This window comes from Aeromonas sp. 604443, assembly GCF_049170315.1.
In the GTDB taxonomy this organism is placed as follows: Bacteria; Pseudomonadota; Gammaproteobacteria; order Enterobacterales; family Aeromonadaceae; genus Aeromonas; species Aeromonas veronii_A.
In genome coordinates this window covers 403700-634385 of sequence record NZ_JAAKMI010000001.1, presented here as the reverse complement: position 1 = coordinate 634385, position 230686 = coordinate 403700, and the positions used below count along the sequence as shown (strand labels likewise).

213 protein-coding genes and 2 pseudogenes (2 of these 215 cut by a window edge) are annotated in these 230686 nt (G+C 57.4%); 133 read left to right on the top strand and 82 right to left on the bottom strand.

What is annotated here, in order from left to right; translation table 11 throughout:
- The 4 genes from rsmF to G5380_RS02730 all read right to left on the bottom strand — a co-directional run.
- On the bottom strand, positions 1-944 hold the 5' portion of the coding sequence (gene rsmF, locus G5380_RS02745) for a 16S rRNA (cytosine(1407)-C(5))-methyltransferase RsmF (protein WP_421352330.1). It extends 487 nt beyond the left edge of the window; 944 of the gene's 1431 nt are visible here — the first part of the coding sequence; the start codon lies at positions 942-944; the stop codon falls past the left edge of the window.
- Positions 945-1088: 144 nt separating this feature from the next.
- Positions 1089-3641, bottom strand: a complete 2553-nt coding sequence (locus G5380_RS02740) for an MlaD family protein (protein WP_421352329.1) — start codon at positions 3639-3641, stop codon at positions 1089-1091.
- A 55-nt stretch (positions 3642-3696) separates the two neighbouring features.
- On the bottom strand, positions 3697-4299 hold the full coding sequence (locus G5380_RS02735; RefSeq protein ID WP_005333132.1) for a paraquat-inducible protein A: 603 nt from the start codon (positions 4297-4299) through the stop codon (positions 3697-3699).
- On the bottom strand, positions 4283-4909 hold the full coding sequence (locus G5380_RS02730) for a paraquat-inducible protein A (RefSeq protein WP_005345516.1): 627 nt from the start codon (positions 4907-4909) through the stop codon (positions 4283-4285). The genes G5380_RS02735 and G5380_RS02730 overlap by 17 nt, the downstream gene beginning before the upstream one ends.
- Before the next feature lie 147 nt (positions 4910-5056).
- Here G5380_RS02730 and prpB point away from each other — a divergent pair, with 147 nt between their 5' ends.
- Genes prpB through G5380_RS02715 form a run of 3 tightly spaced genes read left to right on the top strand, consistent with a single transcriptional unit; the run spans position 5057 to position 8538 of the window.
- Positions 5057-5944: a methylisocitrate lyase gene (gene prpB, locus G5380_RS02725; protein WP_337072239.1), complete on the top strand. Its 888-nt coding sequence runs from the start codon at positions 5057-5059 to the stop codon at positions 5942-5944.
- A gap of 10 nt (positions 5945-5954) precedes the next feature.
- Positions 5955-7082 carry a bifunctional 2-methylcitrate synthase/citrate synthase gene (prpC, locus tag G5380_RS02720; RefSeq protein ID WP_337072238.1) on the top strand — a complete coding sequence of 376 codons (1128 nt, stop codon included), beginning with the start codon at positions 5955-5957 and terminating at the stop codon, positions 7080-7082.
- A 10-nt stretch (positions 7083-7092) separates the two neighbouring features.
- Entirely contained in the window at positions 7093-8538 is a 1446-nt protein-coding gene (locus tag G5380_RS02715) for a bifunctional 2-methylcitrate dehydratase/aconitate hydratase (RefSeq protein WP_421209037.1), read from the top strand.
- 99 nt (positions 8539-8637) lie between these two features.
- Here G5380_RS02715 and G5380_RS02710 read toward each other — a convergent pair whose 3' ends face one another.
- Entirely contained in the window at positions 8638-9366 is a 729-nt protein-coding gene (locus tag G5380_RS02710; protein WP_337072236.1) for an FFLEELY motif protein, read from the bottom strand.
- A 259-nt stretch (positions 9367-9625) separates the two neighbouring features.
- Between G5380_RS02710 and G5380_RS02705 the strand changes: the two genes are divergently transcribed.
- Together G5380_RS02705 and G5380_RS02700 are read left to right on the top strand one after the other, a co-directional pair.
- A complete protein-coding gene (locus tag G5380_RS02705; protein ID WP_100645872.1) occupies positions 9626-9958 on the top strand; it encodes a polyhydroxyalkanoic acid system family protein in 333 nt (110 codons plus the stop codon).
- A gap of 255 nt (positions 9959-10213) precedes the next feature.
- A complete protein-coding gene (locus tag G5380_RS02700; protein WP_421352328.1) occupies positions 10214-11644 on the top strand; it encodes a wax ester/triacylglycerol synthase family O-acyltransferase in 1431 nt (476 codons plus the stop codon).
- A 127-nt stretch (positions 11645-11771) separates the two neighbouring features.
- On the opposite strand, the gene G5380_RS02695 is transcribed toward G5380_RS02700, so the two are convergent.
- The 4 genes from G5380_RS02695 to G5380_RS02680 form a co-directional block, all read right to left on the bottom strand.
- Positions 11772-12560, bottom strand: a complete 789-nt coding sequence (locus G5380_RS02695; RefSeq protein WP_421204913.1) for a hypothetical protein — start codon at positions 12558-12560, stop codon at positions 11772-11774.
- Positions 12561-12585: 25 nt separating this feature from the next.
- Positions 12586-13227 (bottom strand): TetR/AcrR family transcriptional regulator, encoded by a 642-nt coding sequence (locus G5380_RS02690; RefSeq protein ID WP_421204912.1) that lies wholly within the window; start codon positions 13225-13227, stop codon positions 12586-12588.
- A 1-nt stretch (position 13228) separates the two neighbouring features.
- On the bottom strand, positions 13229-14416 hold the full coding sequence (locus G5380_RS02685; protein ID WP_421204911.1) for a patatin-like phospholipase family protein: 1188 nt from the start codon (positions 14414-14416) through the stop codon (positions 13229-13231).
- A gap of 94 nt (positions 14417-14510) precedes the next feature.
- The gene (locus G5380_RS02680; protein WP_005333118.1) at positions 14511-15083 is read right to left on the bottom strand and encodes a phasin family protein; all 573 of its coding nucleotides are present in this window, start codon (positions 15081-15083) and stop codon (positions 14511-14513) included.
- Positions 15084-15331: 248 nt separating this feature from the next.
- On the opposite strand from G5380_RS02680, the gene G5380_RS02675 reads away from it, so the two are divergent.
- Positions 15332-17305, top strand: a complete 1974-nt coding sequence (locus G5380_RS02675; protein WP_421209041.1) for an SDR family oxidoreductase — start codon at positions 15332-15334, stop codon at positions 17303-17305.
- 90 nt (positions 17306-17395) lie between these two features.
- Here the strand turns inward: G5380_RS02675 and G5380_RS02670 are convergent, their stop codons facing one another.
- Positions 17396-18271, bottom strand: a complete 876-nt coding sequence (locus G5380_RS02670; protein ID WP_201905388.1) for an esterase/lipase family protein — start codon at positions 18269-18271, stop codon at positions 17396-17398.
- 170 nt (positions 18272-18441) lie between these two features.
- Here G5380_RS02670 and G5380_RS02665 point away from each other — a divergent pair, with 170 nt between their 5' ends.
- From G5380_RS02665 to fabA, 6 genes are all read left to right on the top strand, one after another.
- A complete protein-coding gene (locus G5380_RS02665) occupies positions 18442-18744 on the top strand; it encodes a YebG family protein (protein WP_421209042.1) in 303 nt (100 codons plus the stop codon).
- Positions 18745-19124: 380 nt separating this feature from the next.
- On the top strand, positions 19125-20405 hold the full coding sequence (locus G5380_RS02660; RefSeq protein ID WP_421209066.1) for a tyrosine-type recombinase/integrase: 1281 nt from the start codon (positions 19125-19127) through the stop codon (positions 20403-20405).
- 200 nt (positions 20406-20605) lie between these two features.
- Positions 20606-20941, top strand: coding sequence for a hypothetical protein (locus tag G5380_RS02655; protein WP_216953580.1), 336 nt, complete (start codon positions 20606-20608; stop codon positions 20939-20941).
- Between the two features lie 725 nt (positions 20942-21666).
- Entirely contained in the window at positions 21667-21816 is a 150-nt protein-coding gene (locus G5380_RS02650) for a hypothetical protein (protein ID WP_216953579.1), read from the top strand.
- Between the two features lie 511 nt (positions 21817-22327).
- Positions 22328-24304, top strand: a complete 1977-nt coding sequence (locus tag G5380_RS02645; protein WP_421209043.1) for a Lon protease family protein — start codon at positions 22328-22330, stop codon at positions 24302-24304.
- Positions 24305-24380: 76 nt separating this feature from the next.
- Positions 24381-24941 carry a 3-hydroxyacyl-[acyl-carrier-protein] dehydratase FabA gene (gene fabA, locus G5380_RS02640; protein ID WP_421209044.1) on the top strand — a complete coding sequence of 187 codons (561 nt, stop codon included), beginning with the start codon at positions 24381-24383 and terminating at the stop codon, positions 24939-24941.
- Positions 24942-25028: 87 nt separating this feature from the next.
- On the opposite strand, the gene rmf is transcribed toward fabA, so the two are convergent.
- From rmf to G5380_RS02610, 6 genes are all read right to left on the bottom strand, one after another.
- Entirely contained in the window at positions 25029-25208 is a 180-nt protein-coding gene (gene rmf, locus G5380_RS02635; RefSeq protein ID WP_005315693.1) for a ribosome modulation factor, read from the bottom strand.
- Between the two features lie 158 nt (positions 25209-25366).
- Positions 25367-27277, bottom strand: coding sequence for an ABC transporter ATP-binding protein (locus G5380_RS02630; protein ID WP_421209045.1), 1911 nt, complete (start codon positions 27275-27277; stop codon positions 25367-25369).
- 73 nt (positions 27278-27350) lie between these two features.
- Positions 27351-27581 (bottom strand): glutaredoxin family protein, encoded by a 231-nt coding sequence (locus G5380_RS02625; RefSeq protein ID WP_201951089.1) that lies wholly within the window; start codon positions 27579-27581, stop codon positions 27351-27353.
- Entirely contained in the window at positions 27581-29770 is a 2190-nt protein-coding gene (gene rlmKL, locus G5380_RS02620) for a bifunctional 23S rRNA (guanine(2069)-N(7))-methyltransferase RlmK/23S rRNA (guanine(2445)-N(2))-methyltransferase RlmL (RefSeq protein ID WP_421209046.1), read from the bottom strand. Before rlmKL ends, G5380_RS02625 begins: the two co-directional genes overlap by 1 nt.
- Before the next feature lie 140 nt (positions 29771-29910).
- A complete protein-coding gene (gene ykgO / locus G5380_RS02615; protein ID WP_123173069.1) occupies positions 29911-30036 on the bottom strand; it encodes a type B 50S ribosomal protein L36 in 126 nt (41 codons plus the stop codon).
- The gene (locus tag G5380_RS02610) at positions 30037-30300 is read right to left on the bottom strand and encodes a type B 50S ribosomal protein L31 (protein WP_042055007.1); all 264 of its coding nucleotides are present in this window, start codon (positions 30298-30300) and stop codon (positions 30037-30039) included.
- Positions 30301-30372: 72 nt separating this feature from the next.
- On the opposite strand from G5380_RS02610, the gene G5380_RS02605 reads away from it, so the two are divergent.
- Entirely contained in the window at positions 30373-30693 is a 321-nt protein-coding gene (locus G5380_RS02605; RefSeq protein WP_254204265.1) for a hypothetical protein, read from the top strand.
- On the opposite strand, the gene G5380_RS02600 is transcribed toward G5380_RS02605, so the two are convergent.
- The 9 genes from G5380_RS02600 to G5380_RS02560 all read right to left on the bottom strand — a co-directional run bounded on the left by G5380_RS02600 (position 30681) and on the right by G5380_RS02560 (position 44349).
- Entirely contained in the window at positions 30681-31217 is a 537-nt protein-coding gene (locus G5380_RS02600; RefSeq protein ID WP_270656823.1) for a cell division protein ZapC, read from the bottom strand. The two genes, G5380_RS02605 and G5380_RS02600, sit on opposite strands and share 13 nt — an antisense overlap.
- Before the next feature lie 90 nt (positions 31218-31307).
- Positions 31308-32318 (bottom strand): quinone-dependent dihydroorotate dehydrogenase, encoded by a 1011-nt coding sequence (gene pyrD, locus G5380_RS02595; protein ID WP_005336601.1) that lies wholly within the window; start codon positions 32316-32318, stop codon positions 31308-31310.
- A gap of 77 nt (positions 32319-32395) precedes the next feature.
- Positions 32396-37234, bottom strand: coding sequence for an NAD-glutamate dehydrogenase (locus tag G5380_RS02590; RefSeq protein WP_421209047.1), 4839 nt, complete (start codon positions 37232-37234; stop codon positions 32396-32398).
- 278 nt (positions 37235-37512) lie between these two features.
- A complete protein-coding gene (locus G5380_RS02585; protein ID WP_033136823.1) occupies positions 37513-37734 on the bottom strand; it encodes a DUF2835 domain-containing protein in 222 nt (73 codons plus the stop codon).
- A gap of 67 nt (positions 37735-37801) precedes the next feature.
- Positions 37802-40426, bottom strand: coding sequence for an aminopeptidase N (pepN, locus tag G5380_RS02580; RefSeq protein ID WP_421352327.1), 2625 nt, complete (start codon positions 40424-40426; stop codon positions 37802-37804).
- 144 nt (positions 40427-40570) lie between these two features.
- Positions 40571-42586 carry a carboxy terminal-processing peptidase gene (gene prc / locus G5380_RS02575; protein ID WP_216978779.1) on the bottom strand — a complete coding sequence of 672 codons (2016 nt, stop codon included), beginning with the start codon at positions 42584-42586 and terminating at the stop codon, positions 40571-40573.
- Positions 42587-42594: 8 nt separating this feature from the next.
- Entirely contained in the window at positions 42595-43233 is a 639-nt protein-coding gene (gene proQ, locus G5380_RS02570) for an RNA chaperone ProQ (RefSeq protein WP_005351923.1), read from the bottom strand.
- Between the two features lie 102 nt (positions 43234-43335).
- Positions 43336-43794: a GAF domain-containing protein gene (locus tag G5380_RS02565; RefSeq protein WP_216978778.1), complete on the bottom strand. Its 459-nt coding sequence runs from the start codon at positions 43792-43794 to the stop codon at positions 43336-43338.
- A 93-nt stretch (positions 43795-43887) separates the two neighbouring features.
- The gene (locus G5380_RS02560) at positions 43888-44349 is read right to left on the bottom strand and encodes a hypothetical protein (protein ID WP_421352326.1); all 462 of its coding nucleotides are present in this window, start codon (positions 44347-44349) and stop codon (positions 43888-43890) included.
- 281 nt (positions 44350-44630) lie between these two features.
- On the opposite strand from G5380_RS02560, the gene ccoN reads away from it, so the two are divergent.
- The 11 genes from ccoN to ttcA all read left to right on the top strand — a co-directional run bounded on the left by ccoN (position 44631) and on the right by ttcA (position 54874).
- A complete protein-coding gene (gene ccoN / locus G5380_RS02555; protein WP_005336616.1) occupies positions 44631-46055 on the top strand; it encodes a cytochrome-c oxidase, cbb3-type subunit I in 1425 nt (474 codons plus the stop codon).
- 16 nt (positions 46056-46071) lie between these two features.
- Positions 46072-46686, top strand: coding sequence for a cytochrome-c oxidase, cbb3-type subunit II (gene ccoO / locus G5380_RS02550; RefSeq protein ID WP_021230095.1), 615 nt, complete (start codon positions 46072-46074; stop codon positions 46684-46686).
- Between the two features lie 10 nt (positions 46687-46696).
- Positions 46697-46876 (top strand): CcoQ/FixQ family Cbb3-type cytochrome c oxidase assembly chaperone, encoded by a 180-nt coding sequence (locus G5380_RS02545; protein ID WP_005336620.1) that lies wholly within the window; start codon positions 46697-46699, stop codon positions 46874-46876.
- Complete coding sequence (gene ccoP / locus G5380_RS02540; RefSeq protein WP_019446377.1) at positions 46876-47859, top strand: cytochrome-c oxidase, cbb3-type subunit III; 984 nt, start codon at positions 46876-46878, stop codon at positions 47857-47859. The genes G5380_RS02545 and ccoP overlap by 1 nt, the downstream gene beginning before the upstream one ends.
- Before the next feature lie 140 nt (positions 47860-47999).
- Positions 48000-48500, top strand: coding sequence for a FixH family protein (locus G5380_RS02535; protein ID WP_216978777.1), 501 nt, complete (start codon positions 48000-48002; stop codon positions 48498-48500).
- Positions 48501-48586: 86 nt separating this feature from the next.
- Positions 48587-50971, top strand: coding sequence for a heavy metal translocating P-type ATPase (locus tag G5380_RS02530; RefSeq protein ID WP_421209049.1), 2385 nt, complete (start codon positions 48587-48589; stop codon positions 50969-50971).
- A gap of 138 nt (positions 50972-51109) precedes the next feature.
- Entirely contained in the window at positions 51110-51298 is a 189-nt protein-coding gene (gene ccoS / locus G5380_RS02525; protein WP_005360558.1) for a cbb3-type cytochrome oxidase assembly protein CcoS, read from the top strand.
- Positions 51282-51968, top strand: a complete 687-nt coding sequence (locus G5380_RS02520) for a sulfite exporter TauE/SafE family protein (protein ID WP_279502064.1) — start codon at positions 51282-51284, stop codon at positions 51966-51968. Before ccoS ends, G5380_RS02520 begins: the two co-directional genes overlap by 17 nt.
- A 68-nt stretch (positions 51969-52036) precedes the next feature.
- Positions 52037-52792 (top strand): FNR family transcription factor, encoded by a 756-nt coding sequence (locus tag G5380_RS02515; protein WP_005336632.1) that lies wholly within the window; start codon positions 52037-52039, stop codon positions 52790-52792.
- 151 nt (positions 52793-52943) lie between these two features.
- The gene (gene uspE / locus G5380_RS02510) at positions 52944-53891 is read left to right on the top strand and encodes a universal stress protein UspE (protein WP_005345417.1); all 948 of its coding nucleotides are present in this window, start codon (positions 52944-52946) and stop codon (positions 53889-53891) included.
- A gap of 74 nt (positions 53892-53965) precedes the next feature.
- Positions 53966-54874, top strand: a complete 909-nt coding sequence (gene ttcA / locus G5380_RS02505) for a tRNA 2-thiocytidine(32) synthetase TtcA (protein ID WP_421172914.1) — start codon at positions 53966-53968, stop codon at positions 54872-54874.
- Positions 54875-54977: 103 nt separating this feature from the next.
- On the opposite strand, the gene G5380_RS02500 is transcribed toward ttcA, so the two are convergent.
- A complete protein-coding gene (locus G5380_RS02500; RefSeq protein ID WP_421230992.1) occupies positions 54978-55664 on the bottom strand; it encodes a DUF2987 domain-containing protein in 687 nt (228 codons plus the stop codon).
- A 16-nt stretch (positions 55665-55680) separates the two neighbouring features.
- Positions 55681-56418, bottom strand: coding sequence for a hypothetical protein (locus tag G5380_RS02495; protein WP_005351939.1), 738 nt, complete (start codon positions 56416-56418; stop codon positions 55681-55683).
- A 201-nt stretch (positions 56419-56619) separates the two neighbouring features.
- Between G5380_RS02495 and potA the strand changes: the two genes are divergently transcribed.
- The 14 genes from potA (at position 56620) to G5380_RS02425 (ending at position 69748) form a co-directional block, all read left to right on the top strand.
- Positions 56620-57723 carry a spermidine/putrescine ABC transporter ATP-binding protein PotA gene (potA, locus tag G5380_RS02490; protein WP_421352325.1) on the top strand — a complete coding sequence of 368 codons (1104 nt, stop codon included), beginning with the start codon at positions 56620-56622 and terminating at the stop codon, positions 57721-57723.
- Positions 57710-58597, top strand: a complete 888-nt coding sequence (gene potB / locus G5380_RS02485) for a spermidine/putrescine ABC transporter permease PotB (RefSeq protein WP_193860264.1) — start codon at positions 57710-57712, stop codon at positions 58595-58597. Before potA ends, potB begins: the two co-directional genes overlap by 14 nt.
- Entirely contained in the window at positions 58594-59364 is a 771-nt protein-coding gene (potC, locus tag G5380_RS02480) for a spermidine/putrescine ABC transporter permease PotC (RefSeq protein ID WP_005336644.1), read from the top strand. Before potB ends, potC begins: the two co-directional genes overlap by 4 nt.
- Before the next feature lie 81 nt (positions 59365-59445).
- Positions 59446-60513 carry an extracellular solute-binding protein gene (locus G5380_RS02475; RefSeq protein WP_421352324.1) on the top strand — a complete coding sequence of 356 codons (1068 nt, stop codon included), beginning with the start codon at positions 59446-59448 and terminating at the stop codon, positions 60511-60513.
- A 321-nt stretch (positions 60514-60834) separates the two neighbouring features.
- A complete protein-coding gene (locus G5380_RS02470) occupies positions 60835-61464 on the top strand; it encodes a hypothetical protein (protein WP_421310249.1) in 630 nt (209 codons plus the stop codon).
- A gap of 174 nt (positions 61465-61638) precedes the next feature.
- Positions 61639-62130, top strand: coding sequence for an AAA family ATPase (locus G5380_RS02465; RefSeq protein ID WP_421310251.1), 492 nt, complete (start codon positions 61639-61641; stop codon positions 62128-62130).
- Positions 62131-62213: 83 nt separating this feature from the next.
- A complete protein-coding gene (locus G5380_RS02460) occupies positions 62214-62750 on the top strand; it encodes a hypothetical protein (protein WP_421352323.1) in 537 nt (178 codons plus the stop codon).
- Positions 62751-62995: 245 nt separating this feature from the next.
- The gene (locus G5380_RS02455) at positions 62996-63613 is read left to right on the top strand and encodes a glutathione S-transferase family protein (RefSeq protein ID WP_042061676.1); all 618 of its coding nucleotides are present in this window, start codon (positions 62996-62998) and stop codon (positions 63611-63613) included.
- A gap of 233 nt (positions 63614-63846) precedes the next feature.
- Complete coding sequence (gene rbsD / locus G5380_RS02450; protein WP_021230086.1) at positions 63847-64266, top strand: D-ribose pyranase; 420 nt, start codon at positions 63847-63849, stop codon at positions 64264-64266.
- Positions 64267-64302: 36 nt separating this feature from the next.
- Complete coding sequence (gene rbsA, locus G5380_RS02445) at positions 64303-65832, top strand: ribose ABC transporter ATP-binding protein RbsA (protein WP_139730691.1); 1530 nt, start codon at positions 64303-64305, stop codon at positions 65830-65832.
- Positions 65829-66797, top strand: a complete 969-nt coding sequence (rbsC, locus tag G5380_RS02440; RefSeq protein WP_005336670.1) for a ribose ABC transporter permease — start codon at positions 65829-65831, stop codon at positions 66795-66797. Before rbsA ends, rbsC begins: the two co-directional genes overlap by 4 nt.
- A gap of 30 nt (positions 66798-66827) precedes the next feature.
- Entirely contained in the window at positions 66828-67703 is an 876-nt protein-coding gene (gene rbsB / locus G5380_RS02435) for a ribose ABC transporter substrate-binding protein RbsB (protein ID WP_005360585.1), read from the top strand.
- A 108-nt stretch (positions 67704-67811) separates the two neighbouring features.
- Complete coding sequence (rbsK, locus tag G5380_RS02430) at positions 67812-68744, top strand: ribokinase (RefSeq protein ID WP_421310254.1); 933 nt, start codon at positions 67812-67814, stop codon at positions 68742-68744.
- Positions 68744-69748, top strand: coding sequence for a substrate-binding domain-containing protein (locus tag G5380_RS02425; RefSeq protein WP_421352322.1), 1005 nt, complete (start codon positions 68744-68746; stop codon positions 69746-69748). The genes rbsK and G5380_RS02425 overlap by 1 nt, the downstream gene beginning before the upstream one ends.
- Before the next feature lie 87 nt (positions 69749-69835).
- On the opposite strand, the gene G5380_RS02420 is transcribed toward G5380_RS02425, so the two are convergent.
- From G5380_RS02420 to G5380_RS02360, 13 genes are all read right to left on the bottom strand, one after another.
- Positions 69836-71485 carry a diguanylate cyclase domain-containing protein gene (locus G5380_RS02420; protein ID WP_421352321.1) on the bottom strand — a complete coding sequence of 550 codons (1650 nt, stop codon included), beginning with the start codon at positions 71483-71485 and terminating at the stop codon, positions 69836-69838.
- On the bottom strand, positions 71485-71961 hold the full coding sequence (locus G5380_RS02415) for a hypothetical protein (protein WP_164536855.1): 477 nt from the start codon (positions 71959-71961) through the stop codon (positions 71485-71487). Before G5380_RS02415 ends, G5380_RS02420 begins: the two co-directional genes overlap by 1 nt.
- A gap of 91 nt (positions 71962-72052) precedes the next feature.
- Positions 72053-72826, bottom strand: coding sequence for a Sir2 family NAD+-dependent deacetylase (gene cobB / locus G5380_RS02410; protein WP_005351956.1), 774 nt, complete (start codon positions 72824-72826; stop codon positions 72053-72055).
- Between the two features lie 60 nt (positions 72827-72886).
- The gene (locus G5380_RS02405) at positions 72887-73528 is read right to left on the bottom strand and encodes a GNAT family N-acetyltransferase (protein ID WP_267529324.1); all 642 of its coding nucleotides are present in this window, start codon (positions 73526-73528) and stop codon (positions 72887-72889) included.
- Between the two features lie 3 nt (positions 73529-73531).
- Entirely contained in the window at positions 73532-74776 is a 1245-nt protein-coding gene (locus G5380_RS02400; protein ID WP_421172925.1) for a response regulator, read from the bottom strand.
- Complete coding sequence (locus tag G5380_RS02395) at positions 74763-78752, bottom strand: ATP-binding protein (protein WP_421352320.1); 3990 nt, start codon at positions 78750-78752, stop codon at positions 74763-74765. Before G5380_RS02395 ends, G5380_RS02400 begins: the two co-directional genes overlap by 14 nt.
- 15 nt (positions 78753-78767) lie before the next feature.
- Positions 78768-79064: an integration host factor subunit alpha gene (gene ihfA, locus G5380_RS02390; RefSeq protein ID WP_005300715.1), complete on the bottom strand. Its 297-nt coding sequence runs from the start codon at positions 79062-79064 to the stop codon at positions 78768-78770.
- 3 nt (positions 79065-79067) lie between these two features.
- Complete coding sequence (pheT, locus tag G5380_RS02385; protein WP_376901005.1) at positions 79068-81455, bottom strand: phenylalanine--tRNA ligase subunit beta; 2388 nt, start codon at positions 81453-81455, stop codon at positions 79068-79070.
- Between the two features lie 12 nt (positions 81456-81467).
- Positions 81468-82451, bottom strand: coding sequence for a phenylalanine--tRNA ligase subunit alpha (gene pheS / locus G5380_RS02380; protein WP_042053694.1), 984 nt, complete (start codon positions 82449-82451; stop codon positions 81468-81470).
- 469 nt (positions 82452-82920) lie between these two features.
- Complete coding sequence (locus G5380_RS02375) at positions 82921-83907, bottom strand: phage integrase (RefSeq protein ID WP_408798143.1); 987 nt, start codon at positions 83905-83907, stop codon at positions 82921-82923.
- 317 nt (positions 83908-84224) lie between these two features.
- Complete coding sequence (locus tag G5380_RS02370; RefSeq protein ID WP_421352319.1) at positions 84225-85304, bottom strand: BsuBI/PstI family type II restriction endonuclease; 1080 nt, start codon at positions 85302-85304, stop codon at positions 84225-84227.
- 2 nt (positions 85305-85306) lie between these two features.
- Positions 85307-87100, bottom strand: a complete 1794-nt coding sequence (locus G5380_RS02365) for an HsdM family class I SAM-dependent methyltransferase (protein ID WP_421352318.1) — start codon at positions 87098-87100, stop codon at positions 85307-85309.
- Positions 87101-87260: 160 nt separating this feature from the next.
- Entirely contained in the window at positions 87261-87950 is a 690-nt protein-coding gene (locus G5380_RS02360; protein ID WP_421352381.1) for a LexA family protein, read from the bottom strand.
- Between the two features lie 129 nt (positions 87951-88079).
- On the opposite strand from G5380_RS02360, the gene G5380_RS02355 reads away from it, so the two are divergent.
- The 14 genes from G5380_RS02355 to G5380_RS02290 all read left to right on the top strand — a co-directional run bounded on the left by G5380_RS02355 (position 88080) and on the right by G5380_RS02290 (position 94936).
- The gene (locus G5380_RS02355; RefSeq protein WP_421254274.1) at positions 88080-88364 is read left to right on the top strand and encodes a Cro/CI family transcriptional regulator; all 285 of its coding nucleotides are present in this window, start codon (positions 88080-88082) and stop codon (positions 88362-88364) included.
- 40 nt (positions 88365-88404) lie between these two features.
- Positions 88405-88674: a DNA-binding protein gene (locus G5380_RS02350; RefSeq protein WP_213387180.1), complete on the top strand. Its 270-nt coding sequence runs from the start codon at positions 88405-88407 to the stop codon at positions 88672-88674.
- 37 nt (positions 88675-88711) lie between these two features.
- Positions 88712-89221: a phage regulatory CII family protein gene (locus tag G5380_RS02345; RefSeq protein WP_005351995.1), complete on the top strand. Its 510-nt coding sequence runs from the start codon at positions 88712-88714 to the stop codon at positions 89219-89221.
- Positions 89222-89229: 8 nt separating this feature from the next.
- The gene (locus G5380_RS02340) at positions 89230-89454 is read left to right on the top strand and encodes an ogr/Delta-like zinc finger family protein (RefSeq protein ID WP_005351998.1); all 225 of its coding nucleotides are present in this window, start codon (positions 89230-89232) and stop codon (positions 89452-89454) included.
- A gap of 49 nt (positions 89455-89503) precedes the next feature.
- The gene (locus tag G5380_RS02335) at positions 89504-89956 is read left to right on the top strand and encodes a hypothetical protein (RefSeq protein ID WP_058056132.1); all 453 of its coding nucleotides are present in this window, start codon (positions 89504-89506) and stop codon (positions 89954-89956) included.
- 65 nt (positions 89957-90021) lie between these two features.
- Complete coding sequence (locus tag G5380_RS02330) at positions 90022-90210, top strand: hypothetical protein (protein WP_058056131.1); 189 nt, start codon at positions 90022-90024, stop codon at positions 90208-90210.
- A gap of 2 nt (positions 90211-90212) precedes the next feature.
- Complete coding sequence (locus tag G5380_RS02325) at positions 90213-90473, top strand: helix-turn-helix domain-containing protein (protein ID WP_019445395.1); 261 nt, start codon at positions 90213-90215, stop codon at positions 90471-90473.
- Positions 90470-90670, top strand: coding sequence for a hypothetical protein (locus tag G5380_RS02320; protein ID WP_058056130.1), 201 nt, complete (start codon positions 90470-90472; stop codon positions 90668-90670). Before G5380_RS02325 ends, G5380_RS02320 begins: the two co-directional genes overlap by 4 nt.
- The gene (locus tag G5380_RS02315; RefSeq protein WP_058056129.1) at positions 90667-90873 is read left to right on the top strand and encodes a hypothetical protein; all 207 of its coding nucleotides are present in this window, start codon (positions 90667-90669) and stop codon (positions 90871-90873) included. Before G5380_RS02320 ends, G5380_RS02315 begins: the two co-directional genes overlap by 4 nt.
- On the top strand, positions 90870-91070 hold the full coding sequence (locus G5380_RS02310; protein WP_058056128.1) for a hypothetical protein: 201 nt from the start codon (positions 90870-90872) through the stop codon (positions 91068-91070). Before G5380_RS02315 ends, G5380_RS02310 begins: the two co-directional genes overlap by 4 nt.
- Complete coding sequence (locus G5380_RS02305; protein ID WP_058056127.1) at positions 91048-91359, top strand: hypothetical protein; 312 nt, start codon at positions 91048-91050, stop codon at positions 91357-91359. The genes G5380_RS02310 and G5380_RS02305 overlap by 23 nt, the downstream gene beginning before the upstream one ends.
- The gene (locus G5380_RS02300) at positions 91356-91613 is read left to right on the top strand and encodes a hypothetical protein (protein ID WP_005352024.1); all 258 of its coding nucleotides are present in this window, start codon (positions 91356-91358) and stop codon (positions 91611-91613) included. Before G5380_RS02305 ends, G5380_RS02300 begins: the two co-directional genes overlap by 4 nt.
- Complete coding sequence (locus G5380_RS02295) at positions 91610-93877, top strand: replication endonuclease (RefSeq protein ID WP_421352317.1); 2268 nt, start codon at positions 91610-91612, stop codon at positions 93875-93877. The genes G5380_RS02300 and G5380_RS02295 overlap by 4 nt, the downstream gene beginning before the upstream one ends.
- Before the next feature lie 273 nt (positions 93878-94150).
- Positions 94151-94936 (top strand): YqiA/YcfP family alpha/beta fold hydrolase, encoded by a 786-nt coding sequence (locus G5380_RS02290; RefSeq protein ID WP_421352316.1) that lies wholly within the window; start codon positions 94151-94153, stop codon positions 94934-94936.
- Positions 94937-95093: 157 nt separating this feature from the next.
- On the opposite strand, the gene G5380_RS02285 is transcribed toward G5380_RS02290, so the two are convergent.
- The 4 genes from G5380_RS02285 to G5380_RS02270 all read right to left on the bottom strand — a co-directional run bounded on the left by G5380_RS02285 (position 95094) and on the right by G5380_RS02270 (position 99803).
- Positions 95094-95507, bottom strand: coding sequence for a hypothetical protein (locus G5380_RS02285; RefSeq protein WP_421352315.1), 414 nt, complete (start codon positions 95505-95507; stop codon positions 95094-95096).
- A gap of 10 nt (positions 95508-95517) precedes the next feature.
- Positions 95518-96348: a hypothetical protein gene (locus G5380_RS02280; RefSeq protein ID WP_421352314.1), complete on the bottom strand. Its 831-nt coding sequence runs from the start codon at positions 96346-96348 to the stop codon at positions 95518-95520.
- Between the two features lie 684 nt (positions 96349-97032).
- Positions 97033-98037 (bottom strand): phage portal protein, encoded by a 1005-nt coding sequence (locus G5380_RS02275; protein WP_421352313.1) that lies wholly within the window; start codon positions 98035-98037, stop codon positions 97033-97035.
- Positions 98037-99803 (bottom strand): terminase ATPase subunit family protein, encoded by a 1767-nt coding sequence (locus G5380_RS02270; protein ID WP_421352312.1) that lies wholly within the window; start codon positions 99801-99803, stop codon positions 98037-98039. The genes G5380_RS02275 and G5380_RS02270 overlap by 1 nt, the downstream gene beginning before the upstream one ends.
- A gap of 149 nt (positions 99804-99952) precedes the next feature.
- Here G5380_RS02270 and G5380_RS02265 point away from each other — a divergent pair, with 149 nt between their 5' ends.
- From G5380_RS02265 to G5380_RS02130, 28 genes are all read left to right on the top strand, one after another.
- Positions 99953-100756: a GPO family capsid scaffolding protein gene (locus tag G5380_RS02265; RefSeq protein ID WP_421352311.1), complete on the top strand. Its 804-nt coding sequence runs from the start codon at positions 99953-99955 to the stop codon at positions 100754-100756.
- Positions 100757-100768: 12 nt separating this feature from the next.
- On the top strand, positions 100769-101827 hold the full coding sequence (locus tag G5380_RS02260) for a phage major capsid protein, P2 family (RefSeq protein WP_421352310.1): 1059 nt from the start codon (positions 100769-100771) through the stop codon (positions 101825-101827).
- Between the two features lie 9 nt (positions 101828-101836).
- On the top strand, positions 101837-102598 hold the full coding sequence (gene gpM, locus G5380_RS02255) for a phage terminase small subunit (protein WP_421352309.1): 762 nt from the start codon (positions 101837-101839) through the stop codon (positions 102596-102598).
- 108 nt (positions 102599-102706) lie between these two features.
- Positions 102707-103183, top strand: a complete 477-nt coding sequence (locus G5380_RS02250) for a head completion/stabilization protein (RefSeq protein ID WP_421352308.1) — start codon at positions 102707-102709, stop codon at positions 103181-103183.
- The gene (locus G5380_RS02245; protein ID WP_005352059.1) at positions 103183-103386 is read left to right on the top strand and encodes a tail protein X; all 204 of its coding nucleotides are present in this window, start codon (positions 103183-103185) and stop codon (positions 103384-103386) included. The genes G5380_RS02250 and G5380_RS02245 overlap by 1 nt, the downstream gene beginning before the upstream one ends.
- A gap of 28 nt (positions 103387-103414) precedes the next feature.
- The gene (locus tag G5380_RS02240; RefSeq protein ID WP_421352307.1) at positions 103415-103645 is read left to right on the top strand and encodes a TraR/DksA C4-type zinc finger protein; all 231 of its coding nucleotides are present in this window, start codon (positions 103415-103417) and stop codon (positions 103643-103645) included.
- A gap of 9 nt (positions 103646-103654) precedes the next feature.
- Entirely contained in the window at positions 103655-104026 is a 372-nt protein-coding gene (locus tag G5380_RS02235) for a putative holin (protein ID WP_005352066.1), read from the top strand.
- Positions 104023-104364, top strand: coding sequence for a phage holin family protein (locus G5380_RS02230; RefSeq protein ID WP_013723873.1), 342 nt, complete (start codon positions 104023-104025; stop codon positions 104362-104364). Before G5380_RS02235 ends, G5380_RS02230 begins: the two co-directional genes overlap by 4 nt.
- Entirely contained in the window at positions 104361-105182 is an 822-nt protein-coding gene (locus tag G5380_RS02225; protein ID WP_421352306.1) for an N-acetylmuramidase domain-containing protein, read from the top strand. Before G5380_RS02230 ends, G5380_RS02225 begins: the two co-directional genes overlap by 4 nt.
- Positions 105172-105645 (top strand): Rz-like lysis system protein LysB, encoded by a 474-nt coding sequence (lysB, locus tag G5380_RS02220; RefSeq protein WP_421352305.1) that lies wholly within the window; start codon positions 105172-105174, stop codon positions 105643-105645. The genes G5380_RS02225 and lysB overlap by 11 nt, the downstream gene beginning before the upstream one ends.
- A complete protein-coding gene (gene lysC / locus G5380_RS02215; RefSeq protein ID WP_234936379.1) occupies positions 105530-105778 on the top strand; it encodes an Rz1-like lysis system protein LysC in 249 nt (82 codons plus the stop codon). The genes lysB and lysC overlap by 116 nt, the downstream gene beginning before the upstream one ends.
- Positions 105753-106223 carry a phage tail protein gene (locus tag G5380_RS02210; protein ID WP_421352304.1) on the top strand — a complete coding sequence of 157 codons (471 nt, stop codon included), beginning with the start codon at positions 105753-105755 and terminating at the stop codon, positions 106221-106223. Before lysC ends, G5380_RS02210 begins: the two co-directional genes overlap by 26 nt.
- Positions 106205-106663, top strand: coding sequence for a phage virion morphogenesis protein (locus G5380_RS02205; RefSeq protein ID WP_421352303.1), 459 nt, complete (start codon positions 106205-106207; stop codon positions 106661-106663). The genes G5380_RS02210 and G5380_RS02205 overlap by 19 nt, the downstream gene beginning before the upstream one ends.
- Before the next feature lie 250 nt (positions 106664-106913).
- Positions 106914-107768: a DUF2971 domain-containing protein gene (locus tag G5380_RS02200; protein ID WP_421352302.1), complete on the top strand. Its 855-nt coding sequence runs from the start codon at positions 106914-106916 to the stop codon at positions 107766-107768.
- A gap of 173 nt (positions 107769-107941) precedes the next feature.
- Entirely contained in the window at positions 107942-108514 is a 573-nt protein-coding gene (locus tag G5380_RS02195; protein WP_421352301.1) for a phage baseplate assembly protein V, read from the top strand.
- A complete protein-coding gene (locus G5380_RS02190) occupies positions 108511-108870 on the top strand; it encodes a GPW/gp25 family protein (RefSeq protein WP_421296204.1) in 360 nt (119 codons plus the stop codon). Before G5380_RS02195 ends, G5380_RS02190 begins: the two co-directional genes overlap by 4 nt.
- Positions 108867-109748, top strand: coding sequence for a baseplate assembly protein (locus G5380_RS02185; RefSeq protein WP_421352300.1), 882 nt, complete (start codon positions 108867-108869; stop codon positions 109746-109748). Before G5380_RS02190 ends, G5380_RS02185 begins: the two co-directional genes overlap by 4 nt.
- Before the next feature lie 9 nt (positions 109749-109757).
- Positions 109758-110159: a hypothetical protein gene (locus G5380_RS02180; protein WP_274454255.1), complete on the top strand. Its 402-nt coding sequence runs from the start codon at positions 109758-109760 to the stop codon at positions 110157-110159.
- A complete protein-coding gene (locus tag G5380_RS02175) occupies positions 110159-111574 on the top strand; it encodes a phage tail protein I (protein ID WP_421352299.1) in 1416 nt (471 codons plus the stop codon). Before G5380_RS02180 ends, G5380_RS02175 begins: the two co-directional genes overlap by 1 nt.
- A 1-nt stretch (position 111575) precedes the next feature.
- Positions 111576-112979 carry a hypothetical protein gene (locus tag G5380_RS02170; protein ID WP_421352298.1) on the top strand — a complete coding sequence of 468 codons (1404 nt, stop codon included), beginning with the start codon at positions 111576-111578 and terminating at the stop codon, positions 112977-112979.
- A 33-nt stretch (positions 112980-113012) separates the two neighbouring features.
- Entirely contained in the window at positions 113013-113369 is a 357-nt protein-coding gene (locus G5380_RS02165; protein WP_421352297.1) for a tail fiber assembly protein, read from the top strand.
- A 200-nt stretch (positions 113370-113569) separates the two neighbouring features.
- A complete protein-coding gene (locus tag G5380_RS02160; protein WP_337678373.1) occupies positions 113570-114742 on the top strand; it encodes a phage tail sheath protein in 1173 nt (390 codons plus the stop codon).
- Positions 114743-114751: 9 nt separating this feature from the next.
- Positions 114752-115270 (top strand): phage major tail tube protein, encoded by a 519-nt coding sequence (locus G5380_RS02155; protein ID WP_013723888.1) that lies wholly within the window; start codon positions 114752-114754, stop codon positions 115268-115270.
- Between the two features lie 77 nt (positions 115271-115347).
- Complete coding sequence (locus G5380_RS02150; RefSeq protein WP_019445430.1) at positions 115348-115632, top strand: phage tail assembly protein; 285 nt, start codon at positions 115348-115350, stop codon at positions 115630-115632.
- An 8-nt stretch (positions 115633-115640) separates the two neighbouring features.
- Positions 115641-115772: a GpE family phage tail protein gene (locus tag G5380_RS02145; RefSeq protein ID WP_421352296.1), complete on the top strand. Its 132-nt coding sequence runs from the start codon at positions 115641-115643 to the stop codon at positions 115770-115772.
- Positions 115769-118204 carry a phage tail tape measure protein gene (locus G5380_RS02140; protein ID WP_421352295.1) on the top strand — a complete coding sequence of 812 codons (2436 nt, stop codon included), beginning with the start codon at positions 115769-115771 and terminating at the stop codon, positions 118202-118204. Before G5380_RS02145 ends, G5380_RS02140 begins: the two co-directional genes overlap by 4 nt.
- Before the next feature lie 12 nt (positions 118205-118216).
- Positions 118217-118708, top strand: coding sequence for a phage tail protein (locus G5380_RS02135; RefSeq protein ID WP_421352294.1), 492 nt, complete (start codon positions 118217-118219; stop codon positions 118706-118708).
- Positions 118708-119868, top strand: a complete 1161-nt coding sequence (locus tag G5380_RS02130; protein ID WP_421352293.1) for a phage late control D family protein — start codon at positions 118708-118710, stop codon at positions 119866-119868. Before G5380_RS02135 ends, G5380_RS02130 begins: the two co-directional genes overlap by 1 nt.
- A gap of 125 nt (positions 119869-119993) precedes the next feature.
- On the opposite strand, the gene rplT is transcribed toward G5380_RS02130, so the two are convergent.
- From rplT to G5380_RS02105, 5 genes are all read right to left on the bottom strand, one after another.
- Entirely contained in the window at positions 119994-120350 is a 357-nt protein-coding gene (gene rplT / locus G5380_RS02125) for a 50S ribosomal protein L20 (RefSeq protein WP_005300683.1), read from the bottom strand.
- A 15-nt stretch (positions 120351-120365) separates the two neighbouring features.
- The gene (gene rpmI / locus G5380_RS02120) at positions 120366-120563 is read right to left on the bottom strand and encodes a 50S ribosomal protein L35 (protein WP_005300673.1); all 198 of its coding nucleotides are present in this window, start codon (positions 120561-120563) and stop codon (positions 120366-120368) included.
- A gap of 86 nt (positions 120564-120649) precedes the next feature.
- Positions 120650-121180: a translation initiation factor IF-3 gene (gene infC / locus G5380_RS02115; RefSeq protein WP_234923365.1), complete on the bottom strand. Its 531-nt coding sequence runs from the start codon at positions 121178-121180 to the stop codon at positions 120650-120652.
- A gap of 21 nt (positions 121181-121201) precedes the next feature.
- Positions 121202-123130, bottom strand: a complete 1929-nt coding sequence (gene thrS, locus G5380_RS02110) for a threonine--tRNA ligase (RefSeq protein WP_005336690.1) — start codon at positions 123128-123130, stop codon at positions 121202-121204.
- Between the two features lie 233 nt (positions 123131-123363).
- Positions 123364-123951 carry a tetratricopeptide repeat protein gene (locus G5380_RS02105; protein WP_184233683.1) on the bottom strand — a complete coding sequence of 196 codons (588 nt, stop codon included), beginning with the start codon at positions 123949-123951 and terminating at the stop codon, positions 123364-123366.
- A 173-nt stretch (positions 123952-124124) separates the two neighbouring features.
- Here G5380_RS02105 and G5380_RS02100 point away from each other — a divergent pair, with 173 nt between their 5' ends.
- Positions 124125-125180: a PA0069 family radical SAM protein gene (locus G5380_RS02100; RefSeq protein WP_005336693.1), complete on the top strand. Its 1056-nt coding sequence runs from the start codon at positions 124125-124127 to the stop codon at positions 125178-125180.
- Between the two features lie 179 nt (positions 125181-125359).
- Here the strand turns inward: G5380_RS02100 and G5380_RS02095 are convergent, their stop codons facing one another.
- A complete protein-coding gene (locus tag G5380_RS02095) occupies positions 125360-125515 on the bottom strand; it encodes a hypothetical protein (RefSeq protein ID WP_005345370.1) in 156 nt (51 codons plus the stop codon).
- Positions 125516-125777: 262 nt separating this feature from the next.
- On the opposite strand from G5380_RS02095, the gene G5380_RS02090 reads away from it, so the two are divergent.
- Positions 125778-127175, top strand: coding sequence for an alpha-amylase family protein (locus G5380_RS02090; protein WP_421209059.1), 1398 nt, complete (start codon positions 125778-125780; stop codon positions 127173-127175).
- 107 nt (positions 127176-127282) lie between these two features.
- Here the strand turns inward: G5380_RS02090 and gyrA are convergent, their stop codons facing one another.
- Entirely contained in the window at positions 127283-130030 is a 2748-nt protein-coding gene (gene gyrA / locus G5380_RS02085) for a DNA topoisomerase (ATP-hydrolyzing) subunit A (RefSeq protein ID WP_216962815.1), read from the bottom strand.
- Between the two features lie 198 nt (positions 130031-130228).
- Here gyrA and ubiG point away from each other — a divergent pair, with 198 nt between their 5' ends.
- The 5 genes from ubiG (at position 130229) to yfaE (ending at position 136065) form a co-directional block, all read left to right on the top strand.
- A complete protein-coding gene (gene ubiG, locus G5380_RS02080; protein ID WP_005352120.1) occupies positions 130229-130945 on the top strand; it encodes a bifunctional 2-polyprenyl-6-hydroxyphenol methylase/3-demethylubiquinol 3-O-methyltransferase UbiG in 717 nt (238 codons plus the stop codon).
- Positions 130945-131640, top strand: coding sequence for an HAD family hydrolase (locus G5380_RS02075; protein WP_421209061.1), 696 nt, complete (start codon positions 130945-130947; stop codon positions 131638-131640). The genes ubiG and G5380_RS02075 overlap by 1 nt, the downstream gene beginning before the upstream one ends.
- A 623-nt stretch (positions 131641-132263) precedes the next feature.
- Entirely contained in the window at positions 132264-134531 is a 2268-nt protein-coding gene (gene nrdA / locus G5380_RS02070; RefSeq protein ID WP_005345365.1) for a class 1a ribonucleoside-diphosphate reductase subunit alpha, read from the top strand.
- Positions 134532-134611: 80 nt separating this feature from the next.
- The gene (gene nrdB / locus G5380_RS02065) at positions 134612-135745 is read left to right on the top strand and encodes a class Ia ribonucleoside-diphosphate reductase subunit beta (protein ID WP_216953550.1); all 1134 of its coding nucleotides are present in this window, start codon (positions 134612-134614) and stop codon (positions 135743-135745) included.
- Complete coding sequence (gene yfaE / locus G5380_RS02060; protein WP_421249835.1) at positions 135742-136065, top strand: class I ribonucleotide reductase maintenance protein YfaE; 324 nt, start codon at positions 135742-135744, stop codon at positions 136063-136065. Before nrdB ends, yfaE begins: the two co-directional genes overlap by 4 nt.
- Positions 136066-136183: 118 nt before the next feature.
- On the opposite strand, the gene mltA is transcribed toward yfaE, so the two are convergent.
- Entirely contained in the window at positions 136184-137335 is a 1152-nt protein-coding gene (mltA, locus tag G5380_RS02055; protein WP_216953549.1) for a murein transglycosylase A, read from the bottom strand.
- A gap of 149 nt (positions 137336-137484) precedes the next feature.
- Here mltA and G5380_RS02050 point away from each other — a divergent pair, with 149 nt between their 5' ends.
- On the top strand, positions 137485-137736 hold the full coding sequence (locus tag G5380_RS02050; protein WP_216953548.1) for a DUF1289 domain-containing protein: 252 nt from the start codon (positions 137485-137487) through the stop codon (positions 137734-137736).
- Positions 137737-137837: 101 nt separating this feature from the next.
- On the opposite strand, the gene fruA is transcribed toward G5380_RS02050, so the two are convergent.
- Genes fruA through fruB form a run of 3 tightly spaced genes read right to left on the bottom strand, consistent with a single transcriptional unit; the run spans position 137838 to position 141675 of the window.
- On the bottom strand, positions 137838-139574 hold the full coding sequence (gene fruA, locus G5380_RS02045) for a PTS fructose transporter subunit IIBC (protein WP_227342846.1): 1737 nt from the start codon (positions 139572-139574) through the stop codon (positions 137838-137840).
- On the bottom strand, positions 139571-140560 hold the full coding sequence (pfkB, locus tag G5380_RS02040; protein WP_421352292.1) for a 1-phosphofructokinase: 990 nt from the start codon (positions 140558-140560) through the stop codon (positions 139571-139573). The genes fruA and pfkB overlap by 4 nt, the downstream gene beginning before the upstream one ends.
- Positions 140560-141675 (bottom strand): fused PTS fructose transporter subunit IIA/HPr protein, encoded by a 1116-nt coding sequence (gene fruB / locus G5380_RS02035; protein WP_421308107.1) that lies wholly within the window; start codon positions 141673-141675, stop codon positions 140560-140562. Before fruB ends, pfkB begins: the two co-directional genes overlap by 1 nt.
- A gap of 296 nt (positions 141676-141971) precedes the next feature.
- Here fruB and cra point away from each other — a divergent pair, with 296 nt between their 5' ends.
- Entirely contained in the window at positions 141972-142958 is a 987-nt protein-coding gene (gene cra / locus G5380_RS02030) for a catabolite repressor/activator (protein WP_421352291.1), read from the top strand.
- A gap of 551 nt (positions 142959-143509) precedes the next feature.
- The gene (locus tag G5380_RS02025; RefSeq protein ID WP_421352290.1) at positions 143510-144703 is read left to right on the top strand and encodes an aromatic amino acid transport family protein; all 1194 of its coding nucleotides are present in this window, start codon (positions 143510-143512) and stop codon (positions 144701-144703) included.
- A 330-nt stretch (positions 144704-145033) separates the two neighbouring features.
- Here G5380_RS02025 and G5380_RS02020 read toward each other — a convergent pair whose 3' ends face one another.
- Together G5380_RS02020 and G5380_RS02015 are read right to left on the bottom strand one after the other, a co-directional pair.
- Entirely contained in the window at positions 145034-145600 is a 567-nt protein-coding gene (locus tag G5380_RS02020) for a hypothetical protein (protein ID WP_421352289.1), read from the bottom strand.
- Between the two features lie 361 nt (positions 145601-145961).
- The gene (locus tag G5380_RS02015; protein ID WP_421352288.1) at positions 145962-146954 is read right to left on the bottom strand and encodes a hypothetical protein; all 993 of its coding nucleotides are present in this window, start codon (positions 146952-146954) and stop codon (positions 145962-145964) included.
- Positions 146955-147603: 649 nt separating this feature from the next.
- Here G5380_RS02015 and G5380_RS02010 point away from each other — a divergent pair.
- The 3 genes from G5380_RS02010 (at position 147604) to G5380_RS02000 (ending at position 149535) form a co-directional block, all read left to right on the top strand.
- Entirely contained in the window at positions 147604-148161 is a 558-nt protein-coding gene (locus G5380_RS02010; RefSeq protein WP_421335698.1) for a hypothetical protein, read from the top strand.
- 220 nt (positions 148162-148381) lie between these two features.
- Entirely contained in the window at positions 148382-148768 is a 387-nt protein-coding gene (locus G5380_RS02005; protein ID WP_201951150.1) for an MAPEG family protein, read from the top strand.
- 116 nt (positions 148769-148884) lie between these two features.
- A complete protein-coding gene (locus G5380_RS02000) occupies positions 148885-149535 on the top strand; it encodes a hypothetical protein (protein WP_108540074.1) in 651 nt (216 codons plus the stop codon).
- Positions 149536-149654: 119 nt separating this feature from the next.
- Here G5380_RS02000 and G5380_RS01995 read toward each other — a convergent pair whose 3' ends face one another.
- Positions 149655-151061, bottom strand: a complete 1407-nt coding sequence (locus tag G5380_RS01995) for a DEAD/DEAH box helicase (RefSeq protein ID WP_421352287.1) — start codon at positions 151059-151061, stop codon at positions 149655-149657.
- Positions 151062-151419: 358 nt separating this feature from the next.
- On the opposite strand from G5380_RS01995, the gene G5380_RS01990 reads away from it, so the two are divergent.
- The gene (locus G5380_RS01990; RefSeq protein ID WP_106843347.1) at positions 151420-152229 is read left to right on the top strand and encodes a substrate-binding periplasmic protein; all 810 of its coding nucleotides are present in this window, start codon (positions 151420-151422) and stop codon (positions 152227-152229) included.
- Between the two features lie 125 nt (positions 152230-152354).
- Here G5380_RS01990 and aroC read toward each other — a convergent pair whose 3' ends face one another.
- Positions 152355-153443, bottom strand: coding sequence for a chorismate synthase (gene aroC / locus G5380_RS01985; protein ID WP_201951171.1), 1089 nt, complete (start codon positions 153441-153443; stop codon positions 152355-152357).
- Between the two features lie 12 nt (positions 153444-153455).
- Positions 153456-154391 carry a 50S ribosomal protein L3 N(5)-glutamine methyltransferase gene (gene prmB / locus G5380_RS01980; protein WP_139462539.1) on the bottom strand — a complete coding sequence of 312 codons (936 nt, stop codon included), beginning with the start codon at positions 154389-154391 and terminating at the stop codon, positions 153456-153458.
- Between the two features lie 82 nt (positions 154392-154473).
- Between prmB and smrB the strand changes: the two genes are divergently transcribed.
- Entirely contained in the window at positions 154474-154998 is a 525-nt protein-coding gene (gene smrB / locus G5380_RS01975; RefSeq protein WP_201951174.1) for an endonuclease SmrB, read from the top strand.
- Positions 154999-155015: 17 nt separating this feature from the next.
- Here smrB and G5380_RS01970 read toward each other — a convergent pair whose 3' ends face one another.
- Both G5380_RS01970 and G5380_RS01965 read right to left on the bottom strand, forming a co-directional pair.
- Positions 155016-155618, bottom strand: a complete 603-nt coding sequence (locus G5380_RS01970) for a histidine phosphatase family protein (protein ID WP_201951176.1) — start codon at positions 155616-155618, stop codon at positions 155016-155018.
- Positions 155619-155653: 35 nt separating this feature from the next.
- The gene (locus G5380_RS01965; protein ID WP_201951420.1) at positions 155654-156064 is read right to left on the bottom strand and encodes a GFA family protein; all 411 of its coding nucleotides are present in this window, start codon (positions 156062-156064) and stop codon (positions 155654-155656) included.
- 328 nt (positions 156065-156392) lie between these two features.
- Between G5380_RS01965 and G5380_RS01960 the strand changes: the two genes are divergently transcribed.
- Positions 156393-156947: a porin family protein gene (locus G5380_RS01960; protein WP_227342831.1), complete on the top strand. Its 555-nt coding sequence runs from the start codon at positions 156393-156395 to the stop codon at positions 156945-156947.
- 125 nt (positions 156948-157072) lie between these two features.
- Here G5380_RS01960 and G5380_RS01955 read toward each other — a convergent pair whose 3' ends face one another.
- Together G5380_RS01955 and G5380_RS01950 are read right to left on the bottom strand one after the other, a co-directional pair.
- Positions 157073-158536, bottom strand: coding sequence for a chitinase (locus G5380_RS01955; RefSeq protein ID WP_201951178.1), 1464 nt, complete (start codon positions 158534-158536; stop codon positions 157073-157075).
- A gap of 306 nt (positions 158537-158842) precedes the next feature.
- Positions 158843-160063 carry a methyltransferase gene (locus G5380_RS01950; protein ID WP_216953539.1) on the bottom strand — a complete coding sequence of 407 codons (1221 nt, stop codon included), beginning with the start codon at positions 160061-160063 and terminating at the stop codon, positions 158843-158845.
- Between the two features lie 183 nt (positions 160064-160246).
- Between G5380_RS01950 and G5380_RS01945 the strand changes: the two genes are divergently transcribed.
- Positions 160247-160825 carry a PhnA domain-containing protein gene (locus tag G5380_RS01945; protein WP_421352286.1) on the top strand — a complete coding sequence of 193 codons (579 nt, stop codon included), beginning with the start codon at positions 160247-160249 and terminating at the stop codon, positions 160823-160825.
- Between the two features lie 211 nt (positions 160826-161036).
- On the opposite strand, the gene G5380_RS01940 is transcribed toward G5380_RS01945, so the two are convergent.
- A complete protein-coding gene (locus tag G5380_RS01940; RefSeq protein WP_005351759.1) occupies positions 161037-162563 on the bottom strand; it encodes a fumarate hydratase in 1527 nt (508 codons plus the stop codon).
- Positions 162564-162770: 207 nt separating this feature from the next.
- On the opposite strand from G5380_RS01940, the gene pabB reads away from it, so the two are divergent.
- The 3 genes from pabB to G5380_RS01925 all read left to right on the top strand — a co-directional run bounded on the left by pabB (position 162771) and on the right by G5380_RS01925 (position 166265).
- Positions 162771-164141 (top strand): aminodeoxychorismate synthase component I, encoded by a 1371-nt coding sequence (pabB, locus tag G5380_RS01935; protein ID WP_081250352.1) that lies wholly within the window; start codon positions 162771-162773, stop codon positions 164139-164141.
- Between the two features lie 42 nt (positions 164142-164183).
- Positions 164184-164750 carry a CoA pyrophosphatase gene (locus tag G5380_RS01930; RefSeq protein ID WP_005351753.1) on the top strand — a complete coding sequence of 189 codons (567 nt, stop codon included), beginning with the start codon at positions 164184-164186 and terminating at the stop codon, positions 164748-164750.
- Between the two features lie 216 nt (positions 164751-164966).
- Positions 164967-166265: a serine/threonine transporter gene (locus tag G5380_RS01925; protein WP_005345325.1), complete on the top strand. Its 1299-nt coding sequence runs from the start codon at positions 164967-164969 to the stop codon at positions 166263-166265.
- 549 nt (positions 166266-166814) lie between these two features.
- Here G5380_RS01925 and sstT read toward each other — a convergent pair.
- Positions 166815-168065 (bottom strand): serine/threonine transporter SstT, encoded by a 1251-nt coding sequence (sstT, locus tag G5380_RS01920; protein WP_124929511.1) that lies wholly within the window; start codon positions 168063-168065, stop codon positions 166815-166817.
- Positions 168066-168420: 355 nt separating this feature from the next.
- Between sstT and G5380_RS01915 the strand changes: the two genes are divergently transcribed.
- The 4 genes from G5380_RS01915 to G5380_RS01900 all read left to right on the top strand — a co-directional run bounded on the left by G5380_RS01915 (position 168421) and on the right by G5380_RS01900 (position 175676).
- A complete protein-coding gene (locus tag G5380_RS01915) occupies positions 168421-170337 on the top strand; it encodes a RecQ family ATP-dependent DNA helicase (protein WP_421352285.1) in 1917 nt (638 codons plus the stop codon).
- A 591-nt stretch (positions 170338-170928) separates the two neighbouring features.
- The gene (locus G5380_RS01910; protein WP_005333223.1) at positions 170929-172851 is read left to right on the top strand and encodes a PrkA family serine protein kinase; all 1923 of its coding nucleotides are present in this window, start codon (positions 170929-170931) and stop codon (positions 172849-172851) included.
- A 23-nt stretch (positions 172852-172874) separates the two neighbouring features.
- The gene (locus G5380_RS01905) at positions 172875-174146 is read left to right on the top strand and encodes a YeaH/YhbH family protein (RefSeq protein WP_421249828.1); all 1272 of its coding nucleotides are present in this window, start codon (positions 172875-172877) and stop codon (positions 174144-174146) included.
- A 9-nt stretch (positions 174147-174155) separates the two neighbouring features.
- Positions 174156-175676: a SpoVR family protein gene (locus G5380_RS01900; protein ID WP_040065652.1), complete on the top strand. Its 1521-nt coding sequence runs from the start codon at positions 174156-174158 to the stop codon at positions 175674-175676.
- 165 nt (positions 175677-175841) lie between these two features.
- On the opposite strand, the gene fadJ is transcribed toward G5380_RS01900, so the two are convergent.
- Together fadJ and fadI are read right to left on the bottom strand one after the other, a co-directional pair.
- Complete coding sequence (gene fadJ / locus G5380_RS01895) at positions 175842-177989, bottom strand: fatty acid oxidation complex subunit alpha FadJ (RefSeq protein ID WP_216980303.1); 2148 nt, start codon at positions 177987-177989, stop codon at positions 175842-175844.
- Positions 177989-179299: an acetyl-CoA C-acyltransferase FadI gene (fadI, locus tag G5380_RS01890; RefSeq protein ID WP_421352284.1), complete on the bottom strand. Its 1311-nt coding sequence runs from the start codon at positions 179297-179299 to the stop codon at positions 177989-177991. The genes fadJ and fadI overlap by 1 nt, the downstream gene beginning before the upstream one ends.
- Positions 179300-179481: 182 nt before the next feature.
- On the opposite strand from fadI, the gene G5380_RS01885 reads away from it, so the two are divergent.
- The 11 genes from G5380_RS01885 to G5380_RS01835 all read left to right on the top strand — a co-directional run bounded on the left by G5380_RS01885 (position 179482) and on the right by G5380_RS01835 (position 191732).
- On the top strand, positions 179482-180432 hold the full coding sequence (locus G5380_RS01885; protein ID WP_421254675.1) for an AAA family ATPase: 951 nt from the start codon (positions 179482-179484) through the stop codon (positions 180430-180432).
- On the top strand, positions 180423-181325 hold the full coding sequence (locus G5380_RS01880; protein WP_421352283.1) for a DUF58 domain-containing protein: 903 nt from the start codon (positions 180423-180425) through the stop codon (positions 181323-181325). Before G5380_RS01885 ends, G5380_RS01880 begins: the two co-directional genes overlap by 10 nt.
- Positions 181310-181849, top strand: coding sequence for a DUF4381 domain-containing protein (locus G5380_RS01875; RefSeq protein WP_227342814.1), 540 nt, complete (start codon positions 181310-181312; stop codon positions 181847-181849). Before G5380_RS01880 ends, G5380_RS01875 begins: the two co-directional genes overlap by 16 nt.
- On the top strand, positions 181846-182838 hold the full coding sequence (locus G5380_RS01870) for a VWA domain-containing protein (protein WP_204479202.1): 993 nt from the start codon (positions 181846-181848) through the stop codon (positions 182836-182838). The genes G5380_RS01875 and G5380_RS01870 overlap by 4 nt, the downstream gene beginning before the upstream one ends.
- Positions 182829-184280 (top strand): VWA domain-containing protein, encoded by a 1452-nt coding sequence (locus G5380_RS01865; RefSeq protein ID WP_227342812.1) that lies wholly within the window; start codon positions 182829-182831, stop codon positions 184278-184280. The genes G5380_RS01870 and G5380_RS01865 overlap by 10 nt, the downstream gene beginning before the upstream one ends.
- Positions 184281-184300: 20 nt before the next feature.
- Entirely contained in the window at positions 184301-185812 is a 1512-nt protein-coding gene (locus G5380_RS01860; protein ID WP_204481353.1) for a BatD family protein, read from the top strand.
- Positions 185813-185825: 13 nt separating this feature from the next.
- On the top strand, positions 185826-186425 hold the full coding sequence (locus G5380_RS01855; RefSeq protein WP_204479196.1) for a sigma-70 family RNA polymerase sigma factor: 600 nt from the start codon (positions 185826-185828) through the stop codon (positions 186423-186425).
- Positions 186418-187197, top strand: coding sequence for a DUF3379 domain-containing protein (locus G5380_RS01850; RefSeq protein WP_227342808.1), 780 nt, complete (start codon positions 186418-186420; stop codon positions 187195-187197). Before G5380_RS01855 ends, G5380_RS01850 begins: the two co-directional genes overlap by 8 nt.
- A 402-nt stretch (positions 187198-187599) precedes the next feature.
- Positions 187600-188883, top strand: coding sequence for an outer membrane protein transport protein (locus G5380_RS01845; protein WP_421352282.1), 1284 nt, complete (start codon positions 187600-187602; stop codon positions 188881-188883).
- 252 nt (positions 188884-189135) lie between these two features.
- Positions 189136-190392 (top strand): OmpP1/FadL family transporter, encoded by a 1257-nt coding sequence (locus G5380_RS01840; RefSeq protein WP_227342804.1) that lies wholly within the window; start codon positions 189136-189138, stop codon positions 190390-190392.
- 116 nt (positions 190393-190508) lie between these two features.
- Positions 190509-191732, top strand: coding sequence for an EAL and HDOD domain-containing protein (locus G5380_RS01835; RefSeq protein ID WP_216953530.1), 1224 nt, complete (start codon positions 190509-190511; stop codon positions 191730-191732).
- Here the strand turns inward: G5380_RS01835 and G5380_RS01830 are convergent.
- Positions 191729-192892: an acetyl-CoA C-acyltransferase gene (locus G5380_RS01830; protein WP_421230896.1), complete on the bottom strand. Its 1164-nt coding sequence runs from the start codon at positions 192890-192892 to the stop codon at positions 191729-191731. The genes G5380_RS01835 and G5380_RS01830 overlap by 4 nt on opposite strands.
- Before the next feature lie 122 nt (positions 192893-193014).
- On the opposite strand from G5380_RS01830, the gene G5380_RS01825 reads away from it, so the two are divergent.
- A complete protein-coding gene (locus G5380_RS01825; RefSeq protein WP_216953528.1) occupies positions 193015-193413 on the top strand; it encodes a MerR family transcriptional regulator in 399 nt (132 codons plus the stop codon).
- 89 nt (positions 193414-193502) lie between these two features.
- Here the strand turns inward: G5380_RS01825 and rplY are convergent, their stop codons facing one another.
- The 5 genes from rplY to G5380_RS01800 all read right to left on the bottom strand — a co-directional run bounded on the left by rplY (position 193503) and on the right by G5380_RS01800 (position 200811).
- On the bottom strand, positions 193503-193790 hold the full coding sequence (rplY, locus tag G5380_RS01820) for a 50S ribosomal protein L25 (protein WP_005345280.1): 288 nt from the start codon (positions 193788-193790) through the stop codon (positions 193503-193505).
- 115 nt (positions 193791-193905) lie between these two features.
- Entirely contained in the window at positions 193906-194739 is an 834-nt protein-coding gene (locus G5380_RS01815) for a hypothetical protein (RefSeq protein ID WP_216953527.1), read from the bottom strand.
- Positions 194740-194834: 95 nt separating this feature from the next.
- Positions 194835-198749, bottom strand: a complete 3915-nt coding sequence (gene hrpA / locus G5380_RS01810) for an ATP-dependent RNA helicase HrpA (protein ID WP_421352281.1) — start codon at positions 198747-198749, stop codon at positions 194835-194837.
- Positions 198750-198989: 240 nt separating this feature from the next.
- Positions 198990-199412, bottom strand: coding sequence for a CBS domain-containing protein (locus G5380_RS01805; protein ID WP_421208468.1), 423 nt, complete (start codon positions 199410-199412; stop codon positions 198990-198992).
- 121 nt (positions 199413-199533) lie between these two features.
- Entirely contained in the window at positions 199534-200811 is a 1278-nt protein-coding gene (locus G5380_RS01800) for an HD domain-containing phosphohydrolase (protein WP_421208466.1), read from the bottom strand.
- A 220-nt stretch (positions 200812-201031) separates the two neighbouring features.
- Between G5380_RS01800 and G5380_RS01795 the strand changes: the two are divergent.
- Together G5380_RS01795 and G5380_RS01790 are read left to right on the top strand one after the other, a co-directional pair.
- Positions 201032-201176: pseudogene (locus tag G5380_RS01795) on the top strand (IS5/IS1182 family transposase); the annotation flags it as partial.
- A gap of 135 nt (positions 201177-201311) precedes the next feature.
- A pseudogene (locus G5380_RS01790) lies at positions 201312-202351 on the top strand (IS481 family transposase).
- A gap of 115 nt (positions 202352-202466) precedes the next feature.
- Here the strand turns inward: G5380_RS01790 and G5380_RS01785 are convergent.
- Positions 202467-203528 carry a tyrosine-type recombinase/integrase gene (locus tag G5380_RS01785; RefSeq protein WP_421235802.1) on the bottom strand — a complete coding sequence of 354 codons (1062 nt, stop codon included), beginning with the start codon at positions 203526-203528 and terminating at the stop codon, positions 202467-202469.
- Positions 203529-203840: 312 nt separating this feature from the next.
- Between G5380_RS01785 and sbcB the strand changes: the two genes are divergently transcribed.
- Together sbcB and G5380_RS01775 are read left to right on the top strand one after the other, a co-directional pair.
- The gene (gene sbcB, locus G5380_RS01780; RefSeq protein ID WP_421352280.1) at positions 203841-205268 is read left to right on the top strand and encodes an exodeoxyribonuclease I; all 1428 of its coding nucleotides are present in this window, start codon (positions 203841-203843) and stop codon (positions 205266-205268) included.
- 155 nt (positions 205269-205423) lie between these two features.
- On the top strand, positions 205424-205924 hold the full coding sequence (locus G5380_RS01775; protein ID WP_005360277.1) for a hypothetical protein: 501 nt from the start codon (positions 205424-205426) through the stop codon (positions 205922-205924).
- Between the two features lie 78 nt (positions 205925-206002).
- On the opposite strand, the gene G5380_RS01770 is transcribed toward G5380_RS01775, so the two are convergent.
- Positions 206003-207712 carry a glycoside hydrolase family 36 protein gene (locus G5380_RS01770; RefSeq protein ID WP_421352279.1) on the bottom strand — a complete coding sequence of 570 codons (1710 nt, stop codon included), beginning with the start codon at positions 207710-207712 and terminating at the stop codon, positions 206003-206005.
- 160 nt (positions 207713-207872) lie between these two features.
- On the opposite strand from G5380_RS01770, the gene G5380_RS01765 reads away from it, so the two are divergent.
- From G5380_RS01765 to cdd, 3 genes are all read left to right on the top strand, one after another.
- Entirely contained in the window at positions 207873-208229 is a 357-nt protein-coding gene (locus tag G5380_RS01765) for a CidA/LrgA family protein (protein ID WP_005333279.1), read from the top strand.
- A complete protein-coding gene (locus tag G5380_RS01760) occupies positions 208226-208912 on the top strand; it encodes an LrgB family protein (protein WP_421208462.1) in 687 nt (228 codons plus the stop codon). Before G5380_RS01765 ends, G5380_RS01760 begins: the two co-directional genes overlap by 4 nt.
- A gap of 185 nt (positions 208913-209097) precedes the next feature.
- Positions 209098-209982: a cytidine deaminase gene (gene cdd, locus G5380_RS01755; protein WP_005333283.1), complete on the top strand. Its 885-nt coding sequence runs from the start codon at positions 209098-209100 to the stop codon at positions 209980-209982.
- A 134-nt stretch (positions 209983-210116) separates the two neighbouring features.
- Here cdd and G5380_RS01750 read toward each other — a convergent pair whose 3' ends face one another.
- Positions 210117-211502, bottom strand: coding sequence for a tryptophanase (locus G5380_RS01750; RefSeq protein ID WP_421352278.1), 1386 nt, complete (start codon positions 211500-211502; stop codon positions 210117-210119).
- 462 nt (positions 211503-211964) lie between these two features.
- Between G5380_RS01750 and G5380_RS01745 the strand changes: the two genes are divergently transcribed.
- The 4 genes from G5380_RS01745 to asd all read left to right on the top strand — a co-directional run bounded on the left by G5380_RS01745 (position 211965) and on the right by asd (position 216579).
- Positions 211965-212129, top strand: coding sequence for a DUF2256 domain-containing protein (locus G5380_RS01745; protein ID WP_111899978.1), 165 nt, complete (start codon positions 211965-211967; stop codon positions 212127-212129).
- Positions 212129-213649 (top strand): cryptochrome/photolyase family protein, encoded by a 1521-nt coding sequence (locus G5380_RS01740; RefSeq protein WP_421208459.1) that lies wholly within the window; start codon positions 212129-212131, stop codon positions 213647-213649. The genes G5380_RS01745 and G5380_RS01740 overlap by 1 nt, the downstream gene beginning before the upstream one ends.
- A gap of 157 nt (positions 213650-213806) precedes the next feature.
- Complete coding sequence (locus tag G5380_RS01735) at positions 213807-215114, top strand: D-amino acid dehydrogenase (protein ID WP_324255549.1); 1308 nt, start codon at positions 213807-213809, stop codon at positions 215112-215114.
- Between the two features lie 352 nt (positions 215115-215466).
- On the top strand, positions 215467-216579 hold the full coding sequence (gene asd, locus G5380_RS01730) for an aspartate-semialdehyde dehydrogenase (RefSeq protein ID WP_236367308.1): 1113 nt from the start codon (positions 215467-215469) through the stop codon (positions 216577-216579).
- A 113-nt stretch (positions 216580-216692) separates the two neighbouring features.
- Here the strand turns inward: asd and fdhD are convergent, their stop codons facing one another.
- The 5 genes from fdhD to G5380_RS01705 all read right to left on the bottom strand — a co-directional run bounded on the left by fdhD (position 216693) and on the right by G5380_RS01705 (position 223384).
- Positions 216693-217553, bottom strand: coding sequence for a formate dehydrogenase accessory sulfurtransferase FdhD (gene fdhD / locus G5380_RS01725; protein ID WP_234916018.1), 861 nt, complete (start codon positions 217551-217553; stop codon positions 216693-216695).
- A complete protein-coding gene (locus G5380_RS01720; RefSeq protein WP_421326335.1) occupies positions 217550-219682 on the bottom strand; it encodes a sigma 54-interacting transcriptional regulator in 2133 nt (710 codons plus the stop codon). The genes fdhD and G5380_RS01720 overlap by 4 nt, the downstream gene beginning before the upstream one ends.
- Positions 219683-220098: 416 nt before the next feature.
- Positions 220099-220497 carry a hypothetical protein gene (locus G5380_RS01715; protein ID WP_064337654.1) on the bottom strand — a complete coding sequence of 133 codons (399 nt, stop codon included), beginning with the start codon at positions 220495-220497 and terminating at the stop codon, positions 220099-220101.
- 96 nt (positions 220498-220593) lie between these two features.
- Complete coding sequence (gene fdhF, locus G5380_RS01710; RefSeq protein ID WP_421352277.1) at positions 220594-222738, bottom strand: formate dehydrogenase subunit alpha; 2145 nt, start codon at positions 222736-222738, stop codon at positions 220594-220596.
- A 46-nt stretch (positions 222739-222784) separates the two neighbouring features.
- On the bottom strand, positions 222785-223384 hold the full coding sequence (locus G5380_RS01705) for a 4Fe-4S dicluster domain-containing protein (RefSeq protein WP_100653847.1): 600 nt from the start codon (positions 223382-223384) through the stop codon (positions 222785-222787).
- Positions 223385-223399: 15 nt separating this feature from the next.
- Between G5380_RS01705 and G5380_RS01700 the strand changes: the two genes are divergently transcribed.
- From G5380_RS01700 to hyfB, 6 genes are all read left to right on the top strand, one after another.
- Positions 223400-223861, top strand: coding sequence for a hypothetical protein (locus G5380_RS01700; RefSeq protein WP_421352276.1), 462 nt, complete (start codon positions 223400-223402; stop codon positions 223859-223861).
- A gap of 280 nt (positions 223862-224141) precedes the next feature.
- Positions 224142-225824: an AAA family ATPase gene (locus G5380_RS01695; protein WP_421352275.1), complete on the top strand. Its 1683-nt coding sequence runs from the start codon at positions 224142-224144 to the stop codon at positions 225822-225824.
- The gene (locus tag G5380_RS01690) at positions 225814-226725 is read left to right on the top strand and encodes an HNH endonuclease (protein ID WP_421352274.1); all 912 of its coding nucleotides are present in this window, start codon (positions 225814-225816) and stop codon (positions 226723-226725) included. Before G5380_RS01695 ends, G5380_RS01690 begins: the two co-directional genes overlap by 11 nt.
- 512 nt (positions 226726-227237) lie before the next feature.
- The gene (kup, locus tag G5380_RS01685) at positions 227238-229106 is read left to right on the top strand and encodes a low affinity potassium transporter Kup (protein WP_368192362.1); all 1869 of its coding nucleotides are present in this window, start codon (positions 227238-227240) and stop codon (positions 229104-229106) included.
- A 559-nt stretch (positions 229107-229665) separates the two neighbouring features.
- Positions 229666-230331 (top strand): 4Fe-4S dicluster domain-containing protein, encoded by a 666-nt coding sequence (locus tag G5380_RS01680; protein WP_005351526.1) that lies wholly within the window; start codon positions 229666-229668, stop codon positions 230329-230331.
- Positions 230331-230686, top strand: the 5' portion of a protein-coding gene (hyfB, locus tag G5380_RS01675) for a hydrogenase 4 subunit B (protein WP_421352273.1). 1516 nt of this gene lie beyond the right edge of the window; 356 of the gene's 1872 nt are visible here — the first part of the coding sequence; the start codon lies at positions 230331-230333; its stop codon lies beyond the right edge, outside the window. The genes G5380_RS01680 and hyfB overlap by 1 nt, the downstream gene beginning before the upstream one ends.

The following is a 230686-nucleotide window of genomic DNA, read 5'->3' as shown; positions in this document are numbered from 1 at the left end:
GGCACCGAGTGATGCTTGCGTAATCTGGCGACGAAAAAGCCCTCACTGTCGAAGATCTGGGGCCAAACGTGCAGGTATCCTTCGGATGTACAGGCCTGCTCTGCATGGGGGAACAGGTCTGCCAACGAGTCAAAACTCAAGGCATCGCCAAACTTGTCCAGCAGGGATTGGCAGACCGCTTGGTTCTCCTGCTCACTCAAGGTACAGGTGGAGTAGACCAGTACGCCACCCGGTTTCAAGGCATGGAAGGCACTCTCCAGCAGCCCCTGCTGCACCGCCGCGATCTCGTCGATGCTCTCGATACTCCAGTTGCGCAGTGCATCTTCATCCTTGCGCACCGTACCTTCACCGGAGCAGGGGGCGTCGAGCAGGATGGCGTCGAAGGTCTCCGGCAACCACTGGCCAAATACCTTGGCATCAAAATGGGTCATCCCCACATTGGTCACGCCGCAGCGCTGGATATTGGCGCTAAGCACTTTCAACCGGCTGCTGGAAAACTCGTTGGCAACCAGCATTCCCTGATTGTTCATCAGAGCCGCGATCTGGGTGGTCTTGGAGCCGGGGGCCGCCGCCGCATCCAGCAACATGCCATCCGCTTTGATCTTGTCGCTGGCAAAGAGTGCCGTCACCGGCAGCATGGAGCTCGCTTCCTGAATGTAGAAGAGCCCGCTCAAGTGCTCGGCGGTGTTGCCAAGTGGGACAGTTTCATCGCTGCGGGTCAGCCAGAAGCCGGTATCACACCAGGGGACAGGGTCGAGCTGCCAACCCAGTGGCTCCATCAGGGCGACGAAATCCGAGACGGCGATCTTCAAGGTATTGACCCGAATGCTGCGGCGCAGCGGACGTCGACAACTGGCCACAAAGTCATCCATCGAGAGATGGGCCGGCATGATGGCCGCAATGTGGCGTAAAAAGTAATCGGGAAGGAAGGTGTTGTCGTGCACTGTGCCGTCTCGTTGACCGAAAAAGAGGGGCGATATCCTACCACAAGGCTAAGAATATTCTGAATCTGAACCCTATCAACAGACACCGGAATATAAAAAAGCCCGGCACTGTGCCGGGCTTGGATGAGATACAAAGGGAAGAGATCAGGGCTGGATACACGGACTCCACTCCAGCCACTCTTTCTCGGCCTTGCCGTAGAGCGGATAGCTGTGTCCCGCCTTGACGGTTGGACCCATCTCTCTCTCCGGCGTATTGAAAGCAATGCCGCCAGCCAGCAGGCTCTGCACCGTCTCGACCTCGATAGTGCCACCGGTCAGGCCAATGTCCGCCTTGACCCCGGAGACATTCCAGAAGCGGGAGTTGGCACGCACCAGATGGGCATACTCCTGATCCACGTTAACGTCGATCACCACCTCGCTACCATCCCGAGCCAGCGCCACCTTGGTGACACTGCCCACCACCATCTTGCGAAACAGCAGCGGACTGCCGACGCTCAGGCCATTGACGGAGGGGCTCTTGAGGGTCAGGGCCAGACCCACCGGGCCGACCTGACTCAAGGGGAAGCGATCTTTGCCAGCGCCTTTACCGGGTTGTGCTTCTACAAACGCCCCCTTGATCAGGGTATCGAGGTGAGCGACACCGCCCAGCCCCAGCTTGGCCTGCACCAGAGTAAAGCGGGCGCCGGACTGCAGGAAACGCTCGGCATAGTGGCCATCGAGTTCAGCCTTGAAGATCACCTGACCCAGTGACGGCTCCAGCTCGATCTCTTCAATTTTGCCGATATCGACACCGCGATAGCGGATCGGGCTGCCAATCCCGAGCCCCGGATTGCTCTCTGCCACCAGTGACAGCTGGCGCATCTTGGCCTTGGCTTGCTCCCTGGAATCGAACAGTTGATGACTGCTGCGGCCATTGGCCAACCGATCGAACTCGATGGCACCGCGCAGCAGGGTACCGAGGTTGCCCACCTTGACCTGCACCCCATCGACCCGCACCTTGGTGTCGATAGCCGGTTTTTTCCAGAACTGGGGTTGCTGGGCGAGGAGGGGAGCATAGACTCCATCAATCTCGAGTTCGATCTCGACCCCCTCTTTGGCGGCGCGCAGCTGTTTGACCTTGCCCGCTTCCAGCCCCAGATAAAGCACTGGCGAGCCAATGCCAATGCCATCGGCCTGATCTGCCTTGAGCAACCAGCGCCGGGGCTTGGCATCACGGGTGCCGAGCAGTGCCAGCTCCTGACTCGGGTAGAGACGGTTAATCCGCTCGCCACTGCTGGCTTGTACCAGCTTGATCCCGCCCCCCAACCAGGCACTGGCCGGACTGGTTTCTACTTTGATGCCGCTCAGATCGGCATCGATCTGCAACGGGGCGGCGCGATAGAAGCGGGCACGGTTGAGCAGATGGCCATAGTTCGGCGCCATCACCAGCTCAATGCTGGCATTGCCGTGCGCATCCAGGGTGAGCTGGCTGATACGGCCCACCTGCAATCCCTTGTACCAGACAGGTGCATCCTGATTGAGCCCCGCCAGATCGTCAGCCTGCAGCGTCACCTTGGTGCCGCTCTGGGGGGCGCGATCGGTCAGGGTCATCTTCTGTACCGGTTTGCCCGCCACATAGTCGAGGCGAATGGCCGGGCCGGAGAGCAGGCGATCTGCATGCTGCACACCGGTCGCGGAGAGGGAGACACTCTCCCACACCAGTTGGCTCTTGTCGGTAATGCGATAAGCCTGCTCCGGATTGATCAGTGCCGTTACCACCCGCCCCTTGTCAGTAAGGTGGATGGGATCGACGCGACCAATTTCGATTCCTTCGAAGAGAATGGGCATTCCCTCCTTGATGGGCAGATCGCCCGCCATGATATCGATGCGCTCGCCGCGCGCCGCTTCCGCCAGCCCTTTATAGAGGACGAAAGTCTGTCCCTTCTCTGGCTCCGGTGAATCTTTGGGCGAGTCAAAGGCAATGCCGCCGCTCAGGATGGAGGTGAGGCTGCCTGCCTCCACGTTGACGCCAGCCAGACTGAAGGAGCCCTTGATACCGCTGATGTTCCAGAAGCGGGTATCAGCTTTGACCAAATGTTCGAAACGCGGTTCGATCACCAGATCCAGAATGACGTTCTGGTTGTCCTGACCCAGGCGGGTATTGATGACGCTGCCCACCTCGATGCCGCGAAAATAGAGCTTGGCGCCAATCCCTACCGAACCCAGCGAATCGGCGGTCAGGTGCAGCATGCGCCCCTGAGCCTGATAGCCGGGAGGAGGGCCTTCCAAGGCATCGAAGGTCTCCTCCAGCGGATTGCTTTCACGCCCCGGTTGCAGGTTGATGTAGTTGCCTGAGACCAGGGTATCGAGACCGGAGATCTCGGTGAGCGACGCCTTGGGGCTCACCAGCCAGAAGTCGGATCCCTTGCGGATCAGCGGTCTGGCACGGCTGTCAATCTTGGCCATCACCGCAATCTTGCGGCCATCTTCAGCCAGCTCCAGCTCTTGCACCACGCCGATGGCCACCCCCTGATAACGAATCTGGGTTTTGCCCGGCAAGATGCCGTTGCCTTGCGCGAAGTTGATCTGGATAAGCTGGCCACGGCTCAATACCTGCTGATAGAGAAAGCCACCTGCTAGCAGCAGGGCTATCAGGGGTAACAGCCAGACCGGCGATAACCAGCGACGCTTTTCAATGACGGGTTCAGCCCCGATCATACCGACTCCTTATTGGCTGGATTAAACAGCACATCAGACAAAAACAGAGAAATCATTAACGGGCCGCCTTGTCCCACAGTAAACGGGTATCGAGCATGCGGGCCGACATCATGGTCAGCACCACCACACCGGCAAAGGCGGTAGCCCCCGGGCCAGCGCGGACACTCAGCAGTACACCCCGATCGACCAGTGCCACCATCAGCGAAATCACGAACAGGTCCAGCATTGACCAGCGACCGATAAAATCGATCACCCGATACATCACCAGCTGGCGCTTGCGCCGCACCGGCTTGGCCCGCTGCAACTGCCAGCAGATCCAGCCCAACCCCAATATCTTGCCCACGGGTACCAGTATGCTGGCGGTGAGGACTATGGTGGCAATCCCGCTCATTTTGCTGCGATAGAGCATCATGATACCGCTGAAGATGGTATCCGACTGCAATAGCCCCTTGTTGTAGAAATGGGTGATGGGCAGCAGGTTGGCGGGGAGCAGCATAAAGGTGGCCAGCGCCAGCAAGCCCCACGACCAGGCGAGGGAACGGGGAATGCGCACCTGTAATTTGCTGCTGCAACGGGGGCAGACTGCCCCGGCTTGATAACGCACCAGCAGACCGCAGGTATGGCAGCGGCAGAGCCCCATCTCACGGGCGCTGGTCATGTTCCGGCTCCTTTAACGGGATCCGCGCCCAGTAGGGGGCGGGGTCAAACAGGATCAGCAGGGTCATGTTGAGCAGCATCAGAATACCGAGGCTGAGCAACCCGCCACCGAGGCGCACATCGGCGATGTCGATCAGTTTGAACAGGGCAACCAGCAGGCTGACGATATAGACCTCCAGCATGGCCCAGTGGCGAAACACCTCGACCAGCTTCAAGGTGACGGGAAGAATGTGCCAACGTTTGGCCAGACCCGAAGCCAGCACAAAGATCCCCGCCAATAATCCCACCGGCGCCAACACGGCGCACCAGAGCACCAGGCTGGCCACCCACCATTCGCCCTCGCCAAACAGCACCAGAATACCGCGCAGCAGGTCGGCGTCGGTGTTGACCCCAGCCAGCCGCAGATAGATCAACGGCTCAAAAAATGCGGAGGGCAGCAGCAGAAATCCGGTGATGGTCAGGGCCATCAACTGGGAGGGACGAAAGGCATAACGGCCATAGAGATGTTGATGACATCGCGGGCAGTGGGCATGGCGACGCAGCGGCAGTGCTTTGCGCTGGATCAGCAAGTCGCACGCCGGACAGACAATCACGGAACCGGGCTCCATCATACAATTCAACCTGTTGAAGGAATTGGTGAAATTTACCCTAAAACCGGTTTCCTGTCTTGCCTGCGGCCGGAATGTTACGAAAGTATAATTGACGTTAACGTAAACGTGATATTAGATAGCCAGACTAGACAGGTGAAAGGAGTCATGATGTCCAGTTTGCCCCCCTCGGCAGGCCTGCGCTTTCGCACCGCCCTTGCCAATGAACATCCCCTGCAGATCGTCGGCACCATCAATGCCTATATGGCGCTGATGGCCGAACGCAGCGGTTTTCAAGCTCTTTATCTCTCCGGCGCCGGAGTGGCCAATGCCTCCTATGGCTTGCCGGATCTCGGCATGACCTCACTCAACGACGTGCTGATCGATGCCGAGCGGATCACCGCCGCAACCCGTGTGCCGCTGCTGGTCGATATAGACACCGGCTGGGGCGGGGCATTCAATATCGCCCGCACCATTCGCGCGTTCGAACGAGCCGGGGTTGCCGCCGTCCATATGGAAGATCAGGTGGCCCAAAAGCGCTGCGGCCACCGTCCCAACAAGGCGGTTGTCACGCTTGAGGAGATGTGCGATCGCATCAAGGCGGCAGTGGATGCCCGCGAGAATAGCGAGTTCGTCATCATGGCGCGCACCGATGCGCTGGCGGTAGAGGGGATGGAATCTGCTCTTGAGCGCACCGCTGCCTATGTTGCCGCCGGGGCCGACATGATCTTCGCCGAGGCGGTGACCGAACTGGCCCAGTACGACCAGTTCAAGCAGGCGGCCCAAGTGCCGATCCTTGCCAACATGACCGAGTTCGGCAAAACCGAGTTGTTTGACAAGGAGCTGCTCGCCGCCCACGGCGTCGACATGGTGCTCTATCCATTGAGTGCCAACCGCGCTGCCAATCAGGCCGCCCTCAACGTCTATCACCATATTCGCCAGGATGGCCATCAACGGGCCGTCGTGGAGACCATGCAAACCCGGGAGTCGCTCTACGACTTTCTCGGATATCACCACTACGAGCAGACACTGGATCGTCTGTTTTCAGCCAAGGAATAGGAGGCAGCTTATGGGACAACAGAAACCGTTGGGCGGGGCAGGGCTGCGCGGCCAAAGCGCAGGGGAGACCAGTATCTGCACCGTGGGCAAGAGTGGCACCGGTCTTACCTATCGCGGTTACGACATCAAGGAGCTGGCCGATAGCGCCCAGTTCGAGGAGGTTGCCTATCTGCTGCTCAAGGGTGAATTGCCGAGTAACCAGCAACTGGCCGACTACAAACGCGAGCTGCGCCGCTTGCGCATGTTGCCGGCGGCGCTGCTGGAGGTACTGGAGCGCATTCCCGCCGATGCTCACCCCATGGATGTGTTGCGCACCGGCTGCTCCATGCTCGGCGATCTGGAGCCGGAAGATGGTTTCGAGCATGAACACGAAGTGGCGGATCGGCTGCTGGCCGCCTTTCCGGGCATTCTGATCTACTGGTACAAGTTCAGTCACGAGGGCGTTCGCATCGCCCTCGACAGCGACGAGGAGTGTATCGGTGGCCACTTTCTGGCGCTGCTGCACCAGAAAGCGCCGAGCGAGCTGGAGCGCCGGGTGATGCATGTCTCCCTTATCCTCTACGCCGAGCATGAGTTCAACGCCTCCACCTTTGCGGCGCGAGTCTGCGCATCGACCCTTTCCGACATGTTCTCCTGCATCACCGCCGCCATCGGCACCCTGCGTGGCCCGCTCCACGGCGGCGCCAACGAGGCGGCCATGGCGATGATCGAACACTGGCAGGATGAAGCGCAGGCAAGGCGGGAACTGCTGGCCAAGCTGGCGGCCAAGGAGAAGATCATGGGCTTTGGCCACGCCATCTATCGCACCTCGGATCCGCGCAACGTCATCATCAAGGAGTGGTCGGCCAAACTTGCCGAGGCGGTGGGGGATGATCGTCTCTATCGCGTCTCCTGCGAGGCGGAGAAGGTGATGTGGGAGGAGAAAGAGCTCTTTCCCAACGCCGACTTCTTCCACGCCAGCGCCTATCACTACATGGGGATCCCGACCAAGCTGTTCACCCCCATCTTCGTCTGCTCGCGGGTCACCGGCTGGTGCGCCCACGTGATGGAGCAGCGCGAGCACAACCGGATCATCCGCCCGAGCGCCGATTATGTCGGCCCGGCCCCCCGTCACTTTGTCTCTCTACAACAACGATAAGGAAGTCACGATGTCCGCCAACGTCGACGTCAACCACAGACCAGACCCCGATCAGGTGCTGGTCGATATTGCCGATTATGTCTGCAACCACCCTATTACCAGCAAGGCGGCTCTCGACACCGCCCGTTACTGCCTGATGGATACGCTAGGCTGTGGCCTCTTGGCCCTGCGCTTCCCCGAGTGCACCAAGCACCTTGGCCCCATCGTACCCGGTACTGTCGTGCCCCATGGTGCCCGGGTGCCCGGTACCCAGCTCTGCCTCGACCCGGTCAAGGCGGCCTGGGACATCGGTGCCATCATCCGCTGGCTCGATTACAACGACACCTGGCTGGCCGCCGAGTGGGGTCACCCATCCGACAATCTGGGCGGTATTCTGGCCACTGCCGACTGGCTCTCCCGTACTCGCGTCGCCGAGGGCAAAGCGCCGCTTACCATGAACGATGTGCTGGTGGCCATGGTCAAAGCCCACGAAATTCAGGGGGTGCTGGCGCTGGAGAACTCCTTCAATCGGGTCGGCCTCGATCACGTGGTACTGGTCAAGGTTGCCAGCACCGCCGTGGTGACTCATATGCTGGGGGGCACCCGCGATCAGGTGATCGATGCGGTCTCCCAGGCCTGGGTCGATGGCCAGAGCCTGCGGACCTACCGCCATGCACCCAATGCGGGGTCGCGCAAGAGCTGGGCGGCGGGGGATGCCACCTCTCGCGCTGTGCGCCTCGCCCTTATCACCATGAGCGGCGAGATGGGTTATCCCGGCGTGCTGAGCGCCCCCAAGTGGGGCTTCTACGACGTGCTGTTCAAGGGCAATCAGTTCGCCCTGCACCAAGGTTACGGCAGCTATGTGATGGAGAACGTGCTGTTCAAGATCTCCTATCCCGCCGAGTTCCATGCCCAGACCGCGGTGGAGTGTGCCATGAAGTTGCATGGGCAGGTGAAGGGGCGGCTCGACGAGATAGACCGTATCGAGCTCACCACCCATGAGTCGGCCATTCGCATCATCAGCAAGGTCGGCGCCCTCAACAACCCGGCCGATCGGGATCACTGCCTGCAGTACATGGTGGCGGTGCCGCTCATCTTTGGTCGCCTGATCGCCGAAGATTACGAGGACGATGTTGCCGCCGATCCCCGCATCGATGGGCTGCGCGGCAAGATGGTGGTGCAGGAGGATAAACGCTACAGCCGCGAATATCTGGAGGCAGACAAGCGCTCCATCGCCAACGCCATCCAGATCTTCTTCAAGGACGGCACTCACACCGCCAAGGTGGAGGTGGAGTATCCGGTCGGCCATCGCCGTCGCCGGGAGGAGGGGATCCCGCTGCTGGTGGAGAAATTCCAGCACAATCTGGCCACCCGTTTCCCGGCCAAACGGGTCAACGACATTCTGGCCCTTTGTCAGGATGGGCCGCGCCTTGCAGCCACCCCGGTACACGCCTTTATGGATCTGTTGGTGATCTGACCGGTCTTGCATTGGCCAACATATCGGCAAACAGTGATAAACGAAAAGCGGGCTCATAGGCCCGCTTTGTTATTCCGGCGGCTGATCCCTCGATAAGCCTTACCCCAGCGCACTGTCGTCGCCGTTAAAGAGTGCCGTCATGATGGCCGTCTCGCGACTGGCGATGGTCTCGAGGAACTCGTTGGCACGCCCCATCTGATGACACACCTGATAGCCGCGCTCGACAAAGGAGAAGAGCTCGCCAAGCCCCGCCAGATGGGCGGGCCCTGACACCAGCTTGAGGGTCGCACCCAGTAGCGGTTTTCTCGCCAGTCTGTCCAGTGTCATGCCAAGCTCGCTCACCAACGCAATCTGATGTTCCCGGCGCGCCTGCTCGCCTACGGCACGATAGGCGATGGTGTAATGGTCCGGCGTGATGGGAGCAATGCCATCAATACGCCGCAGCGCCACCACCATCAGGTAATCCAGCTCTTCGGAGAGAGCGTCGAGCTCGATCGCCTGCGCCAGCACCTTGAGACCGGACTCCGGCAACAACCGCTCGGCGGTCGGCATCACCCGCATCACATCTGCATCGCGGCGGGCGCAATCCCCCGGGCCATAGAGGTCGGTCAGGAAGAACTCGGCGGCAGGGCCGTAGCGGTCACTCTCCAGCAGATCACGATGGGTTCGCCCCAACCGGTCGGCCTGCCACTGGCGTAGCCGATCCCGATCCTGCTGATCTTCCGGGTGGGCACGCATCTGCTCGCGCAAGGCTGCAACCCGCTTGAGCTGGCGGTAGAGCCGACCCAGGGTGCTATCGTCGTCGTGGGCATGTTCTTGATGCGTCATCTACAGCTCTCTGGCCTTGGGCCCATTGATGGGGATTCGGTGATACGAAGATACAAATGAATGAAAAATAAGCAGCTTTTGCTGACCGTTCCGTGACAAGTGTAGCGCGCACGGGGGAGGGAATAAATGCCATGCCCCGCTGATGGCCTGCATCCCTCTCGACTCTGTTAAGTGAGTCCCATTTATGTGAACCATCCTTTCATTTGTTGTGAACATGTGTTTAATATCAATAACTAACTTATGACCCAGAGTAACGACCATGTTCTTCAACTCGCTCGCTGGCAGCAGCGCACTCTCTACCATCCAGATCAGCCGTCAGCATCCGCTGGGATTGGCCGCCGCTCGGATCGCGGCCGAAGCCATCGCTGCGGACATGAGCGAGAGCTATCAACTCGATTGCGAATGGGCAGATGAAGAGGAGACCGAGCTTCGTTTTCGCGGCTCAGGGGTACATGGCACTCTCACCCTGGACGAAGATACCTTGGAACTGGAAGTGCATCTTGGTTTGATGCTGTTGCCAGTACGCAGTGTACTGGAGCAAGAGATCCTCGATTATGTCGACAATCGCTTACCTTGCCCCAAACGTGTTTGAAACTCTTCGTTGCACTGGTTTTAAATAAATCAGCTGTAAACGATGGCTGTTTGAAATAAGTTGGTAAGCCATATGGTTTGTCAGATTTATTCTCCAGCGAGGTCTCGATTCTATTTTGCAAGTAATCTTTCATCTTTATTTCATATTTCGAGTCGGCACTCATTAATGTCATTCTGATTGCATCAAGTCTTCATCCGGATATGAAGACAGGAGCAATTTGCCGCCTCGGTAAATTCATTTTGTAGGGAAACAACCATGCCACTGAGTGAATTTATCTCCTGCGTCGATACCGCCTGGTTACGCATGGACAGACCCAACAACCTGATGCAGATCATCGGTGTCCTGATGTTTGAAGGGGAGCTTGATGAAGCGCGTCTGCGGGCCGGATTGCGCCATACCATTTCGGTGCAACCCCGCTTCCACCAGCGGGCCGTGCTGGAGGGGGGCTCCTACTACTGGCGTCATGATCCCGATTTCGATCTCGATCAGCACCTCAAGCGAGTGATCCTGCCGGGTGAAGCGGGCAAGCTGGAGCTGGAGAAGCTGGTGGCCGATCTCGCCTCGACGCCGCTCAACCACCAGCGCCCCCTGTGGGATATGCACCTGACCGACACGTCGCTGGGTGGGCAAGCGCTGGTGGTGCGCATTCACCACGCCATGGGCGATGGTTTCTCGCTGGTGCGGGCCATGCTGACCATGATGGATAACACACCGGAAGGGGCGCCGCGACCACCGTCATCGGAGCCACTGGATGACAGCGATGACGAGGATGATGAGGATTGCCACCAGGGCAGCCGTCTGGTGCGGGCCGGCCTCAAGCTGACCGGTAGCCTCTGGTCCAAATATGTCGAAGTGGTCACCCATCCCACCAAGGCGGTGGATTACCTCAAGACCGGGCGGGATGTGGCGAGCGAGCTGTGCAATATCGCCACCCTCGGTGATGATTCACCCTGCCGCCTGCGTGGCAAGACTACCAGCACCAAGCGGGTGGCCTGGTCGGAGCAAATTGATCTGCCGGATATCAAGGCGGTGGGCAAGGTACTGGGCTGCTCGGTCAACGATCTGCTGATCGCCGCCACCGCAGGGGCGTTTCGCCACTACCTGCAGGAGAAGGGGGATGATGCCAACAAGGTCAAGATCCGCGCCCTGGTGCCAGTCAATATGCGTGCACCGGACGATGAGGGGGCACTTGGCAACCGCTTCGGGCTGGTGGCCCTGGACTTGCCACTGGATGTTGAACACCCGTTGCAGCGGCTCTATACCGTACGTGACCGGATGCAGGCGCTGCGCACATCTCTACAACCCGTGGTGGTGCTCAACCTGTTACATGCCCTTGGCATGGCCCCCAATGCGGTGCAGCAGCAGGCCGTCGAGCTGCTCACGGCCAAGGCCAGCGCGGTGATCACCAACGTGCCCGGCCCGCAGCAGACCCTCTATCTGGCCGGCGCAAGACTGCGTCAGCCGCTGTTCTGGGTGCCGCAATCGGGGGATATCGGCGTCGGCGTATCCATCCTCTCTTACGATCACAAGGTGCAGCTGGGCCTTATCACCGACAAGAAGCTGGTACCGGATCCGGGTCGGGTGGTCGAGCGGTTTGCGGTGGAGTTCGAACAACTGCTGTTGCTGGTGCTGATGGAACCGGAGCTGCTGTTTGACCCCAACGGGCTGGATGCGCTGCTCGGTTGAGCGAGCATTTGAGCGACCATTTGAGCGACCAGTGACAGCGTAGCCAACCGGACTGCACCCATCATAAAAGAGGCCAACCCGTGGGTTGGCCTCTTGTTTTGTTGTCTATCCGTGGCAAGAGTGGCGGTTAATCCGCCAGCTCTTCGCGCGCAGCCTCCACATCGAGGCGCTCCATGGCATCCATGGGTTCGCACTCGGCCGCTTCGGCATAGAGGGCTTCGGCCGCTTTCAGGCGGCTCTTGCCGTGCAGCATCACCTGAGCGTTGGCGTACTCCATGCGAGCGATAGCCGATTCGGGGATCAGCGCCAGCGCCTCCTTGAAGTGACGTTCGGACTCTTCCTTCTTGGCACCATAGGTGAGGCCGCCGATCATGGCCCCCAGCTTGTCGACGATCTCCGCGTGCCAGGCGCCAAAGGCGATATGGGCCTCGGCGTGATCGGGCGCCAGCTCCAGCGCCTTCTCAAGACTTGCCTTGATCTTGTCACCAATTCCTTGCGAGAGGGCCTTGGAGATGGAGATCACCTGGCTGTAGCGACCGAGTGCCAACGCGTGGAAATACCAGGCGTTGGCGTTCCTGGACTGGCGTTTTTGCAGCTTCTCGGCATTGCTGGCCGCCCGCTCGAAGGCGGCGCGCTTGGCATATTTGTCTTCCAGCAGATAGCTGGCATGGATCACCAGCGCTTTGTTCGCCACATTGAGGCCCGCCTCACCGGCCGCTTCGCCAAGGGCGACGGCCCGGGCAAAATCCCCGGCATGATAGGCCCGCCAAGCATCCTGTACCTGTTCATCCTCGGGCCAAGGTTCGGCATCCCCCTGATGGAGGCGATCCCAGTTGTCCGCCAGCTTCTGGCCGGCATAGTCATAGGCCGCATCCGCGTAGGGGAAGGGGACAAATTCGAGTTGTGAAGTGGTCATGCTTGTTCTCCCTGTAGCATGTGAATCAAACCTTGTCGGTGTAGTGGTGGGCGAGGGCGCCCAGATGAGCGCGGGCATCGGCCCGCAAATAGGGTGCGACCAGCTGCATCACCTGAAAGACGCCGAGGGCGATATCGGCGTCCGCCTTGGGGTGCAGTGCCCGCTGGTAAGAGATCCAGAATGTGCCCACCAGCGCCACATTGGCCGCCAGCGTGCGCATCTGTTGCGCCGTGCCCTCCATCAGCCCGACCGTTTGCAGATGGTTGCAAATGGCGATGGCGGTCAGCTCCTTGCGGCGCAGCAGGGCGGAAAAGCGCTGTTCCACCTGATGATAACCACTCATCAGGGTCGCGATATCGTAGTAGAGGAAACGGTACTGCCAGATGGTTTCAAACATCAGGTGGAGAAAGAGCCAGATATCTTCTGGCTCATCGGACGGGGTGCTGACCGCCTCCAGCAGGCGATCCATCTGCTGTTCAAATTCGCAGAACAGGGAGTTGACGATCTCCTCCTTGTTGTGGAAGTGGTAGTAGAGATTGCCCTGGCTGATCTCCATCTCGGCCGCAATGGCCGAGGTGGTGACGCTGGGTTCCCCTTGTCGATTGAAGCAGGCGAGGGCAGTGGTCAGGATCCGCTCCCGGGTACGACGTTTGGGTTTGCGATCCATGCTACTCCTTTGGTGATGAACGGCGCACGCCGTGGCGATAGCGTTTGGCAAGCCAGTGCTGCAACTGCTCCAGCGACTTGTCGAGGACGGCGACCGAGCCAATGCCGGGGGCCAGCAGGGTGCGATCTTCATCGGCCAGAGCGGCCAGATTGAGCTCGAGGCCATGCTTGGCCAGCACTGGCGCCAGCTCGTCACGACGCTGCCAGAGATCGCGACGGGTATGCTGGTAAGCGTGCTCGCAGAGGCGGCGACGATCCCGGTAACTGAACACATTGGTGAAGAACATCTCGCCATCGGCAGAAGAGGGCTCAAACAGCAGGGCGTCGGCGTCGGGATATTGGTGCTTGTAGCGATCCATCCCCACATGCATGCGGGAGTGGATGATGGCGCGAAAGGTCTGGGCCAGTACCACCGGCAGACCGCTGTCCACCAGATTGGTCGGGGTGCCGGCGGCCATGTCCGCATCATAGGGAACCAGCGGATTGATGCAGAACACCAGATCCGCCCCCTCTTCCAGCGCTACCGAAGCGTGCAGAGTCTTGATCAGCGCCCCGTCCACATAGTAACGCCCGTTAATCAATGAAGGGGGAAAGAGGCCGGGCAGGGCGGCCGACGCCTGTACCGCCGCCGAGATGGGCACGTCATCGAGCCCCGGGCTGCCGAAGGCGACCGGATGACCGGTGTCGAGTTCGGTAGCGACCACAAACAGTCGACTGCGCAGCTGGCGAAAATCATTGCTGCGGCCGGGACGAGAGAAAAACTGGGTCAGGGTACGATCCACCCCGCGGTTGTCGAACAGTCCGGTCGGAATGGCCTTGGAGAGCCCCTGCAGCGATTCAAACAGGCTGCGCTTCCAGGGCGCCGCCAGATAGTAGGTCAGGCTCTGCCACGCCAGCGGCGGGATCGAGGTCAGACGGTCGGCGTATTCACGAAAGGCGGGTCGCAGCAAGGTGGCCGGGTCAAACATCTCCCCAGAATCATCGCTGAGCAGGATCCGCACCAGCTTCGCCGGCGAGATGCCGTTGGCCAGCGCCGAGGCCACCACGGCCCCCGAACTGACGCCAACATAGATATCGGCATGGTCAAGGCGCAAGCCGTTGATGCTGTCAGAGAGGGCTGCGCAGGCACCAATCTCGTAGATGCCGCCGAGCGGCCCGCCGCCAGCAAGGGCAATTGCGATGGTACTCATAGCGTTGCCTCCCTATCCATGACATTCACCATGACAAGACCGGCCCAGCACAGGGCATGGGCCGGTATCAATCACCTTCCGTCACCGCGAGGTATCAGGGCAGGACGCTCTCTGCTTTGGCCTTCACCTCTTTCACCGCATCTTCCGCAGCGGAGAGGAGATCGGCGGCCTGCTCAACTACGGCCTCTTTAGCCTTGGCTACCGGTGCCTTCTTTACCGGAGGCTTGCGGGCAGCGGGCTTTTTGGCGGCAGCCGGTTTGGCTTCAGCGGCAGGGGCTTCTTCTTCCTGCGCATCCAGCAGTTGCTGGACCACGTCGGTCAGCTCGGCCATGCGCTTGGAGAGCTTGTCGATATCCTTGCGGGTCGGAATGCCGAGGCTGGCCACAGCGCGGGCCACACGATCTTCAAACACCTGCTCCAGACGGCCCCAGGTATTGGCGGTCTTGTCGGTCACAGCGGCAATCTTCTCATCTGCACTTTGACGGGTTTTTGCTTGCAGCGCTTCCCCTTCTTGCACCAGGGCTTCAAAAATCTTGCCACCCTCTTCCTGCGCTTTGGCATAGGCACCCAGACCCGCCAACCAGATCTGCTGGGTGGACTCCTTGATGGTGGAGGTGAGTTGGTTGTCGGTCACTGACCCTGCCAGCGCTTTCAATTTCTTAGCCATGATCTTCTCCTTGAATAACGACAGTTAAATGTAATGGCGACAACGAAACTGCAATCGGGTTGTGGCATTACTGATTTTTCGACTTCAGTCTAGGGACAAAAAATAGAGGGTTCTACCTAATAACGGAACAGGCACACCACCGAAATTAGGGTTTGCTCACGAACCGACAATCAAATTGCAGATTCCCATATGAATCGTGATATATCTAACAACCTAGTAACACCCTAATCAGTAGCAGGATTCTCTTTATGAACTATTTCATTACTGGCGGTAGTGGTTTTATCGGGCGTCGATTGATCAAAAAGTTATTCCAACAGCATCCCGACTGTACCGTCTATTTTCTGATGCGCGCCTCTCATCAGGAGAAATTGCCAGAGCTGTTCTCATTCTGGAATGTGGATGAATCGCGCGCAGTCCCGGTTTTTGGCGACATGACACAACCGCTGCTGGGGGTATCGGTCGAGATGCAGGAGCAGTTGATCGGCAAGATCGACCACTTCTTCCATCTGGCTGCCATCTATGATCTCAACGCCAAGGCGGGGATCCAGCAGCAGGTCAACACCGAAGGGACCCGTCAGGCTGTTCAACTTGCCGAGCGGCTGGGGGCGGGGCAGTTCCACCACTGCAGCTCCATCGCTGCAGCGGGCCTGTTTGACGGTCTGTTTCGCGAGGACATGTTCGATGAGGCCGAACACCTCGACATGCCTTACTTCCAGACCAAGCACGAAGCGGAAGGGATTGTGCGAAACGAGTGCACAGTTCCGTGGCGAGTCTATCGACCGGGGATCGTTGTCGGTGACTCCAATACCGGCGAGATGGACAAGATCGACGGCCCTTACTACTTCTTCAAGACCATTCAGAAGCTGCGCCGTCTGCTGCCGCCCTGGATGCCAGCCATCGGGGTTGAGGGCGGGCGCATCAATATCGTGCCGGTCAACTTCGTGGTCGATGCCATGGTGCATATCGCCCATCAAGAGGGCGAGGAGAACAAGACCTTCCACCTGACCGACCCCAACCCGATGCGGGTCGGCGACATGCTGAGCACCTTCTCCCGCGCCGCCCATGCGCCGGAGCCTGCGATCCGCATCAATGCCTCTCTCTTTAATTTCATTCCCCGCCACCTGACCACCATGCTGATGACCATGGCGCCGGTGCGCCGCATCCGCGATGCCGCCATCGCCGATCTGGGTCTGCCCAAGGATGTGTTCCGCCTTATCAGTTATCCCACCCGTTTCGACAGTCGCGAAACCCAGCGAGTACTGAAAGGGACCGGTATCGAAGTGCCGCCGCTGCACAGCTACGCCTGGCGTCTGTGGGATTACTGGGAGCGCCACCTCGACCCGGAGCTCTTCATCGATCGCTCCCTGCGTGGTCGGGTCGAGGGCAAGGTGGTGCTGGTGACCGGGGCCACCTCCGGTATCGGCCGTGCAACCGCGCGCAAGCTGGCGGGGGCGGGGGCCAACGTCGTTACCATCGCCCGCGACGAGCAGAAGATTGCCGAGACTAAAGCGGAGTTTGCCGAGCTGGGGCTGACCATCGAGATCTATCAGGGGGATCTCTCCAATCTGGCGCAGGCCGAGGAGATCACCGCTCGCATCGTGGCCGATCACGGCGGCGTCGATATTCTGGTCAACAATGCCGGCCGCTCCATCCGCCGCTCCATCGAGGACTCCTTCGATCGCTTCCACGATCTGGAGCGCACCATGCAGCTCAACTACTTTGGCGCACTCAAGGTGATCATGGGGGTGCTGCCCACCATGATTGAGAAGAAAAAAGGGCACATCATCAACATCTCCTCCATCGGGGTGTTGACCAATGCGCCGCGCTTCTCCGCCTATGTTGCCTCCAAGTCGGCCCTCGATGCCTGGGTGCGTACCGCCGCCTCCGAGTTTGCCGATAAAGGGGTCAGCTTCTCCATCATCAATATGCCGCTGGTGAAAACGCCGATGGTAGCGCCGACCAAGGTCTATGAGCAGGTACCTATGATGACGCCGGAAGAGGCGGCCGATCTGGTGTGCGATACCATCATCAACAAGCATGTGCGACTGGCCACTCGCCTCGGGGTGTTTGGTCAGGTGGTGCATGCCCTGGCACCACGTGTCGCCCAGGTGATCATGAACACCAGCTTCCGCACCTTTGCCGATCCCAAGGATGGCGACAAATCCAAAGCCACCGCCGATCAGGTTGCCGTCTCGACCCTGATCAAGGGGATACACTTCTAACCGGATGATGGGATAAAGAGATCAACAGGGGCCTGAGCAATCAGGCCCCTGTTTTATTTGGAATAACAGTTGAAGGACGAATAAGGAGGGTCAGACCCGGGACAACAGATCAAGCAGCAGATCAGTCGTGCGACGGGAGTAGAGCAGAGAGAGATGGCCAATGGCAGGCAACTCGATATCTTCCATTCCCGCCAATCGTTGCCGCTCTTGCGGCATCACCACATTGTCGTGACTGGTGCGCACCGAGATGCCGGGCACGCAAAGCGGCACAGAGGCAAAACGCTGCAACCAGCCGGAACCGGGCTCCATCTCGCGGGCATTGGCCCCAAGCCCTAGGGCGGCCAGCTGACTGCCCTGATGAGGCGTAGCCAGGGTGATCAGGCGCACGACCTTGTCACCACCATGGATAGCCAGATAGTCGCGGCAGACCAGCCCCCCCATGCTGTGACCGACCAGCACCAGCTTGTCAGCCCCGGTTTGCGCGAGCACATCGTCAATTCGCTTGGCCAGTAGCGGCACCATCTCATCGATATGACCAAATGGTGGCATCAGGGTAATGGTGGCGACCACATGGCCTGCAGCCTCCAGTCGGGCGCGCTGGGTGTGCCAGATCCCGCGACTGCAACCGTAACCATGCACCAACAATACGGGGCGCTGGCATGGCCGCAGCCGATCGGGTGCCATCAGCAAAGGTTCGAACGGCAGCAACAAGGTGAAGGTGTAAAGGTAGGCCAACATCTCCTGCGCCATCATCTTCACCCTGCGCCAGGGGCCGATAGCCGGGGAGGGGTAGAAGCGGGTAAACAGCCAGCTGCCGAGCACCACCAGACAACGCAACCCAAGCAGGGCAAACACGACAAACAGCAGGGTCAGCAACCAGGGGAGTCCCACGACCAAATGGGCGATGCTCCCGAGGAGCAGCACCTCTACCATCAGCAGGATAAACAGGTGTCGTACGATCGTCATAAGGCCATGATCCGACCAGTCAGGCGTGGAAGTCAAATGGCGCTTTGAGACAGCTTGATCCAGCGCGGCTTTTGTCGCTAAACCCCGGCGAACTCTTTTCCGGTGAGGTTATTTGCAATACTGTATATCCATACATATACTCTATCCATCATCACCAAGAGGAGGCCATCATGGCTGTCGAGATCAAATATGTGGTTGTTCGTGGGGGAGTGGAAAAAATGACCTTTGCCAGCAAAAAAGAGGCCGATGCCTATGACAAGCTGCTGGATACAGCCGATGAGTTGATGACCCTGTTGGCTGGCGCCCCGATCGAGCTGGCCCCAGAGCAGCAAGAGAGTCTGGCATTCTACCTGGCAGAGCAACGCGATGTGCTGCAAACCCTGCTGCGCGGCGGCAAGGTTCAGGCAGGCGCGAAAGAGGAAGAGGCTTCAGCAGCCAAGCGCAAGGAGAAGCCACTAAAGCAGGTGGCCTGATTGCACAGACCTGCTATTTCTCGGGATAAACAGCTCGCGGCATTCACTTTATTTGCATTTAAAACCATTTTTACGGCTATTTACCCCGAGAATTTTTTAACAACGGCGCATATCCAATGCATAACTAAATAGCGTGCACCACTGAGTGACATCAGCCAGATCTATGAGAAAATAATGAGCAAACAGTGAAGAGAACGTTATCCAGATCGCTCCCGGAGACATTAATCAGCAACAACAAGAGGCAGTACCAATCCCAATAGAAGCCGCATTCATCTATCACGAGCCTTTTTCTAGCAACTCGGCTCACAGGCTCATATCGACTCATCTCAGCATCAACAAGCAACACCATGACTCAACAACCATTATCCTTGCCGCCAGCCATGCCGCTGTTTGACAGCCTTATCTATCTGGAAGCCGGTAACCCACAGGTCAATCAGTACCTTGCCAACCTCAGCCTCAACGATGTACCCGATGCCGGTCTGGTTTACGAACTGGCGGTCGATTGGCTGCTGGAACAGCGCAACAGCGAAAACAACTACAAAACCTATCGCAGCGAACTGACCACTTTTTTGCACTGGTGCTTTCACGAGGCGGCCATCAGCCCGAAAGATCTCACTCGCCGCATCATGATCCGCTATCTCGACTACTGTCAGTCGCCCCCTGACGAGTTGATCGCCTATCGCAACGTGGCGCAGTTTGTCCTCGACAAGGAGTGGGGAGAGCGGTTGCCCAACCCGCAATGGCGACCGTTTCTCGGCAAGCGGGAGCTGGGCCGCACCTTGCCCTATCGCCTGAGCGAGCAGGCGATGAAGACCAAGCTCGCCATCTTGTCGGCCTTCTTCCAGTTCCTGATCCAGGAGGAGTACATGGACAGGAATCCCGCTCTGCTACTGCAGCGGGTCAAACGGCCGCAACAGTTGGAGGCCAATGATCAGGTGCAGGTCTTCAGCGAGTTGCAGTGGTCATACGTGATGCAGGCCGCCGATACCCTTGCCAACGACCATCCGGAGCAGCACGAGCGCAGCCGTTTTCTCATCATTCTGATGTATGCCTGCTATCTGCGGATCTCTGAGGTGGCGGCCCGGCCGGGCTTTACCCCTGTGATGGGGCAGTTCAGGCGGGATCGCAAAACCGGCGTCTGGGGCTACTTTATTCCGCAAAGCAAAGGGGGCAAACGGCGTACCGTAGCGGTATCCCAAGCGCTGCTGGCGGCACTCGAGCGCTACCGCCGTTTCCTCGGTCTCTCTCCCTTGCCGACACCGGATGAACAGACGCCACTGTTCGTTCGTCATAAAGCGGCAGCCCACGGCCGCGAGCAGGGGGAGATCAACGCCAACCTCGGCATTCGCCAGTTACGGGATTTGATCATGGTGATCATCGGTAAAGGGGCAGAATTGGCAGAGCAGGATGGATTTGCCCAGGATGCAGCCGAAATGCGGCAACTATCTCCCCATGCGATCCGCCATACCGGGATCACCCATGACATCAATCTGCACGGGCGGCCGCTCTCCCACGTACAGGCCGATGCAGGACATGACAGCATCGACACCACTTCGAAGTACCTGCACACCAGCAACAGTGAACGACATGAGAGCGCGCAACAAAAACCGCTAGACAGATTGAGCCAACAAACGAGAGATAATCGTTCAAAGGGCGGGTGAGCATCGTGACCTAAAAAAGTGATTCATTAAGGTCTCATTCAAGCTGGTGCCGTTATTTTGTACTTCTCTGGATAGCAACCGGTTCAGGGAACAGCAGGGCTGTTAAGAACGAGCAGGTAGCCATCCGCGGGATCAATATTTATTCCGTATCAGAGAGAAAAATAACCAAATCGCTTGCTCAAACATCGAGACAACCCCCTATGCCGATAGACATTATCAAGAAGACCTACAAGATTGTCGGACAAGGCGATCTGATGGCGCAATTTACCCTTATCCCCTCAGGCACGTTGAATATCTGGTTTCCCGAAACAGGATTGCAGATGGAGGCACCCTGTAGCCAACTTCGTTTTGAAAATGACACCCTGCTCTATACCAACGGCATGCACTACAGCCAGGCGAGAGCATTCTGGTCGTTAACACTTCACTCTGTCGATATGAATGAACTGAAGAGGTTAATCATGGATATGTGCAGCAATGTCCACATATCCCATCCGCGAACGCCCATACCCAAACGCAAACATTGGCTAATAGCCTGATCAGCCGGAATGAAAGAACAAGACCCGTCTCGCAAAAGGCGGGTCTTTTTCATTCTCTCTGTGGAGTGCATTGAGGTCTAAAAAGGTGATTTGATGACTTATACGAATGGTCATCGTCGTGGGCTACCGAAAACTCTCAGGAGCCAGACGCCACCTAACGTAAATATATGAATGGTTACGTTAAATTCACCATTATAAAAGTCACGGAAACCAAGAGGGAAGGGAGCGCTTATTGCATCAAGGGCATTGATGATCCGGCACTGTTGTAAGTGTGAACTATTCAATACGGGAAATTTGCATTTTTAGCATTTTGAGTAAGGGCAGGGGATCTGTCCACCCATTAAGGCGACTACTTTAACTAGGTCAAGACAGCCTCTAATAGTGGACTCTTGTCTCAAGATGGGACATTTGTGGTTTCAGAATATCGACTAAGGGGAGGGGACATGGTCCCAAGACATGTTCGGGTACAGCTAAATGAGCAGTTGGTGAACTAGCCAATTCTATTGCCAACGCTATGGCACCAAGCACGATGCATTGCCTGCTTTAGGTGAGGTTCTTCTGCATTTGGCTGCAAGGTATCAAGATGGTTCTTCATCAAGGATCGCATTGACCGGAGTTGTGTCGCCGTAGTGGTTAAATTCACTCAATGTTATCTCTCACAGAGATGCCGATAAATGGGGTTATCGGCATAATTTGTAAAGACTCTGTTATTTTTGACCTTCAACATGTCTCACCCAGAAATGACCGAGATCATCAGCGTCCTGCAAACCGGCAGCGCCTGGCCTGTGGATGTGGTGCGGCGCATCAGCCCAGGGGAAATGTCCGACGAGCTCCATGCTGCACGCCGCGAGGTCGCACCAATCGATCATGCCTGAGCCATTCAACCCGGTGAGCAATGTTTAGGGCTGGCCTATAGCACTAGCGTTCACCGACAGGCCACGGGCGCGGGCCTCCCGCAGGCAGCGCTGCCAAAAGTACCTGCCACTGGGCGAATCCCATTTAACCTGGTAACGACTGGATAGCCAACAAATCGCCTCCAGCGGCAGATCCACAACGGGGTGTCCTTATGAATCAACACCAACGCACCGGCCAACGGGAACACGTCGAACCACAGCAACTGGTGGTCATCGGGCACACTGATATCTAGCTGCCGAAACCGATGGCGCCGCAGTGGTGTCAACAGATCGACACCGGCGGTTAATGCATCCAGCAAGAGTCGATCCTGTGGGCGACGGCTGTGTTTCATCGGAAATAACTCCAAAACGTAGAACCCCATCACTGCGCATAATGCATATTATGTTAAATATAGTATCTTGTTTCCTGTCACCGCTTATTGAACTGTGTATAATGGCAACAATTGATCCTATCTTCGACCGGATGTCTTAAGTGGCTGAATTAACATCAGAACAATTAAAACCCGCTTTTGCGATTGAACAGTTCCCCAGGCTTTGTGAGCTTGAGCCCATCCCCTTTGCCGCTCTGCAACCCAGAGCAATCTCCGGTATCAAACGTCTGGCCAGTTTTGATGGTGATTGCCCGGTTATGCTGCTCAACGGTTTCCCCGGTGCCGATTATGAAGATGTGTGCCGCACTCTGATTGCCGACTCCAATGGTAAGGATGGCGATCTGTTCGACCTCTGCTATACCGAGAATCTCAACAACCCGTTCAAACCTATCTGGCTGCGACTGCAACCCGGTACTGGCGTTGAGTTTTGCGAAATGGTTGGCGAGCTACTCAAGTTGCTTAGCCACCATCTCGATGCCGAGCGAATCGTAACCCGCATCATGCGCAAGCAAAACAACGATCCAAAGATCGATGACTTTCTCTCGGATCTGGCGGCCCATGTGGCATTGGGACTGGAGTTTCAGCATCCGGTGCTGATCAACCTGCTTATTCATCACGAAGAGCAGGAAGCACCGGTAATTTACGGTCGTGATCTCAACTGGGATACCCTGTTTGGTTCCATCAACTATCAGACAGAACAGGGTTCTGTCTACGCGAATCAGCACTTGCTGGAACCAGGTTTGCTACGTCAGGCCAATGGTGGCTACCTTATTCTTCAACTGGATGAGCTGCTCGACCAGCCTCATCTTTGGTTTAAGCTCAAAAATGCTATGCAAAAAGGCGAGCTGGACTGGAACGCCTATCAGGAAGGCAAGACACTAACCCCCTTCTTTGCACCTGAAGCGACCCCCATCAAGCTCAAGCTGATCTTGGTGGGTGACCGACTGGACGTGGCTGAGTTCCAGATGCTGGATCGTGACATGTCAGAGCGTATATTCCTGCGCGCCGACCTAGTATCCGAAGTAAACATAGAGGAAGACCTGCAGGAGTTTCTGCAGTATCTGGCCTGGTTACGTGAACGCTGGAACTTGCTGGATTTCACACCGGCAGCCCTTGTCGCACTCTGTCGCCATGCCAGCAGACTCTGTGATCACCAGGAGTGGCTCTCTCTCTCCGCGGTACAACTCTCCGCCATCATGAGGATGGCTGACAGTCTGGCACGGGAGCTGGAAGCGGAAGAGGTCACCGACGAGCACATTCGTGGTGCGCTGGAGGAGCAGGATTATCGCCTCAACTATCTGGTTGAGCAGTCCGATCAGGGGGTTATCGACGGCCAGATCCTGCTGCAGACTGATGGTGAAGAGATTGGCCAAATTAATGGTCTCTCCGTCATTCAGGTCTCCGGTCACCCATATGACTTTGGCGAACCGGTACGCCTGACCGCCACTGTTCACTTGGGTGATGGCGACGTGGCGGATATCGAGCGCAAGGCTGAACTGGCTGGCCATATTCATGCCAAGGCGATGATGATCATTCACGGCTACCTCTCCAACAAGTTCGGTGCCGAGAACCCCTCCCCTCTGTCGGCCAATCTGGTATTCGAGCAGTCTTACCACGAAATCGATGGTGACAGTGCCTCCCTGACCGGCCTGTGTGCCCTGCTCTCTGCCCTCGCCCGCCAGCCTATTTACCAGCACTTTGCGGTAACGGGTGCGGTCGACCAGTTTGGCAATGTGCAGGCCGTTGGCGGCGTCAACGAGAAGATCGAAGGCTTCTTCCGGGTGTGCAAGATCCACGGTCTGACTGGCAAACAAGGCATCCTGCTGCCCGGCACCAACGCCCAGCAACTCAACCTCTCTGATGAGGTGATCGCCGCAGTTGAAGCGGGACAGTTCCATATCCACCCTGTAGATCATGTGGAAGAGGCTATCGAGCTCTTGACTGGCTGTGTGGCGGGTGAGCCTGACATGCCCGATACCCTGTTCGGCCGCATTCAGGAGCGACTGGATGAGCTGAACGGCAGCACGGCGAAAGTCGGGCTGCTGCGCGCCCTTCTTGATCGGCTGTTTGGCCGCTAATGAAGTGATCGGAGTTGTTTAGCGCACATCTGTACGCTAAATTGGCGCAGCTTTACTCATTTGAAGGAAACTCAGCGTGACCGTAGACAATTCGACCCTGGAAGCCCGCCTTTCTCTGTGTGAACAGGGCAAGAACTCTTTTACCCGTGAAGAGCTGCTGGCTTGCAGCCATGGCGAACTCTTTGGTGAGGGTAACAGTCAGCTGCCCGCCCCTAACATGTTGATGATGGATCGCATCGTCAAGATCAATGACAACGGTGGCGAGCACGGTAAGGGCGAGATCCTGGCAGAGCTCGACATTACCCCCGATCTCTGGTTCTTCGATTGCCACTTCCCGGGTGATCCCGTGATGCCGGGCTGTCTCGGTCTGGATGCCATGTGGCAGCTGGTTGGCTTCTTCCTCGGCTGGAAAGGCGGCCCGGGCAAAGGCCGTGCGCTGGGTGTCGGTGAAGTGAAATTTACCGGCCAGATCCTGCCGACCGCCAAGAAAGTGACCTACAAGATCACCTTCAAGCGAGTCATCAATCGCAAACTGGTGATGGGCATTGCCGATGGTGTCGTTGAAGTTGACGGCCGCCCCATCTATAGCGCAACCGACCTGAAAGTGGGCCTGTTCCAGGACACTACCGCATTCTGATTGATGCGAACCTGAATGTGGCGAAAGCCACAACGCAAAGGGGCCACAACGGCCCCTTTCCTTTTGTAATGAGTGATGAAGTACCTGCTACTTCATGAAGAGGCCTGAGCCCCGCCCTTCCATGGCGTCACGCCAACCACCAAGCCAATGCCCACGGGCATCCAGGCATTGATACGGACACGCTTCTTTCTGTTTGCCGACCACGCCAGCCTGATAACCACGAGCACGAGCTCTTTCCAGACGGTCCCGCTTCTGTCTCTTCATCATCTACGACCCTCTTCGTGGAACAAAAAAAGCGACCAAATTCTCATCGGTCGCTTTCATCTTTACTCCTGCGAGCGCACTCGGTCAAACAAAAACTTCCACCCTAACCGGGCTATGTGACACAAGGCACTGAACTGGATTAAGTTTTAATTACAGGGAACTCACTCCTGATTTTTGAGTCCTTCCAGCTCTTCCCAACGAGCAAATGCCTCCTCCAGCGCCGTCTCGGCGGCACTCAATGCGGCCAGTTTGGGCTGGGTCTGCTCGCTTGGCAGGGAGAAGAAACCGTGCTGGTTGATCTCGCTTTGCAGCGCATCCAGCTCGGCTTCCAGCTGCTCAAGACGCGCCGGCAGACCATCCAGTTCAAGCTGTAGCTTGTAGGAGAGTTTTTTGCCTTTCTTCGGCGCTTCGCTCACTGTGGCTACCGGCTCGGGAGCCTTCACAGGCGTGCTCTTGGCCTGTTGCTGAGCACGCTGCTGCTCGCGGGTCGCCATCATGTCGGCATAGCCGCCCACGTAGTCGCTGATGCGGCCATCCCCCTCAAACAGCCAGCAACCGGTTACCGTATTGTCGATGAAGCGACGATCGTGACTGACCAGCAGCAGAGTGCCTGGATAGTCCGCCAGCAGCTCTTCCAGCAGCTCCAGAGTCTCGACGTCGAGGTCGTTGGTCGGTTCGTCGAGGATCAGCAGGTTGCTGGGTTTAAGGAACAGCTTGGCCAGCAGCAAACGGTTTTTCTCACCGCCAGAAAGCGCCTTGACCGGCGTTCTGGCCCTCTTGGGTTCAAACAGGAAGTCCTGCAGATAGCCGAGGATATGGCGGGAGCGACCGCGCACCATCACTTCCTGCTTGCCCTCCCCGACGTTGTCCACCACCGTCTGCTCGGGATCGAGCTGTTCGCGGTACTGATCGAAGTAGGCCACTTCCAGATTGGTACCCTGACGCACCGAACCACGAGTGGCATCTAGCTGACCCAGCAGCAGCTTGATCAGGGTCGACTTGCCGCAACCGTTGGGGCCGACCAGCGCAATCTTGTCCCCACGCAGCACCTGCAGATCCAGCCCCTCGAACAGGGTGCGATCACCAAAGTCGAGTCCCAACCCTTCAGCTTCAAATACCAGCTTGCCGGAGCGGCTCGCCTCGTCGAGTTGCAGCTTGGCTTTGCCCTGCAGTTCGCGACGCTGGGTACGCTCCATGCGCATCGCCTTGAGGGCGCGCACTCGCCCCTCGTTACGGGTACGGCGCGCCTTGATCCCCTGGCGTACCCACACCTCCTCCTGCGCCAGCTTGCGATCGAACTCAGCATTTTTCAGCTCTTCGACCCGCAGCCACTCCTCTTTGCCCTGCTGGTACTCGTCATAGTTGCCGGGCCAGGAGGTGATCACGCCGCGATCGAGATCGATGATCCGGGTCGCCAGCTTGTGGATGAACTCACGGTCGTGGGAGATGAAAACGATGGCGCCACGGAAATCCTTGAGGAACTCTTCCAGCCAGTTGATGGCCTCGATATCCAGGTGGTTGGTCGGCTCATCGAGCAGCAGCAGATCGGGATCGCATGCCAGTGCACGGGCCAGCGCTACCTTGCGCAGCCAGCCACCGGAGAGACTGTCGAGGGTCACGTCAGGATCAAGACCAAGCAGGGTCAGCACCTGATTGATGCGGGTCTCGTACTGCCAGCCATTCTGATAATCGAGCTGCTCCTGCAGCTGGCTCATCTTGCGAATGTTGGCATCGGACGGGTCACTCGCCAGCGCCATGGAGACGTGGTGATACTGCTTGAGCAGCTCACCGACTCCGGCCAGCCCTTCGGCGGCGTAATCAAACACGGTGAGCTCGCTCGAGGTGGGCGGATCCTGCTCAAGACGAGTCACTTTCAAGTCCTGCTGCAACACCAGACGGCCATCATCGAGGGGCAATTCACCGGCAATTACCTTCATCAGGGTGGACTTGCCCGCCCCGTTGCGGCCCACCAGACAGAGGCGCTCGCCTCGCTCTATGGTCAGCTCGGCCTTGTCGAGCAACGGAAAATCACTGAACGACAGACACGCGCCGTGCAATGTTAAAAGAGCCATGTTCGTTCCTTATCTCATATGAAAAAACGGGCAACAGACTGGGTCTGATCCCGTTTCATCGTCAAATCACAAATCAACCCTGACGAGCGAGCCAGCCTTTGAGCTCCACCAGCGTGAAGGGCCAGCCCAGCTCGCGGCCAGCCTCGTCCCGCAGCACCGGAATACGCACCCGATAGGCCTCAAGCCAGCTGGCATCGTCCATGATGTCGCAGCGGCGGGTCACATCGCTTGCCCCCGCCTCCTCCACCAGCGCCCAAGCTTGCTCACACAGGTGGCAACCGTCGGTGTGAAACAGGGTCAGCATCAAGCCTCAGCCTCCGCATGGGTGATGATCCAGCAGTTGTGGATGTGCTGGTTGCGCTCGAAATCCTTGGGCCGGGTCTTGCCGGTGATGTTCTGCGCTTTGAGACCGATGGCCTCGAGACCGGCCAGATCCATCTTGAAGTGGCGCTTGTTGTTGGAGAACACCAAGGTGCCACCAGCAGCCAGCAACCGCTTCAGGTGCTGCATGAGCAGCAGGTGATCGCGCTGCACATCGAAGCTCTCATCCATCCGCTTGGAGTTGGAGAAGGTGGGCGGATCGATGAAGATGAGGTCGTACTGCTCGTCCGCTTCAGACAGCCACTTCAGGCAGTCAGCCTGCACGAACTTGTGCTGACGGCCCACCAGCGAGTTGAGGCGCATGTTGTCCTGTGCCCAGTTGAGGTAAGTGCGCGACATATCCACTGTGGTGGTCTCGCTGGCACCGCCAAGACCCGCGTGCACGGTGGCACTGCCGGTGTAGGCAAAGAGGTTCAGGAAGCGCTTGCCCTTGGCCATCTGACCCAGCATGCGGCGGGTCTGACGATGGTCGAGGAACAGACCGGTATCGAGGTAGTCGTAGAGGTTGACCCACAGACGGGCACCATACTCCTGCACTTCCATCCGGTGCTGCTCTTCGGATAGCTTCTGGTACTGCTGCTTGCCCTCCTGACGCTCGCGTACTTTCAGGATCACCTTCTCGCCGTCCATCCCGGTCACCTTGATGGCGGCTTGCACCATGTCGAGCAGACGCTGACGGGTCTTCTGGGCAGGAATATCCTTGGGCGCCGCGTACTCCTGCACCACCAGATAGTCCTGATAACGGTCGATGGCGGCGTTGTACTCAGGCAGGTCGGCGTCGTAGAGACGGTAGCAGTCGAGATTCTCTTTCTTGGCCCACTTCTCGAGCGCCTTCAGATTCTTGCGCAGACGGTTGGCAAAGTCCTGTGCCACCTCTTTTTGCGAGGCCACGGAGTCCAGTGCGATTTGATAATTGCGCAGCTGACACTCGAGAGCACCGTTGAACAGGCGATACTGCTTGTCGGCGCGCAGGCGCAGACAGCTCAGCAGCTCGGGCGATGCGGACAGAATGGAGACTTTCCAACCCTGGAAGCTACGACGCAGAGCATCGCCCAGCGCCTGGTGCACTTCCAGCAGCGCCGGAAATTCGCCAAGACGCTCGCCATAAGGCGGGTTGGAAATGAGCATACCGACCTTGCGGGCCTCCCCTTGACCTTCTTCCCCTTCAACAGGGGCAGGCATCGGCAGCGGGTTTTCCAGCTTGGTGACATCGGCTTGCTTGAAGGTGATGAGGTGCGCCACACCTGCCGCTTTGGCGTTATCACGGGCTTTGAGGAGCACGCGCTGGTCGGCATCACAACCAAACAGTTTTACTTCGCAACGCTGCATGCCGCGTTTGGCACGTACTTGTGCTTCCATCATCAGGCTCTGCCACAGCTCGCTATCATGCTGCAGCCAGCGATCGAAACCGAAGCGCTCGCGACGCAGCGCCGGCGCCATGTCGGCGGCGATAAAGGCCGCTTCGATCAGCAGCGTACCGGAACCGCACATCGGGTCCATCATGGGCTCACCGGCCCAGCCACTACGGGCAATCATGGCGCAGGCTAGGTTTTCTTTGAGCGGAGCTTCACCGGTGCCCTGACGATAGAAACGCTGATGCAACGCCGGGCCTGACAAGTCCAGCGTGATATTGGCCTTGCCTTTGCCCAGGTGCGCCATGATGCGAATATCCGGCGACTTCTTGTCCACGTCCGGACGCACGTGACCGCGCTTGGTGAAGCGGTCGACGATGGCATCCTTGATTTTCAGCGCGCCATATTGGGTATTGCGAATGGCAGGGTTGGTACCGGTAAAGTCCACCGCGATGGTAGCGGTACCGGAGAAGTGCTCTTCCCAGGGGATTGTGTGGGCGCCCAGATAGAGATCCAGATCATCGTTCATCTGGAATTCAGACAGCACCAGCACGATGCGGGAGGCAAAACGGCTCCACAGGCAGGCCTTGTAGCCAATCGCCAATTCGCCTTTGAAATGGACGCCAGCCACGGTCTCACGGACCTGCTCTGCGCCAAGATTGGTCAGCTCATCGGCCAACAGGTTTTCCAGCCCCTTGGGGCAGGTTGCAAAAAATTCTTTCATCACGCTCACGGGGAACCCATAAAAATAGTGCCGCATTATACCTCATCAGGCGGACTGGAGCATGCAAAAGTCGGCGCAAACAGCAGGATGGAAACAGATTGATATGGGGCGATAAAGGTAAAAGGCCCCATGACTACCCGATGGCGAGATCATGGGGCCAGACATCATTTAGCGGCTCACTTCATGCGAGCCTTGAAACGGGGATTGCTTCTGCAAATCACGAACAATTTGCCGCGGCGGCGCACCAACTGACAATCGGGATGACGCGCCCGTGCGGATTTGAGTGAACAGACGACCTGCATTCAGGACTCCTTCTTGCTTGAAAATGCGCCAAAACGCTTGTTGAAACGGGCAACACTTCCCTCACTAGAAACCTGCTTCTGCTTGCCGGTATAAAACGAGTGCGACTGGCTGGAAACATCGAGCGATACATAGGGATACTCCTTCCCGTCTTGCCACGTATAGCGGCGATCGCTCTTGATGGTTGAACCGACCAGGAAAAAGGCATCTGCCGCCGTGTCATGGAACAGCACCAAACGATAATCCGGGTGAATATGAGACTTCATGGCAACTCCATTTTGTTATGTTATAACAAAATGTAAGTGAGAATAGCTCTCGTTTCAAGCAAAAAATGTCGTATGAAGAACATCGCTGCAGTGAGTGATGTGTTGATAGTTAGGGGGAGACACTACGCAAGCAGAACGAAACAAGAGGAAGACACCATGCTTGCAGCACGGAAGACCAAGATACTGCGTGGGTTAGAACACAAGGTGCAAGTGGATGTAACAAGCCTCAAGAGAGGCTGGATCACAACCATGAAGATCAATGAGAATGGGCAATATGTACGCGGATCAATGAAGTATCAGAAACGAGGCGCGATTGAGGTGACAACAGTAAAAAGAGGCAGCGGTGTAATCACAGAGATAAAAAGATTGGTGAAAAGATATCAACTGACCTGACGATATTGCTCGGTCACGGTAATACGCGGCTTCATCCGGTTATTCATCACCTTGATCACCCCGAAACGCGGCAGAGTTTTACTGGTGGTCAATACCAGATCGGCTGTGAGGTTCAAACAGACGCTGGCCTGCTCCCCTGCCTCAATGACCATAAATTCGCCGTTACCATGGGGTGTATTCATCAGGACCAGATCACCGTTTTGCGGGATCACTTGCGGATGTTGTTCACTAAAAAACCAGCTTTGCGGCATCAGGGGTTTATAAAAGCGACTGACCGCGATGGCATTAAGCACCAACTGAACCTGATGGGGAATACTCCACTCAAGTTCGGCTGCTTTATCCATCAACTGATAATAGAGGGCGGCATCATCGACACAAAAAGGCTGGGCTGCAAACGAACTGGGCACCAATTGTCGCCCTTTATACTCGGTCGCAAATAACATGTTATCAGACAGGTCCAACATCAGACGGTCACTCTGGGCATCATAGTGCCATTGCCAGCTATCGGTCGGTTGGATAAACATGTTGGAGCCCTTACTTGATAATTACCAGTTGACTTTATTCCATATGCAGGAAATCAGCAACGTCAAATAAAGGGCTCCGCCATCTATTTCTTAAATATTGGTCACAATCTCTTTGACCAACCCCGGCCCTTTATAAATAAAGCCGCTATAAATTTGTACCAGACTGGCACCGGCGGCCAATTTTTCACGGGCGGCCATGGCACTATCAATACCACCCACACCGATAATTGGCAGAGCACCATTGAGCGCCTTGGCCAGATGACGGATCACCTCGGTACTCTTGTGCTGCAGCGGACGACCGCTCAAGCCACCCGCTTCACCGGCGTGGGGCATGTCATAAATCATCTCGCGCTCGAGGGTGGTATTGGTGGCGATAACCCCATCAATACCATTCCGTACCAGCGACGCGGCCACCTGATCTATTTCTTCAAGGCTTAAATCCGGGGCAATTTTAACCGCCAGCGGCACATACTTTTTATATTGGGCGGCCAGCTCTTGCTGACGCACCTTGAGGGCGGCCAGCAATTCATCCAGCGCCTCGCCATATTGCAGTGAACGCAAACCCGGGGTGTTGGGGGAAGAGATATTGACGGCAATATAACCGGCATGATCATAAACCTTGTCCATGCAGATCAGGTAATCATCCTTGCCCTGTTCGATGGGAGTGTCTTTGTTTTTGCCGATATTAATGCCGATGACTCCCTGATATTTGGCCTCTTTTACCTTGGCCACCAGATGATCCACCCCCTTGTTGTTGAATCCCATCCGGTTGATGATCCCCTCTGCCGGAATAACCCGGAACAGGCGCGGCTTGTCATTACCGCTTTGGGGTCTGGGGGTGACGGTACCGACTTCGATAAAACCAAATCCCATGGCGCCCAGCGCGTCAATGCACTCACCATCTTTATCCAGACCGGCCGCCAATCCCACCGGATTGGCAAAAGAAAGCCCCATGACAGTGACGGGGCGTTTCGGCAAATTCTGGCGGAAGAAACAATCGAGTGGCGTACCGAGAAGGCGGGGCAAATATTTCATGGAGAGATCGTGAGCCTGTTCCGGATTGAGTTTGAACAGGAAATGCCTGGCGATGGGGTACAACATCTTTGCTCCTTAAAGAAAGCCCCGGCAACTGGCCGGGGCTTTAGGTGTAATGTCGGTGTCATGCCTTAATCTGGCAATTAAAGTGCCCGACAATTCAACTGGAGCAGGTTCAACTCTCGCAAGGCCACCGAGAACTTGGCGAACTCGTGGGTACTGGTGGTCTTGAAGTCGGCCAACATGTGGGTCCAACGGGACAAGAGTTGCTCATGCTCCGAAATCCAGTCGGCCAGTATGGTAGCGCATTCTCCCTGATCTTTGCACCCTTCCAGTACCACAGAAGTGAGACTGCGTTGCTGCCAGTCAAGATCTTCGCGGAAGGAGGCACGCGCCATCGCCTGCCAGTGGTTGCCGACCGGCTGATGGTTGATCTGGTCGAGGAACCAGTGCAGATCAAGCTTGGCCCCGAGGCGATAGTAAACATTTGCGGCGCGCAGGATATCGGTCTTGTGCTCCGCGGCAATTTGCGCCAGATCCAGGCTGGAGAAGAGGCTGCTCATATGGGCGACCTGACGGGCAATGGCCTCCGGCACCTGTTTCTCCATCCACTTGGCGACAGCCTGACGATGCTCGGCCACTTCGCTCTCATCCATGACCTCGTAGAGGTGCTTCCCTAAGGTTTCGAACGCCGGGCGGAAGAAGGCGATGTTCTCGCTGATACTCCAGCTGCGATTGCGAGCACGCAGGAACCAGCGGGTGGCTCGGCGCACAATGCGGCGGCTGTAGAACATCAGTTCGAGCTGAGTCTGGGCATCCACCAGGTTGTCGCACCCTTCGATATCGCGCCACAGCTGGTTCATGCCAAACACTTCGCGGGCCATGGCAAAGCAGCAGGCCACTTCCGCCACCGAGGCTCCGGTCTCGTCCTTCATCCGGCTGGCGAAGTTGAGCCCCATGTCATTGACCAACATGTTGGCCACCCGGGTAGCGATGATCTCGCCGCGTAGCGGGTGATCGGCCAGCTGTGCACCAAACTGCTGCTGCACCTTGGCCGGGAAGCTGGTGACCAGCATGTTAGCGAGGAAGGGCTCGTCGGTCACTTCCGGGCAGTTGAGCTGCTCTTTCAGCACCATCTTGCCGTAGGCCACCAGCACTGCCAGTTCGGGGCGGGTCAGTCCCTGCCCTGCCGCCATCCGCTCGGAAAGCTCCTCATCGGATGGCAGGAACTCCAGCGCACGATCGAGCTTGCCTTCCCGCTCCAGCCCCTGAATAAAGCGCTGCTGCTCTTTCAGTTGTTCAGAGCCGCGGAAGCTGGTGACCGAGATGGACTGGGACTGGCGATAGGCGTTGGTGATCACGATCTGCGCCACGTCGTCGGTCATCTCATACAGCATCTGGTTACGCTGCTTGAGCGTCAGATCCCCTGCCGCCACCAATTGGTTGAGCAGGATCTTGATGTTCACCTCGTTGTCAGAGCAGTCCACCCCGCCCACGTTGTCGGTAAAATCGGTATTGATGCGACCGCCCTGACTGGCGTACTCCACCCGACCGAGCTGGGTAAAGCCGAGGTTGCCCCCCTCACCCACGATGCGGGCCCGCAGATCGCGACCATTGACCCGCAGAGCATCGTTACTGCGATCGCCCACCTCGGCATCGCTCTCGCGGGCGCTCTTCACATAGGTGCCGATGCCGCCATTCCACAGCAGGTCTACATTGAGGCAAATCAGCGCCTTGATCAGCTCGTTCGGCGCCATGCTGGTCTTGTCGGTGCCGAGCAGGGTCTGCATCTCGGGGCTCAGCTTGATGGACTTGGCCGAGCGCAGGAAGATACCGCCCCCTTGTGATATCAGCTCGCGGTTGTAGTCATCCCAGCTGGAGCCCGGCAGATCGAACAGGCGCTGGCGCTCGACAAAACTCTTGGCCGCATCCGGAGTGGGGTCAACGAAGATGTGCATGTGGTTGAACGCGCCCACCAGCCGGGTGTGCTCGGAGAGCAGCATGCCGTTGCCGAACACGTCGCCCGCCATGTCCCCAATCCCCACGCAAGTGAAGTCGGTGGTCTGGCAGTTGACGCCAATTTCACGGAAGTGACGCTTGACCGACTCCCAGGCGCCGCGGGCGGTGATACCCATCTTCTTGTGGTCGTAACCGACCGAGCCGCCGGAGGCGAATGCATCGCCGAGCCAGTGGCCATATTCGAGGCTTATTTCGTTGGCGATGTCGGAGAATGTGGCTGTGCCCTTGTCGGCAGCGACCACCAGGTAGTAGTCATCCTCATCGTGACGCACCACGGATTTGGGCGGGATCACCTCGCCGCCGATGATGTTGTCAGTCACATCGAGCAGACCGCGGATAAACAGGCGATAACAGGCCTTGCCCTCCTCCTGGATAACGGCGCGAGGCGCCCCCACCGGCATCTGTTTGCAGTAGAAACCGCCCTTGGCCCCCACCGGCACAATGACGGTGTTCTTCACCTGCTGGGCTTTCACCAGACCCAGCACTTCGGTGCGGAAGTCCTCTTTGCGATCGGACCAGCGCAGACCGCCACGAGCCACTTTACCCCAGCGCAAATGTACCCCTTCCACCCGCGGCGAGTAGACGAAGATCTCGAATTTCGGCAGCGGCAGTGGCATGTCGGTGATGCTGGACGGCGCCAGTTTGAAGGAGATGTAGGGCTTGATGTTGCCCGCCTTGTCCAGCTGGTAGTAGTTGGTGCGCAGGGTAGCGTCAATCATCTCCACATAGCGGCGGATGATGCGATCGTCATCCAGGTTGGCCACCTGATCCAGCTTGGCGGCCAGCTCCTCGTGCAACTTGGCCTGTACCTTGGCGTCCTGCTTGCCGGCCGGATCGAGGCGCTGTTCGAACAGGGTGAACAGCAATTGGGCAATATCCGGGTAGCGGGTCAGAGTCTCTTCGATATAGGACTGGCTGAAGGAGACGCCGGTCTGGCGCATGTATTTGGCATAGGCGCGCAGCACCGACACCTGACGGCCGGTGAGACCCGCCCCCAGCACCAGCCGGTTGAAGCCGTCATCTTCCAGCTGCTTGTTCCAGATGGCGGCAAAGGCTTGCTGGAAGCGTTGCTGACTCTGGGCCAGATCAAAGGGCTGCTCGCCGTGCAGCAACATGGAGAAGTCGAGGATCCAGAACAGATCGCCACCCGGAGTGCGTACCTGATACGGGGTCTCACCGATCACCCGCAGTCCCATGTTTTCCAGCATCGGCAGTACATCGGAGAGGTGAATGGGCTCGGTGCGATGGAACAACTTGAGCCGTACCCGACGATCGTTCTCCTCCTCCTGCGCGCGGTAGAACAGCATGCCGAGTGGCTCGGCTTCGCTCAGGTTATCGAGCGCCATGATGTCGGCCACGGCCGAGCCCGGCAGCACATCTTCCTTGTAAGCGCGAGGGAAGGCAGTGCTGAAACGGCGGCGCAACTCATTGCCACGGGCTTCGCCATAGTGGGAAAGCAGCACGGAGTCGAGTCTGTCGTCCCAGCTGCGGGCCGCTTCAATCAGGTTGTTCTGTACTTCGTTCACATCCACATCCACGTTATTGTTGTTGACCCGCACTATGTAGTGGGTCCGCGCCAGCACGCCTTCGGTGAAGTAGACGTTGAACTCCACCTCTTCATTGCTGCCAAAATATTTCTGCAAAATTTGCTGGGTCTTGATCCGCAGCGCCGTGTTGTAGCGCTCCTTGGTGACATAGACCATGCAAGAGAAGAAACGACCATAGACATCCCGGCGCACGAATAGCCGAAGCATGTCCCGCTCCTGCATCTCCAGTACGCCAAGGCCGGTAGCCAGTAGTTCCTCTTCACGGGCCTGGATCAGCTCGTCACGGGGATAGGTTTCCAGCACGTTGAGCAGCGCCTTGTAGGCGTGGGAGCCCTTCTCGTGACCGGAGGCGGCCATGATGCGCTCGAGTCGATGGCTGATGAGCGGGATCTGGGTCGCGCTGGTGTTGTAGATGGAAGAGGCGTAGAGACCGATGAAGCGATCTTCCCCGATCACCTTGCCATGCTCGTCAAAGCGCTTGATGCCAATGTAATCCACATAAGCCGGACGGTGCACCCGGGACTTGCTGTTGGATTTGGTGAGGATCAGCAGATCAGAACTCAGAGCGGCGTGACGGGCGCTGGCTGGCATGTTGCCAAGGCGCTGACCCACCTCCTTGATGGAGTTTTTCATCAGCCCCAGGCTGGAGCTCGCCTGCGGCAGGATCTCGTGATCCCCCTCCACCGCCTTGACGTCGTAACGGCGATAACCCATCAGGGTGAAGTTGTGGGCAGCCACCCATTTGAGGAAAGCAACGCAGGAGGCCACCTCCTCCTTGCTGACCGGGTGCTTGCGCTTGGGCAGTTCGTCAATGATCTCATTGAGCTTGGCCAGCATGGGCTGCCAGTCGCCGACTGCCAGTGCCACTTCACCTGCCACCGAGTTGAGCTCGGTAGCCAGCGCGGCCATCTGCTCCTCGCTGGTGAGGTGATCGATCTCGATAAGGAAGGCCGTTTCAACCGAGGTCTGCCCGTCGGTATTGCCGAGCTCCAGAATGGCGTCAATCTTGCCATCCGCTCCACGAATGAGGTGCAGCGGTTGGTGCAGCATCATGTGGGCGGTGATATTGAGTCGCTTGAGCGCCATCCGGATGGAGTCGACCAGGAAGGGGGAGTCCTGCAGGATCACCTCGACGATGGTATGGGGCGATTGCCAGCCGTGACGGGTCAGCTCGGGATTGTAGACCCGGATGTAGGGATCAGTACCGCTGCGCTGATTGAGGGCATTCCACAGGCTCAGGGCCGCACCGTAGAGATCGCTGTCATTACGATCGTGCAGGTCGGAACTCGCCATGTTGCCGTAGAACTTGGCAACGAAGCGCTCGACCAGAGAGGCGCTGTTTTTGGGCAACTTTTGATGGATCAGGCTGAGAACGTTTTCGAGCAGAACTGAGGTAGGGGCGTCTTTCAATGCCATTTTTATATTCCTTATCGGACGACATTAACCACCGACGCAGAGGCAACCACCCTGGTTACCCGCTGGTGCAGAGTTGTTGCGAAGTGTAATGGCTTGGATAAGGGAAGGCGAGGAAAGGTGCTAACGAGATGTTAAAAACAAGGTGCAGATCACGGCTTAAACTGTGAGAAATTTTGCAAATAACCAAAAATACAGAAATTCCCACTACCTTTGTGCCAGTTTACCGGATAGATAGTGACGCAAAGCAGATAAACAGTCGGTAATCTGTTCGATTTTTGTTAATTTATGCGTTCGAGACTGATAAAGCGGTAATCGTCCTGGGTTTTCAGCCGAAAGTAGCCATGCACACCATTGATGGCGACAAAGGGGCGTATTTTTTCTATGCCAAGCTCCAGGGTCAACCCCTGTTCGCTGCGCACCACCAGCCGTCTGGCATGGCCCTGATACATCAGCATCACCTCGTCACTGCTCAATGAGAGCCGAAAAGTAAACTGCTTCACGCTTGCTCCTGATCACACGGCACATCAATGTGGGGCAAGAGCGTTATCGCCCCTGCCCCGTCGACACTTACTGCTGCAGCGCCTTGCTGACCTTCTCGAACAGATCCCTTGCCAGCCCCTCAAGGTTGGCAAGACGGGTCAGCTCGGCGCGGATCAGGGCCTTGCGCGCCTCATCCAGTCGCTTGAACTGGATAAGCGGAGTGATAAGGCGGGAGGCCACCTGCGGATTGACCTCGTTGAGCTCGATCAGCAGATCGGTCAGGAAGCGGTAACCGCTGCCATCCACCGCATGGAACTGCACCTGATTGCTCATGGCAAAACTGCCGATCAGCGCCCGCAGCCGGTTCGGGTTGCGAATGCTGAAAGTGGGGTGACTCATCGCCTGTTTCACTTCGCTCAGTACATCGGCAGCCGGTTTGCTGCCAATCAGCCGCAGCCAGTTGTCCAGCACCAGTCCATCCTTGGCCCACTTGCCCTCGAAATCGGCCAGCAGCGCGGCGCGGCATGGCAACAGATAGCCGTTGGCCACCTGCAGCGCCGCCAGGGTGTCGGTCATGTTGTCGGCGGTTGCGTACTGCTCGCGCACCAGCGCATCGGCATGCTCCGCATCCAGCGCAGCCAGATAGCCCAGCACCACCCCTTTAAGAGCCCGCTTGGCCATGTCGGCGTGCACCACCTGATAACCGTTCAGACGCAGGCTCTGATAGGTCGCCGCCAAGCGCGTGCCAAAGGCCTCGGCAAGACGGGTGTGGATCGCGTCGCGCACCTGATGGATGGCATCGATATCGGCCACCTCGAACAGCTCGGCCAGGGTCGCCTCACTGGGCAGCGCCAGGATCTCCGCCTTGAGGGCCAAATCGAGATCGCTGTCGTCCAGAATAGCGACGAAGGCGGCCAGCAGGGTTTGGGAGAGCTCAACCCCCTGCCCGTGCTGCACCCGTGCCACCCCGTCGAAGACCGCTTTGTTGATCAGCATCTGGGCCGCATCCCAGCGGGCAAACTCGTTGCGGGCAAAGCGCATCAGAAAGGCGAGCGCTTCGTCGCTGTAGTCATAGTGCAGCTTGACCGGCGCAGAGAAGTCCCGCAGCAGGGAGGGAACCGGCTTGACCGGCACCCGATCAAATTCGAAGGTCTGCTCCGCTTCCAGCACATCGAGCACGTTGCCGATAGCCTTTCCCTGATACTGCAACGGGATGACGGCACCCTGCTCGTCATAAAGCTCGATGTCGAGGGGGATATGCAGCGGCAGCTTCTGCGGCTGATCCTGAGTCGGCGGGGTGTGCTGGCTCACATGAAGGCGATAGATGCCGCTGGCGGCATCGTACTCGTCGGTCACGGTCAGTTCGGGGGTGCCTGACTGGCTGTACCAGCGGCGGAAACGGCCAAGATCGACACCGGAAGCATCCTCCATCGCCTGCACGAAATCATCGCAAGTAGCGGCCGAGCCGTCGTGACGCTCGAAGTAGAGACGCATACCGGCCTGGAAGGCATCTTCCCCCAGCAGGGTGTGCATCATGCGGATCACTTCCGACCCCTTCTCATAGACGGTCAGGGTGTAGAAGTTGTTCATCTCGATCACCACATCCGGGCGGATCGGGTGTGCCATGGGGCCGGCATCTTCCGCAAACTGCGGGCCGCGCACGGTACGCACGTTGTTGATGCGGTTGACGCCACGGGAGCCCAGATCGGAGGAGAACTCCTGATCCCGGAATACCGTCAGCCCCTCTTTCAGGCTGAGCTGGAACCAGTCTCGACAGGTGACGCGGTTGCCGGTCCAGTTGTGAAAATATTCGTGACCGATCACCCGTTCGATACCGTGGTAGTCGCCATCGGTAGCGGTGGCCGGATTGGCCAGCACGAACTTGGAGTTGAAGATGTTGAGCCCCTTGTTCTCCATGGCGCCCATGTTGAAGAAGTCCACCGCAACGATCATGTAGATGTCGAGATCATACTCGAGGCCGAAACGCTGCTCGTCCCAGCGCATGGAGTTGATGAGGCTCTCCATGGCAAAACCGGCGCGATCGAGGTTGCCCTTGTCGACGAAGATCTCGAGGGCCACCTTGCGGCCGCTCTTGGTGGTGTAGTGGCTGCGCTCCACATCGAAATCACCGGCCACCAGCGCAAACAGGTAGCTGGGTTTGGGGAAAGGATCCTGCCACTGCACGAAGTGACGGCCGCCATCCAGATCACCGCTGTCGACCTTGTTGCCATTGGAGAGCAGGAAGGGGAACTGGGCTTTGTCGGCAGTAATGCGGGTGCTGTAGCGCGCCAGAATGTCGGGGCGGTCCAGATAATAGGTAATGCGGCGAAACCCTTCGGCTTCGCACTGGGTACAGTAGGCATCACCCGATTTGTAAAGCCCTTCCAGCGCGGTGTTGGCGGCCGGATCCAGCAGGGTGACGATGGTCAGTACACATTCGGCAGGCAGGTTGAACAGGGTCAGACTGCTCTCGCCTTGCTCGTAGTGGTCACAGGGAATGCCATCAATGGCAACGCTCTTGAGAGTCAGCTGTTCACCATCGAGGACGAGCGGCGCATTGTGCTCGCCGTTACGACGAATGCGGGTGATGGCGGTGACCTGGGTCAGCGGCTCCTGCAGTTGGAAATCGAGGTCGATGGTGTCGATCCAGTAGAGCGGCGCCTGATAATCCTGGCGATATTTGGCCGTCATGGCCTGGGGGTGATCGGTCATTATTGTCTGCTTCCACGCTTGTTAAAGGCGAGAAAGAGGCTGTCACAACCAACTGGCGGGGTCAAACAATTTGCATTACGTCAGATACGCCAGACAAAAAGAAAGGGCGACCGCAGTCGCCCTTGTACATTGGAGGTCGCCTTGTCAGCTGCGTTTGCTGACCTTGGCCAGATCCGCCGTGATATTGGCCGCTTCGATGAGATACTCATCGGGCGCTTCAAAATCAGCGGGCAGTTCATCCAGACTCTTCACCGCCGGCTTGCCAAGACGTGCCAGACGCTCGTTGGTACGTTTGAGCGCTTTCTCATCCTGTTTCGCCTGCTCTGCAACACGCTCCGCCTCGTTGAGGGAGACCGACTTCTTCTCCTTCTCCACCTTGTAGTCTGCAATATCCTGCATCACGTAGGCAAACTCGGGATCCTTGGCGATGCGGGCATCGTGGGCGGCCTGCAGCTTGGGCAGCAGAGTAGTGAAATTGCCCAGAGTCTGATAGTTGGCAGAGGCTATCTTGTCCCACGGCAGCGCATTGAACTCACGGCTTTCACCCGTCTCTTCCGGCGCAACCGGTGTCGGGAAGCTGATATCCGGCGCAACGCCCTTGTTCTGGGTACTCCCACCATTGATCCGGTAGAACTTGGCGATGGTGTACTGCACGTGACCCAGCGGCTGCTCGTAGAAGTCATAGACCTTGGCGAGGCTGCGATGCTGCTGCACCGTCCCCTTGCCGAACGAGTTTTCACCCAGGATCAGGGCTCGACCATAATCCTGCATGGCGGCAGCGAAGATCTCGGAGGCCGAGGCACTGTATCTGTCGATCAGCACCGACATGGGACCGCCGTAATAGACGTTGCCATCGTCGTCACCGTTGACCGTGATACGACCCATATGATCACGGATCTGAACAACAGGACCGCTGCCAAAGAAGAGACCACTCAGGGCAGAGGCTTCAGTCAGGGCGCCGCCGCCGTTACCGCGCAGATCGATGATCAGACCATCGATCTTCTGCTTGTTGAGGCTGGAGAGCTCCTTGATCACGTCGTCATGCAGATTGACGTAGAAACTCGGGATCTCGATGACACCAATCTTCTTGCCTTCGGCGTTAATCACCTTGGACTTGGCGGCTCTGTCTTCAAGGCGCACCTTGTCGCGGGTCAGCTCGATCTGCTCGGTCTTGGCGGTTGCGCCCTTGCCGCGCTGAATTTCAAGCTTGACCTTGCTCCCCTTGGGCCCCTTGATGAGCTCGACCACGTCATCGAGACGCCAGCCGATCACATCAACAATCTTGCCATCTTCCTGCCCTACCCCGGTGATCTTGTCATCGGGCTTGAGGTGGTTAGATTTGGCAGCCGGGCCACCGGGCACCAAAGAACGGATGACGGTAAAGTCATCTTCCGCCTGTAACACGGCCCCGATCCCTTCCAGCGAGAGGTTCATCTCGGTGTTGAAACGATCGGCACTGCGCGGGGAGAGGTAACTAGTGTGTGGTTCGATGGCGCGAGCGAAGGAGTTCATGAAGAGCTGGAAGACATCTTCGCTCTCGGTCTGGGACATCCGCTTGATGGCGTTGTTGTAACGCTTGCCAAGCAGCTCCTTGATCTCGGGCCACTCCTTGCCGCTGAGCTTTAGGCTCAGGGCATCGAACTTGACCCGCTGACGCCACAGCTCGTTGAGCTCTGCTTCATCTTTGGGCCAAGCCGCCCCTTCCCGATCAAACACATAGTTGTCGGTCTGGGTAAAATCGAAAGGAGTATCAAGCAGTTTGAGGGCGTATTCGAACCGCTCATAACGCCGCTGCTGACTCAGGTTGAACATCTCGTAGGCGGGAGCCAGACGGCCTCTTTCGAGGTCGGTGTCAAAACCGTTACGGTACTTTTCAAAACGGCTGATATCAGAGGCCAAAAACAGGTTGCGGCTGTAGTCCAGATTCTCCAGATATTTATCGAAAATCACGGAGGAAAAGGCATCGTCCAGCTTGAACTGTTTGTAGTGCGAGCGGGTAAACAGATTGGTAATTCGCTTGCTGGCCGTAGCATGTTGGCTCTCTTGAGCCAACACAGGCAAATCACTCTCCTTGAGCACCGGCTCGATGGCCTGTGCAAGCCCGGCAAGCGCCAGGCTACAGGCAACGAGGGAAAAACGAATTACGCCATGCTTCAACATTTGTCTCCTTAGAGAACCAAGTGCTCTGATTTGACCCGCACCATCATGCCGGTCTGCAGTTGGACCTGTACATCGTCCTTGGTTACTTCCTTGATGGTTGCCGGAACCGGGAATTTACCCATAACGACGCGCACATCCTGGCCCACTTTCAGCGTAGCGGCATCCACTTTAACCAGCGGAGCGTCAGCGACCGGTGCCTTGGCGGCAGCTTTCGGCTTGGCAGCTACATCAGCTTTCTCGGTTTTGCGCACAGCAGGACGACGGGGCTTCTTGGCCTTCTCATCCTTCTCTTTGGTATTGGTACGACGGCTGGCGAATACGCGCTCTTTGCTCTCTTTCAGAGCTTGCTTGGCGTGTTCGATGTGCTCTTCGGTCAGCAGCTCGCCCGGGTTGCCATCCAGATCAACGCGAGCCTGGCCAGCTTTGAGACCGTGCAGGTAGCGCCAGCTGGAGGTGTATTGACGCAGTGCGGAACGCAGCATGGTCTTGGAGACTCTGGCATCGTCAGCAAGACGCTCGGCCAAATCCTGGAAGATGCCAATCTTGAGCGGCTTGGCCTCTCCTTCAGCAACGAAGCAGGCCGGGAATTTCTCGACCAGGTAGGCAACGATCTCTTTACTGTTCTTCAGCTTCTCAGTGTTTTCCATGTATAACCTTGGCTTTCATATAAACGCACGGGCACGTCCCGAGCACAACAAAGGCCCCATTATAGAGAGCTTGGGGCCTTTTGCGAACCATCTAGCAATGACTTAGAGCATGCTTTCCAAAATTTGCACCGTTTCTTCGAGGCCAATCCGGTCTTCCTGGTTGAAACGGTTAAAAATCGGACTATCGATATCGAGTACCCCGATGATCTCGCCACCACGGCGCACCGGGATCACGATTTCCGAGTTGCTCGCGCCATCGCAAGCGATGTGACCATCGAACTGGTGGACATCGTCAATGAGCTGGGTTCTCCCCTCTGCCACTGCCGTACCACACACCCCGCGGCCGACCGGGATCCGCACGCAGGCCGGTTTGCCCTGAAATGGCCCCAATACCAGGGTCTCGCCCTGCAACAGATAAAAACCGACCCAGTTGATCTCCGCCAGCTCCTGATTCAGCAGTGCGGAGAGGTTGGCCAGATTGGCAATCAGATCGGTTTCCCCCTCCAGCAGCGCCTTGGCCTGCTGGTTGAGGGTGCGATAAAATGGTTGTTTTTCAATCATGATTAAATGAACTTCACTCCCTGATGGTTTGGGGAAGGTAACGCCTGGCCGGGAAATTTCAAATATTTTTTCCACTCCCCGCTCCTTGCGCCGTTATTCCCGGGCAACGGAAAGCGCGAATTGCTGGCGTTGACCATTACTCCACTCGATATTTAACAACCAGATCATGACGGGTGATGTACAACTCCCCACCTGGGTTACCCCCTGCCACTGTCCGTCTATTTGTTCAAAGTTCACCGGAATGGTGCCCATAAACATATCTTTGCCTTCGAGTGTCGCTTTCACCGGTTTGATGGCCGGATCGCCGCCGCTAATAGCGATGACAAAGTCATGTTCAGCGCGCAGCGGTAATTCCTTGATGGCGACCGTCAGCGACTTGTCACCAATCAGCGCGCTGCAAGGGGTGTGGGAAAGATCACAAATCTGATCTTTTGTCTGGTCAGCAGAGACGCTGTTATCGACCGAAAACCAGGTGCGATAGGCCATCAGCGCCAATAACAGCGCCAATACCAGTACGAGGTGCAAAACTTTACGTGCGGTAAGTCTCTCTTTCATCAAAAACAGCCCGATTAAGATGCAATTAAAATAGTTTTTTGTGATCTCGAACAAGGTAAAAAACTGCCATATCGAGACCGGACGGAGCCAAATATATCACTGTTTATACTGTTATTTTACCTGTCACTTCAGTATCATTCCCATGCAGTTTTCATTTAGCCATCTTTTGCTTTTCCTTTCGTTAACAGATGTTAACAACTGGTCGGCGGTGGCTGATGAAGCCAGTCCGGTTCTCCGGATACAAAACCAAACAACAGCAGCATCGGAAGCGGAATATAACGATGAGCCATACAACTAACCATCCTGAGTACAACTACACCGTTGTTCGCCAGTTTACCGTCATGACGATTGTCTGGGGAATTGTCGGCATGTCGGTTGGCGTACTGATCGCAGCCCAGTTGATCTGGCCTGCCCTCAACTTCGAGACCCCGTGGCTGACTTACAGTCGTCTGCGGCCCCTCCATACCAACGCAGTGATCTTCGCCTTCGGCGTCAGTGCACTCATGGCCACCTCGTTTTACGTGGTGCAGCGCACCTGTCAAACCAGACTGTTTGGTGGCCCGCTGGCAACCTTCGTCTTCTGGGGCTGGCAAGCAATCATCCTCTCTGCCGCCATCTCTCTGCCGCTGGGTTACACCTCCGCCAAAGAGTATGCCGAGCTGGAGTGGCCGATTGATATCGCCATCACTGTGGTATGGGTCGCCTATGCCATCGTCTTCTTCGGCACACTGATGAAGCGCACCACCTCCCACATCTATGTGGCGAACTGGTTCTTCGGCGCCTTCATCATCACCGTTGCGGTGCTGCACATTGTCAACAACATGGAAGTGCCCCTCTCCGGCATGAAGTCCTACTCCATGTACTCCGGCGCCATGGACGCCATGGTGCAGTGGTGGTATGGCCACAACGCGGTAGGCTTCCTGCTGACCGCCGGCTTCCTGGGGATGATGTACTACTTCGTGCCCAAGCAGGCGGGTCGTCCGGTTTACTCCTATCGCCTCTCCATCGTCCACTTCTGGGCGCTGATCTCCCTCTATATCTGGGCCGGTCCGCACCACCTGCACTACACCGCACTGCCTGACTGGGCTCAGTCGCTGGGCATGGTGATGTCCCTGATCCTGTTCGTACCCTCCTGGGGCGGCATGATCAACGGCATCATGACCCTCTCCGGTGCCTGGCACAAACTGCGTTATGACCCCATCCTGCGCTTCCTGATCGTCTCCCTCTCTTTCTACGGCATGTCGACCTTCGAAGGCCCGATGATGGCGATCAAAACCGTCAACGCCCTCTCCCACTACACCGACTGGACCGTTGGTCACGTTCACTCCGGTGCGCTGGGCTGGGTTGCCATGGTCTCCATCGGTGCTGTCTATCACCTGATCCCGAACTTGTTCGGCCAGGGCAGGATGTACAGCGTCAAGCTGATCAACGTTCACTTCTGGCTGGCGACCGTGGGCACCGTGCTCTACATCGTTGCCATGTGGATTTCCGGCGTGATGCAGGGCCTGATGTGGCGTGCAGTCAACGAAGACGGCACCCTGACCTACAGCTTCGTTGAAGCGTTGCAGGCATCCTATCCCTTCTATTTCGTGCGCTTCCTGGGTGGCTGCTTCTTCGTCACCGGCATGTTGCTGATGGCTTACAACGCCTATCGCACCATCACTGCGCCCAAAGGTTCTCTGGAACCTGTCGCCCAGCCAGCATGATTGAAGAGGTCAACCCATGAGCAACAATAACCGTCACGAAATATTTGAAAAAAGCGTTCCCATGCTGGTGGTCGGCATCATCTTCGCCATCAGTCTGGGGGGCCTGGTTGAAATCACTCCGCTGTTCTTCCAAAAGCAAACCACCGAGCCGGTGGAGGGCCTCAAGCCCTACACCGCTCTGCAGATGGAAGGACGCGACATCTTCATTCGCGAAGGCTGCACCAACTGCCACAGCCAGATGATCCGTCCGTTCCGTGCCGAAACCGAGCGTTACGGTCACTACTCGGTCGCCGGTGAGAGCGTCTGGGAACACCCCTTCCTGTGGGGTTCCAAGCGTACAGGTCCGGATCTGGCCCGTGTCGGTGGCCGGTACTCCGACGAGTGGCACAAGGTTCACCTGATCAACCCGCGCGATGTGGTACCGGAATCCAACATGCCCGCCTATCCCTGGCTTGATACCAATGTGCTGACTGGCGAGATGACCGGCAAAAAACTGGCGCTGTTCCGCGATCACTTCGGTGTGCCCTATACCGACGCCGATATTCAGGGTGCTGGCGAAGCCGTCAAGGGCAAAACCGAGCTGGATGCGCTGGTGGCCTATCTGCAATCACTGGGTCATGCCCTGAAATAAGGAGGCGAAAATGGACTACGGCACATTTCGCGGTCTGTATACCTTGCTGTTGATGGCCATCATGATTGGCATCATCGTCTGGGCCTACAGCAAACGCCGCAAGACCTCTTTCGACGAGGCTGCCAATTTGGTTTTTGCCGATGATGAGCAACCCGGTGCTGATAAAAAGAACGCAGGAGCGAAACAATAATGAGCACTCTGTTTAGCATTTTTGTGACTGTCATCAGTCTGGGAACCATCCTCGGCTGCTTCTTGCTGCTGATGTGGTGCCGCAAGGACAAGATGGGTGTTGAAGAAGGCAAATCGATGGGTCACTCCTTCGATGGCATCGAGGAGATCAACAACCCGCTGCCGAAGTGGTGGACTTACATGTTCCTCTTCTTCATCGTCACCGGTCTGGTTTATTTGATCGCCTTCCCGGGGCTTGGCAACTTCAAAGGCCTGCTGGGCTGGCAAAGTTCCAACCAGGACGTGCGCTCGCTGGCCGAGTCCAAAGCTGCAACCGAATCGGCCAAGGCTGAAGGTCGCGCGGTGGAGTATGACCGTGAGGTCGCCAAGGCTGACGAGATCTACGGCGCCAAGTTCCGTGAACTCACCTACGAAGCGGATGGCAAAACCTATCGTGCCATCACCGAGATCGCCAAGGATCCGGAAGCCCTGAAAGTGGGTCAGCGTCTGTTCCTGCAGAACTGCTCCCAGTGCCACGGCTCTGACGCCCGCGGTGGTCGCGGTTTCCCGAACCTGACCGACAGCGAATGGCAATGGGGCGGCCAGCCTGATCAAATCAAGACCACCATCATGGGCGGTCGTCAGGGGATCATGGCTGCCTGGGGTGAAATCCTCGGCAAAGATGGCGTTCAGGAAGTGGCCTCCTATGTGCTGAGCCTCTCCGGTCGCAAGGTCGACCTGGTGGAAGCGAAGAAAGGTGAAGCACGCTTTGCCATCTGCGCTGCCTGCCACGGGGCCGATGCCAAGGGCGGTGTTGCCGTCGGTGCGCCAGATCTGACCAACAACACCTGGCTCTACGGTGGCTCCCGCGAAGTGGTGGTACAAACCATCACCCACGGTCGTCACGGTGTGATGCCAGCCTGGAAAGACATTCTGGGTGAGGACAAGGTTCACCTGCTGGCCTCCTACGTTTACAGCCTGTCTCATCAACAGTCTGCCAAATAAGGTTCGCCCGTAACGTTGTAACATGTGATAAACACGTGATTACACAGCAAAAAGCCTCGACTCCTCGAGGCTTTTTGTTATCTTGTGTTGCGTAAAAACCATCTTCCACGTTAATCATTCGTTTCATGGCAGTAGCAATCATGACCCAACCTCTATCCAAACCGTGGTATCGCCAATTCTGGCCCTGGTTTATCATCGCCCTCCCCACTGCCGCCGTTGTCGGCAGCATCGCCACCGCCATCATCGCCAGCAAGGATGGGGTCAATCTGGTGGCCGAGGACTATTACAAACAAGGGAAAGAGATCAATCAGGACTTGAGCAAGTTTGACCGCTCCGAAGCACTCAATATCCGCTTTGTGCTGGAGGTTGACGGCAACGAGCTGATCCTCAAACCCATCAGCGGTGACATTCCTGCCGGGCAAGCTCTCTATCTCTCATTGTTCCACCCGACCTTGGCCGGTCAGGACAGCGAACACATGATCACCGCCGATGCGAGCGGCACCTATCGCCTCCATTTCGACAAGCCGCTGGTCGGCAAGTGGCACATTCGGGTCGATGCTTTCGATCACGAGTGGCGATTGCAAGAGACCGTCCAGTTGCCCACCCAGGCCCCTGTCGAACTCGACCCGAAAGGACGCTAAGCCATGACCGGCTGTTCTCACTGTGGCGAGCCGGTGTTCGCCAGCGCCCCTGCAGCTTGCATTCTGCATTCAGGGAGGCATAACGCATGACCCCCTGCTTTCACTGTGGCGAGCCGGTACCCGCTAATAGTGGCTATTCCCTCGAGATAAAGGGGATTGTTCGCCCCATGTGCTGCCCCGGTTGTCAGGCGGTGGCAGAAACCATCATGGAGTGCGGCCTCGCCAGTTACTACGATCACCGCACCGCTCCTGGCACCAAGGGCGATCTGGTGCCCGAAGAGCTGGCCGCCCTCACCCACTACGATCTGGCAGAAGTGCAACAGGAGTTTGTCACCGACAGCGGTACCCTTCGCGAAATCCAGCTGACAGTTGAAGGGCTCACCTGCGCCGCCTGTGCCTGGCTTATCGAACGCCACCTGATGACCCTTGGCGGCTTGCGCTACATCAACGTCAACACCACCACCCACCGGGCCCGCATCAAGTGGGATCCGGACCAACTCTCCCTGAGTGACATCCTCAAGGGATTTGCCCAGATCGGCTATCGGGCCTACCCGTTCCAGACCCATCAACAGGAGGCGCTCTACGCCAAAGAGGTGCGCAGCTATATGTTCCGGCTGGCTCTGGCAGGGCTGGGCTCAATGCAGGTGATGATGTGCGCCGTGGCTCTCTACATGGATCTCTTCATCAGCGTTGAAGATGAGTTCATGGTCTACTTCAAGTGGATAAGCCTGCTGCTCTCCACCCCCATCATGATCTACTCGGCCCAGCCCTTTTACGTGGGGGCCTGGCGCAGCCTGAAGCAGGGTCACCTGTCGATGGATGTGTCGGTGTCGCTGGCGCTGATCGGGGCTTTTATCGCCTCCATGTGGGCCACCGTGTTCAATACCGGTGAGGTCTATTACGACTCCATCACCATGTTCGTCTTCTTCCTGCTGCTGGGGCGCTTTCTCGAGTTGCGGGCCCGGCGCAAGGCGTCGGAGTCGAGCTCCAACCTGGCGCGACTGGTGCCCATCATGGCGACCCGCATCGATGAGGAAGGGGAACATGAGGTAGCGGCCAAGACCTTGCAGGTCGGCGATCGGGTACGTGTGCTGGCTGGCGCCACCTTGCCGGCGGATGGCATCATTGTCGAAGGGCAAGCCAGCCTCAACGAATCCATGCTGACCGGTGAACAGCTGCCCCTGCTCAAACAGCGCGGTGATCAGGTCTATGCCGGCACCATCAACACGGATGCCCCGCTGCAGATCCGGGTCAGCCACCGTATCGAAGAGTCGCGGATCGCCCAGATCATGCGGCTGCAGGATCACGCCCTCGATGATAAACCGGCCATCGCCCAGATGGCGGATCAGCTGTCGCGCCACTTTATTCTGGTGCTGCTGATCATTGCCGCCGCGGTTTGGACTTTCTGGCACTTCCATCAACCGGATCAGGCGTTCTGGGTCACCCTCGCCGTGCTGGTTGCCACTTGCCCCTGTGCCCTGTCGCTGGCCACTCCGACGGCGCTAACCTCGGCCACCGCCAATCTGACCCGCAACGGCATTCTGCTGCGCCGTGGTCATGTGCTGGACGTGCTGACCAAGGCAAACCGGATCGTGATGGACAAGACTGGCACCCTGACCACCGGTGAGATCAGTCTGACCGGCACCACCACCTTGGCAGAGATGGACGAGACGCACTGCCTCGCCATCGCCCGGGCCATGGAGGCGCAATCCGAGCACCCCATAGCTCGCGCCTTCCGGCTACCTGCCGACAGTATCAGTGTGCTGCCATCCGCCCGCGAGATCACCCCTGTCATCGGTCACGGCATCACAGCGCTGGTGGATGGCGTACGTTACCGCATCGGCAGTGCCCGCTGGCTTGGGCTGGATCCGGCGCAAGAACGCGGCCGCGGTCTGGCTATCTATCTGGCCGACGAGCAGCAGGTCTTGGCCCGCTTCAATCTGGAAGATACCCTGCGCCCCGATGCCAGGGCGCTGATCGCGGCATTCAAGGCGGCAGGTCTGCAAACTACCGTGCTGACTGGCGACAGCTCTTTTCAGGCAGACGAGATTGCCCGCGAGCTGGGCGTGGATGAGCTGGTCAAGGGGGTCTCACCCGATGGCAAGCTGACCTACCTCAAGGCCCGGGAAGCCCAGGGGGATATCAGCATCATGGTGGGCGATGGCATTAACGACGCCCCGGTACTGGCCGGAGCGCACGCCTCGTTTGCCATGGCTGGTGGCACCGATCTGGCGAAAAACAGCGCCGATGCCATCCTGCTGGCCGATGACCTGAGCCGACTGCTCGAGGCCAGAGTGCTGGCAATGCGTACCCGCAAGATCATCATCGAGAACTTCGCCTGGTCCATCGGTTACAACCTGCTGGTGTTGCCGCTGGCGGCCTGCGGCTGGCTGCCCCCCTATCTGGCGGCGGCGGGCATGTCGCTCAGCTCACTCATCGTGGTAACCAACTCCATGCGCCTCAACCGATGAGGCTGGTGGCGGAAAATAGCTGAAAATGTGGCCTGCCTTCGATGCAGGCCACATTTCTAATTGATAGCGGCTGGCCCCCTGCCCGAACAGGGTTACCATAGGGGACGCTTGCCAAGGAAGAACGCCAAGGTACCTCTCATGAATATAATTTTTGTCCTGATCCCCATCGCCATCCTGTTTGTGATCATCGCCGGGGTCGTCTTCTTCTGGGCCATTCGCTCCGAGCAGTTTGAAGATCTCGACCGGCAGGGTTCCAACATCCTGTTTGACGAAGAGCAACCCACCCACAAACCCGCAAAGCCTGCTGACCATGACCCACAACCTTGATCTGGCCGGCGCCCTGCTGGTCGGACTGGCAGGCTCCGCCCACTGCATCGGCATGTGTGGTGGCGTCTCCGCCGCGCTCTCCATGGCAATCCCCGCCAACAAACAACACTTCTGGGGGCGGCTCGCCTATCTGCTCAACTACAACCTCGGCCGGATCCTGAGCTATGTCATTGCAGGTGCACTGGTGGGCGGCCTGCTCGCAACCACCAGTGAGCTGGGCGCTGGCAAACACGCTATTGCCGGCTTGCGTCTCGTGGCAGCGCTATTGATGATTGCGCTTGGTCTCTATCTGGCGGGCTGGTGGCAAGGGATCTTGCTGCTGGAGCGGCTCGGCGCCAGATTTTGGCCACGTATCAAACCGCTGGCGGGCAAATTTATCCCCTTCACCTCACCTGTGCAGGCACTGCCCTTTGGCATGGTGTGGGGTTGGCTCCCCTGCGGGCTGGTCTACTCCATGCTGACCTGGAGCGCAGCGGCGGGTTCGGCCAGTGGCGGGGCGCTCATCATGCTATTTTTTGGCCTCGGCACCCTGCCCACCCTGTTTGCGTTGGGCGGGCTCGCCGATCGCCTGAGATACTGGCTCACCCTGCGCAGTTTGCGCCTTGGCGGTGCCCTGCTGCTCATTTTGTTCGGGGTGCATACCTTCTGGATTGGCATTGCTTCCTTTTGAAACCCTATCCAAAACGGATGAGTTGATGGTAAACTTGTTTGATATAAATCAATTATTCGTATGAGCCTATGATCCCGGAAAAGAAACCTGGCAGACGTATCCAGAGCGGTGGCTGTGCAATTCATTGCCAGGATTGCAGCATCAGTCAGCTCTGTATTCCCTTCACTCTGAACGACAACGAGCTTGATCAGCTGGACAGCATCATCGAGCGCAAGAAGCCGATCCAGAAGGGTGAAGAGCTGTTCAAGGCTGGCGATGAGTTCAAATCGCTCTATGCCATCCGTTCCGGGACCATCAAGTCTTACACCATCACCGAGCAAGGGGATGAGCAGATCACCGCGTTCCACCTCGCTGGCGATCTGGTCGGTTTTGATGCCATCCACAAACAAGCACACCCCTCCTTCGCCCAGGCGCTGGAAACCGCCATGGTGTGCGAGATCCCCTTTGAAGTGCTGGATGATCTCTCCGGCAAGATGCCCAAGCTGCGCCAGCAGATCATGCGTCTGATGAGCAACGAAATCATGGGCGATCAGGAGATGATCCTGCTGCTCTCCAAGAAGAATGCCGAAGAGCGCCTCGCCGCCTTCCTGCACAATCTGTCGGTACGCTTCTCCGAACGCGGCTTCTCCGCCAAGGAGTTCCGTCTATCCATGACCCGTGGTGACATTGGCAACTATCTGGGGCTGACCGTTGAGACCATCAGTCGTCTGCTCGGCCGTTTCCAGAAGTCCGGTCTCATCAGCGTTAAAGGCAAATACATTACCGTACTGGATCAGGTCGCGCTGGGCATGATGGCCGGTGCAACTCGCCCGCCCTGCGGCTGATTTTTCCGCTTACCCTCTCACTTTTTTCCTGCTTTCCCTGCCGGATCCTTTCCTCTGGAATGTGATCCGGTACGTTCCCCATACCCTCCTCCTGCGCTAAGCTGTAATGGCTAAGATTCTGCTGTCATTGGACTTTTCCAAGGAGGAGAAGATGGTCAAATATCAGAATATTCTGGTGGTTATCAATCCAGAAGAGGAGCGCCAAATCGCCCTCGAACGGGCAGTCAAAGTCGCCGAGCTGGACGAAAACGCCCATCTGACCCTGCTGCTCACCATCTATGACTTCTCGTATGAAATGACCGCCATGCTCTCGGTGGACGAGCGGCAAGAGATGCGCGACGGCGTCATTTCACAGCGACGTGAGTGGCTGGACGAGATCCTGACCCCCTATCGGGCACAGGGGATCGAGTGCGAAGTGAAAGTGGTCTGGCACAATCGTCCCTTCGAGTGCGTGATCCAGGAGGTGCTGGAGCAGCGCCACGATCTGGTGGTCAAAGCCACTCACCATCACAGCTTCCTGCAAACCTTCATCTTTACCCCCACCGACTGGCACCTGCTGCGCAAATGCCCCTGTCCGGTGCTGCTGGTCAAAGAGGGTCACTGGCAACGGGGCGGCAACATCATCGCCGCCATCAACTGCTCAAGTGACGATCCGGATCAGAAACTGCTCAACGAACGGATCACCCAAGAGGGAAGCGACATCGCCGAGCTGCTGGGCTCCAATCTCTATCTGGTCAACACCTACCCGGGCACCCCGGTCAACGTGGCCATCGAGCTGCCAGAGTTTGATCCCAACGCCTACAACGAAGCTATCCGCAAGCACCACGAAAGCCTGCTGCTAAGCCATGCCGACAAGTTCGGGATCGGTCATCTCTGGACTCGGGTAGCAGAGGGGCTACCGGAAGAGGTGTTGCCGGATATGGCCGAAGAGCTCAAGGCGACCCTGATGATCATGGGCTGCGTCGGCCGTACCGGGCTTTCTGCAGCTTTGCTCGGCAATACCGCCGAACATGTGATTGACCGCCTCTCCTGCGACATCCTGATCCTCAAACCGGCGGACTACAGCTGCCCGGTCGACAGTCGTCGCAATCAATCATAAGGTGCCTGGCACCTTGCCCTCCCCCGGGACATGGCTATAATAACGCGCTTATTTGTGTCCCGGGTTTTACGAGCATGCTAGAAGAGCTGAACGCCAAAGAAAAATACAGTTTTAACAAACTGCAGAAGCGCCTGCGGCGCAACGTGGGTCAGGCCATTGCCGACTTCAACATGATTGAAGAGGGCGACAAGGTCATGGTCTGCCTCTCAGGCGGCAAGGACAGCTTCGGTATGCTCGACATACTGATGAGCCTCAAAGCCAGCGCCCCCATCCATTTCGATCTGGTTGCCGTCAACTTGGATCAGAAGCAGCCCGGTTTCCCCGAGCATGTGCTGCCCGAGTATCTGGATTCCCTCGGCATCGAGTACAAGATTGTTGAAGAGGATACCTACTCCATCGTCAAGGAGAAGGTACCGGAAGGCAAAACTACCTGCTCTCTTTGCTCACGGCTGCGCCGCGGTATTCTCTACCGCACCGCCCAAGAGCTGGGTTGCACCAAGATTGCCCTTGGCCACCACCGCGACGACATCCTCGAGACCCTGTTCCTCAACATGTTCTACGGTGGCAAGCTCAAGTCCATGCCGCCCAAGCTGGTGAGCGACGATGGCAAGAACGTGGTGATCCGCCCGCTGGCCTACTGCAAAGAGAAGGATCTGATCCGCTACGCCGACGTCAAAGCCTTCCCCATCATTCCGTGCAACCTGTGCGGCTCGCAGGAGAACCTGCAGCGTCAGGCCATCAAACAGATGATGCAGGATTGGGATCGCCGCTTCCCCGGTCGTATCGAAACCATGTTCACCGCCATTCAGGACGTGATCCCGAGCCACCTGCTCGACCACAAGCTGTTTGACTTCAAGAGCATCAACCGCGACTCCGGCATCATCGATGGCGGCGACAAGGCCTTTGATCCGCCCGATATGCCAAAGGCGCCGCTGCTGGATATCGACGAGATGGACATGCTGGATGTGATTGAAGTGCGCTAAGCCGCGCTCACAGGGCAAACGCCACACAATAAAAAAGGAGCGATAATCGCTCCTTTTTTGCTTTCTTGACCTGCCTGTTACCAACGTGACAACACCATCGGCATCAGTCCTTGTGCAGCCAGGGGGTCAGTCGCAGCACGTCACCCTGCAGGCGCAGTTGCCCGGCAGCGAACGCGGCCAGTTGCTCATTGCTTAGCAGCAGGTGGCCTTCCTGCCAGGGCAGCGCTTCCTGACGGGCGCCATCAATCAGATAAGCAGTGCCGCTCTGCTGCACCAGGGTAATGCGTACCCCTTCCATCTTCGGCAGGAAGTGCTTGCCGACCATGCCCGCCATCTTGTCGAGCAGCGACTGCATCTGCTGCTGACGGGCCGCCAGCTCCGCCAGCGGCAGTTCGGGGCCATTCGGTGCGTCGGCCATCACCTGTACCGTCATATCGCAAGTGGCGTGCTCTTCTTTCAGGCCGACGGTCACGATCCCCTTGTCGAGGTTGAGATCCTCATCAAAAGGCAGGCGCAGTTCGCTATCGACCGTTACCTCGCCCGCCACTTCCTTGCTGTCGGTTGCAACCCGGGCAAAGGTGAGGCCACAGCGCTGACCATTTTGCGGATCGGTCAGATAAAACCCCAGTCTGGCGTGACCAAACTCCCCTTTGGCAAAGGTCTTCATCTGGCTGTAGAAGGTGCTGTATTGCAGATCCAGCACCGGCTCAGCCAGCGCCAGCCCTGGCAGCAAGAGCGTGGCCAGCAGACTCTGGCGCACAGCCTTGGTCACTCCATATCGACGGGTCATTCAACGTCCTTTTGCATCATGCATTGAAATGGTTGGGGCCTTCTGTCACCTCGTTAACCTCTACCCCCACCCCGCAGAGATCCCGATAGAGGATCCCCTTGCAGTTGAAATAGAGCGGTGCCACCCAGATAAGCCCCAACCCCATGGGGATCAGAGCCAGGAAGAAGAGCGCAGTCATCACGCCGTGGAACAGCACAATGCTGGGCCAGCCGCGCGCAAAGAGCTTGAGAGAGACCAGAATGGCCTGGGGCGGCGTCAGGCCGCGCTCCAGCACCAGAGGTACGGTAAAGAGCAGCCCCATGCCGATCAGGGCCGAGGGGATGAAAGAGAGTACGGCGGGCAATCCCAGCAGATCAAACAGCGGGCCAAACAGGCTGGTGAGCAGACTGCCAAGCAGGCTCAACATGCCGAGGCGTACAAAGTGGCGGAAGAAGTCGAACACCTGGTTGGCGCGGGCGCGCACCCCGACCGACTGCTGCAACCCCAGCATATCGAGGGAGCTGGTCATGGGGGCCATCACCACCGTCATCAGCAGACTCAGCACCATGGCCACATTCATCTGGCTGTCATCCCCCAGATAGGGCAACAGCAGCACATTGCTGAGCAGGATCCAGATCGCCGTCACCCCGACAATCGCCAGCAGCAGGCCAAATCCGGTACGGCGGGTCTGTTGCCATCCCTCCTGGATGACCCCTTTCAGATCAAGGCGGTAGCCCTGGTTCAGAGACTGCTCAAGAGAGCCGCCAATACGCATTTTATTACTCAATTGACTATCCAATATCGAAAACGACCAAATCAGGTGGCACATTATAGCGATTTGGTCTGCTATTCGTAGCCGTTTTTCCTGCGCACTTGCGGCTAATTCGGGCCAAAAAGCCTTTAATTTCATGTGTCGGCTGCATAGAATGCGGCCCTCTTTCAACACGATGGCCACTGGCTGGGGTGAGACTGGCGGATGATGAACAATCCACAGGTAATTGTCGCGCTGAACAAGATCAGCAAAAAATACGATGGCAAGGTGATCCTGAGTGACCTTGACCTGGAAATCTACGATGGTGAATTTCTTACCCTGCTGGGCCCTTCCGGCTGTGGCAAGACTACCCTGCTGCGCCTCTTGGCCGGGCTCGAATCGGTCGATGGTGGCACCATCCATCTGGCCGGTGACGAGATCACCCATATCCCCGCCGAACACAGGCACATCAACACCGTGTTCCAGAGCTATGCGCTCTTCCCCCATATGACGGTGTTTGAAAACGTCGCCTTTGGCCTTCAGATGCAGAAGGTGCCTGCCAGCGAGATCCGCCAGCGGGTCGAGGAGACCCTCGCCATGGTGCAGCTCACCGAGCTGGCCAACCGCCGCCCGGATCAGCTCTCTGGCGGTCAGCAACAGCGGGTCGCCATTGCCCGCGCCGTGGTCAACAAGCCCCGCCTGCTGCTGCTCGATGAATCCCTCTCGGCGCTCGACTACAAGCTGCGCAAGCAGATGCAGAGCGAACTCAAGGCGCTGCAGCGTCGCCTTGGCATCACCTTTGTCTTCGTCACCCATGATCAGGAAGAGGCGCTCACTATGTCTGATCGCATCCTGGTGATGGAGGGGGGCAAGATCATCCAGCGCGGCACCCCGCGCGATATCTACGAATCGCCAGCCAACCTGTTCGTGGCCCGCTTTATCGGCGAGATCAACGTGATGGATGGCAAGCTGATCAGACAGCGCGAACCCGGTATCTGGCAGGCCGAGGTAGAGGGGCGTGAATGCCTGCTCCATACCGCCTTGCCGTTCCAGCCAGACGAGAAGGTACTGGTGCTGCTGCGCCCGGAAGATCTGCGCATTCTTGATCAGGATGACGATCAGAGCGGCGCGCTGCGGGGCAATATCCGCGAGCGCAACTACAAGGGGGCGACGCTGGATTCGGTGATCGAGCTCGAAAGTGGCAAACAGCTGCTTATCTCCGAGTTCTTCGACGAGGATGACCCCGACTTTGACTACCGTCTGGGTCAGGAGGTGGCGATCCACTGGGTCGACAGCTGGGAGGTGGTGCTGCCCTATGAGCCTCACTAATCTGCGGGTACCGCACAGCTTTGCCCACAACGGCTTTCGCAACACGGCCATCGCGCTGATCCTCGGCTGGCTGACGCTGTTTGTCTTTTTGCCCAACCTGATGATCATCGGCGTCAGCTTCCTGACCCGTGACGAGTCCGAGCTTATCGCGCCGCTCTTTACCCTGAGCAACTATGGCCGCCTGCTGGACCCCCTCTATTTCGAAGTGCTGCTCCACTCCCTCTGGCTGGCGTTGCTCGCTACAAGCATCTGCCTGCTGGTGGGTTACCCCTTTGCCTGGCTGCTGGCTCATCTGCCTGCGCGTATCCGCCCGCTGCTGCTGTTTCTGGTGGTGGTGCCGTTCTGGACCAACTCCCTGATCCGCACCTATGCGCTTAAAGTGCTGCTCGGCACTCGGGGGCTGATCAATGGCTGGCTGCTGGATCTGGGGCTTATCGAGCGACCGCTGCAGATGATGTATACCGAGGTGGCCGTCATCATCGGGCTGGTCTATGTGTTGCTCCCCTTTATGGTGCTGCCGCTCTACTCCAGCATCGAGAAGCTGGATGGCCGTTTGCTGGAGGCAGCGCGGGATCTCGGCGCCAACGGCTGGCAGCGGCTGGTGCGGATCATTCTGCCGCTCACTCTGCCCGGCATCATCGCCGGTTGTCTGCTGGTGTTCCTGCCCGCCATGGGGATGTTCTATGTCTCCGACTTGCTGGGCGGCGCCAAACACCTGCTGATCGGCAACCTGATCAAGACCCAGTTCCTCAACAGCCGTGACTGGCCCTTTGGCGCCGCCATCAGCGTGATGCTGACGGTGCTGATGGCGCTGTTGGTCTACTGCTACTGGCGGGCAGGCAAGCTGCTCAGCAAGAAGGGGGAGCTGGCATGATGCGCGCACTGAAAGCTCTGTTTCTGCTGCTGGTGTTTGGCTATCTCTATGTGCCCATCGGGGTGCTGATCGCCAACTCCTTCAACCTGTCGAAATATGGCATCGACTGGCGCGGCTTTACCCTGGGCTGGTATGAGAAGCTGTTTGCCAGCGCCAGCCTGATGCAGGCGGCCCAGCACTCCCTGACCATCGCCGCCCTCACCGCCACCGCCGCCACCCTGATCGGCACCCTCACCGCCGTGGCGCTGTTTCGCTACCGTTTTCGCGGCAAGCAGTACGTGAGCGGCATGCTGTTTGTGGTGATGATGTCCCCCGATATCGTGATGGCTATTTCGCTGCTGACCCTGTTTGTAGTGACCGGTATTGCGCTGGGCTTCTGGTCGCTGCTGATCGCCCACATCACCTTCTGTCTGCCGTTTGTGGTGATCACTGTCTACTCGCGGCTGTGCGGTTTTGATGTGCGGATGCTGGAAGCTGCGCGGGATCTGGGGGCTGGCGAGTGGATCATCCTGCGCCGCATCATACTGCCGCTGGCCCTGCCGGCGGTGATGGCGGGCTGGCTGCTCTCCTTTACCCTGTCACTGGACGACGTGGTGGTGAGCTCCTTTGTCACCGGCCCGGCCTACGAGATCCTGCCGCTCAAGATCTACTCCATGGTCAAGGTGGGGGTCTCCCCCGAGGTCAACGCCCTGGCCACCCTGATGCTGGTCGCCTCCCTCGGGATGGTGCTGCTGGCGCAACTGTTACTGCGTAAACGGCAGGGTTGACCCTGCCCGTTTCGTCCCCGCCATCTTTGGCGAACTCTGTCACGGTGGGCCGCAAGGCCCCATAACCCCAAGGAGTTGTTGATGACAATCCAACACAAGGCCGGCGCCCTGCTGGCAGCCGCCCTCACCCTCACCACCCCGCTGCTGAGCCAGAGCGCTCACGCGGCCGATGACAAGGTGGTCTACTTCTACAACTGGTCGGAATATGTGCCGGACGGCCTGCTGGAGCAGTTCCAGCAAGAGACCGGCATCAAGGTGATCTACTCCACCTACGAATCCAACGAGACCCTCTACGCCAAGCTGAAAACCCATGGCGACGGCTATGACGTGGTGGTGCCCAGCACCTACTTCATCTCGAAAATGGCCAAAGAGGGAATGCTGCAGCCGCTGGAGCGCGCCCAGCTGCCCAACTTCAAGCACCTCGACCCGACCCTGCTCAACCACGAGTACGACCCGGACAACCGCTACTCCATCCCCTATATCTGGGGCGCAACCGGCATCGGCACCAACACCGACATCATCGAGCAGCCGGTTACCAGCTGGAAGCAACTCTGGGCACCGGAGTGGAAAGAGAGCCTGCTGCTGATGGACGATGCCCGCGAGGTGTTCCATATCGCGCTGGTGCAGCTGGGCTACAGCCCCAACACCCAAGACAAGGCGCAAATTGCCGAAGCGTTCGAATACCTGAAAAAGCTGATGCCCAACGTCAAGGCGTTCAACTCCGACAACCCGGCCGACCCCTTTATCGCCGGTGAGGTCAATATCGGCATGCTATGGAACGGCTCGGCCTACGGCGCCCAGCGCGAATACCCCTCCATCCAGATGACTTATCCCGAAGAGGGGGCGGTACTCTGGATGGACAACCTCGCCATCCCGGCCAAGGCCAAGCATGTGAAAGAGGCCCACGCCCTGATCAACTTCCTGATGCGCCCCGATGTGGCCGCCAAAGTGGCCGAGGCGATTGGCTACCCCACCCCGGTCAAGGATGCCATTCCCCTGCTCACCCCGGCGTTTCGCAACAACCCCATGGTCTTCCCGAGCGACGAGATCAAGCGCAAGGGGGAGTTCCAGTCTGATGTGGGTGATGCCTCCCGCCTCTACGAGCAGTACTTCCTGCAGCTGAAAGCCATGGTGGCCAAGGCGGGTTAAGTCGGCGGTTAATCGGCCCTTATGGGCTTAATGGATAAAGGGGGCAATTGCCCCCTTTTTCGTCTTTCGGGTCTGCGAGCGGCATCACGACTGTACACAGATCGGACATATAGCGCACCTTGTACTAAACGCACATCAAGCTGGCCTGATGGCTTATACATAAAATTCGCCTCGACAGTGGGAATAGAATGGTAATACCATGATTTAGAAATGATTTTCACATAGCGGTTACACGTAGAAAACGGCGTTATACGGAAGAATCTATTATCAAATTTATACCGCCATCCATCTAGTCACTGTTAATTTTCCAAGGAGATTGTTGTGCCACTTAATCTAGTCGGTCAAAATGAACACAATGGGTTTATTCTTTCAGAACCCGTTGCTTTTCATAGTGATATTGTTGTTCTAACAGGTAAGAACGGATGTGGTAAAACACGCTTTTTGGAAAGCATTCAAAAGAACATGTCACTTACAGAAATCAATGGAGAAAAACTATCCCCTCAAGACATAATACTAGTAGGACAAGCCAATTTAACCCCGAATTTTGGCGGAGCATATAGTGATTCTCAATTTCAAACAAAAATAACATCAACTCTCCAAATGTATGATCGCATCAAGGATCAATTAGACAATCCTTTTTCTCAAGATAGTGTGAGAAGCTATAGCAGAATGCAGGAAGGAGGCATACCTTACGAATCGCTTTATAAACTCTGCAATTCAATTTCGCGTCAATTAGGTAAGAAAGCCAGCGAACTAACACATGATGAAATTAAAATTTACTTTGAGGATCATCTCCACAGCATACTTGGATTCCAAAACCTATCTTTAATCTGTAATCATTACATACAACGGAAGCGTTTAAATAAATACTATCGTTATCTTGCGCAACAAGAACGAGAAGAAGTCGCCTACTTAACAGATGAGCAGTTTTTTTCAAAAATTTGGCAATGAACCTTGGATTGTAATAAACGATATAATTAACTCAACATTTGATGGGAAATTTTATTTCTCCATTCCAGATGAAAAGTCTCATAGCTATACATATAATGCGACTCTAATTCAAAACGATACTGGTCAAAATGTAACAACCGATGTTTTGTCATCTGGCGAAAAACCCTTCTATGGTTGGCACTAACACTATTTAATAGCCAATATTATGATCCTTCTGCAATTACAGCTCCTAAATTATTGTTGTTAGATGAACCTGATGCATTTTTACACCCTAAAATGGTTGTTAAAATGTACAATGTATTAAAAGTATTTTCTGAAAATTTTTCTGTCAAAATCATAATTACCACCCATTCTCCAACAACCGTCGCTCTTTCCCCAGAAAATAGTACCTTCATGGTTTGTAGTAATAACGTTATCTCCATTACCAAGGATGAAGGTATAGCTGAACTTCTGGATGGCATTACTCAAATTTCAATAAATCCAGAAAATCGCAGACAAGTCTATGTTGAAAGTCAATATGATGCAGATGTATACCAAGCTATTTTTTCAAAGCTCGTACACAATTCTGAATTAGTCGATTCAAAAATATCTCTCAATTTCGTAAGCTCTGGACCTAAAATGCCAGAACAACAAATAATTGAGAAAGCAAGAAAATACTTAATATAAATGACAGTGTAATTCTGAAAGAATTTATTGAGGCAATAAATGGTATAGGTAACTGTGCCCAAGTTGTTGGTCAAGTTGAATCGTTGGAACAAAACGAGCACGAAACTGTTAGAGGGATAATAGACTGGGACTTGAAAAATCGTCCATCACACCGTGTAGCTGTACTAGCACAAAATTATGCATACTCTATCGAGAATATAACTTTAGACCCAATATGTATAGTTTTTCTATTAAACACATGCAATCCAGACTTGTACAAGATGGTTGACTTTTGTGGTCGGAACATTAATTGGCAAGATTGCCTAAATAATGATGAAATTCTTCAGGAATTGGTTGATCGTTTTATCTATAGCGTTTTAGAAAGAGAAAATAAAAAGGATTCTCAGCTGTCATATGTATCAGGAAAAATACTATTCACTGACACTGAATACTTGACGATGAATGGGCATGATTTAGAAACAATCGTTAAGAATAAATACCCAGGTTTGAGGGCCCATTGTAAAAAAGGTAAGGATGGTGAGTTAAAATACTCAATTGTAAGCAAGATAATGCTCACATTAACGAATGGCGCTCTTATACCTAAAGCCTATGAAAAAGTAATTTCGGATGTTCAAAAATAAAAAAGCGAACAACGGACATATTACAACGTTAGGATAACATCAATCAAGGTAACAACTATCCCCCAGCCTTTAACCAACAAGGCTGCCAAAGCCGATTAATTCTGCGCTTTTTCATCGCCCCTTAGGGGTGTAGATTGGTTGTGGGGGCAAGCGTTGCCCCTCTCTTTTTTCATGACCCTCCGTGGTGTTACGCGAAACAATCTTTCGCCGATATTGCGGGTGGCCTGAGCCAATCAGGAGTATTCATGTCCGATCTGACCCTCTATTTCGCTCCCGGCACCTGTGCCATGGCCGTGCAGATTGCCCTGCTGGAAGCGAATGCCCCGTTCCAACCCCGTCTCGTCAACCTCGCCGCAGGGGAGCAGCGTGATCCTGCGTATCTTGCCATCAACCCCAAAGGGCGGGTGCCTGCCCTTGTCACCGAGCAGGGCACCCTGACCGAGACCCCGGCCCTGCTGCTCTATGTGGCGCAGCGCTTCCCCGATGCCAAGCTGGCGCCGCTGGACAACCCGTTCCTGCTGGCCCGCATGCAGGAGGTCAACAGCTTCCTCGCCTCCACCGTGCATGTCTCCCACGCCCACGGTCGCCGTGGCAGCCGCTGGGCCGATGACGAGCAGGCCATTGCCGCCATGCAGCAGAAAGTCGCGAGCAATATGCGCGATGGCTTTGCCCAGATTGAGCAGCACTATCTGGCAGGCCCCTGGGTGCTGGGCGAGCAGTTCAGCGTGGCGGATATCTATCTGTTCGTGGTCGCGGGCTGGCTGAAAAGCGATGGGGTCGAGATCAGTGAATTCCCCAAGGTTGCCGATCATTATCAGCGCATGCTGAGCCGTCCGGCGGTCGCTAAGGCACTGGCCAACTAACCATAAAATCAATAGCTCGATGAATAACAAGGGTGTCAGGGCTCTGCTGACACCCTTCCGGCCTCCTCCCCTGCACTTCTTCTCCCGCCTTTGAGATCGTTTTCACATTTCCGTGGTTTTGCCGTGGCCCTTCCCCGGTAAAAAGCCTATCTTTGCGCCATGACGCAACCGGTTGCGTAACCGGTTGCCTAGCGGTTCACAGATTGACGGGCCAAGGCCTGATGAGGTGCTGTATGAAACGAGGCGTACTGCTCAATGCTCCCCTGAGTGCTCTGGTAGCACAGATGGGCCACACCGACGAGATCACCGTCTGCGATGCAGGCTTGCCCATTCCGGCAGGTCCGGAGCGGATCGATCTGGCGCTGATGGCGGGGACGCCCAGCCTTGCAACCGTACTGACCGCCCTGCTCACCGATCTGGTGGTGGAGAAGGTGATCATGGCGAGCGAGATCAAGCAGATCAGCCCCGCCGCCCATCAGGCACTGGTCGATCAGCTTGAGGCCCACGCAGCCGCCCAGGGCAAACCCATCGCCATCGAATACTGCCTGCACGAGGAGTTCAAAACCCGCTCCCGCCAGAGCAAGGCGATCGTGCGCAGCGGCGAGGTGACTCCCTACGCCAACCTGATCCTCTGCGCCGGTGTGGCGTTCTGACATTCTTCAAAGAAGGCCTCTTCAAGGAAGCTGCAAATGAGCACAACCTCCCCCCTCTCACCCATTCTGGAGCTGACCGGGATCGTCAAGACCTTCCCCGGTGTACGCGCCCTCGACGAAGCGGGTCTGCGGGTCTATCCGGGCCAGGTGATGGCCCTGCTCGGTGAAAATGGCGCCGGCAAATCCACCCTGATGAAGGTGCTGACCGGCATCTATCAGGCCGATGCGGGCAGCGTCAGCTATCGCGGTCAACCGGTTCACTTCAAGGGCCCCCGCGACTCTCAGGATCAGGGGATCAGCATCATCCATCAGGAGCTGAACCTGCTGCCGGAGTTGTCGATTGCCGCCAACATCTTCCTCGGTCGCGAACCGCGCACCCGTTTTGGCAGCATCGACCACAAACAGTTGCGCGAACGGGCGAGCGGCTTGTTGGCTCGACTTGGCGTCAAGCATGGGCCGGATACCCGACTCGGAGATCTCTCCATCGGCGAACAGCAGATGGTGGAGATCGCCAAGGCGCTGTCGTTCGATGCCAGCGTCATCATCATGGATGAACCGACCGATGCGCTGACCGATACCGAGACCGAGCAGCTGTTCAAGGTTATCCGCGAGCTGCGTGAGCAGGGTTGCGGCATTGTCTATATCTCCCACCGCCTCAAGGAGATCTTCGAGATCTGCGATCGGGTCACTGTGCTGCGTGATGGCAAGTGGATCGGCGAGAAGGCGGTAAGCGATCTGGATGAAGACAAGATCATCGAGATGATGGTGGGTCGCCGGCTGGAAGAGCAGTATCCGCGTCTTGAGCGCGAGCTTGGCCCCGTCAGCCTGCAGGTGAAAGATCTGGCTGGTCCCGGTGTGCGCGGGGTGAGCTTCTCCCTGCGTCAGGGGGAAATTCTGGGCTTTAGCGGCCTGATGGGCTCCGGCCGTACCGAGCTGATGAAGCTGATCTACGGCGCCAGCCCCATCAGCGCCGGTGAAGTGCAAGTTGACGGTCATGCTCTGGTGCCCAAAAGCCCGGCCGATGGTCTGGCCGCAGGCATCGCCTATATCTCCGAAGATCGAAAAGGAGATGGCCTGGTGCTGGAGCTGTCGGTGCGCGAAAACATGAGTCTGTGCGCCCTCGACGAGTTCATCAGCAACGGCAAGATTGACGGCAAGGCCGAACGGCAGGCGGTGAGCGACTATGTGCGCCTGTTCAACATCAAGACCCCGAGTCAGGATCAGCTGATCAAGCTGCTCTCCGGCGGCAACCAGCAGAAGGTGGCCATCGCCAAGGGGCTGCTGACCCGGCCCAAGGTGCTGATCCTCGACGAGCCGACCCGCGGCGTCGACGTGGGGGCGAAAAAGGAAATTTATCAGCTGATCAACCAGTTCAAGAAGGAGGGGATGAGCATCATTCTGGTCTCCTCCGAGATGCCGGAAGTGCTCGGCATGAGTGATCGCATCATGGTGATGCACGAAGGGCGCATCAGCGCAGAGTTCAACACCCGCGATGCCAATCAGGAGAAGCTGATGGCGGCGGCAGTCGGTAAACAGTGGCAAGCAGAGCAAGAGGCATCCCAATGACAACCCAAACCCTTTCCCGCCGTGGCGTCATGAGCAAGGCGTGGTGGATCGAGAATAAATCCCTGGTCGCGCTGCTGGTGCTGATTGGTGTGGTCTCCTTTCTGAGCCCCAACTTCTTCACCGCCGACAACCTGCTCAACATCCTGCGCCAAACCTCGGTCAACGCCATCATGGCGGTCGGCATGACGCTGGTTATCCTCACCGCCGGTATCGATCTGTCGGTCGGCTCTGTGCTGGCCCTGTGCGGCGCGCTGGCTGCCACCATGGTCGCCATGGAGTTGCCCATCTGGCTGGTGGTGCCCCTCACTCTGGGTGCCGGAGCCCTGCTAGGCGGCGTCAGCGGTCTCATCATTGCCAAGGGCAAGGTGCAGGCATTTATCGCCACCCTGGTCACCATGACCGCTCTGCGCGGTATCACCATGGTCTATACCGAGGGGCGCCCCATCTCCACCGGTTTCAGTGACGGCGCCGATCACTTCGCCTGGCTCGGTACCGGTTACCTGTTCGGTCTGCCAGTGCCCATCTGGCTGATGGCCATCGTCTTCCTGCTCGCCTGGTTCATGCTCAACCACACCCGTCTCGGTCGCTACATCTACGCGCTGGGTGGCAACGAATCGGCTACCCGCCTCTCCGGTATCAATGTGGATCGGGTGAAGCTGGCGGTGTATGGTCTGTGCGGCGCGCTCTCGGCACTGGCAGGGCTTATCGTTACCTCTCGCCTCTCCTCTGCCCAGCCGACGGCGGGCATGGGTTACGAGCTGGATGCCATCGCCGCGGTGGTGCTGGGTGGTACCAGCCTGATGGGCGGCAAGGGCCGCATCATGGGTACCCTGATAGGTGCCTTGATCATCGGCTTCCTGAATAACGCCCTCAACCTGCTCGACGTATCCTCCTATTACCAGATGATCGCCAAGGCCAGCGTGATCTTGCTTGCCGTGATGATCGATAACAAAAGCAATCGTTGATAAGACAAGCCACACACAAGGAATGAAATGATGAAAAAGCTCAATACCCTGCTCGCTGCCGCCATCATGTCCGTGCTGGGCACTGCCCAGGCCGCCGATCAAACCCTGGCCATGGTGGTCTCCACCCTCAACAACCCCTTCTTCGTCACCATGAAAGAGGGGGCCGAAGCCAAAGCCAAAGAGCTTGGCTACGAGCTGGTGGTACTGGATTCCCAGAATGACCCGGCCAAAGAGCTCTCCAACATGGAAGATCTCACCGTACGCAAGGTCGGCGCCATCCTGATCAACCCCACCGATTCCGAAGCGGTCGGTAACGCCATTCGTCTGGCCAACCGCGCCAGCATTCCGGTACTGACCCTGGACCGCGGCGCCGCGCAGGGTGAGGTCAAGGCCCATATCGCCTCCGACAACGTGGCAGGCGGCAAGCTGGCCGGTGACTTTATCACCGAGAAACTGGGTACTGGCGCCAAGGTGATCCAGCTGGAAGGGATTGCCGGTACCTCCGCCGCCCGCGACCGTGGCGAAGGTTTTGCCCTGGCCGTGGCGGCCAACAAGCTGCAGGTGCTGGCTTCCCAGCCTGCCGACTTTGACCGCACCAAGGGTCTGAACGTCATGGAAAACCTGCTGGCCGCCCATCCGACCGTACAGGCAGTGTTCGCCCAGAACGACGAGATGGCGCTGGGTGCCATCCGCGCGGTGCAGGCTGCCGGTAAAGAAGTGATGATCGTCGGCTTCGACGGCACTGACGATGGCAAAGCCGCCGTTGCCAAGGGTAAACTGGCCGCCACCGTGGCCCAGCAGCCTGCGCTGATCGGTGCCATCGGCGTCGAGACTGCCGACAAGGTGCTGAAAGGTCAGCCGGTAGAGAAATCCATTCCGGTACCGCTGCAAGTAGTTAGCAAGTAAGTTCTCGAGGGGAGGTTCGCCTCCCCTTTTCCCTCTCGTTCAGGTGCCTCCCGGCTTGGGCTCACGCCATCACAGTGTTCAAGCCAAGATGCATCAGGAGTAGTCAACATGAATCGTCTCGTCGTTCTGGGCAGTGTCAATGCAGACCATGTGCTGCGCGTTCCCCACTTTCCTCGCCCGGGTGAAACCCTGACCGGTCACAGCTATCAGGTGGTGCCCGGTGGCAAGGGGGCCAATCAGGCGGTTGCTGCCGCACGCCTTGGCGCCCCCGTCTCCTTTATCGCCCGCATCGGTGATGACGCCATCGGCCACCAGATGAAGAGCGGTTTTGCCAAAGACGGCATCGACGTCAGCGCCGTCGAGCTCGATCCCAAGCTCCCGACCGGTATCGCCATCATCTATGTGAGCGATGAGGGGGAGAACAGCATAGGTATCTCCGCCGAGGCGAACGGTGCCATCACCCCTGCCGTGGTGAAAAACCATGAAGCGATGATCGCCGACGCCCACACCCTGTTGTTGCAGCTGGAAGTACCGCTCGAGAGCGTCCATGAAGCTGCACGGCTGGCTCGCGCCCACGGCACCCGGGTAGTGCTCAACCCCGCCCCTGCCCGCCCGCTCTCAAGCGAACTGCTGGCACTGGTCGACCTTATCACCCCCAACCAGACCGAGGCCGAGCTGCTGACCGGCGTCAAAGTCACCGATGAAGCGAGCGCCCGAGAGGCGGCAACCCGCTTCCACCAGATGGGTATTGCGGATGTGATGATCACCCTGGGGTCGCAGGGGGTCTATTGCAGCAACGCACAGCAGCAACAGCTGGTCCCGGGCTTTCGGGTCAAGGCGGTGGATACCACTGCCGCAGGCGATACCTTCAACGGCGCCCTGCTGGCGGCGGAACTGGCCGGTGCCGATTTCCACAGCGCGGTGCGCTTTGCCCACGGGGCGGCGGCACTCTCCGTCACCCGGTTCGGCGCCCAGAGCTCCATCCCGAGCAAGCAGGAGGTCGACACCTTCCTGCTTGAGCAGACAGCGCAGGGGCACTGATGGCCAATATCAAGGAGGTGGCGGCGCTAGCGGGGGTCTCCACCACCACCGTCTCCCACGTCATCAACGAAACCCGTTTCGTGGCCGAGGAGACCCGCGAGCGGGTCTTCGCCGCCATGCGCGATCTCAACTATGCCCCGAGTCTGGTGGCCCGCAGCCTCAAGGTGAAGGAAACCAACAGTATCGGCATGCTGGTCACCACCTCCAGCAACCCCTTCTTTGCCGAAGTGGTGCGCGGGGTGGAGCGTTACTGCTTCGAGCAGGGCTACAACCTGATGCTGGGCAACACCGAGGGGCAAACCGAGACGGCCCTCTCCTACCTCAAGATGATGCTGCGCAAGCGGGTCGATGGCCTGCTGATCATGTGTAGCGAAGGACAGCAAGAGGTCTTCAACCAGCTCGACTGGCTCAAGAGCCTGCCGGTGGTGGTGATGGATTGGGGGCTGGTTAGCGAGGATGTGGATCTTATCGCCGACAACTCCTTCCACGGCGGTTATCTCGCAACCCGCCATCTGATTGAGCTGGGCCATACCGCCATCGGCTGCATCACAGGCCCCCACAGCCGCGCCCCCGCCAACCAGCGCCAAGCTGGCTTCGAGCAGGCGTTGCAGGAGGCGGGTCTCATCGTCAATCAGGAGTGGATCCAGGAGGGTGATTTTGACTGCGCCAGCGGCCATCAGGCGATGACTCGTCTGCTGGCATTGCCCGAGCGTCCCACCGCCCTCTTTGTCTGCAACGACATGATGGCGATGGGGGCCATCAGTGCCGCCCATCAGGCGGGGCTGGTGATCCCGCGCGACCTCTCCATCGTCGGCTACGACAATGTGGCGCTGGCCGAATTTATGTCGCCGCCACTCACTACCGTCAACCAGCCCAAAGAGGAGCTGGGACGCCTCGCCGTCACCCGCCTGCTGGCGCGGATCAACGGCGAAGCTGTGGCTGACCACCTGATCACCGTCGACCCAGACCTGGTGATCAGGCAATCCTGCACCCCTCGCACCTGACGTTCAGGGGCAATAAACGAAACAAGGCGACCCCGAGGTCGCCTTGTTTCATTCTGTCTCTTACCGGTGCAATACCGCTTTTTGCCTTCAGGCCAGCGACCTTGTCTCCCTGGCCGCCAGCACTTGCAGTGGCACCAGCCCCAATCGTCTGGCCAGAGGCTGCAACAGCTCGCCATCTTCATCACCCTGCGGCAGCCAGTAGCGAACGGGCCAGCCTGCTGCCAGCTGCGCCGCGGTGGTACTACCAATCTCTCTTAGCGCCAGGGTGCAACCCTGTTGCCGCAATCCCGCCAGCAAGGCACCATCCTGCTGCAGCATCGGCACCAGCAACACCAGCGGCGTACGGGAAGCCTCCGGCAGATAGGCCAGTAAATGGGTCAGCTGGGCCTGGTTGTCGAGCGGGACCAGCAGTGCCCGACCATCGGCATACTGCGCCTCGTGCGCTTGCAGCACACGGGCCAACACGGGCCCCAGCACGCCGCACTCCTGCAGCCAGCGCATGTGGCAGGGCACTCCCTGCTCACCCCATTCAAGCGCCAATTGCCACATGTCGTTGCCCTGTCCGTCCGTCAGCGCCTGCAATGCCACTCGCAGCGGTGCAGGCTCGCGCCCCGCCAGCCACTCTCGCAGCTGATGAAGCTGCTGCTGACTCAACTGCAACTGCTGCAGCATGGCAGGCTCAAACCAGCTGATCGCCCCCTCCTGGCTACGCTTGGCCTGGTTAAGGGCCAGGATCGCCTGATCCAGCAGCCGGGCGGCATCCTGTTGCTGCGCCTTGGCGACCCCGAGCCGACAGGCCAGATCGAAGCTGCACTCCCGGGTCACGAACTCGAAATGGAGCTGATCCACCAGCTCATGAATGGCGGTTTCCAGCGCATCATCCGCTTTGGTCAACACCACGGCAAATTCATCTCCGCCGAGCCGGTAAGCGTGGCTGCCATGGGCCTGCTGCAGCTTGTTGGCCACCATCTGCAACAGCCGATCACCGACCTGATAACCCAGCAGATCATTGACCTGCTTGAAGCGCTTGAGATCGAGCACCACCAAAGCGCTCACATCATCAGCATGCAGAGCGCGAGAGAGCTGCTCCTGCAGGGCACGGCGGTTGCCAAGCTGGGTCAGGGGATCGAGCAGGGCAAGCCGACGGTTCGCCAGATTGGCGCGAATGAGGGCTGCGACCAGAGCGCCACCGGTCAGCAACAGGATCAGTTGCCAGATCTGCAGCCAGAACAGGCTGTTGCGGATCTGGCTGACCGAATGCTCCCGCTCCTGGCCGGAGAGGATCTGATCCCCTATCTGTTCGATGAGACGGGTCTGGCTGGCGATCGCCTCCTGCAAGCGGGCAAGCTCAACCCCCTCGCGCAGCGCACCGGCCTCCATCTGGGGTTCGAGCTGCTTGATCTGCTCGAACAGGGTAGCCAGCACCTTGCCGAGCCCGTGCCGCTGGCGCATCTCGGCGGTTTCACTGCTGATGAGGAAGATGTCGAGCCGGTTCCACAGCAGATCGTAATCGAGGCTCAGGGTCTCCATCGACAGTCTGCCAGCCCGATAGAGCTGCAGATCGTAGAGGAAACGCTGGGATTCGAGCATCACCTGGCTGATGTTCCAGTGGACATTGCGGTAGAAGGTATCGACCAGCTGCTCCTGCCGATACTGCAGATAGAGGCTGCTGCCGGACGAGAGCAGAAACAGCAGCGACACCGCAACCAACAGCAGATTTTGGCGGGATAGCCCCATCAATCGACGATCTCGATGCGGGTCACCTGCCACACCATGCAGTTGTGAATGGCAGGGACGTCCAGCTTGGGATAGGTGGTGAACGGGATGAGCAGCCAGAGCGGCCCCTTGTTGCGCCGGGTCAGCGGTTTGCCGTCCTCCTGACGCACCAATGTCAGCGGCACGCCGTCGAACAGGGCCAGATCCACCACCTGCTGATAGCCGTTGAGGGCCGAAATGGCGATCTTGCGAGCATCCGGGATCCCTTGCGCCGCCAGCACGGCTGACAAGGTCGGCCCGCGATAGTGGTGGGTGCCCTGAGTCCAGGGGGTAGTCGTAGTGAATTCGGTCTGTGGCAAGGCAGAGATGGCCGACTCATCGAGGGTCACCTGCTGGCCATCTGGCAGTACCAGAGTCATCAGGGGGATGGAGGCCGATGCGCTGGCACTGGCCAGCATCAGGAGAAAAAAAGCGATCCATTGCTTGACTGCGGTCATGGTAATTTGCGCCAACTGCGTCCCATTTTTTAAATGGTTGCCAGTGTGGCGATTTCACCGAACCATTGCAACTGTCCCGTCGCACAGTAGCTCAGGGACCGCGCATCTCCATCCAGTTGTGCCCCTCGACTTGCCTCGGTTGATGAATGCCGCACGCCTCCAGCAACTCATCGACATAGGCGGGCACCAGCAAGGAGGCCGGCCCATAGCGTTTTTCGTCAAACTGGCTACCTACCTCGCTCGGCTCGAGATTGAGCTCGATGGTGTGCGCCCCGTTGAGGCCCGCCTCATGGACAAACCCGGCCGCCGGATAGACAGCGCCAGAGGTGCCGATGGAGATAAAGAGATCGCACTGGGCCAGCGCACTGTAGATGCGATCCAGCCCGAGCGGCATTTCGCCAAACCAGACCACATGGGGGCGCATCGGCTGAGGGAACTGGCAGCAGGAGCAGAGCTCGTCCTGATGGAGATCACCGCGCCACTCGATCACCTGACCGGACTCTGGGCAGCGGGCCTTGAGCAGCTCCCCGTGCATATGGATAAGGTTCTTGCTACCCGCGCTCTCGTGCAGATTGTCGATGTTCTGGGTGACCAGGGTGACCGTGCCGGGCAAAAGCCGCTCGAGACGGGCCAGCGCATAGTGGGCCGGATTGGGATGAACCTGGGGCTGTTGCAGCTGTTTGCGGCGGGAGTTGTAAAAGCGCAGCACCAGTTCGGGATCCCGGGCATACCCCTCGGGGGTCGCCACGTCCTCGACCTTGTGCTCTTCCCACAAACCGTCGCAGGCACGAAAAGTCTTGATGCCGGATTCGGCAGAGATCCCCGCGCCGGTCAGGATCACGATATGTTTATATGACTGCGCCATAAGCTGCTCCGTCTATCCCCGCACAATAAATGTGACCTTAGCACAGGGAAAAAAGTGTCACTATTCGCCCTTGGTCTTAAGCGGCGCCGCTGGCGGTGCGGGCAACCAGGCATCCAGTACCGACAGATCCAGCCTGACAAAGACCATCTCCCGCCCGGTTACCAGGGTCAGCGGCAAGCCAAGGCGCTTGAGCAAAGTGAGCATGGGCCGGTTCTGGGCCAGCACTTCCGCCGTCCACTCCCGGATCCCGTCCGCCCTGGCAAGCAGTGCCAGCGCCAGTAGAATCCGTCGCCCCGCCCCCTTGTGCTGAAAGTGATCCGCCACGATGCAAGAAAACTCCGCCCGATCGGGATGAAGGCGACGGCGGATTGATTGCGCCTGAGCCAGCGGCTCACCAGCCAGATCGGTCAGCAACAGCGAGATCTGTTGCTCGGGATGGTAATTGAGAAATTGGGCCACCTGTTCCGGTGGCGGTGTCCGTTTCGGACGCATAAAGCGCAGATAGATGCTCTCTTCACTCAATGCATCGTAAGCAGCCAGCATGCGGGCAGGCGCCACCCCATGCAGCTCACGCAGCAAACACGGCACCTCGGAGACCTGCATCGCCAGTGGCAGCGCGGCCCGGGAAACCGGATGGGGCCAGCCCTCCAGCCCTTTGCCAAGGCGCTCCCGGTGCATGGGCCAGCAGAGGTAGCGCGGCATGGCTTACCAGCGCCCCGTCATACCGCGCTCTCGCCACACCTCGACGTCGAGCAGGTTGTAAGGATCATCCAGATAGACGGCGATCCCCAGCTCCCGAACCCTGGCCATAAAGCGTCCCAGCAGGGAGTCCATGGCCAATGACTCTATTTCGGGTAAAAGCGCCTGCCCCAGCAGCAAAGCGCTCAACGGCAAACGCTCCAGCAGATCGAATGGCAAATGCTGGCTGTTATCGAGTAGCAACGCCAGCTTGCTCCCCGCCAGACTCGCTTGCAGTACCAGCGCAAACCGCTCTCCATTGCTCAACAGGTGATCCCGACGATGGATCAATAATGTCAGCTCTGTGGGGCTACGTGACTGATCCGTCAACCACTCTTTAAGTGCCTCCCAGCGGCTGGGCAAGCCGGTCACCGCCAGCCAGACCGGATGAGGGGTCGCGGGACTGGAGAGCAGCCCTAGCTGACCCTGCACCTCCCCCTGCCAACGGCGGATGGAGCGGCGCTGGCCGCTCAAGCGCTGCTGACGCAGAGGCCCCAGATAGAGTCCGCGCAGCAACCTGAGCAACTCGTTGCCATCGAGTGGCTTGGCCAGTGCAGCCAGCACATTGAAACCGGCATCGTGCAGCAGACGGCGGGCACCGTCGATCAATGTCTGCTCGTGCGCCGACAAGAGAATGATCGGCAACCCGCTGCGCTGAATTTGCGGCTGGCTCATCAGCAGGCTGATGGCATCCTGCTCCACCAGACTGAGATCACACACCAGCAGACTGATGTCGCCAGCCTCCAACGCAGCAAGACAGGCAGTTTCATCCTGCACCCACTGGCAGGAGAGCCCCAGTTCGGCGATAGCTTGCTGTAACTGCATCCCCTGAAACGGGTGATCTTCTAGCAGCAGTACCCGCTTGGCCGCCAGCCAGTTGTTCCAGTCACGGTAACTGGCGGCAAGTCCTCCCAGCCAATCTTCACCAATGGCATAAATTCCCTGATGATGCTGCAACTCGGGGAAATAGTCCGCCTGCTGGTGAGCGGCAGGATCGTAAAGGGCAATGGCACCGGCCGCAAACAACCCTTCCCACTGCCAGCAGGCGTCCGGTTGGGTGCGCTGCAAAGTGACATAAGAGGGGAGTGTCGTGCTATTTGCCAGCTCATGGGAGGCCCGATCAAGCGCATACAGCAAGACAGGGCAAAAATCTGCCGCCTCGTGCTCTTCCGAGTCGAGCAACGCCAGCAGTTCTTCATCAGTAATGATCATCTTGGGTCCTTTTCGAGAAATGCTGGCTGAACTCATCCAACGCCCGGTTCAAACTGCTCTGGAGAGCTGGATGGGGGGCTTGTTGCCACTCGTCAATCACCGTCACCAGCGCCGTGGCTCCTACCATTCTGGCGGCCCCCTTCAGCTTGTGTAAAGCAGCATTCACGCCAACTTCATCTTCTTCTGTGCAGCAGCGTTCAAGTTCGGCCAAATCATCACGGGTAGCCTTCAGATAAAGGGCGGCCAGTTCATCGGTCAGCAACGAGGCAACCGGTGTCGGGGCGACAGCATTGCTCCCCTCTTTGGCAATATGGCGCAGCAAGGTCGCCAGCACCTTGAGGGCGACCGGCTTGTCCAGATGGCCATCGCAACCGCAGGATTGCAGCTCCCTTGCCGCTTGCTCACTGAGATCTGCGGTGATCACATAGACCGGAAGACGGGCCCAACGCGCGGATTGGCGCAATTGCCTGCACAGTTCGGCCCCGTTCATCACCGGCATCTGCAGGTCTGTCAACACAAGATCCACCTGATGCTTCACCAGCATCTCCAGCGCCAGCTGCCCGTTGGCGGCACTGACTACGCTTGCACCGAGTTGCCCCAGTTGCATACAGATCAGCTCCCGGTTGACATCGTGATCCTCAACCAGCAGTACCCGCATACCAAGCCCGGGCTGCATCTCACCCACAGGTTGCTCTGATGTCATCCGTGGCTGGAACAGGCTGATCATGGTGCCCGGCACCCAGGACTCCCCCTGCCATGACCAGTGATACAGACTATCCTCGTCTCTCTCGGCCTGCAGCAGATCAACCGCACGACTGGCAACATGAATACCGAGCCTGGACAACCAGGGCGTGACCCCCAAAACCTCATCGTGAGGCAGTGAGAGGGATAACTGGCGTACTCTTGGCTGCCAATCGATATCTTGCTGAACCTGTTGCAACGGCAACTCGCAGAAGAAGCGGCTACCACCGCCCGGGCGTCCCTCGACATCGATCAACCCGCCCATCTGCTCGAGCAGCTGCTTGCAGATCGCCAGACCAAGGCCGGTGCCCGGCGCCCGCAACTGCCCTTCAACAGCAAACTGTTCGAATGGCATAAAGAGAGTAGGACGCATCTTGGCGGTGATCCCCGGCCCTTCATCATCGACCCCGAAGCGCAAGGTCGATGCGACTACCTCGACCCACAGCACCACTTCCCCACGCAGGCTGAACTTGATGGCATTGGAGAGCAGATTGTGGAGCACTTGCCGTACCCGATGGGGATCGAGAGTCAGCAAGGCTGGCAAGGCGGGGTCAAGCCGCAATCGTAATTGCAGCCGTTTGGATCTGGCCTTGCTCCAGTGCACCGCCGCCACGTGCTCGCACAGCTCGGCGAAATCGGTGGGCTGGGGCGAGAGGGAGAGTTTGCTGTTTTCGTTGCGACTAAAGTCGAGTACATCGTTGAGCAGGCCGAGCAGCTCATCCCCCGCCTGACGCACCCGCGCCAGCGCCGAATCCTGTTCTCTCGACAAAGGGGTGCTGGCCAGCCACTCAAGCAAGCCGAGCATGGCGTTCATCGGTGTACGGATCTCGTGGCTAATCGCCGCCAGGAAACGGCCCTTGGCCTGCACCGCCTGCTGCGCCTGTTCATGGGAGTGCTGCAATGCTTGATCCTGCTCGACCCGGGCAGTGGCATCCTGCATCACCGCATAAATTCGCCAACCATGCGGTTGACTGCGGCCACGGCCATAGAGCTGCAACCAGCGCAGACCCTTGGTCGGATGGTGATAGCGCAGGGTGAATGCGAAGGGTTTGCCAGCCTGCAACATGGCGAACATCTCACGGCTTACCCGGCGGCGATCCTCGCGCTCAAGCATAATGAGCACCCGTTTGGGCTCACGGCGGATCTGCTGGCTCGCCAGCCCCAGCAGCTCGTAACAGCCTCGGCTGATAAACTCGATGGCCCCTACCCGTCCCCGCTCGAACATAAACTGCAGCACCACGCCGGGGACTGTATTGGTCAGGGCACGCAGGCGGCGCTCTGCCTGACGTAGAAAACGGGCCTGCTCACGCAGCACACTGATATCCGACAGGGCGATGAGATCGGTGGCAGGTGCTTGCTTGTCCAGCCGCAGCGGATGCTGGGCATAGGCGAAGACCTGCTCCCCCAGCACCAGCTCCCCTTCGCTCTTTTGCGGCTGAACCGGCGGCAGCATCAACTGCTGAGAGTAGCGCAGGGCCAGACGTCGCCCCTGTTTATTGGATTTGATCACCTTGCCCTGGCTGTTGCGCAGATAGACGGGCACCGGCAACGCCTGAAACATGGTTTCCCGCAGCTCGCTCTCGATGGCCAGCGCCTTCTCGGCGGCGTGACGCTGGGCCACTTCCCTTGCCAGTTGCTGGCGGGAACGCCAGATCCCGCCGATGACAATACCGCTGATCAGCAGTGCCATGGCGATGGAGCCAAACCAGGCGGCGTAGCTCACACCGGGTTGCTGCACGACGAGCAAGCGGCGCCAGCGCTGGTTAAGTTCGTCGATCTGGGTGCTGGTCAGCGCCATCAGGTTGCGGTCCATCACACCGGCTAGCTCGGTCTGACTCTTGTTGATGGCAAAGCCTAGGCCGAAACGATCTTCCAGCTCCTCGATATCGAGCCCTTCCAGCAAGTTGGTACGCTGGGGATATTGCAGCTGATATAGCTCGCTCAGCATGGCGTCAGCCTTGCCTTGCTTGATCGCTGCTAACCCCTGCTCGAGGCCGTCGGTGCGAAGCCACTCCTGATCACCAAGCAGGGCGAGCAAGGAGGGATCGTAGAGGGATTCAGGTACCAGAATACGCTGCCGCTTGAGCTGGGTGATGCGATCGGCAGCCAACTTGCGCTTGCTGATCAAGGCAAACCGATTGGTGGAGATCGTCCGACTGAAAATGAACTGATCCGTCAATGCCGGGGATTCCGGCAAGCCGGCCATCATATCCGCCTCACCAAGGCGCAGCTTTTCTACGGCCTCCGCCTTGCTGGCTGCAGGTACCAGCTTGTATTTCAGGCCGGTCTCCTGGGTGACCCAGCGCAGCACATCCGCGCTCCACCCTTTCGGCTCCCCCAGATCATTGACACCGCTATAGGGCATCAACTCGGGATTGACCACAAGACGAATGGTGCGCCCGCGGCCGGATAACCAGGCCTGCTCGGTATCGCTGAAGTGGGGTTGGTTGACGTAGAGCGACCCCTGATCGAGATAACGGGCCAGATCGGTATAGATAGTACCGGCGGGCATATGACGGATCAGGGTGTCCACCAGATTGGCCAACTCAGGCTGATCACGCATCATCAAGCGATAGCTGATGATCCGATCCTCACCAAACAGGCGGCGCAGGCGCAAACCATCGGCAGGAAACTCGCGCATCAGATAGCGCAGTTGCAGATAGTCCCCCAGATAGGCATCACCCTTGCCACTCTGCAGCGCGTCGTAGACCTTCTCTCCGCTTTTTAGGGAAATAATGCGTGCCTGTGGATAGAGCTCGTGCAGCAGGCGGGCAGAGTCTGCCAGCGAGTAGACCAGAAAGCGGGCCTGTTTGAGATTTTCACCCTTGTAGAGGATGGCGGCATCGGTCTCCATCATCGGACGACTTAACCGCATGCCCTCCACGGCCTTCTTGCGGGTTCCGACATAGGGAATGATGTCGCAGTCACCCTCTGCGAGCCCGTTGCGCAATATCTGCCAATCGGGCAACTCTTTGAGCACGAGGGGAACCGGGAACAGCTCCTGCAACCGGGCGAGACGATCCTTGAGCAGACCCCCCTCGGCCATCAGGTATGGTGGAGGAAGCGTCGCAGGATAGCAGAGCGAGAGCTGACTCAGTGAATTTACATAAGCTTGGGTCGCCGGCGCCAACGGCAGCACTGTGGTCTGCAAAGGCTTGGCGTGCAATGGCAGTGCCAGTACGGCACCCAGAAGAAAAACGGGGAATTTGGTCATCTGAAAACAAAAGCCAGGCATCTGCCTGGCTTTTTATCACTCGTTGGGTTCAACATTTTCTACCCTGGCCTTGAGCTTCTGGCCAGGCCGGAAGGTCACCACGCGGCGGGCGCTGATAGGAATATCCTCGCCCGTCTTGGGGTTGCGTCCGGGACGCTGATTCTTCTCACGAAGGTCAAAGTTACCGAAGCCTGAAATCTTGACTTGTTCACCACGCTCAAGCGCCTGTCGGATTTCCTCAAAGAAGGCTTCCACCATATCTTTGGCTTCACGCTTGCTCATCCCGAGCTGGGTGAACAGGTGCTCTGCAATGTCGGCTTTGGTAAGCGCCATAGATCAATCCCTCAAGGATGCATTCAACTCTTCACCAAGGGCCCGCACGACATTGTCTACGGTCTCGGCAATCTCTTTCTCCTCCAGGGTGCGCTGGGTGTCTTGCAATACAAGACTGATGGCCAGGCTCTTCTTGTCCTCTGCCATACCAGCACCCTGGTATACGTCAAACAAGTTTATTCCAACTACCTGATTTCCGCCAACTTTTTTAATTACCGCAAGCACATCACCTGCCAGAACCTGACGATCGACTACCACGGCAATGTCGCGACGGTTCGCCGGGAACTTGGAAACTTCGGCCGCAACCGGCACCTTGGCAGGGGTAAGCTTATCCAGCTCCAGCTCAAACATCACCGCGCGGCTCTTGAGGCCCAGCTTCTTCTCGAGGCTCGGGTGGATCACGCCGATGTGGCCGATGATCTCGCCATTGCGCAGGATGGCTGCGCTCTGGCCCGGGTGCAGGGCGCTGTGCTCGGTGCGCTCGAAGGTAAAGGTGGCCCCTTCGGCGGTCAAGTCCAGCACCGCTTCCAGATCTCCTTTCAGATCAAAGAAGTCGGCTGCGCGGGTTTTGATATCCCAGTGTTCGTCGCTCTGGTTGCCAGTGATGATACCGGCCAGCATCGGCTCCTGACGGATACCGTTCTCGGCGCTTTCATCCTTGATGAAACGCAGACCCTGCTCGAACAGACGCACACGCGGCTGCTGACGATTCTGGTTGTAAACAACGGCTTGCACCAGACCCGGGAACAGAGAGACACGCATGGCGGACATCTCGACCGAGATCGGGTTCGGCAGCACGATGGCATCGCTCTGCGGGAACAGGGTTTGCTGGGTCTTGGGATCGACGAAGCTGTAGGTGATCGCTTCCTGGAAACCGCGGTCAACCAGCAGGTCGCGCACGCGCTTCAAGGTCACCTGCCCTTCTGCCTGCTCCACCATCGCCAGAGAAGCGGCGGGTTTCAGGTTCGGGATGTTGTTGTAGCCGTAGATGCGAGCCACTTCCTCAATGAGGTCTTCCTCTATGGCGATATCGAAACGCCAGGAGGGTGCCAGCGCAGTCCAACCGTCAGCATCCACAGTGACCTGCATGCCGAGGCGGGTCAGGATCTCGACCACCTGAGCGTCAGCCACGCTGATACCGATCACCTTGTCGAGCTTGCTGCGACGCAGCTTGATGGGGGCCGCTTTCGGCAGATGGGCATCGGATTTGACCTCGATGACCGGACCCGCTTCGCCGCCGCAGATCTCCAACAGCAGACGGGTGGCTCTGTCCATCACCTTGGCTTGCAACTCCGGATCCACCCCGCGCTCGAAGCGGTGGGAAGAGTCGGTGTGCAGACCGTAGGCACGGGCACGGCCGGTGATGGAGAGCGGCGCGAAGAAGGCGCACTCCAGCAGGATGTCGGTAGTGGTCTCGGATACACCGGTGCGATTGCCACCGAAGATACCGGCCATGCAGGCAGGACCTTTGGCATCGGCAATCACCAGGGTGGTCTCTTTGAGCTTCACTTCGTTGCCATCGAGCAGGGTCATCGGCTCATCGGCGTGGGCACGACGCACCACCAGTTCCCCTTCCAGGGTAGCCAGATCGAAGGCGTGCATCGGCTGACCGTATTCCAGCAGCAGGTAGTTGGTGATGTCGACAATGGCGTCGATGGAACGAATGCCGCCACGGCGCAGCTTCTCTTGCATCCAGAGCGGGCTCTGGGCCTGCAAGTTCAGCCCCTTGATGACGCGGCCCAGATAACGCGGGCAATCAGCTGGTGCTTCAACCCGGATCGGGAAAGTTGCATCAATGGTGGCAACAGCTGGTGCCCAGGTCGGCTCGACCACGTCCACGCTGTTGAGCACGCCGATTTCGCGGGCCAGACCGGCGATACCGAGGCAATCGGCACGGTTCGGAGTCAGATCCACATCGATGGAGACGTCGTTCAGATTGAGGTAGTCACGAATATCGGTACCGATGGGGGCATCGGCCGGCAGCTCGATGATGCCATCGGCTTCAACGTCGATACCCAGCTCACTGAAAGAGCAGAGCATGCCGTGAGACGGCTGACCACGCAGCTTGGCTTTCTTGATAGTGAAATCACCCGGCAGGGTCGCCCCTACTTTGGCCACGCACACTTTGAGGCCCTGACGGCAGTTTGGCGCGCCGCAGACGATGTCCAGCAGCTCGGCTTCACCCACATTGACCTTGGTCACCCGCAGCTTGTCGGCGTCAGGATGTTGGGCGCACTCGACCACTTCACCCACGACCACATTGTTGAACTGGCCGGCCACCGCTTCCACGGCGTCCACTTCCAGACCGGCCATGGTGATCTGCTCGGCCAGCGCGTTGTCACTCAACTCGGTGCGGACCCACTCCATCACCCAGGATTTACTGAATTTCATGTTCTCTCGCCCTTACTTGAACTGCTTGAGGAAGCGCAGGTCGTTTTCGAAGAAGGCACGCAGGTCGTTGACCCCGTAACGCAGCATGGTCAGGCGCTCAACGCCCATGCCGAAGGCAAAGCCGGAGTATTTTTCCGGATCGATGCCGACCGAACGCAGTACGTTCGGGTGCACCATGCCGCAGCCCAGCACTTCCAGCCACTTGCCGTTCTTGCCCATCACGTCGACTTCGGCGCTCGGCTCGGTGAACGGGAAATAGGAAGGACGGAAGCGAATGGTCAGGTCTTCCTCGAAGTAGTTGCGCAGGAAGTCGTGCAGAATGCCCTTCAACTCGGTAAAGCTGGCATGCTCGTCAACCAGCAGGCCTTCGACCTGATGGAACATCGGGGTGTGGGTCATGTCGTAGTCGTTACGATAGACGCGACCCGGCGCAATGATGCGGATCGGCGGCTGCTGATGCTCCATGGTGCGGATCTGCACACCGGAGGTGTGGGTACGCAGCATCAGATCAGGATTGAAGTAGAAGGTATCGTGATCGGTACGCGCCGGGTGATGAGCCGGAATGTTCAGCGCATCGAAGTTGTGGAAGCCATCTTCAATCTCGGGACCACGGGCAACCTTGAAGCCCATCTCGCCAAACAGGCGCTCGATGCGCTCGATGGTGCGGGTTACCGGGTGCAGACCGCCATTCTCGATGCGGCGACCCGGCAGGCTGACGTCGATAGTCTCGGCAGCCAGCTTCTGGTTCAGCACGGCGACTTCGAGCGCTTCACGACGCTCGTTCAGCACATCCTGAACCTGCTGTTTGGCCTGGTTGATCACGGCGCCCGCGGCGGGACGCTCTTCGGCAGACAAGGCACCCAGGCCCTTCATCTGCTCGGTAAAAAAGCCCTTTTTACCCAGATATTTGACCCGGATTTCGTCGAGGGTCGCGATATCGCTCACGCCCTCAATTTCGGCTCTGGCTTGGCCGACTACTTCTTCAAGCTGTTGCATGTCTTCCTCGTCACCACTCCCGATACAGGAGCCTTTAGGCTAAATAAGGTCAAGAGGGGAATAATACAAAAAAAGCCCCTTCGCTGACCATAGTTAAGGTGGGCTTTTCTCCCTACAAATCATTTTGTTATATCAAGCGAGTCTCATCGATTTACCGTCACTCTTGAAATAGTAGAATAAAGACATAGTTTGTTGGCATACAATCCATTTATAGAACTAGTGATCTCCCACATGTCACTTTGTATGGAGAAAACTGTAGCGCGTGTAAAACAGTGGACAAAACGTGGACGGGTGAAAGAAAAACGTGATGTAAAACCGTGAATGACAGATACAAAAAAGGAGGCCTAAGCCGCCTTAACATACCCAACAAAAACAATAACTTAGATTAAAATCAATGAGTTAGGGACTACAAGGGGTGACGCTTAGTCACCCCAGATGACCCTGTTTGGGGCAATTTGTGGACACTTTGTCATATAGTGGGCAGCGGATTTTCCAGCGGGTTGAAGCGCACAGCATCGCTCAGGTAGTCCGGTGCGAAGTGGGCATAGGTCATCGTCTGCTGGATGTTGTGATGGCCCAAAATTTTTTGCAGCGCGAGGATGTTTCCCCCGGACATCATAAAATGTGACGCAAAAGTGTGTCGAAACACATGCACCGCCTGCCCAGCAGGCAGATCCGGCGCCACTGACTTGATCACCTCACGCACAAACATATAGTCGAGGTCACGGAACAGCGGGCCCCGATTTACCCCATTCGTTATCTCTTTCGTCAGATCGGCCGAGATCGGCACGGTGCGGTTCTTGCCATTCTTGGTATTGATGTAGGTTACCCGATGGGCCCGCACCTCCTCGCGGCGCAGATTGGCCGCCTCACTCCAACGCGCCCCCGTGGCCAAGCAGAGTTTGACCACCTTCAGGTTATCCCCCGATAACGCGGCCAAGACTTCGCTGATCTCAGCCTGGGCTAGGTAGCCCATCGACCGCTCAACCAGTTTGACCTTCTTCATTTCTTTGAGCGGATGTTCATGGTGGTAATGGCCGAGGTCTATCAGTACCGAGAACACCCCACCCAGCATCTCCTGCTCGCGGTTCACCGTCTTAGGCTGTCGGCCAGCGTTGAGTCGCTGCGCTCGATACTCGGAGAACAGCGCCCGCGTCACCTGCCTTGCCAATGGGTGGCGCAAAGCGGCATCGATATTGTAAAGTTTCTTGCGAACCGCCTCCCCTGCTTTCAGGGTTTGGCCATGGTAGCGCCACCAGAGTTCGATCAGCTCAGAAAGCGGTCGGTTATCTGCTGGGCGATCAACCCACTCTTTATTATGTCCGGTGGCGATCACCCAGCGCTCGAAATGCTGTGCCTCGGACTTAGTCTTGAAGCGCTTGCGGATCCGCTTGCCTTCCCTCCCCTGCGGACGGATATCGACCAGGTAACCCTCAGGCGTAGACTTGATGCTCATCGTCCCTCCTTATATCGGAAGGTGTTCATCCATCCCCGCGGTCCGCACATCGACACAACTTCCCACCACAACACTCTCACTGTCATCACACCTCCATCAAAACACTGTAATTTTATACAGCATTTAATGGTGGTTAGCAGTGTTTAACAGAAGATATGACATACAATATGAGAAGGAGGCGCAGCTTGAGGCTACTTATCCAGTGCCTCAAGCACTAACCTCATCAAAGATTTAGGTTGATATATAAATATTTAACAGTCTCTATGATTAATAGAGATGGCCACGTGTAATCAAACAAACTGATTGCTACAATGCAATTAATCACTCAATTTCCGGGGTTTTCCATCTCTCAAATCAATAATACAGTCTGGCTCTGAGGCAAACCAAGCATATGAACCCCATGCAAGGTCAGAAATGTTTTTCTTAAATGCAGGACTAGACCGGTCCATATATGCGGTTAAGAATGCTAAATCAGTTTTTGAAAATCCACCATCAACGGCTAATTTTGTTAAAGCAGATTTACGCTCGCGACTAACAGGCCCATCAGTAGCAACCACCTCTGTAAAGATAACCAACATATCTGTAGCATCTTTATTTTCACCAGAGTCAACCAATATTATATCTGGCAATGCTTTCGATGGGTCAATATTCAAACCTAAAGCACTAGCTAGTGCTTCATCACGAGCAACCACTTTATTTCCTGACTGTGAGAGCCAAAGAACTGTAGGCTGTTTAAGAAATCTAGGGGCAAACTCTTCGATTACCGCTTTAGATATAACACTCGATGGACCAGGGGATAAAAAACGAGTTTCACCATTAGGGAAAACGACTGAAATAGCATCAGCTCCAGCAACAGTTGCACCTTGTTTAACTAGATGTTGCCTAACAAGAGCGGCCTTTGATAAATGAGAGTTTCGCCATTTATCTATAGCAATAGATAAACCTTCATCCTTTAATGAAGGATCAAATAATTGAGCAAATCCATATTCAAGAGCATATTTTGGTTTCGAGGATGTAGTCGGTATCCCTTGCCGCTCAATCACAGCACCACATACAATAAATCCTGAACGTAGTGTCTCATCTCTAAGAGGCTCACGTGTTGTATCTGCATACCAACGCGAACCAGCTGGCCGATAACGAGACTTCAGTGAATTAGTAAACCATTCTTCACGTTCTGACTTTTCAATCTTTTTCGACTGCTCGTTGGTCATAAAGTAAATATGACTGGGACGAATCCACCTATCTTCGCCCTCTACTGCATTTGCATATAGCAATACGAAAATCGTACGCGCGGCCATATCACGAACTACATAATTTCGATTCTCAGTACCCTCTGGAAAAATAACAGCAAGACGACTTGAAATCAGTTCTATTTCAGGCAAATTTGAAAATGGCACTTTTATTCGACCCCATAAAATGACGCGATTTTGCTCTCAATATTTATTTTTGAAGCGCCGTCATAAATATATTTATCCAGTTCAATTAGTTGTTCAACACTTGGTAAAGGTAATGCATTCAACTCGTATGCTGAAACAGCCACGCTACCACTGATACAACGAAATGCACTGTCAACCTTCTCTGAGTTCAACAGCAAGGAGAGAGTCTTTAATGATATTAAAGGTGTAGCTCCAGTAGGTGAATATATAATATTAAGATGATTTTCTATTACAGCTCCACCGTAGCTATCAATAAACTCTTGTGGCAATTCCGCAGCAAGTAATCGACGATTTTGCTCTTTTGAGGTAGTTCGCTGAAGTAGAACAACAGCCTTACGCGTCACTAAATGTGCTTGGTTATCTTTTACATTGATATACGGCACATGATTTCTTTTATCTGCACTAAATTTAAAGCCATTTCCAGTTACAGACTCAGCCCATATCAATGGAAAGCAACCATCATTCATTACGTTGGTAAGCTGTTCTTTGTGTCTATTCCACACTAACTGACCTGTTGCCACTGTATAACCAAGATCAGAAATACGTGTCGGCATATTTATAATAGTATTTAAAAATGTTGCGTTTTTTGGATCTCTAGGCAGTATCCAGGGATTACCTTGATCATTAACCCGAACAAGAGAAATATTTTCCACCCTAGCGTCATTCAGGCCTTGTGGTATAACGACTGCAACCTGAGCAGAACGTGTTGAACTTGACTTAATGTAAGTAGTCAACATCGTTTCTTGTAAGACATCATCAAAAACACCATCACGGTCAGCTATGAAATCAAATGAAATGGGTGTCATTTCATCTGTTAGTAACTTCCTAAGCGCTTTATAATATTGCCCACCTAAGAACGATGTCGGTGTTAAATAAGCCAATATTCCAGTTGAGTTTACTAGGTGCAAAGCTAAATCAGTGAACAATCCATAGAGATTAGCGTGACCGTAAAGCGATCTAGAAAATTTCTTTCGCATCTGGTCATCCAGTTTCACTCTTCCATATGGTGGGTTACCGATAACAAGGTCAAACACACCTATATCAGTTAATTGAAGAGCATCACCAACAATAACAACATCTGTCATTCGGCAATTTGCTGAAATACATAGAGGCAAAACAGCGCTTTCGAGTAAAACTGTACTCATCCATGCTGCAAATGGATCAAGTTCAATACCTTTTAATCTTTTACTTAAATGGCGTAATGTTAATTCCGGAGAAATTTTCTCCCCGTGCCTAATCATTCTCATGGCTAGTGGAGCAAGGAAAGCACCACCACCACAAGCAGGATCGATGGCAGACCCGTTATAAAAATCAAATCCGGCAGCCTCAATCTGATCAAGCAGGCGATTTACTAATGGAGGAGGTGTATAAAACGCCCCCATTTCTGACCGTAATGACGACGGTAGCATGGCCGTATAAATCGAACCGATTAAATAGCCTGAATCTTCAGCAGGAAACATAGCAATCAGCTTGCCTGTATCCTCTGCGATCAGCTTGATATCGGAAGATAAGGTAGTGAGAGAATGAGTGTACGACTTTATCTCAAAATTTGAGTTGTATTTATCACACTGAGCAGTCCAAAAAGATTGAACTACAAGAGCACAATAGGTGCGAGCCAGATCAAGGCGAACCTGTTCTGACGAAATTCCTTCCGCATACCCCTTCGCCATAGCCTTACATGCATGATAGCGAATCAACAGATCAGCAGATAAATCCACTGTTGGGGTTGGGGATGTCAGATCTCGTATGGTTACCATGTATAACTCTTCTACCTCTTACTACATTCAAATGACTATTCTATTTGGACATCATCATTCTAATAAATGAACCAGAGAGATTTTTCGCTAATTATTGAATCTCATTTTGGTTTTCATGCACTTACCGTAATTTTTTCTGAACTAATTGCAAAAGTAAGAATCAACGCCCCACTTGTCTTTTTCTATAAGATCTGTGTTCTACCATCACACCGATGATCTGTATGTGTTGTCGATCGGAGTGCATGGTGGGGTAATCGTCATTGAGGGGGACCAGTTCAAATACCTCTTGCCCGTTCTCATCGATGCCGCGGGGCCGGTACTTTTTGAATGTGGCCTCGTCGGTGCCGTTCTTGGCCACGACGTAATCCCCTGGCTGGGGTGACTCATCAGGATCAACGATGATGAGATCCCCTTCCTTGAATAGCGGCACCATAGAGTCACCACGTAACCAAAGGCCAAATCCGTAGGGACCGATCTCACCACCTGCCGATACATATTCGACATTCCCATCGAAGGCAGTAGCCTGCTCGCACATCTCACGCCAGTTGCCCGCTTGGACATAGCTAAGAATCGGGATCCGTTTGCCCTGATAGATCACTGCTGGTTCGACGTTGTGATAACCGGGCAAGCTTGTCCCAGTACTGCTTGCAGCATCGTCACCGAAAAGCAGCCATTCCGGCTTAACTCCAAGAATCTCAGCAAGCCTAACTAGGTTGTTACCTTTCGGCGAGGTGTCTCCTCGCTCCCACTGGCTGATAGAGACGCGGTTAATTCCCAGCTTTTTAGCCAAGGATTCTTGGGTCAAGCCGTGAACTAATCGTTGTGATTTTATGCGCGAATGTATGTTCATGTAAGTTATCTTACACAACGACTGCGTAGCTTTTACTTTCTTTTTTGGTAAGTTTTTGTTGCCTTCGCCTGCAAGCGATCTTACATTTACTTCCATTGAGTATATGAGCCCTGCCGAGAGAGTAAGAAAATGAAAAAACATGACGCAGTTCAGCATTATGGCAGCGTAGTCCAATTAGCTGCCGCCCTAGGTATCAAGCCGCAGTCAGTTTCGCAGTGGGGCGAGACAATCCCCCAAGGTCGCGCCTATCAGCTCGAATTGATGACCGGCGGTCAGCTTAAGGCTGACACCACCGCTCTGCCTGGCCAAGAGCGGGACACACAACGCGTCGCAACAACGGCTATTCCGGCTGATTTTCCGTGTGTGAAGCGAGCCATGGCCGCGGCAAACGCTCTATCTGGCAACGCTTCCTGACAATCCCCCCTGTGTTTGAACCCCCTAAGAAGGATTCATCATGACTACTCGAATCAAACCTATCCGCATCCCCAGTGATGTGAGCCAACTACCGCTTGATTACCCGTTTGGTGATCGGGTCAGCGAAAGCCTAGAGGAGTACGCCAAGCGCCAAGGCTTGACGATTGGAGCCGTTAAAAAGCGTGCCGACCGCGGCCAGTTGCCCATTTTGCAAGACGGCCCGGGCGCACCTCGCGAGGTCAATCTTTACGCCCTGTTCCTGAAAGCCCGTTATCAGGCTGAGCGCTACGTCACCATGACGCTCGCGTGAACCTGCAAACACCATAACGGGTCAAGGAGAACCTCGCATGTTTACCGAATACGCCAGCAAACATCCGCACTGGATCAGCGCATGCCAACGCTTTGCGGCCAGTCACAACATGGCCGAGATCGCCCAACTAACGGGCATGAATCCGCAGATCCTGCGCAACAAGTTAAACCCCGACCAACCTCACGAGCTGACGGTTGCTGAGTTGATTGCCATTACCCAGGCAAGTGAGGGGGATGAAACCCTCTTTGATGGCGCCCTGTTCTGCTGTGGCCTGACGGCCATTGCCATCCCCGAACGGGAGAAGGGCCCGAGCCTGGCTCATCAGGTGATTGACACCACGGCCAAGGTGGCAGGGCTCGGCGCGCAGGCGCTGACAGTGGTGGAGAGCGGCCGCGTCACCAAGGGGCAGCGCAATGCACTGGTCGGTGCGGCGACAGCGGCCATGGGCAACCTCGCCCTGCTGATCACCGAGATCGAGCACAAATACCAAGCCATTCCCTCTCTGTCTTGTGCGCTGGATATGGCGCGCATGGCGGCCGGGGCTTAGGAGAACCCATGAGACTGATTTGCCCCCACTGTGGTGCCCGCGCCAGCACTCGCACATCCATCCGGATGAGCCCGCTTTGCGGTATCGCCACTTATCAATGCAGCAATGTGGATTGCGGCCACACCTTCAAGGCGGGGTTCGAAATCATCGCAACCATCAGCCCCAGTGCCATGCCCAATCCGGCCATTGTGCTGCCCATCGTCCCGCGCAGGGTGAAAGAGGTGGCCCAGTGATCCCCTCACTGGCCGCCAGATTCTGCGCCCAGGTGAAGGAGAAACCAGCATGCAACACACCCAACCAGAGCCCCGCAACATCGCCGGTCTGACCGCCGAGGAGCAGGTGTTGATGAATACCGCAGGCATTGCGCTGTTGCGGGAACACCTCAACCGGGCGGGCTCAAACCTCGACGGTGATTGGCTTAATGCGCCCAAGACCAAGCGAGTCGCCATTTGCACCATCGCCCGCCAGCCGTGGGATTCGCTGATGATGGCGACCCTCTCAGCCCTGCCCTATCAGCAGCGTGAGGCGATCCGCCTTGCGGTGATTGCGCTGGATTATCAGTCGCTGTTTCACAGCGGGTGCGATCCAAAAGTGTGGCACCCATCGGTGAAGGTGACGCCGGCAGAACTGGCCGAGCGGAAGAAGAGAGAACAGGCCAAACGCCAGCAACTGGATCATGCGGTGCATGTCGCTGGCCAGATTGGCCAAGAAGGCCCGCGACCTATCGGGCACTAAAAAGCCCGCTTAACGGAGCTGCAACTCCAAGCGGGCCTTTATCAACAACGTATGAGGAAGTCGACATGGCAACTTTAGCGATCCCCTGCGCACTGCGCAACCTTCGCATCCAGCAACGCAAGCTGACGGGCCGCTATGGCGCCCGTCTGAGCCAACACCCGGACGGGGTGGCGCTGCTCGAGCGTTCCACCGCACTGGCTTGGGCTTCTCTGTTCAGCCGCATCAACCCCTGCACACCTCAACAAGGAGCCTGACCATGACCGCACAACCGACCCAAATCAATCTGCTCAACCACCATGCCGCCAAGCGCCTGCGCCAGTTGCGGGAACAGTTGAAGCTGAGCCGTCCGAAGTTTGCCGACCTGCTGGGTATTCCACCCACCACGCTCAAGAACTACGAGCTGGGATACCGCGAGATTGGCGGCGGTTTGTTCCTGCTGATTGCCAACCACCCGGAGCTGAAACGGCACATCGACTGGCTGCTGACCGGCATCGCTACGCCAGAGGTGCAGGTATGAACAAGCTATTCCATCCCGTATCAGAGCAAGAGGCGCTGGCAGAGTTGCCGCGCCTTCAACAACGGCTGACCGCCAAAGCTCGCCCTGCCTCTTTTACCTATCGGGGGTCAGAGGGCAAATCCCTGTTAGTCCAGGCGCAGCAGTCATTGCGCTGGCATCAGTTGTTTCACCACCTCAACCGGAGGGCCCGCCCATGAGTGACGCCATCAAGATTGCCAACCAAGCCCCCAAGGTGATCGAGGGTCTGCTAGCCGAGATGTTTGCCGTACGCGCCGAGGATAACCGCATCGCCCTGGGAGCACTCTACTCGGGGGATGAATACATCCAGGTACAACTGGTGGTGACCAGCAAGCCTGCGGATCTGCTCGATGACGATTTGGTGATGGAGGATGAGGCATGAGTACCACGCTGTTCACCCTGGCCAGCCTGAAAGAGTGGCTAGCCCAGAACGAACCGAAACTGCTGCCGACAGCCCCGCTTTGCTGTGGTGGTGAACTCGGTATCTCAATCCGCATCGAGGCGGGCCATATCGCCATCGATGCGCCGGACTTTCAGGCAATAGATGAGGCATGCGATGAGCAACTTCGATCTGTTTGAGCTGGACGCCCAACAAGAGCAGAGCGAAGCCGGCCCTGCACATATGCAACCCACCACACCGGTCAGCCAGCTGACCACCCACTGGTTTGCCGCCCGCGCCGAGTTTATCGCTGCGGGCAGCGATGCCAGAGGCAACCGGGATCAGGTGGCCGAGCTGCTGGCGCTTGGCGCAATGCGCACCGTCTACTGGTTGGCCGCTGCCAATCAAGAGTTGGCACTGGCCCGGGAAATTGCCGAGTGGTGGGCCGAGTGCGCACCACTGCATGGACAGGGGGAGATCATCAAATGAGCCATGGACTGCAATGGGAGCTCACGCTCCTGCAAGATCGCTGGCAAGCCACCTACCGGGAAGATGCGGCACGGCTGCGTCTTTATCAACGGGAGCTGGCCCATGCGCGCCGGCTACCTGCCCGCCCCCACGCCAGCATCAAACAGTTGCTGCGCCAATGTGCGGCCGCCCGCCGATTAAAAGAGCATGCCCAAATGAGCGTTCGTGGCTGCCAGTTCCGCATCAAACAGCTATCCGGTTATCTCTCTGCATGACCAGCAAGACCAAACGCCTGCCGCTGTCGAAAAGAACACTGCGGCAGCGCATCGATACCCTTTGCAACTCTCTGCCCGGCGTCAACTTTGACGCCGCTTTTGCTGGTGACCGCGGTCAGTACGACCTGATCTGGGCCATGCAACTGCTCGATGGGCTCTCCACCGAGTTGACCAAGAACCTGTTCAAGCAGTACATCCGCCGCCGCAAGGATTGCAGCTTTACCCATTGCCGCTCCGCCAACATCTGGTTGAGGGAGCGAACCAAGTGGGTGCGGATGCAGCTCCAGACCATCCCGGTCGATCCAAAACAGATGCGCGATGACTCCGGCCGCAAACAGATTGCCCACCAGTTTGCCAACCAGACCGCAGCCATTTACAAGCACATCGAAAAGAGCATCAAAGAAGGTGCCGAAGCGGATCTGCTGCAGACCTGGGAGCTGATGCGCCAGCCTGCCGACCAGTGGGGGTTTATCGGCGATCTGCCGAAGTTCAAAACCGACGAGATGCGGGATAACTGGATCCTGAGCGTGCTGGTGCGCCTGCTCTCTGCCAAGTGGTGGGAGAAGCGCGTCAACCGCTGCTGGGACAGGCTACAAGAGCACATCAATATCCTGCTCGGCAAAGTGCGCAAGGGCGTATCTGCTTATGTATCGAACGCCACCATGAAGGTGGTGCGCGAACGCAAGCGGGCCATGATGTGCTGGCTGGCCGAGTCGGAAGTGGTGAACGAGCGTTATGACCTGGTCGTGTCGATGAAGGATTGCTGGGAGGCCAGCAACGCCAACCCGGTGAACCGCCGCAACGAAATGATGGTGCGTGCGCGGGGGTTCAATGACTATGCCGAGGAGCAGGGTCATGTGGGGGTCTTCTTCACCTGGACCGCCCCGAGCCGCTTTCATGCCTGGACACAAAAGCACAACGGCAAAGCGGTAGAGAACAAACGCTATCAAGGGGCCACGCCGCGGGAGACCTGCGCCTATCTAGCCAAACTATGGAGCCGAGCCAGGGCAGCCCTCAAACGGTGGAACGCCCCCGTTTATGGATTTCGTGTTTGCGAGGCTCACCATGACGGCACCCCGCACTGGCACCTGCTGCTATTTATGCGCCCGGAAGATCGCAACCGGGTGATCGGTATCCTACAACGCTATGCCCTGACCGATGACCACGAAGAGCTGGTGCGGGATATCAAAGGCGCCCCACCCTTTACCGACTTTACTCCCCGCTTTGACTGGAAAGAGATAGACCCGGCCAAGGGGGATGCAGCCGGCTATCTCGCCAAATACATTGCCAAGAACATCGACGGCGCCTACCTCGACGACGACGAAGAGGCCGGCACCGCCGCCGATGAGGGCGCCCTGCATGCCGTGGCCTGGGCCAGTTGGTGGGGCATTCGCACCTTCCAGCAGATCGGAGGCGCCCCGGTCGGGGTATGGCGCGAGCTACGCCGCATCAGCAACGCCAAGAAGCATGCCGATCTGGTTGGCCCACCCAAGCCAGTACTGCAAGACCCACGCTTTGAGGCCGCCCGCTTTGCCGCAGATAACGGCATCTTTCGCTGCTATCTGCACGCCATGGGCGGCGCACTGGCGACCCGCGCCGAACACCCCATCAAGCTGGCCCACCTCATCGAGGAGCAGGCCAACAGCTATGGCGAAGACATCAAGCGCCTGATGGGCATTACCTCCGCTCGCCTTGGCATCAAGACCCGCCTGCAAGGGTGGGAAATTGTGCCCGCCGGCACCCATGAAGCCAGGAAAGCCGCCGAGGCTGCAGCGAGGGGGGTTGGGGTTAAGACGGGCGACAGCCCGGCACCTTGGAGCTCTGACAATAACTGTACGCGGCCGGATCCTGCGGCCTTCGCAGACCAGGTAATGAGGGAGCAATGGGGTTTATCGCCCTTTTCCATCGACCGTTTGCGGGCTGGGGCCAGTGTCAGGGCAGACGGTTTTACCCTCTGGTTGGAGAACGGACAGGTACAGTCGAGTCGATCGCTACCAAGTGAGCCGGATTGGCAACTAGAAAGCCTGCAGCCAGCCGAACAAGACCTGCTAGATGAATACGCGGTACAGGAAGGCGATCCGAACTGGCCAATGCTGGTTGAACTGTGCGGCGAGGTCTACCAGGCACAAGGCCACACAGGTGCACACCGCTGGATCGAGATGCTGCCGCAGCCCTACCAGTCACACATGTGGGCCGAGCTGGAAAAGTTGGACACCCCGGAGTGGCTGCAAGAACAAAACGACTACAGTGAAGAGTTGATATGAAATGCAACCACTGGATAAAACACCATAAGTTTGAGACTCAAATCACAACACCGATGTAGCACACTATCAATAACCATGCGGCGATAAATATATCGACTAGACTTATATGTTGAAGGATATGTCGCATCATTTAACATTCAATACTAAAAAACCATTAACATCTAGTATCCTTCATTTACTTAATTAAATTTTAAAAAAATCAAGAAGGCAGCGATTAAGTATAGGCTTTAAATTAATAGTACATAACAGAAATATTAAACGGGGATAATTATCATGTCAGTAGAACATAATGTAAAAAAAATAAACAGTGAAATAGCAAAAAAATCAGTTTTATATTCAATGATGGCATGTAACTCTTACCATAACGCCGATAGACTATACTTTGATTTATCAACACTAGGCTGGAAACAGCTAACATCAGACGGCATGCCAGTATCCATGACAAAACCTAACAGTAAATATAATGCAAGTACCCCACCCACTGTATCGTATTCAAGCGGACTTGCATATGACATATATGAACAGGAAAACACTAACAACATTATAATTGCATATAGAGGAACAGATGAAAAAAAAGATTACTTAACTGCAAATTTTTCGGTGCCACCTTTTAACACCCAATATAAACAAGCCATTTCTGACTTTGAATCTTATATAAATAAAAACCCTGATAAAAACATAGTAGTTACGGGGCATTCCTTAGGGGGGGGGTTGGCACTCTGCATATCAGTGAGATTTGGTATAAAAGCTTTCGTATTTGACTCATCACCAAGAATATTTGATGGTATAGAAAATAAAAATGAACCAGCAGAAAGATATAGTATCTTTGAAAGTGGCGAGGTTTTAAGTTATATTAGAGGTATATGGATAAAATATTTAAATATAGTTCCCCAAGAAAATATTTACCGGTGTGATTTTAGATTTGGATCAACTTTTGAACAACATAGATCCGATTATCTTGCTTTAGGACTTTTGAAGCTTAGCATACACGATGAACCATCACTGAAACTTATCTATGATAATTTAGATAAATCTATTATAGATTATATAATAGCTTAACCTATAATACATCAACAGTGAGCAACAACGATGTGGTTGCTCACTGTTTACATATTATACAGACACTGATTAAGAACTAACATAGGCATAATAGTATCGATTCAAAAGCCTCCATCGAAAGTACATTGCCACATCGAAAAAGAAATTTTTAAAATTTCTAAACATTAACATTTATCTCTTGCATCAGGCTGGTTGCTGCAGCGATCATAGCAGCAACATCACCTGTGGATACAGCAAGATAGATAGCTCCACCAAATGCAACTGCTTTGGCTGCTATTGCAATTGCGTGCTTTATATCTTCGATTTTTTGTGCTGCAGCCTGCATATCCACTACGCAAGACTTCAAGGTTTTAATGTCTTCATCAAATAGCTCTACTTTTAACACTACTGATGTTGCATTTAAATCACTAGACATATTGAACAGCGTCCATTGCTTAGCTTCCAAGTCAGCTCGCTGTTCTTGATTGAGTTCATTCCAGTTGGAATATCTGAAGTCACCAAGTGCAGTCGAGAGATCATGAAAAGACTTAGACAGATTAAACATGTCTTCTGAAGAAAATTGTATGCTCATTGATTATTCCTTATCTTTTAGAAAATGCTTCTTGGATGTCCTTAATCACTGGCTTTGCAGAATCAACAAAACTTCTTACTGATGCATAGACCTCCTTACCTGTTATTTTTTCTGCATCCTGTGTCAGCTTATGATGCGTTTTGCCAACCTCCCTGATACTTTTTGCTAATGCCTGTGTTGCTGATAATTTTGCTTGCAAATCGGCCCGTTGCTGCCATTGGGACTTTGAGTATGCCTCCCATTGCAGAGGATTAGATTCCCGCTCTACTCTCTCGACCCTCTTATAGGCATCCTCCCAAGCAACAAGTTCGAGAGAAATCGCCTGAGCGTAATGTTTTTCAACTAACTCAGCTAAACCATCAGAAACACTACCAACAGACTCATCACTAGCCTGAATAAATTTAACAACCTCTTTTTGTTGATATGCGCTAGTTGTTGCATTCGCCAATAAGGAAGATAGTTTTCCAATGGCATCCAGTTTTCTTGAGTCAATGACTCCGAGTTTTTTCACTTCATCAGTTACCGCATTCACATCGGTGTTGTAATCCACAAGCTCATCTGATGCTAGTGCTCCAAGCGCAGCGCCGTAGGCGTCGAGCACAGATGCAACTGAGAGAATGGCCTTCGACGCCGCCAGCTCTGAATCGCATTTACTATATTGGACAAACGGCTTGTAACTATTCGCCCTTAGACATGAACCATAAAAGTCTTTCGCTACTGGTGTAACGCTCTCGATGGTTGTGCGGGAATAGGTTGAATAATCCTGCACCGACGGCATCGACACACAACCTGAAAGCGAAACCAGTGAAAAACCAAGCAACAAACCATAGTTGTTTTTCATTTCCATCATTTCCTTATTTATTTCCTTATTTCATCAAGCAACATCATTAATGCTTGGATCCTTTGCCCCATCTAGAATACGCCCTTCATCCTAGTAAAAAGAGCGACCATCTCACATCTCGGAGTACGGTCACGCTGCAATACCTTTAATGAGAAGGATATTAGACAGAAACTACCCTCGGAGGAGGTTAGCTTTCTATACTAAAAGATTTTTTTTAAAATTTTTGACGATGGTCATGATTTAATATAATTGAAGATGTGAAGACCACTGTAGCCTCATCAAATGTAATATTTTTAATATCCTGAAAGGATCTGACGGAAAGTGAAGGATCACAAAATGAATCCAGTATCCCGCGCGCGGCCAGTGCTGGCGCGGGGAGCCGATACCCTACCACAGTCTTTCACCTGCATGATTTTCCACACATAAAGCGCGCAGGCGAGGCGGGGTCCCGATTGCGCGCGCTGGGTGTTGAAGGGCCTTTCGAGGCTCCGCTCATGCTCGCAGGTGCGTGTGAAGGATCTCGGGAATATGGTTGCGAAGGGATGGCTGGCGATAGCCTGTAGCGCGACTGGTGGGCTCTGGCAGGATGGGCGCTCAGCCAAAACAAAGCCCCCTGGGTAGGGGGCTTTGAATTAAATCATGGAGGAATTTGGAGGAATTCCAATTTGAAGATAGCCAAGGTTTTCAGCTTTGCACTGTCAGCTCTGACAGTCGATAAGAAGTGAATCGGATTATCTCCTCCCCTGCCCACTCGTTGAACTGCGCAAAGTTCGCCTTCATGCTGTCGATCTCGTTGACGTCAAACACCTGGGCAGCCTTGGTCACATCCCCAAACCCGCCCGTATTGTTCGGTACCACCCCCATCAGTTGAGGTGGTACACGATGGGCCGCCAGCTGGTCATCCCGGCTCACCCCCTTGATAGACAGGAAATCATCCTTGGCCGCAATCTCGGCCACCGGGATCAGCTTCACCGAATCCGCCTTGCCACCCGGGGTGTAGAGCAGCAGGTTACGAAAGTTGCCCGGCCCCTTGCTGTTTTGTAGCGCCGTCTTGAGCGCGGTGATATCGCCCTCGTTCTGCAGGGCATCGCTGATGTGCAGAATAAACCCCGCATGGCTGCCGTTCTCGTAGTAGCGGCGGCGAAACAGGGTGGCTGACTCGTTGAGCAGTGCCGAGTTCAGGCTGGCCACGTAATCGGGTATGCCATAAATCTCCTGATTCACATCCGCCTCCATCACATGCCCCACATCACCGGCGGGCAACTCCACCTCATCCCCTGGCCTCGGCACCCACCAATAGCGATCCAGGTCGAGGGAGCGGCGGGTGTACTTTGCCGGCATCTGGTCATAGCGCAGCGTACCGCCCAGCCGGTTGCGCACCCGCTGCAGGTGAGCGTTGCCGAAGATCTCGTAGTCCATCACCAACCCGGTGAAGGCGGCCAGGCTCAGTTTGGGATGAGGGATGAAACAGCCGCGCAAGATATTGCGCTTCACCTGGATGGCGGAGGCGTGATGCACTGCTGCCCGATAGACCCGCGCCAGCCCGTGCAGGCTCAGGGGATGCTCATACCAGCGGCCGTTGTGCATCGACTCCAGGTAATCGAACACCTCCCGCTGGGACAACACCGGGATAGCCTCCCCAAACGTAAACGCCTGCACACCGGCAGGCGAGTTGATCTGCTCACTCATCAGTAAATCTCCATAAAGCCGGAATTGGTGCCGGTCTGCCCCTCAAGGGGCTCGTGTAACAGGGCTTGCATGGTTGCCCAGGCAATATCGGCGTGGCTGGTCTCATCGGAGCGGCTGGCCTCGAAGGTGGGCAGCTTGCCGCTTTGGGTCACGGCGCGGCGGATGCTCATAAACGCCTGGGCCAAGTCGGTCCAGCCGCTGTCGAACTCCAGCCGCCCCTTGTTCATCACATCCTGTGCCTTCATCACCATCCGCATCTTCACGTTGGGGTTGTACTGAATGGCGGTCACTGCCGGATAAAATTGCTTCACCAGCTGATAAACCCCCTCCCCGATCCCGGTGGTATCGATGCCGATATAGGTGACGTTGTAGCGATCGCAGATGGCGCGAATGGATTTGGCCTGGGCGTCAAAGTCCATCCCCTGCCAGCGGTGACGCTCCAACACCCGAAACTTGCCGCCCGGCACCAGTGGCGGGGCCAGCACCGCGCAGCCGGCGCTGTCACCTTTACCCCCCTTGGCCGGGTCATAGCCGATCCACACAGCCCGGTTGGCCAGCGGCCGCAAGGTGTGGGGCTTGTAGTCCTCCCACACCAGCCAGCTGTCGACCATGCAGCGCTGCAGCGTCGCCAGTGGAAACAGGCTCTCGGTGTCATCCATGAACTCGCACATAAGCAGGTTGCGGTATTCATCCTCGGAATACTCACTGCGCAGCTGATCCAGGTCGAACAGGTTACAACCGCCGCGCACCGCATCTTCCACCGTGACGATCTGCCGCCACTGGCCATCGGCGCACAGCTTGCCGGCAGACAGGTTGGCGTGGCTCAGGTCAATCTCGACCCGGTCGGCCTTGGCCTTACCGCGGTTAAAGTTGGCGCCAGACCAGAATCCATAAGCGGGATGAGAAAGGCTGGAAGGGGTGGAGATGTAGGTCTGGCGCCACTTCTTGTGCATCGCCATGCCGGACGCCACCTTGCGGAACTCCAGAAAGCCGTGGATCCAGAAATACTCATCCATGTAGATGTTGCCGTGGTAGCTCTGGGCGGTGCGGGCGTTAGTACCGAGAAAGTAGAGATGCGCCCCGTTCGGCAGCACCATGGGGTCACCTTTGAGCTCAACCCCCTCCTCCTTGGCAAACTGGATGATGTACTGCTTGAACATGTGGGCCTGCGCCTTGCTGGCTGACAGGAAAATCTGGTTTCGCCCGGTCACCAGGGCATCAATGAACGCCTCGAAGGCAAAGAAGTAAGTCGCCCCAATCTGGCGCGACTTGAGCAGGTCGCGGATCCGGTACTCCTGCCCGGCCTGATACCAGACCCGCTGGTAATCGAACATGGTCGACTCAAACCGCTCGATGAGCCGTTCTTGCTGCTCGGGCTCCACCACGTTGCGCTCGGGCGCCTTCTTCGGCCCCTTGTTGCGGTTGGCCACCTTGGGGTTGAGGTCGGCCTCGTTGCCGCCGTTGCTGTACTTGTTGACCCGGGCGATACGCTCGAGCTGGCGACCCAGCAGGTCAATCTCCTTGAAGTCGCCGCCGCTCTTGGTCTCCTTCATTACCAGCTGGATCATGCGCGCCTCGATGGCGCTATCCACCCGGTCTATCGGTTTGATGTCCTCCCAGCCGTCGCGTTTCTTCCAGGTCGAGACGGTACCCTCCGGCGTTTGCAGCAACTCGGCAATGGCGCGCAGCGGGTACCCCTGGAAGAACAGGTACATGGCCTGCCGTCTGGGGTCGAGATGGGGAAAGGTGATGGGTGCTGTTGTCATGGCGCCAGTCTACCCAGCCGCTACTACCCCAAACGCCCCACTGCCAGTGTGTAGCACCGCCACACACTGGCCCCGGATTGCACGATCCCGCCGCTCACCCAGACCATAACCGCGACATCACTACCCAATTACCAAAGGGATCCCAGCACATGCCTAAGTCCAAATTCTTCCGTGTCGCGGTTGAGGGGGGCACCACCGACGGTCGCGCCATCACCCGCGAATGGATTGAGCAGATGGCCCAGCGCTACAACCAGGCCACCTATGGCGCCCGGGTCAATATGGAGCATATCCGGGGCCTCGACCCCAACGGCTTGTTCAAGATGTACGGCGACATCACTGCCGCCAAGACCGAAGAGGTCACCATCGAAGGGGAACAGCGGCTGGCCCTGTTCGTCCAGATTGACCCGACGCCGGAGCTGATCGCGCTCAACAAGAAGCGCCAGAAAGTCTACACCTCCATCGAGATCCACCCCAACCTGAACGACAAAGGGGCCTACATGATGGGGCTGGCCGTCACCGACAGCCCGGCAAGCCTTGGCACCGAAATGCTGCAGTTCTGCAGCAAAGCCGCGGTCAACCCGCTGGCCGACCGCAAATACCATCCGGAATGCCTGTTTACCGAAGCCCTCGAAACCGTCATCGAGTTTGAAGATGAGCAGGAGAAAGGCCCGGGCCTGCTGGAACGGATCAGCGCCATTTTCACCAGTCACAAGCAGCAATCGACCGCCGATTTCAGCGAGGTGCATCAGGCCGTCGAAGCCGTCGCCAAAGAGGTGGCCAGCCTCGATACCGACCTGCACACCAAGTTCAACGAACTGACAGCCCGGCAAACGGCGACCGCCAACGCCCTGGCCGACCTGACCACCCAGCTCGAGCGCCAGGAAGATTTCAGCCACAAGCGCCAGCCTGCCACCGGTGACGATGGCACCAAGCCAACCAACACCGATTTTTAAGGGACCCCGATAATGCGCAACGATACCCGTCAGCAATTCGAAAAGTACACCAGCCAACTGGCGAGCCTGAATGCCGTCAGCTCGGCCATGGTGCAATTCAGTGTCGAGCCCAGCATCCAGCAAAAGCTGGAAACCAAAATGCAGGAGTCCGTCGACTTCCTAAGCATGATCAACATCGTGCCGGTGGATGAACTCAAAGGGGAAAAGGTCGGCATTGGCATCAATGGCACAATCGCCTCTCGCACCGATACCAGTGGCGGCAAGGCCCGCGTCCCGTTCGACCCGACCGGACTGCAAAACACCAAATACGAATGCGAAAAGACCAACTACGACACCAGCATCGGTTACGCCAAGCTTGATGCCTGGGCCAAGTTCAAAAACTTCCAGATCCGCATTCGCGATGCCATCGTCAAGCGCCAGGGCCTGGACCGCATCATGATCGGCTGGAACGGCAAACTTGCCGCGAAAGACACCGATCGCGTCCAGTTCCCCATGCTGCAAGACGTCAACATCGGCTGGATTGAGCACACCCGCAATGATGCTCCCGCCCAGGTGATGAGCGAAGGGGATGCGGGCACCGGCCATATCTACATCTACCAACCCAACAGTGAAGCCGACACCAAAGAGGGGGATTACGGCAACCTCGACGCGCTGGTGTTCGATCTGGTCAACAGCAAGATCAAGCCCTGGTACCAGGACGACACCGATCTGGTGGTGATCTGCGGTCGCAAGCTGCTGGCCGACAAATACTTCCCCATCCTCAACGAGACCCGGGACAACCAGAACAAGCTGGCCGGTCAGGTGCTGGTGAGTCAGAAGCAGATCGGCGGCCTGCTGGCGATCCGCGTCCCCTTCGTCCCGGAAGACACCCTGATCGTCACCCGCCTCGACAACCTCTCCATCTACTGGCAGATCGGCGGCCGCCGTCGCCACCTGGAAGAGCAGCCGAGCCTCGACCGTATCGTCAACTGGGAATCCTCCAACGATGCCTACGTGGTCGAGGATTACGACTGCATCGCCGTCGCAGAAAACATCACGCTGGGCGCCAAACCTGCGCCTGCAGGCGGTTAAGGAGCCACGATGACACCTGCACAACGACACACCGCCCGCATCATGGCAGCCCTGCAAGGGGCGGCCAATCCCGAGCAGGATCGCGCCGCCGCCAACCAGTACGAACTCCAGCTGATGCAGTTGGCCGAGCACCGCCGCACCCTCAAGGGTATCCAGAGCCTCGAGCGCAAGATTGACGCCAAACGCACCATGCTGGCCACCTACACACCGTGGATTGATGGCCTGCTGGCCGCCGATCGCGGCGGTCAGGATGACGTCATGGTGACCGTGATGCTGTGGCACCTCGACACCGGCGATCTGGCTGGTGCCCTGCCGATGGCTGATTACGTGATCCGCCACGGCCTCAATACCCCGGACCAGTACGAACGCACCGCCCCCACCCTCATCGCCGAAGAGGTGGCCGACACCGCCATCAAGCTGCAAGAGGCGGGCAATGGCCCATCCCTGCCATTGCTCAGCAGCTACATGAACATGCTGGCTGACTGCGACATCTTCGACCAGGTGCGCGCCAAGTTGCACAAGGCGGTGGGCCGCGCCTGTTATGCCGAAGGACTTAAGGAGCAAGCGGCCGACCACTACCGCCGCGCCATCGAACTGCACGACAAGGTGGGCATCAAGCGAGAGCTGGAAGATCTGCTGCGCGAGATCAAAAAAGAGAAAGCCGCCTCCGGCCAGCCCGCCAATGAACCGGCACCGCAGCCAGGCGCTGAGCCCCAATCCGAATCACAGCCACCCGAACAGCCTGACCCCGCCCCCGGCGAGGCCAGCTAACCGAGCGAACCCCGCACCCTGGGCGGCTCGGGCCTGACGAATGCCAGCGGCATAGCAGACGGCCCGACCACCGCCCAACATGCGGCGCCACCTCACATCAGGAGCACCATGAGCACCGGATTTTTAGCCACCAACCCGACCCCGACCGCCACAGAAGAGGGCGACATCACCAGCGCCCCCTTCTGGCCGGCCATCTCGCTCTGCGCGCTGCGCGATACCGTCCGGCTCGATGGCACCGTCACCACCGCCCGCCTCACCCATGCGGTGATCGACGCCATCACCAGCGTCAACCGGGATCTGGCACAGTGGCGCAGCGCCAGAGAAAGTGAAGGTTACGCCACCCTGGCCGCAGTCCCCGCCGAGCCCATCAACGGCGAATCGGTACATCTGCACAGCTACCGGCGCGCCGTCTACGCCATGACCCGCGCCAATCTGCTGGAGCGCTACACCGACTACAGCGCCACCAGTGACGGCATCAAAGGGGCCGATGCCAAAGAGATAAGTTCGGATGACCTCTACCGCGATGCCCGCTTTGCCATCCGCGACATCATCGGCACCACCCACACCACAGTGGAGCTCATCTGATGCAACTGCGCAGCCTGCAGGGCGACACCCTCGATCTCATCCTGTTTCGTCACTACGGCTACACCGCAGGCATCACCGAGCAGGTGCTCAACCTTAACCCCGGTCTGGCCGCGCTCGGCCCCATCCTGCCAACCGGCACCCTTATCAACATGCCAGCGGCCCCCACGCAGGCCGAACAGCCACTGATCCAGCTATGGGACTGACTGTCATGCGACAAAAGAGAACACCGACATGAGCCGCCTCGACGACGAACTCGAACGACTGGCCAACATCAGCGAGCAACAACTGTCTGCCCGCATCCATGCCGCCCGCATTGCGGGCACTGGCCCCCACTACTGCATCGACTGCGACGACCCGATCCCGCAAGAGCGCCGCGAGGCGATCCGGGGCTGCGAACGCTGCGCCGACTGTCAGACCATCCACGAATTCCAACTCGCCCGCCACTGCGGCAGCAAACGATAGGAGAGCACGATGCCAGAACCGATTTCCTCCAGCGCCGCAACCAGCACCCTCACCGGTCTGGCCTTGCTGTTCACCTTGCCCGGGGTGGATCCCTCCGTGGTGCTCGGCGCGCTCACCGGCGCGGTGCTGTTTATCTCGGCCGCCGAAGAGCAGGGACGCCTGCGCCGGATTGCCCTGTTTGTCGCCTCGTTTGTCAGTGGCCTGCTGCTGGCCGGCTTTACCTGCCAACTGCTGGAGGTACTGCTGCCCGCCAGCGTCCAGGTCAGCAATGCGATCGGCTCGCTGATCGCCTCCGCCATGATGGTGCGCCTGCTGCAGCTCATCATGCGCAATCAGGATCGGCTACTTGAAGCCTTGTTTAACAAAAGGGGGCAACCATGATCCCGACCACTCCAACCGGTGTGTTTATCTACACCGCCCTTTACGCCCTGATCTGCGCCGCTATCTTCCTGCGGGTCATGCTGTTTGACCGCAAAGGTGGCGAGTATCGCGCCCTGCCCGCCTGGATGGCGTGGCTGCTCTGCGTGCTGTCAGGCTCCATTCCGCTGCGCTTTCTGTTCGGTGGCATTCCGGTGCCAGATCCGGCCGCCTTCGGGCTTGCCCTCTTCCTGCTGTGCGCCGTGCTCAACACCCGCGGCTCGGTGCACCACCTGCTGCCCCGGGGCAAACCATCCAGCACCGACCATGCCCGGGATATTTACCGGAGGTACCAGCCATGAGCCTGAAAACAGGCGATACCGGCACCGCCGTGGCCGACCTTCAACGCCGCCTCACCGCCGCCGGTTATCCGGTGGCAGTCGATGGCTGGTTTGGTGAGGCAACCGAGCAGGCGCTGATAGCCTTCCAGCGGGATTACATGATTGCCGCCATCGGTCAGGCGGGCCCGCGAACCCTGGCTGCCCTGCTTGGCAGTGAACGCGGCAACCAGCTGACCATCAACCACATGCAAGCCGGCGCCGATCTGCTGGCGGTGCCGCTAGCCACCATGGCCACCGTCGCCCAGGTCGAGAGCATCGGTGAAGGCTTCACCCAAGCCATGCGCCCCGTGGTGCTGTTCGAGCGGCATGTGTTCTACAAGCAACTCACCAAACATCTGGGCAAGGCGGCCGCCGACCAGTTGGCCGCCCATTACCCCAACCTGGTCAACCCCAAGCGCGGCGGCTATGCGGGCGGCGCAGCGGAGTGGGAGCGGCTGCAACTGGCCATCAGCCTGCATCGGGATGCGGCCATCGAGTCGGCCAGTTGGGGCATGTTCCAGATCATGGGTTACCACTGGCAGTCGCTGGGGTTTGCCTCCGCCAGCGACTGGCAGAACGCCATGCAGCGCAGCGAGGTCGAACACCTCACCGCCCTGTGTCGCTTTATCCAGCAAGACCCCGCCATGCACAAAGCGCTGCAGGGGCGAAAGTGGGCGGATTTCGCCCGCCGCTACAACGGCCCGGCGTTTAAGGAGAACGACTACGACACCAAGCTGGCCAAGTGGTTTGCGCACTTCACCAAGGTTTATCAGGGGCAGGAGGTGGCCAATGTGGCGTGAGCTGCTGGGCTCGCCCGTCAGCTGGTTGCTGTTGGCGTTGGCTGTCGCTCTTGGTGGCTGGGGCTGGTCAGCCCGCTCGGCGGCCAAGGCCAAAGGGGACGTCACCACCCTGCAAACCAGTCTCAAGGCAGCCGAAGATAAAACCAAAGAGGCCGAGCGGCGCGAGCAGCTTAAAGAGACCGCCATCGCCACCCTCACCCGGGAACTGACCACCCAGGCACAAGCGGCGCAGCAGCTGCAGGGCCAGCTCGACCAGCTGGCGCAGGCTGCTGCCACCCGCGCCGACACCATCAAGAGGCTCAAACGTGAAAATGCCGAACTCAGCGCTTGGGCGGATCGCCCTCTGCCTGACCCTGTTATCAGGCTGCTCCAGCGCCCCGCCCTCACCGGCGCCACAGATTATCAGGCTCACCTGTCCGGCCCCGAGCCCCTGCCAGCTGCCGCCGGCGGCGCCACGCAATAACGGCGACTTGCTCGACCAGCTGAGCCAGACCGAGGCCGCCTGGGCCAGTTGCGCCGCCAAGGTCGATAGCCTCATCACCTGCCAGACACGACAACAAGGAAGGGAAGATGGAAAAGCCAAAACAGATCCGTGAGGTGCTGACCCGCTGCGTACCGCACCTCAAGATCAACCCGGACAAGCTGCACATCTTTATCGCCCCGGGCAATATCGAAAGCACCGGCGCCCGCTCCCTCTCGTTCGAGTGGCAATACCCACTCACCATTGGCATTGAAGACTTTGCCGGCCACCCGGATCAGATCATGGTGCCGCTGCTGGCCTGGCTACGCCAACACCAGCCCGAGCTGATGACCAACGACGAGCTGCGCAAGGATGGCATCACCTTCGAGACCGAATACCTCGCCAACGACCTGATGGATCTCATCATCACCGTCAAGCTGACCGAACGGGTCAAGGTATGGCAGAACGAACAGGGGATTGGCTGGGAGCACCTGCCGGAGCCACCGGAAGACCCCTATGACGGCATCACCTGGGAGCTCTTTATCAACGGGGAACCGCAGCCATGGCCACCGACGACCTGAATCGGCTGGTAAGCTGGGCCGATGCTCTGCTGGCCAGCATGGAGCCGGCGGCTCGCCGTCAGTTGGCGAGCGAGATAGCCCGCACCTTGCGCTCCAGCCAGGCCCAGCGCATCCGCGCCAACCTCCAACCCGATGGCAGTCCCATGGCCCCGCGCAAGCCCCAGCCCAACCTGAAGCAAAGCCGGGGGCGCCTTCGCCGCAAGATGTTCGCCAAGCTGGTCAAGCCGGCATGGCTCAAAGCCAGTTCCACCGCCAGCGAAGCATCGGTTGCCTTCTTCGGCAGCGCCAACCGCCTCGCCACTGTTCACCACTTCGGCCTGCGCGACAAGATAAGGGGTAAAACCGTGCAATACCCTGAGCGCCAGCTGATCGGCATCACAGATGCCGACATTGATCGCGTGGAAGACCTGCTGTTGAAGCACTTGACCCAGCGACTGTAACCACCTGGACAGGGGGCAAAAGAGTCACTTTCATGCTGGGTACGCCGCTGATCACTCCCGCCATTTTCTCCCCGATCCCCACGGCGATACTGACTGGCCCAAACTGTTCTCCCGACCTACTGCGTCAATCTATGGCTATCGACTGATAACTCATTGATACAGCGATAACAAAACCAAAGCGTCTCATGAGTCTTTTATTGACGTTCTAAAAAACACACATAAAATGCATAAATTATTTATGGAGGTATAGATGTCTTTATTTAAATTCTTTTCTTTTAACAATAATAATTTGTCATCATTTGCAGATCGTAAATTATGGTTCTCTAAGGTTAATGCCTTCAATGACCCTTTTGAAGGTTTGTTTATTCATTCAACCAAAAGACTCTCATCTGGCCAAACTATAAATGTCATTAGTACGATGAATAAAGATGGTGAGTTAAATAAATTATTACAGATAGATCACCAATCTGAAACAATGGGCAGATTGAGAGATATAGCAATGCTTGGTCAACTAGACACCCTGCGTGAAATAACAGAAGAAACTCTGAAAATAGCTTTTGATAAAGCCATGAATGATATTTACGACGCAGGAGTTTGTTGTTTTATTTCTGATAAAAACATCCAAGCGGAATACAGCAACCCAATACAAAATCAGTTGATGTGGGGGTATTATGGTGATGGGCTTAGGGGTTATGCATTAGAGATGCATGAACCATTTGAATGTAATGATAAAATTTCATGCGTTAGTGTAGAGTACATCAAGGATATACCAACTATCGACACGAGTGATTTTGGATATAAATTTTACACTTCGACTTCACAACAAGATAGAAATAATTTAAGTAGCAAGTTGGTTGATTTAATAGCATCGAAAAGTGACTTATGGAAACATGAGAATGAAATTAGATTTATCAGCCAAAATGGTAATGCTTTAGTTTCCTACTCAGAAGGCAGTGTAAAAGCGCTTTATATAGGTGAAAAAATGCCAGAGTGGCAACAAACAGCTTTGGTTTCCATAGCCAAAAAGAATGGCATCACTGATATTTACACCGCTTATATACGGAAGGAACGCTATGAGTTATCAATAGAAAGATACGTTAAATAAAATGGCTTTATTTTGTTAAAAAACACACTATCACTCTATGTTAGGACAAGGACAATGTAACACCACAGATTGAATATACCGTTCGTTTCGTAATAACTCGTGCGCCAATGTGTAGCTGATCTACACACTGGCCACCCCTCGCCTTCCCCGCCATTGCCCAAAACAATGGCCCCATGCAACCGACCCCAACCGAACTCAAGCGCCTGATCGACAACCTGATCCGTATCGGCACTGTTACCGCCGTGCGCTCAGGGGAGTGTCGTGTCAAAACCGGCAACATCACCACCAACTGGCGGCCCTATACCATAGAACGGGCCGGAGCTAACCGTACCCGCCACCGCCTGAGCCTGGGCGAGCAGGTGATCCTGCTCTCCGTCAGCGGCGATCTGCGCAATGCCTATATCGTCGGTCGCCTGAATGCAGATAAGTTCCCCGAACCGTTGGCCGAGGATGACAACCCGGATCTCGATCGCACCGAATACGCCGATGGCGCGGTGATCGAATACAACCCGGCAACCGGAGCACTCAACGCCACCGGCATCAAGTCAGCCAACATCGAGGCATCCGTCACCATCAAGCTGATCACCCCGCTGGTCGAATGCATCAAGGCGCTCAAAGTCGGTACCACCATCAGCGCGGGCGGCAAGATTATCGCCCCCAGCGCAACCATCGGCGGCATAGAAGTCACGACCCACAAACACAAAGACACTATGCCGGGCAACGGCACATCAGGGGGCCCGGTATGAACTGGCTCGGTATGAATGCCGCCCATGGCCGCGCCATCAGCGCCACCGACCACATTATCCAGTCGGTGCGCGACATCCTGATCACCCCGGTGGGTTCGCGGGTGATGCGCCGTGACTACGGTAGCGAGCTCTTTTACCTCATCGACATGCCACAGCATCAGGCCACCCGCCTGCGCCTGATGGCCGCCACTGTGCAGGCCCTTATCAACTGGGAACCCCGCATCACCGTCACCCGCGTCGATGTGCTGGGCGGCGGCATGGATGGCGCCTTAACCATCGAGCTCACCTGGCAGCGCAAAGATGGCGGCGTGTTGGAGTCTGCAACCATCCCCATTCCGACAGGAGCCACCCAGTGAGCACTGTAGACCTGACCCAGCTCCCGCCACCGGAAGTCGAGGAAACCCTCGACTTTGAGGCCATCCTGGCCAAGCGCAAAGCCACCCTGATCAGCTACTACCCGGCAGACCAGCAGGCGGCCATCGCTGCCACGCTGGAACTGGAATCCGAACCGCTCAACAAGCTGCTGCAGGAGAACGCCTACAACGAAATGATCCTGCGGGCCCGCATTAACGATGCAGCCAAGCAGACCCTGCTCGCCTTTGCCAGTGGCACCACCCTTGACCATGTGGCCGGTGAGTACGAACTCGAACGCCTGCTGGTCACCTCGGGCGATCCATCAGCAACCCCGCCCATCGAGCCGGTGTATGAATCTGATGACCGCCTGCGCCTGCGCTGCCAAATGGCCTATGAGGGCATGGCCACGGCGGGCCCGATCAATGCCTACAAGTTTCACGCCCTCTCGGCCAGTGCCGAGGTGGTGGATGTCTCCGTCGATAGTCCTACCCCGGGCACTGTCAGAGTGACCATCCTCTCGCCTGCTGGCCAGCCGAGCGCCGACACCCTCAATCTGGTCGAGCAGGCGCTCTCTGCCGAAGACGTGCGCCCGCTCTGCGATCTGGTAGCGGTCGAACCCGCCCAGATCAAACCCTATGCCGTCGATGCAACCCTCAACGCCATCGGCTTGGGTCAAGAGCAGGCCATCGAAGCAGCAAAAGACGCCATGACAAAGACGGCTGCCGCTTACTACCGGGTAGGGGTAACCGTCCCGATTTCTGCCATCTATGCCGCCCTGCACCAGCCGGGTATCGACAGCGTCACCCTGCGCACGCCGCTGACAGATGTCACCTGCACCGCCCAGCAAGCCGCAAAACTCACATCCATCAACCTCGACTAAGGAACCACCATGGCAAACGCCCTCTATGACAAAGGCCGCGAAAAGTTTCTCACCGGCGCCATCAATGCCAGTGCCGACACCCTCAAGTGTGCCCTGCTCAAGAGCACCTATTCGCCAACCCTTGCCAGTGATGAGTTTTACAGCGGGATCTCGGCCCATGTGGTCGGTACCCCGCAGACCCTGACCAGCAAAACCGTTTCCGCTGGCGTGCTCGACGCGGCTGATGTCACGTTCTCGGCAGTGCCAACCGCTAACGTCAACTACTGCGCCATCTACAAAGACACCGGCAACGCCGCGACCAGCCCGCTGATCGCCCTGTTCGACACCGCGGCGGGCCTGCCGGTCAGCACCAACGGCGGCGACATCATCATCGCCTGGGATAACGGCCCCAATAAGATCTTCAAACTCTGATGGCAACCCTCTATCCCGTCTGGCGCGGGTCACTCACCTATCACGACGGCACCCTGTCACATGACGGGGCGGCCCTCTATCGGGGCACAGTGCAAGGCCCGGATGATCCAGGGCCAGAAGCCATTGCCGGGGTCAGAGTCGGTCTGACAGTGGCAGGGATAGAAGCAGGCCAAGCCGGGATGGCATCGCTCACTCAGTGCGCCAAGCCAACCGGGATCAGCCAGTTTGCAGCCGGGGCCAACAAGCTGGCCAGCCGCGCCAAGGCCATCGCTATCACCGATGGCGCACAGGGTGAACCCGCGACGACCATCCGGGCCACTGTTGCAACAATGGGCGATCTGCTCGCCATGGGGACGGCTGACATGTCAACACAGATAACCCTTGTCGGGCTTGATGCGGGGATGGTCGGCACGGCGGGAGTCAGAACCCGGCTCGGTACCGGCGGATTCCCCCCTGATGCCATCAAGGCGCCGACCATTCAGCAACGGCTGGCTCCTGCAGGGTTCGGTCTCGGCGCTATCGGCAGCCACAAAGCCAAGGTGCGACAGACCATCGGTGATCTGGCTGACGGTCAGCCAGGTGAGCCATTGCTGAAAACCAAGCTGGCGCAGGCGGCAACCGCCTTTACCGGCGCCATGGGCACACCGATCGCCAAGTACGCCCAGATCATCTATCCGATAGCACCAGCCCTGCCAGCAGCAACCCAGCCAGCCCTGACCATCACCCTGGCGCAGGATGGACTTGAGCCCCCATTGGTAAGCCCGTTCACCACCATTACTCGCTTGGCGACCCAAGGGGTCGATGCCGGTGGCATGGGGTCGCACAAGGTGCATCGCCTGCCACTGGCAACCCCGGCAACCCGGGATCTGTTGCCACCCTCTGCAACCCGTCTGGAGCACCTGACCGCCGCCGCACTGGCCTACAACCTGACACCAGAAGTCATTACCTCCACCCGCTTTGCCGACACCTGCCCGACGCCGTTGCTGCCCTGGCTGGCATGGGCCCGCTCGGTGGACTGGTGGGAACTGGCGGAATCGGAAGACCAGCAGCGGGCGCTGATCAAAGCCTCGTTCAGGTTGCATCAGCGCAAGGGAACCCCATGGGCCATCAAGGAAGCGCTGAACGTGCTGGGCTTTGGTGACAGCACCATCATCGAGCGCGCCACCGGCCGCCGCTATGACGGCACCCTCAGCTACAACGGCAACGAACCCCATGGCGACCCGACCCGCTGGGCAGTCTATCGGGTCATCCTGACTCGCCCGGTCACCACCGAACAGGCCAACCGCATCAAGCGCCTGTTGGCAGAGATGGCCCCAGCCCGCTGCCACCTCTCTGCGCTCGATTACACCCGGGCGCCCGTTACCTACAACGGCGCCGCAACCTACAACGGCAACTACAACCACGGAGCCTCGTGATATGGCGAATTTACAAGAGGTCGTCAGCTGGGAGGCTGGCATCTACCAACTCGAAACCGGTGATCCGGTGCTGGGCGGCCCGGGCGGCATCTCCAACAAGCAAGCACAAGCGCTTGCCAATCGTACCGCCTACCTGAAAAAACACGTCGATGATATCGAAGGGGGCAACACGGCGGCGGGCAAGGCCAACAAGCTCAGCACCGCCCGCAATATCGCCCTGGCTGGTGATGTGACCGGTCAGGCGGCATTTGATGGCAGCGGCAACATCACCATCACCGCCACCTATAAAAACTCGGGGGTGGTGGCGGGCACCTATCGCTCGGTCACCGTCGATGCCAAGGGCAACATCACCGCCGGCAGCAACCCCACCACCCTGGCGGGCTATGGCATCACCGATGCGGTTCCCATCGCACAAAAAGGCGCAGCCAATGGGGTGGCGACGCTCGATGGCAGTGGCAAGGTCCCCGTCAATCAGATCCCGGCCACGGCCATCACCGACACCTTTGTGGTCAACACCCAGGCCGCCATGCTGGCCCTGACCGCCGAAGTCGGGGATATAGCCGTACGTACCGACCTCAACAAGAGCTTCATCCTGCTGATTGCGGGCGCCGCCACTCTGGCCAACTGGCAAGAACTGCTCACCCCGACCGACTCGGTGCAATCGGTGGATGGCATGACCGGGGCGGTAACCATCGCCACCGCCAGTGAAGCCGTGAAGGGTAAGGCACAGATCGCCACCCAGGCAGAAGTGAACGCCGGTACCGATGACGCCAAATTCGTCACTGCCTTGAAACTGGCAAAGATGGGCATTCAAAAACAGATTGCAACCTTCAAACAGGTGGGCGTGACCCACTGGGTGGTTCCAACCGGCGTGTATAAAGTCCTGGTCACAGTGGTCGGAGCCGGCGGCGGTGGGGGGGGAGCCAACTCATCGACCAATTACAACGCCAGTGGTGGCGGGGGTGGCGCAGGGGGATATGCCAAAAAGTTGGTCAATGTGTCACCTGGAGACAGCATTCCTATCACTGTCGGAAGCGGTGGAATAGGGGCAACAAATGGATTGAATATCGCTTTACCGGGACAAACCAGCTCGTTTGGGTCGTTTTGTAGTGCAACCGGCGGTAACCCGGGGAACTCCGCCATAGGCGGAACAACCTCTTCGATGTGTGGAGCTGGAGGCAGCGGCGGGTTAGGTTCTGGCGGCGATATTGATGGCTATGGTGGCCATGGTTCTGCCGGAATTGCTGCAACACCGACCACGGCAGGAGGCTCGGTGGGACGGGGACTAGGAGGGGCAACTATCACTTCATTAGGTAGCGGTGGCAATGGTGGCGCAACAGTCACAGGAAATCAGGTTTCCGCCGGTCAAAATGGGTTAAACGGTATGGTCATTGTGGAGTGGTAAATTATGTGGGCACGAATCGAAAAGAATGTCGTCATGGAAACCACCGAGGTTGACCCCTCTGGCCGCTATTATGAAGCGCTTGACTGGATAGCATGCAGCGATGATGTGATGCCTGGATGGGTCGTCTCAGGTAACAACATCACACCACCCTCAGTAACGGAAGTCTCTCCTGAAGATAGCGCGCAAGCGCGCCTGTCAGACTGCCTCACGTTGGCAAATCAGACCATTGCTACCCTTCAGCCCGCAGTCGATGGCGGCTATGCCAAGCCAGAGCACACCCAGTTGCTGGCCGACTGGCAGCGTTACCGCTACGAGCTGACGCTGGTGTCGGAGCAAGCCGGCTGGCCAGAGTCGCCGCAGTGGCCAACCGAACCGGACAAAATCATCTAACGAAACACCCCGCCTTGTGCGGGGTGTTTCGTTACTGCCGTCCGTTACCCCGTTGTCACCGCCCATCCAGTGTATCCACGCCAGATACACTGGCCGCCGCTCGCCTGCGATCCCCTGCCCCTGCATCCTGACCCTGTTCACATCACCTGCATTACCTGCGCAAAGAATGCTCCGTCCGGACAACAGGAGAACCTATGGCACTGGACCAATTCCACCACGGCGTGCGCGTCGTCGAAGCGACCGAGGGTACCCGTACCATCCGCACCGTCGCCACGGCGGTGATCGGCATGGTCTGCACCAGCGAAGACGCCGACGCCACCTACTTCCCCCTCGACAAGCCTGTGCTGATCGCCAACCTGCCAGCGGCCATCGCCAAAGCAGGCAGCGAGGGGAATCTCAAGCGCTCGCTGCAAACCATCTATGACACCGTCAACACCATCGTTATCGCCGTGCGCGTGGCCAAGGGGGCGGACGCGGCAGCCCTGACCAGCAACATCATCGGCACCATCAAGCCCGATGGCAGCTATACCGGCCTCAAGGCACTTGAGCGGGCCACCCCGGCCACCGGCGTCAAGCCGCGCATCCTCTGCGTGCCGGACAACTGCACCCTGCCGGTATCCACTGCGCTGGCGGGCATGGCCAAGAAGCTGCGCGCCTTTGCCTACGTGCCGACCATCGCCGAGACCGTCGAAGCCGCGCTGGCCTACCGTGAAAACTTCTCCAGCCGTGAGCTGATGCTGGTGCATGCCGACTGGACCGCGTGGGACGTTGCCGCCAATGCCAGCATCAAGCTTGATGCCTGCCTCAAGGCCGCCGCCATGCGGGCACTGATCGACAAAGAGATTGGCTGGCACAAGACCCTATCGAACGTCGGCGTGACCGGGGTCGATGGCATCACCAAAAACCTGTTCTGGGATCTGCAAGACCCCGACACCGAGGTCGGCTTGCTCAACGCCAACGAAGTCACCGCCCTGATCCGCTCTGACGGCTTTCGCTACTGGGGCAACCGCACCTGCTCAGACGATCCCCTGTTCGCCTTCGAGAACTACACCCGCACCGCCCAGATCTTGGCTGACACCATGGCCGAGGCGCACATGTGGGCCAACGACAAGCCGCTGCACCCTTCCCTGGTCAAAGACATCGTCGAGGGGATCAAGGCCAAGGGGCGCGAGCTGGTGAACGGCGGATATTTGCTCGGGTTTGACTGCTGGTACAACGAGGAGCTCAACGACAAGGACACCCTCAAGGCGGGCAAACTGCGCATTGATTACAACTACACCCCGGTGCCGCCGCTCGAAGACCTCGGTTTCATCCAGCGCATCACCGACCACTACCTGATCGACTTCGGCGCCCGCGTCGCGGCCGCAGCATAAGGAGCCACCATGGCACTGCCACGCAAACTCAAACGCCTGAACGTCTTTCTCAACGGCGAGAACTGGGTGGGTGAAGCGGAAGATTTCACCCCGGCCAAATTGACCCGCAAGTTTGAAGCCTATCGCGGCGGCGGCATGGGCGGCGCCGTCAACATCGATATGGGATTCGATGACAGCGCCCTCGATGTCTCGTTCACCTTCGGCGGCTATGGTGAGCCCCTGCTGCGCTGCATGGGGGAACCCAAGGCCGACGGCACCATGGTGCGCTTTGCCGGCTCGGTGCAGGGCGACGACACCGCCGAGGTGGTACCCGTCGAGATCATCTGCCGTGGCCGCTTCAAGGAGCTCGACCGTGGCACCCTCAAGGCCGGTGACAACTCCCAGGCCAAGGTCGGCATGGTCAACACCTACTACAAGGAGACCATCAACGGTCAGGTGATCCATGAAATCGACCTCATCAACATGATTGAGATCGGCCCCGATGGCGTCGACCGCATGGCCGAGCACCGCAAAGCCCTCGGCCTCTAACCCCTTCCCTCATCCAATGGGCGGTCCTTATCCAACCAATAAGTGCCGCCCTCACCGCATCACCAGGAACCGACACCATGGAAAACAAAACCGTTACCCTCGACCAAGCCATTCAGCGCGGCGACACCACCCTCACCGAGATCCAGCTGCGCAAACCCAAGGCGGGTGAAATGCGCGGCCTCAATATGACCGATGTGGTGCAGATGGACGTCAACGCCCTCACCAAACTGCTGCCCCGCATTACCACCCCCATGTTGACCGAAGCCGAGATCGGCAACATGGATCCGGCTGACCTGATGCAACTGGGCAGCGAGGTAAGCGCTTTTTTGGTACCGAAGAGAATGGCCTACCTCATTGCGTAGACGAGGTGATGGCCGATCTGGCCATCATCGCCCACTGGCCGCCGTCCGAGATGGTGGTCATGGAGATCAGCGAGCTGATGGGCTGGCACCAACGCCTCGTTGAGACTCACAACCGCATCAACGGGGCAGAGCAACAATGAACCCACTCAAACTGCAAATCCTGCTGGGGGCGGTCGACAAGCTGACCGCCCCCCTCAAGGCAGCCAGCGGCCAGAGCCGCATCACCGCCAAAGACCTGGTCGACACGAAAAAGCGCATCAAGGAGCTGGAAACCCAGAGCGGCCAGATTGATGGCTATCGCACCCTCGGCCAGCAGATTGGCGCAACCCGCGCCCAGCTGACCCAAGCCCAGCGCGACGCCCAGCAGATGGCCCAACAATTCGCCAAGGTCGAGCAACCGACCAAGGCCATGACCCGCGCCATGGAGCAAGCCAAGCAGAAGGTGCGCGACCTCTCCCAGCAAGAGCGGGAAATGGTCGCCCGTCACGGCAGCCTGAAACGGGCCATGGGCGAGGCAGGCATCAACACCAAACAGCTGGGCCAGCACCAGCGCCAGCTCAAGAGTGATCTCGCCGCCGCCAACAGCCAGCTCGACCAGCAACGGGCCAAGCTGGGGCAACTGGCCGACCAGCAAAAGCGCCTCAACCAGATCAAATCCAACTACGACAAAACCATGTCGATGCGCGGCACCCTGGCGGGCTATGGCGCCGCAGGCATGGCCACCGGGGCCGCCGCCATCTACAAGGGTACCAATATTGCGGGCAAGGCGATGGGCTTTGATGTCGATATGTCCAAGGTGCAAGCGATCACCCGGCTGAGCAAAGAGAGCAGCGAACTGGCCGCCCTGCGGGCTCAGGCGCGGGAGCTCGGCGCCAATACCGCCTTCACGGCGGGCGAAGCGGCGCAGGGCCAGGGCTTTCTGGCCATGGCCGGTTTCACCCCCAAGGCAATCCGTGACGCCATGCCAGGGGTGCTCGATATCGCCAAGGCGGGAGGCGTTGAGATTGCCGCTGCCGCCGATATCGGCTCCAACATCCTGACCGGCTTCAAGCTGCCAGCCAACCAGATGACTCGCTTGGGGGATGTGATGGTCGGCACCTTCACCCGCGCCAACGTCGACTTGCAGATGCTGGGCGAAACCATGAAATACGTGGGGCCGGTGGCGGCAGGGCTCGGGGTCAACCTTGAAACCACCTCTGCCATGGCGGGCAAGCTGGGGGATGCGGGTATTCAGGGCAGCATGGGCGGGACTGCCATCCGCGCCATTCTCGGCCGTTTGGCTTCTCCGCCCAAGGCGGCGAACGATGCGTTGGCCGCCCTCAACGTCAAGACCGCCGATGCGGCGGGCAACCTGCGCTCGCTGCCAGATATCCTGGACGAGCTCTACAAGAAAACCAGCAAGATGGGGGACGCCACCCGCTCGAGCTACTTCAAGGCCATCGCCGGCGAAGAGGCATTTGCTGCCCTGACCGTGCTGACCGAGCAGGCCGGTTCCGGCAAGCTGCAGGAGCTGATCGCCACCTTGAAGCAAACCCAGGGGGAAGCGGGCAAGGTCGCCAAGGTGATGGCCGATAACGCCATCGGCGACCTGGACAACCTCACCTCCGCCTGGGATGACGTAGGGATCCAGATGATGGAGACCGAAAACGGCCCACTGCGCGGCATTATCCAGCGCGTCACCGAGATCATCCAGGTCACTGGCGACTGGATGCGGGCCAACCCAGAGCTCACCTCGACCCTGACCCGTATTGCGGCAGTCACCGCCGTAGCGGCTGCCGCTGGCGGGTCGCTGCTGCTGATTGTGGCCGGTCTGCTGGGGCCACTGGCTGCCATCAAGATGGGGCTTTCAACCCTGCTGGTTTATGGCGGCCCGCTGCTGACCTTCATCAAGGCGCTGACCATGGGCATGGTCAGGCTCGGGATTGCCATGCTTACCACCCCGATCGGCTGGTTCATCATGGGGATTGTGGCAATCGCGGCCGGGGCCTACCTGCTCTACAAACATTGGGATGGGGTCACCAAGTGGTTCAGCGACCTATGGGCCCAGTGTAAGACCCCTGCTCTCGCCTTCTGGGAACTCCTGAAAGAGCTCTTTTCATGGACCCCCATCGGCATGCTGATCATGCACTGGAACGAGATCTGGGCCTTCTTCGATACCCTGCCAGCAGGGGCCGCCAACAAGGGTAAGGCCATCATCGACGGCCTGATTGGCGGCATCAGTGCCAAGTGGGAGAGTTTGAAGAACAAGATCAAAGCCCTCACCGACCTGCTGCCGGACTGGATGAAGGGGGGCGGCTCGGTCACCGCCAACGTCAATCCGTCCGGCTACCTCACCGGCAACTACAACACCCCGACCATGGCGGGCGGTTCGGGTTACGGCCCGCGCATTGTCACCCCGGTGCGGCCTGTGGCCAGAGCCAACAGCCCCACCCAGATACACGCCCCGATCAGTATCACCCAGCAGCCGGGACAATCAGCCACCGATGTGGCGCAAGAAGTTCGCCGCGAACTGGACCGACGCGAACGGCAGGCAGCTGCCAGTGGCCGTGCCTCCCTGACCGACCGTAATTAAGGAGCAACCACCATGATGATGACTCTGGGCTGGTTCGTGTTTATGCGCTCGACCGTGGCCCCGCAATCTCAACAAGACGAAAAATCATGGCGCCACCCGGGCAATAACCGGGTCGGCGCCCGCCCCTCATATCAGTACCTCGGGCCAGATGACGAGCTCAGTCACTTAAGCGGGGTGCTCTATCCAGAGCTCACCGGCGGCCCTGTCTCCCTCGACATGCTCAATAGCATGGGCGACAGCGGCCAAGCCTTCCCCTTAATCCAAGGGGATGGCGTGATGCGCGGTTCGTTCGTGATAGAGGGGATCAGCACCACCCGCAGCGAGTTCTTCCAGGATGGCAGCGCCAGAAAAATCGAGTTCAGCATCAAGCTGAAACGGGTCGATGACAACGACAGCTCCCTCGGCAATACCCTGCTCGGCCACACCGCGGGCAACCTTCTCGGTCGATTGGGCGTCGGCAAGCTGCTGAACACCGTAGGCGGTAAAGTCGGGGGGCTGCTCTGATGGGGGCATTCGACCAGTTCGGTACCCGCTTGGCTGAAAACCTTGGTATCACCAGCCAGCTGGATGCCCTGAGCCAGCAGCATCCGGCACCCGCCTATCAGGTGCGGGTCGATGGCAGCGATATCTCGGGCACCCTACGCCCGCGCCTGATGCACATGACCATCACCGATAACCGGGGCTTTTCGGCCGATACCATCGAGATCGCCCTCGATGACAGCGATGGCAAGCTGGCCATGCCGCGCCGTGGGGCCACCCTCCAAGCCAGCATCGGGTGGCAAGGCGGCCCCCTGGTCGATAAAGGCACCTTCAAAATTGACGAGGTGGAACACGGCGGCGCACCGGATTTACTCACCCTCCGGGGTAAGTCGGCAGACCTGCGCGGGGGCATGAATAAACTGCGCGAGCACAGCTGGCATTTCGAAACCATCGGCGCCATCGTCGAGCAGCTTGCCGCCCGCTATGGCCTGACACCAAGCGTTGGCGACGCCTTCAAGGGGATGGTGATCGACCACATCGACCAGACCAACGAGAGCGATCTGGCCTTTCTCACCCGCTTGGCCACCGAGCAGGATGCCATCGCCACCGTCAAATCTGGCCGCCTGATGTTCATCAAGGCGGGCAACGGCACCACCGCCAGCGGCAAGCCACTCCCTGCCATCACTATCACCCGTCAAGACGGCGATCAGCACCAGTTCTCGGTGGCAGACCGCGATGCATACACCGGTGTCATCGCCTACTGGCAAGACAACAAGGCCGCCGAGAAGAAGAAAATCGAGGTGAAGCGCAAGCGGAAGACCAAACCGAAAGAGGAAAGGCCGCTACCGCCGGGCGTGGTGGTCAACAAGAAGGAGAACGAGCTGCTGGTTGGCGACAGTGAGAACGTCAAGGAACTGCGCCACGTTTACGCCAGCCAGAGCAACGCAATGAGGGCCGCGCGGGCTGAATGGGAAAAGCTGCAGCGAGGCGTGGCTGAGTTTCAGATCACCCTGGCCAAAGGCCGACCCGAGCTCTACCCGGAACAACCCACCACGGTCAGGGGATTCAAACCGCAAATCGACGAGGCCGAATGGCTACTCACCCAGGTCGTTCACGACCTCACCGACCAGGGCTACACCAACCGCTTGCAACTCGAAGTGAAACTGGCAGAGCTGCCGGAGTGACCACATAGATAAAAAAGCGTGGACAGAATGTGGACATAAGAAATGAAAAACTGATGCAAAACAGATGGTTATAGATACAAAAAAGGAGGCCTAAGCCTCCTTTATTTTTTATAACAGTGCTGGAATTAGACCAGAGCTGCTTTAGCTTTTTCAACCAGGGCGGTGAAAGCCAGCTTGTCGTGAACGGCGATATCGGACAGGATCTTGCGATCGATCTCGATAGAAGCCTTCTTCAGACCGTTGATCAGACGGCTGTAGGACAGACCGTTCTGACGGGCAGCAGCGTTGATACGCGCAATCCACAGCTGACGGAATTGACGCTTTTTCTGGCGACGGTCACGGTAGGCATACTGACCAGCTTTGGTTACCGCTTGTACCGCTACGCGGTAAACACGGGAACGGGCGCCGTAGTAACCCTTGGCGGCTTTCATTACTTTCTTGTGACGAGCACGAGCAGTCACACCACGTTTAACTCTTGGCATTTTTCACATCCCCCCTTATGCGTACGGCAGACAAGCGACAACACGTTTGTGGTCGGCAGCGGAAACAAAGAACTTCGGTCCCAGCTGACGCTTACGCTTACTGCTCTTCTTGGTCAGGATGTGACGCAGGTGGTTGTGCTTGCACTTGAAGCGACCTGAGCCAGTCTTCTTGAAGCGCTTTGCGGCGCCCCGGTTGGTTTTCATCTTCGGCATTTCATACTCCGCATTGTGAGTGACAACAAAATCGCAAGGCGAACCGACTCATGGAGCGAGCCCCATGATTCAATTTCTTGTGGGCCTTAAGATTTCTTCTTAGGTGCGAGGACCATCACAGCTTGACGGCCTTCGACTTTCGGGAACGATTCGACTACGGCCAACTCTTCCAGATCGTTCTTGACGCGCTCAAGAACCTTGATACCAAGATCCTGGTGTGCCATTTCACGACCACGGAAGCGCAGGGTGACCTTAGCCTTGTCCCCGTCTTCCAGAAAGCGAACCAGGTTGCGTAGTTTTACCTGATAGTCGCCTTCGTCAGTGCCAGGACGGAATTTGATCTCCTTGACCTGGACGACTTTCTGCTTTTTCTTCTGTTCTTTGGTGGTTTTGCTCTTTTCGTAGAGGAATTTGCCGTAATCCATGATCCGGCAAACGGGCGGCTCGGCGTTCGGACTGATCTCGACCAGATCCACTTCGGCCTCTGCGGCCAAGTTCAGTGCTTCCTGGATAGATACGATGCCAAGAGCTTCGCCATCCAGACCAGCCAAACGAACTTCTTTCAGACGGATCTCTTCATTGATCCGGTGAGCGCGGGCTTGCGGTTGCTTGCCCAGTTTTTTTCCGCCTTTTATAGCTTATTCCTCCACTTTCTTTTGTCCGCGGGTCTGAACTTCCTGGGTCAGCAGAGCGATGAACTCTTCAACAGGATAAGTGCCCAGGTCAGCCCCTTTACGAGTCCGTACTGCAATCTTACCGGCTTCAACTTCTTTATCGCCGCAGACCAGCATGAAAGGTACTCGCTTCAAAGTATGCTCGCGGATTTTAAAGCCAATCTTCTCATTTCTCAAGTCCGCTTTTGCGCGAAGGCCCGCATCATTCAATGCTTTGGCTACTTTCACCGCATAATCGGCCTGATTGTCCGTGATATTCATGACCACAGCCTGAGTCGGAGCCAACCAGGTCGGGAACAGACCGGCGTACTCTTCAGTCAGAATACCGATGAAGCGCTCGATAGAACCCAAGATGGCCCGGTGGATCATCACAGGTACATGGCGATCGTTGTTTTCGCCCACATAAGTGGCACCCAGACGACCAGGCAGGGCAAAGTCGAGCTGCACGGTACCACATTGCCACGCACGATCAAGGCAATCGTGCAGGGTAAATTCAATTTTTGGACCGTAGAACGCCCCTTCACCCGGCTGCAAATCGTACTTCAGACCGTTGAGCTCCAGCGCTTCGGCCAGCGCTTTCTCGGCGCGATCCCACATCTCGTCAGAGCCGATACGCTGCTCGGGACGAGTGGATAGCTTGACCACGATGTTCTCGAAGCCAAAGGTACCGTAGACGTCATAGACCATACGAATACAGCCGGAGACCTCTTCCATGATCTGCTCTTCGGTACAGAAGATGTGAGCGTCATCCTGAGTGAAACCGCGCACCCGCATCAGACCGTGCAGGGAACCGGACGGCTCGTTGCGGTGGCAGGAACCAAACTCGGCCATACGCAGCGGCAGATCGCGGTAGGACTTCAGACCCTGGTTGAAAATCTGGACGTGACCCGGGCAGTTCATCGGCTTGATGGCGTACTCGCGGTTTTCGGACTGGGTGGTGAACATGGCCTGGGCATACTTCTCCCAGTGACCTGAACGCTCCCACAGGACGCGGTCCATCATGAACGGACCTTTCACTTCCTGATAGTCGTACTCTTTGAGCTTGCCGCGGATAAAGGTTTCCAGCTCACGGAAGATGGTCCAGCCATCGTTGTGCCAGAACACCATACCGGGTGCTTCTTCCTGCATGTGATACAGGTCGAGCTGCTTGCCGATCTTGCGGTGGTCGCGCTTGGCGGCCTCTTCCAGACGCTGCAGATAGGCCTTGAGTTGCTTCTTGTCAGCCCAGGCGGTACCGTAGATACGCTGCAGCATCTTGTTGTTGGAGTCGCCACGCCAGTAGGCGCCGGACATCTTCAGCAACTTGAAGTGGTGGCAGTGACGCATGTTGGGAACGTGCGGGCCGCGACACATGTCAATGTACTCTTCGTGATGATAGAGACCTGGCTGGTCATCACGGGCAATGTTCTGATCCAGGATTTCGACTTTGTAAGACTCGCCGCGCGCCTCGAATACATCGCGCGCTTCTTGCCAAGAGACTTTCTTCTTGATGACGTCGTAATCCTTGGCTACCAGCGCCAGCATGCGCTCTTCCAGGGCAGCCAGATCTTCATCGGTCAAGGTACGGTCAAGATCAACGTCATAGTAGAAGCCGTTGTCGATGACAGGACCGATGGCCATCTTGGTCTGGGGCCAAAGTTGCTTGATAGCATGACCCAGCAAGTGGGCGCAGGAGTGGCGCAGGATGTCCAGACCTTCTTCGTCTTTGGCAGTGATGATGGCCAGCGCTGCATCGGCTTCGATCAGCTCGCACGCATCCACCAGTTCACCGTTTACCCGACCGGCAATGCACGCCTTGGCGAGACCGGGACCGATGTCCGCAGCCACATCCATGACGGAAACAGAGTGGGCAAATTGACGTTGGCTGCCGTCAGGCAGAGTAATGATTGGCATTATGTGTTTCCTTATACAGTGGTGACCCCTACCAAAGGTCACATGCGGGATGGAAAAGAGATTCAAAAAGGTGATGTTCTGGTTCTCCACAGCACTTTGCGAAGACGGCCTGACACGCAAACAGCATGTCTAACATGACAAACCAAGCCAAAACGGCCCCCATGCTACCAGAAGTCGGGCGTGCTGTATCGGATTTGCAGATATTTTCTACAGTCAAATGAGTCGCCTGCCGACTATTCACCAAGCAGGGATTGCCAGTTGAAGTCAAAGTCACTGCTCCCCTCCTCGGCCAGCGCCAGCTCTTGCAGCACCTGAAGCGCCAGCTTGTTGCCCTTTTGTGCCGCCTGATAGAGCCACTGCTTCGCCTGAGGCAGATCGACCCTGCCGCTGACCCCCATCAGATGAAGGACGCCGACTTTCAGCATGGCCGGGACATCACCATTGCGGGCAGCCTGATCCATCCAGTGAAAGGCTTGGCGCAGATCTCGCTTGACCCCAACACCGCGCAGATAGAGCTCTGCCAGCCGATATTGGCCGAAGGGATCCCCTGCCTGCGCCGACTGGCGATAGAGGCTGATGGCCTGATGGATATCCTGCTCGCTCCCCTGCCCCACCTCATGACTCCAGCCCATCAGGGCTTGCGCCCGAGGTTGGCCTTGATCGGCCAGTGGCGACCAGATCCGGGTCGCCTCATCGAAGTGACCGGTACGCCAGGCACGGTTGGCGGCAGCCATCTCCTGCTCGGTGGAGAGCGGAAGCAGACGCCAGATAACCAGCGCAAGCAGACCGATAAACAGCCAGCGGGAAGTGGTGGGTCTCATGATGATTTCCGTGATCCAGTTCTCATTTTGTCTATGTAAACGAAATGTAGCGCCGCGATCAAGCTAGAGATCCCCACGAAAACCCTTTTTGCACCCGGTCGACCAGCAGTTGTTGTCATTTATCCGGGGTACCTGCAAAATAACTGTATGTATAAACAGTGTCGGTGCACACCATGGCAGGACGAGGCAGCCCCAACAATATCGATCACCGTTTTAGCGGCCCCCTTGTCGAAGCGGTCGATGACGGCTGGCAATCGTCCGATTGGGATGCCGCCTTCACTTCTTCTGTGCCTGGCACCGAGGTGCGGGAGATCGATGCACGCAGTATCATCAGCTACAACAGCTCGCCGGATGTCCCCTTTGGTCGCTCCATCAACCCCTATCAGGGGTGCGAACACGGCTGCATCTACTGCTATGCCAGACCCAGTCACGCCTATCTGGAACTCTCCCCTGGTCTTGATTTCGAGAGCAAGCTGTTTGCTAAACGCAATGCAGCCGATCTGCTGCGTCGGGAGTTTGCCAAACCGGCCTATCAGCCACAGACCATCTTCATTGGCGCCAATACCGACCCCTATCAACCCATCGAGCAGCGCTATCGCCTCACCCGGCAGTTGCTGGAAGTGATGCTGGCCCACCGCCATCCGGTCGGACTCATTACCAAGAGCGCCATGATCTTGCGCGACCTCGATCTGTTGACCGAGCTGGCCAGAGAGGGACTGTGTCAGGTTATGGTATCGGTGACGACCTTGAACGAAACCCTGCGGCGACAGCTGGAGCCCCGCGCCAGCACGGGCACCGGCCGCTTGAAAGTGATCGAAAAGCTGGCCAACGCTGGTATACAGGTGGGGGTATTGGCCGCCCCCATGATCCCGCGGCTCAATGAGCCGGAGCTGGAGCAGATCATCAAATCGGCTGCCGAGGCTGGCGCCAGCTGCGCCGATTACATTCTGCTGCGCCTGCCCCACGAGCTGGCGCCGCTATTTGGTGACTGGCTCGATACCCACTATCCGGGCCAGAAGGAGGCTATTTTGAATCAGTTGCGAGCCAGCCGCGGTGGCGGGCTCAACAGTACCGCCTTCGGTACCCGCATGCGCGGTGAGGGGCACTTTGCCGATCTGCTGGCCCAGCGCTTTCGCCTTATCAGCAAACGACTTGATCTGGGCAAACGCCATATTCAGCTCAGGCTGGATGGGTTTATCCGCCCCGGGGAGCAGCTGTCGCTCTTCTAATCCCCCTGCTCACGCCCTTCACGCATCAGGCACAGAGCCCTTGCCTGCCAAGAGGTCGAGAGGAAGATATGCCGCGATACATCCTGTGGAAAACCCGCTTTCCTAATTTTCCAAATTGGCCAACGAAGTAGCCATGTCGCCACAAGATCGCGCAATCCGGTAAAGGCTGTGTTAGCGCCTTAGCCTGCGCGCTGATCCCGACCCTGCTGCACCATTTCAACCGGTAGTCGCGAGGGTTCATGAGCCACTTCGTGCTCATCCTCTTCATACAGCGGCACCTCTGACTCGCCCCATACCCGGCTCCACCAAATTTCCCACGTGATCCAACTGGTCATATGCAGCTCCTGACGGTGAAGGTGATGGCAACAACGCACCACTCGCCTGGCAGGATAGCGGCTGGGAATGACAGGGAAATGACAAAAAAATCACTTGTAAAAAGGCAACTGGCGGTGGCGAGGAAAAGCCGAAACAGTTCACATATTCGGCGAAATCATACTGAAAGCGGTCACAAATCTGCAGGTTGTTGATTGCAGCTCACTCTGTTCCCGCCAAAGCTGAGTTGCCCATTCAGGCATCTATAAAAACAGGGACACAATAATGAAACACACAGCGGGAATATGGGCGATCGCAGGCATGCTGATCGCCCCCTTGGCGCACGCCGACGTCATACTGCACGCCTTCAACTGGAAGTACAGTGAAGTGACCGCCAAAGCCGATCTTATCAAGTCAGCCGGTTACAAACAGGTACTCATCTCACCACCTCTCAAGTCATCAGGCAACGAGTGGTGGGCTCGTTACCAGCCGCAGGATCTGCGTCTTGTCGACTCCCCTCTTGGCAACAAGCAGGATCTCGAGCAGCTGATCGCCGCCATGAAGGCGCGAGGTATCGCCGTCTATGCCGATGTGGTGCTCAACCACATGGCCAACGAAAGCTGGAAACGCAGCGATCTCAACTATCCCGGCAACGAGCTGCTGCAAAGCTACGCCAGCAACCCGGCCTATTTCGAGCGCCAGAAACTGTTTGGCGATCTCGGGCAAAACTTCCTCTCCGGTCAGGATTTTCATCCCGAAGGGTGCATTAGCGACTGGAGCGATCCGGGTCATGTCCAGTATTGGCGACTCTGTGGTGGTGCCGGTGACAAGGGGCTGCCGGATCTGGATCCCAACAACTGGGTAGTGAGCCAGCAACAGGCCTATCTCAAGGCGCTTAAGGGGATGGGGATCAAGGGTTTTCGGGTCGATGCGGTCAAACACATGAGCGATTACCAGATCAATGCCGTGTTCACCCCCGAGATCAAACAGGGGATGCATGTCTTTGGCGAGGTGATCACCACAGGGGGCGCAGGCAGCACCGATTACGAGCGCTTCCTCAAACCCTACCTCGACAGCAGCGGCCAGGGAGCCTATGACTTTCCGCTGTTTGCCTCCCTGCGCGGTGCCTTCAGTTACGGTGGCAGCATGAACCTGCTGGCGGATCCGGGCGCCTATGGTCAGGCGCTACCGGGCAGTCGTGCCGTCACCTTTGCCGTGACCCACGACATCCCCACCAACGACGGCTTCCGCTATCAGATCCTGAGCCAGACTGACGAGAAGCTGGCCTATGCCTACCTGCTCGGCCGCGATGGTGGCTCGCCACTGGTCTATTCGGATCACGGCGAAACCCAGGCCAAGGATGGACTGCGCTGGCAGGATTACTACCAGCGCGCCGATCTCAAGGAGATGATCCGCTTCCACAATACGGTGCAGGGTCAACCCATGCAGCTGATCGGCAGCGGTGACTGCTTCGTGCTGTTCAAACGGGGCAAACAGGGGCTGGTCGGCATAAACAAATGCGACTATGAGCAGGAGTATTGGCTCGATACCGCCAAGTTCGAGATGAACTGGTATCGCAACTATCGTGACGTGCTCGACCAAGGTGCCGTGGTCAATGTGCAGAGCCAGTGGTTACGGGTCGCCATTCCCGCCCGCAGCGCCAGAATGTGGCTGCAGGAGTGAGCCTGCCGTAAGAGCAGCGTAGAGTCATAAAATGCAAATAAATAAAAAGAGCGACCACCTGGGTCGCTCTTTTTGATCAGAGACGTTGCTCGGGTAACTGGTGACGATTACTCGTCGCCCGCTTCCCCAGCATCGACCGCATCAGTGCCGGTCACGGTATCGGTACCTTCAGATACCTCACCGTCAACGGCCAAAGCGTCGTTCTCGTCTTCGTCGCTCTCGGCGATACGCTGCAGGCCAACCACGGTCTCGTCTTCACCGGTACGGATCAGACGGACACCGCCGGTGTTACGGCCAATGACGCTCACCTCGGCAACACGGGTACGCACCAGGGTACCGCCGTTGGTGATCAGCATGATCTGGTCGGTATCTTCGACCTGGATCGCATCGATCACCTTGCCATTGCGCTCATCCACCTTGATGGAGATAACGCCTTGGGTACCACGGCTCTTGGTCGGGTATTCGGCCAACGCAGTCCGCTTGCCGTAACCGTTCTCGGTGGCGGTGAGGATGGCACCTTCGCCGCGCGGAACGATGAGGGAAACCACCTTGTCACCGGCGCCCAGCTTGATGCCACGGACACCGGCTGCGGTACGACCCATGGGACGCACACCCTTGAAGGTACCCTTGCTTTCGGTGCCTTCGCCGTTGTCGCTACCATCATCGTCGTTGCCGGCATCGTCGTCGGTTTCAACGTCATCGCTGACATCGGCATCAGCGCGACCGCTGCCTTCCGCGAAGCGAACGACTTTACCCGCATCGGAGAAGAGCATGATCTCGTTGCTGCCATCGGTGATATCCACCCCGATCAGCTCATCACCCTCTTTGAGGTTGATGGCGCGGATACCGGAGGAGAGCGGACGGCTGAAGTCAGAGAGGCTGGTCTTCTTCACGGTACCGTTGGCGGTGGCGAAGAAGACATACTTCTCGGCGTCATATTCCTTCACCGGCAGGATAGCGGTGATACGCTCACCCTCTTCCAGCGGCAGCAGGTTGATGATCGGACGACCACGGGCGCCACGGGATGCTTCCGGCAGCTGGTAAACCTTGAGCCAGTAGACCTTGCCACGGGTGGAGAAGCACAGAATGGTGTCGTGGGTGTTGGCCACCAGCAGACGCTCCACAAAGTCCTCTTCCTTGATCCGGGTGGCCGACTTGCCACGACCACCGCGGCGCTGGGCCTCGTAGTCGGAGAGCGGCTGATACTTCACATAGCCCTGGTGAGACAGGGTGACCACCACGTCTTCCGGGGTGATCAGATCTTCGATGTTGATCTCGGCACTGGACATGCTGATCTCGGTGCGACGCTCGTCGCCATACTGCTCGCGTACAGCCAGCAGTTCATCGCGGATCACTTCCATCAGACGAGCCGGGCTCGCCAGGATGTGCAGCAGCTCGGCGATCAGGTCCAGCAGAGATTGGTACTCTTCCAGGATCTTCTCGTGCTCAAGGCCGGTCAGCTTGTGCAGACGCAGGTCAAGGATGGCCTGGGCTTGTTGTTCGGTCAGGAAGTATTGACCTTCACGGATACCGAACTCGGGCTCCAGCCACTCTGGCCGTGCCGCGTCGTCGCCCGCTTTTTCCAGCATGGCGGCCACGTTGCCGAGTTCCCAGCCCTTGGCAACCAAGCCCGCTTTCGCGTCGGCCGGGGTCGCGCTGTGACGGATCAGCTCGATGATGGGATCAATGTTGGCCAGCGCAACCGCCAGACCTTCCAAAATGTGCGCCCGATCCCGCGCCTTGCGCAGTTCGAACACGGTCCGGCGAGTCACCACTTCACGGCGGTGCAGCAGGAACGCATCAAGGATCTCTTTAAGGTTCATCACCTTGGGCTGGTTGTTATCGAGCGCCACCATGTTGATGCCGAACGTGGTCTGCATCTGGGTGTGCTTGTAGAGATTGTTCAGCACAATCTCGCCGGACTCGCCGCGCTTGATCTCGATAACGATGCGCATGCCGTCTTTGTCAGACTCATCGCGCAGGGCACTGATGCCCTCTATCTTCTTCTCTTTGACCAGCTCGGCGATCTTCTCGATCAGTCGAGCCTTGTTCACCTGATAGGGGATCTCGTGAACGATGATGGTCTCGCGACTGGTCTTCTCGTCCACTTCCACTTCAGCTTTGGCCCGCACATAGATGGAGCCACGACCGGTACGGTACGCCTGCACGATGCCGGAACGACCGTTGATAATGCCGCCGGTGGGGAAATCCGGGCCGGTGATGTAGGTCATCAGCTCGTCAATGGTGAGGTCGCCGTTTTCGATCAGCGCCAGGCAGCCATTGACAATCTCGGTGAGATTGTGAGGCGGAATGTTGGTCGCCATGCCCACCGCGATACCGGAGGAGCCGTTGACCAGCAGGTTGGGAACCTTGGTAGGCATGACCGCCGGGATCATCTCGGTGCCGTCATAGTTCGGCACCCAGTCCACGGTCTCTTTGTCCAGATCAGCCAGCAGCTCGTGGGAGATGCGGGCCATCCGCACTTCGGTATAACGCATCGCCGCGGCGCTGTCGCCGTCGACCGAACCGAAGTTGCCCTGACCATCGACCAGCATGTAACGCATGGAGAAATCCTGCGCCATCCGGACAATGGTGTCATACACAGCGCTATCGCCGTGCGGGTGATATTTACCGATTACGTCACCGACCACACGGGCCGATTTTTTATAGGGCTTGTTCCAGTCGTTCCCCAACTCGTTCATAGCAAACAGAACGCGGCGGTGAACCGGTTTCAAGCCATCACGCACATCCGGCAGAGCTCGTCCTACGATCACGCTCATGGCGTAATCAAGATAGGAACTCTTGAGCTCTTCTTCGATGTTGACCGGCGTGATCTCTCTGGCCAGATCGCTCATAGAAAGCCTTATCCCTAATTAGTTGTTCTTTGGCTTAAACAGCGCGACATGGTAACACACTGAGCCAAATACCTTAAGCCACAAATCGGGTATCAGATCGGGCTGGTGTGACAAAGTCCGTCCGTTATAATGCCCGCCAGGACAATAGATTGCGCCCATGACTCAGAAGCGGGCGCCCTGCCACAGGATCTTCGAAAAATGAACAGTGATGCCAATGTCGATCTGACAGAAATCGCCAAGTTTGAAGCCATCGCCTCCCGCTGGTGGGACATGGAAGGTGAATTCAAACCCCTGCATCAAATCAATCCGGTACGCCTTGACTGGATCACCGACAAAAGTGGCGGTCTGTTTGGCAAGCGCATTCTCGATATCGGATGTGGCGGTGGCATTCTCTCCGAGAGCATGGCCCGCCGTGGTGCCAAGGTCACCGGCATCGACATGGGCAAGGAGCCCCTCGGCGTCGCCCGCTTGCACGCCCTGGAGCAGGGTGTCGAGCTCGAGTACCGCCAGATCACTGCCGAAGCCCATGCCGCCGAAGTGCCGGGCCAGTATGACGTGGTCACCTGCATGGAGATGCTGGAGCATGTGCCGGACCCCGCCTCCGTGCTGCGCGCCATCGCTACCCTGGTGCGCCCGGGCGGCCGGGTGTTTGTCTCCACCATCAACCGCAACCCCAAATCCTATCTGATGATGATCATCGGGGCCGAATACCTGATGAAGATGGTGCCCAAGGGTACCCACGATCACAAAAAATTCATCACCCCGGCCGAACTGTGTCGCATGGGGGAAGCGGCTGGCCTGCTGGTGCGGGACATGAGCGGCGTCCACTACGCCCCCCTCACCAACCAGTTCAAGCTCGGCAAAAATGTCGACGTCAACTATATGGTGGAGTTTGTCCGCCCGGAGCACGGTTGATGAGCGCCTCTCGCCCTCTTCCCCTGCGCGGTGTACTGTTCGATCTGGATGGCACCCTGCTCGACACAGCCCCGGATCTGGGGGCCGCCGTCAACCACGTGCTGATAAACGAAGGCTTTGCGCCGCTCTCTGACGATATTATTCGTCAGACCACCTCCCACGGAGCGCTCGGGCTGCTGAAAGCAGGCCTCGGCGACGAACTGCTTGAAGAGCTGGGGACCACGCGCCTGCGCAATGCCCTGCTCGACTACTACGCGGCCAATCTCTGCGTCGGTACCCGTCCCTATGAGGGAATGGTGGATCTTATCGAGTGGCTCGACGAGAAACAGCTACCTTGGGGTATCGTCACCAACAAGCCGGGCTTTCTCACCGAGCCACTGCTGGCAGCCCTGCCAGAGCTTGCCAGCTGCGGCGTCACTGTCAGCGCCGATACCCTGCCGGTACGCAAGCCCGACCCCGCCCCCATGTTCTTTGCCTGCGAGAAGCTGGGGGTCGAGGCGGCTCACTGCCTCTATGTGGGGGATCATGTGCGGGATATCGAAGCAGGCCGCAATGCTGGCATGCGCACCGCGGTCGCTGGTTGGGGGTATCTCAATGATGAGGAAGATCCCGCCCAGTGGGGCGCCGATCTGCACTTTGATACCGTGCAGGCCCTGCACCACTGGCTGCGCTATGAGTTGACGGCCAATGCGTAACGCGCAGCCTTACCGGCTGATATGCGATAACGGGGCGAAGAGACTCTCCGCCCCTTGCATCTCTTCCTTTACGCTTCCGCGACCTGCGCCACCATCACTCGTCTATTCATGGATAATAAAGGCAGCTTTCTGCCTGTTAGATACCCATTTGACAAGCTCGCAGCCGTCACAAAGCGGCCACAAACCACCCTCATCTGATGCAAAGCCCTTGCCACGCTGAGCCCGCGGCTGCGACAACTGGACAGCTTTTGACCCTTGTTGCATAAGGGATAATCAGCCGCCGTTTGCTAGTAAAAAGCCCCCCGTTTCGCAAGCAAAAAAAGTTATTTAAATTTTCCATCTTCGATCGGGAGGCTTGCATTTGACGAAGCGGACGAATGAAAACCCGCTCACTGTGAGCAACCACTAACAGAGACAACAACACCCACAATTTATCCACAGCAAGCCAGTTATCCACACATTGCAATGCGTAGCCGACCTCACTATCTTGTAGCTCGAACTTAAAATAACACTACATCTTGTGATTCATCGCACAATCTCTACCCAATACCTGCACATCGCCGGGGCCAGGGTGGTGTCATTGTGCGATGGTTTTTCGGGAATCAACTAAAGGTCATCAGCCAATGAACTTGTTTGTGACGAAGCGTAACGGACACAAAGAACCCATCGATCTGGATAAAATTCACCGCGTGCTGGACTGGGCCGCCGAGGGTCTCGACAACGTGTCGGTCTCCCAGGTAGAGCTCAAGTCCCACATCCAGTTCTATGACGGTATCCGTACCGCCGACATTCACGAAACCATCATCAAGGCGACGGCTGACCTCATCTCCGAGCAGACCCCGGACTACCAGTACATGGCAGCCCGTCTGGCCATCTTCCACCTGCGCAAGAAGGCCTACGGCCAGTTCGAACCGCCCCACCTCTACCAGCACGTGGCTCGTCTGGTCGACATGGGCAAGTACGACAAACACCTGCTGGAAGACTACACCCAGGCCGAATTCGAAGAGCTGAACGCGCACATGGATCACTGGCGCGACATGAACTTCTCCTACGCGGCGGTCAAGCAGCTGGAAGGCAAGTATCTGGTACAAAACCGCGTCACCGGCGAGATCTACGAGAGCCCGCAGTTCCTCTACATTCTGGTAGCGGCCTGCCTCTTCTCCAAGTATCCGAAGGATACCCGTCTGGACTACATCAAGCGCTTCTATGATGCGGTCTCGACCTTCAAGATCTCGCTGCCGACCCCGATCATGAGCGGCGTGCGCACCCCGACCCGTCAGTTCAGCTCCTGCGTACTGATCGAGTGCGACGACAGCCTGGACTCCATCAACGCCACCGCCAGCTCCATCGTGCGTTACGTTTCCCAGCGCGCCGGTATCGGCATCAACGCCGGTCGCATCCGCGGTCTGGGCAGCCCCATCCGTGGTGGCGAAGCGTTCCACACCGGTTGCATACCCTTCTACAAATACTTCCAGACTGCCGTGAAGTGCTGCTCCCAGGGCGGCGTGCGCGGCGGTGCGGCCACCCTGTTCTACCCGCTGTGGCACACCGAAGTGGAAAGCCTGCTGGTGCTGAAGAACAACCGCGGCGTGGAAGAGAACCGTGTTCGTCACATGGACTACGGCGTGCAGATCAACAAGCTGATGTACCAGCGCCTCATCAAGGGCGGTGACATCACACTGTTCTCCCCGTCCGATGCGCCGGGTCTGTACGACGCCTTCTTCGCCGATCAGGACAAGTTCGAAGAGCTCTACGTCAAGTACGAGCAGGATCCGGCCATTCGCAAGAAGACCCTGAAAGCGGTAGACCTCTTCTCCTTGATGATGCAAGAGCGTGCCGGTACCGGTCGCATCTACATCCAGAACGTGGATCACTGCAACACCCACAGCCCGTTCGACCCGAGCGTGGCGCCGGTACGCCAGTCCAACCTCTGCCTCGAGATTGCGCTGCCGACCAAGCCGCTCAACAACATCGACGACGAGAACGGCGAGATCGCTCTGTGCACCCTCTCTGCCTTCAACCTGGGTGCCATCGACAAACTGGAAGATCTGGAAGAGATGGCGGATCTGGCCGTGCGCGCCCTCGATGCCCTGCTCGACTATCAGGACTACCCGATTGCCGCCGCCAAGCGTGGCAGCATGGGTCGCCGTACTCTGGGTATCGGCGTCATCAACTACGCCTACTACCTGGCCAAGAACGGTGCCCGCTACTCTGATGGCTCCGGTCTGGCGCTGACTCACCGCACCTTCGAGGCGATCCAGTACTACCTGCTGAAAGCCTCCGTGCAGCTGGCCCGCGAATTCGGCCCCTGCCCGCTGTTTGGCGAGACCACCTATGCCCAGGGCATTCTGCCGATCGACACCTACAAGAAGGATCTGGATGCGCTGTGCAACGAGCCGCTGCATCTGGATTGGGAAAGCCTGCGCGAAGAGATCAAATCCGTGGGTCTGCGCAACTCCACCCTGACCGCCCTGATGCCGAGCGAGACCTCCAGCCAGATTTCCAACGCCACCAACGGTATCGAGCCGCCGCGCGGTTTGGTCTCGGTCAAGGCGTCCAAAGACGGCATTCTCAAACAGGTAGTGCCCGAGTATGATCGCCTGAAAGATCAATACGAACTGCTCTGGAAGCAACCGAGCGTTGACGGCTACCTGCAGCTGGTCGGTATCATGCAGAAGTTTGTGGATCAGGCGATCTCCGCCAACACCAACTACGATCCGGCCCGTTTCGAAGGCAACAAGGTGCCGATGAAGCAGCTGCTGAAGGACTTGCTGACCGCCTACAAATACGGCCTCAAGACCCTCTACTATCACAACACCCGTGATGGTGCAGACGACACCCAGACCGACCTGCAAGATGACGGTTGTGCTGGCGGGGCTTGCAAAATCTAAGTCACGGCAAGATCTGATAACCGGGCGGGAGCGACAAGCTCCCGCTCTCCTGTTTTCTCCATACAGACATTCTGGTAACCATGGCCTATTCAACTTTCTGCCAAACCCAAAACGACCAGCTCAAAGAGCCGATGTTTTTTGGCCAATCGGTCAACGTAGCCCGTTATGACCAGCAAAAGCACGAAGTGTTCGAGCGGCTGATCGAAAAGCAACTCTCCTTCTTCTGGCGCCCGGAAGAGGTGGATGTCTCCCGTGATCGCATCGACTATCAGGCCCTGCCCCCCCACGAGCAGCACATCTTCATCTCCAACCTGAAGTACCAGACCCTGCTGGACTCCATTCAGGGGCGCAGCCCCAACGTGGCACTGCTGCCGCTAGTCTCCATTCCGGAGCTGGAAACCTGGATTGAGACCTGGGCGTTCTCGGAGACCATCCACTCTCGCTCCTACACCCATATCATCCGCAATATCGTCAACACCCCCGCCCAGGTGTTCGACGACATCGTGACCAACGAGCAGATCCTGAAGCGCGCCGGCTCCATCAGCCACTTCTACGACGACCTGATCGAAGCGACCGCCCTCTACAACCTGCACGGTGAAGGTACCCACACCGTCGCGGGCCGCGAAGTGACCATCACATTGCGCGAGCTCAAGAAGAAGCTCTATCTCTGCCTGATGAGCGTCAACGCGCTGGAAGCGATCCGCTTCTACGTCAGCTTCGCCTGCTCCTTTGCCTTCGCCGAGCGCGAACTGATGGAAGGCAACGCCAAGATCATCAAGATGATCGCCCGCGATGAAGCGCTGCACCTGACCGGCACCCAGCACATGCTGAATCTGATGCGCAGCGGTCAGGACGACCCGGAGATGGCCGAGATCGCGCTGGAGTGCGAGCAAGCCTGTTTCGACCTGTTCAAAGAGGCCGCCATTCAAGAGAAAGAGTGGGCCGAGTATCTGTTCCAGGGCGGCTCCATGATCGGCCTGAACAAAGACATCCTCTGCCAGTATGTCGAGTACATCACAAACCTGCGGATGGCCGCGGTCGGCCTGCAGCCAGCCTTTGCCGGCACCAAGCAAAACCCGATCCCCTGGATCAACACCTGGCTGTCGTCCGATAACGTGCAGGTCGCCCCGCAAGAGGTGGAGGTCAGCTCCTATCTGGTGGGTCAGATCGACAGCGAAGTAAATGCCGATGACCTGGGTGATTTCGAGCTGTGAGTGACGCCACCAACACGCTGACCCCTGCCCCGCACGCTGCTGCCGAACAGCAGGCGGTCGTGGCACCACGGGTACATACCCGGGATGGTGCCGTGCTGCACGCCCATCCCGGCGAAAGTGTGTTGGAGACCCTGGAGCGCCATGGTCATCATGTGGAGTTCCAGTGTCGCAGCGGCTATTGCGGCGCCTGCCGCACTCCGCTGATGGCTGGCAAGGTGCACTACCCCAATGTGCCGCTGGCATTTGTCGCCCAGGGGGAGTGCCTCCCCTGCTGCTGCACACCGGTCGGCGCCATCCGGCTGGATATCCAGAAGAGCTGACGCAGCCACAGACTGGCAACTCGCACAAAATAGAAAGCCGCCGGAGCAATCCGGCGGCTTTTTTGTCTCTTCATCTTTGCTCGAGCGCCCGATGACAGACGCCCAAACCCTCAGAGTATTACAACCAGGGGGCAGCAGTCGGCCCGTGGTGCAGGCCCAGCTTCCAGACCCGGCCAAAGTGCTTGTAGTGACCGGCCGCGACACCTGCCTTCTCACCCATGCCGTGGTAGAGATCGAGGTGACCCTTCTTCACCGCCCCGCCCACATCCAGCGCAATCAACAAGCGCAGCTGGTGCTTGCCGGTCCAGTTGCCCTCTTTATCGAGCAAGGGAACTTCGGCCAGGATCGGGGTCCCCATCGGCAGCAGGGTCTTGTCGGCAGCGACGGCCGCCAGCGGCAGCAGCGGGATACCGGCGGCACCGATCACATCATTAGTCGGGCGACGCTCGAAGAAGACATAGGAGGGGTTCTGCTCTACCAGCTCCTTGACCCTGTGCTCAGGTTGCTGGTTGGCCCACTCCTTGATGGCCTTCATCGACATCTGCTCCTTGGGCACTTCACCGCGGTCAATCAGCACCCGGCCAATGCTCACATAGCCGTGGCCGTTCTTGCCGCTGTAACCCAGATATTGCAGCCTATCGTCGTCACCGTAGTGAACAAAGCCCGATCCCTGCACATCCATCAGGAAGTTGTCGATAAGGGATTTGCTGTAACCCAGCTCCAACCCGCGGTTGGCAAGGGCGCCCTGGTGGATCTGTGCCCGGGTCGGACAACGGCTGCCGCAGTTGGGCATGGCATAGATGGGGTACTTATACTCGGCATCCGGGCGGTGACGCACCTCCAGCACCGGCGAGTAGTAGCCGGTAAAGAGCACGTTGCCCATCCGATCCGCACCGCCCAGCTGGGCCAGGCTGATGCCGTAACGGGTGATGTCGGCCGGATTGCCGCCGTTCGCTACCCAGCGGGAGAGCAGACGATATAGTTCACCATAACGGCTCGCCATCCGCCCTGAACGCTGCATGACAATGCGACTCTGGGGGCCAAACTTGCTGTAATCGGCACTGGCACGACTGTTGACCCGCTCGACCCGCACCAGATCCCCCGGCAAGGTACCGTCCAGATACTGCTTGCCCAGATTTTCCGGCACCTCGCAGTTGAGAAAACATCTGTCATCAGTCTGTTTTTTTGGCACCTCTGCTTTGTCAGAGTTACCCGCACACCCGGCCAACCCCAGCACTATCGCGGTCAGCCAGAATCCGTGTTTGTTCATATGTCCTCATTTAACACCAAGAGTCCTGCTCGGCGGCAAGATGCCAAATTTGCAGGGGGAAAGCAAACGACATCAATCACTTGAAGAGAGATTTCTCCAAAGGGAGGATGCTGGGTTATAACAAAGTGACAGGATATGCGAGGTAATGGATGGAACAGCTCGAAATATTCCCGTTGCAGAGCCCCTGTATCGGGGTCTGCGAGGTGAACAACAAGGGCTATTGCAAAGGATGCCTGCGCAATCGCGAGGAGCGTTTCAACTGGCAGAAAATGAGCCCGGCCCAGCAACAGGATGTAATGCGTCTGTGTCGCGCCCGCAAGGCGCGGGTTGAGGCTGCGCGGCGCAAAGCGCTGGAAGGAGCGCAACCCCAGTTGCCAGAACAACAAGGCTGGGAGTTTTAACCACTCCCTATCTTCCCCTCACAGGTTACCTGTCCTCCCGACAAAACCAAAAGCGGCCCGCAGGCCGCTCTTGGTTATGACGTGTTGCCGGGTGGCGAGGCTTATGCCGTGGCCAGTTTGGCCTGCTCTTCACCGCGTTTGAGCATGGCGTAGGAGACACCGGTCAGCAGCGAGCCTGCGGCAATGGCAACGATATACATCATGACGTTGCTGATGGCGTGCGGAATGAACAGCACGAACAAACCGCCGTGGGGTGCCATCAGCTCGCAGCCGAACAGCATGGAGAGCGCACCGGTCAGGGCGCCGCCGACCATGCAGGCCGGGATAACGCGCATCGGATCCTTGGCGGCAAACGGAATGGCACCCTCGGAGATAAAGCACAGACCCAGTACGAAGGAGGCTTTTCCCGCTTCCTGCTCCGCCTTGATGAACTTGGTACGGGCCAGGAAGGTGGCAATTCCCATCCCCAGTGCCGGCACCATACCGGCGGCCATCACAGCAGCCATGGGGGCATAGGTTTTGGAGGCCAGCAGGCCGACACCGAAGGCGTAGGCGGCCTTGTTGACCGGGCCGCCCATGTCGAAGCACATCATGGCGCCGATGATGACACCCAGCAGCACGGCGTTGGCAGAGCCCATGTTGTTGAGGAAGGTGGTCATGGCATTCATGATGCCGGCCACCGGGCCACCTACGACGTAGATCATCACCAGACCGGTAAACAGGCTGGCAAACAGTGGAATAATCAGGATGGGCTTGAGCGCTTCCAGGGTCACCGGCAGGCGCACCTTGTCGCTCAGGTACTTGGCGCTGTAACCGGCCAGGAAACCGGCCACGATGCCGCCAAGGAAACCGGCGCCCAGCGAGCTTGCCAGCATGCCGCCGATCATGCCGGGAGCGAGACCCGGGCGGTCAGCGATGGAGTAGGCAATGTAACCGGCCAGTACCGGGATCATCAGGGCAAAGGCGGAGCCACCACCGATCTTCATCAGGGCGGCGGCCAGAGTGCCTTCCACCTTGAACGCCTCAATACCGAACACGAACGAGAGCGCGATGATAAGGCCGCCCGCCACCACCATCGGCAGCATGAAGGAGACCCCGGTCAGCAGGTGCTTGTAGGGGCCTGCTTTTTCCTCTTTCTTGGGCTGGCTGGCACCGCTGTGGCGATAGAGTGTCGCCTCGTTCCACGCCTTGTCGAGTTCGGCGCGGGTTTTCTTCAATGCCGCGCCCGTGCTGGTACGATAGACCGGCTTACCGTCAAAGCGCGCCATGTCCACTTCGATATCGGTGGCGAGGAATACCAGATCGGCAGATGCAATCTCCTCGGCAGTCAGGGCATTCTGGGCACCGACCGAGCCTTGAGTCTCGACGCGGATCTGATAACCCAGCTGTTTGGCCATGGTCTCCAGCGCTTCTGCCGACATAAAGGTGTGGGCAACGCCAGTCGGACAGGCGGTCACCGCCACGATGCGCTTGCCTGCGGCGGCCGGTTTGGCGGCAGCATTGGCAACGGCGGAGGCGGCTTGATGACGATAGACACTGGCGCCGCTGGCGGCTGCCTCCAGCAAGGCGGCCGGATCCTGCAGGGCGAGATCCATGCTGCCCTGATAGACTCGCTTGCCATCATAGGCGGCGAGATCCACCGGGGCACTTGCGACGACCAGCACCAGATCGGCGGCGGCAATCTGCTCCTTGCTCGGTACTTGGCGGGGCTGCACGCTGGAGCCGACGTCGAGGGTGAGTTCCCAGCCAGCCAGTTTGGCCTGCTGTTCTATCCGTTTTGCAGCGAGAAAGCTGGTGGCAATGCCCGCCGGGCAAGCCGTAACCAAGATTGCTTTCATTGGGCATCTCCTGAGTTTTCCATTGAGGGGGTATTGCACTGAACCGGTGCCAGCGCATCCAGACGCTCTACGCGCACCTGTTCAAGTAAAGGGTTGAGCACATTGATATCGTCAAAGCCGACCGCCACCTGACTGACCGCCAGTGCCGAGACGGCGGTGGCCAGCCGCAGGGTCTGCTCCGGCGCCCAGCCAAGGCTCAGACCATGGGCGAGACCTGCCACCAGAGAATCGCCAGCACCAACCGTGCTGACCACCTGCATCCGCGGTGGAATGGCTTGCCAAACGGCATCCGGGGCAAACCAGATGAGGCCATCGGCGCCGTTGGAGATCACCACGTTGGGGATCCCGCTCGCCTGCAGCGCGCGGGCACACTCGGCCTGCTCGCTCAGGGTCTTGATGGGGCGACCAGCCCATTGGCTCAGCTCCTCCAGATTGGGTTTGACCAGGGTCGGCGCCGCCTTGATCCCTTCGCTTAACGCCGCACCGCTGCAATCGAAGATCACCTGCTTGCCCTTGGCCTTGAGCAGGCGGATCAGATGGGCGCAGTAATCGGGGGCCACCCCTTTGGGCAGGCTGCCCGCCAGCACGAACCACTCGGCGTGAGGTGCCAATTTGTCGATGGCCTGCTCCAGCGCGCACACTTCCCCTTGCTGGATGGTGAGCCCCGGCAAGTTGAGATCGGTGACCCGACCGGACTGCTCGGAAATCTTGACGTTGATGCGGGTGCTGCCCGCGACACGGACAAAGTGATCATCCAGCGCACGCTCTGCAAACAGGGAGACAAAGCTCTGCTCATTGTCTGCGCCCAGCCAGCCGCTGACGCCCACCTCGCGGCCCAAGTCCTTGAGCACCATGGCGACGTTGATCCCCTTGCCTGCGGCACGCAGGTTGGCCTCGCTCACCAGATTGACCTCACCGAGGCTCATCGCCTCGAGGCGAGTAGTGAGATCAAGGGCCGGATTGAGGGTGATGGTAACAATCTTCATTAATGCGCCCCCTCGCCGAGACCAGCGGCGATGGCCTCACCGATCCCCTTGAGAGCCGCTTCGGCATCAGCCCCTTCGGCGCGAAACGCCAGACGGTGCCCGCATTTGACCCCAAGACCGATCACTTTCATCAGGCTCTTGGCGGAAACCGCTTCGCCGCTGCCATCCAGATTGGCCACCCGGATGTCGGATTCAAACTCTTTGGCCACCTTGACCAGCATGGCGCCGGGACGAGCGTGCAAGCCGTGGGGATTGATGATGGTGAAGGTTTCGGAAAGACCGCTCGCGGGGCCTGCTTGCAGCATGGCCAGTCCCTCGCCGCCCGCCAGCGTAGCGAGTTGGCCGGCAGCCGCCAGTTTGGCCAGATTCTCCAGTTGCGGCAGATGGCTGCTATCTGCGGCGCACAGCAGCAGCATGGCGCTGACCGGCAGCTCCCCTGCGCGAAGTTCGCTGCTCGGGGTGGCCAGCACCCAGCCAGTCTGGGCCGATGCTGTTTGCTGAACATTGGCGCGGGCGAGCCAGACGCCCTCGCCCAGATAGGCAGGTTCGCTTGCCAGCAGCGCGCTCACCATGGCGGCATCGCCCCAGCCCGCAGACTTGGCGCGGGCGGCTGCTCCCAGCAGCAGTTGGTCGCGATCATCGGCCGGGAAGTCAGCCAGGGTCAGGTATTGCACCTCTTTGGCGGCAGTGGCGCCGGTCAGGATATTGATGATGGTGTCGGCATCGGTGGCCTCTTTGAGCTGAGCTGCCGCCTGCTCGTCACCCAGCACATGGGTGAGCTGGCGCAAAATGCCCAGATGCTCGTCGGACTTGGCGGCGATGCCGATGGCGACATAGGCGATCTGCCCCTCATCCCACTCGATGCCATGAGGGAACTGGGCCACCATGACGCCTGTGTTCTTCACCAGATGACGGGTATCGGTGGTGCCGTGGGGAATGGCGATGCCGCTGCCAAGATAGGTGGCATGCTGCGCTTCACGGGCCAGCATCCCATCCACATAGCCCGCTTCCACCAGACCGGCTTCGGTCAGTTTGCCTGCCAGCAGGGCAATGGCGTCCGACTTGGTCGCCACCGACTGCCCCAGCAAGATCTGCTCTCGCGCCAACTTCAACATAGAGACTCTCCATCAGGTTCCGGCCACGCCGGTACGTCACAATTGAACATTCGGATAACTCGCCAGCTGACAATAGACCTGAACACGGTTCACTGTGATCGGGGCCTGATTTTCAGGCCACTGGGTCTCTTCGTTGCTGACAGGCTGAATCGTTTCACTTACACTCAGACTGAATCGTTTCAGCGAATTGATCAAGTACCCACAAAGAGTGCTTTTCAATGATATGATCCCGCGCACACTTTTCGGTGCCCTCACCCGGCAGTGACCGTGGGCCTTGCAACTCAAACAGAGCCAATATGATGAAACTGGATGAAATCGCCGCCCTCGCCGGTGTCTCGCGCACCACGGCAAGCTATGTGATCAATGGCAAGGCCGACCAATACCGCATCAGTCAGGCCACCCGCGACAAGGTGATGGCCGTTGTCACCGCCCATAACTATCAGCCGGACAGCCGCGCCGCCTCCCTGCGTGGCGGCCAGACCAAGACCCTCGGCTTTATCCTGCCCGACCTTGAGAACGCCAGTTACGCCAAGCTGGCCAAGCGGCTGGAACAGGGGGCCCGGGCGCAGGGCTATCAGCTGCTCATCGTCTGCTCGGAAGATGAGCCCGCCACAGAAAAAGAGCTGGCCCAGATGCTGGTGAGCCGCCATGTGGATGCCCTGCTGGTGGCCAGCTGCCTGCCGCCGGACGACCCCTTCTACGGCAAATTGCAGGCGCAAGGCAGCCAAATCCTCGCCATCGACCGGGCGATGGCAGCCGACAAGTTCGTCACCGTCGCCAGTGAAAACGAGAAAGCGAGCTTTGATCTCACCAGCTCCCTGCTCACCCCGACCCTGCGCCATATCGCCTTGATCACCGCGCTGCCGGCACTCACGATCAGTCAGGAGCGAAAAGCCGGTTTCGAGCAGGCGGTCGCCAGTCACAGCGCGGCTCGCCATCTGTGCGAGGGGGATCACTTCTCCCGCCTTGAGGGGTATCGCCTGATCAAGGATCTGCACCTGCAGCTGGGTCAGCTACCCGAAGCACTGATCACTACCTCCTATATCCTGATGGAGGGGGTACTCGACTACCTGTTGGAGCAAGAGATCGATATGAGCCAGCTCGCCATGGCCACCTTCGGGGACGATCGGCTGCTCGACTTCCTCCCCTTTGGCATCAACTCCCTGCCCCAGCAGCACGACGCGCTGGCAAGCCAGGCGCTGGATCTGGCGCTCAAGGCGGTGAACGGCGAATACCAGAGCGGGCTGCACTATGTGAGCCGCACCCTCAAGCGCCGTCGCTAACCTGCTCGAAGCAGACCCGATTTGCTGTCAATGGGTGGGTAAAGCGAACAGATGACAATAAGGCTGCCAGCATCGGCAGCCTTATTGTTTTTCCCCACAACCCTACCCGCCCGCTTTGCTTTCTCTACCGTCTGGCCGACTAAACAACCGGCCTCCACACCCTGTTCGCCGCACAACTCAACGCCCACCTCCTCGCTCCCTTATCCGTACTGTTGCCACTTGGCTGACCTGTATCAATGAGCCCCTGCCAGTCATTTTTTCGGTGCTTTTTTCTGCAATTAGCTACCACTGTCATCATTTATTTCCACTTGTTGCCACAAGCCAGCACAAAATCCGTATAAAAGGGGTTGTTTCCGCTATTTTGATCCGCTAACGTGGCAACCATCTTTTACAACTGACAGGTTTTAGGTACAGATGTTCCCGTTCCGATATTGCTAGCCTCCGGCCCTATCACCGGAGGCTCCTTCTGATAACGCCAATCGGCCCCTCTTGTTGACGTCACTGCTGACATCGCCTGTTTGCACTGACACCGCTACGTTCGGATGGATAACATGAATACCAAAACCCTGGGTTGTACCCTGTTGATTGCCGGCACCACCATAGGCGCCGGCATGCTGGCCCTGCCGCTGGCCTCCTCCTCCCTCGGCGGCCCCGCCACCCTGATGTTGATGGTCGGCCTCTGGGCCCTGATGGCCTTCACCGCCATGCTGCAAGTAGAGGCAAGCCTCAACACCGGCAAGTGGTACCTGCACCAGCTGGCGGATCATCTACTCGGCCCCTGGGGCAAGCGCATCGCCTCCTTCTGTATCCTGATGCTGTTCTACTCGCTGGCCTCCGCCTACATCAGCGGCGGCAGCAGCCTGCTGGCACAGGCGCTTGCCGATGCGGGCATGACCCTCAGCCAGGAGCAGGCCGCCTGGGCCTTTACCCTGCTGTTTGGCGGCATGGTCTGTGTCGGTACCCGTTCGGTGGATTACCTCAACCGGCTGATGTTCACCGTCAAACTGGTGATTATGGTGGTGGTGCTGGCGTTGCTGCTGCCCCGCACTGAAGGGCAGCATCTGCTCTCGATGCCGCTGGGTCAGGGCCTGTTGCTGGCGGGCCTGCCGGTCATCTTCACCTCGTTCGGCTTTCACGGCTCCATTCCGAGCGTGATGCTCTACCTCGGTGACTGCCCCAAGCAGCTGCGTCGGGTCTTTGTCTGGGGCTCAGCCCTGCCGCTGATCCTCTACGTGCTGTGGCAGGTAGCGATCCTCGGTCTGCTCGGCCAGCAAGCCCTGCTGCAAACCGGCGGCGCGCTGGACAGCCTGCTGGCAAACGTCGGCAAGCTGGTGAGTTGGCCTGAGTTTAATCAGGCGATGCACCTGTTTGCCGATCTGGCGCTCGCCACCTCCTTCCTCGGGGTAACGCTGGGGCTGTTCGACTTTATGGCCAAGGCAACCCGCCGCAAGGACAACTGGCAGGGCCGCACTCAGACTGGCCTCATCACCTTCGTGCCGCCATTGCTGTTTGCCCTCTACTTCCCGCAGGGCTTTATCATGGCTCTCGGCTACGCAGCCATTGCGCTGGCGATCCTCGCGGTACTGCTGCCGGTGGCGCTGGTATGGCAGAGCCGCAAGCAGGCGCCCGCCCACCACTACCGCGCCCCGGGTGGCGTAGTGGCGCTGGGTCTTGCCGCCGCCATGGGGGTGCTAATTGTCGGGGTACAGGTCAGCGTCAGCTTAGGAATGCTGCCAGCGCTCTAATCCTTGCCGCCATTCAATGCCCCATTCCAAATAGCAAAAGCCCCGCCAATCAGATTGGCGGGGCTTTTTGTTGATGAAAAAACAGCTCTAGATATTACTTTATTTATATTCCAGAGACCAAGGCAAGACTACAGGGTATTAATAGATAGAGCAGATGAATTAGATTGACATTTGGTACACATAACCTCATCACGGTTAATTATAGGAAGACAACCTACTGCATGCTTAAAAAAGCTATGATATTGATACAAAAGAATGTTGATTCAAAGTGAAGTAAATGAGACTCCGACCTTGCAAGGGCGTCACATACCCCTTAACAATTATGCACATCTAAAAGGGTATCTCATCCTCAATATCTGACGCTAAAAATACAGCCTCTGTTTTTTTGACAAGAAACTTCTTATTCATCAATTCAATAAAAATAACTTTAAAATAATCTATGATACATTTCAAAAACTCATCTAACAGCTCATTGCTTGATATATAAAAGTTCTGCTCATCAGTCTCAATTTGTGGGAACATTGTTGTTATACTTATTCGTTCCCTTTCATTTTTAAAGGTTGAGTTTTGATGAACAATAGCATTCCTCAGTTTTTGAAAATTTTTAATCCTATCTGTTTCATGCTTAAATTCATGTGTATTGAAATCACATGTTATAGATAAATATGTCATCGACTTATTGGATATGTTGTTATCTTTAATATGGTCTAACTGAAGTTTCGAGGATGTTTGTGATTCTATTTGCAAACAAATGTTTGATAAGTTACTTTCTAGTGTTGTATATATAAGAACTATAGCTGAGTGATAGAAATGACTTATTACCTTCCTGATATAACCCTCATACATATCAATAATCACTGATTCTTCTTCTGGATTTTCTAAAATATCTGCCCTCATTAACTCCTGTATATTTTGATTTCTATCTTTAATAGAGCTTGATATATGGTCTATGTATGTTTGTAAATATTCTATTTCTTTGAACGTTTTCTGTTGTAAATCAGCAAGGTCTAATTTTTTTCGACTTTGTTAGTTTGTTTTGTAAGCATGTATATATCCAATAAAAATCGATGAAAATAACTAAAGCCGAAAGCACCAAATTTCTTGGCTCAGGAATAAAAAGCAAGACTAGCTAGTGCATTAATAAAAGTGTCTAGCTAGAAAGAACAAATCGAGCACTCCAATTAGGTTACCTTCTGTCCAAGTGAGCATTTTTTATACCGGCTTAACTAAAATATCCAGTGCGTATCTAATTTTTCAGTTACAACAAGCTCTGCAATTTTGTTAAAATTGCATCAGAATATACTCCTGCTAGCACACCAATTATTAGTCCACCGGTGAAATCCTCTACAGTAATTGCTTTTGTTGTTTCAGGCTTTCTGGAAACCAGCAAGCTAAATACCAACCCCAAAGCAATACTGCCAGCTAATACGCCCCAGTTAATTATTGATTCATTATGTGCTGTTGTGAGAGTATTTTTTATAAAAAATCCGACAGCCGCCCCTACCATTCCACCGGTAGGAACCGAAAAAGCAGACGGAAGAATTAAAATACGCGACGTTATGGTTCTTATATGTACTACGTCATCATTTAGCTTATATGACACCTTAAAAGAAATGTCCATTTTCTTTTGTTTTAAAAGGTGCGGCGCTCGATAGGAAAATGGAAAGGTAATTGTACTTCCTACAGGTAGAGGCACTCCTTTAGAAAACTCTTGATCTTGCTCTCGCGCAAGCCTATCCATTATTCTTTTTAATTTGCCTTTATTAATTGCATATGCTTTTGGTAAAAATGAATCTGGCGATTCAAAACTTATAACTTCTTTTTCAAGTCGTTCAACATCCTCCCATTCATCTATTTTAAGGGCTTCTTCTGCCCAATATGGTGTTGTAGGTTGCGTTTTTCTTTTAGAAAAAATAGAAGCATATCCATCAACCATTTCTACTACAGCTAAAGCTATAGATTCTGTAAAAGACATTCTCTTTTGTCTATTTCTTGCATACGCACTTTCTACACCTTTCTCTAACTCCCTGATGAGTCGTCTCTTTTTATCTTCCAACTTAGTAAGATTTGTTGTGTCAAGATCATCATTCGCTGATAACTCTCGACCGGCAGAGAGAGTATTAATAATTTGCAAATCAGATATGGGTTGACCAGAAACATTGGTGACATTTAGACTAACAGAGTATTCTTGGCTTCCCGCAATATACTCCTGAGATACTAAGTTTAGTGCTATATTTTCAGAATCTTTCATTAACAATCCCTTAGCTTTTTAATTAGGTAAATTCCATGCAAGAGTTACCTTATTGTACGAATCTAATGCACCATCAATATTAAAATTCAAAAAACATCAAAATATTGTATTGACCAACACTGTACATATGAAACCTTTATTATCTCTGGCAAAACTCACTAGCATGTACTTTCACCAACAAGTCTGCACACAAAAAGGCTACCGCACAGGGTTTCAGCTCCCCGCATGCTGTCTTTGACCTGATAGAGAAAAACTACTACCTGTTACACCTCGGTGACCTTTGGCTCAATTGCGGTGCGAATTTGCAGGGTATCAAACGCGAACCTGATTAGTGAGAAGAAAATTATCTATCGTGCTGATTTCGGTCAGTTTTTTGATAATGATCAGCTTTATAGGGAGAACGACGAGGGCGAACTCTATAGTGACATACGCTGGTACAACGCGTATCAGCCTCTGGCGGCCCCCATCCCTGCAACGCGCCCCCCACCTGCTCAGTCGAGCAAGCAGCACATACAACCGAACAAACGCCCCAACCTTCTGCTATTTACCTACCTTTTTGCTACCCAATCCTGAATAGTCAGTTCAAAAACCGTTCATACCCCTTCGCTACACTGCCCGCTCGTTTATCGCTATCAGGAGCTAGAAAACAATGATGTTGCACCTCAAGAAGAGCACCCTTGCCCTCGTCCTGCTTGCCGCCAGTGGCGCACTTAGCGCCGCCGAAATCGCCAACAACAATATTACCGAGGCCGAGATCAAGGCCGCGCAGGATGGTTGGGGCGCAGCGCTGATCAAGATCAGCGATGACTACCGCGCCGGTGGGATTGAGCGCGCCAAGGCGACTGCCGAGTCAGTGCTCGACAGTGCCTACGGCTACCAGCAGGGGCCGGTGCTGTTCAAGCCGACCCTTGCCGGTGGCGAGCAGACCTTTCGCACCAACCGTGAGGGGGCGCTGGCCTACTTTGTCGGCCACAACAGCGCCTATCCCACCGACAAAGGGTTTGCCCTGAAAAACTGGCAGAGCTACCGCTATGACAATGCCGCCGTCTATATCAACGGCGACATGGCGCTGACCATGGGCAAGGTTCATCTGGTAGATCGCGACAACAAGGAAACTACAGTCGACAAGACCTGGGGTTTCAAGAAGGGGGATGATGGCAAGGTGCGTATCGTGCTGCACCACTCCTCCCTCCCTTACGAGGGGTAATGACGGGGCTCTGCCCACCATCAACACGTTCAACAGACAGCCCTGCCACATCGGCAGGGCTGTTTGTTTTGCGCCTGCGCTTGGCAGATGGCGAGTGAGTGGATGACGGTCGTGCTAAGGCAGTTTGCTGCTACCCTCAAGGCAAGCCATTGAGATGCCGAGCAATATCGCGTCTCTGAACACCAGCTACTCGATATCATCACACAAGGAGACAGATACCATGACCATACTGCCTGTTTACGCGGCCCTGCTCGCTCTGCTGTTTGTGTTGCTGAGCATTCGAACCATTCGCACCCGCCATAGCCGCAAGGTGGCGCTGGGGCATGGGGATGACCCCGCCATGTTGCGCGCCATGCGGGTACACGCCAACTTTGCCGAGTATGTCCCCCTAGCCCTGCTGCTGATCTATTTCGTCGAAACCGGCAGCCATGCCCCCTGGCTGGTTCATTTGCTGGGGAGTGCCTTGCTGTTTGGTCGCCTCTGCCACGCCTTTGGCATGAGCCGCACGCCGGAGAACTTCCGTTATCGGGTGGCGGGAATGGGGCTGACCTTCACGGTGATCCTGGTGAGCGCGGCCCATATCCTGATCACGGCGCTGCTCCCCTGATCCGGCCGTCACGAATAGCTGGCGAAGCGGTCTGGCAGCCATCCCTATCGGCTATTCTTCACTGCACAGATAGTCGCAACAGTGCTGCTTAAACAAGCCCGATTCAGGAGTGCGATATGAAGTGGATTGGCTGGTTACTGCTTGTCGGGCTGACTCCCGTTGCCCATGCAACCCCGCTGAAGCTGGCGGCAGCGGTCGAACACACTGCGATATTGCGCCCTTTTATTCATGACTGGTTTGGCCGGGCCGGCATCGACTTTCAGTTGATCCCCTGCACCTATGCCCGCTGCGAAAAGTTGATTGAGGCAGACCATGCCGTCGATGGCGATATGGCCCGGATCAAGGGCTTTGATCAGACCTATCCCCACTTGCTGCAGATCGGTGCCCCCATCTCGGAGGCGGCGATTTATGGTCAGCCAAGGGATAACCCGAACTGGCCCCCTGCCAAGGGTACCGTGATTGGCTGCCTGCGTGGCATCCAGTGGTGCGAGCGCTTCCTCGGCAACTATCAGGTCATCTGGTTGAACGATGAGAAGCAGGGGCTTGCCCAACTGCATCGAGGCAAAGTGGACTGGCTCATCAAGATGCGCCCCGCCTCTCAACCCGCACTGGCGTCCCCCTGGCAGAAGATCACCAAAGAGCAGGTCTTTCTCTACCTCGATAAAAAGCACCGGACGGAAATTGCAGCCCTGCTCAAGGTACAGCTGGCGTTTATCAACAACGGCCGCTGGCTGGCGATGCAAAAACAGTACCTCTCCGCCATCTAACGCGGTTCTCGCAGCACCACACAGTGCCAATTACATGGCTGAAAAAACAAAAAGCCCTGCCAGATTGGCAAGGCTTTTTCAGTCAACCGCATAGCTGGGGAGTCAAGCTCCCGAGCCGCTTACTGGTTGTGGGTAGCGCGACGGGGGCGACGGGCCTGAGCCGGTTTGCCAGCGCCATCAGCCGGACGCTGACCACCTTGCGGCTTGGGCTTGCCGCCGTTGCCAGTGCGATTGCCACCACCGTTAGCACCGGCGCCATTGCCGGAGCGACCGGCACCTTGACGCTGGCCTTGACCTTGCGGACGCGGCGCACGGCGCTGCTCGCTCGGATCACGGGGCTCTTTGCGCAGCGGCGCGCCGATACCACGGGCGATGTTGTCGAGGGTCTCGCGGGACGCTTCGAAGCCGGGCACCTGCTCGCAGGGGATGTTCTGCTTGGTCAGACGCTCGATGGCTTTGATCAGTTTGCCTTCATCGGCCGCAACCAGGGAGATGGCGTGACCGGCCGCGCCGGCACGACCGGTACGACCGATACGGTGCACGTAATCTTCCGCCACGTTGGGCAACTCGAAGTTGACCACTTGCGGCAGCTTGTCGATGTCAAGACCACGGGCGGCGATATCGGTCGCCACCAGCACCTTGACGCTACCATCCTTGAAACCGGCCAGCGCGCGGGTACGGGCACCCTGGCTCTTGTTGCCGTGAATGGCGGCAGCACTGATGCCGTCTTTTTCAAGCTTCTCGGCAACGCGGTTGGCGATGTGCTTGGTACGGGTAAAGACCAGCACCTGCTGCCAGTTGTTGCTGGAGATCAGGTGGCTCAGCAGGGCAATCTTGTTGGCCTTGTCGCACGGGTGCACCAGCTGCTCGATACGCTCGGCGGTACTGTTGCGGGGGGCAACTTCAATGACAGCCGGGTTGTCCAGCAGGCCAGTGGCCAGCTCGCGAATTTCATCGGCGAAGGTGGCGGAGAAGAGCAGGTTCTGGCGCTTCTTCGGCAGCAGGGTCAGGATGCGGCGGATGTCGCGGATAAAGCCCATGTCGAGCATGCGATCCGCTTCGTCCAGTACCAGGATCTCCACCTCGTCAAACTTGACGGCATTCTGGTTGTAGAGATCGATCAGACGGCCCGGACAGGCCACCAGCACGTCCAGACCACGGCGAGTCGCCATCATCTGCGGGTTGATGCTCACGCCACCGAATACCACGTGGCTGCGCAGGGGCAGATGCTTGCCATAGTTGCGCACGCTCTCGCCCACCTGGGCGGCCAGCTCGCGCGTCGGGGTCAGTACCAGCGCACGGACGCGGTTCGGAGAGACCTTGCGCTTGCTCTCCATCAGACGTTGCAGCATCGGCAGGGTAAAGCCTGCGGTCTTGCCGGTCCCTGTTTGGGCCGCCGCCATCAGATCGCGGCCAGCCAGAACGGCGGGGATCGCTTGCTGCTGAATGGGAGACGGGGTGTCGTAGCCTTGTTCGGCAACGGCACGCAACAAGGGTTCGGCCAGACCGAGGGAAGTAAAACTCATAATTACCTGCTAGGGATAGGGGCGCCGACAATCCGGGATGGGGCTCCTCTGCTGAGCCGATGCCATCTCGCCAGACTCGGGCCTGTTGAGAACACAACGATTTCCCCGGGGAGCAGAGCAAAGGGGAAAGAATAGGGGCGCAGTCTAACGGAGTTGTGCCGGATAAACGAGAAAAATGTGATGCTCCTCCCAGCACGCACAGAAAAGCCCTCTGCTCTCCACCGAATAATCCCGTTGACCAGTGAAGCACGAACCACACTATTAACTGACAACTTATTACCTGTCCCGCCATCGTGATGCGCGGGTCGCAGGCGCACGGGATAGCAGAGAACAAAAAGCAGAATAACGAGGTTAAGCTATGAGCACGCAATATCGTCCCCACGGCAACTGGCAGGCCAAGCTCTGCCTGCTGCTGCTTTTGCTGACCCCTTCCCTGCAGGCCAGTCAGACCCTGACCGTGGCCTGGAGCCACTGGCCCCCCTTCAGTCAAATCAACAACCGGGGTGAGCTGGACGGGCTGGATGTCAGCCTGACTCGCCAGATCCTCACCCAGGCGGGCTTTGCCCCCAAATTTCGTGAGATCCCCTGGGCGCGGGCACTCCATCTGGTGGAGCACGATCAGCTGGATGTGGCGATGGCCGCACTACCACTACCGGAGCGGCAGAAGTATGCCCGCTTCTCTGCACCCTATCGCCAGAGCGCCTATGTGCTGTTGAGTAATAACCCGATTCCAGGCCATCAGGATCGCTGGGGAAAGCTCGATACCTTGTCCAAACTGTGCCACAACAAGGATCTCAAAATTGGCAAACTGCGCGGTACTCGCCCCATTCATCAAATGGACGAGTGTCCTGCCCTCAAGGGGGCGACCGAGTACAATGCCGATGATCGACTAATCGAACTGCTGCTGGCCCGCCGTCTCGATGGCATCATTATGGAGTGGCAATATGCACGCTATCGGCTCTCCCAATTGGGCGCCGAGGGGTTTATCAGTTGTCAGCTGTTGCTGCACCATCAGCCGGTCAGCCTGATGTTTGCCAAAAACAGCATGAGCGAAGAGCAGCTCCTCAAGGTCAACGAGGCCATTCACGCTATGCCCAAACACCATGGGAAGTTCTCTCCCCCCAACTGCCGTCTCGATGCCGATCCGCAGGACGCTGATCACTCTTGATAACCGACGAGTGATAGAAGTACCGCAGAGCATAAGAACAAAGGCGACCCGAAGGTCGCCTTTGATTTGGTTGACGAACCAGCACCCTGAACAGGGTGCGATCAGTCGATGTGCAGCAATAGCGATCAACGCAGCTGTGGGGTATGGGTCAACACCCCCTGATTCTGGGCACGATGGCGCAGCAGGTGATCCATCAACACCAGCGCCAGCATGGCTTCGGCGATGGGCACGGCGCGAATGCCGACACAGGGATCGTGACGCCCCTTGGTGATCATCTCGATGGCCTCACCTTCGGTATTGATGGTCTTGCCCGGCACAGTGATGCTGGAAGTCGGTTTGAGCGCCATGCTCACCACAATATCCTGACCCGACGAGATGCCGCCCAGAATGCCACCCGCATGGTTGCTGGCAAAGCCCGCCGGGGTCATCTCGTCGCGATGCTCGGAGCCTTTTTGCTCCACCACCGCAAAGCCATCACCGATCTCCACCCCTTTCACCGCATTGATGCCCATCATGGCATGGGCAATGTCGGCGTCGAGACGATCAAACACCGGCTCACCCAGGCCCACCGGCACATTGCGCGCAATGACCTGCACCTTGGCACCGATACTGTTGCCCTCTTTTTTCAGGTCGCGCATATATTGATCGAGCGCTTCCAGCTTGCCCGCATCGGGGAAGAAGAAGGGATTCTGCTCAATCTGCGCCGCGTCAAACGCCTCAGCCTTGATGGGGCCGAGCTGGGAGAGAAAACCGGTGATCTCGATGCCATGTACCTGTTTCAGGTACTTCTTGGCAATCGCCCCCGCCGCCACTCGCATCGCGGTCTCGCGGGCAGATGAGCGACCACCGCCACGATAGTCCCGCTGACCATACTTCTGGTGGTAGGTGTAGTCAGCATGACCCGGCCGGAACAGATCCTTGATATCGGAGTAATCCTTGGAGCGCTGATCGGTATTCTCGATGAGCAGCCCGATGGAGGTGCCGGTGGTCTTGCCCTCGAACACCCCGGAGAGGATCTTCACCTCGTCCGGCTCGCGGCGCGGCGTGGTGTAGCGGGAAGTGCCGGGCTTGCGCCGATCCAGATCCCCCTGCAGATCCGCTTCGCTGATCTCCAGCCCAGGCGGGCAACCATCGACCACGGCGCCCAGCGCCAGGCCGTGGCTCTCGCCAAAGGTGGTGACCCGAAAGAGTTGACCAAAACTGTTCCCTGCCATGCGCGCTCCTGCTTAGTTCTTGTAGATGGCGAAATGATCCTGATACTGCACCAGCTCTTCACGGGTCATCACAAAGACGCCGTGACCGCCGTTTTCGAATTCAACCCAGGTAAAGGGGATCTCGGGGAACTGGGCTTCCAGATGGATCATGCTGTTGCCTACTTCGACCACCAGCACACCGTTATCCTTGAGGAAATCGGCGGCATGGGCCAGCAGACGCTTGGTCAGCTTGAGACCATCGGAGCCGGACGCCAGCGCCAGCTCGGGCTCGTGACGGAACTCTTCCGGCAGATCCGACATGTCTTCGGAGTCCACATAGGGCGGGTTGGAGACGATGAGATCGTATTTGTCGCCCGCCGGCAGATCGCGGAACAGATCGGAGCGGATCGGTATGACCTGCTGCTCCAGCCCGTGATCGTTGATGTTGCGCTCGGCCACGTTCAGTGCATCGATGCTGATGTCGATGGCATCCACTTCCGCTTCCGGGAACTCGTGGGCCATGATGATGGCGATACAGCCGGAGCCGGTGCACAAGTCCATGATCCGGGTCGGTTCATGTTTGAGGAAGGGCGCGAAACGGTTGGCGACCATCTCGGCAATGGGGGAACGGGGAATGAGCACCCGCTCGTCCACGTAGAACTCCCAACCGGCATACCAGGCCTTGTTGGTCAGGTAGGCGGCGGGTACCCGCTCCTGTACGCGGCGGATAATCAGTTCGGCGATACGGTGACGCTCGCTGCTGGTGAGACGGGAGTGGCGCATGGCCGGGTCTACATCCGGTGGCAGATGTAACGCGGGCAGTACCAGCTGCACAGCTTCATCCCAGGCGTTGTCGGTTCCATGACCGTAAAAAATCCCGGCGTCGTTGAAACGACTCATGGCCCAACGCAACATGTCCTGGATGGTGTGCATCTCGGCAACCACCTCATCGATAAATATCTTGTCCAAATCCACCTCCAAGTCGAGTAATATCCGGCCCGAGCCCCGTTTACGTTGCGGGCAAGACGCATACCTAATACATGAGCATCTGATGAAAAAAACGCCCTCACCGACAGACGAGGAAACCCTGCTGTTCCGCGATGCGATAAAAGGTACCCGGAAAATCAAGCAAGATACCATAAGGGCCGAGTTACGCCCGGTCAAGCAGAAACGCGAATTGCGCGAAACCCGCGAAAAGCTTGGGGTTGACCACTATTTCAGCGATGAGTATCAGCCCCATCTCGACGATGATGGGCCGACCCGTTACGTGCGGGAAGATGTGTCAAAATTTGAGCTGAAAAAGCTCAAGCGGGGCATTTATCCGCCGGAGATCTACCTGGATCTGCACGGCATGAACCAGCAGCAGGCAAAACAGGAGCTGGCCGCCCTGCTCACCCTCTGCCAGAAAGAGAACATTCACGTCGCCTCGGTGATGCACGGCATCGGCAAACATATTCTCAAACAGCGCATTCCCTGCTGGCTGGCCCAGCACCCCAATGTGCGCGCCTTCCATCAGGCTCCCCGCGAATGGGGTGGCGACAGCGCCATTCTGGTGTTGCTGGATATCGAAGAGTAGAAAAAGCAGCGCACAAACTAACTCTGCCCAACCGGTCGATTGAATCGCAGTGGTGATATAGAGGAGTCAAGATTGACCACCAGCATGCCGCCGTTGGGCAACTGCCACGCGAATAAGTCATCAAATCCGGCGGTCGTTAGGGCGCGGATCACCTTGGCGACCACACCGTGCGCCACCAGCAATACCCGCTCCCCCTGCATGGTCGAGGCCAGTGCCGTTAGTCCCTGCGAGACTCGGGCAATCACCTCATCCAGCGTCTCACCGCCAAGCGGAGCCTCCGCCCAGCGCCGGGTGATGTTGCGCACCCACAACTCGGGATAACGCGCCTTGGCCTCTGCCTGCGTCAGTCCCTCAAACAGACCGACATGCCGCTCACGAAAGGCCGGAGCAAGCTCCACAGGCAACCCCAACTGGCGTGAGAAGATCGCGGCGCTCTCTCTTGTTCGCAGCAGGGGCGACGCCAGCAACCGATCGAACGGGGCCAGTGTGGTCGCTATCTCATCGGCCAGCCAGCATATATGCCGCGCGCCATCTTGGTTGAGCCCGATATCCAACGCCCCTTGATAGCGCCCCTCGGCGTTGGCTTGGGTCTCTCCATGGCGGATCACTATCAGCTCCATGGTGTACTCCTCTTTCTACGTGGAATATCACAAAACTACTTCCCTTTCGGATAACGGGGATGATCGTCCTGGATCGGCAACCAGGAGAGCTGGCTGACGGTATGGATGTGATAGGTTGGTGCGACCGTTTCGGGGTTATCAAGTGAGACAATAGCCAGCGTCAGGTACTCGGGGTATTGAATGCTGCGATAGCTGAGGGTGGCGCCACAGGTTGCACAAAAGCCGCGTCGAATCGCCTCCGACGAGGCGTACTCAGTCAATACGCCGCATAGCCATTGCACCTGTTTCACCCGAAAATCCATCCAGGCGCCGACCGGAGCGCCGGTCGTGCGCTGACAATCCCGGCAGTGGCAAAAATCGGTAGCAAAGGGAGCAGCTAGCACCTTGTAGCGGATTGCACCACAATGGCAACCCCCCTCTAATATCCCGTTACGAGAAATCACCATCTTGTTTACCATCCAGTCCACGTTTGAAGGCATATATTGCCAGCCTAACATCCCGTTACACTAAGTTGATTAGTGCAGAAAACCAATGATATTTGCGATTTATCAGCGCCCGTTTCAGATAGTATTGACACAGTTCACCATTGTTCAGACAGAAGATAACCACTCTCACCTCCCATCATAACGGTTATGGGGGCTCTGATTATTCATCCCGCTGACAATATGAGATATTGCCACTCACTACTGGCCTGCGAATATAAGACAAGCTCACCCGAGCCCATATAAATCTGTTCGTCGCAGCCATATTCCACGCTATTTAATTGGAACCTGCATGATGAAGTTATTCACTCCCCTGGTGGTTGCCACGGCGATCTTCTCTTCCGTGGCGATAGCAACCCCCTCTCCCCATATCGTCGGCGCCACCCTTGGCTATGGCACCCAGTCATTCAAAGCACAAAATGGGGATCAGGCCGATGGCGGTGACAATATGACTGCCGATCTCTATTACCGTTATATGTTCAACGATTATATCGGTATCGATTCAGGAATATTGTTTGGTACCGGTGGCGTAGTCAGCGCCCTCTTCGATGCAACCCTCAATGACGTAAAAGATATCCATTACAAAGGGATCCGCTCTGCCTTGTATGCACAATTCCCGGTCTCTTCCGGCAACAGCTTTTATGCCAAACTGGGTGCCAACGCCCACAGAGTCGAATACACGATCAACAAGGAAGATCAGAGCAACTCCGGGGTCGGTTTTTATGGCGCTGCGGGTTGGCAATATCGCTTTGATTCGGGTATCGGACTCAATGCGGAGTACCAATATATCCCCATGCCTCGACTCGATGTCAAAGGGGTCAGTGTCGGTCTCAACTACCGTTTCTGATCCCGCCTGATGGGGCGACAACAGGCCGATAACGGGTAAAAAGCAGGGAGATATCTCCTCCCTGCTGCCTGCTTGTTTCCACTACCGATAGATCATGGTGATTGACCATGATCCCAACGGCAACCTTATTTGGTCACCACCACAGCCCAGGGGCCACCTTTGGCGGGATCATCCCCTTGCGTCCACCATTTGGCCTGATAGACGGCGCCCTTGTAGCTCACCTTGTTGCCCGCGGTATAGACCTTGCTGGCCTCCCAGGCAGGCTGGCCATCAATGGGCGGGTCAACCGGATCGACCGGGGCAGGATCGAGCTTGGCGACGATCCGCACTTTCGGCCAGTTGGCGTGGGAACCGTAGAAGTTGGTCACGCACTTCTCGTAATCACCCGGCACCAGCGCAGAATAAGCGGTCTGGAAGCCCACCAGCTCACACTCGAAGGAGTAACCGCCCGGGCGATCAGGATAGTACTTCCAGTTGCCATCCCAGTTGGTGTAGAGCACGTCGGTAGCGCCGTTGAGATTGAGGCTGCCATAGGGAGTCTGCTGCCAGCAGGTGTTCTTCTCATCCGCCTTGACCGGGATCTGGTAGTGGTTGGCCAGCCCTTCCCAGTAGCGGATGCGATTGACCGGCTGCCCCTTGTCCTTGTTCTGTTCACCACACTCGATACCGCCGTTGATGACGTTGATGGTGGTACCGAAGCCATAGCCGATACCGGCGTCAGCTTCCCGTTTGGAGGGTACCCAGGTGCGATCAATCACGTGCAGCATGGCCGGTTTCGGGGCCTGCGGGGTGAGGAAGAACCAGATGGCAGAAGCGAGGTTGAGCCAGGAGTCCGCCACCAGCCCCGGGTTGTTGAGCAGCACTGAGGCATCGCCATCAAACATCGCCTCGGAGAAGGCCCCGTAGTTGAAGTGGTAAGAAAGCTGCTTGGCGCCGCGGCCAAAGTAACCTTGTCCGGTACTGCAGGGCCACTTCTTGTTCTGCCAGTCGTTCTGGCCACAGCCGGTGGTATAACCGGTCTGTCCCTCTGACCAGCCCATCTCCCGCACATGCACCAGCGCCTGTTGCCACTCCTCCAGCCCCAGCGGGTTATCGGAGACGTTCTCCTTGGCAATATGGCCGCCGGTCTCCTGAGAGAAGTGGGCAAAGGCCGTCACAATGGATTTTTTACAGATCGCATCAGAATCGCGCCCGTCGTTATATTCGCCGCAGAACGCAGGAAATTTACCGATGGCCCGCAAGAAGCGGACATAGGTATATTCCGGCGCGGCCATCTGGGTTAAATATTCCCATTCAGATTGGGGAAATACCCGTTCAACCCGTTTTACGTTGTCAGGATTGCTTGCCAGACCCGGTTCAATGGCATCGACTATTTTATTTGACCGGGTGGCCAGTGCCTTGGCCCATATTGTATACATGGGGTTGGCCGTCTTGGCCTTTTCCACCGCGGCCAGATCCGGGGCCGCAATCACATATCCTCCCGCATTTTGTGGATCGGGTTGAATATTCATGGTTGCACTCATTACGGCATAGCTGGGCAATACGCAAGCGGCAGCGATCAGCCAGACACAACGCTTGGGTTTGAACATGTTTATCGTCCTTGTTTGAATTAATGCGCTCCAAGAGTAGGTGTTCCAACAACTAAATTCACGATGAAAATTAAGAAATGCGCGTAATTTGTGAACCATTTCACCTTGTGATATTCAGTGCAGCTGAAACAAAGAAATAGAACCCAAACGAAAACGCCAAAGCGTGATCTTTCGCCCATTTTTAGAACAGTTGAGACGGCCAGGTGGCCTGCCATACGGTCATTGTTCGTGATGAAAAAAATGGCTGACCCGCTTCACCAGTCAGCCATCAACAATGTTCAAATAACGCTCACAAAGAGCTCGCTGTCAGGCGCGCACGGCACGGATCAGGATATTGCGCGGGGTCATGGGTTTGGCACAGAACTCCCCCACTTCGACCCGATAACCCTGCTCTTGCAAAAAGAGCGCGCGATCCAGCGCCAGCCAGATCTCGAGAGGACGGCGAAACAGATGACGCACCAGCTCCATGCGGGCGACATCACCAAAGCGACGCTCCCCGTGCTCCAACCAGGCGGGATAGTCGAGCCCGGCGGGCAGCACAATCCCTTTGCGTTCAGCAGCCCAAACGCAGAATGCCTCGAAGGTGCCGGTCAGCAGGCTCTTTTGCATATTGGGCACCGGCAGATACTCATCTATGCCACGCACCTGACGCTGCAGGCAGTCAAACCCGAGACGCCACACCACTTCCTGCTCACGCAAGCGGGCTATCCGCGCACCGCCGGTGACCGTCTCCTGTAGCGGCAACTTGAGATCCGCCTTGCTCAACACCAGCTCGCTGGAGTTGGCCGCGGCCGACAGCGGGCGATAGTAGCTGGTACGGATCAGGTGGTAACAACAGGGAGAGATAGTCACGCCGCGGGCACTGCGTTCGGCCACCCGCTCCAGCAGATGGGTGTGCAGCTCGCCGCAGGCATGGAGTGCCATAGCGTGATGTTCGGGGGCGATCAGCGCCGCCGACTCGGGGGCAAAAGCATCGGCGCAGGTAAAGGTCATATTCGCGCCATCCCGCTCGGCCAGCAGCCGACCTTCGTCACAAAGCTGCCCTTGCAACTCCAGACTGAGGATAGGAGCCTGTCGATGAAGTGACACCAGCCGCCCAAGATGCCCCTTGCCAGCACACCACTCCAGATAGGGGCCCTGATGGGCAGGCAGACAGGCGGTGAACGACTCGATCTGGGCCTGCTTGCGCCCCGGCATATGCAGCGCCATCTCCTTGCTGCAAGTGATGGGCTCAGGGGTAAACGGGGCAAGCTGGCTGAGTTGCTGCAGCTCGGCTCCCTCGGCAATCCAGGGGGCAAGCAGACTGCTGAGGGCATCCATATCCGCATCGAACTCCGCCAACTGGGTCAGCGTCAGCCCATTGAGCAACGTCGCCAGTTCGGGCACCTCATCGGCAAAGGCCATGGTCAAATGATGATATGGCTGATATTGCCACCAGCGTCGGTAGCGGGTGAGCAGTCGATCCAGTTGTTGAAAACGTTGAGCCAGCACGAATGCCCCTGCCTTGCAGTCAAAAAGGAGGCTCATTCTAGCGATCCCGCTTCAAATTGCACTCTCAATACCTGACGATCAGCACTGCGCAACACCACCACCAACCCTGTGAGCCAGGGCAGATCTGACAAAGTGCGGGGTTTTATGCTATATTCGCCCCCCTCTTTCACGCGCCCCGCCCTACGCGGGACGCTTTACACTAGCTATGGGACCAACAACATGACCATCAACGCCATTCTGCAAGCGCGCGCGGGCGCCAAGTGTGAACTGTGCAGCGCCGAGCAGGCGCTGACCGCCTTCGTGGTGCCTCACTCCCCCGCCAGCGACGATGATCACAGCGTTGCTATCTGTGACACCTGCCGTGGTCAGCTGGAACAACCGGATACCCTGGTGGTGAACCACTGGCGTTGCCTGAGTGACAGCATGTGGAGCCAGGTGCCTGCGGTGCAGGTGATGGCATGGCGCCAGCTCAAAGCACTCTCCGGCAAGGGTGAAGTATGGGCTCAGGATCTGCTGGACATGATGTACATGGAAGACGAAGCCAAGGCTTGGGCTGAAGCTGGTATTGCTGACGAAGATGACGACAGCGTACCGACCGTTGACTCCAACGGCGCCGTGCTGCAAGAGGGCGACTCCGTTACCCTGATCAAGGATCTGGACGTGAAAGGCGCCGGTTTTACCGCCAAGCGCGGCACCCTGGTCAAGGGCATCCGTCTGACCAACAACCCGCTCCATATCGAAGGCAAGGTCAACGGCGTGCAGATCGTACTGGTTGCTGCCTACATGAAAAAGGCCTAAAGCCAAGGGCGATTGCTCTGCTCTCTGCTGCCAGAGCACAAGCACAAGCACAACGAAAAAGGATGGCGTCACGCCATCCTTTTTTTATGCCTGCTTGCCGCAAACGGCCAACTTGAGCCCATAACAGGCCAGCCAAAGCAAAAAGGCGCATCCGGATGGACGCGCCTTCTTTACAGGGCCGATACCGTTAACCGGCAGCGGAAACGATCACTCAGGAGGAGAGTTTGCCATCCAGCTCTGCAATCTTGGCAGACCAGTAGGCCGGGCCGGTTTCGTGGATATTGTTGCCTTCGGAGTCGACCGCAACAGTCACCGGCATATCTTCCACTTCAAACTCGTAGATCGCTTCCATGCCGAGATCGGCAAAAGCTACCACGCGCGCCTTCTTGATGGCCTTGGCCACCAGATAGGCGGCGCCACCAACGGCCATCAGATAGACAGCCTTGTGCTGCTTGATACTCTCGACGGTTTTCGGGCCTCGCTCGGATTTGCCGATCATGCCGATAAGGCCAGTTTCACCCAGCATCATGTCGGTGAACTTGTCCATCCGGGTGGAGGTGGTGGGGCCTGCCGGGCCAACTACTTCGTCACGCACCGCATCAACCGGGCCAACGTAATAGATGAAGCGGTTGGTGAAATCGACCCCTTCAGGCAGCCCTTCGCCATTTTTCAGCATGTCGGCGATACGCTTGTGGGCGGCGTCGCGACCTGTGAGGATCTTGCCGGAGAGCAGCACGGTATCACCGCTCTTCCAGCTGGCCAGTTCGGCCTTGGTGATGCCATCGACGTTGACGCGGCGCACGTTGCCACCCGCTTCACGGGTGATCTCCGGCCAGTCACTCAGTTTCGGCGGAGTCAGTTCGGCAGGGCCTGAACCATCCAGCTCGAAGTGAACGTGGCGGGTCGCGGCGCAGTTGGGGATCATCACCACCGGCTTGGAAGCGGCATGAGTCGGCGCAGATTTCACCTTCACATCCAGCACGGTTGTGAGGCCGCCCAGACCCTGGGCACCGATCCCCAGCTTGTTGACCTTGTCGTAGAGCTCGACCCGCAGCTTCTCTTCGGTGGTTTGCGGGCCACGGGCGATCAGCTCCTGAATGTCGATGTGCTCCATCAGAGCCTCTTTGGCCAGCACCGCCGCTTTCTCGGCGGTACCGCCGATGCCGATGCCCAGCATGCCGGGGGGGCACCAGCCTGCGCCCATGGTCGGCACGGTTTTCAGCACCCACTCGACGATATCGTCAGAGGGGTTGAGCATCACCATCTTGGATTTGTTCTCGGAACCGCCGCCTTTGGCCGCGATGCTCACTTCCACCTTGTTGCCGGGGATCATGTCGATATGGACCACGGCAGGGGCGTTGTCTTTGGTGTTTTTGCGACTGCCGGCCGGATCGGCCAGCACGGAGGCGCGCAGCGGGTTGTCAGGATTGGTGTAGGCACGACGGGTCCCTTCGTCCACCATCTCCTGCACTGTCATGTCGCTGTCCCACTGGACCTGCATGCCAATTTTGACGAAACAGGTCACGATGCCGGTGTCCTGGCAGAGCGGACGATGACCTTCGGCGGACATGCGGGAGTTGATCAGGATCTGGGCCAGCGCATCTTTGGCGGCCGGGTTGGCCTCACGGTCATACGCCGCTTTGGCAGCCTGAACAAAATCCAACGGGTGGTAATAGGAGATGTACTGGAGGGCATCTGCGATAGAATCGATGAAATCCTGTTTTTTTATAATGCTCATATCATCCTCACTGGTCCTTGTCTCTACCACGGAGCAGGGCAAGGGCTTCCATATGATGGGCCGTGCTGACGTGCTGGCTAAAAACTATCAACCAACAAAAAACGAACGACACGGCAGTTTTTTCTTAAGTCACCGACACCTATGATACGCTTGCCCACCAGCACCGACTAGGGTTCGGGAACCAAACTGTTGCCTGTGTAACATAAAATGACGCCAACACTTCATATCCATCATCTAGACCATAGTGCTGAACTCCATCAGCTTTTTGCCCGCCTGCAACATCAGCCGTGGGCCATGTTGCTGGAATCGGCGGGACCACTCGGCGCCGATAACAGCTTTGATATCATCAGCGCCGATCCGCTGGCGACCCTCGAAACCCGCGGCGAAGTGACCACTCTGCGTGTCGGGGCGAATATCAGCAAACACCACGAAGATCCCCTCGCCCTGCTGGCCCATACCCAGCAACAGCTGCTGGGGGAGCTGGATCTGTGTGCCACTCACCTACCCTTTATTGGCGGCGCCCTCGGCTTGTTTGGCTATGATCTCGGCCGCCGCTTCGAGCGACTGCCAGTGCAGGCCGCCGCCGATATCGCGGTGCCAGACATGGCGGTGGGCATCTACGACTGGGCGCTGCTGCGCAATGTGGCGACCGGCGACTGGCAGCTGGTGCACTGGGGGGATGAAGCGGGCCTTGCCAACCGGCTGGCCTGGCTTGAACAGCAGCAGGCCAAACCGGCCCCTGCTTTTGCCTTGCAGGGGTCGTGGCAGAGCAATATGAGCCGCGCCGAGTATGGCGAGAAATTTGCCCGTATTCAGGAATATCTCGCCGCGGGGGATTGCTACCAGATCAACCTGACCCAGCGTTTCAGCGCCCCCTATCAGGGGGATGAGTGGCAGGCCTATTGCCTGCTGGCAACCGCCAACAAGGCCCCCTTCTCAGCCTTTATCCGTCTGCCGGAGAGCGCGCTGCTGAGCCTCTCCCCCGAGCGGTTTCTGCTGCTCGATGGCCGTCATATCGAAACCAAACCCATCAAGGGCACTCGCCCTCGCCACCCCGATCCGGTGACCGATCGGCAAGTCGCGCGGGAGCTGGCGCAAGCCGACAAGGACAGATCAGAGAATCTGATGATCGTTGATCTGCTGCGCAACGATATCGGTCGGGTCAGCCGGCCAGGCTCGGTCAGCGTGCCTCATCTCTTTGCGGTGGAGTCGTTTCCGGCGGTACATCATCTGGTCTCCACCATCCATGGTGAGCTGGATGCACGCTGGCAAGGGGTCGATCTGCTGCGCGCCTGTTTCCCTGGTGGCTCCATCACCGGCGCCCCCAAAATCCGGGCTATGGAGATCATCGAAGAGCTGGAGCCCCAGCGCCGCAACGCCTATTGCGGCAGCATCGGCTATCTCAGCCAGCACGGCCGGATGGATACCAGCATCTGCATTCGCACTTTGATCGCCGAAGCGGGTCGCCTGCACTGCTGGGCCGGTGGCGGCATCATCGCCGACTCTGACGCCGACAGCGAATATCAGGAGACTTATGACAAGGTCGCCCGCATCCTGCCGCCGCTGTCGGCGCTGTAACCCTCCCCACTGTCAGGTCAACGCACAGGAGAGCTCCCCGCCATGGATCGCCACGAACTGCTGACCCGCTTCCAGTTGCAGCGACCCGCCCCGGCCCATCGCCTCGCCATCGGCGGGCTCAGTCCGGCGGCGGTGTTGATCCCGGTGGTGATGCGCGATGAGGGGCTCAGCGTGTTATTGACCCGGCGCAGCCCCCGGCTGCGTCATCATGGGGGGCAGATCAGCTTTCCCGGCGGGCGACAGGATCCCGGTGACGAAAACCTGATTGCCACGGCGCTGCGGGAGACCGAAGAGGAGCTCGGCATTCCGGCCCGACTGATTGAAGTGATCGGCACCCTCAACCCGCTCAATACGGTGTCACGATTCGAGGTGCTGCCGGTGCTGGGGCTGCTCGATGGCAACTATCCTCTCATCCTGAGTCCGGATGAGGTGGATCACGCCTTCGAAGTGCCGCTGACCCATCTGCTGGATCGACGCAACCACATCCCCCTAACCCTTTCCAGAGGGGGGAAAGCACACACCATCTACTGGATCCCCTGGCAACAGCACTTTATCTGGGGGGCTACCGCCAGCATGATCAACCAGCTAGCCCAGCATCTCGCAAAATAACAATTTACCTACATTTGGCTGAGCGAGATTTAATCATTAACACTAAAATAACGTGCCAATTGATAAACAATAATTGAATTTTTCTTGTTTTGATCACATTTCTATAAGAAAGTGCGGTTTTTCGTGCCGTAAAGATGAATTTGATCAACATTTTTGATTAGAAAAACCGTATCCTTGCGCCGACTTAATAAGAACCACACATTCGGGGTGAGATAGATGTCAAACACAGTCACTGGCACGCAGGGAGTTGCGGCGTCAACAGAGCAAGGGATCAGCTCTACTCAAACCACTCGTTGGGAAAAACGCGACTCTACCTGGGTCATCAGTCTGTTCGGGACCGCGGTTGGCGCGGGGATCCTGTTCCTGCCGATCAACGCGGGTATGGGCGGTTTCTGGCCGCTGGTCGTCATGGCGCTGCTGGTAGGTCCCATGACCTATCTGGCCCACCGTGGTCTGGCCCGCTTCGTGCTCTCCTCCAAAAAGCCAAATGCAGACATCACCGAAGTGGTGGAAGAGCACTTTGGCGTGGGTGCCGGTAAATTAATCACCCTGCTCTACTTCTTCGCCATCTACCCCATCGTGCTGATCTACGGCGTGGGCATCACCAACACCGTGGAAAGCTTCATGGTCAACCAGCTGCAGATGAGTGCCCCGCCGCGCTGGATCCTCTCCATCGTGCTGATCATGGGCATGATGTCGGTGATGCTGGCCGGTGAAAAGCTGATGCTGAAAGTGACCGAGCTGCTGGTTTATCCGCTGATCGCCATTCTGGCCGGTATCTCTTTGTACCTGATCCCGGACTGGACCGGTGCCGCGCTGGAGCAGGTGCCCTCTGCCAAGGATTTCGCCACTACCCTGTGGCTGACCATCCCGGTACTGGTCTTCTCCTTCAACCACAGCCCGGCTATCTCCAGCTTCTCTCTGGCCCAGCGCCGCGACCACGGTGATCAGGCTGTCGAGAAAGCCGATGCCATCCTCAAGCGTACCGCCATGGTGCTGCTGGGCTTTGTGATGTTCTTCGTCTTCTCCTGCGTCATGAGCCTGACACCGGCCCAGCTGGCAGAAGCCAAGGCTCAGAACATCGCCGTGCTCTCCTATCTGGCCAACCAGCATGCCAGCCCCATCATCTCCTACTTCGGTCCGCTGGTTGCGTTCGTCGCCATCGTCTCCTCCTTCTTCGGCCACTATCTGGGTGCCCGTGAAGGTCTGAAGGGGATGATCGTGCAGAACATGCGCAAGTCCGGCAAAGAGCCGAACGCCAAGAAAGTCGAGATGTTCATCATCGCCTTCTTCATCCTGACCCTGTGGGGCACTGCCATTGCCAACCCCTCCATCCTGGGCATGATTGAATCCTTGGGCGGCCCGATCATCGCCACCATCCTGTTCATCATGCCGATGTACGCCATCAAGCGCGTACCGGCCATGGCGAAGTATCAGGGTCATATCAGCAACGTATTTGTCGCTGTGATGGGGATGATCGCCATCTCCGCCATCCTCTATCAGCTGGTCGGTTAATCCCCTACCTGCCGCTGATAGCAAAAAGCCAGCCGAACACTCGGCTGGCTTTTTTATCTCTGCAATCTGTGCCTCCGCGATTACCCTGCTCTCCCCTTATTACTCCCTTTGTTGGATATCTGTATGCTCACCAGCGCCATGATTGAACATGCTTAGAGTTTCACCATGTACCGCCCCCATACCCGCAGCTCAATATCGCCAACACGTTTACTCCCCCTCACCAAACCATGATGGCGTGTCTGATAGGACGGGTTCATCTGCCGCAGCCAGCCACCTCCATTCTTCTGTGATGCTGTGATTATCCTGAAGATCTGGGGTAAGCCATAGCAATTGGCTCTTGGCAGAGCAGGCAAAAATGTATAGCGCACCACAGAGGGAGTAAGCACAACTCAAAGGGATAAAGATAAGGCAGCGCCCTGGACAAGGGCGACAGAATGTCCGGCACATCAGCCAATGAGATTGATCAAAGAGGAAAAGAGAGCAAAGCCGACAATAAAAAGCGCCCTCCGAAGAGGGCGCAAGTGTGTTGCGAAACTGACCGTTGCGAGATCAGGCTTCGCGGCTCGGTACCGGAGCCACATCCAGCAAGGTTTCATCTTCGGCCATGCACGCTGCGGCGGTGAACAGCACGTCGGTGGAGCTGTTAAGGGCTGTCTCGGCAGAATCCTGCAGCACACCGATGATAAAGCCGACGGCCACCACCTGCATGGCGATGTCGTTGCTGATACCAAACAGGCTACAGGCCAGCGGGATCAGCAGCAAGGAGCCACCGGCGACACCGGACGCGCCACAGGCGCTGACGGTGGCTACCACGGAGAGCAGCACAGCAGTTGCCATGTCCACTTCCATCCCCAGGGTATGTACCGCCGCCATGGCGAGCACAGTGATGGTGATGGCCGCACCCGCCATGTTGATGGTGGCACCCAGCGGAATGGATACCGCATAGGTATCCTCCGGCAGACGCAATTTTTCACACAGCGCCATGTTGACCGGGATATTGGCCGCAGAGCTGCGGGTAAAGAAGGCAGTTACACCACTCTCTTTCAGGCAAGTCAGCACCAGTGGATAGGGGTTGCGCTTGATCTTCCAGAAGACGATCAACGGGTTGACCACAAAGGCGATAAACAGCATGCAGCCGATCAGCACCACCAGCAGTTGAGCATAGCCAAACAGGGCATCGAAGCCGGTCTCAGCTAGAGTGGAGGCAACCAGACCCAGGATCCCGAGCGGAGCACAGCGGATCACCGCTTTCACGATGGCGGAGACACCGTGAGACAGGTCAGTGATGAGCGCCTTGGTGCTCTCGTTGGCATGGCGCATGGCGATACCCAGACCGATGGCCCACGCCAGGATCCCGATATAGTTGGCATCCATCAGCGCCTTGACCGGGTTGGTCACCACGTTGAACAGCAGGGTCTGCAGCACCTCGGTGATCCCGCCGGGCGGGGTGATCTCGGCAGTATTGGCCACCAGATGGAGGTTGGAGGGGAACAGGAAGCTGGCAATCACCGCGACCACGGCCGCAGAGAAGGTACCAAACAGGTAGAGCGCCAGCAGCGGGCGAATATTGGTCTTCTGACCCTGCTTGTGACCAATGATGGCCGCCATCACCAGTACGAATACCAGCAGCGGAGCTACCGCTTTCAGTGCACCAACGAACAGACTGCCAAGCAGACCTGCCGTTTTCGCCCACTCGGGCGCAAACAGTGCCAGCAAGATACCGAATACCAGACCAACCAGGATCTGGCTGACCAGGCTGGTGCTATTGACCAGCCGAAGGAGGGGGTGTTGTTGTGTCATCAAAAAAGTCCCTAAGCACCGTAGTGCATGAATCATGAGTCCTGTCTGCAACCACTCATCGGGAGACCCCTGTCGCCCGAATGTGGTGTCTGTGGCCAGCCTTCTGCCGGGCCGATCCGCCAGTCACCGGATTGCATGACGGAATATCCCATTCGCCATCTTTTTTTTCCAGAGACTCACCAAAAAATATCCCGTTTCCATCACAAAAAACCGCAACAAAACCTTAACCACAGCGCAACCACCCATTTTTGTACGTTTTATCGACACTCTCTGCCCTTACCCTCACGACCATTCCTGTGTCACCCGTGACCGGCATCGCTGTGCTATCATCCCCCATTTGCCGCGGAGCCTTGCCATGATCCCATCCCTGCTCAACCAATATTTTGGTTTCTCCGCACTCAGGCCAGGTCAGGAAGCGGTGATCAGCCGGGTGCTGGCAGGTCAGAGTGCCGCCGCCATCTTTCCCACCGGCTCCGGCAAGTCCCTCTGTTATCAACTGCCGGCCCTCGCCCTGCCTCACCTGACCCTGGTTATCTCGCCGCTACTGGCGCTGATGCACGATCAGCTCGCCTTCCTTAAAAGCAAGGGAATAAGCGCCGCTACCCTCGACTCAAGCCAGAGCCCGGAGGAGAGCCGACGAGTGATGCAGCAGGCGCTGGATGGCCAGCTCAAGATCCTGATGATCTCGGTGGAGCGACTCAAGAACGAGCGCTTTCGCCGCTTTATCCAGCAAGTGCCGCTCTCGCTGCTGGTCGTCGATGAGGCGCACTGTATCTCGGAGTGGGGCCACAACTTTCGCCCCGACTACCTCAAGCTGCCGAGCTATCGCCATGATCTGAAGATCCCGCAGGTATTGCTGCTCACCGCCACCGCCACACCGGCGGTGATTCAGGATATGCAGACCAAATTCGGCATCGCGCCGGAGGGGGTCGTGGTCACCGGTTTCTACCGCCCCAATCTTGATCTGGCGGTCATTCCCCTGTCGCCCGACGCGCGGGATAGCTGGCTCGCGCAGGAGTTGGCCAACGATCCGGCGGCCCCCACCATCGTCTACGTCACTTTGCAACACACCGCAGAAGCCTGTGCCGAGCAACTCATTAGAGAAGGGATCAACGCCCGCGCCTATCATGCCGGACTCGACTCGGCGCTGCGCAGTCAGATCCAGCACGACTTCATGGCGGGCAAGGTGGATTGCATCGTCGCCACCATCGCCTTTGGGATGGGGATCGACAAAGCGGATATCCGGCGGGTCATTCACTACGATCTGCCCAAATCCATCGAAAACTACAGCCAGGAGATTGGCCGCGCCGGAAGGGATGGCCAACCATCGCGCTGTATCGTGCTGGCCAACCAGAGCCAGCTGCCGGTGCTGGAGAACTTCGTCTACGGCGATACGCCGGATTTGAGTGCCATCCTCCAGCTCCTTGCCATCATCAAGCAGAGTGGGAGCGAGTGGGAATTCACCCTGCTGCGCCTCTCCAACGACACCAATATCCGCCAGTTGCCCCTTAAAACCCTGCTGGTCTATCTGGAGATGGCAGGCATCATCACCCCGGCCTACAGCTACTACGCCGACTACCGCTTCAAGTTTGTGCTGGATAAAGACGAGATTGTGAGCCGCTTCAATCCGGATCGCCGCCAGTTTCTGGAACAGCTGTTCGCCTGTGCCCCGCAAGCGCGCAGCTGGTGCACCATGGACTTTGACGCCCTCTGGCAGGGCTATCAGGGGGAGCGGCAGCGGGCGGTTGCGGCGCTCGACTACCTGCAGCAGCAAGGCTGGATCGAGCTTGAAAGCAAACAGATGACCGAGGTCTACCGGATCAACCGTCAGGGGTGGGACAACGAGCAGGAAGCAAAAGCCCTGCACGCCCTGTTCCTGCAAAAAGAGCAGAGCGAGCTGGCCAGACTGCAAGCCATGCTCGACTTTTTCACCTCAAGTGAGTGCCTGAGCCACCGCCTCGCCCGCTATTTTGCCGATGAGGTGGCGCCGGTTCATTGTGGCCACTGTTCGGTTTGTCGCGGCGAGGTGGCACATCTCCCGCCCCTGCCCTCACTGACCATGCCAAACGAGGCGGGGATCCGCGCCTGGTGCGATCCGCTGATTGCCAAGACAGGTTCGGTGGATGCGCGTGTTCTGGCCCGCTTCTTGTGCGGTATCGCCACACCGTTGACCAGCCGGGTCAAAGCCAAATCGCTGGCGGGTGCAGGCCAGTTGGCCGCCCACCCGTTTGCCCGCGTCCTCGCGGCCGTGCAACAAGCCTACCCTTGCTAGATGAGTGCTGGCGGCGTCAATAGCCACCAGCAGAAACAAGCGTTTACAGACGCAGAAAAAGAAGACCCTCGCGGTTGCGAGGGTCAAGCCAACGGAAACGTGCTTAAACAGAGCTTGGTGAGGCAACAGTCAACTCTCTTGCTAAAGCGTCTTGCTGCTCACACATCGCCAATCTAGGGCACTCAAAATGTAGCGTCAATGTAAAAATTAGAGTCAAAACTCCAAACAAAGTGATTTACGTTGACGTTCACGTAACGACATTCTCATCCATAACCCCGCTAACCCGCAGCCCCATTGCCTTTCGTCAAACCCCTTAATCTTTTCGCAATAAGTTCCCTGTTTCCCATAAACATTTATTTTTTATGTCTTTGACATTTACCTCACTATCGTGGCAAAAATAATTTAACAGTCAGTAACATAGCGGTGTTGTTGACTGACCCTCCCCGCACAAGGATCGGGCAGGTTTCTTCAGAATTTAACCTATCAACCGTGATGGATTACTGGAGTCTGTTGACTAGGCTTTAAAAGCGCACAACACAAAAGCAGTCATCCACTTTTTTCAGGGTAAGCGACTATAACGAGGGCAAAGTTATGGGCATATTCGAGCATTACCAACAGCGATATGAAAAAGCGAGAGAAGAGGAATATACCATCCAGGAGTTCCTGGATATGTGTAAGCAGGACAAAGCCTGCTACGCCTCCGCAGCCGAACGTCTGCTGACCGCCATTGGTGAGCCGGAGATGGTAGACACCTCAGCCAACCCCAGACTGAGCCGACTCTTCTCCAACCGCGTCGTGGCACGCTATCCCGCCTTCAAGGATTTCTACGGGATGGAAGAGGCCATCGAACAGATCGTCTCCTACCTCAAACACTCCGCCCAGGGGTTGGAAGAGAAGAAACAGATCCTCTATCTGCTGGGCCCCGTTGGCGGCGGTAAATCCTCGCTGGCAGAGAAACTCAAATCCCTGATGCAGAAGGTGCCCATCTATCGCATCAAGGGCTCACCGGTCAACGATCACCCCTTCTGCCTGTTCGACATCGAAGAGGATGGGGAGATCCTGGAAAAAGAGTACGGCATCCCGCGCCGTTACCTGCGTCCCATCATGTCCCCCTGGGTGGCCAAACGCCTGCACGAGTTTGGCGGCGACATCACCAAGTTCAAGGTGGAGAAGGTCAACCCCTCCATCCTCGATCAAATCGCCATTGCCAAGACTGAACCCGGTGATGACAACAACCAGGACATCTCCTCACTGGTCGGCAAGGTCGACATCCGCATGCTGGAGCACTTCGCCCAGGATGACGCCGATGCCTACTCCTACTCAGGTGCGCTGTGTAAAGCGAACCAGGGGGTGATGGAGTTTGTGGAGATGTTCAAGGCCCCCATCAAGGTGCTGCACCCGCTGCTGACAGCAACCCAGGAGGGTAACTACAACGGCACCGAGGGGCTCTCCGCCCTCCCCTTTGACGGCATTCTGCTGGCCCACTCCAACGAATCCGAGTGGCAGCAGTTCCGCAACAACAAGAACAACGAGGCCTTCCTCGACCGCGTTTACATCGTCAAGGTCCCTTACTGCCTGCGCGTCTCCGAAGAGGTGAAGATCTACGAGAAACTGCTGATCAACAGCGAGCTGACCGAGGCCAAATGCGCTCCGGGCACCCTCGAGCTGCTGGGCCAGTTCTCGGTACTGTCACGGCTGAAAGAGCCGGAAAACTCCAGCATCTACTCCAAGATGCGGGTCTATGATGGCGAGAGCCTCAAAGACACCGATCCCAAGGCGAAGAGCTATCAGGAGTATCGCGACTACGCCGGTGTGGACGAGGGGATGAATGGTCTCTCTACTCGCTTTGCGTTCAAGATCCTCTCCCGCGTCTTCAACTTCGACCACGCGGAAGTGGCCGCCAACCCGGTGCACCTCTTCTATGTGCTGGAGCAACAGATCGAGCGCGAACAGTTCCCGCAAGAGCTGCACGATCGCTACCTTGAGTTCATCAAGGGCTATCTGACCCCGCGCTATGTGGAGTTCATCGGCAAGGAGATCCAGACCGCCTATCTCGAGTCCTACTCCGAGTACGGTCAGAACATCTTCGATCGCTACGTCACCTACGCCGACTTCTGGATCCAGGATCAGGAGTACCGTGACCCCGAAACCGGCCAGCTGTTTGACAGAGCGTCTCTCAACAGCGAGCTGGAGAAAATTGAAAAACCCGCCGGGATCAGCAACCCGAAGGATTTCCGCAACGAAATCGTCAACTTCGTGCTGCGTGCCCGGGCCAACAATGCAGGCCGTAACCCCAACTGGACCAGTTACGAGAAGTTGCGCACCGTGATCGAGAAGAAGATGTTCTCCAACACGGAAGAGCTGCTGCCGGTTATCTCCTTCAACAGCAAAACCTCGGCCGAGGAGCAGAAGAAGCACGATAACTTTGTCGAACGGATGATGGAGAAAGGCTACACCCGCAAACAGGTGCGACTGCTCTCCGAATGGTATCTCAGGGTACGCAAGTCATCCTGACCCTGACTGTTCAAGGGGGAGTTATGGCGCATTTTATCGACCGCAGGCTCAACGGCAAAAACAAAAGCGCTGTCAATCGGCAGCGCTTCATCCGCCGCTACAAGAAGCAGATAAAACAAGCGGTCTCGGATGCTGTCTCCAAGCGCAGCATTCAGGACGTAGACAAGGGCGAGAGCATCAGCATCCCGACCAAGGATATCGGCGAGCCCCATTTTCATCAGGGGCACGGCGGTAAACGGGAGATGGTGCATCCCGGCAATGATCAGTTCGTCTCCGGCGACAAGATTGACCGCCCCAAAGGAGGGGGCGGTGGACAGGGTTCCGGCGAGGGACAGGCATCCAATCAGGGAGAAGGGGCCGATGATTTCGTGTTCCAGATCTCCAAGGATGAGTATCTCGATCTGCTGTTTGAAGATCTGGAGCTGCCTAGGCTGCAGAAAACCCAGCTCAATCAGCTGATGGAGGTCAAAACCTATCGGGCGGGCTACACCTCAAACGGGGTGCCCGCCAACATCAACGTGGTGCGTTCCCTGCAAAATTCGCTGGCGCGGCGCATGGCGCTGCAAGCGGGCAAGAAACGCCAACTGCACCAACTGGAAGAGCGGCTGGCTCTGCTGGCCACCGATCCCAACGAGCACTTTGCCGAAATAGCCCTGCTCGAGAAGGAGATCAGGGAGCTGAAACGACGGATAGACGCGGTGCCGTTTATTGACACCTTCGACCTCAAATTCAACAACTTCGTCAAACGGCCCGTCCCTTCCAGTCAGGCGGTGATGTTCTGTCTGATGGACGTATCGGGCTCCATGGATCAGGCCACCAAGGAGATGGCCAAGCGTTTCTATATCCTGCTCTATCTGTTCCTGAGCCGGACCTATAAGAATGTCGAGGTGGTCTATATCCGCCACCATACCCAGGCCAAGGAGGTGGACGAGCACGAGTTCTTCTACTCCCAGGAGACCGGCGGCACTATTGTCTCCAGTGCGCTCAAGATGATGAATGACATCATCAACGAGCGTTACCCCGCCAACCAGTGGAACATCTATGCGGCGCAGGCGTCGGATGGTGACAACTGGGCTGATGACTCACCGCAGTGCAGGGAGATCCTGGCGCGGGACATCATGCCAAGGGTGAGGTACTACTCCTACATCGAGATCACCACCCGTGCCCACCAGACCCTGTGGCACGAATATGAGTCGGTAGCCAGCCAGTTCCCCCACTTTGCGATGGAGCACATTCGCAAGGTCGAGGATATCTATCCGGTGTTCCGCGAGCTGTTCAAGAAACAAGCGGCGTGAGGAGGTCACATGATCGAAACAGAAAAACGTGTAGCGCCACTGGATGACGGACCAGACTGGAACTTCGATCTGCTGGAGACCTATCACCAGGAGATCGCCCGGGTCGCCCGTTTCTACAAGCTGGATACCTACCCCAACCAGATCGAGGTGATCACCGCCGAGCAGATGATGGATGCCTACTCCAGCGTCGGCATGCCCATCGGCTATCAGCACTGGTCGTTCGGCAAGCGCTTTATCCATACCGAGCGAAACTACAAGCGCGGCCAGATGGGGCTGGCCTACGAGATCGTCATCAACTCCGATCCCTGCATCGCCTACCTGATGGAGGAGAACACCATGCCGATGCAGGCGCTGGTGATGGCACACGCCTGCTACGGCCACAACTCCTTCTTCAAGAACAACTACCTGTTCAAGGCCTGGACCGATGCCTCCTCCATCATCGACTACCTGCTGTTCGCCAAGAACTACATCACCCAGTGCGAAGAGAAGCATGGCATCGAGGCGGTGGAACAGCTGCTCGACTCCTGCCATGCCCTGATGAACTTCGGGGTGGATCGCTACAAGCGTCCACAGAAGATCTCGATGGCTGAGGAGAAGCGGCGTCAGAAGGCGCGGGAAGATTATCTGCAGACTCAGGTCAACGAGCTGTGGCGAACCCTGCCCAAGCAGCATAAAGCCGCTGGTGTGGAGGACAGGCGCTACCCCGCCGAACCCCAGGAGAACATTCTCTACTTTATCGAGAAGAATGCCCCCTTGCTGGAGCCCTGGCAGCGGGAAGTGGTGCGCATCGTGCGCAAGATAAGCCAGTATTTCTATCCGCAAAAGCAGACTCAGGTGATGAATGAGGGGTGGGCCACCTTCTGGCACTACACCATCCTCAATCACCTCTATGACGAGGGCAAGCTGAGCGATCGCTTCATGATGGAGGTGCTGCATAGCCACACCAACGTGGTTTATCAACCTGCTTACAACAGCCGCTACTACTCGGGGATCAACCCTTATGCGCTGGGGTTTGCCATGTTTACCGACCTGCGCCGCATCTGCGAGAACCCGACCGAGGAAGATAGATACTGGTTCCCCGACTATGCCGGCAGCAACTGGGTCGACACCCTCCACTTTGCCATGCAGAACTTCAAGGACGAGAGCTTTATCAGCCAGTTCTTAAGCCCGAAAGTGATGCGGGATATGAAGCTGTTCGCTATTGATGACGACGATCTGAAGAACTATCTGAAGGTCTCCGCCATCCACAATGACGAGGGGTACCGTCAGGTGCGCAATACTCTGTCGGCCCAGTACAACCTCAGCAATCTGGAACCCAATATTCAGGTGTACAACGTCGCCGTGAAGGGGGATCGCTCCCTCACCCTGCGCTATGTGCCCCACAACCGCATCCCCCTTGGCGACTCTCGCCATGAGGTGCTCAAGCACCTCCATCAACTGTGGGGATTCGACGTGGTGCTGGAGCAGGACAACGGTGAACTGCCACCCGATATTATCGGCCGCTGCCCGGAGCGTAAGCCGGGTATCTGAACCATGCTACCTCGCAAATTGCCCACTTCGGTGGGCCATTTTTTCGGCCTTCGCCTCTGCCTGCATCATCGCAGCACTACCTGAATAACCCGAACAAACCACAACATAGAAAGAGGCCCGCATGGGTGCGGGCCTCGTTGTCTTGCGGTCACTCTGCAGCGATTATCAGTAGAAGGTCTGCTGCTCTGCGGCCATCGCCTTGAGACGGGCACAGGGGGCGAACCGGTCGCCGTGGCGCTTCTGGTAATACTCCAGACGGCCAACCAGATGATCGATCCCGAGCGTGTCCATATAACGGAACGGGCCGCCAAGGAAAGGCGGGAAACCGATGCCGAAGATGGCGCCGATATCGCCATCACGGGCCGAAGCCACCACACCGCTATCCAACGCCATGGCCGCTTCGTTGAGCATCAGCAACACGCAGCGCTCGGCGATTTCCTGGCGAGCCAGCTTGGCAGACGGCTTGATGCCGAGCACGCCATAGACGCTCTCGTCCACCGTCTTCTTGCCCTCTTTGCCTGTCAGCTTGTTGCGCGGTGCCGCCTTGCCATAGAGATAGAAGCCCTTGCCGTTCTTGCGCCCCTTGCGATCATTTTGCAGCAGCTTGTCGAACGCCTTGGGTGCTTGGAACTGCTCGCCGCCCAGCTCTTTTTCGAGAATAGGGGAGATCTTGGCGCCCACATCGATCCCCACCTCGTCCAGCAAGGTGATGGGGCCAACCGGGAAGCCAAAATCCAGCAGCGCGCTATCCAGCACCTCCACCGGCTCCCCTTCCAGCACCAGTCTTGCCGCCTCATTCATGTAGGGCGCCAGGATGCGGTTGACGTAGAAACCGGCTTCGTCCTTCACCACGATGGGCGTTTTGCCTTGGGCGCGGGCAAAAGCCAGGGTGGTGGCGACCGTCTCGGCACTGGTGCCAGCGTGGGGGATGATCTCCGCCAGCGGCATCTTGTCCACCGGGCTGAAGTAGTGCAGCCCCACGACCCGCTCCGGATGTGCCGCCTCTGCCGCAATCTGATTGATGGGCAGGGAGGAGGTGTTAGAGGCAAACACTGTATGCTCACCACACTCGCGCTCCACGTCTTTCACCATCTGGTGTTTGAGATTGAGATCTTCAAACACCGCCTCCACCACCATGTCGACCCGGTGAAAACCGGAGTAGTCCAGAGTACCGGTCAGCAGGCTCATCTGCTTTTCCAATTCGCTGCGCAAGATGTGACGACGCTTGAGCTTCTTGGCCAGAATGTCATAGCTGTAGCGCATGGCATTGCCGATCCCGGCGCTTGCCACATCCTTGATCCGCACCGGCACGCCCGCCTTGGTAGCGGTGACGAACGCAATGCCGCCCCCCATCAGACCACCGCCCAGCACGGCGGCATGGGCCACCTTGCGCGGCTCGGCCCCCTGATAGGTGACCTCTTTCTTCATCTCGGTGGTGGCAAAGAAGATGGAACGCAGGGCGGCAGACTCTGCAGTCATCACCAGCTCACCAAAGTGGCGGGATTCAGCAGCCAGACCAGCCTTCATCCCCTCCTCCACGCCGATGCGCACAACATCCAGGATCCGCTCCGGCGCCGGGTAGTTGCCGCGGGTCTTGGCTTTCACCCCCTTGCTGGCCTGATCGAACAGCACCTTGCGGCCCAGCTTGTTGGTCTCCAGCACCTTGCCCTGCAGATCCCGCTTCAACTGATGGCGCGGTTTACCCTTCTTGGCCAGCTTGATGGCAGCATCCAGCAAGATTGACGGCGGCACCACATCGTCCACCAGCCCCAATTTCTTGGCCTGTTTGGCGCGAACCTGCTTGCCGGTCAGCATCAGATCCAGCGCCTTGGCCACCCCGATAAGGCGCGGCAGACGCTGGGTACCGCCAGAGCCCGGCAGCAGACCGAGCTGCACTTCCGGCAATCCCAGCACGGTTTTACCGTGCTCGGTCACCACCCGACCATGGCAGGCCAGCGCCAGCTCCAACCCGCCACCGAGGCAGGGGCCATGAATGGCGGCGATCACCGGAATGGTCAGCCCCTCGATCTCGGCAAAGATCTCCTGCCCTTCTCGTGACAGGGTCTCGGCATCCTTGGCACTGGTGCAGGCGGCCAGCATGGTAATGTCAGCGCCGGCGATGAAGGAGTCCTTCTTGCCGGAGGTGATCACCAGCCCGATCAAATCCTTGTTGCGTTTTACCTCGTCCAGTACGGAGCGGATCTCCTCGACAAAGGCGGCTTTCAGGGTATTCATGCTCTCGCCCGGCACATCCATGGTGAGGATGCCGATGCCATCTTTGCGAACATCCAGGGAAAAAGTCTTAGCGCTCATCATTCAACCTCCAACACCATAGCCACGCCCAATCCACCCGCCGCACAGGCGGTGTTGAGCCCCAATCCCCCACCGCGACGACGCAGCTCGCGCAGGGTCTGGGTGATCATCCGCGCACCGGTCGCGGCAAAGGGGTGGCCATAGGCCAGCGAACCGCCGAGGACGTTGAACTTCTCCATGTCCACCTCGCCGATGGCCTGATCGCGGCCCAGCTTGTCACGGGCAAACTCGTGGCTGGCAAACATCTTGAGGTTGGCCAGAGTCTGGGCGGCAAAGGCTTCGTGCATGTCGATCAGAGTCAAATCGCTGAGCGTGATGCCGGCTCTGTCCAGCGCCAGCGGCGTGGCGTAGGAGGGCCCCATCAGCATGTCTTGCCACACATCGATGGCCGAGAAAGCGAAGCTGCGGATATAGCCCAGCGGTTCGAGGCCCAGCTCTTTCGCCCGCCCTTCGCGCATCAGCAGCACGGCGGCAGCGCCATCGGTCAGCGGCGTGGCGTTGGCAGCCGTCACTGTGCCATGAACCCGATCAAACACCGGCTTGAGCTTGGCGTAGCTCGCGAGATCCGAGCTTTCACGGATATTGTTGTCCCGCTCCAGCGGCGACTTGTAGGGCGGTACATGGGCGGTAAACACCTCGCCACTGAGCTTGCCATCGGCCCAAGCCTGCGCGGCCAGAGTGTGGGAGCGATGAGCTAACGCATCTTGCGCCTCGCGGCTGATCTGGTGACTCTTGGCCATCTGCTCGGCGGTCTGTCCCATGGAGAGGCCAGTAGAGTATTCCGCCACGGCAGGCGGCACCGGCAGCAGATCCTTGACCCGCAGCTGACGTAGAATATTGAAGCGCTGCTGCAGATTGCGCGCCTTGTTGAGATCCACCAAGGCGCGGGCCAGCTTCTTGCTCACTCCGATAGGGAGCACGGAGGAGGAGTCCGCACCGCCAGCGATGGCGATATCCACAGTGCCCGCCATGATGGATTCGGTGACGTTGGCCACCGCCTGAAAACTGGTGGCGCAGGCGCGGGAGACGCTATAGGCATCGGTATTGACGCTCATGCCGGTGCCAAGCACGATTTCACGGGCAATGTTGGGGGCTTCCGGCATCTGAACCACCTGACCAAACACCAGCTGGTCGATAAGCTTGGGATCGAGATTGGTACGGGCGAGCATCTCGCTCACCACCAGTTTGCCGAGATCGACTGCAGGCACGCCATGAAAGGCGGTGGCCTGCTTGGCAAAGGGGGTACGCAGCCCCGCCACGACGGCAATCCGTTCGCCCTGGCGAGTCGTCAGTTTCAATGGCTGTTTCATCCTGGCTCCTTGGTTTAAAAGGCAGAGGTCTGACCTCATTGCGCCACATCTTAACAATCCAATCACAAGTTTCATACAGCTGATTGAAACTAAATTAAGCACGGCAAGGCCCCTTTGCTCGCCCTTGGGGAGCAACTGGAGTATAAAAAGATCAACTTCCATAAAAACAACGGGTTTATCGCATGGCAGCGGCCGAGTTCAGAGCACTTAGGGACTATCTTGGCAGTCAGATCCTGGGGCAGGAGGAGCTAATAGAAGGGCTCCTGATTGCCCTGTTATGTGAAGGACATGTGTTAATCGAAGGGGCCCCCGGCCTTGCCAAAACCCGCGCCGTCAAGGCGCTCGCTGGCGCCGTCGAAGGGCGCTTTGCCCGTATCCAGTTTACCCCCGACCTGCTTCCTGCCGATCTCACCGGCAGCGAGGTGTTTCACCCGCAGGATGCCAGTTTTGTTTTCCAGCCAGGCCCCCTCTTCAACCATCTGGTGCTGGCAGACGAGATCAACCGGGCGCCAGCCAAGGTACAATCAGCGCTGCTGGAAGCCATGGCCGAACACCAGATCACCGTGGGCAAAAAGAGCTGGCGGCTGCCACCTCTCTTTATGGTCGCCGCCACCCAGAACCCCATCGAGCAGGAGGGAACCTATCCCCTGCCGGAGGCGCAGCTCGACCGCTTTCTGCTCAAGTTGATGGTGGATTACCCGAGCCCCACCATGGAGCTCGCCATCTTGCAGCTCAACGCCAGCGGCGAACAGCTTGGCGCGGCACCAGTGACCCTGAGTCAGACCAGCTTGCAGCGTGCCCGCAGCGAAGTGCTGGCGGTAACCATGCAAAGCCGACTGGAGCACTATCTGGTGGAGCTGGTCTGCGCCACTCGCCCGGGCAGCGGCCTTTGCCTTGCCCTTGAGCCATTGATTGCCGTGGGGGCCAGCCCTCGGGCTACGCTGGGGCTGGCTCGCTCCGCCCGCGCCCGAGCCTGGCTTGCCGGACGAGATTATGTGCTACCGGAAGATATCCAGCTGCAAGCCTATCCGGTGATGCGCCACCGCCTTATTCCCAGCTATCAGGCACTGGCCGACAATCTGGATAACGATATCCTGATCGCTCAACTGCTGGATCAGGTGCCATGCCCCTAGAACCCGGTCTGCATCCCGATATCGCCCTGTCGCTGCCACGGCTGCTCAATATCCGGCTATGGGCCAAGGCCAGGAAGCCACCTCACGCAGGCAGAAGCAGCAGCGAACGCGGCAAACCGGGCCGCTCTCCCGGACTCACGTTTCGGGAGCTGCGCGCCTATCAGGCTGGTGACGAGGTACGCCATATCGACTGGCGAGTGACCGCACGCCTCGGTCGTCCCTATACCCGCCTCTATAGCGAGGAGCTGGATCAGGCGCACTGGCTGCTGCTCGATCTCTCTCCCGCCATGTATTTCGGCTCCACACTGCAGCTCAAGGCGCGACTGGGGTGCGAGCTGGCTGCAGCCCTGATCTGGCAAGGGGAGAAGCTGCACAACACCCTGATTTACCACGGGCTTATCCCAAATCACCAGAGCCAGCGCGGCAGCGTGCTGCCCCTGCTCGAATCCCTCTGCCATCACTATCAGCAAGGGCTGGCCCGCCGGGCGCTTTCTCACTCGCTGGGCGACACCTTGTCCGGCGTGAAGCTGCCTCACGGTGCCAAGCTGACGATCATCACCGATCACAGATCCTGCGAGTCGGCGCTCTGTCAGCAATTGCAACTGCTCTCCCGCCGCCACGATATTCACTATTGGCAGATCCGTGACCCCCTCGAGGCAGCCCTTCCCCCTGACGGCCAGCTGCCAGTGGCTATCGATCGGCCAGGGCAGCACTATCAGGGCTGGCTGGATGGGAGCCATGCCGGTTTCTCCCAGCGCTACCGGCATGCCGCCGAGCAGCAGCTGGCCCACGGCAAGCAGTTGCTGTTGCCATTGGTGCAGCGCCTCTATCTGCTCGATAACAGCCAGACGCTGCAACAGCAGTGGCAGGAGGGGCTATGTCATCAGGGATGATCTCGCCCGCCGAACTCGACAGCGCCAGTCCAGCCTCCGACGCCATCACTCCGCCGCTGGCCGCCCTGATGCGCGACATCCACCCGGGACCTGATCTGATTGAACAGAGTCTTGATCCCAGAGTGCAGGCGCTACTGTGGCTATTGATCACAGCGTTATTGCTGCTGCTGATCGTCTTGATTGCCCGGAGAGTGATACGTTACCGCCGCTGGTGTCATCAGCTGGAGGGAGATCCGGCGCTGCTGGTGGCACGCATACAGGAGGCCCTGCGTCATGAAGCACTGCAACGCTGGCCCGAGGCGCGCCAATTGCAGGGAGAGGCGTGGCTCGCCTTCGTCGATCGTCACGGCGGCAGCAATTTTAGCCAGTTTTCGTCTCACTGGAGCAGTTGGCTCTATGGCAGCCAGAACCCGACTCGCGAGCAGAGCGAACAACTGCGGCAACATTATCGCCGCTGGGGTCAGACCCTCTTCTTGCAACGCTCTCCCCGCTCGGGGCGTAAAACCGCACGGAGGCATTCATGATCCTGGCCTGGCCCTGGTTTGCGCTGGCGCTGGTACTGCCCTTGCTGGTGCGCTTCGGCTTGCCGCCCCTGCGCCGCGGCTATCTGGCTCACCCCGGGTTTGCGCTGCTGCGTCCTCAGGCCGGATTACCGCTCTGGCGCGCCATGCTGCTCTGGTGCGCCCTTATCCTCGCCCTCTGCCGCCCCCAGTGGTGGGGAGAACCGGTTATTCAATATGAAGGGAGTCGGGATCTGCTGCTGGCGGTGGATCTGTCAGACAGCATGCGCACCCCTGATATGCTCGATAACGGCGAGCAGCAAGCACGGCTAACGGCGGTGCGCCAGCAGATCAAGACGCTGATCGCCAAACGGGCCGGAGACAGGGTGGGCCTCATTGTCTTTGCCGATCACGCCTACCTGCTCTCTCCCCTCACTCAGGAGATCCCGGCGCTGTTGACCTTGAGCGACGAGCTCGATTTTGATCTTGTCGGCCGAACCACCGCCCTTGGCGAAGCCATCCAGCTGGCACGTCAGCATGGAGATCCGGGTCGCCCCACCGCCCTGCTGCTGGTCACTGATGGCCGCAATACCGCAGGCAATGCCGACCCGCTGCAGGAGGCAAAACTCGCCGCAGCGCAGGGAATACGGATCTACACGCTGGGGGTCGGGGCCGATCCCGATACCTTTATTCAACCCTACGATGAGGCGGGCAGCGGTCAGGCCGATCCCAGCAGCGAACTGGACGAGCCGCTCCTGAAAGAGCTGGCACAGACAGGCCAAGGGCGTTACTTTCGGGCACGCACCCAGAGCGATCTCGATGCCATCAACGTGACCATCAATGCCCTTGAACCTGCCCCCATGCCGATTGCCCAGTACCAGCCGGTGATCGAGCTCTACCCCTGGCCGTTGGCACTGCTTTGTGGCTTGCTGCTTCTGCCATCAGGGCACGGCAGGCTGGAGTTTCGCATGGTGCGTAGCTGGCTGACACGAGGCGCACGCAGATGGAGTTGATCTTGCTCCGCCCCCTGTGGCTGATCGCACTCATCCCCTGGCTCTGGCAAGGGTGGCGCCGTCGTCGCAAGCCCACGCTGCTCGCACCTGCGATGCAGGCTTATCTGCTGCCAGCATCCCACCCTCAACGCCCCTGGCTTTGGTTGGCGACACTGCCCGTCATTTTGGCTCTGAGCGGACCGGCACTGCGCGGCGAGCTGCAACAGCAGCCTGCAGCGCCGCTCGATATCTGGCTGCTGGACTTGTCACGCTCGATGACCGCCACCGACCTCAAACCGGATCGGGCGACCCGGGTCAGGTGGCAGTTGCAGCAACTGCTGAGCCGTGCTCAGGGCGAGCGCATCGCGCTGATCCTCTACGCAGGCGATGCCTACCTCGCCATGCCGCCCACCCGGGATCATCAAGCCCTTTCGCTGCTGCTGCCCGACTTGCGCCCCGATATCATGCCGCTGCAGGGCAGCAACCCGGCACGGGCGGTGGAACTTGCCATGAAGCAGCTGGCCCCTGGAGAACAAGCGCGTCTGCTGCTGATCACCGACGACCTCACCCGGAATCAGATGACCCAAATCGCCGCCCTGTGGCCCTGCCAGCAACGCCTTCTTTGCCGCGACACCCAGTCGGCACGCCTCGATATTCTGCTTGCCAGCAGTGGTCAACCGGCCCCCATGCCCGCCATTCCGGCCAATGAGTTGGGGTTTGCCGCCCGCATGCCCGCGCAGTTGCCCGCCCCCGATAGTCAGGCCATTGCCGCACTGGCCAATCGCCTCGGCGGTGAGCTGCAGTGGCTTGGCAGCAACACACCCCGCTTTGCTTCCCTCCCCACCACGACCTCGGCCCTCACCCCGGCACCACTGGATCTTGGCCCCTGGCTGCTGATCCCCTTGTTACCACTGGCCTTGCTGGCCAGAGTCGGCGCCCGGTTGATGATGGCGCTGATGGTGGGTGCTCAGCTGCTTGCGCCACAAGACCTGCAAGCGGCAGAGAGGGGAGACCTGCAAGCGATGCAGGCTTATCAAGAGGGGGATTTTCAGCGGGCAGCCCGCACCTTCAACGATCCAGTCTGGCGCGGCAACGCCTGGTATCGAGCTGGTGCCTACCGGCAAGCCATCTCAGCCTATCAGGAAGCGGCGAGTGCCACCGCCCACTACAACCGCGGCAATGCCCTGCTGCAGCTGGGGGAGTTTGCCGCGGCCAAGGAGGCCTATCTGGCGGCCCTGGCACTGGAACCCGGCCATGAAGATGCGCTCTATAACCTCTCTCTGTTACAGGGCACAGCGGCGGCCGCTCCCGATACCAGCAACAGCAAGCAGCCCGAACCATCGGCAGCTCAGCAGGCGACGGCAATGCCCTTGCCCTCCTCTCCCCCGGTGTTGCTACTGGAGCAGCGACTGCGTAAAGAGGCGCTGCGCCGGGATCTTATCAAGGTGGAGGAGCCCTGGTGACGCGGGCAGGATGGGGGTTGTTGCTCGCACTGGCGAGTCCACTTTGCTGGGCCTTACCCCCCCGGGCAGAGCTGCTGCCGGGGGCTGACCCCAGCGATTGGCTGCTGATCATCGAAGCGGATGGCGAGCGCCAGAGCAACGAGCTGGAGATCTCCCCCCTACTGCGCCAATTTGCAGTGGGCAGAGTGACCATGAGCCGGGTCACGACCCCGGTACAACAACTGACTCGCTGGCAGATCCCGCTGCACCAGAGCAATTCAACCGCAAATACCGAGGTGGTGATTGCCCCGCTCAAGCTGGGAAATGAGTTCACCCCCTCGCTCACCCTGCCATTGAGAGAGGTGAAAACAGCGGCACTACCGCAACCCGCAGCCCCCTCGCCCCTCGAGATGCAGGCCAGCCTTGATCATCAGGGCCCGCTCTATCCCGGCCAGCCGGTGATCTACCGGCTGACACTGTGGCTGCCCACCAGTATGCAAAACCCGGCGCTGAGCGAACTCAGCTCTGCTAGCTTCACCATCCGTCGCCTCGGTAGCGACGAGTGGATCGCCCCCGCTCAGGCTGGTCTACCAGGCCGGCTCACCCGCAGCTGGCTCGTTCAGGCAAAAGCGCCTGGGCTATGGCTCCTCGACTCACCCCGCTTGCAGGGGCAGCTCACGCAGCAGGGGAGCAAGCCGCAAAAACTCTCGGCCCGCGCGGCACCGCTCGAGGTGAGGGTCGACAAGGCCCCCGCCACGCCGGTGGCCACCCGGCTGACCCTGAGTCAACGGCTTGAACCGGCCTCCAAGGGGGAAGTGGGTGAACCGCTGATCCGGATCCTCACCCTGACCATGGAAAATGGTGACAGCGGCCAGATCCAGCTTGCCCCCCTGATGGCCCATCAACTGCCAAGCGGCATACAGGCACATCCCGATGGCGAGCAACAGCAGGAGCGTTACCGAGATGGCAAGCTGCTGTTTGAGCGACAGTGGCGCCAGACTCTGGTCGCGGAGCAGAGCGGCGACTACCAGCTGCCCCCCATTGATCTGCCCTGGTTTAATACCCAAAGTGGCCGGATTGAGCAGGCCAGCCTGCCCGCCATCACGCTGACGTTTCAGGCAACGACAAATCGGCAACCTGATCAGCAGACATCGCAGGTGGCACTGCGAGAGAGCCTTTGGTGGGTCGTGCTGGCCATAACGCTGCGTACGCTATGGCGCAACGGGCCCCGCTGGCGCGCCTTCTATCAACTGCAACGAGCCCTTGCCCGACACCAGCCGGATGCCAGTCGCAAGACGCTGATCCGGTGGGCGACCTTGCGCTGGCAGGTCTCCTATTATCAATTAGGCCAGTTGCCTGACGCTGGGCATAATCGGCTCGGCAACGCGCTAGCCGCACTCGAGCGAGCCTGTTTTTCACGACCCTCTTCTGGCCCCCCCATCGAGTGGCGCGCTCTGGCGCGTACCCTCAGGGCAGATGAAGCTGCCGGTATTGCGCACCTGATTTACCTGCTGGCGCACGGGAGTTACCGCTTCCGCCGCCACGCCCCCTGACAAGGATTGCTCTATGGCACTGCTGTTTTTTAGAAAAAAACGTGCTCAGCAGCATATTGGTGGAAATGATCCGGCCATTTCGCCGGTCTCTGATCCCATGGCTGACAAACAAACCAAATTTGAAGCACTGGTTCATGCGCTGCACGGCGATCTATACCGGTATGCCTACTGGCTGACCCGGGATCCCAACGTAGCGGAAGATCTGGTGCAAGAGACCTTTCTGCGAGCATGGAAGGCTATCGACACCCTGCAGGATGACAAGGCAGCCAAAGGGTGGCTGATCACCATCCTCAGACGGGAAAACGCCCGCCGCTTTGAACGCAAACAGCTGGAACTGATTGATCTCGACGATCACCCTCAACCCCAGCACGATGCGCTGCACAGCGAACAGGAGATGGAGAACGAGTGGTTGCACCGTCACATCGCCCGGTTGCCCGAGGAGTATCAGGAGCCACTGCTGCTGCAAGTCGTGGGAGGATTCAGTGGTGAGGAGATTGCCGAGATGCTCGGCCTCAACAAGAACACCGTTATGACCCGACTGTTTCGCGCCCGCAACCAGATCAAGGAGGCGATGGAGCAGAAGAACCAAGCAAGAGGACACGGACATGGATGAACTCGAATTTCGCCGCAACGCCATGATCCAGCCCAACGATCAACAACCGGACTTTCTCAAAACTGCTGAAGCAAGCCAGGCCAATCGGAACTACCTCGACGAGATGAAGCAGTTCGACAGAAGCCTCAAGCGCACCATGCAGGTAGAGGTTCCCGCCGGACTGGCCGAGCGGATCCTGCTCAGGCAAGCCATGCTGCAAGACAGTGACGCGCCAGATGATATGCCGCCATCCCGCCCCCTTGGCACGGCACCGGTCAAGATCCGGACATCGACATCCTGGCGCCAGATCGCCCTGGCTGCATCGGTCGCCTTCCTGCTGGGAATGAGCACCCGCTGGATCACGCTGCCAGAAACGGCTCCTGCGGCCCTCTCCCTCGCACAGGTGGCGATGGCTCATGTCTATGGTGAAGAACCCTTTATTGAAGGTGTCGATGAGCAGGTCAATCTGCATAGCATCAATGCCAAGATGGAGAAGTATGGCGCCACCTTAAGCGGGATGGATGGGCTTAAGGTGACCTATGTCAATCACTGCTCGTTTTATCAGGGACCGGCCTTGCACATGGTGATCCAGGGAAAGATGGGGCCAGTCACTCTCTTTTTAGTGCCCAAACATGTGCCATTAACCCTGCAACAGGACACCTTTGATGATGGCACCCTCAAAGGGGAGATAGTCCAGCTCAAAGGCGCCAATATGGTACTGATTGGCGAGATGAAAGAGCCACTTGCCCCTGTTGCCAACGCCCTGCAGTCACGTCTGCAGTGGGACATTTAACATCGCTGGTTAACAACCTCAGAGCCATCCTCAATAGCAGGCGGCGGTCACGAGACGCTGCCTGTTCCCTCCCTGTTTACTCCCCTTTGTCACTCATTTGCCTCAAGATTTCGAAAAATTGACAAAATTATTTTTGTGACGGAGATCGGCAATCCAGGTCAATATTCCGCCTTTAGACCCTGAAAATGATGAATTAAACAGCAAGTTAAAACAAATGATTAACACATCGATCACTTTTATGTATTCTGCTGTCACTGGTCTGATTTCTTACCTCCTACCAGATCCATAGAATCACGCCAGAATTGATTGGGAAGAAGCTGAAATAAAAACGGATTTTGTCGAGGTTTGCATTGAACGTGCAGCCAATATCGGCAAAAAAATCTGCCTACAAGAGAGAACACCATGACGACAACTATTTTCAAGAAGAGCCTGATTGCCGCCACCATCGCGCTGGCCACCGGTCAAGTCCATGCCGCGGCATTCCAGTTGAACGAGCACTCGGCCTCCGGTCTGGGTCGCGCCTATGCCGGTGAAGCGGCTATCGCCGACAACGCCTCCGTGCTGGCCCGTAACCCGGCTGCCATGACCACCTTCGAAAAGATGGCGGTTTCTGTCTCCGGCACCTACATCAAGCCGGATGTCGATGTGAATGGCAGCGTTGCTACGCCTCTGGGTACAGTTCCTGCCAGCGAATCAGGTATTGCTCCGTCAGCATTCGTTCCTGCCGCTTATTTTATTCAGCCGCTGAATGACCAGTGGGCTTGGGGTATCGGCCTCTTCTCAAATTACGGGCTATCTACCGAGTACTCCAAAACCTTCCCGGCTGGTGCCGGTGCCGGTGATACTGAACTGATGACTCTCAATATCAACCCGAACATCGCCTATCGCATCAATGAGCACTTCAGTGTGGGTGCCGGTATCAACGCCGTTTACGGTGCTGCCGAACTCAACCGCTATGCTGGTCTGCTGGGTCCGCTGAACCCACCGAGCCAGGGTGGCCCGCTGGCAACAGATACTCGCTTGGCTCACCTGAAAGGCGATACCTGGGGCTTTGGCTGGAACGTTGGCACTCTGTACGAAGTCAATGAGAACCATCGCTTTGCTCTGACCTACCGTTCACAGGTCGATATGAGCTTTGATGGTGACTTCCAGGGGCTCACTTCAGGGAACCGCACTGTTGATGGCAATCTGAAACTGGATCTCCCTGCTCAGGCCGAGTTTGCCGGTTATCACCGTTTGAATCAGCAATTCGCCGTTCACTACTCTGTCAACTGGACTGACTGGAGTGCCTTCCAGGAGCTGAAAGCAACCAGCGGCCAATGCGCTGGCGGCGTATGTCTGCAAAAGGATGAGAAGTTTAAAGACTCTACTCGTTACTCAATTGGCGGTACCTGGTATATCAACCCGGCTTGGGAAGCGCGTATTGGCTTTGCTTATGACAACAGCCCAATCGAGCCCGAATACCGCAGCCTGAGCATCCCGGATTCTGACCGTGTCTGGTATAGCGCTGGCGCGACCTACCATATCAATACTGATATGAGCATTGACTTTGGTATGGCCTATCTGGACGGTAAAGAGGTTGATGTCAACGAAGGTCTGCGTAACCACTCAGACCCTCTGCGTTGGAAAGGCTCCTCCCACGGCAATGCCTTCCTGGCCTCTGCCCAGTTCAATATGAAGTTCTGATTAGAACGCCACCGAAAAGAGCGCCGACAGGCGCTCTTTTTTTATCCGAAAAAACAGTTTCAGCGCACAGCTGTAGCACACACGTGTTTATTTTTCTTTTTCAATCAAGCTATTAGACTACATCATCCCAGCATTAAATCTTGTTTTCTCCGGATAACCACCATGAGTGTTGCCTTACTGGTCATACCATATAAAATCCTGCCTCCATCCATATGACCTATTGAAACCTCGGGTAACAGCAAGGATTTTCCCATGCATTCCATCATCAAACCGTCCGCCATCGCCCTGCTGGTGATCGCGGGTCAAACCCATGCCGCCGGGTTCCAGCTGGCTGAACAATCCGCCACGGGCCTGGGACGCGCTTTTGCCGGTGAAGCCGCCATTGCGGATAACGCCAGCGTACTCTCCCGCAATGCCGCAGCCATGACCCGTTTCGATCAGATGGCACTGTCTGGCGGAGCTATCTATGTCAGCCCTGACGTCAATATCGAAGGCCACACACGTTTGCCGACGCAAGCCGGCATCGTCACCTCCGATGCGAGTGCACACGATATCGCGGCCTCGGCCTGGGTGCCCAACGCCTATCTCATCATCCCGCTGAATGAGCAGTGGCGCCTCGGCTTCTCGGCCACCTCTTACTATGGTCTTGGCATCAAGATGCCGGATAACTACAGTGCCGGCCACTTTGGCAATGTTTCCGATATCAAGACCATGGATTTGGGAACCTCTCTTGCCTATCGCATCAATGAGATGTGGTCAATTGGCGCAGGGATCTCTGCTATTCAGGGCGAGGGCGAAGTCGGTGGCACCTTCCCCTCTCGCAATCTGATAGCAAAACATCTGCAAGGGGATGGCTGGGCATGGGGCTGGAATGTCGGCACCTTGCTGGAGTTGTCGGAGCAAACCCGGATTGGGCTCTCATACCGCCACGATGTCAATTTGACACTCTCGGGTGATGCCATTCTTGGCCTGCCCAACGGCAAGGAGCTAAAAGACACAGGTTCTCTGGATCTTCCGCTACCCGCAACGGCAGAGCTTGCTGCATTTCACCAGCTGACCGAAAAACTGGCGATCCATGGCAGCCTGAACTGGACCAACTGGAGCAAATTTGTCCAGCTGGAAGCCGATCTGGATACACTGCCCAACATGCATATCAAGGATGAACACTGGGAAGATAGCTGGCGCTATGCGATCGGGATGACCTATCAACTGACTCCCCAGTGGCAGCTGCGCTCGGGAGTTGCTTACGATGCGAGCCCGGTACCAGCGGATCGCCGTACTATCTCCATTCCTGATGCCGACCGGATCTGGTACAGCCTGGGGATGGGTTATCAGTTCACCCCCAACCTGACCATGGATCTGGGGTTAACCCTGATCGATGGCAAGAAGGTTGATGTTACTGAAAAAATGGAGTTGCAACCGGGCAACCCGCAGAGCACCTCCACCTTCCAGGGCACCTCCGAGGGAGATGCCTGGCTGGCTGGCGCCCAAATGAGTTATCTCTTCTAAGTTCCCTCCCTGCAGAAAAACACTATGCCAATTATTGCCTTACCGAACAGGGTCAAAACTGGCATAGTGTTCTGCAACACCATAAAATCAACCCAGTACCCATACTGGAGCAAGGCATGTATTCCTACGTAGCCAGACAGCCGATCCTCGACAGAGACCTCAATACCCATGCCTATGAGCTGCTCTTTCGCGATAGCCTGAATAATGTCTTCCCGAGCATCTCCTCACAACAAGCCACCTCCCGGTTGGTGGTCGAGCAGTTTCTGCAACAGAATATCGATCAGCTGTTGGGTGGCCGCCCCTGCTTTATCAATTTTCCCCACTCACTGTTACTGGAAGGACTGGCCGAGTGCCTGCCACCCGAAAAGGTGGTGATCGAAATTCTGGAGGATGCCCCTCCGGATGATGCCCTGCTGGAAAAGGTGAAGCAGTTGCACAAACTGGGCTATCAGCTGGCACTCGATGACTTCACCATGTCGCCGGATTGGGAGCGCTTCCTCCCGTTTATCCACATCATCAAGTTTGATCTGCGTGACACGCCCCTGTTGCAGATCAGGGTGTTCATCAAGCGCCATCAGGCGCTGGGACTCACCTATCTGGCAGAAAAAGTTGAGGACAAGGCTGAGTTCGAACGAGCCAAAAAGCTGGGGATCCAGCTGTTTCAGGGCTTTTTCTTCAGCCGCCCCGAGATGGTCAAACAAGCCACTATGGAGCCCGCCCAGGTCGTGGTCATGCAGTTGCTCAATGTGGTCAACGAGACAGAACCCGATATCAACAAGATCGAGCAACTGCTCAGCCAGGATATCTCTCTGTCACTCAAGTTGCTGCGCTATGTCAATCATCTCAAAGGCCATGCCAACCCCATCTCCTCGTTTCGCCAGGCTGCGATATACTTGGGCAATACCCAGCTAAAGCGTTTTGTTTCACTGGTGGCTGCGACCAGTGCAGGCAAGGGGAAAAGTGCCGAGCTCTACCAGATGTCGATGATCCGTGCCCGTTTCTGCGAGTTGCTGGCGCATACCCATGCGCCGACCCTGCAGGCTCAGCAAGCGTTTATCACCGGTCTCTTTTCGCTACTGGATGTGCTTATGGAGCAGCCGATGGACAAGCTGCTGGGGACTATCCCCCTGATCGAGGATATCCGGCTGGCGCTGCTCGAGCGCAAAGGCACTCTCGGTTTCTATCTCGCATTTTGTGAAGACTACGAGAATGCCAACTGGCCCAAAGTCACGGCCCGAACAGCCCGCCTGGGGTTGAATGAAGATAAGGTAAGCCACCTTTATCTCGCGGCAACGACCTGGGTGAACGAGCAACTGCAAGCGATGGATACCGGCGATTAAGGGATCTCTACCGCAATAGCGGTCGCCTCTCCGCCACCGATACAAAGAGACGCAATGCCTCGTCTCCCTCTCCGCAACCTCAATGCCGAGATCAGCGTCACCAGAATACGTGCTCCACTCGCGCCAAGCGGGTGACCCAATGCGCAGGCGCCACCATGAACATTCACCTTGTGATGGGGGATCCCGCACCCGCTCATGGCCAGCATGGTGACCATGGCAAAGGCTTCGTTGACTTCGAACAGGTCAACCTCATCCACTGACCAGTCGAGACGAGCCAGCAGTCTGGATATTGCGCCAACGGGAGCGGAAGTGAACTCGGCCGGCAATGCCGCATGGCTCTGATAACCGACGATCCGCGCCAGTACAGGTACCTGCCAAGCTTGCGCAGTGGCACCATCCATCAATATCAGCGCCGCCGCGCCGTCCGAGATGGAGCTCGAATTGGCCGCCGTAATGGTGCCATCTTTACCAAATGCAGGCTTCAGGGTCGGGATCTTCTCCGGCCTCCCTTTGCCCGGTTGTTCGTCTTCGGCCAGCAACAAGCGATCACCGCGATAGACACTTGCCAGCTCGGATGCAAACGCGCCGGCTTGCTGCGCAGCGCGGGCACGCTGCAACGACGCAAGGGCAAACTCATCCATGGCAATGCGGGTCAAACTGGCATGATCGGCGCTGCGCTGGGCGTGTATTCCCATCAACTGGCCATCATAGGCATCCTGCAATCCGTCGAGGAAAAGGTGATCAAACAGCTGTTGATGGCCCATCCGAAAACCATTGCGGGCATTATCCAGCAGATAGGGGGCCCTGCTCATGCTCTCCATCCCCCCAGCCACCACAACCTTGTTATCGCCCAGACGAAGGGAATCTGCCGCCAGCATCACCGCCTTCATGCCGGAGCCACACACCTTGTTGACCGTGGTAGCAGGCACACTCTCTGGCAATCCCGCTTTTAACATCGCCTGCCTTGCCGGCGCTTGTCCCACACCTGCCGAGAGCACATTGCCCATAAACACTTCATCGATCTGCTCGGGAACAAGCCCGCCCTGTGCCAACGCAGCGGCAATGGCACAGGCCCCCAGCTCCGGGGCCGCCACCTCTGCCAGTGCCCCTTGAAACGCCCCCATTGGCGTACGTTTTGCCGCCACAATTGCAATATCCATTTGCCCGCCTCTTTTAGTTACCTGGTCATAACATAGGTTTTCTATGCCATGGGAACAAGAGTTGCAGTGCAGTTTACGTTTAGGTAAGGTGCCAGCAGGATTTAGCTCGCCAAGAAGTTTATATGAACAAAAACAAGGATGAAGCCCGGAGCTACAGCATCAGTGAACTGGCTCGGGAATTTGATATTACGACGCGTAGCATCCGTTTCTATGAGGATCAAGGGTTACTCAATCCCGCCAGAGAAGGGCAGACCCGCATCTACAGCAAGCAGGATCGGGTTCGTCTCAAGTTGACCCTGCGTGGTAAGCGGCTCGGTTTCAGTCTGGCCGAGATCCGGGAGTTGTTTGATCTTTATGATGCCGACAAGAGCAGCCGCACCCAGCTGCAAACCATGCTCGGGCTGGTTACCGAAAAGCGGGAGACGCTGCAGCAGCAGATGGAAGATATCAGGATGGTGCTGCTGGAGCTGGATGCCGCGGAGCGGCGCTGTCAACAGGCATTGCAGCAACTGGGTCGTTAAAGAAGGGGGCCGTGAGATCCCCTTCTCATGCTTCAGATAACAAAAAGCCACTCCTGAGAGTGGCTTTTCTGCTACCTGACGGTTCGTGATTAAACGCGAACGAAGTCCAGGTGAACCAGCTTGTAACGTACCGGGTGACGCTGGATAGCTTTCACTTTCACGTTAACTTCTTCGCCGTTGATAACCAGAGTCAGTACGGACTCATAGAATTCCGGCTTTTCTTGGGCCAGGATGAATTTCTTGTGGTCAACAGTGATGGACTGGGCTTCTTTGCCTGCACCGTAAACGATGGCAGGAACTTGGTCAGCTTGACGCAGGCGGCGGCTCGCACCTTTCCCCAGGTCAGAACGGACTTCAGCTTGGAATACGAAAGACATAGTATGTATCTCTTTTAAAGGAATGTATGGTGCAAACTGCGACCGGTCAGCACCTCGCAAAACGAGCGCGAATACTACCATGGGCCAATAGCGGATACAAGGCTCATCCCGCGCTTTAACGCCCCTGCTCAAGACGAGCAAATTGCTGTTGCCGCTGGGCCGGACTCAACGCATCAAACTGCGCAAGCGTCTCGGCGCGAGGACAGTAGAGCCCCTCCCCGGTTTTGACCCGGATACTGTTACCGAGGCCCGCCCTGTTTTCTGCGGCCAAGGCCAGCAGATAGCTGTAAGTATCTGCCCCCACCCTGCTGGATAGCTGATTGGCGATGCGCCACAGCGTCTCACCCGCCGCGACCCGATGGCACACTGAGCGCCCCTCGCCAACCGCCGGCGCAGAGAGTGTCAGTGTGGTGCTATCAGATGACACGCTGGCCGCCAGCAGACCATCACTGCGACTCCCCCTCTCGCCAACTGCGGCACCAAGCAACGCCAGCAATGGCTCTGCTTCGTAGCGGGGGGCGACCGCCAACTGAACCGGCATGGCACGAGGAACGTTGAACTCGGCGATAAAGGGCGCTATGGGTTGCGATGGCTCAAAAGGTGAAACACTGCCATGCTGCACGGTTGCAGCGACCTGGCCGGGGGCGACCCCGTAAGCCATCTCGTCGATGCGCCGCAGTCTTGCCAGATAGGTTTTGGAGAGCTGCGCCTCCCCCTCGAACAGATCGAAAGGGGGGACCAGCCGAGCGGGAAAGAGGATCTGCCAGCGACCATGCTTCTGCTTTTGGGCCAGCGGCGGAAACTGATTGCCACGCCAGGCCACAAACATCGCTGGTGGCGTGCGCGCCAGCGGGTAATATTCCGGGTTCAACTGCACCCAGGTTTGTTCCGCAATGGGTTGATAACCGCTGATCACCACCTGCGCCACACTCAACCAGACCCCCAGCATCCTTGCCTCCCTGACTTGCGGTTTGAAGGGGCTACCTGACCGGCAACCCCTTCTTATCACGCGCTATCATGCTGTTAAAACAGTTAGATAGCAGCTTAGCACTGAGCGATGGCGTTAAGCACCCGTTTATCGGAGACCGGATAAGGGGTGCCCAGATTCTGGGCGAAGAACGACACCCGCAGCTCCTCGATCATCCAGCGGATATTGGCCACCTCGGTGGGCACCAGCTGGGATTTGGGGATCTTGGCCAGCAGCGCCTTGTACTCCGACTCCACACTGTGCACCTTGAGCATGTAGACCCGATCCCGGTTGGAATCGATGGCCAGCTTCTCCAGACGTCGCTCGATGGCCCGCAGGTAACGCAGCAAGTCAGGCAGCCGCTGCCAGCCGGTCTCGGTGACAAAGCCCTTGTGAATAAGGTTGCCGAGCTGCTGCTGGATATCTGACATGGCAAAGGCGGTGTCGAGCTGCATCTTGCCCTTGAGCCGCTTCTTGATCTCATGGGAGAGCGTCAGCACGGCTTCCACCTGCTTGGCCACCTCCACCACCGCATCGTTGAGCTCGGCGCGAACATACTCCTTGAGCGCCTCGAAACCGGCCTCGTCCCAAGCCAGCCCGCCATGCTGCTCGATCAGCTTGTCGCAGCCACAGGCAATGCAGTCGTCAATCAGCTCCGCCACCTTGCCAAACGGGTTGAAATAGAGCCCGAGCTTGGCCTTGTTGGGCAGCTTCTCCTGCAGATACTTGATGGGCGATGGCACGTTGAGCAGCACCAGCCGGCGCTGACCGGCCCACATCAGCTGCTGTTGCACCACCGGGCTCTCCATCAGCTGGATGGCTACCGAATCCTTCTCGTCTACCAACGCCGGATAGGCTTTCACCTCGAAGCCGCCCCGCTTCTGGCTGTACTCTTGCGGCAGCTCGCCAAAGCTCCACAGGGTGAGACCGGATTGTTCGATGTCATCGTCCGCCACTTGCGACAGGGTCTCCTGCACCTTGCCACGCAGCGACTCTTTCAAGGCTTCCAGATCTTTGCCTTCCGCCACCTTCTTGTGCTTGTCGTCCACCACTCGGAAGGTGAGTTTCAGGTGATCGGGTACCGCAGCCCAGTCCCAGGATTCGCGAGGTACGGTGACACCGGTCATGCGGCGAAGCTGACGCTCCATCTCGTCCAGCAGCGGTCCCTGTTCGGGCTTGATGCTGGCAAGCAGCGCATCGGCATAGTTTGGCGCCGGCACGAAGTTCTTGCGCATCGGCTTGGGCATCGACTTGATGAGGGCCACCAACAGCTCATGGCGCAGCCCGGGGATCAGCCACTCGAACCCCTTCACCTCCACCTGATTCAGGAGCGGCAGCGGAATATGCAGGGTCACGCCATCCGCCGCCTCCCCCGGCTCGAACTGATAGGTCAACTTGAGCTTGAGGCGCCCCTGCTGCCAGAAGTTGGGGTAGTCGAGATCGCTGATGTGGGCCGCATCCCCCTTCATCAGCATCTCTTTCTCGAAGTTGAGCAGTTCGGGATCCCGCTTTTGCGCCTCTTTCCACCACTTGTCGAAGTGGCGGGAGGAGATCACCTCCTCCGGCAAACGAGCATCGTAGAAGCGGAACAAGTCCTCGTCATCCACCAGGATGTCGCGCCGACGGGATTTGTGCTCCAGCGCCTCCACCTCGGCCAAGAGCTTGCGGTTATCGCTGAAGAAACGGTGACGGGTCTCGAAATCTCCCTCCACCAGCGCGCGGCGGATAAACAGCTCACGACACAGCGCCGGATCGATGCGGCTGAAGTTGATGGTGCGCTCATTGACCAGAGTCAGACCATAGAGGGTCACCTTCTCCTTGGCCATCACGGCGCCATTTTTCTTCGACCAGTGGGGGTCGCTGTGGTGCAACTTGATGAGATGGCCCGCCAGCGGCTCCACCCACTCGGGCTCAATCTTGGCGTTGATACGGGCGTAGAGGCGCGAGGTTTCCACCAATTCTGCGGCCATCACCCACTTGGGCGGCTTCTTGAACAGACCCGAGGCCGGGAAGAGGTGGAAACGGCCATTGCGAGCACCGAGGAACTCGGGCTTTTCCAAATCCTTGTTGCCGATATGACTCAAAAGGCCGGTCAACAGCGCGCAATGCACCGTCTTGAAATCTGCCGGTTCATGGTTGGCTTTAAAACCAAGCTCTTTCACCGTCTGACGCAGCTGGAAATGGATATCCTGCCATTCGCGCACCCGCAGGTAGGAGAGAAACTCCTTCTGGCACATGCGGCGGAACGGGTTGCTGCCAAGGGCATCCTGCTGCTCTTTCAGGTAGTTCCACAGATTGACGAAGGCGAGGAAGTCGGAATCCTTGTCCTCAAAGCGCCTGTGCTGTTCGTCGGCGGCCTGCTTCTTCTCCATGGGCCGCTCGCGGGGATCCTGAATGCTGAGGGCCGCAGTGATCACCATCACCTCGCTCAAGCAGCCGGTCTGCGCCGCGCTGATCACCATCTTCGCCAAACGCGGATCAAGGGGGATGCGCGAGAGCTGGCGACCGGTCTCGGTCAGCTGCAACTTGGCTTCGCGCTCGCCGGTGGCGGGCAGCTCGCGCACCGCCTCCAGCTCCTTCAAGAGGGTCAGGCCGTCCTTGATATGGCGCGACTCTGGTGGCTCGACGAAGGGGAAAGCCTCCATATTGCCAAGGCCGAGCGCCAGCATCTGCAGGATGACGGAGGCCAGGTTGGTGCGCAGGATCTCGGGGTCGGTGAAGGCAGGGCGGCTGTTAAAATCCTCCTCCGAGTAGAGGCGGATACAGATGCCGTCCGCCACCCGACCGCAACGCCCTTTACGCTGGTTGGCGCTGGCCTGGGAGACCGGCTCGATGGGCAGGCGCTGCACCTTGGTACGCCAGGAGTAGCGGCTGATGCGGGCTGTGCCCGGATCGATGACGTAGCGAATGCCCGGCACCGTCAGCGAGGTCTCCGCCACGTTGGTGGCAAGCACGATGCGCCGCCCAGCATGGGGCTGGAACACCTTGTTCTGCTCGGCGTTGGAGAGGCGGGCGTAGAGCGGCAGCACCTCGGTGTCGCGCAGATTGAGCTTGCGCAAGGCATCGGCGGTATCGCGGATCTCCCGCTCGCCGTTCATGAAGATAAGAATGTCCCCGAGCCCCTCGCGGGCCAGCTCTTCCACCGCGTCGAAGATCCCCTGCAGTTCGTCGCGCTCTTCAAGACCTTCGCTCTTGTCACTGCTTTTTTTATCAACAAATAGCGGACGGTAGCGCACCTCCACCGGATAAGTGCGACCGGAGACCTCGATCACCGGCGCCTTGTTGAAATGGCGGGAGAAACGTTGCGGGTCTATGGTGGCCGAGGTGATGATCACCTTGAGATCGGGGCGCTTGGGCAGCAGTTGCTTGAGATAGCCCAGAATGAAGTCGATATTGAGGCTGCGCTCGTGGGCCTCATCGATGATGATGGTGTCGTACTGGGTGAGCATCCGGTCGTTCTGGATCTCCGCCAGCAAAATACCGTCAGTCATCAGCTTGATGTGGGTCTGCTCGCTCACCTGATCGGTAAAGCGCACCTTGTAACCCACGTAGTGACCGAGTTCGGACTCCATCTCCTCGGCAATACGGGCCGCCACAGTGCGGGCCGCCAGACGGCGCGGCTGGGTGTGGCCGATGAAGCCCTTGACCCCACGCCCAAGCGCCAGACAGATCTTGGGGATCTGGGTGGTTTTGCCCGAGCCTGTTTCCCCTGCAATGATCACCACTTGATGTTCTTGAATGGCCTTGGCGATCTCCGCCTGCTTCTGGCTCACTGGCAGGTTGTCAGGATAAGTGACCTTGGGCACTCCGGCCAGACGGGTTTGATAACGCACTTCGGCGACGGCCAAATCAGCGGCGATGGTCTCCAGTACGGCGGCCTGTTTGCCTTCAGGCAGCTTCTTGACCCCGTGCAGACGGCTGGAGAGGCGGCGGGCGTCGAGATTCATGCAGGCAGAGAGACGGCGGCGCAGCGCCTCGATAGAGAGAGACAAGGTACGAATTCCTTAAATAGGTGCCCAAAGGGGCCATATCGATAAGCTGGGAGCGATCCTAAAGAGCGAGCGGGGGCGGTGCAAGCCTTAACGTAGCGTTATATATGGGAAGACAGAGAGATTGGCCGCTCCTCAAACATGACAAAACAACCATTGTAAGATGGCATAACATGAATAAATGGCAGCATATTAAATAGCCAAGGCAAGCCGAAGCTTGCCTTGGGAGAGAGAAAAACAGGGTTAACCGTGGGAATGATGGACAAAACAGGTGGTGAGCTGGGCGTGAATGGCCTGCATGACGTTGTGGCGATTGATGACACCGAGCAGGCGTCCCTCCTCCACTACCGGATAGATCTTCGGCTTTTGCCCCATCATCATCTCCGCCAGACTCAAAATGCTGGTATCGGGTCCCACCGACAACACCTCCTTGCGCATCACATCCTTGACCTGCGCCACCTGTTCGCAGTGATAGGCCTCTTTAAGCAGCACTGCGATGCAATCCTGCTCGGAGATCCAGCCAATCAGATGGCCCTGCCCATCCACCACCGGGCCACCGAGCTGATGACTGTTCAGAAATTTCTCGACCGCAGCCTGCACCATCATGTCTGCAGTGAAGGTAATAGGTCTGCTCTGCATATAATCCCTGGCTTTTAGCGATTCCATATCAATTCCCCTATCCATAGTCCAATCAGGCTGGCGTCTTGCGCGTCAGTACCGGCACCACGCACGGCTTGCTCCAAGCATAGCTGGCTCACTGCCGGATGGGTCAGCCTCTCCTCCCCCATCAACCGATTGCATATCTGTTTTCATTGGCCGGCATGGCCGCAGCCATCATCTGTGGCAGATGATCCGCTAACGTCGCCACCACGACAGGATCTACCCGACCCTGAGCCGCCAGTTGTTGCATAAAGGCCAGAGCATCACGAGCAGGCAGCCCACGTCGATAAGGTCTGTCCTGCACCATGGCCTGGAAAATATCGGCTACCCGCAGGATGCGCGCTTCGAGCGCCATGGCGGATGCCGGCAGATGGAACGGATAGCCCTCCCCGTCAGGCTCCTCATGGTGATAGGCCGCCCAGCAGGCTATCTCCTCAAACCCTTCGATATGACGCAGGATCTGGTAGGTTTCGAAACTGTGGGTATTGATGATTGCCCGCTCCTCCGGCGTCAAGCCGGCAGGTTTGTCCAATATTTCATCAGGAACCCTCAACTTGCCGAGATCATGCAACAGCCCTGCAATTTCGAGCATGTCACAATGGACACTACTAACCCCCAGCCGCTCAGCCAGGGCACGCGAAAGACGGCTCACTCCGAGGGAGTGTGTCATAGTGAATGGACTTTTGGCATCAACGATACCCGAGAAGATCCTGGCCAACGCTTTTAGCTCACCATTATCGGTGATGCAGGACTCCCGCTGCCTCAGCATCTCGTGCATGTAATCATTGATGGCTCGCGCCTCCAGTTGCAACCAGAACGCCTCCGAGCGGGAGGCTTGGAGAAAACCATCCAACAGATCGGTGGCAAAGAACTCGTCACGGCAATCCTGCAGGCGTGCACGGATCTCGTGTGTATGCATTAACAATGAGCCATCGCCATAGAATGGGGCAGCCAGCGCATCGCAACGATCCACCAGAAAGATAAGGTTGGCCTGACGAGCAACCCGGGGGTCCACATCGGCCATCTCGCGCAAGAGATGCCAGTGGGTATGATGATAACGGATAGGCAGTGCCAACGGGGCCAGCAAGCGGAAATCCTTGAGCAGCTGATATCCTACCTCGCAGTGACGCTGGGAGGACTCCCAATCGAACTCACTAACCAGATGGTGATGGGTGATGGTCGAGGAGACACCAATATCGTGCAGCACGCCGAGCTCAAACAACAAACAACATTCAGCTGTATCCAGCCCCAATACCCGACCACACTCGGCCGCCATGATCCCGACCCGTTTACCATGGGCCACATCGCCAATTCCTACCAGATCCAGTGACGCAGACAAGGCATAAACGACCTGTCTGAGATCCACCTGAAGCGAGCACGAACCGGCTTCCTGCGCTCTGTTCATGATCCCTGTCCCATGCTTTTTTGTGATTATGCAAGGGTGTCGTTTTACTCCTTGCTACTGATAAATCTAGTCATTAATCCCATGGTTTACCTCATCACGGTTTTTCAAAAAGCAGTGCAAAGAGGCTTATAGAGCCCTTGTATCCCTACTACCGCTCAACCGGGCCTCTTTCACGCGAACAAGACCTGCTGCTCGATGGGATTGCCGGGATACACCCAACCGGCGTAGAAGGATAAAAGCGGTCATCGCACAGCATGTGCGAGCAGTCGCGACACCATAAGGTTCCGCACACTGGTGTTAAACAAAGCTCGTTATTGCAGCTAAATGCAGTCGCGCGGTGCTTCGGATGGCTGAAGAGGTTTCAGATATGAAAAACAGGCGAGAGGTTATGCTGTATGGAAATGGTATTCACCTGACAGTTGCCCACAAAAGGGAGTGGTCATACGGCTTCAAACCGGATAACAAAACGGTACCCCTACCGTGTTATCTTGAGTCACCATATTACCACCAACGAGAAAGTAGCACGTCGTAAACTCAGCCTGCTAGAGCTTGCCAAAGAGCTCAATAATGTCAGCAAAGCCTGCAAGCTCATCGGCTACAGCCGTCAGCAGTTCTACGAAATTCGCCGTAATTACCAGACCTATGGCGCCGAGGGATTGCTCGACAAATTGCCCGGCTGTAAAGGGGCTCATCCCAACCGGGTTGCGCCCGAGATTGAACAGGCCATCCTCGATTACTCCCTCACCAGACTAACTCATGGCCCGCAGCGGGTCGCACAAGAACTGGCTCTGCAAGGCATCAACGTCAGTGCGGGCGGTGTGCGTGGCGTGTGGCAACGGCACGACTTGCTCTCCAAACACGACCGCTTGCTGCGCCTTGAGAAAACACACCGGGAGCTGACCATTGAGCTCAATGACGAGTAAATTCGCCTGTTCGAGCGTCTCAGCCCAGAGTTTCGAGAACGTCAGATTGAGGTCCACTACACCGGAGAACTGGTGGCTGTCGACACCTTCTTCGTCGGCGCGATCCAAGGGGTTGGCAGGTGTATCAGCAAACCGTGCTGGACTGCTACAGCCGCCACGCCTGGGGACGGCTCTACATCAGCAAGCTGCCGGTGACCTCGGTCTATGTGCTCAATGAAACGGTACTGCCGTTTTCCGAGGCCCACGAGGCACGGGTCTATACCATTCTGTCGGATAACGGGCGCGAGTTCTGTGGGCGCCCAGACCATCATCCCTACGAGCTGTTCCTGCAACTGGAGGGGATTGAGCACCGGACAACCAAGGTACGCAGGCCGCAGAGCAACGGCTTTATCGAACGGCTGCATCGCACACTGCTGGATGAACACTTCCGTATCAAGGGGAGGACGACCTGGTATGAGTCGATAGAGCAGATGCAGACAGACCTGGGTAGCTACCTGGCGCACTACAACACCCAGCGGCCGCATCAGGGCAGGATGATGGAGGGACTGACGCCCTACAGCATGTTCAAGAAGGGTCTGAAATTGATACCGAAGGAAGTGCGCTCTAAAGTAGCGTAAACAAGACACCGGCTTGAGGCCGGTGTCAGGTGATAACTAGATCTGTACACACTTGCGCATGAGGGATACCACCTTTCCCAAACCCATCGACCACCAGCCACTGCGCTGGATAAAGTCACACATCATGGCCTGGATTGACAGCCACAACCGGATCAGTGGCAACGCCTAGCTCCCGCTGGATCACTGTCCACCAGCGCTCATAGGCAGCCGCTTGATCCTCAAGCCAGTCATGTTTGTTGTAAACAGCCATCACGCCAGTCAGGGTGTGCCCCAGCATCACTTCGGTGATATGGGGCGACACCCCCAATTCCGATAGCCTGGTCGACAGCGTTCGACGAGCATCATGAATCCGCCAATGGGGGATCCCCAGGCTGCTGCGCAAGCGGCTCACCAACCGATTACATGAGTGGATCTCTAGCGGACCATTCCCCTCCCCCTGACCGGGGAACAGATAGACCGGGTCCACCGACGCCATGGCGGCTCGTTCGAACAATTGCTTGCCCACCGATGTGATGGGGCGGCGGATAGGCCTGCCGGTCTTGCTGATCTCCGCCGGCACGGTCCAGACCATAGACTCGTAATCGAGGTCCTGACGCCTGAGCGTTCTGGCCTCGGAAAGCCTGCACCCATAGACCAGGCAGAGCAGATGAATCACCTTGTTGCCGGTGCCAGTCCGACTGGCCTCGATGGCCCGCCAGATCTTCGCAACCTCTGGCACCGTCAACACCCGGTGACCGGTCTTAGCGGGAGCGCCAACATCCCTGGCCCGCAGACTCATCATGTTGGGCATGTAGATCGTGCCGCGGCGAGCCTGCCAGTTGAAGCACGCCTTCAATGCCGTGATCACAGCCCGGGTTACCCCTGGTGCCCGCTCACTTATGGTATCGAAATAGCTCAACCACATGTCCATGGTGATCTGGTTGATTGGCCGGTCAGGCAAGCGGTTCTTCACTGACGAGAAGGTATAGAGATAGTATTTCTGGGTGCCTTCTCGGCACTCCCGCATCACGTACTTCTCGAACCACTCATCAAACAAGGCTGCAGGCGTAGGCTCGTCGCCCGAGGCACTGATCCGCGCAACACCGCTTTTGAGCTTATCGGCCTTTATCCGGGCCTCTCGCAAGGTCAGAATCGGGTACCGACCAAGAGAGGTCCGAACCCGCTTCCCGTCGACCACATGCCGAACTTGGAACGCAACTACCCCTTCGGTGAGACCCGGACACTCAACCCATCACCGTCGCTCACTTCGCTCGGGCCAGCATATGGTTTACCATTCAGCCCTCGAAGCCAGCTATCTGATAACGCCATTGCTACCCCATTAAAATTTTGTACCACTCTCATGGGGTATTTTGTACCAGATAATGTACCAGCAGGCCATTGAACAACGTCAGGTTTGGGTGAACGATGAAAGTGTCTTCGGAATTTTCACCTCACCAGAACGGCACTAAACCCTGAAAAATCAATCAGAAGCGCGAACACACAAGAACACATGAGCACATCAGCGAAGCAGACCACCCAGCCCACTTACTACTTCCACGACTACGAGACCTTCGGCATCAGCCCCGCCAAGGACAGGCCATCGCAGTTTGCCGGTATCCGTACTGATGCAGATTTCAACCTCATTGGCGAACCGCTGGTCATCTACTGCAAGCCGCCGGCTGATTACCTGCCAGATCCGGAGGCGTGCCTGATTACCGGTATCACGCCACAAAAAGCGATGAAGGATGGGCTGTGCGAGGCGGATTTCATTCGCCAGATCCACGAGCAATTCGCCACGCCGAATACCTGTGTGCTTGGCTACAACAGCATCCGCTTCGATGATGAAGTGACCCGCTACACCCTCTATCGCAACTTCTATGACCCCTATACCTACAGCTGGCAGAATGGCAACTCTCGGTGGGATATTCTCGACATGCTGCGGGCCTGCTATGCCCTGCGACCAGAGGGGATCGAGTGGGCGTTTGACGATGAGGGGAAACCGAGTTTCAGACTTGAAAAGCTGACGGTCGCCAACGGCGTGACTCACGCCAATGCCCACGACGCACTCTCGGACGTACTGGCCACCATCGAGATGGCCAAGCTGGTGAAAAAGGCCCAACCCAAGCTGTTTGGTTATCTCTTTGACCTTCGCAACAAGAATAAAGTGAAGGCGCTGATTGACGTGGTGACCATGAAGCCGCTGGTGCACGTCTCCGGCATGTTCTCCCCCTGGCAGGGTTGTGCAAGCTGGGTCTCGCCACTCGCCTGGCACCCCACCAACCAGAACGCGGTGATCATGGTGGATCTGACCCGTGACCCCACCCCGCTCATTGAACTCTCCAGCGAGGAGATCCGCGAGCGCCTCTACACCAAGAAAGAGGAGCTGGGGGATCTGGCAAGCATTCCGGTGAAACTTGTGCACATCAACAAGTGCCCGGTGCTGGCACCGGCCGCCACCCTGACGGCGGAGCGCGCCGACGAGCTCGGCATCAATCGGGAGCAGTGCCGCAAGAGCCTGGATCTGCTGCGCGCCCACCCCGAGGTGCGGGAAAAACTGGTGGAAGTGTTCAATCAGGAGTTCGCCGGCAGCAATGAGAGCGACCCCGATACCCAGCTCTACGCCGGATTCTTTGGCCATGGCGACAAGTCCACCATGGATCTGGTGCGTGCCACCCCCGCGGACCTGCTGGGTGAGCGGGAGTTCGCCTTTACCGACGCCCGGCTGCCGGAGATGCTGTTCCGCTACCGCGCCCGCAACTGGCCGCACACCTTGAGCGAAGCGGAGCAGAAACGCTGGCGCCTGCACTGCAGCGACTACTTCAGCCTCCGTCTGCCGGACTACGTGCCCCGTCTCGAGGCGCTGGCAGAGCAGAACCAGAGTAACGAACGGAACTTTGCGATTCTTAAGAGTCTCTACCACTATCTGGAAGATTTATGAGTTGTGAGTAGTTTCACAATAAATCCTTCCCGTCCATCCCCTTCTTCAGGTCATAATGACGAAGGGGATTTCCCCAAAAACCAATATCTTGCAACATCCTGAGCGGATGTCTCCCAAGCAAGAGATCTCTTTGGCCGAACGGAAGCCATTTGCTGATGCCTCGTCACCACGCACTGCTCGGATTACTGGCACTGCTGCCGCTGGCAGCCAACGCCGCATACCGGTTCGATGTGCCGGACTATCTTGCTCGCCTGCCCGAGCAGACCTATCGCATCGTAGAACAGAACTTCAACACCCTTTATCAGCAGACTGATTTCACACCCCTGATCACCAACAGCTACTTCAACGGCTCCCATCTCTACAAGTTTGTCGGGGTACCGCTGGCCATCAGCGCCCAATCAGGTTTCCAGCTGGAGGTGTTTGGTCAGGTCTATAACCGAGCTTCGCAAGCCTATATGCACCTGAGCGAGGATATGTCCCTCTATCGGGTGATGCGGGTCGATCTGATGGGGAACCCCAATGATCAACTGGCCATCGGTTTTGGTCTGGGGGTGCCCATCACCCCGTTGCTGACCCTCAAGGCGATCGCCTCCGGCAGTGATATCCCGGGCTATGGCTCCGCCAAATACGCCGTCGGTTTTGAGTGGCGTTACTGAAAAACGTGGCTGATAACCGCTGATTGAAACAATTCAGGCTCCGTGATGGAGCCTGAATTGTTTATGGTGACGCTGTGATCAGGTGTAGTGGATCACCCGCCCTTCGCCCCCTTGCAGGGTCACAGCCGTACCGACTGCCTGCCCATGCCAAAAATCGGTTCCCCCTTCCGGCAGCAGAAACTCCTGTGGTTGCCCCTCCCAGTTGAAGAGGCAGAGCAGAGTGCCGCCCTCGGGCAGGCTTACTTCGCCACAGGCAAAGTCCATCGACTCGAAACGGGCAGAGGGCGCCCGGGCAGCGCAAAGCGCCAGCAGCTTGAGCAATTGCGCCGCCAGCTCCTCATCGAGATCTTGCAGTCGATCACCAGCCAGCATCATGCCACCGCTTGCCACCAGCGCTGCCAGATGGAAGCTGTAATCCGTCTTGCTTGCCTGCTGGCTTGGCAGATCCCGCAGGCAAATGCAGTCGGGGTCGAGGGCCCAGAGTTTGTCGTTCTGCCAAGCGCGGCAGAAGGCCTCGCGGGCGATCTGGCGATAGCGGTGGCCATTGCGCTCCACGTCATCGCTCACCCGCATGCCGTGAACCAGACCAAGGCTTGGCCAGATGGGGGCGTTGCAACCGAGCAGGAAAGCCCCTTCACCAGCACCACGCAGGATGGCCGCCATACCGCGTCGATAGGCTTCAACCCGGGTGGCGGCCGGATCGTGGAAACGACCACCGTGGATGGCGCCCCAGAAATTGGCATCTAGCTTGAAGTAGTGGATGCCCCACTGCTCGCGCAGGGTTCGGAACACCTGCTCAAGGTGCGCCTGCACCTCGGGGTGGGTGCCGTCCAGCACATACCAGGGAGTACAACGCCAACCGCCATAGGTGACCCGCTCGGAGGGGAGCGGCAGGCCGTCATCCCCCTTCACAAACCAGTCGGGGTGCTCCTGAAACACCTGTGAACCGGGTTCGGCAATAAAGGGCGCGACCCAGAGGGCGGGCTCGCAGCCAGCCTGTTTGATCTCCGCAGCCAGTGCCGCAACGCCCTGCTCGAACTTGGCCGATGGAGTGAGCCAATCGCCCATTTTAGCCTGATAGCCGTCGTCGATCTGCACGTAACGCAGGGCCGGGAAGCGCTCGGCACGCACCTGCAGATTCTCGCGAATATCGGCAGCGCTCACCTCGGCGTAGTAGTGATACCAGGAGCACCAGCCGCTCGGGCGCTCACTCACCTTGCCGATCAGAGAGCCATGTTCGGCCTCGATCAGCCGTGCCAGCTCAGCCAGCAGATCCTCGCGCTCCGCCCCTTCGAGGCAGATCAGCGCCTCGCTCTGCCAGTGCTCACCAGCGGCGAGTTTTCGCCCTTCGCAATTCATCAGGATCTGCAAGCGACCATCGGGATAGAGGCGAAACTCCCCGCCAAAACGGTGGCAGCTGGCAAAGGCGAGCAGCAGCCACCCCTTGCCATGCTCCACCAGCAACAGGTTGTGAATGGTGTGATAGCCATTGTCATCGGTGATGCGATAGACGCTGGCATCGGGGCAACGGCCGACATGTTGTGGTGATTGCCAGCTACCCATGGTCTGGGCCAGCATCTGGAATCCTTCGCCATAGATGGCGCTCTCCACCGGCAGGCCAAGCTTGCCGTCAAATAGCACCCAGCGCTCAACCGGAGTGGCATCAGCGCCAGTGTTGTCGAGTCGCACCCGACACAGGGGCCCTTCCCACTGACGGGTTTGCAGCAGATGGGGTGGCAACGCATTATCATTCGCCAGCTGGCGAAGTCGGGACAAGAGGGATGTCATCACTACTCCTTGTAGTTCGAAAAGGGTTCTATCAGGCACTTTTCAAAAAATGCCAATCAAATCAGCTTCAAATGAACTGATTTCAGTTGTTATTGTTTTAATGCCGCGACCCGGCCTCTCTGGTAAACTGCGATTTTTCTTCCCAGTCGATGAGGTTCACGTGATCGCGCAACGCGCCTTGCTGTACTTTCGTGACTTTATGGTCATCGTCGCCTGCCTGCTGGCAGGCAAATCCGTGGCGGCCATCCTGCCATTTGCCTTTCCCGGCAGCATCATCGGCATGCTGCTGCTGTTCGTCCTGCTCTCCCTTCAGCTTATAAAGCTGCACTGGGTCGAGCTGGGGGCAGGCTTGCTGCTGCGCCACATGGGCGTTTTGTTCGTGCCGGTTGCGGTCGGACTGGTTGCCTGGCTTGAGCCCCTGCGCCAATCCTTCGGCGTCATCATGCTCTGCATCGTGCTCGGGATCGTGCTGATCCTCGCCACCGTCGGTCGGCTCTACCAGAGGATGAACAAATGATCTTCTGGCTAGCCATTCCCCTGACCCTGGCGCTCTATTTCGCCACCCGCACCCTCTATCGCCGTCTGCCCTGGCCCATCATCAACCCAGTGCTGGTGCCGACCGGGGTGATCATCGGCCTGCTACTCTGGTTCAACCTGCCCCTTGAGCAGTACGAACGCGGCAGCAGCCCCATTACCATGCTGCTGGAGCCCGCCGTGGTGGCGCTGGCGCTGCCGCTCTATCAACAGGCGCGCCAGATCCAGGCCAAGCTCAAGCCCATCCTAATCTGTACCCTCGCCTCCGTCTTGATCTCGGTGTGCACAACCCTGCTGATCGGTCATTTTATGGGCACAGATCCGGCGCTGCTCGCCTCATTGGCGACCAAATCGATCACCACCCCGCTAGCCATGAGCGTCAGCCAGTCCATCGGCGGCATTCCCGCCATTGCGGCCGCCGTGGTGGTGGTGGTGGGGATTATCGGTGCCCTGATCGGCTACCCGCTGCTCAAACTGCTGAAAGTGACCGACCCGGAAGCACAAGGGCTCGCCATGGGGGCCTGTGCCCACGCCATCGGCACCGCCACCTCCGCCGAGAAGGGGATCACCCAGGGCGCCTTTGCATCGCTCGCCATGGTGGTATGCGGTATCCTCACCGCTGCCGTCGCGCCCCTCCTTTTTGCCATCTATCACTGGCTCACCTGACCGATGATTAACCACCCCGACGGCTCTGCAGCGCTGTCGGGGTGCGACCTGCCGCACAATTTGCACAAGACAAACGTTTCCATTACCATCCCCCTCCGTTTGCCCATCAGGGCGTGAGCCTGCTCACACATTTACCCGAGCTTGCTCCCTACAATGGCCGCCCAATTGGCCTTTGAGGACACACTATGCATCCCCGTTTTGCCAAGCCATTCGATACCCTCTCTGCCCCGCTCAAAGCAGCCGTGCAGCCCATGCTGGATAGTGCCGACTTCAACGCCCGCTTCACGCCGGAGCAAGTCGCCACCCTGAAAGCCGCCACAGGTCTCGATGATCGCGCCCTGCGCCTCGCCCTGTTGCCGCTGGCTGCTGCCTGCTCGGTGGCACCCATCTCCAAGTTTTACGTCGGTGCCATCGCCTGCGGCCTGAGCGGCACCTGGTACTTCGGTGCCAACATGGAGTTTGCGGGGCAAGGTCTGTTCCACTCGGTCCACGCCGAGCAGTCCGCCATCTCCAACGCCTGGCTGGGCGGCGAGACCGGGATCTCTGAAATCACCGTCAACTACACCCCCTGCGGCCACTGCCGTCAGTTCATGAACGAGCTGAGCACCGCCAAGATCCTGAAAGTCTCTCTGCCCGATGACCTGAGTGCCCTGCAATCCTTCCTGCCCCACTCGTTTGGCCCGGCGGATCTCGACATCACGGATGCGCTGATGAGCCCGCAGGATCACGCAGAGCTTGAGCTTCAAAGCGAAGACCCGCTGTGGCAAGCCGCGCTGGCCGCCGCCCGTCAAAGCTATGCCCCCTATAGCCAGGGCTATGCCGCGGTGGCGTTGCAGTTTGCCGATGGCCGCATCTTCTCTGGCCGCTACGCCGAGAATGCCGCCTTCAACCCCAGCCTGCCGCCGATGCAGATGGCCTGCGCCCATGCGGTGCTTAACGGCGAAGATCTCGCCACCATCCGCCGCGCCGTGCTGCTGGAGAATAAAAACGGCCAGATCAGCCAGCGTGACTCCGCCCAGTCCACTCTTAAGGCGCTGGGCTCGGTCGAGCTGGAGTATCAGGCGGTCTGACCCCCGCTTCGCTTCGATAAACGAAAGCCCCCGCACCTTGGTGCGGGGGCTTTTTTACTGTGCCGTTTAACCGGGAGCGGCCAGTGATTCTCACGGTTTGGCGCGGTTGATCACCCCGTCTGACCGGTTGCTGATCAGACCGGTTTCAGCCGTGCGGTGAAATGGCGCAGCAGCGGCGGCTCGTAGTCAAAGGTGAGCCCGCGAATGTCGCTGGCCCGCGCTTTCACCGCGATCAGACAGTCGGCCACATAGTCCATGTGATCCCGGGTATAGACCCTCCGCGGAATGGTGAGCCGCAACAACTCGAAGTCCGCCGCCTCCTGCTTGCCGGTGGCGGGATCGCGCCCGAGCAGCAGGGAGCCAATCTCCACCCCGCGCACACCCCCTTCCAGATAGAGCTCGCAAGCGAGCGCATGGGCCGGGAACTGCTCGGCCGGAATATGGGGCAGCAGCTTTTTGGCATCCACAAACACCGCATGGCCGCCGGTGGGGGTCTGGATCGGGATACCCGCCTCGGCCAGCCGCTCGCCGAGATAAGCCACCTGACTGATGCGATAGGTGAGATACTCCTCATCCATCCCCTCGCGCAGGCCGATGGCGAGCGCCGCCATGTCCCGCCCGGCAAGGCCGCCATAGGTGACAAACCCCTCCATCGCCACACAGCGCACCTGCACGGCGCGGAACAGATCGAGATCCTCTTTAAAGCAGCAGAGCCCGCCGATATTGACCAGCCCGTCCTTCTTGGCCGACATGGTGAAGATGTCCCCCAGCGCAAACATCTGGCGCACTATCTCCTTGATGCTGCACTTCGCATAAGCCGGATCCCGCTCCTTGATAAACCAGGCGTTCTCGGCAAAGCGGGCGGCATCGATCACCACCGGAATATGGTGGCGACGGGCCAGCTCGGAGACCGCCTCCATATTGGCCATGGAGACCGGCTGGCCACCAGCGCTGTTGCAGGTCACCGTGATGATGATGCCGGCCACGTTGTCGGCCCCCAGGGTCTCGATGGTGTCGCTCAGGCGAGGGAGATCAAAATCCCCCTTCCAGGCATAAGGGGCCGTGGTGTCGAGCGCTTTCGGGGTGAGCAGGTTGATGGCCCGCGCGCCAGCCAACTCCACATGGGCCTTGGTGGTGTCGAAGTGATAGTTGGAGATAAAGACAGGTGCCTTGCCCTTGCAGCGCTTGACCAGCTCGGGGAAGAGGATTTGCTCGGCCCCGCGCCCCTGGTGGGTGGGCATCACATGCTGGTAACCAAAAATGTCGCGCACCGTGCGCTCCAGCTCGACGAAGTTGCGGCTGCCCGCATAGGCCTCATCCCCCATCATGATGCCGGCCCACTGACGGTCGGACATGGCACCTGTGCCACTGTCGGTCAGCAGATCGATATAGACATCCTCGGCCAACAGCAGAAAGGGGTTCCAGCCAGCGGCCTCGAGGGCGGCGCGGCGCTCGGCGCCAGTGGTCTGTTTGATGGGCTCGACCATCTTGATACGAAACGGCTCGGGTATACGACGCATATAAGACTCCTCACCGGCGCAAGGCCAGTGTGTTTGAAATTGGAATTGGCAAAGAAACCGGGGCGATCAGGGTCGTCCGGCTGACAAATTCAAACGGCGGGTGCCGCCAATCAGCGGTGAGGAAAGTCGAAGGTGAGAATGGGATCCCGGGTATACCAGTGGGCGAGCAGGCAAGCTGCCCGGGGCGTAGCTGTCATGATTGGCATCACTCCCCTCCATATCGGTTGTAGACAGTCGATGGCCAACAAGATCCGTTGATGGATGCTGCCAACGGGCAGCCTCGCCACGTTAACGGCTGGTTAATTTGCAAACAAGGAGTGCACCGACGGGCTGTGCGCCCGCTCACAAAGTGCACATCTGCGCGGCAAACTGGCAGTGAGGTTGATCCGTCCACGCCCCCGGTTCGTTATTCTCCCTACCCACACGCCACATCCCCCATCAGCCAAGGCCGGAAGCCATCTCATGCATCGCAAACCCCATCTGCCCGAGAAGATCTGCCCCGTCTGCCAACGCCCCTTCAGCTGGCGGCGCAAGTGGGCGCGCAGTTGGGAGGCAGTTCGCTACTGCAGCGAGCGCTGTCGCCACGCTCGTCACTGCAGCTGCCAACATAACGGGGAGCCAGTGTGATGGAGCTGCGCCTGATTCTCGGCGATCAGCTGAACGCCGCTCACAGCTGGTTTCGCACGCCAGATCCAGCGGTCTGCTACCTGATGGCGGAGCTGCGCCAAGAGACCGACTACTGCCGCCACCACCGTCAGAAGGTGCTGGCCTTCTTTGCCGCCATGCGCGCCTTCGCGGCGGCCCTTGGCAAGGCGGGCCACCGAGTCTGTTACCTGACTCTTGATGAGAGTGCCCGCTGGCCCGACTTGCCCGGCTTGCTGGAGGCTCAGCTCGAAGCACATCAGGCCGACAGCTTCGCCTGGCAGAGCCCGGATGAGTGGCGCCTCGCCAGCCAGTTGAAAAGCTGGGCGACGGGCCTTGCCATCCCTGCTACCGAGGTGGAGAGCGAACATTTTCTCACTCCCCGCGATGGCTGGCAGCGCTATCCCCATAGCCGGATGGAGTTCTTCTACCGCGCCCTGCGAAAGCAATACCAAGTGCTGCTCGATGAGTGCGGCCAACCCCTTGGCGGGCGCTGGAATTTTGATGACGAGAATCGCGCCAAGCTGCCGGCGAGCCAGCCCATCCCGGCGCCCCTCACCTTTGCCAACGAGGTGAGCGAAATTGACGCCATGCTGACCCGCCACGGGGTCAGCACCATCGGTAAGGCGGATGTCAGCAAGCTGCCGTGGCCTATCACAAGACGCCAGAGTCGCGAGCTGCTGGCCCATTTTCTGGCCCACTGCCTGCCCCACTTTGGCCGCTATCAGGATGCCCTGAGCGAGCGGGGCTGGAGCCTGTTTCACAGCCGCCTGTCGTTTTCCCTCAACAGCAAGATGCTTCATCCGCTTGAGGTGATCCGGGCCGCCGAAGCCCACTGGCAGGCCAATCAGGGCACCATCACGTTGGCGCAGGTGGAGGGGTTTATCCGCCAGATCCTCGGCTGGCGCGAGTTTGTCCGCGCCCTCTACTGGGAAAAGATGCCCGACTACAAGCAGACCAATTTTCTCGAGGCCAACCGGCCGCTGCCCGGTTTCTTCTGGAGCGGCGAAACCAGGATGGCCTGCGTGCGTCACGCCATTCGCCAGTCTCTTGAGCACGGTTACGCCCACCATATCCAGCGGCTGATGGTGACCGGTAACTTTGCCCTGCTGGCGGGGATCGATCCTGACGAGGTGGATCAGTGGTATCTCGGTATCTATGTGGATGCCATCGAGTGGGTGGAGCTGCCCAACACCCGCGGCATGAGCCAGTTTGCCGATGGCGGCCTGATGGGCAGCAAGCCCTACTCCAGTAGCGGCGCCTATCTCGAGCGGATGGGCCACTACTGCAAGGGGTGCCACTATCAGGTGAAAGCCCGCCACGGCGATGGGAGCTGCCCCTTCAACAGCCTCTACTGGCACTTTCTCTGGCGCAATCGGGACAAACTTGGCGGCAATCCCCGCCTCGCCCTCCCCTATGCCAACTGGGATGGCCAAGCCGCAGCGCAGCAGCAGGCCATTCTGGCCACTGCGGAGCACTACCTGATCAAGCTGGAGCAGTTGTAAGCGGGCCATGTCCCCTGGCACATTCACACTGACAACAGCGCAGCGATTTACGCTGGCAATCAGGCTCACCATCGCACCAAACACCAGCTTGTGACAGGCAAGCAGACGGAGATCCCAATCCTGCGCAGAGCGGTTGAATATCCTGTGGCGGCTGATTATGGTGGTGGCCACATCAGGAGATCAGTCAAGGAAAGACGATATGGAGATAGTGGTTCTCGGTGGCGGCGTGATAGGGGTAACCAGCGCCTGGTATCTGGCCAAAGCGGGTCACAAGGTGACCCTGCTGGAGCGACAAGGTGGCGTCGCCCTTGAAACCAGCCATGCCAACGCCGGGCAGATATCCCCGGGTTATGCGGCCCCCTGGGCGGCCCCCGGCATTCCCCTCAAGGCCGCCAAGTGGATGCTGCAAAAGCATGCCCCCTTCACTGTGCGCCCCACTGCCGACCCCTTCCAGCTACGCTGGATGCTCAGAATGCTCGCCAACTGCACCCCGACCGCCTATGCCACCAACAAGGGGCGCATGGTGCGTCTGGCCGAATACAGCCGCGACTGCATGAAGCTGCTGCGTGATGAGCTGAACATCGATTACGAAGGGCGCCAGCTCGGCACCCTGCAGCTGTTTCGCAGCCAATCCCAGCTCGATGCCAGTCAGCGCGATATCGAGGTGCTGGAGGAGTATGGCGTCCCCTACCAGTCGCTCGATGCCAGCGGCTGCGAAGCGGCAGAGCCTGCGCTGGCACGGGTGCGCGGAAAAATCGTCGGCGGCTTGCGTCTGCCCGGCGACGAGACCGGCGACTGCTTCCGCTTCACCAAGGCCCTTGCCCTTGAAGCCGAGAAGCTCGGGGTCAAGTTTGTCTTCAACTGCGATATCGACGAGATTGAGCAAGCACGCGGCCGCGCCGTGGCGGTGCGGGCGGGCGAGCAGCGCTATCGCGCCGATGCCATCGTCTGCGCGCTCGGCAGTTATGCCACCGGTTTTCTACGGCCGCTGCTGCGCCCGCTCGGGCTGGAGCTGCCGGTCTATCCGGTCAAGGGCTACTCCCTCACCCTGCCGATGATCAACGCCGAGGCCGCACCGCGCAGCACCGTGCTCGACGAGACCTACAAGGTGGCCATCACCCGTTTTGACGAGCGGATCCGGGTCGGCGGCATGGCGGAGCTGTCGGGCTACAACCTCGCCCTTAATCCCAGACGCCACGACACATTGGCGATGGTGGTGGGCGATCTCTTCCCCGAAGGGGGCGATATCAGCAAAGCTGAATTCTGGACCGGTCTGCGCCCCATGACACCGGACGGTACCCCGCTGGTGGGGCCAAGCCCCATTCCCGGTCTCTGGCTCAATACCGGCCACGGCACCCTGGGCTGGACCATGGCGGCCGGTTCGGGTCAGCTTCTGTGCGATCTCATCAGCGGCAGCGAGCCCGCCATCAGTGATGAGGGGCTCACTCTGGCTCGTTACGGCTAAGCACCTAAGCTGTCGGGCTGTTTCACTCGCCAACTACGCCCAGCAGAGGACGTTCTCAACCGCTTTATTGACAGGCCACCGCCATAAACGGTGGCCTTTTCGTCTGATGTTGACCTTCTCCCTCCCCGCCTACCTGAGCGGTGCTCTGGCTGCCGGTTAATGCAGCAAACGGCACAGAATATTGCGCAATTCGACTTGCGCAAGCCGCCACAATCCGTAATGTGGATAGACGCATTTTTCGCAGCGCATATTTTTTAAATGGCCTGTAAACCGCTTGTAAACAGGCGCCGCCAGACAAGGGGTTACGGGTGTCACCACGAGTTTCTTTAGCAGCAATCCAGGGTAGGACAATATGAAAAAAGTAGGTTTGGTCGGTTGGCGTGGCATGGTGGGATCGGTTCTGATGAGCCGGATGCAGGAAGAGCAGGATTTCGCCCATATTCAACCCACATTCTTCACCACCTCCCAGGCCGGTGAGGCCGCGCCCAACTTCGGCGTCGATGCCGGTACTCTGCAGGACGCCTTCGATATCGAGGCGCTGGCCAAGCAGGATATCATCATCACAGCCCAAGGCGGCGACTACACCAAGGATGTTTATCCGCGCCTGAAAGCCGCCGGCTGGCTGGGTTACTGGATTGACGCCGCCTCCTCCCTGCGGATGGAGAAAGATGCCGTCATCATTCTGGATCCGGTCAACGGCGACGTCATCGAGCAGGCCCTGAACGATGGCATCAAGACCTTCGTCGGCGGCAACTGCACCGTCAGCCTGATGCTGCTGGCCCTCGGCGGCCTGTTCAAGGCCGATCTGGTGGAGTGGGTAAGCGTAGCCACCTATCAGGCCGCCTCCGGTGGCGGTGCCCGTCATATGCGCGAGCTGGTCACCCAGATGGGGATGCTGCGCGACGAAGTGGCGGTCGAGCTGGCGGATCCCGCCTCCGCCATCCTCGACATCGAGCGCAAGATCACCGAGAAGACCCGCTCCGGCACCCTGCCGGTCGACAACTTCGGCGTGCCGCTGGCCGGTGGCCTTATCCCCTGGATCGACACCAAGCTCGACAACGGCCAGAGCCGCGAAGAGTGGAAGGGTCAGGCCGAGACCAACAAGATTTTGGGTATCGAGAATGCCGTCATTCCGGTGGATGGTCTGTGCGTGCGGATCGGCGCCCTGCGCTGCCACAGCCAGGCGTTCACCATCAAGCTGAAAAAGGATGTGCCGCTGGCGGAGATCGAAGCGCTGCTGGCTGCCCACAACGACTGGGTGAAAGTGATCCCCAACGATCGCGACATCACCGCCCGCGAGCTGACTCCGGCGGCCGTCACCGGTACCCTCAGCATTCCAGTTGGTCGTCTGCGCAAGCTCAATATGGGCCCGGAGTATCTGGCCGCTTTTACCGTGGGTGACCAGCTGCTGTGGGGCGCCGCCGAGCCGCTGCGCCGCATGCTGCGTATCCTGCTGGCGCGCTAATCCGCTACAGCAGCAGAGACAACAAGGGCGGGGAGTCACACTCCCCGCCCTTTTTCATTGCCTGTTTTCGTGACCCGTTTAGCGGGTTTGCAGCCTTGCGCTCACGCTTGCCGTTACTTGAGCAGGATTCGCTGGCACCCGCTGTAGATCTCGGCCCGCCCGAGGCGGCAAAAGCCCACCAGGGTGAGCCCCGTCTGCTCGGCCCGCTCGACCGCAAGCTCGGTGGCGGCGGAGATGGCGAGCAAGATCTCGACCCCGGCGCTGGCGCACTTTTGTACCATCTCGAAACTGGCGCGGCTGGTCACCAGAATGGCGCCGTCACGGCGACCCGTGCGGCACAGATGGCCCACCAGCTTGTCCAGCGCAATATGGCGCCCCACATCCTCGCGGATGGAGAGAATGTTGCCTTCCCCGTCCAGATGCACCGCCGCATGGGTGGCGCCGGTGCGCTGGCCCAGCAGCTGGAGCGGGCGCAGCGCGCTCAATACCTTATCGATATGGCCCACCGCCAGACGCTGACTATCGGGCAAGCTTGGTTGGGTGCGGATCACCTGCTCCAGACTCTCGCTGCCACAGATGCCGCAACCGGTGCGCCCCGCGAGCGTGCGCCGCTTCTCTTTAAGGCGATGGACGCAGCGATTGGCCAACGTGATATGCAGCTCAATCCCCTGACAGCCATCAATCTGCTCGATGTCGTGGATATCGAGCAGGCTGTCGATGATCCCCTCGGATAGCGAAAACCCGATGGCGAAATCCTCCAGATCGGAGGCCGAACACATCATCACGCTGTGAGCGATGCCGTTGTAGACCAGCGCCACCGGCGTCTCGGAGGGGAGCGCCATTTCGCTGTCGCAGGTCAGTGCATCGGCGCGGTAGTGCACCACCTCGCGATGGATGGCGCAGCGGGCCAGCTCGTTCTGTTCGCTCTGCTCGCTAAGCTCGCCCCGCGCCTCAAGCTCAAGTGCCTCTCTCATGGTGCAACCCCGTCAATGATCTCGGGATCTCGGGCTGAAATACCGAGCCGCTTCATTTTCGAAAGCAAGGTGGTGCGCTTCATACCGAGGCGGTTGGCCGCCCCCCGCTCGCCAGCGACGATGCCGTTGCAGTCGCGCAGAGCGGCGATGATCGCCTCGCGCTCATCAATCGGCCCCTCCTCGGCAAAGAGCGGCGTGGCGGGCTCGTCATAGACCAGGGTCTCAATCTTGTGATAACCCTTGAGGGGCATCAGCTCATCAGGCGAAAGGTTGAGCACATGGCCACGGGTCATCACCACGGCGCGCTCGATAACGTTCTCCAGCTCGCGGATATTGCCGTACCAGGGCAGCGACACCAGCATTTTCATGGCATCGGCGGGGATAGAGGTGATGGTGCGGCGCATCCGCTTGGCGATCTTCTTGATAAAGAAATTGACCAAGAGCGGAATATCCTCGCGGCGCTCGCGCAGCGGCGGCAGCTCGATGGGAAAGACGTTGAGGCGGTAGTAGAGATCGCTTCTGAAACGCTTGTTCTTGACCATGGAGAGCAGATCGCAGTTGGTGGCGGCCACCAGCCGCACATCCACCGCTATTGGGTTGCTGTTGCCCACCCGCTCCAGCTCGTGCTCCTGCAATACCCGCAAGAGTTTGGGCTGCAAGTCCAGCGGCATATCCCCCACTTCATCGAGGAACAGGGTGCCCCTGTGGGCCCGCTCGAAGCGGCCGATGCGCTGGGTCAGGGCGCCGGTAAAGGCCCCCTTCTCGTGGCCAAACAGATCACTCTCGATAAGGCCGGTGGGAATGGCGGCGCAGTTCACCTTCACCATCTCGTGGTCGTGGCGGGCACTCAGGGCGTGAATGGCCTGGGCGATCAGCTCCTTGCCGGTGCCGGTCTCGCCGAGGATCAGCACGGTACTGTCGCTCTCGGCCACCAGCCGCACCTTCTCCAGCACGCTCTCCATCACCGCGCTCTGGTAGATGATGTGGGGGAACTCCCCCTGCATCTGCGGCTCGTTGATGCGAATGGTCTTCTCTTTTGCGCCGTTGGTGTTGGAGATCTCCTGCTGCGCCTGCACGTTGTTCATGGCAATGGCCGTGCGTGCCGCCACCTGCTCCAGCAGGGAGATATCGATATCGGCAAAGAAGTCGGCGTTGGGGTGCGAGAGGATCAACACCCCCAGCAGGTTGCCCCGATAGCGCAGCGGCAAAATGCAGGAGCTGTCGGCCTCGGGCGGCAGGATCTGGGAGGTAAAGCGGCAGCGATTGCTGCAGCCGTGGCCATGTTCACGATAGACAAAAAACGGCTCGCTGTGGCCAAGGGCCCCCTGCAGGCACTTCTTTTCGAAACAGGAGTGATCGATGATACCCGGCTGCTCGCTCTGGTGCTGATTGACCAGATAGCTCTTGAAGCTGTCGGAGGTGGCGTTGTATTCGGCCAGACACAAGCTGCTGATGCCGAAGTGGTGGTGCAGGATGGCAAACAGGCTCTTGGGCAGCTCGGCAATGCGCACCAGCTTGATCACTGCGTTGGTCACATCCACCAGAATTTTGCAGCTGTCGCGCTCAAGACGCAGGGAGTTGGCCTGCTCCAGGGTGCGCTCCTTGTCGAGCACGTTCTCCAGCGCAATCGCGATAATGGCCGCCAGCTGGGTCAGCTTGGCGAGCGTCTCCATGGTGAAGCTGTCGAGCTGGGTGTTGATAAACTCGACCCCGCCCAAGTGGCTGCGGGCGGTGGTGATGGGGAGCTGGCAGTAGGAGCGCAGCCCCCCGTAGACCCCTTCGCGATCCAGCGCCGGGCAGCGATTCTCAAAGCGGGCGGCAGCGAGAATGATGGCCTGTTCCGGGGTCTCTTTGGTAGGACGGGGGGAGAAGTGCAGCTCTGCCTTGGGGCAGACCAGATGCTTTGGGCCGGAATGTCCCATGAAATAGAAGATGGCCTCCTCGTCCGCACCCATGTTGAGGATCAGGTTGACCCGGGTCACGCCGCCGAAGCTGGCATCTATCTTGTTGAGTTTGTGGATAAAATCATCGAGCGTCACGGCCGACAGGAGGGATTTGGAGAGCAGGAGGAAACCGTCGTCCCAGATGGGAGAGATCTCGTCCAGGGGGATGGCACTCACATTTAGCATTGCGGCCTCACGTTATATCGATTTAGTCACCAGTCAGGCTGTCCATGCCATCGCATCACGACAAGCACCCGTCACCAAAATAAATAGCCGCAGCCCGTAAAAACGGCTGCCAATAAGAAAAGCGGTGACGAAAATTGTCGCATGTTGCAATTCCAGAGTTGTTATTAACGAACGACAACAAAAAGTAACATCGTTATCGGGAGATATATTGGAATGGCGACTCATCATAGATGAGCTCAAATTTCATTACAATCCGATTTAATATATCTGATGGCCATATTTAACCGGTTATTTCATCAGTTCTTGATCTCAATTAAGGCGCCTGAAAAGTGGGCCGCCGTCAACTGTCAGATCTGCCTCTCCTCTTCGCTGGCTGCGGGTTTCGAGATGGCGTTTGCTGCCCATCCATCGGCAATTTACGAGGTGATGATCCGGCTGTGGCAGCACTTCAGGCCACCGAAGATAAAGAGGGCCGACAGGCTCTGGAAGGCCATCAGCAGCCAGCTGGCGTTGTCGGCGAGCTCGGCGGTGACGCTCTGGTGCGTGAGGTAGATCAGCAGAGTGATCACCCCCAACAGCAGGCCGTTGATCAAGGTGGTGGAGATAAACCCGATCAGCCAGGCACTGGAAATACTCAAAGCAGAAAATACGCTGCTCATGGCGAGCCGTGCCGCCATAAAACAGCCGAAAAAACCGAAGCCGAGCAGAAATATCATCTCGTCGCGCCAAATATAGCAACCTATTCCCAGCAATATCGCCGCCAGATAGGTGCCAATATAGAAAAGTCCGAATAAGCGACCAATTTCATGTTGCATCATTTACTCCCCTTTTTTTGGGTAATAAAAGGGTGCCCGACTCGATAAATCCGAGTCGGGTTCCCTTATTTGTGCAGAACCTCGTTTTTAGGGCGATCAGCCCTTGGCTGCGCTGCGCAATTTCGCCTTGAGCGCGCTGTATTCAGTCTGGACGTACACTTCCGCCTCAGGCTGATTGTCGATGCGCTCGATCTTCACCGCGCAATACTTGTACTCTGGCGTGTGGGAGACGGGATCGACGTGCTCGATGGTGAGCTCGTTGCAGGCCCCGATCCACCACTGGTAGGTCATGTAGACCACCCCGGCGTTGACCCGGTCGTTGTAGTTGGCCCGGGTGATCACCTTGCCACGGCGCGACGAGATCCAGACCAGCGCCTGATCCTTCACCCCAAGCTTTTTGGCATCGCTCGGGTGGATCTGCACATAGCCCGGCTCATCGGCCAGGGTCTGCAGCGCCGAACAGTTGCCGGTCATGGAGCGGCAGGAGTAGTGACCCACCTCGCGCACGGTGGAGAGCACCAGTGGGTACTCGGCACAGGGCTGCTCCAGCGGCGGCCGCCACTCGGAGGCAATCAGCTGACCCTTGCCGCTCGGGGTAGTGAACACGTTCCCCTCGAACAGAGTGCTGGTGCCCGGGTGATCCTCGGTCGGACAGGGCCACTGCACACTCTTGAGATCGGCCATCTTGTCGTAGCTGACCCCGGCGTAGAGCGGGCAGAGCGCACGCATCTCGTCCCAGATCTGTTCGGTGTTGTGGTACTCCATGGGATAACCCATGGCGGTCGCCATCAACGAGAAGATGGCCCAGTCCGGCTTCACGTTCTCAGGGGGCGTCACCGCCTTGTAGAAGCGCTGGAAGCCGCGATCCGCCGAGCTGTAGACCCCTTCATGCTCGCCCCAACTGGTGGCGGGCAGAATGACGTCGGCCATCTCGGCAGTCTGGGTCATGAAGATATCCTGCACGATCACCAGCTCCATCCCCGCCAGAGTGCGGCGGAACTGACCCAAGTCAGCCTCGGTCTGGGCCGGGTCTTCACCGAAGATGTAGAAGGCCTTGCACTTGCCCTCCTCCACCTTGTGGCCAAGCTCGGTCAAGCGGTAGCCGGGCTTTTGGGAGAGCGACTCCACGCCCCACGCCTTGGCGAACTTGGCGCTGATGGCGGGATCGGCCACCGACTGATAACCCGGGAACTGGTGCGGCAGCATCCCCATGTCACAGGTGCCCTGCACGTTGTTCTGACCACGTACCGGCCCGCAACCGGTACCGCGACGACCGAAGTTGCCGGTCAGCAGCGCCAGACCCGCCAGCCCCTTGACCACGTCCACCGCCTGACCGTACTGGGTCACCCCCATGCCCCACAGGATCATGGACGCAGGCGACTCGGCATAGGTGCGAATAGCGGCGCGGATATCGGCGGCCTTGAGGCCGGTGATCCCCTCCACATATTCCGGGGTGTACTTGGCCACCGTCGCCTTGAAGGTCTCGAACCCTTCGGTGTAGTTGGCGACAAAGGCCTTGTTGTAGAGCCCTTCATTGATCAACACGTTGGCGAAGGCGTTAACCAGCGCCATGTTGGAACCGTTTTTGAGCGGCAGCCACTGATCGGCGATACGGGCGGTCTCCACCATGCGGGGATCACACACAATCACCTTGGCCCCGCTTGCCTTCGCCTTGAGGATATGGCGGGCGACGATGGGGTGAGAGTCAGCAGCGTTGTAACCAAATACCAGCAGGCACTTGGTCTCTTGAATTTCGGGAATGGCGTTGCTCATGGCGCCGTTGCCTACAGTTGTCTCCAGACCGGAGACTGAGGGTGCGTGTCACACCCTCGCGCAGTGATCGACGTTGTTCGTCCCAATCACCGCACGGGCAAATTTCTGCATCACATAGTTGGCTTCATTGCCGGGGCCACGGGCAGAGCCGGTGGTCATGATGGCGTCCGGGCCATATTTCGCCTTGATGGCGGAGAGACGGCTGCTGGCGAACTCGATCGCCTCATCCCAGGAGACCGCCTCGAACTTGCCACCGCGTTCGCGGCGGATCATCGGGCTCTTGAGACGGGGGGTCAGCAGGTTGGTGTCGTTCAGGAAATCCCAACCGTAATAGCCCTTGAGGCAGAGCTGCCCCTCGTTGGTCCGGCCGTTGGCGCCTTCGGCCCCCACCACCTTGTCGTTTTCAACCAGCAGGTTGATTTTGCAACCGGTGCCGCAATAGGGGCACACGGTAATGACTTTTTTCATGACTCACACTCTTGTTTGTTAACGAAAAACGGCTCGGCAAGCCCGCTCACACCCGCGCCGGCATCGCCAGCAGTGCCTCGGCACTGGCCAGCTGCTTCTGCCGGTTCAGGTTTTCAAGATGCTCCGGCGTGACCAGCCGCAGCGCCTGGGTCGGACACACCTCGACACAGGCCGGGCCCGCCTCGCGGTGACGGCAGAGATCGCACTTGAGCGCCTGCGCCTTGGTCTGCGGACGCTTGAAGAGCGAATCGGCAGTCGGGGGCACCTCTTTGAGCACCACCGCCATGGCGCCGTAAGGACAGGCCACCACGCAGGACTTGCAGCCGATGCAGCGCTCCTGCAACACCTTGACGCAGCCATCTTCGCTGACGATGGCATTGTTCGGGCAGGCCATGGCGCACGGCTTGTCTTCACACTGGCGGCAGAGTACCGGCGTGGTCACCTTGCTGCCCACGATCACCTTCAGGCGCGGCTGAAAGTAGCTGTCCCTGGAGACCAGATGTCCATCCTCGATGGCAAGATGCAGGCCGCCCTCCCGCTCAAGGGTCCCGCTGCAAGACCCTGACTGGTGTGAAACGGCGCAAGCCACCTCACAGGTACGACACCCAATACAGAGACTGGGATCTGCAATCACGAAGCTGTTCATAGAGAGGGATCCTAAATGGTTCGTTACACCGGGCCGCCCGCCGACAGGCAAAAAGGCGGCCAGCCCCCACAAAGCATTTATCAGACCAAAACAGGCCAATGGCGCGATAAAAATTTACAAGCAACTGAAAATAAAGAAGTAATCAGAAAAATTTTCGTGCTGAATGCAACCCCTGACGAGGGTGACGACGGGGTGGGAACTGTGATCGACACGACAAAAGTGACGAGCTCGACACCGGCTGACCAACCCCTGCCCCAGCCGCATAAGGAGCAGTTCGAAGGAGTTTGCAACCAGGATCGGCCGCCCCAAAGCGGGCAAGCGGAGGAACGTCACCCGGAGAGAAAAGTCATACCAAGAGCCCAAAATGGACAGTGCAACACGCAAAGCCGCTTTGGGCGATGGCAAGTTGTTTGGTTTTGCTACCGAGTTGGCAAGTCATCACCAAGTCAAACCAAACAAAAATTAGCCACTTATTGACTGATTTGTTGAGCCAGAGCCGGTTTTAGGCCCCTGCCCCTTTAGTTTTTTATTGCTCCTGTTAGTATGTGTCACTTGGCAACTAGTTATATTAAAGATGTCTCAATAAAAGAGGTAAAATAGCCAACGCGATTGCAGAAAATCTGGAGTCTCGTTGAATGACGAGACCAGTAGATATCAACTTGTAGGAGATATTTTTATCTATGTTCATCAATTAAGTGAACATGAATTTAAATATCTATCAGTTAAATCACGATAACTAAACCGAAATTATATAAAAATGAAAGTATTATACACTCCGAATATAAAATGGAATCAAAGCCCACCTGTTAATTTTGGTAGAGAAACAGTCTTATCATTAAGTGGTAATAATTGGGATGATTATGATTACAAAACAACTCTAAATGCAAAGTTAATTTTTGATGGAAAAGTACTAGACTTTCACTTCAACTTGAAAATATTAATTAGAAATTCAACATATACAGCTGAAACCTTAAATGAACTTTGTTCATCAGGTTGGAATGGGCATTTTCCCATCCCTAAACTTGATTATATATCCATACCATCAGATATTGATTTTTACAAAAGCCTGATTGCAAAAATAGGCCCCCAAAAGACAGAAGAAATATTAGAAATCTTACATGATGCAAGCATATTATCTCACTCAGAAAAACATCCTTCTTATTCATTAACTAACGATGATGGCTTCAAAGTTTCTCTATTAAGAGAAAGCGGTTCACATAAAGCATACTTAGATGGATGGAAAGTCCTTAAAGGAGAGTTATCTGAGGTTAAAAATTTCACTTTGTTCATGCAGAGTCGTACTGGTGAAAAAAAAGAGATTCCATTTCAATTCGAATCATCACTACTTCCCTATGATATAAATGTGCTAATTGGGCCAAATGGAATAGGAAAATCACATAGTTTAAAAACTATAGTTTCTGGTTGGTTGCAATCTGATGATAAAAAAGCTGAATTATTTTTTGATAGAAGACCAAATATTGGCAGGCTAATTTTAATTTCATATAGCCCTTTTGAAGAGTTTGATTTAACTCTAAAAAACTCCAATCTTCTTGACAAAGCAGCATACAGATACTTTGGTTTTAGGCATAGAACGGGTACTGAAGAGGATGGAAGTGCAAAAATAGGGATTAACCGCAATCTACCGGCTTTCGACTCAAGTAATTCCCTGATAACATCAATTTATGATGATCAAAAAACTTCATTCATAATTGATAAAGTTAAAAAACTTGAAGCTGCAGAAAGAGCATTGAAGCCAGCTCTTGGTTATGACTATCTAGCATTGGAAGTATTGCCTGAATCAGTGACAACATCGCTTAAAAACAAAATAATTGAAATTAAAGAAAAAAACTATCTAAAAATAGATGAAGATATTCCGTTGCTAATTGACAAATCCAATCTGGTTAATTTATGTAAATTAACGGAAGGGGTCAAGTTTATCTCAAATGGAGAGATTATCTCTTTAAGTTCTGGTCAACGGTTATTCACATATATTGTGATAAATGTCCTTGGTTCTATAAGAGAAAATAGTCTAGTTGTAATTGATGAACCTGAGTTATTTCTGCATCCGACACTAGAAATCGAATTTATATCTCTTCTTAAAGAGATTCTAAAGCCATTCCGCTCAAAAGCAATTTTAGCAACACATTCATTGGCCGTTGTAAGAGAGGTCCCTTCAAAATGCGTTCATATATTTAAAGAAGTAGACGGAATTTTAGATATTATTCCACCTCCCTTTGAAACTTTTGGTGCCAGTGTCCAAAGGATATCTTCATATGTGTTCGGAGATAGTTCTTTAACAAAACCTTTTGATGATTGGTTAAGTCGTCTAGTAAAGGATGAACCGGACGTTGATACTCTTATTTCTTTACTCGGCGATGAGATCAATGAGCAGTTGATAATGAAAATTTCAAAATTGGGACGGTTACATAATGGTAACTAAACTTTCACCTCCAACATATGATACAACAGACACAATAAATCAAGTTGTGGCTGACAGAGTTTGGTATCGAGACTTCTTTGACTTGATTAAAGAAAATTGGTTGTTGCATATAAATAGATATGTAGAGAACAGTGGTAACCCAGAAGTTATTGCCCCACTTGATATTTCGCCCTACATCACACAAGAGCGAATTATCGCAGAGGAAAACAAAAACCCTGAAGGTAATGCGCTACAGGCGTTGATTAAAAAAAGAACTGCCTCTCTAAAAGGGCTTTACGAGCCAGTAGAAGGAACTGAATTACATTCATATCTAAAGAATATGAGAGATAATCACGGTCTTTTATTTTGTCCGGCATGTGGAGAGCCAGGAAAGCCAACAACCCTTGATCATTACTTACCACAGTCAAAATATCCAGAATTATCCATCGTGTTTGAAAACTTAACACCGATGTGCGACAAATGCCAAAGATTAAAGGATAACAACATTTTAAATACTGAGGGGCAGAAATTATTTATCCACCCATATTATGACCAGATTGAAACTATTCGTATCATGCTAGAAATTCTTCCGCCTTATAATCACCCTGAGAGGTTTTTAGCAAGAGTGCCTGACGATATAGGCTCCCCACTTAGAGAGATATGTGAAAGACATATTAAAGAAATAGACTTCGTAAATAGATTTGAAAACTACTGCATATCTGAGTATTCTGATTTACTTGAAATTATTTCAGAGGAACGAGATGAACCTGAAGGAGATAGTGTCAGAAAAATAGTAAGACGTTTTTTACGGAAGGCTGAAATTAAATCACCAAACCATTGGGAAGCTATTTTTTATAGAGGGGTTTTAGAAAATAATGACCTTATAACCTTCTTGGAAACAGAGGAGCTATTTAATGATTAACGATCCCTATACATTACAGCTCTTTTAATTTGAAATTAGCGGTGCAATTCACTTCGTTCATTGCACCCTACATTTTTTCCTTCCAAATAAAGACTCTATTGCAACCCAACGCCCTCTCCTTTGCCATCCTGCCAGCATTTAATTAGTGATTACTTTATCGTCTATTTATTATCCATTTTGGTAAAAGAGAGTAGCCAAACCACTTCGCTAGATAAAACAAACAGTTGCCCGATTCCCCGCCATATATTTCAATCGCCGGATAATTAATTTCCTTACTCAAATTGAACTTTTGATTATTTATAACTAAGCATAGTCCCGCAGAGTGTGTGTCATTATAAGCTTAATGAAAGATGAACAGACTGTGTTCCATGACAAGCAGATCACTATTCCGTTAGCGCCCTTTCCCATCGCAATCCATTAATTTTCTCCCGATTAAATATCACGACTCTCCTGGTAGGTCGGGCAGCTGTGCGTTGGCAAACGTGTAAACATCAAACTGACAAGATGAACTCATGAACTGTGATAAACAACAAGCCATGTCCGGCGTCATGCTGGCGGCGATTGGCGTAGTCTATGGCGATATCGGCACCAGCCCGCTCTATACCTTGCGCGAGTGCCTGTCAGGTCAATTCGGGTTCGGCGTCGAGCCGGCCTCCATTCTCGGCTTTCTCTCGCTGATCTTCTGGCTGCTGATCCTGGTGGTGTCGGTCAAGTACCTCTCCTTTGTGATGCGGGCCGACAACGCCGGCGAGGGTGGCATTCTAACCCTGATGTCGCTGGCGACCCGCAACGCCTCCACCCGCTGGACGCCGCTGCTGATCATCCTCGGCCTGATTGGCGGCAGCTTCTTCTATGGTGAGGTGGTGATCACCCCGGCGATGTCGGTGATGTCGGCCATCGAGGGTCTGAGCATTCTCACCCCCGCCCTCGACCCCTATATCGTCACTCTCTCGGTGCTGGTGCTGACCCTGCTGTTTGCCATCCAGAAACATGGCACCGCCATGGTGGGCAAGCTGTTTGCCCCCATCATGCTGATCTGGTTTATGACGCTGGCGGTGCTGGGGCTGCGCGGCATCATCCACAACCCCGAGGTGCTGGGTGCGCTCAACCCCGTTTGGGCGGTGCGCTTCTTTATCCAGTACCAGACCACCTCCTTCTTTGCCCTCGGCGCCGTGGTGCTGGCCATCACCGGGGTGGAGGCGCTCTACGCGGATATGGGCCACTTCGGCAAAAATCCCATTCGCCTCGCCTGGTTTATCGTGGTGCTGCCCTCTCTGGTGCTCAACTACTTCGGTCAGGGAGCGCTGCTGCTGAGTAACCCCGCCGCCATTGCCAACCCCTTCTTCCTGCTCGCGCCGAAATGGGCGCTGGTGCCGCTGCTGCTGCTGGCAACCATGGCGACGGTGATCGCCTCGCAGGCGGTGATCTCCGGGGTCTTTTCGCTGACCCGGCAGGCGGTGCGCCTCGGTTATCTCTCCCCCATCCGCATCGTTCATACCTCCGAGCAGGAGTCCGGCCAGATCTATATTCCGGTCATCAACTGGATGCTCTATATCTCGGTGGTGATCGTCATCATGAGCTTCGAGCACTCCAGCAATCTGGCGGCGGCCTACGGCATCGCGGTGACCGGCACCATGGTGCTTACCTCGATCCTCTCCTGCTCGGTGGCCAAGAACAGCTGGCACTGGAACAAGTATCTGGTGGCCATCCTGTTTGCCGCACTGCTCTGTATCGACGTGCCGCTGTTTGCCGCCAACCTCGCCAAGATCTTCTCCGGCGGCTGGCTGCCGCTCACCTTGGGCGCGGTGATGTTCACCGTGATGACCAGCTGGAAGAGCGAGCGTTTCCAGCTTATTCGTCGCCTGAACGAGCACGGCAACTCCCTTGAGCCGATGATCGCCTCGCTGGAAAAATCCCCGCCGACCCGGGTGGCCGGCACTGCGGTTTATATGTCGCGGGTGGTCAATGTGATCCCCCATGCGCTGCTCCATAACCTCAAGCACAACAAGGTGCTGCACGAGCGGATCATCCTGCTCACCCTGCGGGTGGAGGAGGTGCCCTACGTCCACAATGTGCGCCGGGTCTGCATCGAGCAGCTCTCCCCCACCTTCTGGCGGGTAGTGGCAAGCTACGGCTGGCGCGAGACCCCGAACGTGGAGGAGATCTTCCACCGCTGCAACGCCGAGGGGCTGAGCTGCCGGATGATGGAGACCTCGTTCTTTATGGCCCACGAGTCGCTCATCATGAAAGACCGCCCCTGGTATCTCTATCTGCGCGGCAAGCTCTTTATGCTGCTGCAGCGCAACGCCCTGCGGGCCCCGGATCAGTTCGAGATCCCGCCCAACCGGGTTATCGAGCTGGGCTCGCAGGTGGATATCTGATATCGGGTTGATGGCCTATTGATGGCATAGAAAACCTCAGCAAATAGAGAGGGAGGCATTGGCCTCCTTCTTCATTTTCGTTAACCCTAATTACCGCCCCCTCATCCCCGGCCCTTCTCCCGCAAGGGGAGAAGGGGGCAAAACACGGCAAATCGAACCAGCTCATTTCCCCTCACACAACAGCCGTAGGGTGCAACAAGCGCAGCGCCGTGCACCGCGACCATATGGCTGACTTTCCCCCTCATCCCCAACCCTTCTCCCGCAAGGGAAGAAGGGAGCAAACCACGGCGACCATATGTTGCCAACGGTGCAATTCACTGCGTTCATTGCACCCTGCTTATGCTGCGTTTTCCAAGGTGACGAACCCTCCCGGCGGCTTCGTCACAAGTGACGAACGTCACAGTTCGACAGCCACACCGGCCCTTTCATTCAACCGCATGAAGATTTTTATTTATTTAAAAACAGCCACTTAAAACCAATTTTGCGGCAAAAATCAATCTGGCCCGTATCTTGCCAACCTGCCCCTACTTTCTCCGTTCGCGACACGACAAGGTAGGCTATGAACCGCTTCGTTATCGCTGACCCCAAGCTTTGTATCGGCTGTGGCACCTGTATGGCGGCCTGCAGCGAGGTACACAAGGCGCAAGGTTTGCAGCAAGCCCCCCGTTTAACCGTTATGCGACACGAGCAGGCGACCATGCCGGTTCAGTGCCGTCACTGTGACGATGCCCCCTGCATTAAGGTGTGCCCGGTCGAGGCAATTCGCCAGACCGGCGATTGCGTGCAACTCAACGAGTCACTCTGCATCGGCTGCAATCTCTGCGCCGTGGCCTGCCCCTTTGGCGCCATTCAGAGCGGTGGCAGCCGTCCGGTGGCCGTGGCCACCAGTTACGACACCTATATCCCCTGCTCCATCCGCTCCAGCAACCCCTCCACTTCCGCCGGCCTGCGCTGCTTTGGCGAGGATCTGCTGAGCTGGGAGCCGGGGGTGCGCAGCATCGCGGTCAAGTGTGACCTGTGCGAGTTTCGCGCCGACGGCCCGGCCTGTGTCGGAGCCTGCCCCTCCCAGGCGCTGAAGCTGGTCAATGACGGCGACACCGAACGCGCCGCACGTATCCGTCGCCAGCAAGCGGCCGATACCAACCCGCAAGGGGCCTCTGCCTTTTCGGCACCCGCCACGGCGCTCCCTGCATCCGATTTATCCACCACAGAGGGAGTTCGCTGATGTTGTCCCCCCTTGTTATGGCCACGCTCCTGCTCTTTTTGCTGGGCGCTGCCGCCGGTTTGCTGCTGCAAAAACTGCCCGCACTGGCCAACCGCCTCAATAGCGGCTTTGCCCTGCTGGGCTCGCTCGCGGGTGTGGTCGCCGCCATCCAGATCTTTGCCCAGGGCGCCCCCGTCGACGGCCAGCTCTGGCTGCTGGGCTCGGTGCATCTGGATATGCTCTCCGCGCTGATGCTGCTGGTGATTAGCACCGTCGGCGTTGCCGTCGCCCTCTACTCCTTTGCCTATATCCGCGAATATCAGGGCAAGGGGGATGTGGCCATCGGCGTGCTGATGAACCTCTTCCTCTTTGCCAT

What these genes read in the sequence shown, in the direction of transcription:
- G5380_RS02740 (WP_421352329.1), bottom strand. Translation starts at nt 3,641, where the DNA reads ATGATCGGGGCTGAACCCGTCATTGAAAAGCGTCGCTGGTTATCGCCG.
- G5380_RS02735 (WP_005333132.1), bottom strand. Translation starts at nt 4,299, where the DNA reads ATGACCAGCGCCCGTGAGATGGGGCTCTGCCGCTGCCATACCTGCGGT.
- G5380_RS02730 (WP_005345516.1), bottom strand. Translation starts at nt 4,909, where the DNA reads ATGATGGAGCCCGGTTCCGTGATTGTCTGTCCGGCGTGCGACTTGCTG.
- prpB (WP_337072239.1), top strand. Translation starts at nt 5,057, where the DNA reads ATGTCCAGTTTGCCCCCCTCGGCAGGCCTGCGCTTTCGCACCGCCCTT.
- prpC (WP_337072238.1), top strand. Translation starts at nt 5,955, where the DNA reads ATGGGACAACAGAAACCGTTGGGCGGGGCAGGGCTGCGCGGCCAAAGC.
- G5380_RS02715 (WP_421209037.1), top strand. Translation starts at nt 7,093, where the DNA reads ATGTCCGCCAACGTCGACGTCAACCACAGACCAGACCCCGATCAGGTG.
- G5380_RS02710 (WP_337072236.1), bottom strand. Translation starts at nt 9,366, where the DNA reads ATGACGCATCAAGAACATGCCCACGACGACGATAGCACCCTGGGTCGG.
- G5380_RS02705 (WP_100645872.1), top strand. Translation starts at nt 9,626, where the DNA reads ATGTTCTTCAACTCGCTCGCTGGCAGCAGCGCACTCTCTACCATCCAG.
- G5380_RS02700 (WP_421352328.1), top strand. Translation starts at nt 10,214, where the DNA reads ATGCCACTGAGTGAATTTATCTCCTGCGTCGATACCGCCTGGTTACGC.
- G5380_RS02695 (WP_421204913.1), bottom strand. Translation starts at nt 12,560, where the DNA reads ATGACCACTTCACAACTCGAATTTGTCCCCTTCCCCTACGCGGATGCG.
- G5380_RS02690 (WP_421204912.1), bottom strand. Translation starts at nt 13,227, where the DNA reads ATGGATCGCAAACCCAAACGTCGTACCCGGGAGCGGATCCTGACCACT.
- G5380_RS02685 (WP_421204911.1), bottom strand. Translation starts at nt 14,416, where the DNA reads ATGAGTACCATCGCAATTGCCCTTGCTGGCGGCGGGCCGCTCGGCGGC.
- G5380_RS02680 (WP_005333118.1), bottom strand. Translation starts at nt 15,083, where the DNA reads ATGGCTAAGAAATTGAAAGCGCTGGCAGGGTCAGTGACCGACAACCAA.
- G5380_RS02675 (WP_421209041.1), top strand. Translation starts at nt 15,332, where the DNA reads ATGAACTATTTCATTACTGGCGGTAGTGGTTTTATCGGGCGTCGATTG.
- G5380_RS02670 (WP_201905388.1), bottom strand. Translation starts at nt 18,271, where the DNA reads ATGACGATCGTACGACACCTGTTTATCCTGCTGATGGTAGAGGTGCTG.
- G5380_RS02665 (WP_421209042.1), top strand. Translation starts at nt 18,442, where the DNA reads ATGGCTGTCGAGATCAAATATGTGGTTGTTCGTGGGGGAGTGGAAAAA.
- G5380_RS02660 (WP_421209066.1), top strand. Translation starts at nt 19,125, where the DNA reads ATGCCGCTGTTTGACAGCCTTATCTATCTGGAAGCCGGTAACCCACAG.
- G5380_RS02655 (WP_216953580.1), top strand. Translation starts at nt 20,606, where the DNA reads ATGCCGATAGACATTATCAAGAAGACCTACAAGATTGTCGGACAAGGC.
- G5380_RS02650 (WP_216953579.1), top strand. Translation starts at nt 21,667, where the DNA reads ATGTCTCACCCAGAAATGACCGAGATCATCAGCGTCCTGCAAACCGGC.
- rmf (WP_005315693.1), bottom strand. Translation starts at nt 25,208, where the DNA reads ATGATGAAGAGACAGAAGCGGGACCGTCTGGAAAGAGCTCGTGCTCGT.
- G5380_RS02630 (WP_421209045.1), bottom strand. Translation starts at nt 27,277, where the DNA reads ATGGCTCTTTTAACATTGCACGGCGCGTGTCTGTCGTTCAGTGATTTT.
- G5380_RS02625 (WP_201951089.1), bottom strand. Translation starts at nt 27,581, where the DNA reads ATGCTGACCCTGTTTCACACCGACGGTTGCCACCTGTGTGAGCAAGCT.
- rlmKL (WP_421209046.1), bottom strand. Translation starts at nt 29,770, where the DNA reads ATGCGGCACTATTTTTATGGGTTCCCCGTGAGCGTGATGAAAGAATTT.
- ykgO (WP_123173069.1), bottom strand. Translation starts at nt 30,036, where the DNA reads ATGCAGGTCGTCTGTTCACTCAAATCCGCACGGGCGCGTCATCCCGAT.
- G5380_RS02610 (WP_042055007.1), bottom strand. Translation starts at nt 30,300, where the DNA reads ATGAAGTCTCATATTCACCCGGATTATCGTTTGGTGCTGTTCCATGAC.
- G5380_RS02605 (WP_254204265.1), top strand. Translation starts at nt 30,373, where the DNA reads ATGAAGAACATCGCTGCAGTGAGTGATGTGTTGATAGTTAGGGGGAGA.
- G5380_RS02600 (WP_270656823.1), bottom strand. Translation starts at nt 31,217, where the DNA reads ATGTTTATCCAACCGACCGATAGCTGGCAATGGCACTATGATGCCCAG.
- pyrD (WP_005336601.1), bottom strand. Translation starts at nt 32,318, where the DNA reads ATGTTGTACCCCATCGCCAGGCATTTCCTGTTCAAACTCAATCCGGAA.
- G5380_RS02590 (WP_421209047.1), bottom strand. Translation starts at nt 37,234, where the DNA reads ATGGCATTGAAAGACGCCCCTACCTCAGTTCTGCTCGAAAACGTTCTC.
- pepN (WP_421352327.1), bottom strand. Translation starts at nt 40,426, where the DNA reads ATGACCGATCACCCCCAGGCCATGACGGCCAAATATCGCCAGGATTAT.
- prc (WP_216978779.1), bottom strand. Translation starts at nt 42,586, where the DNA reads ATGTTGAAGCATGGCGTAATTCGTTTTTCCCTCGTTGCCTGTAGCCTG.
- proQ (WP_005351923.1), bottom strand. Translation starts at nt 43,233, where the DNA reads ATGGAAAACACTGAGAAGCTGAAGAACAGTAAAGAGATCGTTGCCTAC.
- G5380_RS02565 (WP_216978778.1), bottom strand. Translation starts at nt 43,794, where the DNA reads ATGATTGAAAAACAACCATTTTATCGCACCCTCAACCAGCAGGCCAAG.
- G5380_RS02560 (WP_421352326.1), bottom strand. Translation starts at nt 44,349, where the DNA reads ATGAAAGAGAGACTTACCGCACGTAAAGTTTTGCACCTCGTACTGGTA.
- ccoN (WP_005336616.1), top strand. Translation starts at nt 44,631, where the DNA reads ATGAGCCATACAACTAACCATCCTGAGTACAACTACACCGTTGTTCGC.
- ccoO (WP_021230095.1), top strand. Translation starts at nt 46,072, where the DNA reads ATGAGCAACAATAACCGTCACGAAATATTTGAAAAAAGCGTTCCCATG.
- G5380_RS02545 (WP_005336620.1), top strand. Translation starts at nt 46,697, where the DNA reads ATGGACTACGGCACATTTCGCGGTCTGTATACCTTGCTGTTGATGGCC.
- ccoP (WP_019446377.1), top strand. Translation starts at nt 46,876, where the DNA reads ATGAGCACTCTGTTTAGCATTTTTGTGACTGTCATCAGTCTGGGAACC.
- G5380_RS02535 (WP_216978777.1), top strand. Translation starts at nt 48,000, where the DNA reads ATGACCCAACCTCTATCCAAACCGTGGTATCGCCAATTCTGGCCCTGG.
- G5380_RS02530 (WP_421209049.1), top strand. Translation starts at nt 48,587, where the DNA reads ATGACCCCCTGCTTTCACTGTGGCGAGCCGGTACCCGCTAATAGTGGC.
- ccoS (WP_005360558.1), top strand. Translation starts at nt 51,110, where the DNA reads ATGAATATAATTTTTGTCCTGATCCCCATCGCCATCCTGTTTGTGATC.
- G5380_RS02520 (WP_279502064.1), top strand. Translation starts at nt 51,282, where the DNA reads ATGACCCACAACCTTGATCTGGCCGGCGCCCTGCTGGTCGGACTGGCA.
- G5380_RS02515 (WP_005336632.1), top strand. Translation starts at nt 52,037, where the DNA reads ATGATCCCGGAAAAGAAACCTGGCAGACGTATCCAGAGCGGTGGCTGT.
- uspE (WP_005345417.1), top strand. Translation starts at nt 52,944, where the DNA reads ATGGTCAAATATCAGAATATTCTGGTGGTTATCAATCCAGAAGAGGAG.
- ttcA (WP_421172914.1), top strand. Translation starts at nt 53,966, where the DNA reads ATGCTAGAAGAGCTGAACGCCAAAGAAAAATACAGTTTTAACAAACTG.
- G5380_RS02500 (WP_421230992.1), bottom strand. Translation starts at nt 55,664, where the DNA reads ATGACCCGTCGATATGGAGTGACCAAGGCTGTGCGCCAGAGTCTGCTG.
- G5380_RS02495 (WP_005351939.1), bottom strand. Translation starts at nt 56,418, where the DNA reads ATGCGTATTGGCGGCTCTCTTGAGCAGTCTCTGAACCAGGGCTACCGC.
- potA (WP_421352325.1), top strand. Translation starts at nt 56,620, where the DNA reads ATGATGAACAATCCACAGGTAATTGTCGCGCTGAACAAGATCAGCAAA.
- potB (WP_193860264.1), top strand. Translation starts at nt 57,710, where the DNA reads ATGAGCCTCACTAATCTGCGGGTACCGCACAGCTTTGCCCACAACGGC.
- potC (WP_005336644.1), top strand. Translation starts at nt 58,594, where the DNA reads ATGATGCGCGCACTGAAAGCTCTGTTTCTGCTGCTGGTGTTTGGCTAT.
- G5380_RS02475 (WP_421352324.1), top strand. Translation starts at nt 59,446, where the DNA reads ATGACAATCCAACACAAGGCCGGCGCCCTGCTGGCAGCCGCCCTCACC.
- G5380_RS02455 (WP_042061676.1), top strand. Translation starts at nt 62,996, where the DNA reads ATGTCCGATCTGACCCTCTATTTCGCTCCCGGCACCTGTGCCATGGCC.
- rbsD (WP_021230086.1), top strand. Translation starts at nt 63,847, where the DNA reads ATGAAACGAGGCGTACTGCTCAATGCTCCCCTGAGTGCTCTGGTAGCA.
- rbsA (WP_139730691.1), top strand. Translation starts at nt 64,303, where the DNA reads ATGAGCACAACCTCCCCCCTCTCACCCATTCTGGAGCTGACCGGGATC.
- rbsC (WP_005336670.1), top strand. Translation starts at nt 65,829, where the DNA reads ATGACAACCCAAACCCTTTCCCGCCGTGGCGTCATGAGCAAGGCGTGG.
- rbsB (WP_005360585.1), top strand. Translation starts at nt 66,828, where the DNA reads ATGAAAAAGCTCAATACCCTGCTCGCTGCCGCCATCATGTCCGTGCTG.
- rbsK (WP_421310254.1), top strand. Translation starts at nt 67,812, where the DNA reads ATGAATCGTCTCGTCGTTCTGGGCAGTGTCAATGCAGACCATGTGCTG.
- G5380_RS02425 (WP_421352322.1), top strand. Translation starts at nt 68,744, where the DNA reads ATGGCCAATATCAAGGAGGTGGCGGCGCTAGCGGGGGTCTCCACCACC.
- G5380_RS02420 (WP_421352321.1), bottom strand. Translation starts at nt 71,485, where the DNA reads ATGGGGCTATCCCGCCAAAATCTGCTGTTGGTTGCGGTGTCGCTGCTG.
- G5380_RS02415 (WP_164536855.1), bottom strand. Translation starts at nt 71,961, where the DNA reads ATGACCGCAGTCAAGCAATGGATCGCTTTTTTTCTCCTGATGCTGGCC.
- cobB (WP_005351956.1), bottom strand. Translation starts at nt 72,826, where the DNA reads ATGGCGCAGTCATATAAACATATCGTGATCCTGACCGGCGCGGGGATC.
- G5380_RS02405 (WP_267529324.1), bottom strand. Translation starts at nt 73,528, where the DNA reads ATGCCGCGCTACCTCTGCTGGCCCATGCACCGGGAGCGCCTTGGCAAA.
- G5380_RS02400 (WP_421172925.1), bottom strand. Translation starts at nt 74,776, where the DNA reads ATGATCATTACTGATGAAGAACTGCTGGCGTTGCTCGACTCGGAAGAG.
- G5380_RS02395 (WP_421352320.1), bottom strand. Translation starts at nt 78,752, where the DNA reads ATGCCTGGCTTTTGTTTTCAGATGACCAAATTCCCCGTTTTTCTTCTG.
- ihfA (WP_005300715.1), bottom strand. Translation starts at nt 79,064, where the DNA reads ATGGCGCTTACCAAAGCCGACATTGCAGAGCACCTGTTCACCCAGCTC.
- pheT (WP_376901005.1), bottom strand. Translation starts at nt 81,455, where the DNA reads ATGAAATTCAGTAAATCCTGGGTGATGGAGTGGGTCCGCACCGAGTTG.
- pheS (WP_042053694.1), bottom strand. Translation starts at nt 82,451, where the DNA reads ATGCAACAGCTTGAAGAAGTAGTCGGCCAAGCCAGAGCCGAAATTGAG.
- G5380_RS02375 (WP_408798143.1), bottom strand. Translation starts at nt 83,907, where the DNA reads ATGAGCATCAAGTCTACGCCTGAGGGTTACCTGGTCGATATCCGTCCG.
- G5380_RS02365 (WP_421352318.1), bottom strand. Translation starts at nt 87,100, where the DNA reads ATGGTAACCATACGAGATCTGACATCCCCAACCCCAACAGTGGATTTA.
- G5380_RS02360 (WP_421352381.1), bottom strand. Translation starts at nt 87,950, where the DNA reads ATGAACATACATTCGCGCATAAAATCACAACGATTAGTTCACGGCTTG.
- G5380_RS02355 (WP_421254274.1), top strand. Translation starts at nt 88,080, where the DNA reads ATGAAAAAACATGACGCAGTTCAGCATTATGGCAGCGTAGTCCAATTA.
- G5380_RS02350 (WP_213387180.1), top strand. Translation starts at nt 88,405, where the DNA reads ATGACTACTCGAATCAAACCTATCCGCATCCCCAGTGATGTGAGCCAA.
- G5380_RS02345 (WP_005351995.1), top strand. Translation starts at nt 88,712, where the DNA reads ATGTTTACCGAATACGCCAGCAAACATCCGCACTGGATCAGCGCATGC.
- G5380_RS02340 (WP_005351998.1), top strand. Translation starts at nt 89,230, where the DNA reads ATGAGACTGATTTGCCCCCACTGTGGTGCCCGCGCCAGCACTCGCACA.
- G5380_RS02335 (WP_058056132.1), top strand. Translation starts at nt 89,504, where the DNA reads ATGCAACACACCCAACCAGAGCCCCGCAACATCGCCGGTCTGACCGCC.
- G5380_RS02330 (WP_058056131.1), top strand. Translation starts at nt 90,022, where the DNA reads ATGGCAACTTTAGCGATCCCCTGCGCACTGCGCAACCTTCGCATCCAG.
- G5380_RS02325 (WP_019445395.1), top strand. Translation starts at nt 90,213, where the DNA reads ATGACCGCACAACCGACCCAAATCAATCTGCTCAACCACCATGCCGCC.
- G5380_RS02320 (WP_058056130.1), top strand. Translation starts at nt 90,470, where the DNA reads ATGAACAAGCTATTCCATCCCGTATCAGAGCAAGAGGCGCTGGCAGAG.
- G5380_RS02315 (WP_058056129.1), top strand. Translation starts at nt 90,667, where the DNA reads ATGAGTGACGCCATCAAGATTGCCAACCAAGCCCCCAAGGTGATCGAG.
- G5380_RS02310 (WP_058056128.1), top strand. Translation starts at nt 90,870, where the DNA reads ATGAGTACCACGCTGTTCACCCTGGCCAGCCTGAAAGAGTGGCTAGCC.
- G5380_RS02305 (WP_058056127.1), top strand. Translation starts at nt 91,048, where the DNA reads ATGAGCAACTTCGATCTGTTTGAGCTGGACGCCCAACAAGAGCAGAGC.
- G5380_RS02300 (WP_005352024.1), top strand. Translation starts at nt 91,356, where the DNA reads ATGAGCCATGGACTGCAATGGGAGCTCACGCTCCTGCAAGATCGCTGG.
- G5380_RS02295 (WP_421352317.1), top strand. Translation starts at nt 91,610, where the DNA reads ATGACCAGCAAGACCAAACGCCTGCCGCTGTCGAAAAGAACACTGCGG.
- G5380_RS02290 (WP_421352316.1), top strand. Translation starts at nt 94,151, where the DNA reads ATGTCAGTAGAACATAATGTAAAAAAAATAAACAGTGAAATAGCAAAA.
- G5380_RS02285 (WP_421352315.1), bottom strand. Translation starts at nt 95,507, where the DNA reads ATGAGCATACAATTTTCTTCAGAAGACATGTTTAATCTGTCTAAGTCT.
- G5380_RS02280 (WP_421352314.1), bottom strand. Translation starts at nt 96,348, where the DNA reads ATGAAAAACAACTATGGTTTGTTGCTTGGTTTTTCACTGGTTTCGCTT.
- G5380_RS02275 (WP_421352313.1), bottom strand. Translation starts at nt 98,037, where the DNA reads ATGAGTGAGCAGATCAACTCGCCTGCCGGTGTGCAGGCGTTTACGTTT.
- G5380_RS02270 (WP_421352312.1), bottom strand. Translation starts at nt 99,803, where the DNA reads ATGACAACAGCACCCATCACCTTTCCCCATCTCGACCCCAGACGGCAG.
- G5380_RS02265 (WP_421352311.1), top strand. Translation starts at nt 99,953, where the DNA reads ATGCCTAAGTCCAAATTCTTCCGTGTCGCGGTTGAGGGGGGCACCACC.
- G5380_RS02260 (WP_421352310.1), top strand. Translation starts at nt 100,769, where the DNA reads ATGCGCAACGATACCCGTCAGCAATTCGAAAAGTACACCAGCCAACTG.
- gpM (WP_421352309.1), top strand. Translation starts at nt 101,837, where the DNA reads ATGACACCTGCACAACGACACACCGCCCGCATCATGGCAGCCCTGCAA.
- G5380_RS02250 (WP_421352308.1), top strand. Translation starts at nt 102,707, where the DNA reads ATGAGCACCGGATTTTTAGCCACCAACCCGACCCCGACCGCCACAGAA.
- G5380_RS02245 (WP_005352059.1), top strand. Translation starts at nt 103,183, where the DNA reads ATGCAACTGCGCAGCCTGCAGGGCGACACCCTCGATCTCATCCTGTTT.
- G5380_RS02240 (WP_421352307.1), top strand. Translation starts at nt 103,415, where the DNA reads ATGAGCCGCCTCGACGACGAACTCGAACGACTGGCCAACATCAGCGAG.
- G5380_RS02235 (WP_005352066.1), top strand. Translation starts at nt 103,655, where the DNA reads ATGCCAGAACCGATTTCCTCCAGCGCCGCAACCAGCACCCTCACCGGT.
- G5380_RS02230 (WP_013723873.1), top strand. Translation starts at nt 104,023, where the DNA reads ATGATCCCGACCACTCCAACCGGTGTGTTTATCTACACCGCCCTTTAC.
- G5380_RS02225 (WP_421352306.1), top strand. Translation starts at nt 104,361, where the DNA reads ATGAGCCTGAAAACAGGCGATACCGGCACCGCCGTGGCCGACCTTCAA.
- lysB (WP_421352305.1), top strand. Translation starts at nt 105,172, where the DNA reads ATGTGGCGTGAGCTGCTGGGCTCGCCCGTCAGCTGGTTGCTGTTGGCG.
- G5380_RS02210 (WP_421352304.1), top strand. Translation starts at nt 105,753, where the DNA reads ATGGAAAAGCCAAAACAGATCCGTGAGGTGCTGACCCGCTGCGTACCG.
- G5380_RS02205 (WP_421352303.1), top strand. Translation starts at nt 106,205, where the DNA reads ATGGCCACCGACGACCTGAATCGGCTGGTAAGCTGGGCCGATGCTCTG.
- G5380_RS02200 (WP_421352302.1), top strand. Translation starts at nt 106,914, where the DNA reads ATGTCTTTATTTAAATTCTTTTCTTTTAACAATAATAATTTGTCATCA.
- G5380_RS02195 (WP_421352301.1), top strand. Translation starts at nt 107,942, where the DNA reads ATGCAACCGACCCCAACCGAACTCAAGCGCCTGATCGACAACCTGATC.
- G5380_RS02190 (WP_421296204.1), top strand. Translation starts at nt 108,511, where the DNA reads ATGAACTGGCTCGGTATGAATGCCGCCCATGGCCGCGCCATCAGCGCC.
- G5380_RS02180 (WP_274454255.1), top strand. Translation starts at nt 109,758, where the DNA reads ATGGCAAACGCCCTCTATGACAAAGGCCGCGAAAAGTTTCTCACCGGC.
- G5380_RS02175 (WP_421352299.1), top strand. Translation starts at nt 110,159, where the DNA reads ATGGCAACCCTCTATCCCGTCTGGCGCGGGTCACTCACCTATCACGAC.
- G5380_RS02170 (WP_421352298.1), top strand. Translation starts at nt 111,576, where the DNA reads ATGGCGAATTTACAAGAGGTCGTCAGCTGGGAGGCTGGCATCTACCAA.
- G5380_RS02165 (WP_421352297.1), top strand. Translation starts at nt 113,013, where the DNA reads ATGGAAACCACCGAGGTTGACCCCTCTGGCCGCTATTATGAAGCGCTT.
- G5380_RS02155 (WP_013723888.1), top strand. Translation starts at nt 114,752, where the DNA reads ATGGCACTGCCACGCAAACTCAAACGCCTGAACGTCTTTCTCAACGGC.
- G5380_RS02150 (WP_019445430.1), top strand. Translation starts at nt 115,348, where the DNA reads ATGGAAAACAAAACCGTTACCCTCGACCAAGCCATTCAGCGCGGCGAC.
- G5380_RS02145 (WP_421352296.1), top strand. Translation starts at nt 115,641, where the DNA reads ATGGCCGATCTGGCCATCATCGCCCACTGGCCGCCGTCCGAGATGGTG.
- G5380_RS02140 (WP_421352295.1), top strand. Translation starts at nt 115,769, where the DNA reads ATGAACCCACTCAAACTGCAAATCCTGCTGGGGGCGGTCGACAAGCTG.
- G5380_RS02135 (WP_421352294.1), top strand. Translation starts at nt 118,217, where the DNA reads ATGATGATGACTCTGGGCTGGTTCGTGTTTATGCGCTCGACCGTGGCC.
- G5380_RS02130 (WP_421352293.1), top strand. Translation starts at nt 118,708, where the DNA reads ATGGGGGCATTCGACCAGTTCGGTACCCGCTTGGCTGAAAACCTTGGT.
- rplT (WP_005300683.1), bottom strand. Translation starts at nt 120,350, where the DNA reads ATGCCAAGAGTTAAACGTGGTGTGACTGCTCGTGCTCGTCACAAGAAA.
- rpmI (WP_005300673.1), bottom strand. Translation starts at nt 120,563, where the DNA reads ATGCCGAAGATGAAAACCAACCGGGGCGCCGCAAAGCGCTTCAAGAAG.
- thrS (WP_005336690.1), bottom strand. Translation starts at nt 123,130, where the DNA reads ATGCCAATCATTACTCTGCCTGACGGCAGCCAACGTCAATTTGCCCAC.
- G5380_RS02105 (WP_184233683.1), bottom strand. Translation starts at nt 123,951, where the DNA reads ATGAGACCCACCACTTCCCGCTGGCTGTTTATCGGTCTGCTTGCGCTG.
- G5380_RS02100 (WP_005336693.1), top strand. Translation starts at nt 124,125, where the DNA reads ATGGCAGGACGAGGCAGCCCCAACAATATCGATCACCGTTTTAGCGGC.
- G5380_RS02095 (WP_005345370.1), bottom strand. Translation starts at nt 125,515, where the DNA reads ATGACCAGTTGGATCACGTGGGAAATTTGGTGGAGCCGGGTATGGGGC.
- G5380_RS02090 (WP_421209059.1), top strand. Translation starts at nt 125,778, where the DNA reads ATGAAACACACAGCGGGAATATGGGCGATCGCAGGCATGCTGATCGCC.
- gyrA (WP_216962815.1), bottom strand. Translation starts at nt 130,030, where the DNA reads ATGAGCGATCTGGCCAGAGAGATCACGCCGGTCAACATCGAAGAAGAG.
- ubiG (WP_005352120.1), top strand. Translation starts at nt 130,229, where the DNA reads ATGAACAGTGATGCCAATGTCGATCTGACAGAAATCGCCAAGTTTGAA.
- G5380_RS02075 (WP_421209061.1), top strand. Translation starts at nt 130,945, where the DNA reads ATGAGCGCCTCTCGCCCTCTTCCCCTGCGCGGTGTACTGTTCGATCTG.
- nrdA (WP_005345365.1), top strand. Translation starts at nt 132,264, where the DNA reads ATGAACTTGTTTGTGACGAAGCGTAACGGACACAAAGAACCCATCGAT.
- nrdB (WP_216953550.1), top strand. Translation starts at nt 134,612, where the DNA reads ATGGCCTATTCAACTTTCTGCCAAACCCAAAACGACCAGCTCAAAGAG.
- mltA (WP_216953549.1), bottom strand. Translation starts at nt 137,335, where the DNA reads ATGAACAAACACGGATTCTGGCTGACCGCGATAGTGCTGGGGTTGGCC.
- G5380_RS02050 (WP_216953548.1), top strand. Translation starts at nt 137,485, where the DNA reads ATGGAACAGCTCGAAATATTCCCGTTGCAGAGCCCCTGTATCGGGGTC.
- fruA (WP_227342846.1), bottom strand. Translation starts at nt 139,574, where the DNA reads ATGAAAGCAATCTTGGTTACGGCTTGCCCGGCGGGCATTGCCACCAGC.
- pfkB (WP_421352292.1), bottom strand. Translation starts at nt 140,560, where the DNA reads ATGAAGATTGTTACCATCACCCTCAATCCGGCCCTTGATCTCACTACT.
- fruB (WP_421308107.1), bottom strand. Translation starts at nt 141,675, where the DNA reads ATGTTGAAGTTGGCGCGAGAGCAGATCTTGCTGGGGCAGTCGGTGGCG.
- cra (WP_421352291.1), top strand. Translation starts at nt 141,972, where the DNA reads ATGATGAAACTGGATGAAATCGCCGCCCTCGCCGGTGTCTCGCGCACC.
- G5380_RS02025 (WP_421352290.1), top strand. Translation starts at nt 143,510, where the DNA reads ATGAATACCAAAACCCTGGGTTGTACCCTGTTGATTGCCGGCACCACC.
- G5380_RS02020 (WP_421352289.1), bottom strand. Translation starts at nt 145,600, where the DNA reads ATGAGGGCAGATATTTTAGAAAATCCAGAAGAAGAATCAGTGATTATT.
- G5380_RS02015 (WP_421352288.1), bottom strand. Translation starts at nt 146,954, where the DNA reads ATGAAAGATTCTGAAAATATAGCACTAAACTTAGTATCTCAGGAGTAT.
- G5380_RS02010 (WP_421335698.1), top strand. Translation starts at nt 147,604, where the DNA reads ATGATGTTGCACCTCAAGAAGAGCACCCTTGCCCTCGTCCTGCTTGCC.
- G5380_RS02005 (WP_201951150.1), top strand. Translation starts at nt 148,382, where the DNA reads ATGACCATACTGCCTGTTTACGCGGCCCTGCTCGCTCTGCTGTTTGTG.
- G5380_RS02000 (WP_108540074.1), top strand. Translation starts at nt 148,885, where the DNA reads ATGAAGTGGATTGGCTGGTTACTGCTTGTCGGGCTGACTCCCGTTGCC.
- G5380_RS01995 (WP_421352287.1), bottom strand. Translation starts at nt 151,061, where the DNA reads ATGAGTTTTACTTCCCTCGGTCTGGCCGAACCCTTGTTGCGTGCCGTT.
- G5380_RS01990 (WP_106843347.1), top strand. Translation starts at nt 151,420, where the DNA reads ATGAGCACGCAATATCGTCCCCACGGCAACTGGCAGGCCAAGCTCTGC.
- aroC (WP_201951171.1), bottom strand. Translation starts at nt 153,443, where the DNA reads ATGGCAGGGAACAGTTTTGGTCAACTCTTTCGGGTCACCACCTTTGGC.
- smrB (WP_201951174.1), top strand. Translation starts at nt 154,474, where the DNA reads ATGAAAAAAACGCCCTCACCGACAGACGAGGAAACCCTGCTGTTCCGC.
- G5380_RS01970 (WP_201951176.1), bottom strand. Translation starts at nt 155,618, where the DNA reads ATGGAGCTGATAGTGATCCGCCATGGAGAGACCCAAGCCAACGCCGAG.
- G5380_RS01965 (WP_201951420.1), bottom strand. Translation starts at nt 156,064, where the DNA reads ATGGTGATTTCTCGTAACGGGATATTAGAGGGGGGTTGCCATTGTGGT.
- G5380_RS01960 (WP_227342831.1), top strand. Translation starts at nt 156,393, where the DNA reads ATGATGAAGTTATTCACTCCCCTGGTGGTTGCCACGGCGATCTTCTCT.
- G5380_RS01955 (WP_201951178.1), bottom strand. Translation starts at nt 158,536, where the DNA reads ATGTTCAAACCCAAGCGTTGTGTCTGGCTGATCGCTGCCGCTTGCGTA.
- G5380_RS01950 (WP_216953539.1), bottom strand. Translation starts at nt 160,063, where the DNA reads ATGAGCCTCCTTTTTGACTGCAAGGCAGGGGCATTCGTGCTGGCTCAA.
- G5380_RS01945 (WP_421352286.1), top strand. Translation starts at nt 160,247, where the DNA reads ATGACCATCAACGCCATTCTGCAAGCGCGCGCGGGCGCCAAGTGTGAA.
- G5380_RS01940 (WP_005351759.1), bottom strand. Translation starts at nt 162,563, where the DNA reads ATGAGCATTATAAAAAAACAGGATTTCATCGATTCTATCGCAGATGCC.
- pabB (WP_081250352.1), top strand. Translation starts at nt 162,771, where the DNA reads ATGACGCCAACACTTCATATCCATCATCTAGACCATAGTGCTGAACTC.
- G5380_RS01930 (WP_005351753.1), top strand. Translation starts at nt 164,184, where the DNA reads ATGGATCGCCACGAACTGCTGACCCGCTTCCAGTTGCAGCGACCCGCC.
- G5380_RS01925 (WP_005345325.1), top strand. Translation starts at nt 164,967, where the DNA reads ATGTCAAACACAGTCACTGGCACGCAGGGAGTTGCGGCGTCAACAGAG.
- sstT (WP_124929511.1), bottom strand. Translation starts at nt 168,065, where the DNA reads ATGACACAACAACACCCCCTCCTTCGGCTGGTCAATAGCACCAGCCTG.
- G5380_RS01915 (WP_421352285.1), top strand. Translation starts at nt 168,421, where the DNA reads ATGATCCCATCCCTGCTCAACCAATATTTTGGTTTCTCCGCACTCAGG.
- G5380_RS01910 (WP_005333223.1), top strand. Translation starts at nt 170,929, where the DNA reads ATGGGCATATTCGAGCATTACCAACAGCGATATGAAAAAGCGAGAGAA.
- G5380_RS01905 (WP_421249828.1), top strand. Translation starts at nt 172,875, where the DNA reads ATGGCGCATTTTATCGACCGCAGGCTCAACGGCAAAAACAAAAGCGCT.
- G5380_RS01900 (WP_040065652.1), top strand. Translation starts at nt 174,156, where the DNA reads ATGATCGAAACAGAAAAACGTGTAGCGCCACTGGATGACGGACCAGAC.
- fadJ (WP_216980303.1), bottom strand. Translation starts at nt 177,989, where the DNA reads ATGAGCGCTAAGACTTTTTCCCTGGATGTTCGCAAAGATGGCATCGGC.
- fadI (WP_421352284.1), bottom strand. Translation starts at nt 179,299, where the DNA reads ATGAAACAGCCATTGAAACTGACGACTCGCCAGGGCGAACGGATTGCC.
- G5380_RS01885 (WP_421254675.1), top strand. Translation starts at nt 179,482, where the DNA reads ATGGCAGCGGCCGAGTTCAGAGCACTTAGGGACTATCTTGGCAGTCAG.
- G5380_RS01880 (WP_421352283.1), top strand. Translation starts at nt 180,423, where the DNA reads ATGCCCCTAGAACCCGGTCTGCATCCCGATATCGCCCTGTCGCTGCCA.
- G5380_RS01875 (WP_227342814.1), top strand. Translation starts at nt 181,310, where the DNA reads ATGTCATCAGGGATGATCTCGCCCGCCGAACTCGACAGCGCCAGTCCA.
- G5380_RS01870 (WP_204479202.1), top strand. Translation starts at nt 181,846, where the DNA reads ATGATCCTGGCCTGGCCCTGGTTTGCGCTGGCGCTGGTACTGCCCTTG.
- G5380_RS01865 (WP_227342812.1), top strand. Translation starts at nt 182,829, where the DNA reads ATGGAGTTGATCTTGCTCCGCCCCCTGTGGCTGATCGCACTCATCCCC.
- G5380_RS01855 (WP_204479196.1), top strand. Translation starts at nt 185,826, where the DNA reads ATGGCACTGCTGTTTTTTAGAAAAAAACGTGCTCAGCAGCATATTGGT.
- G5380_RS01850 (WP_227342808.1), top strand. Translation starts at nt 186,418, where the DNA reads ATGGATGAACTCGAATTTCGCCGCAACGCCATGATCCAGCCCAACGAT.
- G5380_RS01845 (WP_421352282.1), top strand. Translation starts at nt 187,600, where the DNA reads ATGACGACAACTATTTTCAAGAAGAGCCTGATTGCCGCCACCATCGCG.
- G5380_RS01840 (WP_227342804.1), top strand. Translation starts at nt 189,136, where the DNA reads ATGCATTCCATCATCAAACCGTCCGCCATCGCCCTGCTGGTGATCGCG.
- G5380_RS01835 (WP_216953530.1), top strand. Translation starts at nt 190,509, where the DNA reads ATGTATTCCTACGTAGCCAGACAGCCGATCCTCGACAGAGACCTCAAT.
- G5380_RS01830 (WP_421230896.1), bottom strand. Translation starts at nt 192,892, where the DNA reads ATGGATATTGCAATTGTGGCGGCAAAACGTACGCCAATGGGGGCGTTT.
- G5380_RS01825 (WP_216953528.1), top strand. Translation starts at nt 193,015, where the DNA reads ATGAACAAAAACAAGGATGAAGCCCGGAGCTACAGCATCAGTGAACTG.
- rplY (WP_005345280.1), bottom strand. Translation starts at nt 193,790, where the DNA reads ATGTCTTTCGTATTCCAAGCTGAAGTCCGTTCTGACCTGGGGAAAGGT.
- G5380_RS01815 (WP_216953527.1), bottom strand. Translation starts at nt 194,739, where the DNA reads ATGCTGGGGGTCTGGTTGAGTGTGGCGCAGGTGGTGATCAGCGGTTAT.
- G5380_RS01805 (WP_421208468.1), bottom strand. Translation starts at nt 199,412, where the DNA reads ATGGAATCGCTAAAAGCCAGGGATTATATGCAGAGCAGACCTATTACC.
- G5380_RS01800 (WP_421208466.1), bottom strand. Translation starts at nt 200,811, where the DNA reads ATGAACAGAGCGCAGGAAGCCGGTTCGTGCTCGCTTCAGGTGGATCTC.
- sbcB (WP_421352280.1), top strand. Translation starts at nt 203,841, where the DNA reads ATGAGCACATCAGCGAAGCAGACCACCCAGCCCACTTACTACTTCCAC.
- G5380_RS01775 (WP_005360277.1), top strand. Translation starts at nt 205,424, where the DNA reads ATGCCTCGTCACCACGCACTGCTCGGATTACTGGCACTGCTGCCGCTG.
- G5380_RS01770 (WP_421352279.1), bottom strand. Translation starts at nt 207,712, where the DNA reads ATGACATCCCTCTTGTCCCGACTTCGCCAGCTGGCGAATGATAATGCG.
- G5380_RS01760 (WP_421208462.1), top strand. Translation starts at nt 208,226, where the DNA reads ATGATCTTCTGGCTAGCCATTCCCCTGACCCTGGCGCTCTATTTCGCC.
- cdd (WP_005333283.1), top strand. Translation starts at nt 209,098, where the DNA reads ATGCATCCCCGTTTTGCCAAGCCATTCGATACCCTCTCTGCCCCGCTC.
- G5380_RS01750 (WP_421352278.1), bottom strand. Translation starts at nt 211,502, where the DNA reads ATGCGTCGTATACCCGAGCCGTTTCGTATCAAGATGGTCGAGCCCATC.
- G5380_RS01745 (WP_111899978.1), top strand. Translation starts at nt 211,965, where the DNA reads ATGCATCGCAAACCCCATCTGCCCGAGAAGATCTGCCCCGTCTGCCAA.
- G5380_RS01740 (WP_421208459.1), top strand. Translation starts at nt 212,129, where the DNA reads ATGGAGCTGCGCCTGATTCTCGGCGATCAGCTGAACGCCGCTCACAGC.
- G5380_RS01735 (WP_324255549.1), top strand. Translation starts at nt 213,807, where the DNA reads ATGGTGGTGGCCACATCAGGAGATCAGTCAAGGAAAGACGATATGGAG.
- asd (WP_236367308.1), top strand. Translation starts at nt 215,467, where the DNA reads ATGAAAAAAGTAGGTTTGGTCGGTTGGCGTGGCATGGTGGGATCGGTT.
- fdhD (WP_234916018.1), bottom strand. Translation starts at nt 217,553, where the DNA reads ATGAGAGAGGCACTTGAGCTTGAGGCGCGGGGCGAGCTTAGCGAGCAG.
- G5380_RS01720 (WP_421326335.1), bottom strand. Translation starts at nt 219,682, where the DNA reads ATGCTAAATGTGAGTGCCATCCCCCTGGACGAGATCTCTCCCATCTGG.
- G5380_RS01715 (WP_064337654.1), bottom strand. Translation starts at nt 220,497, where the DNA reads ATGCAACATGAAATTGGTCGCTTATTCGGACTTTTCTATATTGGCACC.
- G5380_RS01705 (WP_100653847.1), bottom strand. Translation starts at nt 223,384, where the DNA reads ATGAACAGCTTCGTGATTGCAGATCCCAGTCTCTGTATTGGGTGTCGT.
- G5380_RS01700 (WP_421352276.1), top strand. Translation starts at nt 223,400, where the DNA reads ATGGTTCGTTACACCGGGCCGCCCGCCGACAGGCAAAAAGGCGGCCAG.
- G5380_RS01695 (WP_421352275.1), top strand. Translation starts at nt 224,142, where the DNA reads ATGAAAGTATTATACACTCCGAATATAAAATGGAATCAAAGCCCACCT.
- G5380_RS01690 (WP_421352274.1), top strand. Translation starts at nt 225,814, where the DNA reads ATGGTAACTAAACTTTCACCTCCAACATATGATACAACAGACACAATA.
- kup (WP_368192362.1), top strand. Translation starts at nt 227,238, where the DNA reads ATGAACTGTGATAAACAACAAGCCATGTCCGGCGTCATGCTGGCGGCG.
- G5380_RS01680 (WP_005351526.1), top strand. Translation starts at nt 229,666, where the DNA reads ATGAACCGCTTCGTTATCGCTGACCCCAAGCTTTGTATCGGCTGTGGC.